A 220,575-nucleotide genomic window follows, 5' to 3' on the forward strand; every position below is an offset into this window, starting at 1 on the left:
CGGTGACGTTCAGCCGTGACGACGGGCGGGTGCAAAAGTACCGGATCGTCGGCGAGGACGAGGCGGATCCCAAGGCGGGGTCGATCTCCTATGTGGCGCCGGTGGCGCGCATCCTGATGGGCAAGGCGGTGGGCGACGTCGTCACTGTCGGCGACCAGGAGCTCGAGGTCGTGGCAATTTCCTGATCCCTGACGCGCCGGCGTGATGACGCCGGTTTGTAGCTATAATAGTCGTATCCGATTTAATAGTGCAATCTTGACATTCCATCGTTCGTTGGTATTTATGTCGCGTCCGATCTAATTTGGCGGTGCCGGACGATCGGAAACGCCTGTCGGAAGCAGGCGGCCAAGAGGTTTGCTCGGGTTCGTCGATACGGAGAATGGACATGCACAACACTGGTGACGCTGCGCCCGTTCGCGCCTATCGCGAGTTTTCCCGCGTGCTCGATCCCGATGTCTACGAGCCTCTGCCGGACGACTGGCTGATCGGCATCACCGACGTGGTGAATTCCACCGGCGCGATCCGGGCCGGGCGCTATGAGGACGTCAACTATGTCGGCGCCTCGGCGATTGCCGCCATCGGCAATGCGCGCGGCGATTTCGACTTTCCCTTCGTGTTTCGCGGCGATGGCGCAGCCTTTGCGCTGGCGCCGGGCGGGGAGGCCATGGCGCGTTCGGCGCTGCGGCAGCTCGCGGCTTTCGCAAGGGACCGGTTCGATCTCGATTTGCGCGTCGGCCTGCTGACGGTCCGGGATATCAGGGACCATGGCCAGGATGTGCGGATCGCCCGCTATGCCGCATCGGAGCATGCGACCTATGCGATGTTTGCCGGCGGTGGCCTCAAATGGGCGGAGCGGCAGTTGAAAGAGGGGCGCTACCTGCTGTCGCCGGAAAGCCACGGCACCGAGCCGGATCTGACCGGCCTTGCCTGCGAGTGGCGGCCGTTTCCAAGCCGGCAGGGGCAGATCCTGTCGCTGCTGGCCGAACCCGCCGCCGACGTGACGCCCGAGCGCTTTGCCGCCGTGGCGCGGGCGGTGATCGCTGTCTTCGATCAAGGGCCGCGGCAGTCGCATCCTCTGCCGGAGCAAATGGGTGTGCCGAAGGACGCGCGGGTGCGGGTTGCGCCCGAGCGCTGGGCGGGCGTGGCTGCCAGTTCCGATTTCCGCAAGTATGACGACGGCCTGCGCCTGACGGTGGATTGCACTGCGGAGCAGATCGACTGCATCGAGGCGATCCTTGTGGCCGCCAAGGCGCGCGGCGAGGTCATCTTCGGGCTGCATCGGCAGAGCCACGCGCTGATGACCTGCCTTGTGCCGTCGGCACGGCCGGATGCGCACTTGCATTTTCTCGACGGCATGGATGGCGGCTACGCCAAGGCGGCGGAAATGATGGCGCCGCGTGAACGCTTGAGCGCCTGATCGTGCCAAGCGGCAAGGGCGGCGGAGAACCGCCCTTAAGCGTGATGTTGGCCGCTCCAATCGCTGTGCCGGCCCTTCGCGAGCGATAGTCGCGGTGGCGGGCGTTTCAGCGGCTATTTCCTGGCTTACCAGCGTTCAGCAGGTTGTCGCGCAGTTTTGCCACCGACTGCTGCACCGTCGCAAAGTCGTCGCCGAGGCCGATCGCGTCGGTCAGCGCGGCACCCGGGTCGGCATCCACCACTGCCTGGCCGGCCGGCGTCAGCGTCAGCCGCACCTGGCGTTCGTCCGTGGGATCGCGGCGACGCTGAAGATAACCGTCAGCCTCGAGCTTCTTCAGGATCGGTGTCAGCGTGTTCGATTCCAGAAAGAGCTTTTCGCCAAGCGCGCTCACCGTCTGGTCGTCCTCCTCCGACAGAGCCACCAGGGTCACGTATTGGGTATAGGTCAGGCCGAGCTTGTCGAGCAGGGGCTTATAGGCACGGCCGAAGGCAAGATTTGCCGAGTAGATGGCAAAGCACAGGAAGTTCGAGAGCTTCTTGCCGCCCTTGGCCGATGCAGTGCCAGGGTCCTTGGCAGTCTTGGACGTGGACATGGGAATCTTTTTTCCTTTTCGTTGTCTGCACTTAATATAAATCGCATCCGATTAAATCGCAATGGTGTTGACGGTGTCTCACGCTTCATCTATAAACATCGCATCCGATTAAAGCGTATCCGATATAAAAATCAAACAGAGAGGAAATGACATGACCGAGAAGCTTCTTTTCACTGGCAAGACCCACAACACCAGCGGCCGCGACGGCGGCACCATCAGCCAAGACGGCACTTTGGAACTCAAGCTCACCCAGCCGCATCCGGCGGCGGAAAACCTGTTCGGCGCCGCCTGGTCGGCCTGTTACCTGGGGGCGATCGAGCTTGCAGCGCTGCAGCGCAAGGTGAAGCTTCCCGCAGGGCCGCAGGTCGATACCGAGATCGACCTCAACGTCAACGACGGCTCCTATTTCCTGCGTGCCCGTCTGAACGTTCGCCTGGACGGTCTCGACCGTGACGTGGCGCATGACATCATCCACGCTGCCCATGACATCTGCCCTTACTCCAAGGCAGTGCGCGGCAACATCGACGTCGAGACCAATCTCCTCTGATTTCGGCCTAAAAAAACTATTGATATCATCGGGATGTGCCGGAGCTGATCACCAGCCGCGGCGCATCCCGATTTCGTTTCGGCAGCGCGCTCCCCTCCACGAATGTCGCCCGGCGGCCGGGGCGTAGGGATTTCCCCGACGACACCTCACAAGAATGTAATTTGGCCGACCGTCCCCCTTGTTGGTATTTTCGCGCCTTCGCATGGACAGGGGACGGCTCCGGCCGATGGTGTCATGCCTTACAATCTCACCGTGAATGGAAAGAACTATGCCGTTGATGTGGACGGCGATATCCCGTTGCTCTGGGTCCTGCGCGACACGATAGGGCTCACCGGAACCAAATTCGGCTGCGGCATCGCCATGTGCGGCGCCTGCACGGTGCATATCGACGGGCAGGCGGCGCGCTCCTGTGTGATGCCGGTGTCCGAGGCGGCGGAGAAGCCGATCACCACGATCGAGGCGATCGGCGACACGCCCGAGGGCAAGAAGATACAGCAGGCCTGGCTCGACATCGACGTGGTGCAGTGCGGCTACTGTCAGTCCGGACAGATCATGTCTGCGACCGCGCTCATTGCCGCTAATCCGACGCCTGATGACAGCGACATCGATGCGGTCATGGCCGGAAACATCTGTCGATGCGGCACCTATCCGCGCATTCGTGCAGCCATCAAGCTTGCGGCGCGGGGGTGATGCCATGTCCATCTTCGACAGAACGAACCTTTCCTTATCGCGCCGCCAGCTTCTGATCGGCGCATCGCTGACCGGCGCGGGCCTTGTGATCGGCTTCAGGCCGCAGGCGGCAACAGCGGCAGGCGATCCCTTCGCGCCGAACGCCTTCATCCGCATTCCGCAGGAAGGCAAGATCACCTTCGTCATGCCCTCGGTAGAAATGGGGCAGGGCATCTATACGGCGGTCGCGATGATGCTCGCCGAAGAGCTAGAAGTCGGGCTCGACCAGGTGGTGCTGGAGCATGCGCCGGCCGATCCCAAGCAATATGCCAATCCGCTGTTGGGCGACCAGATCACCGGCGGCTCCTTTGCGATCCGCGGTGTCTACGAGCAGATGCGCAAGGCGGGTGCCACAGCGCGCATCATGCTGGTCAGTGCTGCGGCGCGCGACTGGGGCGTTTCGCCCGACGCCTGCAGGGCCGAGGCCGGAAATGTGGTCGAGACCGCCGGCAGCCGGCGCGCTGCCTATGGCAGCCTGATTGCGACTGCGGCCTCTGAGGTCGTGCCGCAGGAGGTGCCGCTGAAGCCGGCCTCCAGCTACCGGGTGATCGGCAAGCCGGTGCATCGGCTCGACAGCCCGGAGAAAGTCAACGGCACGGCGAAATTCGGTATCGACGCCCGTCCGGACGGCGTCTCCTATGCGGCGATCGCGATCTGTCCGCACTTCAACGGCAAGCTGCGCGCGGTCGACGAGGCCCCGGCCATGGCGGTCAAGGGCGTGAGCCAGGTGGTGCGCATCGAGGAGGCCGTCGCGGTTGTCGCCAACAATACCGGTGCTGCGCGAAAGGGGCTCGCGGCCCTTGCGATCGAATGGGATCCGGGGCCGAGCGCCTCGGTTTCGCAAGCCGAGCTCGAGCGCCTCATGGATGCGGCGATCGACGGCAAGGCCCTGCCGCATTTGCATGAAGGCGACGTCGCCAGGGCCGAGGCCGAGCATGGGCCGGTGCACGAATTCGTCTACCGCATGCCGATCCTGACCCATTCCGCCATGGAGCCGATGAATTGCACCGTGCATGTGCGCCCCGATGGCTGCGAAGTCTGGGTGGGAACGCAGATCATGAGCCGGGCACGGCAGGCGGCAGCCGACGTGACCGGCCTGCCGGTCGAAAAGGTGGTGGTGCACAACCACTTGCTCGGCGGCGGCTTTGGCCGCAGGCTCGATGTCGACGGCGTGATCCTGGCGACCAAGATCGCCAAGCAGGTGAAGGGCCCGGTGAAAGTGACCTGGAGCCGGGAGGAGGACATCCGCCACGACTGCTATCGCTACCTCAACTACAGCAAGGTGACGGCGACGCTCGGGGCCGACGGCATGCCGATTTCCTGGCGGCACCGGGTCATCGGCCCGTCGGTCATGGCGCGCTGGTTCCCGGGCTTCACCAAGGACGGCGTCGACCTCGACCAGATGGCGGGGGCCGAAACGCCCTATGCGATCGAACACAGGCAGACCGATTTTGCCCGCCAAGAGGCGCCGGATGGCATGCTCACCGGCAACTGGCGCGGCGTCGGCGCCACCCGCAACATTCCCCCGGTCGAATGCGGCATCGACGAACTGGCGGAACTCGCGGGCGTCGATCCGCTCGAATACCGGCGGCGGCTGCTGCAGCACAAGCCGCGGCTGCTCGGGGCGCTCGACCTTGCAGCCGAGAAGGCCGGCTGGTCGACCCCGCTTGCCAAGGGCCGGGGCCGAGGTATCGCGGTTGCCGAGGATTTCGGCAGCTTCGCGGCGATGGTCGCCGAAGTCAGCCTCGACGGGAGCGGCAGGTTCAAGACCGAGCGTATCGTTTGCGCGGTCGATTGCGGCCAGGTGATCAACCCGGACACGGTCGAAGCGCAGATCCAGAGCGGCGTCGTCTATGGCCTGAGCGCGGCACTCTACGGGCGCATCACCGTCGAAAACGGCGCGGTGGTCGAAGGTAATTTCGACGACGCGCCTGTGCTGCGCATCCACGAGACGCCGCCGATCGAGGTGCATATCGTGCCGAGCGCCGAGGCGCCCGGCGGCATCGGCGAGGTGGGTACGCCCGGCGTGGCGCCGGCGCTTCTGAACGCGATCTTCATGGCGACCGGCAAGCGGCTCAGAACCCTGCCGATCGACCAGGGCGACCTGAGGAGGGTGTGACCATGAACAGGCCAGCCCTTGCTCTCTCGCTTGCATCCGCGCTCGTGGCGGCAGGTTTCATTGCCGCTTTCGAGCCTGTCAGCGGTTTTGCCGAAACCGGCAGCGGCGGCGCCTTGAAAGGTGCGGCCGACTTTGCCGCGATCACCGATGCGCGTGAGCGCTCGAAGGCGATGTTTGCCGAGGCGAGCCGGGTGCTCACCCATCCGCGCTGCATCAACTGCCACCCGGCGACGCGCAGCCCGACGCAGGGCGAGGACATGCACCCGCATGTGCCACTGATGATCGCCGCCGACAGCTCGATGGGGCCGGCCGGCCTTGCCTGCAGCACCTGCCACGGTGCGGAGAACCGGGCGATCGTCGGCAGCCGGCTGAAGTCCATCCCCGGCAACGCCCATTGGCAGCTGGCGCCCGCAAGCATGGCCTGGCAGGGCCTCACCGTTCGCGAGATCTGCGAACAGGTGAAGGATACGGAGCGCAACGGCAACCGCTCCCATGCCGATCTCATCAAGCACATGGGTGAGGACCACCTGGTCGGCTGGGCCTGGCATCCGGGCGAGGGCCGCAGCGCGCCGCCCGGCTCGCAACCGGAGTTCGCCGCGCTGATCACCGCCTGGGTGGAGACCGGCGCGGAATGTCCGGACTGAGCGAGATGTGCGGACTGACTGCGGCACCGGTCCTCCTTGACAAGGCGGCCAGACTGTTCGACCTTCACCGCCATGACCTGCCGCCTCGCAAAACTGACGACTGTAAAAAAAGCCCCGCATCCGGGGCTGACGGTCGTTGCGCGCAGAGCATAGCAAGCACAAGGATCAGATCGACCCCGCCGGTTCGGACGGGGTTTTCGCTTGCGCTCTCCGTCTCCGGTTTTTCAAAGGAGATGGAATTTCATGGAAAGCACAGCTTCAACACGATCGCCGGGCCTTAGCGGTCTCTGGCTGCCGTTGATCACGCCCTTTCGAGATGGGGAGCTGGACGAGCGCTCGCTCCGCCGGCTGGTCGTCCACTATGCGGCCGAGCCGATCGATGGCTTCATTCTCGGCGCGACCACGGGCGAGGGCATGGCGCTCGACGAGGCGGAGTGCGAGCGGGTGGTTGCGATCACCAACGAGACCCTGGCTGCAGCGGGGCGGCGCATCCCCGTCTATTTCGGGCTTTCCGGTAGCGATACGCGGAAGTCGGTGAAGGCGCTGGAGCGGACGGCGGCCTGGGGCGTCGATGGCTACCTGATTGCCTGCCCCTATTACACCCGGCCGTCGCAGCGCGGTCTTTATGCGCATTTCTCGGCGCTTGCCGACGCCACGGAACGACCGATCCTGATCTACAACATTCCCTATCGGACGGGCGTCAACCTCGATAACGAGACGATGCTGCAACTTGCCGAGCGGAGAAACATCGTTGGCGTCAAGGATTGCTCGGCGGATGCGACGCAATCCTTCGATCTGCTGCGTCACAAGCCCAGCGATTTCGCCGTGCTGACCGGCGAGGACCCGCTGTTCTACACGGCGCTGACGCAAGGGGCCGAAGGCGGGATCACGGCGTCTGCCCATGCGCACACGGCAGCCTTTGCCGATATCCGCGACAGGCTCCTTGCCGGCGACCAGCCGGGCGCACTTTCCGCCTGGCAGCGCCTTGCCGACCTGCCGCGGCTGCTCTTTGCCGAGCCGAGCCCCGGGCCGATCAAGCATTGGCTGTGGCGCGCGGGGCTGATCGACAGTGCGGAGATGCGCCTGCCGATGGTGCCGGTCAGCGATGACCTGGCACTGAGGATCGAAAGGGCGATGGCGGCGCAGGAAGACCGGCGCTGAGCCTGCGGCGGTTTTCCAAAGTGGGGCGGTCGGTAAAGGGAAGATCGCCCTGCTTTGCGTCGCCGTTTGCATCGTATTTTAACAGTTACGTACTTTCGCGGAACGGCTTGTTTCGGCAGGATAGCGGTCCTCACGCGCGGTGTCCGACGGCCCTGTGCGGGCCGTGCTGCTGGGCATTGAAATGCCGCAGTTGAGGAAAAAAACAGAGAACCATTCTTGCGAGCGGTCCGTGCCCTGAACCGTCACGGGTGAGGGCGAAAGCCGGTTTCCCGGCGCGAGGACCAAGCCGGGCGAGATGGACGGTGTGCCAAAAACGGGGCGCCTGTGCGGGTGCCCGTCCCAAAGCTGATTGATCAGGACGCCTGGAGACGATGATGAAGACATCCGGCAGCAATCTTGAAATCACTCGACGCGACATGATGAAAGGCGGGATCGGCGCGGCCTCGCTTGCCGCGATCGGCGCCGGCGCGGCCGTTCCGGCGGCGCTGACGGCCGCCTCGGTCGTGACCTCGGCCACGCCCGCCGCGGCACAGCAGGCGCTCGGGCCGGGCGCGCCGACATTGCCGGTGACCGGCGTCGCCATGCATCCGGGCTATGCCCGCACCATCGGGCAGATGGCCTATATCTGGGGTTGGCCGATCGTCAACATGCTGAACCGCCGGGCGAAGATCACCCAGGCGCCCTATGCGGGCCTGCTCGGCGGGCTCTCGCCGGTGGCCCCGCGCGGGCAGGTGGGCATGCTGCACGACTATATCGAGCCGTCGGAAACCTTCGTCACATGCCCGAACCAGGACGTCGTCTACGGCCTCGGCTTCTTCGAGCTCGACGACGAGCCTGTCGTTGCGCAGGTGCCCGACTTCGGCGACCGCTTCTGGCTCTATTCGCTCTACGATGCCCGCACCGATCAGTTCGGCCAGCTCGGCAAGCCCTATGGCACGCGGCCCGGCTTCTATCTTCTTGTCGGCCCCGACTGGGACGGGCTGAAGCCCGCCGGCATCACCGACATCATCCGCTCCCCGACATCGCTTGCGAGCGCCATTCCCCGCATCTTCCAGACCGATGTGAGCGACGACAACCAGGCGATCCAGCCGCTGATCAACCAGGTGGTCTTCTATCCGCTGAAGGAATTCACCGGCGAAGCGAAAACCATCAATTGGGCGAAGCTGACCGACATTCCGGCACCGCCCCTGAATGGCGGCGCGACCGACGGCGAAACCAAATGGGTAACGCCGGAGACGTTCTTCGACCAGTTCGGCGACGCCATCGCTGCGGTCGATCCACTGCCGGGGGAGGAGGCGCTTTATGCGCAGTTCCGGCTGCTGCTCGATGCGGCCGAGCGCGATCCCGAGCTCAGGAGCATGCTCGTCGACACGGCGATCGAGACGGAGGAGAAGGTCATCCACCCCTTCTTGGAATGGCAGCGCAACGGGCTGCCCGCCGGCAACGGCTGGAACCGCTCGGTCAACAATGCGCAATGGGGGATCGACTACTTCAACCGGACCGGCACCGCCAAGTCGAACATGTTCAACAACCGGCCGAGCGAGACGCAGTATTTCTATACCGACTTCGACGGCGCCGGCGACCAGCTGACCGGCGTGAAGCTCTACGAAATCACCTTTGCGCCCGGCCAGGAGCCGCCGGTCCACGGCTTCTGGTCGCTGACCCTTTATGACGACAAGCACCTCTTCCACACCAACGACTTCAAGCGCTACTCGCTGGGCACCAAGAGCGACAAGCTCAAGCACAATGAGGACGGCTCGCTGACGCTCTATGTCAGCGCCGAGCGCCCCGGTGGGGAGAAGGACAGCAACTGGCTGCCGGCGCCGCACGGGATCTTCTCGCTCTATATTCGCGCCTATTGGGGCAAGGACGAGATCCTCGACGGCTCGTGGCAGCCGCCGAAGATCACGGTTGCGGCATGACCGCGGCCAAGGTGCCGGGATAAGCCGGCGTCGGTTTGCCCGGCGTGTTCAACGCCAGAAACGCTTGACGTCGATCACGTCGTCGAGCGCGGCCTGTGCGCGGTCGATGAGCTTGTCCTTGTTCGCCTCCACGACGAGCGTTCCGGCGTCCGAGTGATCCTCAAGACCGATTTCGCTCAGCACAAGCGGCGCCGAGACCAGATCGTTGAGCGTGCCGAGTTCATCCTGCAGCGCGGCCATTGCGGCCGTGAAGCGCTTGTGGCGCCTGGCGCCACGCTTGTCGTCGAACAGTGTCGCAAAGAATTCGGCGGCATAGCGCAGCTTCTTGGCGTCCTTGCGGGCCTCGTGCCGTTCCTCGTCGTTGACCTTGGCGAGCGCACGACCATGCTTCTTCAGCTTCCGGCGTTCGCGGTCGAGCACCGCCTCGGCGAAATCGGTCACCGGACGATCATGAAGTTCGGCGGGCGGTGACGAGAGATAGGCGCCACAATGCAGCCATTCGTGGAGGTCGAGCATCAGGGCGCGGCCGCGGCCGTCGTCGAGCGCTTCGAACAGTTCGCGATAGCGGGCGGCGCGGGCTGTCTTCAGCCGGTCGACGAGTTCCGGCCGGGATGCGCGCGCCAGGAGAACGTCGACGTCGCGGGCCTTGCCGAAGACGCCTGCCAGCCACTTCAGCTCGCCTTTCAGGCGCGTGCTTTCATCGTCCTGAAGCAGATCCCTGAAGAGCGAGAAGGCCGAACGCAGGCGCCGAAGGGCAACGCGGGCCTGGTGCAGCGCCTCCGGGTTTTGGCGCACCCGCAGCACGCCCTCGTTCAGGCGGTGGTGGCGAAGACAGGAAAGGGCGACCGTGCGAAAACTCTTTGCCACCCGCATCTCGCGGTCGAGTTCGACCGGCTCGGCCTTGAAGACCATCTGCTCGGCATCGATGAGACGGAAACCGCGCTCGGCCTTGGACATGACGCCGAAGCGGATGGGAACGATCGCCTCGATGCGGCGGGCAAGCGTGAAGAGCGCCTCGGGCGCGCCGTCCTTGAGCTCGAGCTCGATCTCACCGATCGTGGTCTGGCGGGTGCCCGCGGTGATCAGGCCGCGGTCGAGCACGACCTCGATGTCGGCGCCATCCTGCTTCACCTTCCAGGTGGTGCGTTCGACGTCGACGGCAAAATGCGCCTGCAGATCGCCCGGCTCAAGGTCGAACTGGGCGGCAAGCGGCGTGGTGTGGTTGGCCACCGGCTCGTCATCGTCCAGCGGCTGTTCCCATTCCGGCCGGGCAAAGACCGAGGCGCTCGCGCCCGTCGCCTTGATCGTCTGGGTGCGGACAGAACCGACGGTGCGGATGCGCAGCGTAAAACCCGACTGGAACAGGTCGCGGGCGCGCGTGTCGAAATAGACCGACCGTTGGCTTTCGACGCTTGCGGGCTCACCCAGAAGCCCGGATTCGGTAAAGCGATCGAGATCTTCAGGGAGAAGCTCGAGCTTGATTTCGATTTCCGTGTTCAACCCCATCCTCCAACAAGTGCGATAGACAACGCGATAATGCCATATGAGCACATTGGTTCGTGTTCTGAATGACATGAATCATATTTGCGCGGCGGTCCGACGCGGTAGGTCGCGCTCGGAGCGGGAGGCCCTGAGGTGTACGGGATTTCAATGGATTCCGGAGGGAAAACCGCTTCGCACTTTTCCTGGAATTGCTTTTTGTATTGCCGCAATTCCGGGCGGAAAACCGCTTCGCACTTTTCCTGGAATTGCTTTTTGTATTGCCGCAATTCCGAACGGAAAACCGTTTCACACTTTTCCTGGAATTGCTTAAGCTCCCCACATTTCATGCCACGGAATTGATAAATGTCGCTTCGCCTTGCCACCTTCAATATCGAAAACCTTTTGAGCCGCTTCGATTTTTCCGGATTTCGCAACCAGTTGAAGCAGGATCGGGTGCTGCGGCTCTTCGACGTAAAGACGGAAGCCGAGTATCAGCGGCTGGAGGAGGCGCGCACCATCGCGCATACCGACGATACGCGGCAGATGTCGGCGCTGGCGATCGCCGATTGCGATGCCGATATCCTCTGCCTGCAGGAAGCCGACAACATGGCCTCGCTGCAGGCCTTCGAGTACAACTACCTCTTTCGTATGGTCGGTAACGGCTACCGCCAGAAGTACCTGATCGAGGGCAATGATTCGCGCGGGATCGATGTGGCCGTGCTGATGCGCGAGGAAACGCGCGACGGCCAGCCGATCGAGTGCCTGGAGGTCAAAAGCCATGCGGGGCTGACCTATGAAGACCTCGACCTCTTCAACGACAAAATAGCGCTCACCAACCGGCCGGCCGACCGGATCTTCAAGCGCGACTGCCTGGAGCTCGATCTTCGCATCGGCGGGCGGCCGCTGACGCTTTATGTGGTGCATTTCAAATCGATGGGGCCGGCGCGCGAAGGGCTCGACGGCCGGCAGGCGACGATGCCGCTGCGCGTCGCCGAAGCCTCGGCCGTGCGCCACATTATCGAAAGCCGCTTTGGCCGCGGGCACACGGCCGACAAGATGTTTGCGATCTGCGGCGACATGAACGACTACCAGGAGAAGGTGAACATCCTCGGCGACCGGCGCACCGGCTACCAGTTCGTGCCGCATGAGGAGGAGACGAGTTCGCTCGACGTTTTCACCCATGACGGCTTTGCCGAAAACCCGATGCTGCGCCGGCCGGTGATGGACCGCTGGACGCTGTTCCACAGCCGCGGGCCGCAGGAGCGGCATCTCTGCCAGCTCGACTATATCTGGCTGTCGCCGGCGCTTGCCAAGCGCAATGCGCAGCAGGTGCCCGAGGTCATTCGCGGCGGCCAGCCGTTCCGCACGATCTTTCCGCCGGAGCTGGAGGTGGAGCGTTATCCGCGCACCGGCTGGGACCGGCCGAAGGCATCCGACCATTGCCCCGTGGCCATCACGCTGGATGTTTGAACATGAGCGCGCTTGAAAGCAACACGGCTGAGTGGCCAGCCGAAGGCGCCATCATCCCGATCGATGCGGTGGATGTCCGCGTTGCCGGCGCAGCCCATCCGTTTCACCTGGAGGAGGTGGAGCGCGCACAGGAAAACTGGCAACGGGAGATCGCCGCCAATCCGCATCTCTTCGATGGGCGCATGGTGCTGCTGAGGGCGCTTCGCATCGACGACGGCCGGTTGCGGGGCGAGGGGCATGTAGTGCCCTATTCGACCTTTCTCTGGTGGCGGAAGACGCGGGCGCAGAGTGCTTTCCATCTCTTCGCCATGCCGGCGATCCTTTCTTCCGACGGTGCGCTGATTCTGGTGCGCATGGGCGGGCACACGGCCAATCCGGGGCGGGTCTACAGCCCCTCCGGTTCGCTGGAGCCCGAGGATATCGTCGATGGCGGTTGCGACATCGACGGCAATATCCGCCGCGAGGCGATGGAAGAAACCGGTATCGACCTTTCGCTCGCGACCGTGGAGCCCGGTTATCACCTGCTGCATATGGGCCGCGCCGTGACGCTCATCCGCGTCTATCGCTATCCGGAGAAGGCGGCAGCTCTGGTTGCGCGCGTTGCCGCGCATATCGCCACCGATCCCGAACCGGAGATCGACGAAGCGATCGCGGTTTTTGGCCCGGACCCCGTGGCGCACAACTATCCGCCCTTCATCCCGCCGATCCTCGACTGGCTGTTCCAGCGTGAGAAGCCGCTCTGATTTTGAGTCAGCGGGGCGTCGTATCCTCTTGTATTCGCGTACTTTAGCGCGGGTTTCCTGATGGCTGCGCGACGGCGGATGGGCGCCGGCTGAGTCCGGGCAGACTTTTGGTCGCTCGGACGGCGAGGCAAGCCGCGGGAGTGGGAGCTAAAGAAAACGTGATCCGCGCCGAGCTGTGTACCGGTGCTTTTAAGCCTTGCCGCCCGCGTCCCGACGCTGCAAAGTTCGGGCATATTCGCAAGGGGACATGAATGGCGCTCAGCTACGCGATCTACGACGTCTTCACCGACAGGCAACTGGAAGGCAATCCGCTGGCCGTGGTCTTCGGTGCCGATTGGCTGGACGACGGGGCGATGCAGGCAATCGCGCAGGAATTCAACCTGTCGGAGACGGTGTTCATTCGCAGGCCCGGCGGTGCTGCGCATACGGCAAAGCTGCGGATCTTCACGCCCAGTCAGGAGCTGCCCTTTGCTGGCCATCCGACCGTCGGCGCGGCCGTGGCGATCGCCGAGGCGCAGCATGGCGCGATCGAAGAGGGCATCGACCTCGTCCAGGTGCTGGAGGAAAAGGTGGGGCCGGTGCGCTGTGCCGTGCGGCTCAAGGCCGGGCAGGCGAGCTTTGCCGAATTCGACCTGCCGCGCAAATCCGTCAGGCTCGACGCACGCTTCGACCGACAGGCGATCGCCGATGCGCTGAGCCTGAAGCTTTCGCAGATCGGCTTTGAGAATCACGTGCCCTCGTTCTGGAGCGCGGGCGCCCCCTTCGTCATGGTGCCGGTGCATGATGTTGCGGCCGCTTCGTCGATCGAGTTCGATTCGCTGCGCTGGGAGCAACTGACGCCGATGGCCGAGGGTCGGCTTGCCGCCGCTTACGTCTATTGTCGCGGCGGCGTGAACCACACGGCGCGCTTCCATGCCCGCAAGTTCGGGCCCGGTGCCGGCAACCTCGAGGATCCGGCGACCGGCTCGGCCGTCGCTGCCCTTTCCGGCGCAATCCATTACTTCGACCAGTTCGTCGACGGCCATCATCCGGTGCTCGTCGAGCAGGGCGTGGAAATGGGGCGGCCGTCCTTCATCCACCTGCATCTCGACATTGCGGGCGGCGAGATCAGCAATGCCCGTATCGGTGGCCATGCAGTGAAGATCGCAGCCGGCGAACTCTACGTCTGAGGCATAGATGTATGCTTTGGAAAATTCAGCTTAATCAGCGCTTTAAGAGAAGTTTTGGTGGGTGATCACGGGCTCGAACCGTGGACCCGCTGATTAAGAGTCAGCTGCTCTACCAACTGAGCTAATCACCCATCCATGGCGTCGCTTTAGCGCACGACCTCATCACACTCAAGAGGGTATTTGCATCTCGCGATGAGAAACTCACAGCCGTTTCCGCCGGAGCAGTCGGAAACGGCCGAAGTCTCGCCTTCGATCGATCCTGTCGTCAGCGCACGTCGATGAAGTTGCCCCTGAGGTCGAAGCGGCAATTGAAGAAGGTGGCGCCGCGGGAGCCATCGTAGTTGCCCTGCACCCAATAATAGCGGCCGCTTCGGAAGGCCATGTTGACGGTGATGCGATTGGGGCGCACGCCGAAAGCGGCGGAGGCTTCGCCCTGGCAGAAGCGCGGCATCATCCTTGCGTCGATACGATCCGGCTGTTGCGTGTCGTCATATTGCGGCGGTCGCTCCGGGCGTGGCCGTGTGTTGCCGCCGGCCGACGTGACGCGGCAGACGCCATTGCCGGCGCCCCGGCGGGTGTAGCTGATCGAGGGCGAACCATCGCGGTTGACGCTGATCGAGACCGTGGTTCGTCCCTGGCTCGCCTCGTAGTAGTCGTTGCTGAACCGCTTCAGGCGTGCCTCGCTGCCGTTGATGTAGACGGGACCGCCCCGATCGGCGTGGACCTCGATGCGGCCTGGGCAGGTGGCGTTGAAGAACGGCACGTCTGCCTTCGCCTCGGTGGCGATGCCGGCAAGGATACCGACGAGCATTCCTGTGGCGATCGTGCTGCGCATGGGGATAACCTCTCCAATCATCGCTCGTTTCGTGTGGCCCGCTTCGTTGCAGTATGCCGAGCATGTGGCTCGCGTCAAACGGGTCTTTCGTCGCGTTTCCCCTTTGGCCTGTACCTGCAGGGCGCGCGGATGTGGCCGTAACGCGCTTGGCAGAGGCAGAGCAAGTTCTCCACAGGGGGTGCGCTAGCCCCATGAAATTTTTCAAAAGATTTTCACAAAGGCGCTGGACAACCAAACCGAACGCCTTTATACGCCCCCTCACGACAGCAGCGGGACACACCGCAGCGGTCGCGGATGGGTGATTAGCTCAGTTGGTAGAGCAGCTGACTCTTAATCAGCGGGTCCACGGTTCGAGCCCGTGATCACCCACCAAAACTTCTCCTAAAGCGCTGATTAGATTAGAATTCATACACTGTTGACGATCTCGTATGCTCGGGCTCCCGGGCCAATGTCGCCGCGCGTTTTTCGTTCTTAAAACAAGCCGGTTCGATCTTGCGAGCCCAATGGAGGGCGCGCCCTGCTGGCCCGCGGGGCGGGCGGCGGATGGGATCGCGAGAACAGGACTACGCCAGCGTGATTGGTCTTTCGCTAAGCAAGCGACGATACTGCTGTTGCCGCGCTCAACGTCTCGCTCGACACGTGCGACGGCTGGGTCGCCGTCGCTGCCATGTCTTGCAAGACGCGTGAATCACTTGGCCGGAAAATAGCGCAGGGTTCCGGCGAGCCGGGGGCCGGTCGAGCCCTTGGTGTCCATCGGATGATTGATGCCGTCGTTGACCGGCAATTCTTCAAAATCAAAGGGGCTTACACCCTCCAGGCAGGCTGCGTTGACGCCATAGAAATCAGGGTTGGAGCGTGGCTTGTGAAAGGTGTAGATGCCGCATTTCGAGCAAAAGAAGTGCTCTGCTGCATGTGTGTTGAACTGATACCTGGTCAGGGCCTCGCCGCCCGAAAGCACGGTCACGCCGTCCTTGGCCGCCGAGACGGCAACCGCGCCCTTCAGCTGGCAGTAGGAGCAGGTGCAGCGGCGGGCCGTATGAAGACCATTCTTTAGCCGAACATTGAAGCGAACCGTCTTGCAGTGGCAGGCGCCGTTGAGGTCCTGAGCGTCGAAATTCATGGAAAACATCCGTCTGGTCTGAGCCGAATTGATGCCTGTTCCATACGGGCTGGATCAAGGCTCCTCAAGAGCGGGCCGCAAGGCAGCGTATCGGAGGCATATCGGTCGGCGCGACAACCTTGAGGCCACTTGTGCGGCCGGACCGCCAGCGCCGTCAGGCTTGCGTTGCCGCCATGCTTTCGAGGTCAGCAGGCCCAGTCAATCGACGGTGCAGTTGGGATAGCGTCCGTTGATGACGGTCACGCCCGAACCGGGGGCGGTCGCAAGGCTCTTGAAGCCCGCCGCAGCGACCCGGCTGGCCGCAGCATTGCTGGTCGGCGACACCAGGACCGTCTTTGCTATCGCCCAGTGACCGGCCGGATTGTTGTCGAACGTCGCCGTCCACGGAAACGCAAGCGGTTGGTCAGCATGCGCCGCATTGACCTGGATATCGGCGTCACCGATCTGCGCTGTCGCGCCGGGTGACGGGTTTACCACGGCACCAATATCAACTTTCACGATACATTGGGCCGACGGCATGGCCAGGCGCGCCGCATCGTCGCTGGCGAAGTGGAAAAACGTCAGCATCGGCGGCGAGCCGCTGACGCCGAAGTTCGCGGCGACCCAGGACACGGCGCCGGCCGGAAGGGTGGTCGTCATGCCGCGATAAAGCGCGTAGGCCTCTGCTGACGCCGGTGCCGCCGTTGCGGTTATGGCCGCTACTGTGAACGCAAGGAGCGTGCCGTTCCACTTTCCCGTCGACATTTCTGTTCCCCCGTTGCTTCGGTTCAATCGTCCCGACGGACATCTTTCGCATGCAACCAGGGATAGTCAAGGCGCCGTCAGGAATGGTTCCTTGGCCGGGTTGGTAAAGGCTGGGCTTGCGGGCATGGCGCGGCCGGGCGGGGGCTTTGTCATCCCGCAAGATCCACCTGTTGCCGTCATGCAACAGGTGCGTCTTCAATCCTGCTCCTGCAGATTGTCCTCTTGCCGGGGAAGTAAACTCGTGTAATTTTCGCCAAATCGGAACTCAAACTAGAGGAGGCATACGATGAAGATCAATTTTGTGCAGATGCTTGCCTCTGGTGGAGTGGCATGCTCGTCACGACGACCACGCCGCAATGCTATGGGTTACTTTGGCGCATAAGCGCCGCCCACGTTCCGCTTTTTCGTATTTTCCATTTTGACTTGATGTGACCGGCTCCCGGAACGTATTTCCGTGTCCGTGCGCATCTATAATCTAGAAGGCCCGACCGCTTTGCGCGGCGGGAAACAATCATGCGCGAATTGCACTTGAACGCCGCCGGCACCTTGCCGGCGATCATGGACGACTTGTTTCGAACGTTCGGCTTCCGCCGCACGGTCGGTGCTTTCCTCCGTGCCGTCTGGAGGCGTCAGCGAACGCTCAACCAGATCAGCCACCTCTCCGATCGCATGCTGCGCGACATCGGCGCGGAAGCGGAAGAAGGCATGAAGAAGCCGGAAATCGCCGACATCTCGCTCTGGCAGATGCCGGTCGGCTACCCGGTGATGATCAAACACAATTGAGGCCCGCTTCGGCGGGCCTCTTTTCCCGCAGCAACCGGTGGCCGATGAACGTTGGGTCCAAGGACAATCGGCTCACTGGGGGACTGGCGCGGCGAGCTTGGCCGCGCAGTCATGCTTGATCATTGCCGCAGCAAGGTTTTCCCGCCCCTTGCCGGTCGCCTTGGCCTTGGCCCCTGCCATGTCTCGGCACCACCCTGCATCGAGAACCTCTTCCGGAATGTGCGGGATGCAAGAGGAAAGAAGCAGCAGCGAACAGAGGAAGACGACGCGCATTCAGGGCTCCACGGGTGGTGCTGAATTCATAGCACCGGCAAGCCAGAAGGGAACAGGGTGGTGGGCTGGCCAACAGCTGGTGCCGGGGGCGGCCGGCCGCGCGGCAGCCTCTGACCAATCAGGCTTGGCGGGCTGGCTTCCTATGTTTCGGGAAGGGCAAATGACTTTCTGCGAGATCGGGCCGACGTGTGACCACGGCCCTCCGCCGGCCGCATGGGCGGGTTTTCCCTGATTATATCGACGAGCGTGCTTGCCCGCTTTGCTCAATTAGCTATGACGGTAACAACGTCGGGACATCCGGCATCTGAAACCGCGGGTGGAAGTGCAGCAGCGATGACGGGCACCACGAATATTATTGACGCGCGCGCGTGCAGCGACGAGGCGCTGCAGGCGATCGGCTCCGATGTGCTGATCGTCGGATCGGGGGCTGCGGCCTGCGCCATGGCGACGCGGCTTCTGGCGGCAGGGCTGAAGGTCACGTTGCTAGAAACCGGCGACAACCTCGTCAACTCCGACAGCTCGCCCTTCTTCGAGATCGCCAACCAGGAACCGTTCGGGCTTTCATTCCAGATCGGCGGGGCGACCAACCTCTGGTCCGGGCGCGTCGCGCCGCTTGAAGACGTCGACCTGACGTCGGGCAACGACTGGCCGCTGGAGCGGGCGGAACTCGACGGGTACTACCAGCAGGCGATCGAGCTCTTACAACTGAAGCCGATCGACGATATCGACCGGGTGCCTGCCTATGACGGCGGCGCGGCGCCTTGGCGGGAATTCGTCTCCGACCCGGCGGTCTCGGTCAAGCGGTTCCAGTGGAGCCGTCCGGCCTTCAACGGTCAGGATTATCTGAAGGCGCTTGCGGGCAAGAACCCTGATCTCACCATCGTCTATAATTGCCGCGTGCTGCAGGTGATCCCGACCGCCGCCGGCGATCGCGTCGGCGCGGTGCGGGCGGCGATCGGCGAGGGGCGAACCGTGGAGCTTTCCGCCCCGGAATTCGTGCTTTGCGCCGGCGGGCTTGAAAACCCGCGCATCATGCTGAACAGCCGCCAGGGCGGGTTTCTGGCAAACGACAATATCGGCCGCTTCTTTTCGACCCATCCCAAAGCGAATGTCGGGCGTATTCACCTGTTCAAGACGGTGAAGACGGCAGGGCCATTGTTCAGCGACCACAAGAGCGGTAGCAGTTCGCTGCGCTTCGGTGTCGGCGTGCGCAAGGGTCAGAAGCGAGACCAGCTGAACCATTATGTTCAGTTTTCGCCACGGTTTGAATCGATCGGGCTCAAGCTTCTCGAACATGCGCAGCACGTGGTGGCTGCCGGCGAGGGTGGCGATCGCCCGCAATCGACCTTGCGTCGTCGCCTGACCTCGGCGCTGGCGGTTGTCGGCCAGGTCGCCTTCAACGTCATCGGCAAGATGGGGTTGCTCGGGCCGGGCGGCTCGATCCTCGTCGTGCGCGGTTTCTTCGACCAGCATCCCAATGCCGAGCACAGGGTCGAACTGAGCGAGGCGCGAGATCCCCATGGCTTGCCGAAGGGCGTGGTACGCTGGTCGCTGACCGAAGAGGACCAGGCGTCGATCCGCGAATTTCTCGACGAGCTCTCGGGGCTGCTGTTGCGCCACAATATCGGTAAGCTGATCCCGACGCTGCCGCCGGTGGGCAAGCCCTGGGACATCACCGGCATTCATTCCCATTTCATGGGCACGACGCGCATGGGCCGCTCGGCCGACATGTCCGTCATCGATCGCGATGGCCGGGTGCACGGCGTCGACAACCTCTACGCGGCGGGCGCCTCGGTCTTCACCTCCTACGGCTACGCCAATCCAGTACTGACAGTCATGGCGCTTGCAATGCTTACCGCCGATAAGATATGCCAGCGCCACAAAACAAAGGCGGGTAATCCATGACGGAAATGACTTCCCCGGAACTCAGCGGCAAGGAACAGCGGGCGAAACGCACGCGCTGGCAAAAGCTCTCGCGAAAGAACTACTTCGGGGGAAAGCTTTCGACGAAGAACCTGGTGCGGCTATGCCAGGAAAATGCTTCGAACAAGCGCACGATCATCGTTCACACCGAAGACGTTGACTATACTGAGTTTTTCCCGAACTCGTTCCTCGTCTCGAAGTCCGATCGCAAGAAGGCCGATCTCGTCGTCGACACGCATTACCATCTCGATGCGATCGAGAGCGAAAGCTACGACATCGTGCTCTGTACCGGCCTGCTCGAGCATGTTCCCGATCCGCAGCGGCTGATCGACGACATGCGCCGGATCCTGAAGCCGAACGGCAAGCTGATCATCTCTGCCTCGGCGGTGTTCTCCTTCCACGAGGGGCCCGAGAACTATTTCCACTTCACGCCCTTCTCCTTCAAGATGCTGTTCAAGGACTGGAGCGAGATCGAAGACCTGCGCGGCTCGAGCATGCCGTTCGAGACGATCGGCATCCTGATGCAGCGCATTCTCCTGCAGTGCGACGTGTTTCCGCTGGCGCGCCCGTTCATCGAACTCATGGCGCGCTCGGCCCGGTTCTTCGACGTCTTCATTACCCAGCAGTACGATACGACGTGGAAATACACCGACGATCACAAGATCGATTCGATGATGCCTTCCAATATTCAAGCCGTGGTGAGGAAATAGCGCGGGCTTAGCTCGCGAACGGGGCGACATCCCGTCGCCACCTCGCTTTCGCAATCCGGATAAAGATCACCCACGGGCGGAGCCCGTGGGTGATTGCGTTTTCGGCGCCGGGCGCTATCGGGCGATTACGGGCTCGTCGCAGGCTGCGTCGTCGACGGCTGCGTGGTTGTTGCAGGCGGTGTCGCCGACTGGTCTGTCGTTGCGGGCTGCTGGGTCGTCGCTGGCTGCTCGGTGGTTGTTGCCGGCTGTGTCGTCGTCGTTGCCGGTGCTGTCTCGGTTGCCTGCTGGTTCGCCCCCGGTTTGAGGAACATCACCGCAAGTACAATGAGCACGACCACAACCACGATACCGATGATGGTGTTTCGATTCATCAAGGCTTCTCCTCAGGTTAAGTGCCTCGAAGCTGTAAATGGAGCGGTTGGTCGAATTATCAACAGGCCGATTCGCGGGTCGGTTGAAAAAGACATGCCGAGCGTGGCGCGGGGAGGCTGGGACCGCCCCGGTACATGCATCCGCAACTGGTGTATGAGGGGCGGCGAGGTGGTTTTACCCCAACGACAGCCGGCTCAATGAAACCGCAAGCGCGGGCCGACAATCTCGCTTTAACGGCCTTCGTCGGCCGCCTTCGGGACGGCGGTAATGAAGCCGAGCCGCAGCAATTGCTTCGATCCATCGAACTTCATCGAGGATTCGGAGAAAAGTTGCAGCGCGCCGGTGCTCGACAGCGCATCCGTCATCTTGGCGTAGGCCGCCGAGCCGTCGAAATATTGCCCATCGGCCACCGCGTCGTTGATGACCTTCTGGTAGTCGGCAAAGAACTTGAAGTGCAGCAACGTGCCGAGAATAGACGAGAAGTTGCGCTGGTAGGGGAGCGGCTGGTGGATGCTGGGGCCGAAGCGACAGTCCTCGTCCCAAAAGATCAGCGGATACTTGATCAGCTCGAGGTCCGATTCGAATTCGCGGTGGCGGGCACCGCCCTTGATGGTGATCGCCCGCTTGGTCGTCGTCAGGGTGTAGCCGCGGCTGTCGAAGTGATCGGCGACCTCCCAGGGGGCGCTGGTCTTCAACTGGTCGATGTCGGCGGCCCCGAGATCGACCGGGTACATGTCCAGCATCGGCGCCGGCAGGCGCGAGATCTTCAGGCTCTCGAGCGCGTGGATAACGGACCAGAGCGTGCGGTTTTCGCAATCGTCATAGATCAGAAACTCGTCGGAATCGACGTTCACATACCAGCGCTCGCCGCCATAAAGCGCAAAAAGCGATTCTCTCCAGGCGCGTCCGCGCCGGGCATCCTTGTAGCGGACCGAGGATGTCCACAGGTCGACATCCGGCTGACAGAGCAGGAATTCGCGTGTGCCGTCGCTGGAGGCGTCGTCGACACAGATGAAGCGGGTGATACCGAGCGACCGGTAATGGGCGAGAAAGCCCGGCATCAGCTTGGCATCGTTGCGGGTCAAAAAGATCAGCGGCAGGTCATCGGGATAGAGCGACGTCTGCCCCTGGGGGCTGACGCAGCGCAGATCGACCGCATGGTTCATCCTGCGCTCACGCCGCTCGACCTTGGTCGTCTCGTACCAGGTCGCGATGCGATCGAAGAAGGTTCGATCCGTGATCGACTCGGCATCGGAACGATTCTGGAAGGGATAAGCGATATCGGTCATGCTCATTCCGACATTTGTCATAAATAATATAATCCCGGACTAAATCAAAAGCACAGGCGTGGCAATCCATACGATCGCACGGATATGGGGATCGGGGAGGTGCCTTTCCACCGGCCCGCACACGTTGAGCGAGCCGTGGCGCCACAGTCTCTGCGGGTGCAAAAAGCCCTTCGCCGGCGACGCCCGACGGCATCGAGCCCGGGCCTGCGGATGGCGTTTCGTTGTTTTTCCTCGAAACTTTTCGCCCGCTGCCCTGTTTCTCCTTCATCCACGTTCGCGCTGAAGCGCCAGGAGTGGAGGAGGCAGACATGACAAACTTGATGAGCAAGCTATTGATGGCGGCCCTGGTGGCCGCGGGATCGGTCACCGCAATGCCGGCCGTTTCGCCGGCGCAATCGCTCGACCTCTATATCGGGCGCGACCGGGATTATTACGGCGACGACTTCCGCCGCGAGCGGCGCTATGACGACGAAGATTACGTTCGCCCACGCGGCTGCAGTTCCAGCCAGGCGTTGCGCCGGGCCTATCGCGCCGGGTTGCGTGATCCGGAAATTGCCGCGATGAGCCGCAACCGGATCGTCGTCGAAGGCGAAACCCGACGTGGCCAATATGCGCGGATGTATCTGGCCAACCGCAGCGGCTGTCCGCGGATCGGCTAACGGGTGGGCGGTCGCATCACGATCGCCTTCTTTCTCTCGTCTAGGCTGACGTCGGCAATCGCTCGGCGTCGGCGGCGCGGCAGGCTCGATGTTTTGCGGGTTTCCTTGCGGCCGGCCGCGGTGATAGACCACGCCGCATGACCGCATCTTCCGATTTCAGCGCCATCCCGCTTGCCGAGCGCGCCTGCGGCACCTGCACCCTCTGCTGTCGGCTGCCGGATATCGACGCGCTGGAGAAGCCGGCCAATGCCTGGTGTCGGCACTGCACGGGTACGGGGTGCCGGATCTACGAGGATCGGCCGCAGCTTTGCCGCGACTTTCTCTGTCTTTGGCGCACGGACGAGACGCTCGGCGAGGCGTGGGATCCGGCGCACGCGCATATGATGATCTATCGCCAGGGGCCGCAGGTGACGGTTCTCGTCGATCCGGATCATCCGGACGCCTGGAGGCGTACGCCCTATGCGGAGGTGCTGCAGGGCTGGGCGCGCGAGGGTGAGGGCGGGCAATATGTCATCGTCTTTGTCGGCGATGCGGTGTTCAAAGTGGAGTGAGGTGAGGGGCGAGTGAGCGGGAATAACGACCCAGCGGCCCCGCGAAAAGAAAGAGCCCCGCACGAGGGCGGGGCAAGCAGGCACCCAAAATGGCTCGGGGTGCGGGGAAGCGCAGTCCAGAAAGAACGTACTGCGCGGTACGGAAGCTAACGTGCATCCGGCGGCGCGGGAAAGGCCGGATTCAGCGATTCTGGTACGGTTGCCAAAATAAAGTGGCCCGGCCGGATGGCGGGGAGGCCGGCCCTGCGGTCGCTCTACCGTACGGTTTTCAAGGTCATCGATTGACTTTGTCGGTCAGCGCTTCATTTCCGATTGGAGGAAATGACGGAGACGATCATGTCAAAAGCAATGCTGACGCTCCTGTGCCTGGCGGTGCTTACGCTCTCGGCTTGCGCCAACACGGCGCGCGGCTTTCGGCAGGACGGTGTCGAAACCGGCCACGCGCTGGATGATGCGACCCACCGCGTGCTGAAATCGACGTCGAAGTGACGCGAGGCGAGGCGCCCCAGGCTGCGGCAGTTGGCCTACCTACCGCGATGGAGCGGTGCTGGCGCGCGTGGCCGCTTCGGCGTTGCTGAAGATCACCACGGCGAACAGCAGCACGCCAAGGAAGGCGACGATCGACGCGACGGCGACGATGGGCTCGATCTCCGGCCTGCCTGTCGTCATCAGGTAGAGCGATGGCACGAGCACCGCGACGCCTGACGTGTAGACGTAATACTGGACGAGGGCCAGACGCCGCTCGGCCTTGGCCGGGTTGAGCGCGTAATAGATGCCGAAGATCGCCATCGTCACCCAGCCGAGCAGGTTGGTATGGGCGTGGGCCGGTGTTGCCGCATGGTCCTGGCTGATCGCCATGTGCAGGCCCATGCAGAGGCCGATGATCAGGAAGATGATTGCGGTCTTGAAATAGAGTTGCGCAAGCCGTGGCATGGATTCTCCTCCGCGATGCCTTCTTTATTTATTAGCATGTTCGCAAATGAATGGAGATTGCCAATATTGGGCGCGTGAGGGCGTTCCGGCGGGCGGAGGTCACGTGGGCCGGGCGGTGGCTGCGGCGAGTGCGGCGCGCTTGCGCGTCGCCATGCCGTCAAAGGTGGCAAGCCCCTGGCGCTGCAGGTAGGCCGAAATCGCCGCCTCGATACCGCGATCGTTGCCGCCTTCGGTTTCCCAGAAGGCTTCGATGGCCGCAAAGAGGGCGGATCTGTCGAGCGTGACGGTCATCGCAGGCTGGTTCCGAACTGCTGGCGGTGGTTGAGGGTGCCGTGGGCGATTTGGTTGAACGGTGCGCGCCGCAAACCGAAATCGGCGCACCAGCGTTCCCAGGCCTGCGACGTTCGCACGAAGGCGGGCAGTCTGTGTTCCTGTTCGGGGCTCTGGTCGAAACCGTTCAGCCAGGCATCGGCGACGGTCTCGGTGACGTCTTCGCCATGAAGTGCGTCGAGATCGAAGCGGATCAGCCGCTCCACATGCTCGCCGTCATGCACATGGAGCCAATCGGCTGCCGTTTTGTAGGTGGTGCCCGTCGTGTCGGTCTCGTCGAAGAAGGTGCCGGCACCGAGCGTCATCATGGCGAGAATGATCTCTCGGCGCTGGAGAAAGGGTGCTGCGCTCATCGCCGTTGCGGCGCCCACGGAGATCGCATTCGACATCGTTCACCTCGTCTGTTCGAGGTGCACGCTGGAACACCCTTCGCGGGTTTCCTGTCGCCCCCTCCGGCTGTGTTTCTGTGCTGAATATAGGAAAAATCCTATCAGCAAGTCAATAGGGAAAACACTGCCGGCAGGAAGCGCCTCACGCAAGTTGTCGATGACGGGCCGTTTGTTCTTGTTTTGTTCATTGGATTGCGCCACTGTGGGGCCGCCATTCCAGGTGGCGGAAAAGGAGCATGGGATGATCACCTACTTCGTCGTTCAGAGCTTCACGCTGGGGAGCCGCGGCGCATTTCTCGCCGACGACCCGGTGCAGGCGACCGGGCCCGAGCATGCGCAACGGTTGGCCGAAAGGCTGTCGGCGACCAAGGTTGGGGTGATCGCCTTTAGCCGCTCGGGCGACCTGGCGACGGGGGAATTCGAAGAGGCCAAGGTGCTCTTTACGATCGGCGAACTGCCCACGGAGATTGCGGAGGCGATGGCTGCCTGAGGCTGAAGGGGGTGCGTCGAGGCGGGCGGGAGGCGTGGCTCCGGGTCAGGGGCGGCGTCCGGCTTGGTGGGCAGGAGGGCGGAGAGATGCCGCTTGCGCGCGATCGCGCGTCCTCCGCGCTGATGGATGACGATACCTGCCGGCTGGCCGCATTTGGCGCGAGCGACGCAAAGTCCCTCCCTTTCTTGGGTAGGGTCAGGCAGGGATGTTGAGGATTCGTCGCGGGAGCGAAGGGGATGGAGCCGGCTTGCGCAGCAACGCGGATTGACGCCTGCGCCCCGTCCGATGCCTTCTGTCAAAGCATGCGTCGGCGACGCGGGCCGGGCGCCGGATTATGCTTTCCGTCCGAGCGTCGCGTCTTTGCAAAGCGGCAGTGTGCTGCTTTAGTCCTTGTTTTTAAACCGGTATTTTCTTCGCATGCTTCCGGCTCGGCGCAGGGCTAGCGTGCGCTGTATTTGCCGACGACCCGGTGGCAGAAGGACCACTCGACCCGGCTCTCGGTGAATTCGAGGAACGGGTTGTATTGCCTCAGCGTCCATTCGCGGTCGTTGAACGAGACGAGGCGCTTGATGATCGCCTCGGCATCGTTGGCAGGCGGCACATGGTAGAGCACCACATCCTTGTCGCGGGCCGGCGGCAGGTGCGGGTGGACGAGCGCCATGTCGCCCGGTTCATAGGCCGGGATCATCGAGCTGCCGGTCAGGTAAATGCCATAGGCGCCCTTGACGCCCTCGAGCACGGACGGGCGCTTCACGTATTCGACCGCATCGAAGGTGACGATCACATGTCCGTCGCCGCCTTGCGCGGCCGCAAAGATCGGCAGGTCGCGATGGCCGACGAGCTGTTCGCCCGGCACGATCTGCGGCGCAAAGCCCGGCGCGCGCCTGGGCGCGGCCTCGCCGGCGGTCGCAGCGCCCTGGATCAGCTCGACGATCGCGCGGGCGTCGCGCTCGCGCAGTTCCCGCGGCGTCTCCCGCTCCACGAACTGCTGGATATAGGCATGGTTCTTCCCGATCGCGATCGACAGATCCTTGTAGGTCGTCTTCTTCGCGTCGACTGCTTCCCGGATGAGGTGGCGCAATTCGTCCATGGCACTGGCATCCCAGATTCCGTTTCTGTCGTCCAATAGGAATTTTCCTCTTGATGGCAATAAGAAATCCTACTATGAATAGGATGTCAACGGAAATGAGCAGCAGAAACCGCTGCAATATCCGTCATGGCGCCACCGGGGCCGGCGAACGGCATGGGGCGGATCCTCGATCCGCTTCCTGCCGATGCCGACCAGGGGCGCGTTCAGTATCGATCGCCGCACTCTGTGCGGTGGTCCAGGCGAGAGGTCGTCGTTTCCTCCCCGGCGACCTCTCGCTTTTCCAATCGATGCCGGCGCGCCGGCGCAGGGTTTGCCACGCGGGCCGATAATGGTCCGCGGTCGGCGACGTGCGCCCCGTCGGCATCCGGCACCCGGCGCGCGGATCGCGCGCCGGGTGCTCCAAGGTCGCGGGCTCCGGCCGTTGACGTGCCCCTCGTTGGGCGGCGGCGTCTCGGCACCGGGAGGTGCCGGGACTGAAAGACGACCGGTTGCTGCCTGACGGTGGGCAGCCGGGCGGGGACGGGAAGAACAATCGGAAGCGGGCGCGCGGCAGGCGCGACGAATGGCCGTGCCAATGGGTACGGCCAAATGGGGAAGGCATGGGAAACGGCATGGCTGACGATGACGTGAGAGGGAAGGCGCCGGGAGGGCGCGGGGTTTTGCCGATGCGCGGAACTCCGGCGCGGATGGCGAGCGCGGAGGCCGGTTCCAAGGCTGGCCTTCGGCGCCGTAGCGAGGTGTCGATCCCTGTTTCCGGTCAGACGCGGCGCCTTCATTCCTGCCCGCCGGCGAGGGGTTGAGCAAATGCGCATTACCGCAATCGTCGAAGCCCTGGTTCAATCGGGCGCGTCGCCCGAGATGATCCTTTCTGCCGTGCGCGCTGCCGAGGCGGGGCACGTCTCCGAGATCGAGCGTCGCCGGGCAGGTGACCGCGAAAGGCAGCAGCGTCGCCGGGCGCGCGTGACGTCACGCGACGTCACGGTGACGGCGAACGGTGCCCTCTCTGATAAAGAAAGCTCCCCCACACCCCCTAAAGAAACTAACTCTCCCGACCCGAATCCGGGTGGGGACGCCGACCGGCCGGTCGGGGCCGCAGCCGTTCCGGACGCGGCAGGCTCGCGGCGCAAGGGGAACGGCCGGGCGATGCGGCTGCCCGAAGATTTCGAGCCCGACTGGGGCTTTGCCGCCGGGCTCGGTTTCGGCCGGGCCGAGGCGGGCGTCGAGTTCGACAAGTTCCGCGACTACTGGCGCGCCAAGTCCGGACGCGATGCGACCAAGCTCGATTGGGCCGCCACCTGGCGAAACTGGATGCGCAACGCCGGCGGCCGCGGTTTGCGCGGCGGCGGGCAGACCCGTCGCGGCCATCACCCCCAGGCGCCGCCACAGGAAACCGTCTTTGCCCGCCATCAGCGGGAATGCAGGCAGACAATCGAAAACCAACTGAACGGAAACGAGACCAATGACCTATTCAGAAATGATGATTTCGCCGGCGGAGGCCCGGCTTTCGACCTTGGGCCGGGAGATTACCGCGCTCACTGAGCGGCTGGCTTGTGTCAGCGAGGCGGCGGTGCTGCGCAGCCTCGACGCGATGCAGACGGCCGGCATGACGATGCCCCCGACAATCGAACCGAGGAAGATCGTTGCGGTCTACCACTATGCGCTGTCCGGCGTGCCGGCCTCGGGGCTTTCGGCGGCGACGCAGAAGCTGATCCGCGGCGACTATGCCGCCAATCCGAACGTGCTTCTGGGCACCATCCCCAAGCCACCGGTGCTGGCGGCGCTCGCCAAGGCGGAGGCGCTGGGCCCCCGGGCGGATCTTGCCCGCAAACGCGAGATGGTTGCGGCGCTGACGCCACGCCCGGCAGGCGATCACCGATCGCCGGCAAGCCGAATCCGGGTGCGGGCGCTGGTCGAAGGCTTCCGCCAGGCGCATGCGGCAGCCAAGGCCGGGCGGGACGGCGTTTCCACCGACGGGCGGGCCCAAGGTGCGAACATACCGGCCGAAAGGGGCGCGGGTGATGGGCGTCCGGGTCACGCCGCCGCGCGCACCCCGGCCGCGGCAAACGCCTTTCGCGGCTTGGCCGCGGCAGGCGTCAAGCGCGCAAATCTCAATCCAGCCATTTCGAGGGAGGCTTTCCATGCGGTCTGAAGGCACTGAATTTACGACAGGACAGGTAGCCGAAGGGGTGGCGGACACGATGCCCTTCGGGGTGCACGACGCGGGGGGCGCAGCGGCAAAGCCGGCGACGCTCGACGATCTCGTCGGCATCGTCGCCGTTCAGGTGCGGGCGCAGGCGAACCGGATCCAGGAGTTGGAGCTGGCGCTTGCCGATGCCGAAGCGCGCATCCTCTCGCAGGCGCGGCTGATCTGCGGCGCGACGGGGGCGGCAAACAGCGACCTGTTCAACCGCCGGCCGGTGCGGGCGATTATCGAGGAGGTGCTTGTCGTCTATCCGGGGATCTCCTTCGAGGAGATCATCGGTGTCGGCCGCGAGCGGCGGCTGGTCGAGCCGCGGCACCGCTGCATGACCGCCGTTTACGATGAGCGGCCGGATCTTTCGCTGCCGGCGCTCGGGCGGATTTTTCGGCGCGACCACACCTCGGTGCTGCACGCCGTCAACAAGCGCGAACCCGGCAAGGAGCGGCGGCGTGGACGGGCGCAGCGGCCGAGCCATTTGCCCGCGAATGCCGGTGCCGACGGGATCGGCGCGCAGGCGCTTTGATTTCCAGACGAATTTCAATCCCGCCCGCAGTCGCAGACAGGTGCAGCGGGCGAGGGCACATGCAGATTGCAAAAGGAGAAGAGACGATGACATCCAAGGCAGAGCGCATTCGCATCAAGCGCGCCAGCCGGGCGGGCCGGCCGCGCAAGGCCAATGTGGCGCGCTATCCGGGTGGCCAGATCAAGCATGGCGAAAGCGAGCGCGAGGTCTGCTCCGTGGCGCTGGAGGCGCGCCGGCGCATGCATTTTTCCGGCAGGCGCGACGCCGATGTTGCCAGCCCCTTTGCCGGCTACACGCTTGGCCGCATGTTCCTCGAAGGCAAGCTGACGGCGCATGAGCGCGAGGCGGGCGACGAATACAGCCGTCAGATGGCGCGCTATTACAGCCTTACGGGCATTCCTTTCCCGAGCGTGCGGGCGCAGTCGCTGTTCGACGTGAAGGGCTTTGCCGGGGAGACCAGCGCCGAGCGCGCCCGCGGCGCACGCCAGGCGGCGAACCGGATGATGGAGCTCGAGGGCGTGCTGCTGAAGCTGAAAGACGGGCCCCAGGTAAAGACCACGGTCTTCAACGTCTGCATCATGGACTACGAGATGCTGCGCACCATGCCGGAACCCCAGCTCGCCTGGCTGAAGCGCGGGCTGACGGAGCTGCACTGGCAGCTGGGGCTCTCGCGGGAGAAGGAAGGGGCGTGAAAGGAAGCGGCACGAACCGGCCGCTGCCAGTGGCGCGGTTTCATGCACGGGGCGCGCCTAGCAGCGCGATCGCCGCGCGGCGGCGGGTTCGAATGCCTGTGCGTCGGAGCGGGCTGTGCACCGCGACGAGCGTCGCATGTTCGGGTGAGAACATGCGACGCTCGAGCCGGCCTGAGGGGCGGGCGGACAGCGACCGGAGCCGTGTGGATGGGGGCGGCGTCGGTCTCTCAGGCACGGTAACGTTTATCGCGAGAAGGCTCTTCCCTCCGGCGTGGCGGCCACCTCCGGTTCGTAGGAAAACATCATGTAGGTGACCGTGACCAGGATGACCGCCAGAAACAGGACGCTGGTGACAACAGTGCCAAGACCGAGGCCGCCATATTCGATCGGCTGCGCCAGCAGGTCGCCGACCGATGCGCCGGCAGGCCGGGTGAAGATGTAGGCGAGCCAGAAGGCGGCGACGGCATTGAGCTTGAAGGCATAGTAGCCGAAGGCGATGACGGCGATGACCGCGGCAAAGAGCAGGGCAGTGGTGAAATAGCCAAACTCGAAGCGCTCGGCGACGAGGTCGCCTGCCGCCGTTCCCAGCGCGAAGGTGAACAGGATCGCCAGCCAGTAGAAGGCTTCCCTCCGGGTCGTGTAGATCGAGTGGATCGACAGCGTTCGCTCGCTCGCATACCAGAGCGCGAACGTAGTCACGAGCGCCATGGTGAAGACGACGGTGGAGGTTTCGAGCGGTACGCCCAGATTGTCGGTGAGATTGTCGGTAATCAGCGTTCCGACGATGCTGATCAGCACCACTGCCAGCCAGTAGGCCCAGGGAACGTAGCGCTTCTGGGCGAATTGCAGACCGAGCGTCAGGACGAGGACTACGCTCATGATCAGCGACGTGGCCGTGAGCCCGAGGCCCAGATTGACCGCGAGATAGTCGGCCGCGGTTTCGCCCATGGTGACGGCCATGAGCTTGATCAGCCAGAAATCGGCCGTGACGCGGGGAACGCGGTTGATGTTGGACATGTCAAGGGACTGGGGACGCATGGCGATCGCTCCGGTTTCGCTTACTTGCCCATCGCGGTCATGGCCTGCTTGAAGAGCCCGTTGGCCCTATCGTCATCATCGGCATTGCAGCGATCGATGCCCTTGTTGATGAGCTCATCGACCTTGACGGCATCCGTGGCGCTGAGCGTCGCAGCCGATCGGGCGCTGCGGACATCTTTCAGCGTGTCTTCGCAGGGGACCTTGGCAAGGCTTGCCGAATGCATGGCGAGGACGAACAGGCTGGCGAGCGCGAAGCGGACGTAAGAGTTCATGGAAGGCTCCATCGGCTGTTGACGTTGCAGGGTGCGGCGCTGAAACTGGCTGCCGGATGTTGCCTCCGCTTTGCCGGAACCATACCAATTCGTAAGGTGACAATGGCGCGCATCTGTGCGCCGAATGGTTGGTGCCGAACCGTTGCCGCGGCAACCGCAACGGGATGGATCCGAGGCGATATGGCCTCGGCAAGCGCGTGGACATTCCGGGGCGATCTGATGCGAATCCTGCTGATCGAAGACGACCGAAAGACCGCCGAATTCGTGCAGCGCGGCATGGCGGAAGCGGGCCATGTCTGCGACCTTGTGGACGACGGCCGCGACGGGCTCTACCAGGCGACGCGCGAAACCTATGACGTGCTGGTAATCGACCGGATGCTGCCGGGGCTCGACGGCCTGTCGGTGGTAAAAGCGATCCGGGCCGCGCGGATCAAGGTGCCGGCCCTGTTTCTGACCTCGATCGGCGGCGTCGACGACCGCGTGGAGGGGCTCGAAGCCGGCGCCGACGACTATCTCGTCAAGCCCTTCGCCTTTTCCGAACTGATGGCGCGGGTCAACGCGCTGGCGCGCCGGCCGCAGATGTCGGAGCGGCCGACGATGCTGACGGTGGCCGATCTTGAAATGGATCTCGTGCGGCGTTCGGTGACGCGGGCGGGCGAGCGCATCGACCTGCAGCCAAGGGAATTCACCCTGCTGGAGGTGCTGATGCGCGGCGAGGGCCGGGTGCTGACCCGGACCATGCTTCTGGAAAAGGTCTGGGACTTTCATTTCGACCCGAAGACGAGTGTCGTCGAGACCCATGTCAGCCGCCTGCGCGCCAAGGTCGACAAACCCTTCGACGTGCCGCTGATCCATACCGTGCGCAATATCGGATACAGCCTGCATGCCGCGCGCTAGGCTGTGGCGCTCGACCCCGTTTCGCCTGGCGGTGACCTTCGGGCTCGTCTTCTTCCTCACCTTCGTTGCGGCCGGCTTCGTCACCTACCAGTTCATGCGGCGGGAACTGCAGCGCTCGCTCGACAGTTCGGTCGCGGACCTGCACGCGGTGATCGCATCCTCGGACGATCTGGAGGATCTGATCGCCATGGTCGATGCCTATTCGCGGGTGAACCGGGCGCGCGAATGGGTGTTTTGCGTCTTCGGCGCCGATGGCCGGCAGATTGCCGGCGACGTCTCGACGCCGCCCTTGCCAGACGGATTTTCGACCGTTGGATCCGTGGCGCTGGGCCTGCGTGACGGCGCCGACTATCGCGCGTTCTCGGGCGTGATCGGCGGCAACCGGCTGATCGTCGGGCGGAGCTATGCGGCGACGAAACGGCTCGAACATATCGCCTTTCTGAGTTTCGTCTGGGCCACACTTGTCGCCATGGCCGGCGCGATCATCGGCGGCGCGCTTCTGGCGCGAAAGGTGCAGCGCAGGCTGGACGGCATCGCCGGGGCGATGACCGCGGTTTCGCACGGCATGTTCGACGCGCGCGTGCCTTTGCGCGGCAATGGCGACGACATCGATGTCGTCTCCGGCCAGGTCAACGAGGCGCTCGACCGGCTGTCGGCACTGATGGAAACGATGCGGCAGGTGAGCTCCGACATCGCCCATGAACTGAAGACGCCGCTCAACCGTCTGAGGATGCAAGTCGAGGCGGCAATCAGCGGCGACGAGCGCGGCGAGAACGTGACGGAGGCGCTTTTCGACGCGCGCGCCGAGGCCGGCCAGATCAACGCCACTTTCGAAGCACTGCTCAGGATCTCGCAGATCGAGGCGGGTGCGCGCAGAACCCGTTTTCAAAGCATCGACCTGACCGACCTCGTGACCTCGGTTGGGGAAATCTATACGGGCGTTGCCGAGGATAGCGGCCACATTCTTTCCACCTCGATCGAGGCGGGGGCGCTGACGATCAGCGGCGACCGGGAACTGCTGACGCAGATGTTCGTCAACCTGGTCGAAAACGCCATAAGGCATTGCCCGCCCGGTGCTGCGATCTCGATCGCGCTGGCGCGGGAGGGTGACAGCGCGGTGGTGGCGGTGAACGACGACGGCCCGGGCATTCCCGCCGGCGAGCGCGAGAAGGTGTTCCGGCGGCTCTACCGGCTCGACAAGAGCCGGACGACGGACGGAAGCGGCCTTGGCCTCAGCCTCGTTCGCGCGATCGCCGATCTCCATGCGGGCGCCGTCAGCATCCGCGACAACCGGCCGGGGGTCTGCGCCGAGGTGATCCTGCCGCTGGAGCAGCCGGCGCTCAAAAGCAAGCACTGACAAAGCCGTTGGAGAGCCTCAACCGGCAGAGTGCCGGCGCATCATCCGTTCAGGCCGTGCGGTAAAGGGCGCAGCGCGCAATCGTTGCGGCCGGCCTATGGACCTTTGCCCTTCAGCGTCGCCAGAAGCTGCGGTGAGGGCTCAGCAGTTCGTCCTCGATTTCGGGGAAGGGACCAAAGACTTCGACCGGCTTCTGGCCGGAGGCAAGGACGGTGCGCGAGGACAGGTTCATGGTCGGGTTGTCGGGGTGGTCGCCGGTCTCTGCCAGCAGCTTTTCCTCCTCGAAGCCATAGACCAGGCGACCGATATTGGCCCAGTAGAGCGTGCCCGTGCACATGGCGCAGGGCTCGCCGGTCGAAACCAGCGTGCAGCTCCAGAGAAACTTCGCCGGATAGGCGGTTGCTGCGCGCCGGGCAAGTTCGGTCTCGGCGTGGCGCACGGTGTCGATATTGCCCTGGCGCATCAGGATGCGGTCGTCGGGGCCGACGAGCACCGCGCCGAAAGGGTGGTGGCCGTGAACCGCTGCCTCGCGCGCGACCTCGTCGGCGGCGCGAAGGTGGGCGAGCATCTGATCACGGGTCATGCTCTCACGGGTCAGGGTCTCGTGGGTCATGGTCGGGCTCCCGAAATGCCGTCGGCGACAGCGGTTGGAACTGGCTCCATTCGGGCGATCATAGCTTGAAAATTCGGGGATCGATATCGGGGCGGGCCGGGCAATCTCTGCAGACCGCGGCCTTGTCTTCTTTGACAAGACGCCGCGATGGGCAGGTTCAGAGGAGTCGTCGATTTCGTGAAGTTGGCTGACCGAAAGTGGCTGCCCTACGCCGGCGGTCGCGTCACCGTGCCCTGGTGGAACAGCATCTGCCATTTCGTTCCATCCCATTTCCAGGTCGAGCTTCGGAGCGCGTGCCGTTCCGATCCGTCGGCTTCGATGCGGTGCGTTCGATAGGTGAGCAGCACGGCATCGAGCGAAATGGCCGTCAGCCGGTAGTTGGCGGCGCGCAGTTCGCCGTCGTCCTCGTCGTCTTCGTGAAGCAGCAGGTCGATGATCTCGGCGCGATGGTAGACGGTGCCGGAAGCACCGAATTCAACGAAGCCTTCGGCAAGCAGCTCCTCGAGGGCTGTGCGCGAGCGGCGCACCTCGGTACGGTGGAGCGCCTCTTCGAGCGCGCGGATGTCGTCAAGCTGGGGCAAGGGGGGCGTCATCGCTTGGTTCCTGCTCTTCGCCGCCTATGGGCTTTCTTCCTGCGAGACCAATAGGGCCGCAAGGATGGATATTGCGCAAGGTCACTGGAAAGGGGCTTGCCCCTTATCCGGCTGCGGCGACCTTCTCCCCGTCAGGCGGAGAGAAGGGGAGGCCGTGCCCGCTCGTTCCCTGCAACGGATCCGCGCTTGCCTTACGACGCGCTTGCGACCTTCCGTTCGCGGCCGATGCGGGCGTCGAGCTCCTTCAGGCGGTGCTTGATGGCGGGGTCGCCGGGCAGCAGGGAAAGGGCGGTTTCGAGCATCGCGCGGGCTGAAAGAATATCGCCGTCGCCGATGTGGCGGTTGGCGCGGTGATAGAGGAAGTTGACGTGCTCCATCGGGGCGAAGCGGTCGCCGAAGCGGGCGTTGAGCGCGTCCGACCAGGCGGGATGCCGGGCCATGGCGGCGACGGCGATCTGGTAGGGGCGCATGGGCGCGTCGACGCGGGCGGTACGGGCAAGCGCCCGCAGGGCCGGATGATCCTCGGTGCGGCAGGCGGCAATCAGGGAAAGCGCGCGTTCGGTTCCGGTAAAGACACGGACGGTGCCGTGGCCGGTCATGTGCACCGGCACGAGACGGGTCTCGGGCTGCAGGAACGCGATGCGCTCGGCGTGGCGGCGGTCGATCGCGTGGAAGGGATCGTAGAAGATGTAGGCGCGGCCGGCGGCCTGGTCGGGCGAAATGCCCATGTTGCCGTGCAGTTCGGGCGAAAAATGCCTGACGAAGCGGTTGTCGTAGGGAACGGACTTCGGATCGATCGAGACCTGCGGGCAAAACGCGATGGCCGTGGTGGCATTGAAGCGTCGGCGATAGCGAAGGGCGGCATAACCGCCCTGCGAATGGCCGTAGAGAATACGTTCAGGTGCGGCCTTCAGGATGGGGGCTGCGGCCTCGACCGCCTTGATCACGCTTGCCGCCGGAAACCAGTTGGGCCGCCGGCTGATGAAGCCGAGCGCCGAGATGTCCGCCTTCTCGCAGAAGCGCTGGCCCCAGTAACGGCTGCCGTTTGCCTGGATCTCCATCTCGTTGAAGGTGACGAGCAGGTAGGGCGATCTGCCCGGGCGATGGATGACCTCAAGGTTTTCGTCCGAATAGATGAGCACGGCTTCTCCGGATTATTTCAATATTCGTATTAGTATATTCTCAGAATCGGAAGTTATATTGTTCCAATACCTCGGCGCCTTGATAGTAATTCGAGATCGCATCGGATTTCCAGCGGCAATGCGCGGTGACGCGCCTTAAACGGACGTCGCGGAGGCAGTGAATAGCTACAACTGATTAGTTGTGCTGCTCATCTTGTAATTGCATACAAGGGATCGCTCATATACTCTCCAGACGACCGGATCTGGCTGCAAATCTGGAGGGGCGTATGAAACCGGCCTGGTGCGTCTTGTTTATCCTTGCCGCGGCGATTGGCGATGCGACGCCCGGTATGGCGCAACAGCAATGTGCGCCGAACTATACGCGGGACGGCTTCTTCATCGAAGCATGCCGCGGCAACGTACACGACAATCACGGTCAGTCCGGATTTGTCTTTACGACGTCTTCCATCCGCAGAAACAATACCGCGGGCAACGTGGATGTATATGAAAGCTGCGTCAAGAATAGCTCGGGGCGTGCGCTGGCTCTGAGCTGGTATGCCGCCGGCATGGAAGACGTGATGATCCCGGACGGGTGCGCCTTCAGGAAACAGCGGCCTGCGAACTACCCCAAACCCGGCGCACAGAGGCCGGATTTCGTGAACACCTGCATTCGATACGGGAACAGGTGGCAGCACGAGGAAGACGCCAATTATCTGCCGACGCCGAAGCAGATGGCGGATGGCTTTCCCGACATCAGCTGCGCCGGCCAGGTCCGACAACAGGGCAACGGCAGCTCGCCCGAAAGCGGACCGGGCTATTCCGAATTCCTGCGGCGGGTAGGGGAATTCTTCTGGAGGAGCTTCACTGTTCTCGATGCGGATCCATCCGAGCAGTCGCAGAAGTTGGTCGCCTTCATCGTCGATACCCGCTTCGTGCTGGGGGCCGAGGCGAAGACCTACAACTACACCATCGATTTCCGTCTCGAGGAGCTGGATCCGGGCGCATTCGCGCTTGTCGCCCCCGGATTTGAACTGCACCCGCCATTCGTGCTTTCCATGCAGTTCGAACAGCAGGGCTGGAACACGGAACTGGCGCGTATCCGCCCGAACGAGCGCAAGTCCTTCGCGATGACGCTTCCCTACAATCCCGAGCTGGACCTTGGGGAGGATGCGGTAACGCTGCGGAGCCTGGGTGAGGATGGGACCAAGCGGGCGCTCTTCGTGCCCGTGCTGGAATAGGGGGAGAGGATGGCGGAGCGGCTGCACTTTCTGACAATTCTGCCGGGTCCGCTGGTTGTGTGGCTCTCGTCCAATACCGAAATTCTGAAGCCCCTGATGTTCGAGGGATGGCGCGACGACGCGATCGCGATGTCCTGCGCGATCGGCGCCGGGCTGGTGCTGATCTATTGCCTTTTCCTCGGCTCCCCGCCTGACAAAAGGAGATCCTGGGTCTCCGCCGCAATCCTCAGCGTGCTCTTTGTCTGCGCTCTCGTCGCGCTTTGCCGGACAAACACGCGGGTCGACGCGCAGGTCGGCGAGGACGCCATCCGCCTGTGGCGCGATACCTACCTCTATTGGGTCAGCATGGGCATGCTCTTGACATTCCAGCTGATGGTCGCGGCGATCCTGACGGCCCTGTTCGCCAAGAAAGCGGCGCCCTGAGGGGCGGCCGAGACGATTGGTTCCCGGGGTGGCGAAGCCGCCGCCTGGGCATGATCTCTGCTTCGTCAAAGGCCGCCCTGGTGAACGGTCGGCCCCGGGGCAACCGGACCCGCAACCTCAGACGCGATCGAGGAAAGCCAGCACCCTCTGCGTGAGCAGCGCCGTTGCCCCGGCATCATAGGAGGGCAGCGAGCTGTCGGCGAAATAGTGCTGGTCGCCGGGGTAAAGGAACAGTTCGGCATCGTCGGCCTTCTCGACGATCTCGCGGGCGGCGTCGATGTCGCCTTCGCCGACGAAGATCGGGTCGTTGTCCATGCCGTGGATTTGAACGGGTACGCCTTCCGGCCAGGGACCGAAGGACCACTGGCCGCTGATCGGGATGCAGGAGTAAAAGAGCAGGGCGCCGCCGGCGCCGGGGCGGGTCTGGGCGAGTTTCTGCGCCGGCAGGACGCCGAAGGAGAAGCCGGCATAGACGAGGCTTTCGGGGAGGGCATCGGCAAGGCGCACGCCGCGCTCGCGCATCTCGTCAAAGCCGACCGTCTCGATATGGGCAACTCCCTCCTCGATGCTCGCAAATGTGCGTCCCTCGAAGAGATCGGGCAGGTGGACGACATGGCCGGCCGCGCGCAGGCCGTCGGCAAAGGCGTGCATGCCGGGTGTCAGCCCCTGGGCGTGGTGGAATACGAGGACCTCGGCCATCGGCAGTTTCTCCTTCAAATCCGTGTTCGCGCATCACTTGTACTTCATCCGGATGAATTCAAGCGGCAAGGTTGCCGGAGAGGAAAATTTTCCTTCCGTAGCGATGGCGCGTGTCCCGACCTCTTCTTGCCATGTTCGCTCGCTTGGTTGCGCAGGATGCACCACGATTCTGGAGGGAAAAGGATCATGACAGGTAAGTTGCGCATTGCCGTGCTGTTCGGTGGCCGGTCGGCGGAGCATGAGGTTTCGCTGATGTCGGCGCGCAACGCGGTCGCGGCGCTCGATCGCACGCGCTACGAGATCGTGCCGATCGGGATCGCCAGGGACGGCCGCTGGATGCTGGTCGACCTCGAAGACGGGGAACTGCCGAAGGCGATCCCGGCATCGGGAACGCAGGTGGCGCTTATCCCGGGCGGGCGGGGGCGGGCGGTGACCATCGGTGCCGACGGCAGCCAAGGGCTGCTGCCGGCGATCGACCTGATCTTCCCGGTTCTGCATGGCCCCTTCGGCGAAGACGGGACCGTGCAGGGCTATGCGGAAACGGCCGATGTCGCCTATGTCGGCTGCGGCGTCGCGGCTTCGGCGGTCGCCATGGACAAGGCGCTCGCCAAGCGCCTGCTGGTGGCTGAAGGCATTGCCGTTGCGCGGGCGATCGGCCTGCATGCGGGTGACGCCTATTCGAGCGAGACCATCCTCGAAAGCCTGGGACTTCCGGTTTTCGTCAAGCCGGCACGGCAGGGATCTTCCGTCGGCGTCAGCCGCGTCGACAGCCTGTACGCGCTGCAGGCGGCGCTCGACGAGGCGTTCCGGCACGACGACAAGGTGCTGATCGAAGAGTTCGTCCAGGCCCGCGAGATCGAGTGCTCGGTGCTGGAGGATGCCGAAGGGCGGCTCACAGTGTCGCGGCCGGGGGAGATCATTCCGGCCGCCAGCCACGGCTTCTACAGCTACGACGCCAAATATGTCGATGCCGGCGGCGCTGTGGTCGAGGCGCCTGCCAAACTCTCCGACGACGTGATCGCCGAGGCCAAGGACATGGCGGCGCGGGCGTTCCGCGCGCTTGCCTGCGCCGGCATGGCGCGGGTGGACTTCTTCCTGCGCGCCGATGGCAGCCTCATGATCAATGAGATCAACACCATTCCCGGATTCACCAATATCAGCATGTACGCCAAGGCACTGGCCGCAGACGGCATCGCCTATGGCCAGGTGGTGGAGACGCTGATTGCCCATGCGCTGAAGCTGCGCGGCAAGGCGGATGCGCCGGCGTGAGCGGATGACAAGAGCGACCCCCAGGGGATGGCAGGTCTCCCTGGGGACAGCTTTTCAGCCCCGGATGGTGCGGCTGCGGCAATGTAGAAATACAACCTAGAAGTTGCGTCGCATATTAGGATTGTCGCATTCATTGTGGGTTCACGTCGCCGCGGCCAAAACTGGCACCTGTTACAAACGGACAGGTGATGAAATGAAGAAGATTGGCATCGTCGTGCTTGCGGCGATAACGGCTCTTTCGGGCATCACGCCGGCAAACGCCCTGCCGGCTGTTGCGATCGAGCGGGTGCAGAAGAGCGACGTCGAGCTGGTGCGCGACCGCGGCTGGCATGGCGACCGGGACTACCGGCGTTATCCGCGCGGCTGGCGCGACGACTATCGCCCGAGATACCGGCCCGGCTACCGGGAAGGCTGGCATGGCGGCGACCGCTATGGCTACTACCGGGGTTACCGCGGCTATCGCTCCGAACGTTACGGCTATCGCCGCCACAATGACGGCTGGTGGTATCCGCTTGCCGCCTTTGGCGCAGGGGTCGTGATCGGCGGCGCAATTGCCGCTCCGCCGGCGCGCCGCTACGAGACCGGCGTCAACCCGCGCCATGCCGACTGGTGCTATTCGCGCTATCGCTCCTACCGCGCCTGGGACAACTCGTTCCAGCCCTATGGCGGTCCGCGCCAGCAGTGCTACTCGCCCTACTTCTGAGGCGAGCGTGATTTAACGGAGGCCCGCCGGTTTCTGACCGGCGGGCCTCTTCTTGTTCTCAGGCGTTCAAATAGGCTGAGGGACGCGGCCCCCGCACGAGTTGGAATGCCGCCGCTATCGACTGCTGCGCGGCATCTCCTCGTCGAAGCGGGTTTTCTCGCGCCCCGGATCATCCTCAAGGATCTTCTCTTCGCGGTCGTCAGGCAGGGCATCGTCCGGATCGACATTGGCTTCGTCGCGGCTCCGAACGGGCGGCACGCGACCCTGGTCGGTTGGCGTCGGGTCGTCACCCGCGGGAATCTGGTCGACGGGGAGCGGCGGGATCTTGCCTATTGGCATGATCGTCGGTTCGACCGGTTGCGCGACGTCTTCCGATGTCTGCCTGAGATCACGCGTTTTGGGGGTCGCCTTGCTCATTTTCGCATCTCCTCGGTTGTTCCTGTCGAAGGAGTAAGGCGAGGAGACGGGAAAGGTTCCGGTGGGGCGGGCAACGAGCGAGCAAGGGGAGGAAGACAACCTCCATTGCACGGTCGAGCCGCGAAGGCGTTCGCCCACGTCTGGTTGCCGGGGAGAGAGTTCGGCCGCAGCATGAAGCGGTGACGCGGGCGACGAGACCGGCGATCAACAGGCGGGCGAGGGTTTTCAAGGAGGGACCTTGCAAGAACGCGCGGGCAATGCGCGTGAATGATTCTCGCAAGGATTGCAGAAGCGGCATCGCTGGCTCTGCGCAAGCGGGCGTCGAATAGCTAAGCGCGCAGGCGGTCGCTTCGGGGCGAAGTCGTCTTGTGGAAGCCTCGCGCCTTAAAACTTCAATCGCGCGTCGTCATGGTCGGGAGGGCGGTGCGCGTCCTTGCGACGAAAACCATAGGCGAGCGCGAGCCCCAGGATTGCGGAGCCGACGACGATGGCGGCGAGTGCGAAGAAATTCTCCATGGCATTTTCCTCCCAAGGGGAAGCTTAACACAGAATGCGCGCAAACAAATGGCGCGGCAGCGAGAATGCGCGTCATGGTTACTCAACGCATGTCGGCCCAACTTGTTCAATCCGATCGGCGCTGTTGCGCGGTGCGTTCGGCCGGGGCTTTGCACGGGAGCGACACTGCGCGGGCAAGCGACTTCGACCAAGGTCGAGCCGGGCCAGCTTTGCGTTTGTCGGGCATCAGCGCCTCAATAGCCGCCAGCACCGCCGCCGCCCTGGCTCATGCCCTGGGCGCCTTGCATGCCCTGGTAGCTGGGGCTCGGAGCAGGCGTGCTGGTGCGGCTCGCCTGGTCGGTGGTGCAGCCGGCAACCGCGAGAAGCGCCGCGCAGAGAGCGGCGATCAGGTATTGTCGTGACATGGGAACCTCCCGTGGTCGCGCGACCGGCATTCGCGCCGCCTCATCGAAACGGATCGGCATGCAGCCGCGAGGCCCGAGATCCTTTGGCGATGGACCGGCAGCGCAAGCGGCTTTGCATGGCGGTTGCGATTATATCACCAATCGAGCGCAAGCGCCTTAGGAAGGGGGCAGACGTTCTCGGGCAATTGAAAAAATCGAACAAAACGGAAACAAATTTTGGCAATGGGGCTTGCCAAGCGACCGGAAGCGGGCTAAGGATATTACAGGCTGGCCGTTTCGTCATTGAAGCGGCCTTTTTTATTCCGGCGAGTCGGGCGCGGTGTTGTGCCTGTGCGCGGATGCCGATCTTCAAAAATTCAAATCCGCGCCGGCTGCGACATGTGACCGTTGAGATGCGGCCGTGGCGGCGGCTACGGCGCCGGGACGCGTCGCAATTTCTAGGGTTCGCACTTAGGTTTTTCGTCTTTGGCGCCCGCATGCTGGTGTCGCAAAACCGCAGCGCAATTTTACGCGAAGAACCTTAGGCTTCCTGCTTGGCGATCTTGCCGGTGACGGCGGCGCCGGACTCATGTCGGGGGCGGGGCTGCCCGATGCTGCGCAGCCAGCGCGAGGCTTCCTTGGGATCGCGCTCGACGCCAAGGCCTCTCTGATAGATGGTCACGAGGCGGGCCTGGGCAGCCGGATGACCCTGGCGGGCGGCCTGGCGGTTCCAATGAAGCGAAGCGGCATAGTGTTCCGCGCCGCCATCATTGAAATAGATTTCGGCGAGTTTCGCCTGGGCGTCGACATTTCCTGACGTCGCCAGTTCAAGCAACCTGGGCGAGATATTCGTTGCGGACGGCCGCGGGGTGAAAATGGTCTTCAACTTGCTGAACGTGTTGCGGATCATCTGGCACCTGTTGCATTCATTGCATGGTTCCCGCGGCTGGACTGCTAGGCCGAACAATTACTCAAAATCTTGAACTAATTTGGCTTTTCCCTGGCCACTGCCCGTGAGGCAGGGGCGCTTGCGATGCATTGCGCCAGAAGCACCCGATGTGGAGCAACCCGGTGAGCGGTATTGATGACCGAATGCAACCTGAAGTCAAGGTTGCAAGCGTGACATCCGGCGTGACACACGCATTTTCCTGTGATCGGTTGTCACGCCTGCTGTGTGCGAGGCGGGGGCGCTACGATCGAAGTGCCGCCCGTCAATCCCGCTTCATCTGACGCTCGAACCGCTCTATGAGCGCCAGTTTTTGTTCGTCGCTCAACTTGTTCAGGACCGACCGGTAATAGGGATCGACGAGTTCCAATTGTTGCGGATCGCCTCGGGCATTGAGATAGGAGAGCGACGCCCAATAGGCCGCTTCCGACAGATCAGCCTTCACGACGGTACCGACTTCATAGGCTGCGGCGACCATCAATTGTGCGCCGCGGTGATTTTGACGGGCAGCACTATACCACCAGCGAAACGCTTTCTCGGGGTCGCGCTCCACGCCGAGCCCCTCGTGATAGATCGTTGCCAGCCGGCCCTGAGCGCCGATGTGTCCCGCCTGGGCCGCGAGCCCGTTCCATTGGAAACTGGCGGCATAATGTTCCTCGTGGTCGTCAAAGTAATGTTCGCCGAGCGCGGCCTGGGCATCGACATCACCCGCTTGGGCAAGCTCGAACAGCCGCGGCGACACGATGGTGTTACCCGCAGACATCGGCGTTCCCGACTTGGCCGCCGAGACCTTCGCAGATGTCGGCTCGCCGACTTTTGCCAGGGGCGGAGCCGACCTTTCGAACATGCCATGCAGTTTCGTCCACAAACGCCGGATCACCTGTGATCGTCTCCCAATACCGCTGCCGGAACGGTGGTCGATATTGATGGCAGAATGCAACTTTTGGTCAAGTGGCAGCCGATCCAACATGCGCAGGAGGAGCAGTCGCCTCGTGCGCTGGAGCAAATCCCATGACAGTGAAACCCGCCAAGGACCCGAAGACCGGGCGCTTTCTGCCGCGCTCCGAAGGCGGTGGGGCAGTTCCCCGGGCGCGCACGCGCAAGGCCGTGCGCACCAAGCTCGGCGAACTCTTTCTCGAGGACATGCTTTCGGCCTGGGAAGCCAGAGGAGCGGCGGCGATCCACGCGCTGATCGAGAAGAACCCGAATGATTTCCTGAAGACGATCGCGGCGCTGATGCCGAAGGACGTGACCATCAATGCCAACCAGATCGGCGAGATGACGGATGTCGGATGGTGTCACAGGGCAAACGATCGCGTTCGCGGCGCCTGTCGACGTCGGTGGCCTGTCGCTCACCGGCTATGTCCAGTTTGAGGCCGTCGGCATTGCTGTTCCGCACTTCACGTGGGGTTTTGAGGTCGAGCGGCGCGTATCTGACGTCGCCAAGGCGATCGAGGGAATGCTTCCCGGTGCCAGGTTCGTGGCAAAGGATGGCGGTGCGCTCGAGTTGAAGCTCGATGCCCAATCGGTTCCACAGGGCGACGCATCGGTCGCGCCGGAGGACAGTTACAGAAAAATCGTCGTTCGCCAGGCAAGCGATCCTTCACGATCCCTCGTCATGTGTGACGCGTCCAAGGATCGAATGGCGGAACTGACGACCGATGAGGAGACTGGCAGGAGGCGCCTCCCGGACGCTGAGGACCTGTTTCCGTCGGCGAGGCGGCCAGCCGTCAAGACCAACCATGTTCTTGACGCGTTCGTCGCCTGCAAGCCCTCTTTCTTCGAGGTGCTGAAGGCTGAAAGACGCATCTTCCCGCGGGTCCGTATCGAGCCTTGGGAGAGCCCGGACAACGCGCCTCACATTCCCGAAGCGGAGAAGACCTACAACGAAACCGTGACATTCGAACACCCGGTCGAGATTGGTGGCCTCCGCATCGTCCGGTTCTTTCAACGAAAGACGGTTCAGTCTGGTGAACCGACGCGCTTTGCCTGGGCCCTTCAGGTCGCTCAGACGCCCGATGGAGCCGCTCGTGCTATCGCGGCTCAGTACGGTGCGAGATTTACGTATTACTGGAGTTTGGTCGACAAGGATGTCGGTGCCACGCCGGTTTCGCAGCATCTGACGTTGCGTTCCTACTTCGATCCCGATGAGCAGGCGATGGTGACCTGCGCACCCGACGAAGCCGAGACGAAGGACTTTCGCCTGCCGGAAGCAGCCGAGACCTTCGGCTGGGCCCAACTTGGGCCACCACCGGTGGGCCGCGGCAACCGGCTGATCAATGCGCTGCTGCAATGCCGGGCAGATTTCTTCGAGGCGTTGGGCGAGGAAAGGAATGCCTTCGGCAAGGTGGCGTTCAAGCAGGCCGCCGGCCCATACCGCAAGGAGGGAGACGCAGCGCATGCGCCAATGCGTGTGGCGTTCGAAAAGCCGGTCAATGCCTCGGGCTTCACGCTGACGGGATACATTCAGCGGCGCGTGAATGTTGCAGGCGAGATGAAACTGAGATGGGGTTTTCAATCACCGGACGGCATGAGCAGGATCGAGCGGACCACCGAGAGACGCACAGGAAGCGTTCGTGTGTCCGGCAAGGGGTGGTTGTTCGACCTTCAGACCGACGAAACCGGCTACACACCGTCTCCGGATCTCGAGTTTGACGAGGGATTCTTGGGGTGCACGACGCCGCTCGCATCAGGCATGGAACTGCTGAAATCCGGCGACCTCTTTCTGAAATAAGACACGGGAAGGGTGCCGTAGAACTGCAATAGGCTCTTCGGCCAATGCCGTTGCACGTCTCGCGCGGGGCAGGCGGCGCCAATGGCGGCTACAACGCGACGACCGGGCTGACGGTGGCACTGAGCGACGGAACTTGAGCGCCCTTCACCAAGGCGATCCTCGACCAGGTGATGCAGACCGGTTACCAGAACGGCGCGAACCCGCCATCTCTCGGTTTCGCCCTACGTCAAATCGGTCTTCGTCACCTTCATGTCCGACGCCAATGTTGCACAGTGCTGCTACGCCGTCTCGCAGGGCGGCGAGCGCAACACGATCGTGGCGACTGCCGACTACTATGAGGGCCCGTTCGGCACTGTGATGATCCACCCGAACCGGGTGCAGGCGGGCAGTGCGAAACTCGCGCGCAACGCCTACTTCCTCGACACCGACATGCTGTCCTTCCTCTGGCTGCGTGGCATCCAGGAAGACAAGGCGGTGGCCAAGACCGGCGACGCCGGCAAGGGCGTGATCATCGGCGAGGGTACGCTGAAGGTTCACAACGAAAAGGGCCTCGGCGTTGCGGCCGATTTCTTCGGCTTGAGTGCGGCGAGCTGATTGTTCGCTGCGTGGGAGGTTGGCCTCACCACTCTCGCTTGCGGGAGATGGTGATGACCGCCGCAAGCAGATGACATTAGCGATATTTCACAGGTTGGAAGAAAGGAACGATGCATTGGATCACAGGAACGGCAACAAGAAAATCAAGCTTCACTTCGATGGCAAGCGGCTGAATACAGCGGGCGCAACGACATCGCCCATCTGTTTCCCCGGTTCGTCGGTCTTGCTGAATTGAAGCTCAACCGGATGCTGCGTGTCAGCGAGATGGAAGCGACGACAGCGTTCGCTGTCGTCGAGGGCGATGCGCCGCTGCCTGCGGACTATCTTGAAGCGCGGCAGGTTCTAACCGCAAGCGGCCGGCCGATCCGCGCCATGGCATTGCAGCAGCTTGCCGGGAACGGCTCTGCCGGCGCCGGCGCGCCGGTCGGTTATGCGGTTGTCGGCAATCGGATCAGAGCTTTTCCGCCCGGCAATTACGGCCTGACGATGACCCACTACGCCCGAATCCCGCCGCTTTCAGCCGCAAGCCCGACCAACTGGCTGCTTCAGAAGGCGCCGGATGTCTATCTCTATGGGCTCGTCGAGGAGATCGCCATCTGGGAACGTGACGCCGGCAAGGCCGGGGCCGCGCAGCAACTGAAGATGGCGGCGCTTGGTGGTCTCGGCGTTGCCGACGAACGCGCCCGCTGGGGCGATGCCCAAATGACCGTTGGAGGCATGACCCCATGACTTTGCTTTCCGCAATCAACGAGGTCTGCGACATCGTCGCGCTCGACCGTTTCGACAGCATTTACGGCTCGATCGATCCGAACGCACAGACCATGGTGGCGCTGGCACAGGAAAGCGGCGAGGAGATTTCCCGTCGCGGCGACTGGCGGCGCCTGTTGAAGCAGCAGGTGGCGATCATCTCGCCGATGACGTTGCCGGCGGACTACCAACGGCTGAGCAACTTCTCGAGCGGATCCGCAAGCTCGACCAGACCATCAAGCCTTTCCTCGCTTCTCAGGGAGCGGATGGAACTGGCGATGGAGATCGGGCGGCGGCAGAACACGAATAGACGCCTAAAGAAGGACGTCAAGAAGGTGGGCAAACTCGACGGGCACTCGCTCTACGAATACCGCTACAAGGACGAACCGGCGCGCGGCCCGAAGCACGTCGGCGTCATGGCGCAGGAAGTTGAAAAGACCCGACCGGATGTCGTCTCTCGCGGACCGGACGGCATGCGCCGCGTCGATTACGGCCGGTTGTTTTCTGCCGGGCGAAAGAAACGTTAGCGGCGGTCGACACGCCAATTTGTCCGGCCCCGACAGCCGAAGCCCCCGGCTGTCCAGCGCCCCTTCCAACCAAATATTGAGCGCTCAGCGGAACGCTTTCCTGGAGAGACCCCATGCCCAGAACTGGCGGCGTTTATTCGCCCCCCGCCGGCACCAAAGGCGTGCCGAATACAACTATCCAAAGCGTGCCCTACAACACGCTGATCGACGACCTGACGGCAGATGCCAACGCGCCGCGGCCGGTTACGGCCGGCGGCACCGGCGCGACCTCGGCTAGCGGCGCGCGCACCGCTCTCGGCGTGGAGATCGGCTCGAACGTGCAGGCCTACGACGCTGCGTTGCAGTCCATCGCAGGCCAAACAACCGTCGCGAACCAGATCCTCTACACGACGGCGACCGACGCCTATGCGACGACCGCGCTCACCCCGCTCGCGCGCGATCTTATTGGTGATGCCACCGCTGCCGCGATGAAAACGAGGCTTGGGCTCGCGGCCGTGGCTTCGTCCGGTTCGGCGGGCGACCTGACGACTGGCAAGCTCTCTGACGACCGGTTGCCGTCCACGATGACGGCAAAGACCATCACGGGGGCTTTGACGGCTCAAGGGTTTGTGACCACGGGGGCAAACCATGGGATTGAGTTGGGGCCGCCGAACACGGCGAACACCCCATTCATTGACTTCCATTCAGGCGGGAGTGGAGCCGACTACGATGCACGCATCATGGCCTCAGGCGGTAACGCCTCGCTCGGACAAGCAGGACTGACGTACATTGCGCATGGTGGACATTATTTCACTGGTGGCATCATCGGCGTCGGCGCGGCGTTTTCAAGTAACGTGTCGGCGGTCAATTTCGTTGCTTCCGGCGGTTCCGGCGGCGCAATGTACATTCTGTCCAACAGCGATAGAGTACTTGCATTCCAGTCGGCAGCGTCGGTAACTCGCGGCACGATCGTTTCGAGCCAAGCGAACGCAGCGATGCAGATCGGCGTGTGGAACACTTCCGGTGTGTTTCAGCAGTTAGCGAGCTGGCACGAAACTGGTCTTTATTCATGGTCTGGCCACATAGCTCGACTTGGAGGCAACGGACCATCCGGCGAAATCCAACTCCTCACCAACAACATAGGTCACAGCTATCGCATGATCGGGGTGAACGACGGCGGCTTATATATTCAACGGTCCAGCGATCGTTTCGTATCAAATGCACCGACGCTGCTTTCTTGGAGCGGGATGAATGAAGCGACGTTCCCGAGCAATGTATATGCCCCTCGGTTTATCGCAACCGCGAATGGCGACGGCCAAGCTATCAAGGTCGGCGATGATGTGTGGCTTGGTGACGTCAACCAAGCAGACACACTCTCCGTTCGCGGTCAGGCCAATTTGGCCAACGGTTGGATACAGTTCGGCTATGGTGGCAACAAGCTCGGCGTTAACGGCTCCGTCGGCGATCGTCTATATTGGGGCGGCAGCTTCTTTATTCAGTCGGACGGCAATATGTACATGCCGATGTGGGGGGACTACCTCGGCAACGTCGTGAACGGTAAGGCCGGCATCCACACCGGGGGCACCCGAGACGAACTGAATTTCCCGATCGGCCACACCATCCTGGTCGAAACCGGCAATGCGGACATCAAGGAGAGGAATTCCTCCCATGCGATTTATCTCAATTCCAGCTATGGCTACGGCTTTGGCGGGGGTGGGGCGCAGCTTGCTGGAACTTGGCGTGCTCGGGGCGGTTATGACTCGCCGGGGTCGGGTGCGTGGGCCTATTGCTTCGTGAGGACGGCATAATGACATCGATGTCTGTGAATATGGTTCATGCCGTTCGAGCGACGCAAGAATCCGACGTCTACAATATCTACTGCAACATTACGGATTATCTCGGCGCGTCCTATGACACCGACTACTGCAGTCGTCCTGATGACACCGTCGGCGTTAATCCCCTGATCCGCCAATGGCTGCGCGACAATCCCGGTTTCCAGATCGAGCCATACATCCCTCCCGATCCGCCCACGGAAGATGAATTGCGGCAGCGGATGCGCAGCCTAACCGCTCGCCAATTTCGCCTTGGCCTGGTGAATGCGGGCATCTCGCCATCGACCGTGACCGCAGCGATCGCGGGGATGCCTGCCGGTTCGGATCAGGACAAGGCGCAGATCGAGTGGGAATATGCGACGACGTTCAACCGGACGCATCCATTGATCGCCACCGTTGGTACGGCGCTTGGTCTTTCTGACGCGCAGATCGACGCCCTGTGGGTGGCTGCAGCCGCGCTTTAAGCGGAAAATTTCCAAAAGGTGAATGCATGAACAGAGCAGCGTTTCACGCAGCCCTGCGTGATCCCGCGCCGGGTGTTTTCAAGACCTATTCTTCAAAGCAGTTCGAAAGCGCGGAAGCGATCGTCCTGGAGGGGCGACGGCGCGCTGTGAGCCTTTGCCATCTGGCCGCAATTCTCGCGGAGGCCCATCACGAAACGGGCGGCGCAATGCGACCGGTCGAGGAGAACCTGAACTACTCGGCAAGGCGGCTTACTCAAGTGTGGCCGGCCCGGTTTCCGACGCTTGCAAGCGCCGAGCCCTATGCCGGCAATCCGCGCAAGCTTGCAAACCGGGTCTATGGTGGGAGGCTTGGCAACGTCGAAGACGATGACGGGTGGGTCTTTCGCGGGCGAGGGCTTGCGCAGATTACCGGTCGCGCGAATTACGGAAAGTTTGGCCTGGTTGAAACGCCGGATCGAGCCTGTGATCCGGCGACAGCCATTCGCATCCTCTTCGACGGCATGGAGCGCGGTCTCTTCACCGGCAAGCGGCTGACCGATTTCGACACGGACGATAGCCGGTCGGTGGCCGGGACCGGTTACCGTTATGCGGCCTCGCGCGCGATCATCAACGGCGACATCAGGCAGAACGGCCCGAAGATCGAGGCTTATGGCCGAGCGTTCGAGGCGGCGTTGCGTGCGGCCGGCTATGGGCGCGAGAGCGCTTCTTCCGATCCGGCCGTCGTTGTGGTCCTACGGCCCGGCGGGGTCGAAAAGACGCCCGGCGCGGAAGGCGTTAACGCGTCGCAAGGGGCCAAATCCAATCGCCTGCGCCGTCTCATCGAGGCGGCGGTCGCGTTTCTTGCGCGGTGCGCGAAATGAGTGCCGTCGTCATCCGTATCCTGTTGCGATATGGCGCGGGCCTGCTCGTCGCCAAAGGATTGTTGGCACCGGACGCAGGGCTGGTGCTCGCCGACGATCCGGACGTGCAGATGCTGATCGAGGTGGGTATCGGCCTTTGTGCGGGCCTCCTCTCCGAGTGCTGGTACGTGCTGGCGCGACGCCTTGGCTGGGCGAAGTGATGTTTGCCTGGCCAAAGCTCCTCCTCACTGGCCTCATCCTCGCAGGTCTCGTCTGGCTCATCCACGAGATCCGCGCGGACGGCGCCCGATCTTACGCCAATGCCATCGAAAGGCAGAACAATGACGCTCAGAGCCGCGCTCGCGAGAAGCGCCTTGATTACGATTCCTGCCTTGATGCTGGTGGGGTGTGGGACTTCGCGTCCGGCCAGTGTTCCAGGGCTGCGCGCCGTGGTCGGGACTGATCTTGTCGGCGCGCGCGGAGCGTCGCCGGCCGACCAGCGCCGGATCGACCGCACGGTCGTCGGCCTTTGTGCCGCGGATATCTGGACGGAGGCCGAATGCGCGAAGCACGGGGGCGACGATCATGTCGCAGGCTGAAATCGATATCGTCGTTCATCGCCAGTTGGGAGAACTGGTTGCCGGCATGCGCGGCCTGCAGGAATCCATTCATCGGATCGAGGATGGTGCCAGGCGGGCCGAGGACAAATCTTCTGCCAGTCAGGCCAGCGTTCACCGGCGCATGGATCAGCTTGCCGAGCGGGTCAACGAACTCGAAGCATCGGCCTCAGCTATCGGCGCCGAGATCTCGGACATGAAGCCCGTGACCGATGATGTCAGGCGGTGGAAGCTCATGGGCATCGGTGCTCTCGGGGTGACGGGCATTGCAGCGATGGCGCTCGGCGTGAGCTTTGCCGAAGCGATCCGGCGGGTCGTGTTCGTGATCGCCGGAAAAGCCTAGCGCTGAGGGCTGCTGGTCCCACCCCCTTTTTCAAAGTGCCGCGCACCCGAAAGGGTGCGCGGCACTTTTTGCGTTTGGTGCCCCAAAGAGGCTTGATGATGATCACACGGCCGGTATCGGGCTTGCCGGAGCGCCCAGGGCGCGTCCGCTCTCCGAAACCGAGAAGCGAAGGCGATACTCCTTCGGTGACAGGCCCAGGATCTTGCGGAAGATCTTGCGGTAGGCGTTGGTGTCGTCATAGCCGCTCTGCCAGGCAACCTGCTCGATCGAGAGATGTGAGCGCTCAAGGAGGTCGCGGGACTTGGCGATCCGCAGCCGCTGGCAATATTCGGTCGGGTTGAAGCCCGTGGCCTTCTGGAAGCGACGCAGGAAAGTGCGGTCGCCGAGCCCCGCGCGCTCGGCCATCATCTGCAGCGTCACGCCCTTGGTATTGGCGCCGTGCAGCCAGTGCTGGATCTTCAGAATGATCGTGTCACCGTGATCGAGCTTTGGCGCGAAGACGCTGTAGTAGCTCTGCTCGCGCGCGCCGGGGTCGATGATCATATAGCGTGCAGTCGCCAGCATGACGTCGGTTCCGAGGAACCGGTCGACGAGTTTCAGGCCGAGGTCGATCCAGGCCATCATGCCGCCGGCGGTGATGATGTCGCCCTCGTCGATCAGCAACCTGTCGGTGTCGACGCGGATATCGCTATAGCGGTTGGCGATCAGGTCCTGGTGCGACCAGTGGGTGGTGATGGTGCGGCCGGCGGCAAGCCCGGATTCCGCCAGCAGATAGGCGCCGCCGCAGACGGAGCAGATCGTCGTGCCGCGCTGATGCTGTTCCCGCACGAAGGCGGGCAGGGCGCCGATGCGCTCGCCGACCGGCAGATCGGAGAGCGTCGGCGGCAGGATCAGCGCCACAAGGCCTGATGAGGCCCCCTCGTGGGTGTCGCGCGATTTTGCCACCGAACCGTCTTCCTGAAGCTTCCAATGGCTGATGCGGATCTGCGGCGCGTCCCTACCGCTCTGTTCGACCGACTGCATGCTCGCCACCTGGAACATGTCGGTCAGCCCATGGATCGCCGACATCAGGGCGCGGGGATAGACGACGATGCCGATCTCCGCCGGCTCGCTTGTCGATCGTTTTGTCACTTCTGCCCCCATCGTTGTCAGCTTTGCCGGTCGAGAGGTTAGGCCCGCCGATTTATCAATTCAACCATCGCTTCCACCGAATGGAAGCAGGGCAACAGAGATCGAAGAGGTGAGGACAATGACACAGGCAAAGACAGTTTCCGCAAGCGTTTCCAACAGCATCTCCCGCCGCACGGTTCTCTCGGCCGCCCTTGGCGCTGCCGCCACGGCAGTCGCGGTCCATGCCATCAACACGCCGGCCAAGGCCGCATCCAACACCGCAGCAACCGCCGGCGCGTCCGGCACGAAGGGAGCAAACACCGTGGGCAGCCGCATCATCACCCGCGATGGCGTCGAGATCTATTACAAGGACTGGGGTCCGAAGGATGGACCGGTCGTCGTGCTCAGCCACGGTTGGCCGCTGTCGTCGGACAGCTGGGAAGCGCAGGCCTTCCACCTTGCGGCCAACGGCTTCCGCGTCGTCACCCATGACCGTCGCGGCCATGGCCGTTCGTCGCAGCCCTGGGACGGCAACGACATGGACCATTATGCCGACGACCTTGCCGATCTGATCAATGCGCTCGATCTGAAGGACATCTTCCTCGCCGGGTTTTCGACCGGCGGCGGTGAGATCAGCCGCTATATCGGCCGCCATGGCACCAGCCGGATCGCCAAGGCCGGTTTGATCTCGGCGGTGCCCCCGCTGATGGTCAAGATCGACAACAACCCCGGTGGCCTGCCGAAGGAAGTCTTCGACGGTTTGCAGGCGGCGAGCCTCAAGGATCGCTCGAAGCTCTACCGCGATATCGCGTCCGGTCCGTTCTTCGGCTTCAACCGGCCGGGTGCGATTGCCTCGCAAGGCATGATCGACAGTTTCTGGCTGCAGGGCATGATGGCCGGCCACAAGAACACCTACGACTCGATCGTCGCCTTCTCGCAGACCGACTTTACCGAGGACCTGAAGAAGTTCGATGTGCCGACCTTGATCATCCATGGCGACGACGACCAGATCGTGCCGATCGATGCGGCGGCGAGAGCCTCGAAGACGCTGGTGCCGCATGCGGAGCTCAAGGTCTATGCCGGCGCACCGCACGGCATCACCGATACCCACAAGGACCAGCTCAACGCCGACCTGCTCGCCTTCGCCAAGGCCTGATGGTTGTTCGCCGGTGCCGCCCGCAGGCGGCACCGGCGCCCTTTGTCGAACGCTCCAGCCAAGGATCAGAGCCATGACCTCTTCCCAAAATCCCACCGATGCTTCCGGCCCCGATCGTCGTGAATTTCTTGCAGGTTCCAGTGCGGTTGCCGCTGCCGCCCTTCTCCCAAAAGGTGCCTATGCCGCTGACATCAGACGTTTCCGGCATGGCGGCTTCGATATCTCGGTTGTCAGCGATGGTTTCATCATGCTGCCGGTCAGCATCGTTCTGCCGGATGCAACGGCGGAAGAGCGGCCGGAGATCATGCGCCGTCTTGGCGGCACGCCGGAACGCGCGCCGTTTCACACCAACATTCCGGTCATTCGCAGCGGCGACGATCTGATCGTGGTCGACGACGGCTCGGGCACTCGGTTTCAGGAAAGTGCCGGCAAGCTTCACGCCAACCTGCTCGCAGCCGGCATCGACCCGAGCGCTGTGACGAAGGTGGTGCTGACCCACGCCCATCCCGATCATGCGGGCGGTACCGTTGGCGCCGATGGCAAGCTCACCTTTCCGAATGCGCAGTATTTCGTTTCGGAGGGAGAATGGCAGTTCTGGACCGATCCCAACTTCGAAAAGGCGATGCCGCAGGTGCTCCATGGCTTTGCCAAGGGCGCGCAGCGCGATCTCTTCGCGGTCAAGGACCGGCTGACTCTGGTAAAGCCCGGCGACGAAATCGTCAGCGGCATGCAGGTGCTCGACACGCGGGGACACACGCCCGGCCATATCTCGCTTCAGCTTTCCGGCGGTGACGGCGCGGGACATGAGGGGCTGGTGATCACGGGCGATGCGGTCACCAGCAACATCGTCTTCTTCGAGCATCCCGATTGGCATTTCGGTTTCGACACGGATGCAGACATGGCCTTGAAAACCCGCAAGGCCCTGATCGACCGGGCGGCATCGGAGCGGCTGGCGCTGCTTGGCTATCACTGGGCCTATCCGGGTATCGGGCGGGCCGAGCGCAACGGGGCGGCCTATCGTTTCGTAGCGGCGCAATGATCGCTGGAGCCGGTCATCGCTGGGACAGCTGACGGGCACGCCTCCTGCGAGGCGCGCCCGCTTCTTTGCTTTCAGAGAGCCAGTTCGCTGTCCTTGATGTCGCTGATCGGCGAAAGGAAGGGCAGCTCGAGCGGGCGCAGATCGCTGCGTTTGGCGGCGAGCCGCGGCCAGTCGGGATTGACGAGCGCACCGCGGCCGAGCGCGATCATGTCGGCACCGGCTGCCATCACCTCCTCGGCGCGGGCGAGATCGTGCAGGCTGCCGTTGGCGATGAGGAAAAGGCGCGGCGCGTGGCGGTGCGCCAGCGCGACGAGCGAGGCGTCGCCACCCTCGAAGGCCGGCTGCCAGGCTTCGAACTCGGTCACGTGCACGAAGTCTGCCGGGCTTTCGGCGAGCGCCGCGAACACGCGGGCAGCACCTTGTTCGCGTTCTGCCCATTTGTGCCTGAAGTCGTTGACCTTACCCTGGGAGAGCCGCAGCCCCAGCGGCACGTCGGGGCCGATCGCAGCGCGCACCGCCTTCAGCACCTCGAGCGACAGGCCGAGACGCTGAACGATATCTCCGCCCCAGCGATCCGTCCGCCGGTTCGAAAAGTCCGTGAAGAACTGGTCGAGCAGGTAGCCGTTGGCGCCGTGGATCTCGATGCCGTCGAAACCGGCAACCTCTATCGCAAGGCGAGCGGCACTGGCGAAACCCTCGATCGCCTCGGCGATTTCGGCGTCGCTGATCTCGCGCGGCAGGGCATAGGGTCCGTCGCCGTGATAGCCGGTCATCTGGCTGCCCTGCGGGCGCACGGCGGAAGGGCCTACTGTCTCGGGCCGGTGCGGATTGCCCTGTGCCAGCGCGCCGCCGTGCATGAGTTGCGCGAAGATGCGCCCGCCTTCCGCATGGACCGCCTCGACGATGGGCCGCCAGGCGAGGGCCTGTTCCTGGTCGGTCAGGCCTGGCTGGTCCTTATAGGTCTGGGAATAGGCCTTGTCGGTGTAGATGCCCTCGGTCGTGATCAGGCTGAATCCGCCGCGGGCGAAGCGCTGGTAATAGCGCCGCATGCGTTCATTGGGCACGCCGGCCGGAGAGGCGCTGATGCGGGTCATCGGCGCGACCGAGAGGCGATTGACGAGGTCAAGCCCCTTGAGACGGGTGCCGGTAAAGGCGGGGGACGCGATGCCAAATGGTGCGTTCATGTCACTTGCCTCCATCGAGCGCGATCGCTTCGATCTCGATCAGCGCGTCCGGTGAATAGAGCGAGGAGACCTCGATGATGCTGTCGGCCGGATAGGGGGCTGAAAACCACTTGCGGCGCAGTTCGATGATTTTTCCGAAATTTTCCATGGAACGCAGGAAGATCGTGACCTTGACGATCTTGTCGAGCCCGGATCCCGCGGCCTTCAGCGCCCGGTCGAGGTTACGGAAGGCCTGTTCGGCCTGGCGGTCGAAATCGCCGACACCGACCAGATTGCCGTCGTCGCCGATTGCCGCCTGACCGGAGACGAAGACGAAGCCATTGGTCTTGATTGCCTGGGAAAGCAGGAAGGGTGCATAGGGATCCGGCTGGGTGACGACCTGTTCGAGAGACATGGGATGTCCTTTCATGCTTGAGATTTTCTCAGCTTGGCGCTGTTGCCTTGGCTGTTGATCCCAATATGCTAGGGCAAGCATCGGCTGACAAAGAGTGATTTCTCAGCCAATGGATGAGGTGAATTCATCTATGAGGATGGAATGAGGAAGTTGCCGCCGCTCGGTGCACTCAGGGTTTTTGAAGCGGCCGCGCGGCGGATGAGCTTCAAGCTGGCGGCCGAGGAACTGAACGTTTCTGCCACTGCCGTCAGCCACCAGATCCGACAGCTGGAGGAGATTCTGGAGGTCAAGCTCTTCGAGCGCGAAACACGGCAGGTGCATCTGACGGCCGCCGGCAAGGCGCTGTTTCCGGTGCTGCGCGATGGGCTCGACCGTTTCGAGCAGGCGATTGCCGATGTACGCCGCCAGCAGGCGGGCAAGGTGGCGCGCCTTACCTCCACCGTCGCCTTCGTTGCCAAGCGGCTGGCGCCGCTCGCCGGGTCGTTTCGTGAGGCCTATCCGGACTGGACCTTGCGGCTCGACGCCTCCAACAGGACGATCGACCTGGAGGCGGATGCGGACGCCGCGATCCGCTTCGGCGGCGGGCACTACCCGGGGCTCGTCACCGAGCCTTTGTTTGCCGATCGTTTTGCCCCGGTTTGCGCGCCGAGACTGGCGCCGGCAAGTGTGGCTGATCTCAAACGGGAAACGCTCATTCACTTCGACTGGGGCCCGTCACGCCGCAATGATCACCGCGCGCCCGTCTGGCGGCAATGGCTGGAGCGGGCGGGCGCGCTCGATGTCGATGCCAGCGCACAACTTTCCTTTACCGATGAGATCCACGCCGTCCAGGCGGCGGTTGCGGGGCAGGGCATCGCACTCCTGAGCCTGACGCTCGTGGCGGACGAACTCGCCTCGGGCATCCTCGTTCAGCCTTTCGACCTGACGCTGGAAAGCGACCGATACGACCTCGTCTACAGTCCGCGCATGGCGGACCGGCCTGCAACTCGCGTGCTTCGCGATTGGGTGCGCGCGCAGTTTAGCGGCGATGCCTGATCCGTGAGGTGATCTCGCTCAGTCGTCGAAGCCGAGGAAGTCCGGCGCCCAACGGCGGCTGGTGAGGCGCAACGAACGGTCGGGCTCGATGATGTACGTCTCGTAGACCTTGCGGCCGTAGGAATCGATGAACTGGTGCGGCACGATGCTGCCGACGGGCGCCTTCTTCAGCTTGGTGCGTGGCTGGCCGCCATAGGTGATGCTGCCGGGGATGGGCTGGAGGTTCGGCGAGTAGCCGTAGGTGAGGTTGGAGGGGCCGGTCGAGGCCGTGCAGCCGCTGAGAAGCAGCACGACGGAGAGGGCGGCAAAAGCGTGTTTCATGTCGGCGATCCTCACATGGCTGGGCCAGGCCTGCATGGCGCTGAGCGTCAGGCGGAAACGCCTTGGACGATCGTTGCCGGTGCGGTCCAGCACTCTCTTCTAAAGTGTAGCGCTTAAACGGAAATTTCCAAGTTCTGTCATGCGGATTCCCGCAAGCAGTGCTTGCAAATGTTCACGGCTTGTCCCAGTTGTGGAAAGCTTGGCCGCGACAGTTGCTGCCAGCTTGCGTGCAACCTAGCGTTCGGGAGCGTTCCGCGCGTTCTTGGGCGCGCCTTGGGGGTGAAATGGCAGCGTGGCATTATACGATCGGGTCGGAGCGACACGGGCCCGTGAGCGACAACAGACTGTTGGCGATGATCGCGCGAGACGAGCTTTCACCGGATGTGCTGGTCTGGCGGCAGGGGCAGGCGGAGTGGACTCCGGCCTGCGACACGGCCGACATCAAGGCGGCCGTCCGCCGCGCGATGCCGGGACCCGGCCCGGCCGCCGACGCGCCGCCGCCATTGCCCGAATATCCGCTTGCGCGGCCATGGCCCCGTTTTCTGGCGCGCATTTTCGACATGCTGGTGCTTTACATACCGGCTGCCTTGGTCGCAACTCTCGCGGCACTCGTGCTGCCGAAGGATATCGTTGATATCGAAATGTTCGCCGCGCCTGGCGCGCTCGATTTTCGGTCCAGCCTTTCGCTGTTGCTGCTGCTGCACCTGTTGATCTTCGCCATTCTGGCGCTGGTCATGGCCGCCTTCGGAACGTCGCTCGGCAAGCTGATCTTCGGCGTGCGCGTCGTGCCGTTGGTTGGTCAGAACCGGCTCGGCTTCCACCTCGAACGCGAATTTACCGTCTGGCTGCGCGGGCTTGCGCTTTCCATCATCCCGGCCTCGATCGTCACCGCGATCCTTCAGTACCGCCGGGTGGCCGAGGGCCAGCCCGCCGGCTATGACGAGCGCAAGGCACGGGTCGAGGGCAGTCCGATCTCCAGTGTGCGGCTTGCCGGCGGTATTGTCGCCATAGCGTTGGCGCCGGTCCTCCTGATCATGTTGCTTACGGTCGGTCTCAACCAGTTCCCTATGTCCAAGAAGGATTTGGAGGTCACGGCGTCGACCCGATGGGTGAACCCGGAAACGCTGGGTGAGGCGCGTTTCGATCGCCCCTTCAAGGCAGATACATTGAAAACGCCGACAAAGGTGAACACCTTTTTTGATGCGCAGGACTCTTCGGTCAGCATGTTCTTCGAATACGACGTCGATGTCGCAACAGGCATCGGCTCGGCGGAGTATGCCAAGCGCTGGGCCACGGACCTCAAGGATCTCTTCACCGTAGCGTCGCCGTGGCGGCCTCTGACGATCGACGGAAAGCGTGCCTATCGCGCAGCGGCCGCGCGGGTCGACAATGCTGCGGGGGATGCCGAGCTCACCTTCGTTTTGAGCGATGCAGGGGCCTGGCGGATTGTTGTTTACGCCGATGCTGCAAAGCTCGCCGATCTCGACATGGAACGAAACGTGACGGCGCTGTTTGAAACGATCGATTGAATGAGGCGCCTGCGCGAACTGACGTGCCGGTTCGCAGCGCATGAATCTATCCGCGCAACGTGCGTGAGGTTTGGGGGAAGAAATGACGCTCTGGCATTATGCTGTCGGCGGCGAGGTAAAGGGCCCGATTGACGAAACGGAGCTCCTTGCTCTGGTCAGGACGGGCGCTTTGGCGCATGACACGCTGGTCTGGCGATCGGGCAGGGGCGACTGGATGCGCATCGCCGATGCGCCCGAACTAATGGCGGAACTCGAACCGGAGCAGCCGGCGAGCGAGGAGGGTCACGAGACGTTGCCGCCGATCCCGAGCCTGCCGCTGGCGCGGCCCTGGGCGCGATTTTGGGCAACGTCGCTCGATCTTGGACTGCTGTTCTATGCGGCGAACCTCATGGTTACCTTTGCGGTTCTTCTTCTTCCCTGGCCGCTTCTGCAGTTCTACTATCAGGAGTGGCGCATCGCCATCCTTGTGGCAGCGGTATTCGCGAGCGCCACGATGGCTGTTCTGCTGCGCGCCGTCATCATGTCGCTGTTCGGCACGTCGCCCGGCAAGGCGCTTTTCGGCATTCGTGTTGTGCAGCTCAACGGGCAGTCCCGGGGGCTGTTCCATCTTAACCGCGAGCTGATGATGTGGCTGACGGGCCTGGCGCTGCATATCTTCCCGCTGGTTTTCGTCACGCTGATCCTGCAATACCGCCGTGTCGCGCACGGCCGGCCCGCTGGTCATGACCGGGGGCGGGCCCGGGTGGAGGGGCGCCGGATTTCGGGGACGCGCTTTGCCGTCGGTGTCGGGGTGGCGCTGCTTACTCCGGTCGCATTGGGCAAGGCCATGGACCCGGCGGCGACCTGGATGGTTGCCGCCCTGACCCCGCCGCCACCCATGCAGACCTTCGTCAATCCAGTGACCGGCAGGCAGGCGACGTTCGAGGCGGCCTGGGTCGTCGAGGATCTCTCGCGCGACAACATGTTCTTTATGATCGGTTCGGATCAGGCAGGCGGCGGCATCTATTTCGGGCACGAGCAGATCCCGGCAACAATCAACGAACGGCAATATGCCGAGAGGCTCGCCGAGCTGCAGGTGAAGGCGGGATTCGAGGCGAGTGCAGACTGGCAGCCGGTGATGATCAACGGCCAAATGGCGATACGCCTGGCGATGAAGTCGATCAAGGAACCGGACACCACCGCCGAGATAACCCTTGCGCTGCGCGGGCGAGACGCCTGGCGAATGCTTACCTTTCTGATGAAGGGCAAGCAGCGGGACGAGGCCATCGATACGCTGGAGACGGCCGTATTCGGGACCATCGAGTAGCGGGGCGGCCCAATAGCTGGGCGGCCACCTTGCCGCCGGGCGACGCCGCGCAATCGATGCGCTTCGCACTCATGCCCAGATTTGTCGCTGAGGTGAATTCCGATTTGCCGAAACATGGGTTACGTCTTGCGTGAACTTCTGCGCGGATCGCGCGTTTCGGCTTTTGTCAGCCGCACGTTCCGTCCCGCCCAGTCCCTTCGCTGAACCCGGATATTGCATGACCGCCGATCAGTCTCTCGCGTTTATCGTCATCGGCGCCATGATGGCCTTCTTCATCTGGGGGCGGTTTCGATACGACGTGATCGCCTGTTCGGCGCTGATGCTGGCGGTCGCCGTCGGTATCGTTCCCTACGATCATGCCTTCGATGGTTTCAGTGACGACATCGTCATCATCGTCGGCAGCGCCCTGATCGTCAGCGCCGGGGTGGCGCGCTCGGGCATCGTCGACGCCGCCATCCAGCGGTTCCTGCCGAACATCTCCTCGGTCCGCGCACAGCTCGCCCTGCTGGTCATCACGGTGACGGTGCTTTCCGCCTTCATCAAGAATATCGGGGCGCTGGCGATCATGCTGCCGGTCGCCTTCCAGTTTGCCCGGCGATCGAATGTTCAGCCTTCCGCCTTCCTGATGCCGATGGCCTTCGGCTCGCTGATCGGCGGGCTCATGACCCAGGTCGGCACGTCGCCGAATATCGTCGTCTCGCGCGTGCGCCAGGAGCTGACCGGCGAGAGCTTCACGATGTTCGATTTCACGCCCGTCGGCGCGACGCTGGCGCTGGTCGGCTGCATCTTTCTGCTGTTTGCCTACAAGCTGGTGCCGCAGCGCACCAGCCAGCAGATTTCCGTGCATTCGGCGATCGAGATCACCGATTACACCTCCGAGGCGGTGGTCGCCGCCGGTTCGCCGGCGATCGGCAAGGCACTCAGCAATCTGGTGAAACTCGGCGACGGCGGTGCCGTCGTCATCGCCATCTTTCGCCGCGGGCTGCACCTGGCGCCGCTGCCCGACGTGACGCTCGAGGCAGACGACATCCTGCTTTTCGAAGGCGGCCCGGGGGCGCTCGATCGTATCGTCTCGCAAGGCAAGCTGAAGATTGCCGGCGACCGCGCGCCGCATGGGCGGGAAAAGGCCGGTGACGAGATCGAGGCGATCGAAGCCGTGGTCGGCAGCGGTTCGCCGCTCGAAGGCATGTCGGCGCAGCGCCTGGCGCTGTTCAACACCCACAATATCAACCTGTTGGCCGTCAGCCGCCAGGGCGAGAGGCTGAAGCAGCGGCTCGGCAGCATTCGCTTAAGGGCCGGCGACATCATCGTGCTGCAGGGTGCACGGCGCGAGTTGACGCACTTCCTCCAGGACTTCGGTTGCCTGCCGCTGGCGCAGCGCGAGATCCTGCTCGGCACCACCCGCAAGGCGCCGCTTCCGCTTCTGGTTCTGGCGGCCGCCATGGGCTCGACGGCGGTCGGTCTCGTGCCGGTGCCGATCGCCTTCTTTGCGGCGGCTCTTGCCATGGTCGTCTTCCGCATCATCCCCTTGCGCGACTTCTATCGCTCGGTCGATGGGCCGATCCTGGTGATGCTGGCGGCGCTGATCCCGGTCAGCGATTCCTTGCGCACGACCGGGGGAACCGATGTCATCGCGCAGTGGCTCGGCACGGTTGCCGCCGGCTTGCCGCCGGCCGGCGCGCTGACGATCATCCTGCTCGCTGCCATGGGGGTGACGCCGTTCCTCAATAATGCCGCGACCGTGCTGGTCATGGCGCCGATCGCCGCCAGCTTTGCCGGTGCCCTCGGCTACAAGCCGGAAGCCTTCCTGATGGCGGTTGCCATCGGAGCGGGTTGCGATTTCCTCACCCCGATCGGGCACCAGTGCAACACGCTGGTCATGGGGCCGGGCGGATACAAGTTCAGCGACTATCCGCGCCTCGGCCTGCCGCTGTCGATCGTGATCGTCATCGTCAGCATCCCGGCGCTGATGCTGGTCTGGCCGCTGCGTTAGGTGTTTGGCAGCTGCGGACGCGTGCTCTCGCAGAAATAGCCGTTACCGTGTACAGGTAGACGCGCGGTAGTACCGCCGCAGGCTTGCCTATCCGTGAGGACCAAAGGGAGAAGACGGTATGAGCCCCAAGCCCACCGGCCACGTCAGTGGCAACGACCTGATCCTGACGCGCACGTTTCGTGCCCCCATCGACGACGTCTGGACGAGCGTGACAAGGTCCGAGAGCACCGCGCTGTGGTTCGGGCGCTGGGAAGGCGAAGCCGGTCCCGGCAAGACCGTGCGGCTGCAACTGCTCCATGAGAAAAGCCAGCCATGGACAGATGTCTTGATCGAGGAATGCGCCGCGCCGCACCGCCTGGTCGTGGTGATGAAGGATGACGCCGGCGATTGGCGCATTGCGTTGACATTCACGCAGAAGGGCGATGAGACCGAGTTGCAGCTGCTGCAGACGCTGAGCGACCCGAAGCTCGCTGGAGACGTCGGGCCGGGTTGGGAATACTACCTCGACATGCTGGTCGCGGCGCGCGCCGGCAAGTCCCTGCCGTCATTCTCGGACTATTATCCGTCGCAGAAGGCGCATTATCTGGAAGGCGTGTAGACCGAGCAGGCCGCCAGTTGGACGGTCGCGTTCCATACACCGTTGGTGGCGTTGCCAATGCGGGCCGCGCTGTTGTGCCGTAATGAGCGCGCGCGCCGCGACAGCAGCCGTTGTCCAGGGCGCTCGCTCACGATCGCAATTCGCTCCGAGCGGCACCGCCCCGAGCCTCCCCGATTACGCCAGCACGGTGACGAGCACCGCGCCCCAGAGTGCGAGGAGTACGTTGCCGATCGCGTAGCCGAGACCGTAGCCGAGGGTCGGGACCTTGCTTGCGGCCGCCTCCTGCACGGCGGCAAGCGCTGGGGCCGACGTGCCGGCACCACAGCAGGTGCCGGCGAGCACGCCTTCGTTCATGCGGAAGACCCAGCGGCCAAGCGCGAGTGCCGCGACATGCGAGATCGCGCAGATCAGGAAACTGGCGATGACCAGTGCCGGGCCGGACTGGACAAGGCCGGCAACGAAGCTCGGGCCGGCGGAGATGCCGACGCAGGCGATGAAGGCGCAGAGCCCGACGCTGTCGAAGAACCAGAGCGTTGCCTCCGGCACGAAGCCGAAGGTGCGCCGCACCGAGCGCAGCCAGCCGGCGCAAAGGCCGGCAATCAGCACGCCGACGGCGACGCCGAGGCCGATTTCAAGCGCGCCGAGCTTCAGGGCGGGGATGCCGATGAGGCCGCCGAGGAAGATGAAGACGCCGACGAAAACCATGTCGGTCGCCGTCGTCTCACGGTCGGCATAGCCCAGAAGCGTGGCCGCTTCCTCGACATGGCGCCTGGCGCCGGCAATCGACATCACATCGCCGCGGCGCACCGTCAGCCCAGGAAAGATCGGGATCGGCTGGCCGGCGCGCAGAATGCTGCGCAGGAACACCGAGCGCGATTCCGGCTGCTGCCGTAGCTGCCACAGGCGTTTTCCGGCGACATCCTTGTTGGTCACCACCACGTCCAGCACTTCGACGGGAATGTCGAGAAGGGTGCGGTCGTCTATTTCGGTGCCGATCCGGCTGGAATATTCGACCAGGAAGCCGCGAAGGCCGGCAACGGCGATGACGTCGCCAGCCTGCAGCCGCTCCTTGCGGGCAGGGGTGATGATCTCCTGGCCCCTTCGGATCTGTTCGATATAGGCCTTCTGGTTTTCAGGCACCCTGGCTTCCGCCTCTTCGACGGTGAGGCCCACGAGGTTGTCGCTGATCACGAAGGCGCGCGCCTCGATTTCGCGGCGGGCGCTGTCGCCACTGTTTTGCGGGGCGATGTTGAGCTCGGCCTCGAGCTCGGCGCAGGCGTCCTTCAGGCTGCGGCCGAACATCCGCGGCGCCAGCTGCGACTGGACGAGGATCGCGGTGACCACGCCGACGAGATAGGCGACGGCAAAGCCGGTCGCGACGGCCGATTCGAACTGGCTGGCAGCCTCCGGTGTCGGCGCGGTCTTGCGGAAGGTGTCGATCGCAACGCCGACGGTCGCCGATTCCGTCGCGCCGCCGGCAAGAACGCCGGCCGCCGTGCCGAGGTCGAATCCGAAGAGCATGGAAAGCACGATCGCCACGCCGAGGGCGACGACGCAGAGCGTTACGGTCACGGCGATCTGCGGCAGGGCATCGGCGTTGAGGCTCTGGAAGAATTGCGGACCGGTGCGGTAGCCGATGGCAAAGAGGAAGAGCAGGAAGAACGCCTGCTTCACGTCGTTGGAAAGCTCGGCGCCGGTCTGGCCGATCAGCACGCCGGCGAGCAGGCAGCCGGTGACCGCGCCGATCGTGACCCCGAAGACGGTGATCTTGCCGATCGCGTAGCCGATGCCGAGCGCCAGGAACAGGGCGAGTTCCGGATGCGCGCGCAGAATGCTGAACAGGTGATCGATCACGCGGCGTTTCCTCTCGGTGCCAAGCCGAAGAATGCCGCTTCAGCTGGATGATGCGCTGGTTGCTGAGCCGGCGGAAGACGGTCGCCAGCCGGAAATGCGGGGATGCTTGCAGGCCGAAGGAAACGCCGGCCGGGCGTTGGAAGGGCGACCGACTGTTTGCCGGCCGCCCTCGGTGGTCAGCTGATTTTCAGGCCTTTCGCCGCCTGGTAGGTCTGGACGTAGCCGCGCGCCACCGAGCGCACGGCGCGGCCGATCTGCGAATAGGCGTCGTCGTTGAGGTTGGCGAAGGAGACGCGCGCCGACCAGCTCGGCGCATCGAAGCCCGAACCGTTGAGCAGCACGATGCCGTGGTCCTCGGCAAGCCGGAAGGGGATGTCGAGCGGGTGGATGTTCTCCTTCACCCAGGCGACGACGTCCTCGCCGACATATTTTCGCAGCCAGAACTCGAAGTCGATGATGCCGTAATAGTGGTCGAAATAGATGCCGGGGTTGGACTCGACGCCCATGCCCTCGATCAGGTTCCAGAACCGCTTGGTGCAGATGGCCATGCAGGCCTTCTGGTAGACCTTGTCGACATCCATCAGTTCGACCAGGCTGAACAGCGACATCATCACCTGTTGCGGCAGCGACAGGCCGGCGGTGTGGTTCAGCGCCACGTCGCGGCTGTCGGCGACGATGCGGTCGATGAACTTCACCTCGCGCGGCTTCGGGGTCATCGCCTTGTAGCGCTTTTCCAAGAGCTTCTGGATCGGCTCGCCATGGGCCTTGATCTTCTCGTCGAAGATGTTGTCCTGCGCTACCGCGATGACGCCGAGACGCCAGCCGGTGCAGCCGAAATACTTCGAGTAGGAATAGACGCCGATGGTGTTGCGCGGCAGATGGCCGAGAATCGACTGGAAGCCCGGAACGAAGGTGCCGTAGACGTCGTCGGTGAGCACGATGAGGTCGGGGCGCTTCTTGTTGACGAGATCGACAAGGCGCTTGATCGAATCCGGATCCATTGCAACGGCCGATGGATTGCCGGGGTTGACGAGAAACAGCGCCTTCACCTTGGGGTTTTCGAGCGCCTTGATGTCTTCGTCGGTGAACTGGAAGCGATCCTCCTGCTCGGCGCTGACATTGATCGTCTTGAGGTCGTAGTCTTCCAGTTCCGGCATTTCGAGATAGGGCGTGAAGATCGGCGTGCCGAGTGCGATCGTGTCGCCGGCGTTAAGCAGGCGGGCGTTCTTCAGGGCCTTGAAGATGTAGCACATGGCGGCGGTGCCGCCTTCGACCGGGTAGAGGTCGAACTGCGCCTTCGGCCGGTGGCCGGCGCACATCGCCCACATCAGATATTCATGGGTGATGATCTCGTTGTGATGCAGCGCCCGGTCAGGAACCGGATAGTTGTCGCCGATGATCGAATCCGTCAGCTCGTGCACGAAGGCGTCCGCATCGAAGCGGAACGTGGTGATGGCATAGTTGACGGCGTCGGAGAGCGTCTTTGCCGGCGGCACGCCTTCATCCTCTTCGTCCCAGTCCGCCGTGTTTTGCAGCAGCTTCTTCGTCCACTTTTCAAACCGGGCATGGGCGCCGTCCTGCGGCGGCATGCCGGCCACACCGGCCTTCGGGTCGTAATAGGCGCGCTTGGCTTCCGTCAGCGCGAACTGGCCGAGCAGGAAGAAGGCTTCGCGGGCGCGCGTCGCCGTCCAGTTCGGGTTGCCGCGGCCGGCATTGAGGAAGGCCTTGGCGGATTTCTGCGAGCTCGTCTTGGCGAGCTTGATCAGCTCGTCCTTGATTTCGAACGGGCTCAGATCGGAGATACTGTCGTAGAAATTTCTGTCCAACATGATCCACACTCCCTGTGATCAATAAGCGAAGGTCTCGGTTTCTGAAGCCCGCCTCAGGCGAGCATGATGACGATGACGAGACCGAAGATGGTGAGTAGCGTGTTGCCGATGGCGTAGGGCATGCCGTAGCCGAGCGCCGGCACCTTGCTCTTGGCCGCCTCCTGGATCATGCCGAGCGCTGCCGTCGTCGTTCTGACGCCGGCGCAGGCGCCAAACAGGATCGCCGGATGGAACTTGAAGACGTAATGGCCGATAAGTACCGAGGCGATCATCGGGATCGAGGTTGCGACCACGCCCCAGATGAAGAGCGAAATGCCGACTTCCTGAAGCCCGGCGACGAACCCGGGCCCCGCGCCAATGCCGACCACGGCGATGAAGATGTTGAGGCCGAGCGTGTTCATCAGCCACAGCGCCGGTGAGGGGATGCGGCCGAAGGCGGGGTAGGTGGTGCGCAGCCAACCGAGCACGAGGCCGGCCAGAAGCGCGCCGCCGGAGGTCGAAAGCCCGATCGGGATGCCGCCGATGGTGATCGTGAGCGCACCGATCATCGCGCCGATGAAGAGGCCCCAGCCGAGGAAGGCGATATCGGTGGTCTCGACCGGCCGGTCGGCAAAGCCGAGCGCCTTGATCGCCGTTTCGACATGATGCTTGGCGCCGCCGATGGTGACGATGTCGCCGCGCTCGACGGTCGTGCCGGGCAGCACCGGGATCTCGACCAGCGAGCGGATGATCTTTCGGGCATAGACGCCGCGCGCCCAGTCCATGGTGCTGACCTCGGCCAGCGTCTTGCCGGCGAGCGCCTTGTTGGTCACGTAGACGTCGACCACCTCGGCTTCGGCGTTCAGCAGTTGCTTGTCCTCGACCTCCGTCAGCTTGGTGTCGAGGTTCTCGACGAGCAGGGCACGCCGGCCGGAGAAGGCGACGACGTCGCCCGGCTGCAGCACGGTGTTGCCGTCTGCTTCGATGATCTCGCTGCCGCGCCGGACCCGCTCGACATAGACGCGGATGCCGGGAAGCAGGTTCTTGACCGGCGTCCCGGTCAGGCCGCTTGCCGCATCGATCCGGTAGGCCCGAAGACCGAAGTCGTGGTAGGCGCTGGTGATGCCGGGTTCGCTGCTCGACGTGCCGCCGCCAAGCTTGGCCTCATATTCCTTGCAGGCGGCCGGCAGATCGATGCCGAGCAGCCTTGGCCCGAGTTGGGCGAGAATGATCGCCGAGCCGATCGTGCCCCAGATATAGGTCACCGCATAGGCGATCGGGATCTGGTCGGCAAAGGTCTTGGCCTGTTCCGGCGTCAGCCCGAGCGAATTGATCTGGTCGGTCGCAACGCCGATCGCAGCCGAGATCGTCTGCGAACCGGCATACATGCCGGCGCCATAGCCGAGCGGCAGCCCGGCAATCAGCGCGCAGAGATAGGGAACGATCAGGCAGAGCACCAGCACGGAGAGCGCAAAGGCGATCTGTTTCGGTCCGTCGGTGCTAAGCCCCCGCACGAATTGCGGTCCGACGCCGTAACCGACGGCGAAGAGGAAGATCAGGAACAGGGTGGATTTGAGGTCACCGGACACCTGGATGCCAAGCTGCCCGATGAGAACGCCGGCCAGAAGCGTGGCGGTGACATTGCCGAGGTTGAACCCCGCGACCTTGATCGGACCGATGAGGAAACCGATGCCAAGCGCGAGGAAGACGGCGACGGGTGGATAGGTCCGAAGCGTGTCGACGAAAAAATCGATGGGATTCACTGCTGCTATTCCCTTCAGAAAGTTGAGTTGCCATCACTTCATTTCGGGATCTGCGCGGCTAAGTTGAGCTTGTTTTCGGATCTTGTCGATGCCCAATCTTAATCCCGGCAATTGTTGCCTCGGTCGTCGAAATTCTCAACCGGCATAGGGTTACGTGAGCGTAACGTATGTTACATTTCAGCGGTTTTACTTGGGTGCGCGCTTGGCGGGCGCCACGATGCGTCCGCCGCATGCGATCGAAACACGGATGCGCGCGGCCGGGTCGCGCCGGCACTTCAACTCTGGTGTTGTAATTCGTAATGTTATCTCGCAACGTGAGGCATGAGGCGTTTTCTCTTGGCTATGCTTGAACATACGGCTGGAGGCGCAAGGAACGGTGGGCCTTACTGCTTGCGATAGGGGCGACAGAACTGCGAAGGGTCGAGATGAAAAGCGGCATCGTCTCCGCAAGGAGGCCGGTTCGTCAGGTGACGAGGAGGGGGAGCAATGATGGATGAGGTTATCCGTAGGCTGGGGGCGCTTGGCGTTCAGCTTCCAACGCCGCCGAAGCCGCTCGGCGCTTATCGCGCGGTGATCGAGGCGGGCGGGATTCTTCATGTCTCGATGCAGGGGCCGCTGCTCGACGGGCGCTTCGTGCATACGGGGCTGCTCGGGCGCGACGTGACGATCGACGAGGGGCGCAAGGCGGCCGAGTTGGCGGTGCTCAATGCGCTGGCGCAGATCCACGAACATCTCGGCCGTTTCGAGCGCATTCGCCAGATCGTCCGGTTGGAGGGGCATGTCGCCTGCACCGAGGATTTCCTCGACCACCCGAAGGTGCTCGACGGCGCCTCCGAGTTTCTGGCTGCCGCCTTTGGCGAAAGGGCCGGCCATATCCGCTCCGTCTGCGGCGTGCGCAACCTGCCGGGCAACGCCGCGGTGGCGGTGACGCTGACGGCCGAGCTCTTTCCGCCGGAGTTCTGAGGCGACACGGCTGCCTGTCGGTCGTGAGGCGGATTTTGGCTGTAGGGCGTCGGATCGTGTCCGACGCTCAATTTTCGGCTTGCGCGACGTAATGTTATTTAATAACAAACTGCGCATGACGATACGCCGCATGTTGATAGATCCTTCCCGCCTGTGCCGTGCGGTTGTCTCCCCCGCCGATTCATGCGAGGAAGGCGGTGATGGTGCTGCGTCCGCGACAATGCGGAGGCGGCTGAAAAGGGAACACGGAACGGACGACCCTGATGGGGCCGAGACCGTGGCTGCCCCCGCAACTGTGAGCGGAAAGCGCATTCACACCATGTCACTGGCGATCAGCCGGGAAGACGTGGATGCGCCACGACCCGCGAGCCAGGAGACCTGCCATCGAACCGATCAACCACAACGGACGGGGTGTTCCGATGGAAAAGAACTGGCTTTCGCACGACGGCTATCCGTCCTTCTGCCGTTTCGCCATCTCTTGCCGTCAGTCCGGCGGAGGGCAGGAATGGCTGAGCCGAATTTCCGACAGCACAAGATAACGGTCTGCACCGATTGCCGCTTCACCGGTGGCCCCTGCGCGCCCGGCGCCGAGCTGATCAAGCGGCTGAACGGCAGCATCGCTGCACTCGGCGCACCGCTCGATCGTGACTTCTCGATTGCCGGCACGGTGTGCATGGCGGCCTGCACGCGGCCCTGCACCATCGCCTTCCAGGCGACGGGAAAGGCAACCTATCTCTTCGGCGACGTCTCGCCGGACGAAGACATCGACGATCTCGTACGCTTTGCCACAACCTATGCCGAGCGTGGCGATGGCATGACGCGGGCGGCCGAGCGGCCACGCGGGTTGAAAGGCAAGACGCTTGCCCGCATCCCCGCAGCGATGCTCGTTTCCGAAGACCTCGGCGGGCACTTCCAATGACGGCGCAGGGAGGGATCAACCCATGAGCTGCACGGCAACGGGAGCGGCACTCAAGGTCGAGGGCCTTCACTGGGGGCCACGCGCGGGGCTGACGCTGGTCAAGGACATCGGCTTTTCGATCGCGGCGGGCAGCCGGCTTGCGATCCTCGGGCCGAACGGTGCCGGCAAGACCTCGCTTCTGCGCTGCCTCTACCGGGCGGTGCAGCCGAATGCCGGCCGTGTTTCGGTCGATGGCATCGATCTGTGGTCGATCTCGGCGCGCGAGGCGGCAAGGACGATCGCCGTCGTCCTGCAGGAAATGCCCGGCGACTTTCCCTTCAGCGTGCGCGACGTCGTGATGATGGGGCGCATTCCGCGGCGGGAAGGCTTGAGCGGCTGGAGCGATTTCGACCGCGATCGGGTGCAGCATGCACTCGCGCATCTCGATCTCGCGCATCTTGCCGGTCGCCAGTTCGCCACGCTTTCGGGCGGTGAGAAGCAGCGGGTGCTGATCGCCCGCGCGCTGGCGCAGGAGCCGCGCATCATCATTCTCGACGAGCCGACCAACCATCTCGACATCCGCCACCAGCTCGAAATCCTCGAGTTGCTGCAGACGCTGAAGCTGACGATCGTCTCAACGCTGCACGACATCAATCTCGCCGCCGAGTTTGCGACCGACGTCGCGATCCTGACCGCCGGGCGGCTGACGGCGTTCGGCACGCCCGAAGAGGTGCTCAGCCCCGGCGAACTTTCGGCCGCCTTCGGCGTCACTGCCACCGTTCACAATGCCGCCGCCGGCGGCGCCCGCTTTTCCTTTTCACTTCCTCGACAGGGATCTATTTCATGAAGATCAATATTGCCCCATTTTCCCTTCTTTTCGTGCTGGCCGCCGCAACCCCGGCGCTCGCCTATCCGGTCACGGTCAAGAGCTGCAACCGAGAGGTGACCTTCGACGCGGCGCCGAAACGCGCGATCGCCAACGACGTCAACTTGGTGGAGATGATGCTGGCGTTGCGGCTGCAGGACCGCATGGTCGGCTATACCGGCGTTTCCGGCTGGAAGACGCTGGACGAGAAGCTGCGCGAAGGCGTCAAGGAACTGCCGGAGCTTTCGGAGAAGTATCCGACCAAGGAAGTGCTGCTCAACGCCGACGCCGACTTCTTCTTTGCCGGCTGGAACTACGGCATGAAGGTCGGCGGCGAGGTCACGCCCGAAACCTTGGCGCCCTTCAAGATCGGCGTCTACGAGCTGACCGAATCCTGCATCCACGTGATGGCCAAGGCAAAGCCAACGATGGACGACATGTTCGTCGATCTTCTCAATCTCGGCCGCATTTTCGGCGTCGAGGATCGCGCCGAGACGCTGGTTGACGGCTACCGCCGCCAGCTTGCCGAGATCACCAAGGCGAACGCCGGCAAGGCAAAGCCGACACGGGTCTTCGTCTATGATTCGGGCGAGGAGAAGCCCTTCACGTCCGGCCGCTTCGGCATTCCGACGGCGATGATCGAGGCCGCCGGCGGCGCCAACATCATGGATGATGTCGACAAGAGCTGGGTGGAGATCTCCTGGGAGCCGGTGATCGAGCGCAATCCGGAAGTGGTCGTCATCGTCAACTACGGCGAGGTGAAGGCCGAGGACAAGATCGCCTTCATGAAGACCAATCCGGCATTCAAGAATGTCGATGCCGTCAGGAACGATCGCTTCGTCGTGCTCGACTATGTCGAGGCGACGCCGGGGCCGCGCAACATCGACGCCATCGCCCGTCTCGCCAAGACCTTTCACGGCGAAGGCCTGTAACCGATGCTGGCTGAGGATACGTCGGCTGACACCGTTGCGGTTTCGCGTGCCGCGTCTCAACGGGTGGCCCGCAGCGGTTTCGGCCTTGCCGCCGGCCTGCTGCTGCTTCTCCTGACGGTGACGGCCGCCGTATCGCTCGGCTCGGCGCAGATCCCGGTTGCGACCGTCTGGTCGATCATCGCCAGCAAGATCTCGCCCGGTAGCGTCGAGGTCTTCTGGTCGGCGGGCCGCGAGAGCATCGTCTGGGACGTGCGCCTGCCGCGGGTGATGCTGGCAGGCCTCGTCGGGGCTGGGCTGGGGCTGACGGGCGCCGTGCTGCAGGCGGTCACGCGCAATCCGCTCGCCGATCCGCATCTGCTCGGCGTTTCCTCCGGTGGCGCGCTCGGCGCGATCGTGGCGCTGCTGCACACCGGCATGATCCTCGGCCTTGCCACGGTGCCGCTCTTTGCCTTTGCCGGCGCGCTGCTCGCAACCGTGCTGGTCGCTTACGTCTCCCGCGTGCTCGGCAGCAGCGCCGACCGCCTGGTGCTGGCCGGCGTCGCGGTCGCCTTCGTCTTAACGTCCGTCGGCAACCTCATGATTTTCCTTGGGGATCCGAGGGCGACCCACACGGTCATCTTCTGGATGCTCGGCGGTCTTGGCCTGGCGCAATGGTCGCAGCTCGTCTATCCCGGCGGGGTGCTTTTCGTCTCGCTCGCCTGGCTGATGATCCGGGCGCGCGAGATCAATGCGCTCGCCATGGGCGACGAAACTGCGATGACGCTCGGCATTCCCGTGCGCCGCTTCCGGCTGACGCTGTTCGTCGTCACCGCACTTCTGACCGGGGTGATGGTCGCCTTTTCCGGCGCGATCGGTTTCGTCGGGCTGATGGTGCCGCATTTCGTGCGGCTCCTGGCCGGCAGCGACAACGTAAGGGTCATTCCGCTTTCGGCCTTCTTCGGGGCGCTGACGCTCATCCTTGCGGATCTGACGGCCCGCGTCATCATGGCGCCGGAGGACATGCCGATCGGCGTCGTCACCGGTCTCGTCGGCGGCATCGCCTTCATTGCCATCCTGAAGCGACGCGCGTAAGGCGGGTAGGAACAAGTTATGGACAAGGGCCGGTTCCGGCCTATGTGTTAGCGGGGGCCGGGCGATCGGCCATTGGGCCGCAAGAGGAGCATATGGCGAACGAAGCTGACATTTGCACGCCGCAGGACGTTCTCGACTTCTGGTTTGGCGAACTCACCTATGACGACTGGTTCGGGACGAGCCACGAACTCGACCAGGCCTGCATCCGCCGCTTCCAGGCGTCGCACCTGGCGCTGGCCCGGGGCGTCGACGAGATCTGGCGGGCGAGCCCGGAGAACCGGCTGGCGGCGATCGTGCTTTTGGACCAGATGCCGCGCAACATGTTTCGCGGCACGCCGCTCGCCTTTGCCACCGATTGCCTGGCGCTGCACGAGGCGAAGCTTGCCGTCGGCACCGGCGCTGACATGGCGATCAAGCCGGAATGGCGCGCCTTCGTCTATCTGCCCTTCGAGCACTCGGAAAACCTTACCGACCAGACCATGTCGGTGAAGCTCTTTACCGAACTCGGCGATGCCGATTATCTCGACTATGCCATCCGGCACCGCGAGGTGATCGAGCAGTTCGGCCGCTTCCCGCATCGCAATGCCTTTCTGGCGCGCGGCTCGACGGAGGCCGAACTTGCCTATCTGGCGCAGCCCGGCGCCGGCTTTTAACGGGAAAGCGGGCGCCGGCGACGATTTATCGCCGTTCTTTGCATCTTTCCGCCGTCTTTCGTATTCACATCGAAACGTGAAGACGGCCGGAGCGATTCCGGGCCACGGTCTCAATCTGCAAGGATCATGAAATTGCGTTCTGTCGGAAAACTGCCCGCCATTCTCGTCTGCCTGCTGGCGCTTGCCGTGGGCGGCCCGGTCATGGCCCAGAAGGCGGCGCAACCGGCACAGGCAACCGCACAGACAAACGCGCAAGGGGGCCAGAAATCGGCGCAGCCGGCGCAATCGCCGCAAACGTCTCAGACCGCCACCCAGCCCGCTGCCGGCAAGCCTGCGACCGAGGAGAACGGACAGCCCGCCGCAGCCGACACGACGTCCGATGCCACCACCACGCAGCCCGCTCAGAACGCTCCGGCTCCCGCGCAAGCGGCCCCTCAGGCCGAGGCGGCCGCGCCTGCCGAAAACCAGGCGGCGGAACAACTCGCGAAGGCCGGCGACGAGCTCAAGAAGCTGACGGACCAGGTCGCGAAGGCCAAGGACGACGACATCGTTCTTGCCGACCTCAAGGTTCAGGTCGACGCGCTCGCCAAGCAGATCATCGGCGTTTCGGTTTCGACCCGTCCGCGGCTCGACGAGATCAAGGCGCGGCTCACCGAACTCGGCGATCCGCCGGCCGAGGGGCAGCCGCCGGAAGCCGACATCGTGACCGCCGAACGCAAGCGGCTGATGGCCGAGCGCGGTGCGATCAACGCGCTGACCGGCGAGGCCGAAGGCCTGTCGGTGCAGGCGACGAAACTCTCCAACGCGATTACCGCGACGCGTCGGGCGCTGTTTTCCAACACGCTCCTGAAGAACACCGAAGTCTCGACGGGCATGTTCGACGACGCACTCGTGGCGACCGCGGATGAAACCCGGGTGCTGACCCGCAGCGTCGGAAGCTGGCTGAGCTTTGCCTGGAACTACAAGCGCGTGCCGCTGCTGACGGCGCTGTTCCTGTCGCTGCTGGCGGCGCTGGTATTCCTTTCCGGCAGCCGCAGACTCTTTCGCCCACTGATCGAGCACGACATCACGGATGAGGAGCCGAGTTACTTCCGGCGGCTCTCCGTCGCATTCTGGTCGACACTGATCCCGACCATCGCGTCCGCCGCCTTCGCGGTCTCGAGCTTCCTGTTCCTGCGCGGCTTCAACGTGCTGCGGTCCGACATCGCGCCGATCATTGCCATCACGCTCGGGGTCGCCGTCGTCGTCTTCTTCGTGACGAGGCTCGCTCAGGCCGTGTTGTCGCCGCGCGATTCGCGCTGGCGGCTCGTCCGGGTGTCCGATCGTGGCGCCCGGATGCTGATGATCGCGATCTTCGCCATGGCGCTGGTCAACGGCCTCGATTACCTCTTCGGCGGCGTCAGCGAGGCGCTCGGTTCGCCTGTCGTCCTGACCGTCGTCAAGAGTTACATTGCCTCCATCGTCATCGGCCTCATCATCATGGCTTCGGCCTGGATCAAGCCGACGCTCAGGAAGGATGAATCCTTCGATGCCCATGGTCGCGCCTGGCCGCGGGTGGTGTCCTTTGCGCTGCTTGCGACCGGCGCCTTGCTCATCATTGCCGCTGTGTCGGGCTATGTCGGTCTTGCCCGCTTCATCGCCACGCAGATCATCATTACGGGCGCGATCCTCGTCACGATGTATATCGGCATCCTCACCGGCCGGGCGGTTGCCAAGCAGGGCGCCTTTGCCGAGACCGCCGCCGGGCGTTATCTCGAGCGGCGCTATAATCTCGAACAGGTGGCGCTCGACCAGATCGGCCTTGCCGCGGGCCTCAGCATCTACGCGCTGGTCGTGATGTTCTTCATCCCGCTGATCCTCTTGCAGTGGGGCTTCCAGGTCGCCGACATCGAGTCCTGGGCCTACCGGATGGTGACCGAGATCAAGATCGGCTCGATCACGATTTCGCTGGTCGGCATCCTCGCCGGCATCCTGTTCTTTGCGCTCGGCTACGCCGTCACTCGTTTCGTGCAGCGCTGGATCGACGGCAACATCATGGCGCGCAGCCGGGTGGACGCCGGCGTGCGCAACTCGATCCGCACCGGCATCGGCTACACCGGCGTCGGGCTTGCGGGGCTGATCGGCCTGTCGGCGGCCGGCATCGACCTCTCCAACCTCGCGCTCGTCGCCGGTGCTCTCTCGCTCGGTGTCGGTTTCGGCCTGCAGAACATCGTCTCGAACTTCGTTTCGGGGCTCATCCTGCTTGTCGAGCGTCCGTTCAAGGTGGGGGACTGGATCGTCAGCGGCACGACGGAAGGCTTCGTCAAGCGCATCTCGGTGCGCGCGACCGAGATCGAGACCTTCCAGCACCAGTCGATCATGATGCCGAACTCGCTGCTTATCAACGCCTCAGTCGGCAACTGGACGCACCGCAACAAGCTCGGCCGCTCCGAAATCGCCATCACGGTGACCTATGCCAGCGAGCCGCGCCGGATCATGGAGCTGCTTTCCGAAATCGCGGCCGCCCATCCCATGGTCTTGAAGAACCCGTCGCCGAGCGTCGGCTTCACCGCCTTTGGCGATGACCGCATGACCTTCGAATTGCGCATCTACGTCGCCGACGTCCTCACCGGCGGCGGCGTGCGCAACGATCTGCGCGTCTCCATCTACGAGCGTTTCCGCGACGAGGGCATCGGTGCGCCGTTCCCGGTCAAGATCGAGGACGTGCCTGTCGAGGACCAGACCGGCATCGAAAGCCATCACCCGGAAGAGGTGGGCGAGCCGAAGGGCGCCACCTCCGCCGAGGCAAGGGCCGCGGCCAAGTCTGCCGCTTCGGACAAGAAGACCGCCGCTGCGGCGCCGCTCGACGAGGAGCGCGACGCGGAGGAAACGGGCAGTCGCCGGGTGGCCAGCCGCCGGACAAACCCAAACCGCTGATAAACGGACCGTTCAGCCACTATTCAGCCGGCCTGCCATAAAAAGCATGCAATTCTTCTGGTGACCGACTACGCTGGTCATCGGCTGAAGAGGTGGCCGGCGCAGCGTCGCGAACCGACGGGGCGGCCGGCTCGGCAAGAGGGCGGCGCGTCTGGCGTCGATGGGCGATGAAGAAATTTGTGATTGCTTTGCTTTCCGGTTTGCTGATGGCCGGCGCGCCGATGGCCGGTGCTGCCAGTGCCGCGACTGTCACGAACAAGGACAGCGAGACCGCCGTTCTGATCGTCGTCGAGGGCGAAAGCCGTGTGGAAGTGGCGATCGCATCCGGAGCGACTGAAATGATCTGCCCGAGCGGCTGTTTCGTCACCGCACCGAGCGGCGACCGCATCGGCCTGCAGGGCGACGAAAACGTCGAGATCGTCAACGGCAACGTCGTCGTCAAGTAACCTTCCATTCCGCTCAAGCGGTGCGACAGGCGCGCCGCTGACAGGCGGCTCCATCCTTCATTCGACATTTGCGCAGCGCCGTTGCTGACGGCGCCCGAAAGCCCTTGCGAGCGATCGCGGCTGCTCTTGCTAATCCCAAGGGATGGGCGAGGGCGGCGACCGCCTCACTCCTTCGGGCGGGCAAGGGCCCGTCAGAGCTGCCGGACACCCTCCTTGCATTGACAGGCCGCATTGCCGGTAGCACGCTTGGGCGTTGGGGCTGACGCGTGGTCGCGATCATCCGCGCATTGTCGGGGGGAGCCATGCCATTCCTTCGCATCGCCTTGTCCGTTCTGCTGGTGCTTTTCGCATCGGAGGCGCTGGCCGAAAAGCGCGTGGCGCTGGTCATCGGCAATTCCGCCTATCAGCATGTGGCCACCTTGCCCAATCCCGGCAACGACGCACACGACATGGCGGCAAAGCTCGAAGGTCTGGGCTTCGAGGTGGTGACCGGTGCGGATCTCGACCTTGCCGGGGTGCGTCGCGCGGTGCGCGACTTCGTCGGCCGGCTCGACGGCGCGGATCTCGCCTTGTTCTTCTATGCCGGCCACGGCCTGCAGGTGAACGGCGAAAACTACCTTGCCCCGGTCGATGCCACGCTTGCTTCCTCGGTCGATCTCGAATTCGAGGCGGTGCCGATGAACCTGATCCTGTCGGCGATGGAGCGCAGCACGCGGGTCAACATCATCCTGCTCGACGCCTGCCGCGACAATCCTCTGGCGGTCAATCTCGCCCGTTCGATGGGCACGCGTTCCGCCTCGGTCGGCCGTGGCCTTGCCAAGGTCGGCACCGGCATCGGCACGCTGATCGCCTTTTCCACGCAACCCGGCAATGTCGCCCTTGACGGATCGGGGCGGAACTCGCCCTTCACATCGGCGCTGCTGAAACATCTCGGCCAGCCGGGCCGCGACATCACCCGCGAGCTGATCGACGTGCGCCGCGACGTGCTGGCGGCAACCGGCGGCAAGCAGGTGCCCTGGGACAATTCCTCGCTGACCGGCGAGGTGGTGCTGAAGCCGGCAATCGGCGGCAAGCCGGCGCCGGCTGATGCGCCCGCGACAGGGCAGGCGGCCGAGCTTGCCTATTGGGAAACGATCAAGGATGCGACGGACCGCGACCTCTTCGACGCCTACCTGCAGCAATATCCCGGCGGTGCGTTCGCTTCGCTCGCCAGGGCGAAGATCAAGATCATCGAGCGGGCTTCAGCACCGTCATCCGAAGGCGTGCCCGACGGAGCGGGTGGCCAGGCCGTAGCGGCCATCGATCCGGCGCTGGCTGTGCCCAATGCCGATGACACGACATTGGCCCGTTCCGTACAGGTCGAGCTCAACCGGCTGGGCTGTCGCGCCGGCAGCGAAGACGGGGTCTGGGGCGAAGGTAGTCGCAAGGCGCTCGAAGCCTTCTCCAAGTTCGGCAAGGTCGACCTAGCGACGCTCGAACCCTCCAGCGATGTGCTCGATCGCCTGAAGTCGGAGAAGGCGCGGATCTGCCCGCTTGCCTGCGGCCGCAGCCAGGAGGCAAAAGACGGCCGCTGCGTCGCGATCCAGCGCGAGGCGAAGCTGCCGCAGCCGAGCGAGACGCAAGGGACCATCAAGACACCGCAGAAAAACACCGGCACCCGCGCGATCAGCCCGCCGGCCGAACTGCAGAAGAAGAGTTTTTCGAGTTGCCCCGAGAGCGCGAACGTTGCCTTCCGGCAGATGTTCTCCCGCGGCTCGGGCCGAGGCCGGACGACGATTTCCGCCACCCACTCCTGCGGCCGCGCCTATGCCTGCCACCGCACGGCCAGAGGACAGCCCTGGGATTGCGGCTGGCGGTGAGGGGGCAAGCGGGTGCAGCTGCAGCCGTCGCGGCTGAGGTCAGTTCCTGCGCCCGAAGTTCTTTCGTGATTTCGCCGCCATAGGATGTGGCTCGATCGGACCGCTATCCCGCTCGCGGCTCACATATACGAGATAAGCCGAAGCGGTGAGGAACATTGCAACGGGCAGCACCGGATAGAGGGTGATGGACTTGATGGGGATGAGGATCATTTGGACGATTGCTGCGAGACTCATTGATCCTAACAGCAGCATCGAAGCCAGACCGAGAAGATTGCACACTCCGACCACCATCAAGAAAACGAGCAGGGAGAACCACAGGCGATAAGCCCGGGCATGGCGCTCGTTGAGCAATCTGCGCCTTTCGCGCAGCAGTCCGAGGGTGATCAACGCGGCAATGGCGGCGATCAGCAGATAAGGGGCAAGGCCAATGCCAAGCATACGGCTCGCATAGAGCACGGCCGTATCGGCCATGGCTCCAAACGCACTGAAGGCGATGCCGACCGGAACATCCGAGAACGCAAGCAGAGCAACGTAGATACCGACAAATGGGGACATGCCGACCTGCTCGGCCCGCTCGCTGGCGATCATGGCGATGCAGCCGGCGAGGATCAGGTAGATGACCGGCAGTGCGTAGGCCGCAGCAAGAAACACGAAGATCGTTGTTTCCAGTGGGTCTGAGGTTTCCTGAAAGTGAGCGAACGCGCGAACTGCAAAGGGAAATACGAGCGTGACGCCAACGAGCGTGCCAATGCAGAGTATCGATTTTCTTGTGTAGCGCACGGTGTCGTTGGTATCGTTCACTCCGGCTCCTCTTCTATCGCAGAACGCCCGTATGTTTGTCGGTAGAACGTTAAAGTTTTTCTCACTCCGTGGTTGTGTTTCTCGCTTTGGCTGGACCACATTTCAGGGCTTGATTTCATCACGGCTTGCGCAAGGATCGCGGTCACTGCCGATTTCCGGCCAGGGAGGACACCCATGAAACTCCAGCTTATCCGCAACGCCACCCTCAAGCTCGACTATGGCGGCCATACCGTGCTCATCGATCCCTTTCTTGGGCCGAAGGACAGCCTGCCATCCTTTGCCGGGCGGGCGCCCAATCCACTGGTCGAGCTGCCGTTCGACACCGATACGATCCTTGCCGGCGTCGAGCTCGTCATCATCTCGCATCTGCACGAGGACCATTTCGACGACACTGCCAAGCATCGCTTGCCGAAGGGGCTGCCGATCTTCTGCCAGCCGGGTGACGAGGAGGCGATCCGCGGGGCCGGTTTTCGCGACGTCACGCCGCTTCTCGGCAAGGCGCAGTGGCAGGGCCTGAAGCTTACCCGGCGCGACGGCAGCCACGGGCTTGGTCCTGTCGTTCAGGACATGGGGCCGGTCATGGGTTTCAGCCTCGAGGCCAAGGGCGAGCCGACGGTCTACTGGGCCGGCGACACGGTGCTCTACCCGGCGATCGAAAAGACCATCCACGACACGAAGCCGGATGTGATCGTTACCCATTCCTGCGGCGCGCGCTGGGACGGCGCCCTGATCGTGATGGATGCGGCGCAGACGATCGCGGTCTGCGAGGCCTCCAAGAAGAGCATCGTGGTTGCGACCCACATGGAGGCGCTCGACCATGCGACGGTCAGCCGAGGCGACCTGCGCGCCGCCACCAGCGCCCACGGCATCGCCTTGACCAGGCTGCTCATTCCGGATGATGGCGACGTGCTGACGTTGATACCGCCTGTCGTCTAAGGGTCGGCAGGTCTCAGCAGGGCAAGCTCTCACGCCGCGGGGCGCGCGTTATTGCTCGGCGGTGGCTGTCATCCGCTCTCGCTTGCCACTGGCATCTGTGAATATTCTAGAATTCGCGCATATTAGGCTCAGCGAAATCCTCCGCCGCAGGAGCGGTCACCGTCGTGGATCGAAAGCTCGCAGCCATCCTTGCGGCCGATGTCGCCGGCTTCAGTCGCCTCGCAGCGCTCGACGAAGAGAACACGCTTCGCGCGCTCGATCGGTGCCGGGGGCGGATTGCCGAATTGGTGGGTGACCATGGCGGCCGCATCTTCGGCAGTGCCGGCGATGGTCTCGTCGCCGAGTTTCCAAGCCCGGTTCAGGCGGTCCGCTGCGCGGTGGAAATCCAGCGCGGTCTTCTCGATATGGAGGATATGCCCGCGGAACGCCGCCTGCAGTTTCGCATCGGCATCAATCTCGGCGACATCGTCGTGTCGGGAGACGATCTGCTCGGCGACGGGGTCAATATCGCCGCGCGCCTGCAGGAGATCGCCGCTCCGTCGGGCATCTGTATTTCCGGGGCGGTGCGCGAACATCTCGACGGCAAGGTGCCCTTCGCGCTGACCAGCCTTGGCGAGCGGAACTTGAAGAACATCCCCCGGCCCATTCTGGTTTTCCGGGTCGACTGGCAAGATGAGGTCGCTGTCGGGGGCGGCATCCTCGACGGGGTGCCGCCGGCCGGTCGCAGCAAGGACCAGCCGTCGCTTGTGGTCATGCCCTTCGACAATCTGAGCGGTCCAGGCGACGACTACTTCGTCGATGGTGTCGTGGAGGAAATCACTGCGGCGCTCTCGCGCGTCCGCGACTTCTTCGTCATCGCGCGCCAGTCCGCCTTCACCTATAAGGGGCGCTTCGTCGATGTGCGGGACGTCGGCAGCGAGCTCGGCGTCACCTATGTGGTCGAAGGCACCGTGCGCCGCGGCGGCGACCGGCTGCGCATTTCCGTGCAACTGGTCGACGCCGAGACGCGGACCCAATCCTGGTCGGATCGCTACGAGGGCGCCATCGAGGATATTTTCGAATTCCAGGATCGGATCGCTGCGCAGGTGGCTGGCGCCATCCACCCGGCCATCCGCGAGGCCGAGATCGAGCTTGCCAGGCGCAAGCCGCCGGCCAGCCTGCGCGCCTATGATTTCGTCATGCGCGCCTTTCCCAATCTCTGGGGGCGCCGCAAGGAGACCAACAACCAGGCGATCGAACTGCTTCGGCAAGCGATCTTGGTCGATCCCGGCTACGGCCGTGCCCATGCGCTTTTGGCCTGGTGCCATGCCTCGAGCGCTTCCTATCTGTGGACCGACCAGCCGGAGCGCGAACTGGACCTGGCACGGGCGGCGATCGAAGGCGCGGGCGCGATCAGCGACGATCCGACGGCTTTGACTGCGGCTGGTGCGACAATGAGCATCTGCGGCGATCAGGAGCGTGCCGCCACCTTTATCGAAAAGGCGCTGGCGCTTGATCCGAACAATGCCTGGGCATGGGCGCGCCTCGGCTGGCTCGCGCTTTTCACCGACGATCCCGCGCGTGCGACGGAGCGGTTCCGGCGTGGGATGACGCTGAGCCCGAGGGACCCGCTGGCATTCAACATGAAACTGGGGATGGCCTTTTCCATGGCGATGCAAGGGGCTCTCCCGCAAGCCATCGCGATAGCCCACGACGTCGTCAACACCTATCCCGATGTGACTTGGTCCTATCGCCATCTGGCGGCCTGGTCGGCGCTATCAGGGGACATGGAGACCGCCCGATGGGCGGCGCAGAAGCTGCTGGCAGCGGAGGCGGGGTTCACGATCGAGCGGTATCGGGCGCTGCCCTGGTTTCAGAGGATACCGCAGTGGCGGGATCGGATGGCCGAGGGGCTACGGCAAGCCGGAGTGCCCGAACGCTGACCGCCGCTTGCGGGGATATGCGAATTCCGGTGCCGGCAAGCTTCACGGGATCGAGAAGATGCTGATCTCGTTGGTGATGCCGCGCAGCGCGACATTGTGCGATTGCGGATTGAGGCCGCGATCGCTGAGCAGGCTTGAGGCGCGCGGATCGTCGAGCACCGAACCGGTCGCAAAGATTTCGCGCGAGCTGGCAAGGTGCTGGACCCGAGAGGCGATGTTGACCGTCTGGCCGAAATAGTCCTGCCGCTCATTGAGGCTGACGGCGATGCACGGTCCCTCATGGATGCCGATTTTCAAGAGCAGGTCTTCCGAGCCGCGGTCGTCGTTCAGCTTTCGCATGGCGTCGCGCATGCGCATGGCGGCGGCAACCGCCCGATCCGGCGTCGGGAAGGTGGCCATGACGGCGTCGCCGATCGTCTTGACGACTGCACCTGCTTCCGCCGCGACGATCTCGTTGACGACGCTGAAATGGGTCTTCACGAGATCGAAGGCGGCGAGGTCGCCGACCCGCTCGTAAAGCTCGGTCGAGCCGCGCAGGTCGGAGAACAGGAAAGTGAGGCTGGTGATCTTCAGCCGCTGGTCCACGTCGATCGTGTCGGTGCGGTAGATGTCGCGGAAGGTCTGGTTGGAGAGCAGCCGTTTGGCCGTCAGGAAAGGCCGGCGCCGGCCGAGAATGCCGTGCAGCGCGTCGTTGGCGATGCAAACCGAGGGCAGGGTGCGCACATCCGTGTGGTTTTCCACCTGGATACGCAGGGGACCGGGCTGCATGGTCAGCGCTTCGTCGTGGCGATGGCCGCGGTCGAAGACCAGCGACAGCGTGCGTCGCTCCTTGGTCGGCTCGCCCTTGACGTCGATGAACTGCGCGGCATGGGTCACCGGCTCGAAGATGATGATGAATTCCGGCGGCATCTGCAGCGAGATCACCGCCTTTTCGCCGGGCGGCAATTCCAGCGCCTCGATCATGAAGTCGTCGACCTGGGCCTCGTAGCCCTCCTCGGGCAGTTCAATGCCCGAGCCCCAGTAGATCTGCCGGAAATATTCGAGCGGCGGCAGTTCGTGCGGGCTGTGGGCCTCGATGTGGCGTATGCGCGGGTTCACGGTGAAGGTCACCTCCACCATCTCGTCCAGCGTCGGCTCATAGCCGGCAGCACAGAGCGAGCAGGTATAGGTGTCGCTCTGCACGGTCTTCAGCGACGTGTTGGCATCGAGCACGCCGCCGCAGCCGGGACAAAGCACATTCCAGGAAAGCTCGAAAAGGCCAAGGCGGGAGGCATGCAGGAAGGCAGCGATCGCCTTTTCCTCGTCGAGCCCGTGTTCGGCGGCAAAGGCGAGTGCGTTGATGCGGCCGAGCTTGCGGTCCGGCGCTTCCCGGACAAATCGCTCCAATACGCCGGCGATTTCAGGCTGCACGGTCTGGCGCAGCATATCGAACAGAGGCTGGGCTTCACTCATGGTAGTATCTTATACCGAAATTCCGGCGCGGGGGAGAGGTTTGTCGTGGCCGTCGCGCGCCGCAAATCGGCATGAATTGGTTTTTGTAACCGTTACGTACTTCCTTCAACGCGGCGACTGCGGTCAACTCGAAGGAGATCGTCCGCGGTGTGGGGCAAACGCAATGAGGTTGCCAATGAACACTTTTTGCAAATGCCTGCTGGCGAGCGCGGTTGCACTGTCGGTGCCGCTCTGCTCGGCTTCGCTGCCATCGGTGGCGCTGGCCCAGACCTCGGAAAAGGCCGTACCCGACGAAACGACGATCGAGGATGCCTACATCTATCTCCTTGGCCGGTTGCTGGTGATCCGTCAGGAACAGATGGATACCAAGGCAGAAGGTTTCGCCTGGAACTCCATCAAGTACAATCCCCTCGGATCGGCCGATTTCGTCAACCCGAACTTCGACGTCGCCTATCTTGAGGCCTGGTATACGACCGATGACGATGGCGGTGTGCTGCTCGAAGTGCCTGAAATCAAGGGGCGCTACTACACTGCCCAGATCCTCGACGAATGGGGCGAGGTCATCGTCAATATCAACGAACGAACCTTTCCATCGAAACCCTTCGGCAAGTTCGCGCTGGTGAAACCGGGTTCCGCCGTTGCTATCCCCGCCGATGCCGCCCGGATCGAGCTGCATTCGGCCAAGGCGAAGATGCTGGCCCGGGTCGAAATCAAGGGCGATCCGGAAGGAGCGCTGGCGCTGCAGAAAGAGTTCAAGGCGACGCCGCTCGGCGAGGTGACGCCCGCGCCAGCGCCAGCGATACCGAACTTCGACAACCAGAAGCTACTTGGTGCCGAAGCTTTCGGTAATGTGGACGCGATCCTTGGCAGCGCGCTCGACGTTTCGCCGATCGCCGCGCAAATGCAGCAGAAGGTTCGTTTCGTCGCGGCCTATGTCGCCAGCAATCCGCAAGCGCGTGCAGCCGTGGACAAGGTGCTTCGCGAAAAAATCGTGCCGGACTTCGTTCAGCACGGGATCGCCAGGACCGTCGAGGTCAAGAGTGGCTGGGGCGTCGGAACCCATATCGGCATCTACGGCTCGAACTTTCTCCAGCGAACCGTCACCAACTATGCCGGTATCTGGGGCAATTCCCCCGATGAGGTCGTCTACTTCTCGCTGGTGAGCGACGCGGCCGGTAAGCCGGTCAATGGATCCAACACCTACGTCATCCATTTCCCGGCCAACGACCTGCCGTCGGCTGTCGTCAACGCCTACTGGTCGGTGATCCTCGTCGGTGTGCCGGACTACCGAGTCGTGCCAAACGACCTCAAGCGGTACAATTTCAACAGCAATTCGAATCTGGCGAACGAAGCCGATGGTTCACTCAAGATCGCCATTGGTCCGAAGCCGGTCAAGGGCGTGCCGGAAGCAAACTGGCTGCCTTCGCCGGAGGGAAAGCCGTTCTCGCTGACATTCCGTGCTTACGTGCCGAAGGATGTCGTGAAGCAGGGGCGCTGGGTGCCGCCGGTGGTCGAGGAGGTGCGGTGAGGCTTTCGGCACAGGTCGGTGTCGAAGGAACCGAACACACGTGCCGCCGTTTTCGTGATGCGTCAAAGCAGATCAGGTGACCATCATGACCATTCTCTCGGGACAATGCCTTTGCGGACAGGTGCAGGTTTCGGTTCGCGGCGAGCCGCTGCGCGTCGGCATCTGTCACTGCATGGATTGCCGCAAGGAAAGCGGCTCGGCCTTCACCTTCTATGGCATCTGGCCGGCGGACCAGTTTGAATACACCGGCGAAATCTCGCAGTTCCAGGGGCGCTGCTTCTGTTCGCATTGCGGGTCGCGGGCGTTCTCGGCCGATGAACAGGAGGCGGAGGTTAAACTCGGGCTCCTGTCTCAAGCGCCCACGCCGTTGAAGCCGAGCTACGAGCTGTGGATCAAGCGCCGCGAGCCGTGGCTGAGACCGGTCGAGGGGGCCGAACAATTTGAGGAGGATCGCGTGCGTCGAGACGATGGCGATCCGGTCGGAACGCGCTTTTAGCGCGTGTGCCCTCCTCAATTCACCACTCTTAATTAAGCGTCGATTCAGAAATGGATTGTGCTTAAGATCAAGGCGTTACTGCGCGCTTGACATGTCCGGCCGAGGCATGGCCGGAAGGCGCGGGGCTCTTGGGGGAGTGAATGTCGGCACGGCCTTTCCTGAAAATCTCCGCGCCATTGAACGCGCTTGTCGCGGCGGTTGGGCTCGTCGCCGTTGCCGCGCTGACGGCGCGGGACCTCGATGCGACGGCGAAGCTGTCGCTGGAGTTCCTGCTGGCCGGTGTCTGGGCCATCTATGTCCTGCAACTGGTCGATACGGTCATCCGGCGTCGGGACGATCGCGGCCGCACGCCGGCACTTGTCATCGATCTTCTGGCCGTGGTGGTTCCTCTCGTCGGATTTCTGATCGCCGGCTCGCGTGACCAGAGCCTCTATTGTGGCATCTGGCTCTTGAAGCCTTTGCGTCACTTCACCTTCTTTCGCCTGCTCGGCCGGGTGGTGGCGCGCGCCGCGCCCAATCTCGTCGGCGTCACCTCGCTCTTCGGCATCGTGCTCTTCGGCGCATCGCTGGTCGCCTATCTGATCGAGCGCGACATCCAGCCGGACAAGTTCGGCAGCATTCCGCAGGCCATGTGGTGGGCGGTGGTGACGCTGTCGACCACCGGCTATGGCGACGAGATCCCGCAGACGCTCGCCGGCCGGGTGCTTGCGGGTCTGGTGATGATGAGCGGTATCGGCATCTTTGCGCTCTGGGCAGGCATTCTTGCCACCGGGTTTTTCGAAGAAGTGCGCCGCCAGGATTTCGTGCGCAACTGGCAACTGGTCGCGGCGGTGCCGCTGTTCGAAAAGCTCGGCTCGGCCGCCTTCGTCGAGATCGTCCGGGCATTGCGCTCCCGCGTGGTGCCGGCGGGTAGCATCATCTGCCGCAAGGGCGAGCCGGGCGACCAGATGTACTTCATCGTCGAGGGGCGTGTGACGATCGCAACGCCGTCGCCGACGCCGGTCGAGCTCGGCCCCGGCAGCTTCTTCGGCGAGATGGCGCTGATATCGGGCGAGCCGCGCTCGGCGACCGTGACCGCCGCCACCGAGGTTTCCTTGCTGTCGCTCTATTCGGAGGATTTCCAGATGCTGTCGAGCAGCAATCCGGAGATCGCCGAGGTCATCCGCCGGACCGCCGAGACGCGGCGTGGACGAACCCCGGAGGCATGAGGAATGCAGGCGTCCGGAGCCGTTGGCGTCTCAAGCCGGCACGCCCATCTCATTAATTCGCCGGCCGCCCATTAACACCGAAGAAAGCCTTTCTCCTCTAGCATAGAGCCTGCAAGTTACAGCGACTAGGCGGGCATGAAGAACGCGCGGAGCTGTAGGGGGACACTCTTTTACATAGGCGTTCAATGTCATTTTTTGGCGTTTCCGGGATGTATTATTCCGGCGAATCCCTTGCCGAGCACCGCATCGTGCTCGCCGAGGACTCCAACCTTTTTTCCTCGATGGTCTCGAAGCGGCTGAAAGAGCTGTTCGACATCGATGTCATCGTCTGCCGCGACTATGACGATCTGCAGTTCGCCGTTGAAAACGCGACATTCCCGGCTTCGCTCGCCATCTCCAACATCAACCTGCCGGGGGCGGAAAACGGCGAGGCGCTCAACTATCTGATCGACATGAGCGTGCCGACGGTCGTCTTTACCGGCTCGTTCCAGGAATCGACGCGCGAGAAGATTCTCGCCAAGGAGATCGTCGACTACGTCATCAAGGACAGCGTCTTTGCCGTCGACATGCTGGCGGAATCGGTCTGCCGGTTCCTCACCAACCACAAGCACCATGTGCTGATCGTCGACGACAGCCCGACGGCACGTGCGCTGCTGACGACGCAGCTCAAGCGCTACAACTTCCGCACCAGCTCGGCCGAAAACGGCGCGATGGCGCTGGAGCTTCTGAAGAACAATCCGGATATCGGCCTCGTCATCACCGACTACAACATGCCCGATATCGATGGCTTCGAGCTGACGCGGCGCATCCGCGGTTCCTACGGGCCGCACCAGCTGCGCATCATCGGCGTTTCGTCGTCGACCAACCGGCTTCTGTCGGCGCGGTTCCTCAAAGCCGGCGGCAACGACTTCGTCGTTCGCCCCTTCGTCAACGAGGAGTTCTACTGCCGCGTCAACCAGAACCTGGACACGTTGACGAAGATCCGCACACTCAGTGAAAAAGTTAGGGTTCCTGCTTAACCATCAAAACAAGAAGGGCGAAAACCCCTTAGAATTATTGGGCACGTGCATCAAAAATGCCGCGCACAGGTTGCCGTATTAACGAAATTGCAATCCGATCGGTCTTCAATCCGCCGCAGCAGGAGCGGGGAACCCGGTCACACGGATCACGCCGGCCGAAAGGCCAGGCGCGGCAAGTGGCCGGGTTGAAGATTTCGGGAGCCAGCGTCACCCCTTGAGGGAAGCACGCCTGCGGCTCGAGAGGGGTTGCAGGGACGTGAGATTGCGCCGCACGCCAGGCCGGGTGAATTCTGTGCAAAAGCACAGCGACAAGCGCATGCTGCTTGTCGAGGACTCCCGGATGTTCGCGACGGCGCTGAAGTACGGGCTCGAATCCGTCCACGGCATTCGCGTTATCCATTGCAGCTCGCTGGCGGCGCTGAGAGAAGCGCTGGAACTGGCGCCTGACAGTTTCTCTCTCGCCGTTCTCGATCTCAATCTTCCGGATGCGCCCAATTGCGAGGCGCTCGACTTCATCCTCGACAACCAGATTCCGGCCGTCGTCTTCACCGCGGCCTTCAACGACCATACGCGCGAGGAGATCCTCAGGCGCGGCGCGCTCGATTGCGTCATCAAGCACCAGCCGGAATCGATCAATCTTCTGATCGGCGCCGTCGACCGGGCGTTGACCAACGGCAAGACGACGGTGCTGCTTGCCGATTCCGATTGTGCCTCACGCAGCGAACTGGCCGGCATCTTGAGGCGGCAGCGGATTTCCGTCTGCGAGGTCGCGTCCGCCGCCGATGCGCTGCAGGTGCTCGATAGCGGCGAAGCGGTCGATCTCGTCGTCACCGACCTTGATCTCTCCGACATGTCCGGTGCGGCGCTACTTGCCGAGGTGGAGCGGCGGCGGGGTGATGGTGCGGTGCCGGTCATCGGCCTCTCCGACAGCGGCGACCGGCGCGCCGGCGCGCGCTTCCTGGAAGCAGGCGGTACGGATTTCATCCAGAAGCCCTTCCTCGAAGCGGAGTTCAACGGCCGCATTGCGCAGGCCGCCGGCGTGCAGAAGCGGCTGCAGACGCTGCAGCGGCAGGCGGCCAGCGACTATCTCACCGACCTCTACAATCGCCGCCACTTCTTCGTGGCTGGTCCGCGGGTGGTCGAGCAGTGCCTCAGGCGCGGCGAGCCGACGGCGATCGCCGTGCTCGACATCGATCATTTCAAACGCCTCAACGACACCTATGGCCACGAGATCGGCGACATCGTGCTGAAGCACGTGGCCAAGCGCCTGTCCGCGCTTGTCGGCGAGGATCATCTGCTTGCCCGCCTCGGCGGCGAGGAGTTCGGCATTCTCTTCAACGGCTGCGACGTGCGGCGCGCCTTCGCCTTTTGTGACGCGCTGAGGCTCGAACTCGCAAAATCCCGCATCGTCGCCGACGACGAGGAACTGACGATCACGGTCTCGATCGGCCTTGCCACCATCGAGAGCTCGGAAGCCTTCGAGAACTACCTGCACGCCGCAGACCAGTTTCTCTACATGGCCAAGCATGCCGGCCGGAACCGGGTGATTTCCGAGCTGGCCCTGCTCGACGCGCTGGCGTCGTAAACTACCGGGCAAGCCGGCGGGCCCACCTTCAGAAATAAAGATCCGCCACCTGTCGGCTTGGAACGAAGTCGATCGTCCTTCGGTTACCGCACATGATCAGGCGGCACGAGGAGGACCAAATCATGACCAATGTCGTTTCAAATCTCTGGTTTGCGAAAGAGGCGCGCCAGGCGGTCGACTTCTACATTTCGCTCGTTCCCAATTCGGCGATCATCCGCGTCACCACCTTGCCGGCGGAAAGCCCGAGCGGACCACCCGGCAGCGTGACGACCATCGAGTTCACGCTCGGCAATCAGGAATTCCTGGCGCTGGAAGCCGGGCCGCTCGATCCGTTCAACCATGCATTCTCGATCATGATCCAGTGCGACACCCAGGAGGAGATCGACCGGATCTGGAACGCGATCAGCGAAAACGGCGGGCAGATCGAACAATGCGGCTGGATCCGCGACCGCTGGGGGCTGTGCTGGCAGATCGTGCCACGGGTGCTCGGCGACATGGTCGCCCATTCCGACCGTGCGCGCGCCAAGCGCGTGACGGAAGCGATGCTCGGCATGATCAAGCTCGACATCGCCGAACTGGAGCGGGCGTTCCACGGCTAGGGTCACGCGCGTTTACGGGCAGGTCGTCACGCGGAGGCAGCGGAGAGCGAGGCGTCTCACGGATTTCAGACTGCAACTGCAAGGCGGCTTGCCCGCGCAATCATGAGGCGCTTTCTGCCGCGATGAAATCTAGACGTTTATTGACTGGCCTTCTATATGCAGGTCGGGGCCAACGAGCGCGGGGCGCGCTTGGATTCGGATAGGCCGGTAGGGAGGGGACGACGTGAATTCACAAACCTTTACGAGCGCCGATGGCCGCATCGGACGCCAGACCTGGTGGTTGGCGCAGATTGCCGTCTGGATTGCGACGGCAGCGGCGGTGTTTGCCGGCGGGGCGTTGTTGGCGCTTTCGGGCGTAGATAACTATGCGCCGGGCTTCAGCCTCATGCACTTGCTCGTTTTCGTCATCCTCATCGCAAACCTCTATTTCAGCTTCACCGTCAACACCAAGCGCTGGCACGACCATGGTCGTTCCGGGTGGTGGAACCTTGCGCTTTTCGTTCCGATCGTCGGGCCGCTGCTCGGCCTCGTGATGCTGGGTTTCCTTCCGGGCGAAGAGGACGCCAATCGCTTCGGCCCGCCGGCCACCGGCAATACCGGAGGAGCAGCTCAGGCCTTCGGTCGCGCCGGCCAGTGATGCGAGCACGGCGCAGGCGCCCCGGTTATTTCCGCCTCTGCGGATAGATCGTTTCGCCGCGTTTCAGCATCTCGACGAAGGTCTCGATCTTCTTCCGGCGGCCGGCCTCGGTCTTCATGTTGTGGGTGCGGAAGGCGAGCGCGAAGCGGTTCTGGGCGCTGAGTCTGGCGAGCATTTCTTTCGCCTCGGGCTCGGCGTCGATCGCCGCCTGCAGGTCGTCGGGTATCTGCAGGTCCTTGCCGCTCGCATAGGCGCGGTCCCAGCGGCCGTCGGCCTTGGCGGCATCCACCTGCTTCAGGCCGTGTTCGGTCATGCGGCCCTCGGCGATCAGGCGGGCGACGTTGTCGACGTTGATCTGGCTCCAGATGCTCTTCTTGCCGCGCGGCGTATAGCGCTGCAGAAAGCTCCGGTCGTCGAACCCCTTGCGGACGCCGTCGATCCAGCCCCAGCACAGCACCGCGTCGATCGCTTCCTTTGGCGTGATCGAGGCGAGGCCGGATGAGACCTTGTGGGTCTTGATCCACACTTCGGTCTCGCTCTGGTGGTGGGCGGCGAGCCACTCGTAGAAGCTCTGGAAATCCTTGAATTCGTGAACCTTGGCGGGATCGATCTCCACGGGGGCCATTGTTCGGTGTGCTCCTCGCTCTCCTGAAACGCCGACCATTCAATCCAAAACAACGGCGCGTGCAAGTGCCAGGACGGCACAAGCGGAGAGTGTCACCAACGAAAAAGGGCGGATCGCTCCGCCCTTTGAGTGTTCCTTCTATCGGCTGTTACCGCGCCATCTGCAGCGTCAGCTTGCGGTCGGCGCGCTCCTGCTGCGGCGACCGATTGTAGAGTTCGCGATAACACTTGGAGAAGTGCGAGGCGGAGACGAAGCCGCAGGCAACCGCCACCTCGACCACCGGCATCGACGACTGGATCAGCAGGTGCCGGGCCCGGTCGAGGCGGATCTCCAGGTAGTAGCGGGCAGGCGAGCGGCCCATTTCCTGGCGGAAGAGGCGTTCGATCTGGCGCCGCGAAAGGTCGGCGCCCTCGGCTATTTCCAGGAGCGACAGCGGCTCTGCGAGATTGGCCTCCATCAGTTCGATGATCGACAGCACCTTGGCGTTCTGTACGCCGAGGCGGGCGCGCAGCGGCAGGCGCTGGCGGTCATGCGGCCCGCGCACGCGGTCGGTCAGCGCCTGTTCGCAGACGCGGTTGACGAGGCTCTCGCCGAAATCCTGGTCGATCAGGTTCAGCATCATATCGAGCGAGGCGGTGCCGCCGGCGCAGGTGTAGATGTTGCTGTCGATCTCATAGAGATCGGCATAGACGTCGACCTGCGGGAAGCTCTCGGAAAAGCCCGGCAGGTTTTCCCAGTGGATGGCGCAGCGCTTGCCGGTCAGAAGGCCGGCGGAGGCCAGCACATGGGCGCCGGTACAGAGGCTGCCGACGGCCACGCCGCGGTTATAAACCTCGCGAAGCCAGGCATTGACCGACTTGTTGTTGAAGTCCTCGACATAGATGCCGGAACAGACCAGCACCATCGAGGGGCGGTTTTCGCCGCCGAGAAACTTGCGCTCGTCTGCAAGCGACGAATTGACCTCGAGCGCGATACCGCTCGACGACAGGACCTTTTCGCCGTCGGACGAAGCGAGGCGCCAGGAATAGGCCTCGTAGCCGAGCATGCGGTTGGCGATGCGGAGCGTTTCGATCGCCGCCGAAAAGGGCAGCATGGAAAAGTTCGGCACCAGGAAGAAGACGAGAGAACGCTTTTTGGTCAGTGGCTTGTTCATGAGGCTTCCCATGCTTGGCGATGCGGGTATATTCGTCGCTTGGAAGATACTCTTCGGCTTGTCTGTTTGCGACATTCGCATGGATAGCAGCGACCGCAAAGAGATTTCGCATTGCGACATCGCGCGGCAAAAGGCGGTTCGGCCAGGCTTTCAGGCTTTTGTAAGGAAAGCGACAGTTTTTACAGTGCCGTTGACGCTATCGGACAAGAACTGCCAGAGATACGCAACATCTGCAAAGCGCGCGCAATGGTTGTGTTTGCCGATTGCGACTCTTTTCGCGGATACTGCGGGTGTCGGTAAGAGACAAGTCGTACGGCGATGGCAGAAGATGGCGTGGAGCCGGCAGTGCCGCGATCGGCTGCAAGAAATCTCGGGAGCGGTCTTGCGGGCAGATCACGCCCTTGGGGAAGTGCATTTCTACACTACATGCAAGGTTGCGGGCACATCGGAGAGGGTAATTTTGCATGAGTGACGACAGGGCGATCGCCACCCGTCTACTGTCGCTGGCCCAGATTCTGTGGACGGTTTTGATCACTTTGGCGACGATCGCCCTCGGCGCCTATATCGGCTGGCAGGGACACGGCATCGTCGGGGCGCTGGCGCTCGGATTTTTGGGACTGGTCGCCGGTTGGTTCCTCAGTTCACCGACACTTCTTCTGCAACTGCTGCAACTGCTGCCTTAAGCGGTCGTCCTTGTGCGCGAAGGGCGGAGCCATCGCCCATAACGAAAAGGGCACCGCCATTCCGGCGATGCCCCCTCTAACCCGTGATGCTCAGAAAGAGAGCTCACATTACATTCATTGCTCGGTCTTATGCACCGCATCGTCCACCGACGGGAAGCCGATGTCCTTCAGCGTGTCATAGGACAGGTTTTCGAGAGCCCGTTCCTGGCGATGACGCTTCCACGCTGCCCAGGCACGAACCTGCAGATTGAAGAGACCCGGAAGGGACGAGTGGGAGGATGCCCGTTCCGAGGCCGATGAAAGATGAGTGTTGGACATTTCATGGCTCCTTCTGAGTGTCTCAGCAGGTCGCGACCATGATGATATGTATGGCCTAACCTGACTTATCATTCCAACGAATATGTTTGATGCCTTCCATCAAACATGGTGATTGATTAGCGGGTCCGCAAACATCACGTCGTCACGGACTCTCTGGGGCAGTTTGGCGAGTTCGCGCCGGGCTTCCACCCGATTCCGCGCGATCTGTTTTTCGCGTCGTTGCCGTGCAACACCGTCGAGGACGGCGATCATCTGGTTGAGGGCGTTGAGGACCATGTCGTTGCTCCTGCTATGCTCCTTTTTTACCACTGCCTGCGGCAGGCAGCTGTTACGGAGGGAACTCTTCGAAGCGGCGATAACAAGGGCTGCGGTGGACATGCGTTTCTCCTTCCTGCGTCGTCCTTGAGCTTGACTATCGGCCATCGCTGATGTTCAATCAAACGAAATGAAGTGAAGCTTTCTTTCAGTTTTTTTGAATGAGGTTGACGCCATGAACATGCTGATGCGCCATGCGCTTCCGCTTCTCGAAATGGACGTGCTGAAGACTTTCATCGCGATTGCCGAGACCGGCAACTTCACCACCGCCGCCGAAACCGTCTACCGCACGCCGTCGGCTGTCTCGATGCAGATCAAGAAACTCGAGGAAATGCTCGGCTGCACGCTGTTCCTGCGCGACGCGCGCTCGGTCACCTTGACGCCCAAGGGGGAGCTGTTGCTCGGCTTTGCCCGTCGGCTCCTCTCGCTTAACAACGAAACGGTGTCGCGCTTCCTGCTGCCGGACATGAACGGCGTCGTGCGCGTCGGCGCGCCCGAGGACGTGGGTGAGCGTATCCTGCCCGAGGTGCTGAAGCGTTTCGCCGAATCCTACCCGAACGTCACGGTCGACGTGTCGATCGGCATGAGCAACGCCATGCGCAAGAAGGTCGACGAGCACCGGCTCGACATCGCCATCTTCAACAGCCTGACGGAGGGTGTGCCGAGGAACGGTGAAATCCTGATGCAGGAGAAGCTGGTCTGGGCCGGCGCCAAGTGCGGCAGCGCGCACCTGAAGGATCCGCTGCCGGTGTCGATGTGGGAGGACGGCTGCGTCTGGCGTGCCGATGCGGTGGAAAAGCTGGCGCGTGCCGGCCGCAAGTTCCGCATCGCCTTCCTCAGCGCCTATACCACCGGGCAGCGCGCCGCCGTGCTTGCCGGTCTCGCGATCGCGCCGCTGCCGCGTTACCTCGTCCAGGGGGAAATGGTGCAGCTTGGCGAGCGCGACGGCCTGCCGGATCTCGGCCACTACAATATCGGCCTGCAGGTGATCTCGGATGCGCCGGCGCCGGTGCTGGCGGTTGCCGACCATGTGCGCGACGCCTTCGCCGATCTGCAGGTCCAGTAAAGGGAGGTATCGCGGTTGCGCGCTTCCCGGTCGCTGCCCGCCATCTTCCTGTCGTCCCGGTCACGTTCAGAGAGTGCCCGGGCATGAGCGAGCGGTCGCGCATTCTCGATCCGATCGATCGCCTGTCGGAGATCATCTTCGGGCTCCTGATGGCGCTGTCCTTCACGGGAACGATGAGTTCGGTTGCGGGCGGCGAGGGCGGGGTCAATGCCGTGCTTGTCGCCGCCCTCGGCTGCAACATCGCCTGGGGCATCGTCGATGGCGTCATGTATGTGCTGACGACGGTGGTGGAGCGGGTGCGACGGCGTGGTTTCCTCGATCGGCTCAGGCATGAGCGGATCGATCGCGCCCGCGAACTGTTTCTCGAAAGCCTGCCCGACGATGTGCGCCGCGTCTCTTCGCCCAAGGAAACGGAAGCGCTGCTTGTCCGGGTGAGGGCGCTTTCCCCTGATCCCAGGCACAGGGTCGTGACTGCGCGCGACCTGAAGGCGGCCGTCGCGATCTTTCTGCTCGTGGTCGCCTCGACGCTGCCTCCAAGCATTCCGTTCCTGCTGACGGACAATGTGGCGCTCGCCATGCGCGCCTCGAACGCCATCGCGCTCGCCATGCTCTTCGTCATCGGCGCGCGCCTTGGCCGTTACATGGGCCGCAGCCCCTGGCCGATGGCCTTCGCGATGGCGGCGATCGGCGCGGTGTTGGTGGCCGTGACGATCCTCTTTGGCGGGTAGTCAAGTCCAGCGCGCCGCCAAGGCTCAGGTCTTGATCGGCGCCTGGCGGATGTGGATCTCGATCAGCCGTTTCAGTTCGGGCAGGTCCCGGGCTTCCAGCGCATCGACCATCAAATGGTGCTCGCGGGCTGATTGCTCGATGCGGGCGCGGGTGCGCCATTGCGACACCGGGGCGGATACGGTGCGCTGGCGGATTTCGGCGACGACGTCGACGAGTTCGGAATTGCCGGCGAGCATGAGAAGCGCGCGATGGAAGGCGAGGTTGGCGTCGTAATGCTCCATGATGGAGCCGCGAAACGACATCTCGTCGAACTGCCGGGCGAGTTGCCGCAACTCGGCGATCGTGGCGGGCGTTGCATTGGCGACCATGCGGTCGGCGACCCCGGTTTCGAGAATCACGCGGATGTCGCTGATTTCCTGCGTGCGCTGGTCGTCGAGTTCGTAGACCTGGTAGCCGCGGTTGGGGTTGTGCTGCACCAGCCGGCGCTGCGACAGCCGGTCGAGCGCCCGCCGCACCTCCGGCCGCGTGCAGTCGTAGCGGCGCTCCAGGTCGATCTGCTTCAGCCAGGCGCCGGCCGGCAAGGTCCCGGTCAGAATGTCGTGCAGCAGGAGGTCGGTAACGTCCCTCTTGTCCTCGGGCTTTTCCTCGGGCGCCAGCATTTCCGTCAGATCGTCGCTCATTCCTGCCTTACACTCTCTTTTCCGCCTGTCGCCGGCTTCCGGCGCATGGTTCTGGTGCATGTCCCAGGCTGCCTGCTGCAGCGGAATTGGCTCCATTTTTGGAGAAACTATGATGCCGTTCCGAACAATTCAATGCGCGAGAGCGGCGTTCCGGGCCTGCCTCTCGCCGTTGTGCCCATTGCGCGAAATGTTTCAGGACCCTCTTGTGTATCCAAAAATGTTATCATAAATTGGCGCCAATTCTGGTTACTATTGTTGCGGAAGTCAAGAAACGATGAAAAATGCCTGTGACGTCTGGGACCTCCTCGAAGCCAAGCGCGACCGGTTCTTCGTGCTCAGCGACCGGGTCTGGGATACACCGGAGACCAATTACGAGGAGTTTTCCTCGTCGGCCGAACACGCCGCGTTGCTGGAGGCCGAAGGTTTCCGCGTGTCGCGCGGCATCGCCGGCATGCCGACGGCTGTCATGGGCGAGGCGGGCGAGGGTGGACCTGTTATCGCCATCCTCGGCGAGTTCGATGCGCTGCCGGGCCTCAGCCAGGTGGCCGGCGTTGCCGAGGAGCGGCCGCTGGTCGACGGCGGCAACGGTCATGGCTGCGGCCACAACCTGCTTGGCGCCGGCGCGATGATGGCGGCGACGGCCGTCAAGGATTATCTCGCTGCCAACGGCATCAAGGGGCGGGTGCGCTATTACGGCTGCCCGGCGGAAGAGGGCGGCTCATCCAAGGGCTTCATGGTGCGTGCCGGCGTGTTCGACGATGTCGATATCGCGATCTCCTGGCACCCGGCACCGTTTGCCGGCGTCAACAACCCGATCTCGCTGGCTTGCAACGAACTCGACTTCCGCTTCAGCGGCCGGGCGTCGCATGCATCGGCTGCCCCCCATCTCGGCCGCAGCGCGCTCGATGCACTCGAACTGATGAATGTCGGCGTCAACTATCTGCGCGAGCACATGCCCTCATCGGCGCGCATCCACTATGCGGTGACCGATACGGGCGGCAATGCGCCGAACGTGGTGCAGGCCCGCGCCAAGGCCCGCTATCTCGTGCGCGCCCGCAGCTTGCCGGAACTGCTCGATCTCGTCGAACGTGTCCGCAGCGTCGCCAAGGGTGCGGCGATGATGACCGGTACCACGGTCACCGACGAGATCGTCAGCGGCGACGCCAATCTCATCGGCAACACCCCGCTCGAAGCGCTGATGCACCGCCAGCTTGAGCATCTGGGACCGCCGCAGTTCGACGAGGACGATCGGCAGGCGGCGGCAAAGTTCCAGGGGACCTTCACCGGCGAGGATATCGCCTCCGCCTTCGAGCGTTTCGGGCTGAAGCTGCGCCGTGGCGTTGCCCTCTGCGATACGATCTTTCCGCCGGAAAACGGCGCCGGCACGCTCGTCGGTTCCACCGATGTCGGAACCGTCAGCTGGGTGGTGCCGACCGTGCAGATGCGCGGCGCGACCTATGCCATCGGTACGCCGGGCCATTCCTGGCAGCTGGTTGCGCAAGGCAAACTGCCGGCGGCGCACAAGGGCATGGAACACGCGGCCAAGGTGATGGCGAGCACCGCGGTCGAACTGATCCTCGATCCCACGCTGATTGCCGCCGCCAAGGCCGACCACGCGGCACGGCTGGAAGGCACGCCCTTCGTCAATCCCATTCCTGACGATGTGGACCCACCGATCCCCGGGGTGAGCCATGGTTAAGTCATCGATCGACAAGCGAAGGGAGGCGCTGCGATGACTGAGCCTGGTTTCCTTGACATCATCAGCGTCGGGCCGGACGGCTGGGGGCCGGCGCTTGCCGCCGGCGCCTGGATGACGATCCTGATCGCCGTCGCCGGCTTTGCGATCGGCGGCCTTATCGGCACCTTCGGCGCCTGGGCGAAGATCTCCGGCGGCCCGGTCGTTCGCGGCTGCGCCGAGGCCTACACGACCGTGCTTCGCGGCATTCCCGACCTCCTGGTCATCTATCTCTTCTATTTCGGCGGCAGCGCCGTGGTGACGGCGGTCGGCCAATTGTTCGGTGCGGAGGGCTTCGTCAGCTTTCCAGGCTTCCTCGCTGGCGCGCTTGCGGTCGGCATCACCTCAGGCGCCCAGCAGACCGAGGTCTATCGCGGCGCCTTCCGCGCCGTGCATCCGGGCGAGCTGGAGGCGGCAACCGCCTGCGGCATGGGCCGGCTCCTCAAGTTCTGCCGGATCACCGCGCCCCTGACGCTGCGTTATGCGCTGCCGGGCCTCGGCAACGTCTGGCAGGTGGTGTTGAAGGAATCCGCACTGGTCTCCGTTACCGGCGTCGTCGAACTCTTGCGCCAGGCGCAGATCGGGGCGGGATCGACCAGCCGGCCCTTCGACTTCTTCTTCATCGCAGCGATGATCTATCTCGCGATTTCCACCGTCTCGGGCCTCATCCTTCAGGTCACTGAGCGTCGGTTCTCGCGCGGCGTCAGGAGGGGCTGATGGATATCAAATTTGCCCTCGAAACCTTCTGGAGCTTGGCGGCAGCCCTGCCGCTGACGCTGGAGCTTGCTGCGACGTCGATCGCGCTCGGTTCGGTGCTTGCACTCGGGCTGGCGCTCGCGCGTCTGTCGGGCATCCTTGCGCTCGATCTCTTTTCCCGCACTTACGTGTTCCTCTTCCGCGGCACACCGCTGCTCGTGCAGATCTTCCTGATCTATTACGGCCTCAGCCAGTTTCCGGCGGTGCGTCACAGCATCTTCTGGCCGCTTCTGCGCGAGCCCTACTGGTGCGCCGTGCTGGCGCTGATGCTGAACACGGCCGCCTATGCCAGCGAAATCATCCGCGGCGGGCTGCTCTCGGTACCGCACGGACAGGTGGAGGCGGCAAGGGCCTGCGGCATGGGTCGCCTGATGATCTTCCGCCGCATCGTCATGCCGCAGGCGCTGCGCCAGGCGCTGCCCGGTTACGGCAACGAGATGATCTCCATGGTGAAGGCGACCTCGCTCGCCTCGATCATCACGCTGATGGAAATCACCGGCGTTGCCGCCAAGCTGATCTCGGAGAGCTACCGGGTGATCGAGGTCTTCGTCGTCGCCGGTCTCATCTATCTCGCCATCAACTTCGCGCTGACCCGGCTCGTTGCGTTGGCCGAACACCGGTTCAACCCGCAACTGCGCGCGCCGTTGCCGATCGTCGCCGAACTCAAGGGAGAAACCCATTGAACATGTCCGCCGCCGTTACCACGCCGGTCGCGATCCGCGTGCACGACCTTCACAAGAGTTTCGGCCCGGTCGAGGTGCTGAAGGGCGTGTCGCTCGACGCGCGCGAGGGTGAGGTGATCTCCATCCTCGGCTCCTCCGGCTCGGGCAAGTCGACGCTGCTTCGCTGCATCAACATGCTGGAGGTTCCGAATTCCGGCACGATCGAGGTGGCGGGCGAGGCGATCCGCCTGAAGACGTCGAGCGACGGGCGCAGCCGCCCGGCGGACCAGAGACAGGTGGACCGCATCCGCTCCGAACTCGGCATGGTGTTCCAGAGCTTCAATCTCTGGTCCCACAAGACCGTGCTCGAAAACGTCATCGAAGCGCCGGTGCATGTGCTGAAGCGCCCGCGGGCGGAAGCGATCGAGGAGGCCGAAGCCCTGCTTGCCAAGGTCGGCATCGCCGACAAGCGCAACCACTATCCCTCGCATCTCTCCGGCGGCCAGCAGCAGCGCGCCGCAATCGCCCGCGCGCTGGCCATGCGCCCGAAGGCGATGCTCTTCGACGAGCCGACCTCGGCGCTCGACCCGGAGCTCGTCGGCGAAGTGCTGCGCGTCATGCGCGGCTTGGCGGAGGAGGGGCGCACCATGCTGGTGGTCACCCACGAGATGGGCTTTGCCCGCGACGTCTCCAGCCGCGTCGTTTTCGTGCACAAGGGCACGATCGAGGAGGAGGGGCCGCCGCACGAGGTCTTCACCCATTCGAAGTCGGAGCGCTTCCGCCAGTTCATCAAGAGTTGAAGCCTGCCGTGATCGGCGGGCCGAAAAACAAAGCAACCAACATCCACAAAAGGGGAATGCTGCAATGAAAAAGACCACCGCAATCATGGCATCGGCGCTTGCCGTTGCCGCGGGGCTGATGTCCATGCCGGCGCAGGCCGAGGACAAGAAGTGGACGAAGGTGACCATCGCCACCGAAGGCGCCTTTCCGCCCTATAACCTGACCAAGGCGGACGGCACGCTCGACGGCTACGAGATCGAGCTCAGCAAGATCCTCTGCGACCACATGAAGGTCGAGTGCACCGTCATCGCGCAATCCTTCGATGGCATGATCCCGGCGCTCAACGCCGGCAAGTTCGACGCGATCATGGCCGGCATGTCGGCCACCGAGAAGCGCAAGGAAGTCATCGACTTCTCGATTTCCTATGGCAGCACCGGCCAGGCCTTCGCGACGCTGAAGGGTGGCGACCTCGAAACCCTGCCGATGAAGGGCGAGCTGTTCTCGCTCGCCTCCAACGAGGCCGGCGCGCGCAAGGCGGTCGACGAGCTGAAGCCGCTGATAGAAGGCAAGACCATTGGCGTCCAGACCGCCTCGATCGCGGCGCGCTTCATCGACGAATATCTGAAGGACGTCGTCGAGGTGCGCGAATACAAGACGACCGAGCAGCACGATCTCGATCTCGTCGCCGGCCGCGTCGATTTCGTCATGGCGTCCATGGGCTACCTGAAGACGACTGTCGAAAAGCCTGCCAACAGCGACATGGTCATCACCGGCCCCCGCTTCCAGGGCGGTTTCCTCGGCGCCGGCAGCTCCGTCGGCCTGCGCAAGTCCGACCCGGAACTGAAGGCGCTGTTCGACGATGCCATTGCCGCCGCCAAGGCCGATGGCACCATCAAGCGCCTGTCGGAGAAGTGGTTCGGATTTGACCTGACGCCGCAATAGGCCGGATCGGTTCGCCCCCTCAACCGAAGCGCCGCGTGTTCCGCTAACGCGTGGCGCTTTTTGTGTTTGGCGTGTCCGGTGCTCGTGTGCTTGCGAGGCGGTTTGGCCGGGCTGCTTTATTTATAGCAACGCGCAGCGCGTGCGGTCATCTTTCGGACACAATCGCTGCGTACAAGCCCATCTGTCGACGTTTGCTTATGAGCGCTGAATGTGTTCGCCGCTCGCAACTGTCGCGTCGCTTTAGACTTTTGACCACGGATGTACTGGCACTGGTGTAAGAGCGATGATGAGGAAGGTCGGTGCGGTTTCGCCCCGGCCTTTTTTATTGCCGGATGATCACTTCAGCGTTTTCGACGCCAGCACGAAGTCGACCAGGTCGCCGACCGTGATGAGCTTTTCGGCCGAGTCGTCGGTCAGGTAGATCTCGAACTCCTCCTCCACCAGCATCGCCAATTGAGACACTTCGAGCGAGTCGGCGCCCAGATCGTCTTCGATCTCGGCATCGTCGGTCACTTCGGACGCCTTGACGCCGAGCAGCTCGACGAGGATCGCCTTCACGCGTTCGGAAATATCGGATCGTGTGGGTGCCATGGATCTACTCCCTCCCATAAAGCATAACACAAAGGACGGTGAACGACCGTCTAGGCCTATCGGATCATTCGCCGATTTCGCCATGATCCAAATGGGTTAGGCCACTTCGGTCAGGGAGCTTGACCGGCCGTTATCGGTGCATGGCCCGGCATTTTGAAACGCATTTGCAATTACATTAGCGCTAATGTATTTCGATGGCATGAGCACCAGACACAAACCCGGGCTCGGCGAACTCCTGCGATATGTCGGCGAACTCGTCGACCAGGGAGCGGCCGAGCGATATGAAACCCTGAAGATCGATTACCGGCCGCGCTATACGCCTGTGTTGCGCGCGCTTGCCGCGGGCGCCGAGACTGTCACTGAGATCACCAGCAGCAGCAGTCTCACCCAGGGCGCGATCAGCCAGACTGTCAGCCTGATGCTGAAGGACGGGCTCCTTGCCCGGCACGGCCTCGACGATGGCAGGAAGACCGGCCTGCGGCTGACGGAGAAGGGAGCGGCGCTCCTGAAGCTTCTGGAGCCGCACTGGCAGACGACATTCCTGGCGATCCGGGGCCTCGAGGAGGAAATCGGTTATCCGGTCCTCGAGGTGCTGCAGGCGCTCGGGGCGGCGCTGGAGCGGGAAGGGTTCGCGAGCCGCCTGGAGGCAGCCTCGCACCGTCAGGAGAAGGAGGTTTCTGATGGTCGCTGAAGTCGGGACCAGAAACTGGTTCGATGCCGGAGGCAGCGCCTATGCCCTGTTCCGGCCGGAATATCCGGCGGGCTTGTCGACGTTCCTGGCGAGCACGGTGAAGGGGCAGGGCCGCGCGGTCGACGTCGGCTGCGGCAACGGCCAGCTCACTTGTCAGCTCGCCGACCATTTCACCACGGTCATCGGGATCGATTCAAGCGAGGACCAGATCGCGAATGCGACGCCGCATCGATACGTCGACTACATCTGCGCGCCCGCGGAACGCCTTCCCCTTGCCGATCGGAGCGTGCACCTCATTGCCGCAGCACAGGCTGCCCACTGGTTCGACCGGCCGGCCTTCTACAGGGAAGCGCGCCGGATCGCGGCGGAAGGAGCGGTGATCGCGCTCGTCAGCTACGGTGTGTTGCAATTGGAACCGGCCGAACTGCAGGCGCGGTTTGCAACCTTCTACACGGACGAGATCGGCCCCTACTGGCCGCCCGAGCGCAAGCTGGTCGATGGCGGCTATGCCGGCATCGAATTCCCGTTCGAAGAGCTGGCTTGCCCGGACATGAACATCGAGCGGGCCTGGGATTTCGGCGAATTCCTTGGCTATCTCTCGACCTGGTCGGCGGTTCGCCGCGTCAACGAGGCCGGGCGCGACGACATTCTCGACACCTTCGTTCGCGACCTCTCGGATATATGGGGCGATCCGACGAAGAGGCGCCCCGTGTCGTGGCCGATCAAGATGCGATTGGGGCGGATATGACTGAGCTCCACCAGCCTCCGGTGCTCACCACCGGTTTGCGGCGTGCCGAAACCCTGGTGGTGGCGCCGCTGCACACGGTTCCGGAAATCGATGACACATGGCCGGGATTCCGCGACATGCCGCCGGTGTTCGCAACGGCCATGATGATCGCCTTCATCGAGGAGACCTGTGTGCGGGCCTTGCGCCCCTATCTCGGCCCGCACCAGAGAACCGTCGGCACATCCGTCAATGTTTCGCACGTGGCAGCCACACCGGTCGGCATGGCAGTCACGGCCGAAATCGAGCTTGTCGAGATTTCAGGACGGGTGCTGTCGTTCAAGGCAACCTGCCGCGACGAGGCCGGCCCCATCGGCGAAGGCACCCACCAGCGCACGATCATCGACTATGGCCGGTTCATGGGGCGGCTGAAGGAAAAGTCTGCCTCGAGCGGGCGGTGAGGAAGGCGCTGCAACCGCAGCGCCAAGTCAAATCCAGCGGCAAAGCCGCTCCGGTCACCTTGCGACGATGGCCTACTTCGTCGGAGCAGGCGTCGGCCGCACCAGCGAAACGACGCGGGGCTTGGACGGCGCGTCCAGCCATTCGATCCACTTGTCGCGCTCCTCGGTCGTGTCGAAGAACCGCCAGAGCTTGTAGTCTTCTTCGGTGGTCTGCAGCATCTCGCCGATCGAGACGAGTTCCATCGGCAGTTCCACCTCGTTGCCGTCGTAGCGGATGAAGTAGATGCCTTCGGCAGCAAGCCGGATGATCTGGCCGGTGCCATAGGTGCCATCGGGATCGTCGACGGTGAAGTACATGCCGGTGAGAGTGTCGAGAATCTTGTCGTTCATAGGTTTTGGATGCCAGTTCAAGGAATAGGTTTCATCAGACCGTCGCCCGCCGCCGGAATTAAGGCAAGCTCAAATATCGAGTGTCCACGTCTGGTGAGGGCAGGGTGGCGCTAGGCCGGCCAATTGCATGCGATCCAGCCACTGCTTGTGAATTTTCTGATCGGCGATCAGGTATCCTTTGTCGCGACGTTCCGTCTACGCAACGCGCGTTCGCGTCCGATAAATTTTCTCCGTGTTCCATTAGTAACGTCTAAATTCTTCTTGCGGGTATATGTTGTAACTCATGAACAGACCAAATCTGTTCATCCGCTTTGTAGTGGCGGTAGAGGATAAGTAAAAAACGTTGCCAACACTATTTGCGATCTAGGGAGAAAAATCATGAACAAGATTATGGTCTCTATGGTAGCTGCGTGTTCTCTTCTTGGAAGCGAAGCTTCCGCTAACTGTTCACCAGGTTTTCTGGCTGACGTTCTGTGCCAAGCGGGCGTCATCAATCAGGACACTGCAAATGGCCTCGATCAGGTTCACCAGGGTCTTGGCAATCCATTGGACAATGCCGTTCCGAGCGTGCAGGGCGGCTTCGCGCAGCCGGCCGGCGGAGGGCAGTTTCAACCGGCGCCGATGAACAATCGCTTCCCCCAGTTGGCATGGGGCAACTATTGTGTGACGCCGTGGGGTGCGGTCTACGGTCCGCCAAACCCTATAGGCACACCGTGCACCGCCAATTTCAACGGTGTTCCGGTTCAGGGCCTGGTCGCCCGCTAACGCCAAAAGCGCGCAGCGCAGCCCCATGCAGCAACCTGCACGGGGCTGTTTCAGTTTAAGGGGGTGTGGATCGGGAACCTTTACTCGGTGCGTGTCCCGACCTCTCGAGCCTACTCCCGGCTTCTCCGCCGCCGCCTGCCACCGCCTTCGCCATCATCAGCGCTCACCTTGCGCTCCGGCAACGTCACCACCGTCGCGAGCTTGGGGAAGTTGTCGACCTTGTTGGGCATCGCCATGGCGTTGACGAAATGCTCTTGAAATTTTGATTCAAGCGCCGTCTCTATCTTCTCGATTTTGCTGACGGTTTGTTCGATTTCGCGGCGGTGGCCGCGGTTGAGCAGCGCCATCAGCGCGCCGGTGCCGGCGGCGTTGCCGACGGCTTTCACGTCGTCGAGGTCGCAGTCCGGGATGAGGCCCAGGACCATGGCGTATTTCGGGTCGATGAAGGAGCCGAAGGCGCCGGCGAAGCGGATGGTGTCGACATGGTCGACGCCCTGCTTTTCCATCAAGAGCTTGATGCCGGCATAGAGCGCTGCCTTGGCGAGCTGGATGGCGCGGATGTCGTTCTGCGTCACGGTGATGCGCGGCTCGCCGTCGTGCAGCAGGTAGGAGAAGGTCCGGCCGTTCGGGATGATGCGCGGGCTCTTTTCCGCCATCGCGCCATCGACCACGCCGTCCTGGGAGATGATGCCTGAGAGATACATCTCGGCGACGATCTCGATGATTGCCGAGCCGCAGATGCCGGTGACGCCGACCGAGGCTGCGGCTTCCGCGAAACCGTCCTCGTCCGACCACTTGTCGACGCCGATGACGCGGAAGCGCGGCTCCAGCGTGACGGGATCGATGCGCACGCGCTCGATCGCACCCGGCGCCGCGCGCTGGCCCGACGAGATTTCAGCACCCTCGAAGGCGGGGCCAGTCGGCGAGGAGGCGGCAACGACCCGGTCCTTGTTGCCAAGCACGATCTCGGCATTGGTGCCGACATCGACGAGCAGCATCATCTTGTCCTGGCGATAGGGACCTTCGGCGAGCGTCGCCCCCGCCGCATCTGCGCCGACATGGCCGGCGATGCAGGGCAGCATGTAGAGCCTGGCGCCGCGGTTGACGTCGATGTCGATCTCATGCGCCCAGTATTGCAGCGCGCCGGAGACGGCGAGCGCAAACGGCGCCTGGCCGAGCTCCGTCGGATCGATGCCGAGGAACAGGTGGTGCATGATCGGGTTGCCGACGAAGACCATGTCGAGGATGTCGTGGCGGTCGACTTCGCCTTCGGCGCAGACCTTGCCGATCAGCCCGTTGACCGCCTCGCGCACCGCCTTGGTCATGGCCTCGCGACCGTCCGGGTTCATCATCACGTAGGAGACGCGGCTCATCAGGTCTTCGCCGAAGCGGATCTGCGGGTTGGAGGCGCCGGACGAGCCGACGATGCGGCCCGAAAGCAGCGACACCAGATGCATGGCGATGGTCGTCGAGCCGATGTCGCAGGCAACGCCATAGGCCTCGTTCTTCAGGCCCGGCCAGAGGCCGACGATGAAGGGGCGTGATGAGTCCATGTCGCGGTGGATCGCGGCGGTAACGGCCCAGTTGCCCTTGCGCAGGATGTTCTGCACCTGCGGGATCAGGTGCGGCGCGATCAGGAGATCCTTCCAGCCCCAATCCTTCTCCAGCATCACCTTCAGGCGATCGAGATCGCCGAGCGGCTTGTGCATGTCGGGCTCGTCCACCTCGACATAGCAGAGCTGGACGGCGGCATTGCGCTCGATCACCCGGTCGGTCGCGGCCTTGCGCACGACCTGCGCGTTGATGACGGTGTCCTGCGGCACGTCGATGACGAGATCGCCGAGGATCTGGGCGGAACAGGAGAGGCGGCGGCGCTCTGGCAGGCCGCGGATCTTTTCGTAGCGTTCTTCCTTGGCGCCTTTTTCCGAAATGTGCTCCAGCGAGGAAACGATCTTGTGCTTGGCGAAATTGCCTTCCTGCACCTCGATCTGACAGCGCCCGCAGGTGGCGCGGCCGCCGCACACGCTCTCGACATAGACGCCGAGCTTGCGCGCCGCATCGAGAACCGGTGTACCCACCGGGAAGCGGCCGCGCTTGCCCGAGGGCATGAACAGCACCAGAGGTTCCTTTTGCGCGGCTTCGCTCATGTTGGTCTCGATCTCGGAAGTGCCTTCGATGCGCATGCTCTCAAGTCTTTCGTCAGGTCCGCTTCAACAGGTCAAGCGAAGCACGGGTAAACGGTTTCAGACTGCACCGGAACGGCGCCCGATAGTTGTCCAATCCCGACATGGAGCGATCTCAAAGCATCATTTCGGGAGGCTGTTGCGATGACGGGAAAATTGCTTACGGCTTCTTGCGCTGCAGACGCCGAGCGTTGCTGCGCACCCGCTTGCCATAGGGCCTCAGGGCCGCCGAAGCAATCGCCGTTCCATGGCCCGATGCCGTGGCGCCGGTCATCATCCGTATCGTGTTGTCGAAGGCGGCTTTCCAGAGCGCGACATTGACGGCAACGACGCTTTCGGCGGTCGCCGCGATCTTCTCGGAGATCATGCGCTGAAGCTCGGTCACATCCTGTGACTTGCCCGTCAGCGCCGCCATCTGCATTTCCTGCAGTCGGACGGCGATCACGAAGGGGGCTTCGAACCAGAGGCTGGCGGCATCGAGGCGAAGGCTGCGTGTCATGATGATCTCCACGTTTGCGTTGCCGGATGAACTCTCGAAATCTGTCGGTAGCGTTGCTGAAGGCTGGCTTATCAACGGCTAAAGGGAGAAGGACGGCAATGAGGCATGGCTGCCTTTCAACGTCGTTCTCCCTTCCTTGGTTCAGCTAGATGCTGAAAAAAGAACCTATTCGCTTGCGGCAGCGCCACCCGTGCGGGCCGCGCGGCCACCGCGACGACCGCCGCCGCTGGCGGCCGCCGGCGCGGCGGCAACCACATGGCCGCCCTCGGCCGGCTTGTGGTCGCGGTAGGTCTTGATCCAGTGGGTGCAGTTCGGGTCGGTGCCGTTCAAGACGTTCGCCGCACGCACGGCTTCCATCTCCTGCGGACGGCAGGGATTCATGATCGCCGACGTCATGCCGGCGCCGATGACCATCGGGATGAAGCCGGCATTGATGCCGTGGCGGTGCGGCAGGCCGAAGGAAATGTTGGAGAGGCCGCAGGTGGTGTTGACCTTCAGCTCTTCGCGCAGACGCCTGAGCAGCGCGAAGACCTGCTGGCCCGCAGTGCCCATGGCGCCGATCGGCATGACCAGCGGGTCGACGACGATGTCGTGCGGCTTGATGCCGAAGTCGGCGGCGCGCTCGACGATCTTCTTGGCAACGGCAAAGCGCACGTCCGGATCTTCGGAAATGCCGGTCTCGTCGTTGGAGATGGCAACGACCGGCACGTCGTATTTCTTGCAGAGCGGCAGGATCGCTTCGAGCTTCTCTTCCTCGCCGGTGACGGAGTTGACGAGCGGGCGGCCCTTGGCGACGCGCAGCGCCGCCTCGATCGCAGCGGTAACCGAGCTGTCGATCGACAGCGGCACGTCGACGAGGCCCTGGACGATTTCGAGCGTCTTGACGAGCAGCGGCGGCTCGGTCTCGTTCGGGTTGACGGCGGTGACCCCGGCATTGACGTCGAGCATCGTCGCGCCCGCCGCAACCTGCTCCAGCGCGTCCTTGATGACGGTGTCGAAGTTGCCCTCGATCATCTCGGCTGCGAGCTTCTTGCGGCCGGTCGGGTTGATGCGTTCGCCGATGACGCAGAAGGGCTGGTCAAAGCCGATGATGATCTCGCGGGTGGCGGAGGCGACGATTGTGCGGGTCATTAAGGGTCCTTTGTCCTGGCGGTGGGCTATGTAATCACGCCCTGGAGATCGATGATAGGCGTCGGAGACCGGCGCCGGTTTTGTCTGCTGTCTCTTCAGTGCGGATGGTGGGCTGCCGCCTCGGCCATCTGCTGCTGGTTTTCTTCCTTGCCTTCGCGGATCTGCTCCAGACGTTCGGCAACGAGCTGATCGGCCGGCAGCGTCTCGCGTTTCCAGGGCTGGCGGCCCTTCAGGACGCCCGATTCATGCACGATTTCTGCGACATATTCTTCCTGGCGGTAGGCCATCACGTGGATGCCGGAGACGCCTTCGATCTCCTTCACCTCGTTGATGATGTCGATGCAGAGCTGCTTGCCTTCCTTCTTCTGGTCCTGCGCGCCTTCGAGACGGGTAATCACGCTGTCGGGAATATGGATGCCCGGCACGTTGGAGCGGATCCAGCGGGCGGTCTTGGCCGACGCCATCGGCCCGACGCCGACGAGGATGTAGCATTTCTCGTGCAGGCCGAGATCGCGCACCTTCTTCATGTATTCGCGGAACATCGGCACGTCGAAGCAGTACTGGCTCTGCACGAACTGGGCCCCGGCCTCGATCTTCTTGGCGAGACGATAGGGGCGGAAATCATAAGGAGGCGCGAAGGGGTTGATGGCAGCGCCGAGAAAAACCTGCGGCGGGGTCGTCAGCTTGCGGCCCGAGAGGAACTTCGAGTTGTCGCGCATGATGCGCACGGTTTCGAGCAGCGACATGCAGTCGAGGTCGAACACCGGCTTGGCGCCCGGCTGGTCGCCGGCCTGCACGCCGTCGCCCGTCAGGCACATGATGTTCTGCACGCCCATGGCAGAGGCGCCGAGCACGTCGCCCTGGATGGCGATGCGGTTCTTGTCGCGGCAGGCGATCTGCATGATCGGCGCATAACCCATGCGCGTCAGCAGCGCGCAGATGCCGACCGAGGACATGTGGCAGTTCGCGCCTGACGCGTCGACCGCGTTGATGCCGTCGACCCAGCCGTCGAAGATCGCCGCGCGCTCGTAGACGTCCTGAGGATTGGCGCTGTCGGGCGGGTTGAGCTCGGCGGTGACGGCGAACTCGCCGCGGCGCAAGACCCGTTCAAGCCGGCCGCGGGAGGAGTGGCCAGGCAGCGGATCGAGCGGCGCGCCGGGATCGTGCGGGTTGTAGTCGGGGCTCATGCCTGGCCTTCCTTCGATGCCGCATCGCGGCGCGCTGCTGCTTCCGCGGTCACGCGCAGCCAGGACGAGGTCTCGCGCAGCGACTGGTTGACCGGCTTCTGCACGTTCATGATGGCGTTGCCCTTCTCCATGTTCTGCGAACCCTTCCAGGCCTGGACCCAGACGCAGGGCATGTCCGGCTCGACCTCGCAATTGCCGTTGGCGCGCACGCCGCCGCAGGGGCCGTTGCGCAGCTGCTTCGGACAGTTCATCGGGCAGGACATGCCCGTCGACGACAGCGCGCACTGGCCGCACATGCGACAGTCGAAGAGGAAGCCTTTGACGTGGCGCTCGACGAAGGTGACGGGACGCTCGACGCGGCCGTAGCCGATGGCGTTCCACAGCGGATGAAGCAGCAGGAACAGGTCGGCGAAGCGGTGGTAGAACCATTCGAGGAAGCGCGAGTTGCGGACCGCCCAGAGGCGCACTGTGTATTTGTGGCGCGAGCGGCGGCTCGGCGACACGCCCGACGGCGTAAACGCGCCGGTGGCGGCTTTTGCCGCAGGTGCGGCGTTGCCCTTCATGATCTTCGGTCCGCCCTCGGGTTTGGCGTCAGCCATTGTCGCGGCCTCCGGCCTTGACGAGCGCCACCAGACGTTCGCGGTCATAGGCGGCTTCGAGCTCGGCGGCGGCGCTATCGGCTTCCGTTTCCAGATCGTCGGAGACCGGTACCGGATCGGCCTTGCGCCATTCGGCGAGGTAGTCGTCGGTTTCGGCAGCACCGGTGCGCATGGCGCACATGTCGATCGCTTCGGTGAAGCGCAGCGACAGTTCACGCTTTGCCGTCGTGCGGCCCTTCTTGATGATGACCTGGGCCGGAATGTCGCGCCAGTAGACGATAATGCGATCTGCCATCGGGTGTTGTTCTCCTCCCCCTGCATGTTTGCTTTGATCGGTGCCGATCAAAGGCCGAAAACATGCAGCACTCCTAAGCGCTAAAGCGACCTTTGTGCGTCTCATCAGACGCGCGGCGCTGTAGTGCGACAATGCGCATGTCCCGGCGTCCGGGCTCATCTCGCCACGACGTCGGATATGTCCAAAAACGACGCTCGCGCAGATGCCATATCAGACGTCTTGGCGGTGATGCGCAAGTCGCAGTTGAGCCGCTTGTTGTGGGCAGGAGCCGCGGTCGTGGATTGCCCGCAGTATCAGGCTTTTAGGCTGCAGCCGGCTGATGCAAGCGAAGGGATTTCGCCTACCAGATCCGACGCGTCAGGCCGTTCCATACCCAGGTCCAGATCGGCGGGTGATACCATTGCCGTGACGGACCTGCGACATCGAGGGTCCGCAGATTTCGATCGAGCGCATTTGCGACCGCGGCAATCGCGATCTCCGTTGAGGCGGCCGTCTGCAGCAGCGGATAGGTGTGCATCGTATCGTCAGGGGCGGGCTTCTGGCGCGACTGGTAGAGCACGCCGCCGGTGTCGACGCCCGCATCGACCAGATGCACGGTCGCCCCGAAGTTTTCGAGGTCGTTGTTGACCCGCGCCCAGTAGCCGCCCATCAGGCCGCGATAGGCGGGATTGATGCCGGCGTGGAAATTGAGGACCGGGCAGGGCATCGCCGCCAGCGTCGCTGCTTTCAGCATGCGGCAGCTGATGAGAAAGACAACTTCGGGTTCGAGCGCGCGGATCTGCGTTATGGCGTCGGCGTCATTCACCGAGGTGACGGCCTTGATCGGGATTGAGGGGTCGGGTTTTCCCGAGACCTTGTAGGTCGCGAGGATCTCTTCGGCGCGTTTTCGGGTGAAACGCTTGCCGAATCGCGAGGCGATCATGGTCGCAAGCTGCCCCAGCGCCGTCACCCAGCCGAGTTTGCGGGCGCGGCGGCGCAAAAACAGGCCCTTCGATTCCGGTTGCTCCTCCACGACGGCCACCTCGGCAAAGCGGCTTGCGAGCGCGTTGATCATGATCCATGGATTCTCGCCGCCCGCCGTCACCACGACGACACGGCCCGGGCGCTTGCCTACGGCTTGGTTCTGGCTGGCGATTTCGGTCATGGCGGCCCCGCGGATGAACAGGGCCGAGTTATGAAGGCTTGCCCGTTACCGCCGGCTTAACTGGTTCCAGTACCATTCGGCGACACCGCCGCCGAGCACGACGAGCGCCACGGATTCGACCATCTTCACGTCATCCGAAAGGCTGCAGACCGCGCCGACGACCAGCGAGAGCAGCAGCCCGGCGGCGCAGCCGATGGCGTAGGGCAGGTAGTCTAGCAATTTCACTGGCGCCTCCCGTCCCAGACGCAGCTGTTGCGCACCGGGATGTAACGTAGGGTAGCGCAGATATGGGGATTAGGAAGGGCTTATTTTTCGTTGCAGGAGCGAGCGCTCACGTAAGCCGCTGCGCTTCGCTCAGCATCGGTGGACGAGGTTCGCCGGAGTACTTGCAAACAGGATTGCCCCTCACCCTAACCCTCTCCCCGCAGGCGGGGAGAGGGGACGTGCCCCGACCTTGTTTCGCCAAGCATACCGCAGCCGGGCCGGAAATGGTGGCGCTTATCGTTGGTGGCGTCGGTGCCGAGAATCTCCTTCGCCCCGCTCGCGGGGAGAAGGTGGCCGGCAGGCCGGATGAGGGGCATTTTTCAGGCGATTCGGATCGTCACGACGCCGCGGTGATCCGCCGGTGTATGGCCCCGAGACTTTCCCTGAACTTTTCGAAGGTGCCGTGCTCCGTCAATTCCCGCAGCACCTGTTCGTTGATACCGCCGCGGGTGGCGTAGTCCTCGGCCAGATGGGCGAAGCTTGCGTCCGGCGTCGTTGCCGGTGCTTGGCCGAGTGCGCCAAACAGGCTGGCCACATAGTCGCGGCCCTTCGCGTCGTCGACGCCGTTGTCCTTTAGCCAGCTATGGATCGTTTCCAGGTATTTGAAGTAGCTGGCATAGGTGGCGGTCGCCACACTCAGCGCATCGAACTCGCTTTCGCTTGCAACCTCGATTGCCGTGCCGAGCCGACCGAAGAAGGCTGCCATATCCGGATCCGGCGGGAAGATGATCGTCGGCCCCTGACGGATCGCGATCATCGGCATCGGCAAGGCTTTGGTCACCCGCTTTGCCGGGCCGACCATGGCGGCGATCTCGTCGCGGGAGAAGGTCGCGATCAGGCTTACGACGTGGTGATCCGGGCGGAAGCGCAGGGCGGGCAGGACATCACGGGCGATCTGCGGTCGGACGCCGAGCATCACCGTGTCGCATTGGTCGAGCACCGCCTGGTTGTCCGGGGCAACCCGCACATCGGCAAATCGGGCGGCAAGGCCGGAGGCGATCTCTTCGTTGCGGGGCGATAGCACGACCGAGGTGGTGTCGCCCTCAAGCGTCTTGAGGCCGGTGACGATCGCCGAGGAGAGGGCGCCGGTGCCGATGAAGCCGAGTTTCATGGGTAATCCTGTTGCCTGAAATTGCGTTGGTTCGACCAGTCTGTGCGTCTATTTCATATAGGCGCGCACCACGTCCACCAGTTCGGCTGCCGCTTCATCCCTGTCCTTCTGCGACAGGTCGGCTGCGGCCAGATGCATGTGGATATGATCTTCGACGACTTCCGCCATCAGCCCGTTGACCGCGCCGCGAATGCCGGCAATCACCTGCATGACCTCGGCGCAACCCTTCTCCTCTTCCAGCATCCGCTCGACCGCCTCCATCTGGCCGCGCAAGCGGCGGACCCGGTTGATGAGTTTCTGCTTCTCGCGGATCGTATGAGTCATCGGATACTCCGGTTTCGGGCGCTATGCGGCCCTTGGTTCCACCTCGACGGTCACATGCGACAAATCGTGGATGGCGGCAAGCTTCTCGCGATAATAGGACGGCGCCCGCGGATTGTCGGCGACGATCGAGACGATCGCGCCGTGGTGGCCGGGCCCGAGCTGCCAGATGTGCAGGTCGACGATTTCGGCATCTTCCCCGGCAACGATCTCGCCGATCTCCTCAGGCAGGTCTTCGCCTTCAGGAATGTAGTCGAGCAAGGTCGCGCCGGTGTCGCGGATGAGGCCGAAGGACCAGCGGGCAATGACGAGCGCGCCGACGATGCCCATGGCGGGATCGAGCCACAGCCAGCCGTAGATCGCGCCCAAAGCAAGAGCGACGATCGCAAGGACCGAGGTCAGCGCGTCGGCGAGAACGTGCAGATAGGCGGCGCGCAGGTTGCGATCCTGGCCGCCTTGATGCCCCTGGTGCCCATGATGATGCCCATGGTGATCGTGGTGGTGATGGCCGTGGTCGTCCTTCAGCAACCAGGCGCAGACGAGGTTGACGATGAGGCCGGCGACGGCAACGAGGATCGCCTCGCTGAAATCGATCGTGACCGGAGAACCGAGGCGGCGCAGGCTTTCCCAGCCGATCAGAAGCGCGATCAGCGCCAGCACGATAGCGCTGGAGAAGCCCGCGAGATCACCGAGCTTCCCGGTGCCGAAGGTGAAGCGGCGATTGTTCGCGTGCTTGCGCGCATAGAGATAGGCAAGCGCTGCGATCAGCATCGCCGCCGCATGGGTGGACATGTGCCAGCCGTCGGCAACCAGCGCCATCGAGCCGAAGACCTGTCCGGCCGCGATCTCGACCACCATCATCGTTGCGGTGACCGCGATGACGATCCAGGTCCGCCGCTCGTTCCGCTCATGATCGCCGCCGAGGAAGACATGATCATGGCTGGCCGCGAGCACGCGCGCGTCGTCATGCGAATGCCCGTGGTGTCCGTGGTGGTGATGATGGTCGCGGTCGTGATTGCCCATGTCGATGCCTCCAATATGATATAGGGGGGTACCCTATCTGGAGATCAACGTAAAGTCTCTGTTTCGGGTCTGCGATTTCAAATTGATGACGTCGCTAATTCAAGCTTTCAGAAGCGACGTCGTCAGATCGCCGTAACCGGTGAAGCGGTACTCGTATTCGAGGCCCAGTCGCTCGGCCGCCTTCTTGGCCTTCTCCTGCAAGCCTGCGTCTTCCAGCTGCGAGAGATAGACCAGCTTGCGGTAATGGCCGAAATACATGTCCCGGAGCTCCGGGTGCCGGTCGAGGCCAAGCGGTTCGATGACGAAGGCTTCGAACTGGCGGGCGAGGAAGTCGGTGAGGAAGAACGCGGTGATGTCGTCGTCCCAGCGGCGGGCGAAATCGTCGTTGCCGGCAAAGAAGGAATAACAGTGCGGGCCGGGGATACGCTCGACCTGTTCTTCCTCCAGCAGCCGGTCCAGCTGGCCACCGGTGCCGCAGTCGGCATAGGCGACGAAGATGCGCTCAAACCCTTGTGCCCGGGCCTTGGCGATAGCGTCGCGAATGCCAGGCGTGATCTTGCCGGGGGTGTTGTGCCAGATGGCGGGCAGACAGTTGAGGTCGATATGGGCGAGCCCGTTCGCCTCGCAGATCGCGAGGATTTCGCGGGCGATGGCGCCGCAACCGATCACGTGAACTTTTTTAGGTTGTGCACGTTCTATTGGCGGCGATATTTTTTCCATCTTGATTCCACTTGGCTCTCAACGGGAAGGAACCTGACCATGACAGTAAAGACCCTTGCGATCGTCGGCGCCGTCCTCGTCGCCCTCTCTACGCTCACTGCCTGCGGCAACACCATTCGCGGCATCGGGCAGGATACCGCAAACACGGTGAACGCGACACAGGCGGCCGGCAAGAAGGTCGCACACTCCGTCAATTAACGCTGCCTCGAAGAGCGCCGCTTCCCAGCGCTTGTCCGTTCCAGGTTTCGGTGAAACGGTGAGCGGATAGGGTGCATTGCGCCCGGGCAGCGGGCCTGCCGGACATTAAAAAGCCGGCCGCGGAGTCATCTCTGCGGCCGGCTTTGTCATTTCGGATCGTCCGAAGCTCAGCCGGCCAGGCGGTTGTGCTTGCGCTTCATGAAGTCCTTGGCGGTTTCGACGGCGATCGCCGCATCGCGGCAATAGGCGTCGGCGCCGACGGCCTTGCCGAATTCCTCGTTGAGCGGCGCGCCGCCGACGAGAACGACGTAATCGTCGCGCAGGCCCTTTTCCTTCAGCGTGTCGATGACGACCTTCATGTAGGGCATGGTGGTGGTCAGCAGCGCCGACATGCCGAGAATGTCCGGCTGCTCGCGCTCGATCGCTTCGAGATAGTTTTCGACCGGGTTGTTGATGCCGAGGTCGACGACGTCGAAGCCCGCACCTTCCATCATCATGCCGACGAGGTTCTTGCCGATGTCGTGAATGTCGCCCTTGACGGTGCCGATCACCATCTTGCCGAGCTTCGGCGCGCCGGTTTCGGCGAGAAGCGGCCGCAGGATCGTCATGCCGGCCTTCATGGCGTTGGCCGACAGCAGCACTTCCGGCACGAACAGGATGCCGTCACGGAAGTCGATGCCGACGATGCGCATGCCTTCGACCAGCGCCTGGGTCAGGACGTCGTAGGGCGTCCAGCCGCGCTTGAGCAGGATGTTGGTCCCGTCCTCGATTTCCTCCTTCAGGCCGTCATAGAGGTCGTCGTGCATCTGCTGCACGAGTTCTTCGTCGGAAAGGTCCTCGAGAATGATTTCATCGTCTGCCATATTGGGGTTCCTCGGTTCCTGGCACGGTCGCGCGAAATTTTCGGACGCGTCCATCAATCCATAGCGGTCGATGTCTAAAAATCTGTTTTCGAAAGCGACGTCGCATATGACAAAAAGCGACGGGAGGGCGGCTTCTTTTGCCGCCTGTATATTCTTAACAAAAACAATATATTCGCGCCACGCGGTTTTTGCGCCCGCTTGTCGCCGCTCGGCAGTGTTCGAGTTGCGCCACGCCTTGGCGCATTGAGACCCGCAAGGCCCCCGATGCTTGGTAGCATTAGGGCAAATTGATGCTTGAAGGCGCAAAAAGTGATGCGCGGGAGAGGAAAAGCGAATGAGCGACGTGACAGATCAGGGCGCGGTTGAAGGTGGCGGTCGCCGCGCACGCGGCGAGGGACGGGGAGCAGCGGCGCGGCGCGCATCGCGCACCGGCGGCGGCCCGGGGCCGTCTCTGCCCTATATCCAGCGCAAGATTCGCGAATACGAGGTGCTCGACGAGGAAGGCCTGCAGCTGATCGAGCGCAATGCCGACACGATCCTCGAGGAAATCGGCATCGAGTTCCGCGACGATGCCGAGGCGCTCGAACTCTGGAAGCAGGCCGGCGCCGACGTGCGCGGCCAGCGCGTGCATTTTCCGAAAGGTCTTTGCCGCGAACTCCTGAAGACCGCTCCATCCGAATTCACCTGGCATGCGCGCAACCCGGAACGCAGCGCCCAGGTCGGCGGCAAGGCGACGATCTTCGCGCCGGTCTACGGCCCGCCCTTCGTGCGTGACCTTGAAGGTGTGCGGCGCTATGCGACGATCGAGGATTTCCGCAATTTCGTGAAGCTCGCCTATATGGCGCCATCGATGCATTCGTCCGGCGGCACCGTCTGCGAGCCCGTGGACATTCCGGTGAACAAGCGTCACCTCGATATGGTCTACAGCCACATCAAATATTCCGACAAACCCTTCATGGGCTCGGTGACGGCGCCGGAACGCGCCGAAGACACGATCGCCATGGCGAAGATCGTCTTCGGCGACGACTTCGTCGAAAACAACTGCGTCACGCTCAACCTCGTCAACGCCAACTCGCCGATGGTCTTCGACGAGACCATGGTGGGCGCGCTCAAGGTCTATGCCCGCCACAACCAGGCCTGCGTGCTTTCGCCCTTCATCCTGTCGGGCGCCATGAGCCCGGTAACGGTCGCCGGCACCTTGACGCAGATCCTTGCCGAAGTTCTCGCTGGTGCCTCCTTCACCCAGCTCATCCGCAAGGGCGCGCCGGTTCTGTTCGGTACCTTTGCCGCCTCGATCTCGATGCAGTCGGGCGCGCCGACCTTCGGCACGCCGGAGCCGTCGCTGGTCTCCTATGGGGCGGCCCAGCTCGCCCGTCGCCTCAAGCTTCCCTTCCGTACCGGCGGTTCGCTCTGCGGCTCCAAGGTTCCGGACGCGCAGGCGGCGCACGAATCGGCCAACACGCTGAACATGACGCTGCTTGCCGGCACCAATTTCGTGCTGCATGCGGCAGGCTGGCTCGAAGGCGGTCTGATTTCCTCTTACGAGAAGTTCATGATCGACCAGGACCAGCTCGGCATGATGCAGAAGATGGCCGAAGGCGTGGACCTTTCGGAAAACGCCCAGGCGCTGGACGCGATCCGCGAAGTCGGCCCGGGCAGCCACTATCTCGGCTGCGCCCATACCCAGGCCAATTTCCAGACGGCCTTCTACCGTTCGCCACTCGCCGACAACAATTCCTTCGAGCAGTGGGAAGTGGAAGGCGAAAAGCGCATCGAGCAGCGCGCCAATGCGCTCTGCCGCAGCTGGCTGGAACATTACGAGGCGCCTTACCTCGATCCTGAGATCGACGAAAAGCTCAAGGCCTTCATCGAGAGCCGCAAGAACTCGATGCCCGACGCTTTCACCTGAAAGGGTCCCGAGCGAGCCAGGGAGCAAGGCGGCGCGGCGCAGGTGGCTGACATGATCCAGAAGGAGGTCTGGCGCCCGCATTATGAACATCAGGGGCCGAAACCGAAATGACGGCGCCTTCCGCAAATGCGGACAAGACACTCGAAACGATCCGTGCGGCGCTCGCGCCGCACGGTCTTTTTTTGCGCGGAACCGTGAACTTCGCCTCCGGTGAGGCTGCGCCGCTGCTTTCCGATGGCCGTCCGGCGGCAAGCGTGGTGCTGATCGGCAATATCGGCGGCTCGCTGTGGCAGCCCTTCAGTGCCTGGTGGGATGGTCTCTCCGATCGCGGCGGTGCCGATCCTCTGGACACGTGGTCGAAGGCGGTGATCCAGCCGATCGCTGCAGCCTGCGGTGCGACCGCCTATTTCCCGTCCGACCCGCCCTGGCAACCCTTCCAGCAATGGGCGATGCGGGCCGAGGGCCTGAAGCCGTCGCCATTGGGCATCCTCATCCATCCGCGCTTCGGGCTCTGGCACGGTTATCGCGCAGCGCTCGGCTTCGACATTCCGCTTGATTTCACGGGTGAGCGCGCGACGGAACACCCCTGCGACCGTTGCTCGACAAAGCCCTGCACTTCCGCCTGTCCGGCCGCAGCGCTCGCCGGCGAGCGCTTCGACGTCGCGCTCTGTCGCAGCCATCTGCGCACGGATGCGGGCAGGGCAGGTTGCCTCACAAGCGGCTGCATCTCCCGGGCGGTCTGTCCCGCCGGCAGCCAGTATCGCTACCCGCCTGAGCAGTTGCGCTTCCATATGTCTGCGCTTGAAGTGTGAGCGCCGGTCTCCACTCTGGCGCGCAAAGATGGTGCAAATCTCCAAAATGACTAAAATTGGAGGTGTCGTGGAAAGGTAATATTATCGAATTTATAACGATCTGGACGGCGTGGCGTTGGAGTCCATCGTATGAGAGGTAGCCCAGTCGTATCCGTGAGCAACTATCCTCCGCACCTGTCGCGCGAGGACGTGCAGGCGCAGATATCTCGGCTTGACAGTATTCACGCGGCCAACAGCCAGGTTCTGGAGGACGCTTTCAAGCGCCTGCTGGCGATCGGCGCCGGCCATGCGGCCGTCATCACCGCCTGTATCGCCGGCTTCGATGCACTGGTCGACCGCTCGGTTCTCGCCGGCGATCTTCTGCCCGATGCGATCGACATCCTGAGGAAATTTGCGCTTACCGTCAGCGCGCTCGGCCTGCTTCTCACCTTTCTCGCGATCGGCAACAATTACGGCGAGGTCCAGAAGGAAGCCAGGCGCCATGCGGTGAAGGTGGCAACGACGCTGCGCGAAAAGCGGCTGCTGCTTTCGCTGTCGCAGGACGTGCTCACCCGCGACGCCAAGTCATACCTGCTTGCGGGCGTCGGTGGCTTTTCCTGTCTTTGTGTGATCTTCGGGCTCGCGGCTGCCGCTGGCTGCTACGGGCTCGTAATTGCCATGGGGCTGCTTGCGGGCAGCTAGTGGCAGGTCTGACCTTAGCCAGCGATCCTCACCAAAACAGAGCTTGCGATCGCCTTTCAAGTCGCGTTTGACATTGCTTCAATGCAACCGAATAAGTGTAAGCGCGAGAGTATTTTTCTCGATCAGTTGTAATGGGTGCAATGCTCAAAACATTCTCGTTACAGGGTAGGCTTAATCGTCTTCGCTATTTGCTGTTCAACGTGGCAGTTGTTTCTATCGCTTCGGTCGCGGTATCCGCGCTCACTCGCCTGATGGCGCTGGTCGGAGATCGACAAGCGCTTTCAATCATTCATGGAATGGTCGCCCTAACCTATGTGTTGGCTATCATTGCCAGCCTGTGCTTGATGGTGAGGCGACTGCATGACTTCGATCAGAGCGGCTGGTGGACTCCTTCAGTCGTGGTGCTTCACTTGGTCTACGGCTATTACGAGGCCGATGACTCGCTGACCGGGACAATTCTCATGGGCACCTTGGTGCTGGCGGTCCATGTTGCAATCATCGTTACCCCTGGCTCGAAGAGCCCCAACAGGTTCGGCGAAGTGCCAGGCTCCGCTATAGCGCCCGTTTAGGTTATCCCGGCGGATAATGACCCTCGCGCGCAACCTCGGCGTTGCGGAGATCAAGCGGCCGCATTGCTACTTCCGACGATTTCCGCCGCGATCCTGTGATCTTGGACCCATTGGGGAGCCGCCAGGCGCGGTTGCCTGTGCACTTGGGGCAATTAAAGCCGTTTCTCCACCTCTTCCTCGCCAAACAATCGGCGCAGGCGTAGTCGTCGGCGAAGTCCGACGTGAACTTGTCCAGCGATGATGGCGGTCGTAATGCCTTGCTTCCGATCCTGCGCCAGAACCGCCGCAATCTCCGTCATGCTTGAGGCCTGATTCGATTGGACCTTTCGCCATGCCGCTTTTTCCAAAACCCTTTCTCGTCGGTGCCGTTCTGTCGGCCGGTCTTGCTGGGCCTGCGCTCGGCGCCTGCCGCGATGTCAGCCATCTTGGCCAGGACTATGTCGCCTGCAGCTTCGATCCCGCGACAACCGATATCCGCCTCTACAACAAGGACCAGGCCGGCGTGCCGTTCCGTTCCTTCCGGGCGCTGTCGCTCGAACTGCGCCATCGCGAAGAATATATGAGCTTCGCCATGAACGGCGGCATGTATCACGACGATCTGTCGCCGGTCGGCCTGCATATCGAGGAGGGGCGCGAGCAGGCGCCGCTGAACACCAACTCCGGCTGGGGCAATTTCCACCTGCTGCCGAACGGGGTGTTTTTTGTCGGTGACGGCAAGGCCGGGGTGATGGCGGCGGATGCCTATCGCGACGCCCAGCTTGCGCCACGGTTTGCCACACAGTCCGGGCCGATGCTGGTCATCGACGGGAAGCTCCATCCGCGCTTCCTGCCCGACAGCACCAGCTACAAGACCCGCAACGGCGTCGGCGTGACGGCTGAGGGCGAGGTGGTTTTCGTTGTCTCGAAGCGCCCGGTGCGCTTCCACGATTTCGCGACGCTGTTTCGCGATACGCTGGATTGCCCCAATGCACTCTTCCTCGACGGCACGATTTCGAGCGTCTATGCGCCTGATATCAACCGCCACGATCGGCTGTTTCCCATGGGCCCGATCATCGCCGTCGTCGGAAAATTTCCACGCTGACTTTCTTTGGGCGCGGGATGCGGGCGGAAAGCCGCACACTTTTCCTCCTCCCGCGAAAAAAAGTGTGCCGACCACCCAAGGAACGGGCAGCCTGCAACGTCTAAGGTTCAAATGAGGTGAGGGCGGGCACGGATTTGGACGCTGAACTCGTCGAAAAGGCGGTAGGGGGAGACCGGCAGGCTTTCGGCCAGCTGGTCGAGCGACACTATGATTTTGTCCATGCGGTCGCCTGGCGCTGGTCGGGCAACGTCTCTGACGCAGAGGACATCGCCCAGGATGTCTGCCTGCGGCTGGGTGCCGCCATTCGCGGCTTTCGCGGTACCAGCCGGTTTCGCACCTGGCTTTATACGCTGACGCTGAACGCCGCGCGCGACCATCGGCGGCGGCAGGTGCGCGATAACAGCCGCATGCAGGCCTATGCCAGCGAGCAGGCGACGGCAGCACGCCTTGAGGATCCCGACGAGGAACAGCGCGAGGCGCTCTGGACCGCGGTCCGGGAGCTGCCGGAGAAGCAGTGCGATGCGGTGCTGCTCGTTTATGCCGAAGGCTTGAGCCATGCGGCAGCGGCCGACGTGCTCGGCTGTTCGGAGGCAACGATTTCCTGGCATGTGCACGAGGCGCGCAAGCGCCTGAAGACATTGCTCGGCAAGGAGGCCGTGTGACCATGAGCGACGATTTCGAAAAGCTTGGCCGGATCAATCCGCCGAAGGCTTCGCCGGAAGCGCGCGCCCGTGCGCTTGCCTTGGCCATGCAGGCCTTCGACGAAGCCGAAGAAAATTCGAATGCCACCCAAGGATCGGTTCGGCCGGTTCGTCAAAGCTCCATCTTCAACCGGATATGGAGCCCTATCATGAACCGGAAACTGCTTGCAGGATCGGCGCTGGCAACCCTTCTCGTCGTGCCCGCCGCCGCCTTCCTGACGCTGGAACTGACACGCGACGGTGCGCCCTTCGGCGAACGCGCGCAGGAAATCGCGCTGAAGGACGAGGCGAAGAAGGAAACGGAGCGCCAGAAGCCGGAGCCGCAGATGGCGGCCAAGAAGGCGGCTGCCGAAGAACGTGCGCGCCAGCAGGAAGCGAAAACTGTGGAGGCGCCAGTGACCGTAGAGGCCGAGAGCGAGGCTGCGGCCCCTGCTGCGCAGGCCGATGCGATGGCCAACAGTGTTGCACGCGACAGCGTCGCTCCGCTCTCGGCCGTCGGCAGTGCGCAGCCGCAGATGACATACCTGCCAGCCCCCGTGGTTCAGGAGGAGCTGATCGCCGCCCCACCGGAAAACCGCGAGCGCTTCGGCAAGGCCGACGCCAATCCGGTGAAGAGCGTTGCGACCGATCCGGTCTCGACCTTCTCGGTCGACGTCGACACGGCATCCTATGCCTTTGTGCGCCGTTCGTTGATGGAAGGGCAGGTGCCTGAGCGTGATGCCGTGCGGGTCGAAGAGATGGTCAACTACTTCCCCTATGACTGGCCGCGGCCTGCGAGCGCTGCCGAGCCCTTCAAGGCGACGGTGACTTTGACGCCGACGCCCTGGAATGGTGGCACGCGGCTGATGCATGTGGCGATCAAGGGTTACGACGTCGTGCCGGCGGAAGCGCCGAAGGCGAACCTCGTCTTCCTGATCGACGTGTCCGGCTCGATGGACGAGCCGGACAAGCTGCCGCTCCTGAAAGGCGCATTCCGGCTGCTGGTCGAGAAACTGAAGCCCGAGGATACGGTCTCGATCGTCACTTACGCGGGCAACGCCGGGACGGTGCTTGAGCCGACGGCGGTCAAGGACAAGGCGAAGATCCTCGCTGCCATCGATACCTTGCAGCCGGGCGGCTCGACCGCCGGCGCGGAAGGCATCGACGCGGCCTACGGGCTTGCCGAGAAGGCCTTCGTCAAGGGCGGGGTCAACCGCATCATGCTGGCGACGGATGGTGACTTCAATGTCGGCCCGTCGAGCGACGAGGACCTGAAGCGGCTGATAGAGGAGAAGCGCAAGAGCGGCATCTTCCTTTCGGTGCTCGGCTTCGGCCGTGGCAACTACAACGACGCGCTGATGCAGACGATCGCCCAGAACGGCAACGGCACGGCCGCCTATATCGACACGCTGGCCGAGGCGCAGAAGACGCTGGTGGAGGAGGCGGGGTCTTCGCTCTTCCCGATCGCCAGGGACGTCAAGCTGCAGGTGGAGTTCAATCCAGCGGCGATCGCCGAATACCGGCTGATCGGCTACGAGACACGCGCCTTGAAGCGCGAGGACTTCAACAACGACAAGGTGGACGCCGGCGACATCGGTTCCGGTCACAGCGTGACGGCGATCTACGAGGTGACGCCGAAGGGCAGCCCGGCGGTGCTGAACGACGACTTGCGCTATGCGACGGCGGAAAAGCCGGCGGCTGAAGCGACAGGAAACAGCGGCGAGCTCGCCTTTCTGAAGATCCGCTACAAGAAGCCGGATGGTGATGCGAGCGAGCTGATCACCACGCCGGTGACCGAGACGAATGCGGTGCCGTCGCTTGCCGAGGCGTCCAATGATGTCCGCTTCTCGGTGGCCGTGGCCGCCTTCGGGCAGAAGCTTGCAGGGGTGACGGCGCTCGCTGACTATTCCTATGACTCAGTCATCGATCTCGCCGTAGCCGCCAAGGGCACCGATCCGTTCGGCTATCGCGGCGAATTCGTCAATCTGGTGCGGCTGGCCAAGGGGCTCAGCGGTTCCGGGAAATGAGCTGAGGAAGCCCCCGCGGCGAGGGCGTGCCCCTCATCCGCCTGCCGGCACCTTCTCCCCGTCATGACGGGGAGAAGGGACAAGCGGCGACCGTTTCGCCCACGTGAAGGCTCAGACTGCTCCTGACGTTGAGGTCTGTCCGTGGAGCGTGCGTCCAGCGGCTCTCTCCCCGCTTGCGGGGAGAGATGTCCGGCAGGACAGTGAGGGGCATGCCTCAGGCGCGAGCGTCGATCGCAGCGAAGATGAATTAACACCTGCGATCTGGCACCCAAGGGGCGCCCAGCGGCTCTCTCCCCGCTTGCGGGGAGAGATGTCCGGCAGGACAGTGAGGGGCACACTTCACGTGCGAGCGTCGATCCCCTGTCGTCTCACGCCTTCGGAAAGGCGCGATCCAGCCCACCGGCCTTCGACAGGCCCGCCTTGAACGCCTGGTAGGCTGCATGCTGGCTGGAGCGGCCGGCTTCCATCAGGCGCATCTGCAGCCGCGCCGGGGCATGGCTGCCGAGCCATTGGCCGAGCTTTTCGAGCTTCAGAGAATTGAGGAACTTCGCCTCCGAGGAAATGTCGAGGTGGCGGTAGAGCCCGTCCATCAGTCGCTCGTCCTGCTCGGGATTTTCCATCAGCAGGCGCAGGAAGGACTGCTCGGCTTCGCTGAAAGTCCCGAATTTTTCGGCGACGGTGTCCCGGTCGGGAAAGGAGGCTGGGCCGGCGTTCATGTCACTGTCTCCCGTCTGCGGCCGCGCGGTGCGTTCTGCGAGACGCAAAGGGGCGCTGTGGCACGTTGAGCTGCTGCACGATCTCGTCCTTTGGCGGCGGAAACAGGCAGCAGCGAATCTCTCTTCCATCGGGGATAGGCCAGCGGTCACGGGTGTGCAAGCGGTGGCGAATATGCAGGTATTGAACATATAGTCCAATATTGACAAATAATCCAAGTGTGGGCATATGCGGCCCATGACCATTGCACCCGCCTTCGCCTCCATCCTTGCCACGCACGCGCCGACCGCGGCTGCAATCAGCGCGCTTCTTTACCCGCATGGCGAAGTGGTGCTGCACGACCTGAAGACCGGTACGATCGCGGGGATCTGGAACGGCTTTTCCGGCCGGGCGGTCGGCGAGGATTCGCTGATCGAAGAGGAGTTCGCAGCCCTCGGCAGCACCGACGCGGTGCTCGGTCCCTATGAGAAGACCGGTGCGGATGGCCGGCGCTTCAAGTCGATCTCGGCCGTTTTGCGCAACGGCGCGGGAGAGGCGATCGGTCTGCTCTGCATCAATCTCGACATGTCGATGATCGATCAGGCGGTGAAGCTGCTTTCTGCTTTTGCCGGTGCCGAGCAGCCCAAGCCGCAGGCACTGTTTTCGCGCGACTGGCGCGAGGAGATCAACGCGACGCTGCATGGCTGGCTGAAGGAGCGGGGGCTGGCGCTTTCGGCGCTCAAGCGCGGCGATCGGGTGGCGCTGGTGGCAGCGCTCGACGAACGCGGGCTGTTCCAGACGCGCAACGCCGTCGATCACCTTGCGGGCCTCATCGGCGCCTCGCGCGCCTCGATCTACAATTATCTCGCTGCCGCCCGCGGCGAGGCGCCCTGATTGCTGCGCGCAATATTTCGGACGGAGACCGCTTCGCGGCTCTCCGGGCTTGCCTGACCCATAACCGTTCGCGTGCGTCTCAGCCGCGCGAGGAGGAACTATCGATGACGACCTTGCCCGATTTCCGGCTCGAAACCCATTTCTCCCGCTGGGAGTTCAGCGCCCGCCACCATATGACCGCGAGCGACAGCCAGACGACCAGCATGCGCGATCTTCTGGCGCTCGCCGACGATGACGACCGCGCCGCCTGGGACAACATCACGCTCGGCTATACCGAGACCTATGGCGCCCCGGCGCTGAGAGCAGCGATCGCTGCGACCTATGAAGGGCTGACGGCTGCCGATATCCTCTGCTTTGCCGGCGCGGAGGAGGGGCTTTATTGCGCCATGCTGGCGCTGCTCGGGGCTGACGACCATGCGATCGTGACGGTGCCGAACTACCAGTCGATGGAGACCCTGCCGGTGACGATCGCCGGCGCGGTCACTGGCGTGCCGCTTCGCCCGGAAAACAACTGGCGGCTCGATATTGCCGACGTGCGCGCCGCGCTGAAGCCAAACACGAAGCTGATCTGCGTCAACTTCCCCAACAACCCGACCGGCGCGATTGCCGACCAGGAGACCTTTGCGGCGCTCGCCCCGCTCTGCGCCGAGCGCGGCATCCATCTCTTCAGCGACGAGGTCTATCGCGGTCTGGAGCGCGACGCCTCGTTACGCCTGCCGCAGGCGGCGGAACTTTTCGAGCGTGGAATCTCGCTCAACGTCATGTCCAAGGCCTACGGGCTTCCGGGTCTCCGGATCGGCTGGATCGCCTGCCGCGATCATGCGCTTCTCGAGCGCATGGAGAAGATGAAGCACTACCTGTCGATCTGCAATTCGCGGCCGTCGGAAGTGCTGGCGACGATCGCACTCAAGGGGCGTGCCGTTATCCTTGATCGCAACCGGGCGCTGGTCGCCGCCAATCTCGAGAAGCTCGGTGCCTTCTTTGCCGAGTTCCCCGACCTCTATGAATGGCGTGCGCCGGACGGCGGCTGCGTCGGTTTTGCCCGGTATCTCGGCGCCGATGGCGTTGAGAGCCATTGCCGGGGGCTGGTGGAGGAGGCGGGCGTGCTGCTCTTGCCGTCGAGCCTCTTCGTCTCCGACCTGCTGCCGGTCGCGACCGATCGCTTCCGCGTCGGTTTCGGCCGCAAGGATATCGAGATCGGGCTCGAAGCCTGGCGCCGGCATATTCGCCGATAGCCCCAGTGTCGCCATCTTCGGCCTGCCTGTTACCGCAGGTCCCGCTCCGGGGTACATGCCCCGGCGTTTTAGAACGCACGCATGTGGATACGGACCGCGCGACAATGGTTCCATTGTCAAGATTGTGTTAACGAGCGGCCCCCGCCACCCGAGTGTTTCCTCTGCTGATGCGATACAGACCCGAAATCGATGGACTGCGCGCGCTTGCCGTCGTCCCGGTCCTGCTGTTCCATGCCGGTTTCGGCCTTGTCTCTGGCGGCTTTGCCGGCGTCGATGTCTTCTTCGTCATTAGCGGCTACCTCATCACCGCCATCATCCAGCGCGAAATCGGCGACGGAAACTTCAGCATCGCCCGTTTCTACGAGCGGCGTGCCCGCCGCCTGGCGCCGGCGCTGCTGCTGGTCTGCGCCGTCTCCGTCCCCTTCGCGCTGATGTGGATGCTGCCGGGAGAGCTCAACAGCTTCGGCAAGAGCCTCTACGCGGTGAACCTGTTCGCCTCGAACTTCTTCTTCTGGGACCAGACCGGCTATTTTGCGCCAAGCACCGCGCTGCTGCCGCTGCTGCACACCTGGTCGCTTGCGGTTGAGGAGCAGTTCTATCTGGTCTTCCCGCTGCTTCTCTTGCTCCTTCACCGCTACTCGCAGGCAACGCTGCTGAAGGTGGTTGCGGCGCTCGTGCTGCTGAGTTTTGCGGCAACGCAGATCTTTGCGAACCTGGACCCGGCCGCGAATTTCTACCTGCTGCCAAGCCGCTTCTGGGAACTTGGCGTCGGCGCGCTGCTTGCGCTCGTCGGCGTCGAAAAGCTCGATCTTTCGAAAGGCAGCCGTGAGCTTCTCTCAGGCCTCGGTCTGCTGGCGATCGTCGCGAGCTATGTCTTCGTGGTGGAATCGGCCTTCTATCCCGGCTGGACGACCGTGCCGGTGGTGCTGGGCACGGCGCTGGTTTTGGCCTTCGGCCGCAGCGATACCGTCGTTGGTCGGTTACTGTCGCTGAAGCCGCTGGTCGCAATCGGGCTCATCAGCTACAGCCTTTATCTCTGGCACCAGCCGGTCTTTGCCTTTGCGCGGCTGAGGGCGATCGAGGAAATCCCGGCTCAAGGTTACGCACTGCTGGTCGCGCTCTGCTTCGCGCTTGCCTATCTCAGCTGGCGTTTTGTCGAGCAGCCCTTCCGCAAGCCGGGCCGCTTCAGCCGCCGCGCGGTCTTCGGCGCGACATTTGCCGCCGGATCGGTCGCGATCGCCTTCGGCTTCACGCTCGACGGTTCCGACGGCCTCGCTGCCAGGAACCGCGCGCTTGCGCAACTCTCGGAGCCGAGCGTCGGCCTCGGCAAGAAATGCGACGCCGTCGCCGACTTGCGCTGCGCCTCAAGTCCAGAACCCGAGGTCGCCGTCTGGGGCGACTCTTTCGCTCGGCACCTTGTCGACGGCATCATCGCGTCGAAGCCGGACGTGCGGCTGGTGCAGCTTGCCAAGAACAATTGCGGGCCGTTTTTGAACCTGTCGCCGATCATGCCGCGGCTCGGTCGCGACTGGTCCGACGATTGCGCCCGCTACAACGAAGAGGTCCGCCGTTTTCTGCTCGCGAACCGGTCGATCCGCTACGTCGTGCTGTCCTCGCAGCTCAGCCAGTACCTGAAGGAAGACAAGGTGCTGGTCGACGGCCGCAACGAAGTGACGACCGAGACAAAGCTTCTCATCGACGGCCTGCGGGCAACGTTTGCCTGGCTGCGTTCGAACGGCTTCGATCCCGTCTTCGTCGCGCCGACGCCGCATGATGGCCGCGATACCGGGCTCTGCGTCGCAAGAGCCCGTCTGCTCGCCCTGTCGGACCAGCAATGCGAGCCGGCACTGAAGACCGTTCGCGAATATGACCGCGATGTCCTGAACGTGGTTGCGGATATCGCCGACGAGTATCCTGTCGTCAGCTTCATGGACTATCTCTGCGACGACGACAGCTGCAAGATCGAGGACAAGGGCGTCGCGCTCTTCGAGGATTTTGGGCACTTCTCCAAGGAAGGCTCCCGCCAGATGGGGCGCGCCTTCGATTTCTACCGCGCCTTCATCGAGGCGGCGAAAGGCAGGCCCGTGGCCGAGCGGGCAACGGACGCCAAAGCCTTCGACAACGCCGCCCTTTAGGGACAGCCGCCACATCGACGCGCAAACGAAAACGCCCCGGATCTCTCGATACCGGGGCGTTTGCTTGTTGGTCTGCCGTGCCTGGCTTGATCAGGCGCGGCGGCTGCGGCGCTCGCGGGCGGGTGCGGCCGCCGTTTCGTTGGCGGTCTTGTTGCGCAACGGTCCGATCTTTTCGATGATCAGTTCGAGCGTCGGGCGCTCGCGGCGCACATGCTCGTCGAGCGCGACACGCATGGCGGCGAGGTGGTCGCAGGTGGTGCCGCAGCAGCCGCCGATGATCTTGGCGCCGGCATCGGCCGCAAGCCGCACATATTCGGCCATCAGCGGCGGCGTGCCGGAATAGTGGATCTCGGAGCCGCGGAATTCCGGAATGCCGCAATTGCCCTTGACGATCACGGTCGCGCCGGGTGCGGCCTCGGTCATGTCGAGCAGCGAGGAAAGAATGTCGGAGGCACCGACGCCGCAATTGGCGCCGACGGCGACCGGGCCGTCACCGAAGTCGGTCGCAACGCCATGGATGTCCTTCGGATGCAGGCCCATCATCGTCTTGCCGGCGGTGTCGAACGAGCCGGTATAGACGTAGGGAAGGCCGACCTTGGCGGCAGCTTCGGCGGCAGCACGGATTTCGTCCGGCGAGGACATGGTCTCGATCCAGGCGACTTCGGCGCCGCCGGCCTTCAGGCCCTCGATCTGCTCGACAAAGGCTGAAACCGCATCGTCATAGGAAAGCGCGCCGAGCGGGATCAGCAACTCGCCGGTCGGGCCGACGGAGCCGGCGGTGATGACCTTGCGCGATGCCTTGTCGGCAACGGCACGGGCGATCTCGGCGGCGCGCTTGTTCAGCGCATGCACGCGGTCGTCGGCCTGGTGCAGTTTCAGGCGATGGCGGGTGCCGCCGAAGGTGTTGGTGAGGATAATGTCGGCGCCGGCATCGACAAAATCCTGGTGCAGCTTGGTGATGTTCTCCGGCTTCGTCTCGTTCCAGAGTTCCGGCGCTTCGCCGGCCTCGAGGCCCATGGCAAAGAGCGACGTGCCGGTGGCACCATCGGCGAGAAGCACGCCTTTTTCGGCAAGCAGAGCGGAAAGGGCATTGGATGCTGCGGTCATCGGTTTTTCCCGGGTAGATCACGACGATCCTGGGTCGGGCCGACCTAGGATCGTGAACGTGATCGGTTTTAACAAGTCCGAGCGGGTCGCGGGCGGAAAACCGCAAACACTTTTCCTCGACCCGCTCGGGAGAAGTTGCAGCAAGATATAAAGATATCTTTATGTCTTGGCAAGCGTTCAGCGATGGGAGGTTTCCGGTTCGGCGCGCATGCTCATGCGGCCGGCGAGCCCAAGGCCGAAGACGGCGAGCGCCGTCAGCAGCCACATCGGATCGGCGCGGTTCAAGAAGAAGCTTTCGAGCATGGCGTTGTAGGTCATGAAGATCACCACCATGACGCAGAAATCGGCAAAGATGCGGCCCTGCGGCCGGCGATAGGCCCGCGCATAGTCGAAGAGCGGTTTGATAAAGAGCAGCGCGGTCATGAGGATGCCGCCGGGCAGGCCGAACATCAGTACCGCATCGAGATAGCTGTTGTGGCCGGTAACGATGCCGCGCACGTCCCAGCTCGCCTCGAAATTCGCCTCCATGCCCATGATCACCGGCGAGAGCCAGAAGCTCGCATAGCCCTGGCCGAGCCAGGGGCGCTCGGCGATGCTGGCGCTCGCAAATTTCCAGATGTCGTCGCGACCGGTGAAGGTCGCATCGTCGAGCAGCAGCTTGGTGATTGAGAGCAGCGTGTCGGAATAGATGGTGCCGAGCGTCAGGCCGAAGACCAGCACCGACATGGCGAGGTGTGCGAGGATCATCAGCCCCGGGCTGCGCACCGCACGACCGGCAAGGACGAGGCCGATCGCGATCGGCAGGAAACCGATCGTCGTCTTCGACCCCGTGTGCAGCACGAAATTTGCGGCAAGCAGGGTGATCGCCCAGCCGCGAAGCGGCGCGCCGGCGCGCAGGCAGTAGATGCCGAACATGCAGAGGATGGAGAAGACCGGCGCCGAGACGTTCTTGTGCAGCAGGTGGCCGCGCCAGAAGCCGGCGTGCCAGGGCTCGTCGCCGAAGGCCGAATGGATGGCGCGGTCGGGCGCCACGAAGAGAGCGGCATAGTCGATCAGGATCAGAAGCAGGATCGCATTGGCGCCGGCATTGACGAAATCGCGCTCGCTCTTCGGCAGCACCAGCACGCCCGCCACCATGATCATGGCGACGAGGCTGAGCGTCAGGCCGCGGGCCGAAGCCGCCGGGTCGTAGGACTGCAGGCAGGAGAGGTAGGCGATGGTGAAGATCGCGATCCAGGCCGGAGAGACGAGGCGGGCGAGCACCCGCCGATCGACGGTGAGCAGCATGGCAAAGAGATAGACGGCGCCCAGCACCAGGTAACCGACCTGGTTGATGATGTTGCCTTCGTTCGCCGCGTTCGGATCCGTCGTCACCGTGCCCTGAAACGGGATCAGGGTGAAGACGATGAGGAACAGGCCAAGGCCCGAGAGCAGCGCGGCAAGGCCGTTGACGAGTTCCGCCAGCCCGGCATCGAACGCCTCCGGCACGCGCTGGCGCGCGGTGGAGGTATCTGCCGTGGCGGTGTTCGGGTGCATGGCGGCTTAAAACGAATGACTGGGACGCGGTTCGGCATCGGTGATCATGGCCCCGGGCCGTCCTGCCGTTCGGGCATGGCCGGCCGTGGGAGATCCGCACCTTGGCGCAATCAGGTTAAACCTCGGTGAAACGGCGGGCGGGCCGCTCGGCCCGGATAGGTCGTCGCGGCGTCGCTGGCCCTGTTATTTGCGCGCCGATTGCCGCAGGTGCTTGCCGCCCGGTCGCCGGGCCCTTAAAAGGCTAGGGTATATCGGCCGTGTGGAAAACGCGGCCTTGCCGTATTTCGCGGTCCGTCTTCCATAATTCGATCACGATTTTCGTCCCGAGGTCGTTCGATAGCGTCGAAACGAGAAAACACGATATGCAGTCCCTTATCCGTATGGTCGCGTCCGCCGCGGTCTCCGTGAGCCTGCTGCTTGGCAGCGCATCCTTTGCCGCCGCCGGGCAGGCCCATTTTGTCGTCAACGCCGACACCGGCTCGATCCTCGAGGCCGACAATGCCGACGAGCTGAACTTCCCGGCCTCGCTGACGAAGATGATGACGATCTATCTCGCGTTCGAAGCGCTGCGCAACGGCACCCTGCAATGGGACCAGAAGCTGACGGTTTCCGAGCGCGCAAACAGCCTGGAGCCGTTCAAGCTCGCTGTCGGCGCCGGACGCCAGATTACCGTGCGTGAAGCCGTCATGGGCATGGTCGTGCTTTCGGCCAACGATGCTGCCGTCGTCATCGGCGAGCAACTGGCCGGAACGGAAGCGGCCTTCGGCCAGATGATGACGAGCAAGGCCCGGACGCTCGGCATGACCAGCACGGTGTTCAAGAATGCCAACGGCCTTCCGGATCCGGCGCAGGTGACGACCGCGCGCGACATGGCAACGCTCGGCCTTGCGCTGATGCGCGACTTCCCGCAGGAATTCCAGCTCTTCTCCAACAAGACGATCGAGTTTCGCGGCATGAAGCTGCGCGGCCACAACGGCGTGATGAAGCGCTACGAGGGCGTTGACGGCATCAAGACCGGCTACACCGATGCTTCCGGCTACAATCTCGTAACCTCTGCCAAGCGCGGCGACACCCGCCTCGTCGCCGTCGTCATGGGCGGCAAGACGGCGCAGTCGCGCGACGACGACATGATCGCGCTGCTCGACAAGTTCCTGCCGCCGAAGGAAGACGCAAGCGCTGCCAGCATCGCCGAGCCCGCGGCCGCGGCGGCAGCGACGACCACGACGAACTGATCGCACGAACTGTCTTGTCAGGCGGCTAGGCTCTTTTCTCGAGGCGCCGTCGTCTGCCCGTTCCGCTCGGCGATGAGCGTGAAGGTTTGCCCCTCACCCTAACCCTCTCCCCGCAGCCCCTCACCCTAACCCTCTCCCCGCAGGCGGGGCGAGGGGACGAGCACTGTCGCGGGCCGCCAGAACCTGGCCTGGCGATTCACAAGATCTTGCTGGAGGGATTGCGGCCTCTCCGCAAATGCCTTCTCCCCGTCAAAACGGGGAGAAGGTGCCGGCAGGCGGATGAGGGGCAAGCGCCGGTCTCAGCTGAATTCGGCCAAGTCTCACGCCGCAGCGCGATCCTCGTGGCTGACCGGCGTCACCATCGCGGCGATGACCGTCGAAAGGTCGAGGGCGCCGATCGGGCGGCCGTTTTCATCGACCACATGGGCAACGCCAACGCGGGCGGCCGTCATGGTGCGGGCAGCCGATTCCAGCACCGTTCCGGTTACAAGCGGCACGCCTTCGGCATTGCCCGAGATCGGCCGCATGATGGTCTCGACATTGATCACCCGGCCGCGGTTCACTTCCTTGACGAAGGCGGTAATGTAGTCGTCGGCCGGCGACAGCACGATTTCCTGGCCAGTACCCTGCTGCACCACGCGGCCATCACGCAGGATCGCGATCTTGTCGCCGAGGCGCAGCGCCTCGTCGAGGTCGTGGGTGATGAAGACGACGGTCTTCTTCAGTTCCTTCTGCAGGTCGAGCAGCACCGTCTGCATGTCGACGCGGATCAGCGGATCGAGCGCCGAATAGGCTTCGTCCATCAACAGGATGTCGGCATCGTTGGTGAGTGCGCGGGCGAGACCAACGCGCTGCTGCATGCCGCCCGAAAGCTGGTTCGGATAATGGTTCTCGAAGCCCTTGAGACCGACGCGCTCGATCCAGCCGCGGGCACGCTTCTCGCTTTCCTTGCGATCCACACCCTGGATTTCGAGGCCGTAGACCGTGTTGTCGAGCACGGTGCGGTGTGGCAGCAGCGCAAATTTCTGGAACACCATCGCCGTCTTGTGGCGGCGGAATTCGCGCAGGTCGTTGTCGTTCATCTTGCAGACGTCGACGCCGTCATAGAGCACTTCGCCTGATGTCGGGTCGATCAGCCGGTTGATATGGCGGATCAGCGTCGACTTGCCGGAGCCCGAGAGACCCATGACCACCATGACGCTGCCGGCGGGCATGGAGATGTTGATGTCCTGCAGGCCGAGCACGTGGCCGTGCTGCTCGTTGAGCTCGGCCTTGCCCATGCCTTTCTTGACGGCATCGACGAAGTCGACGCCGCGGGGGCCGAAGATCTTGTAGAGGTTCTTCACCTCGATCGCGTGACTAGCCATGAATAACCTCCGAGTGCTTTTGCAGCCGCTTGCCGAAGGCCTGGCTGGTACGGTCGAAAATGATGGCGATACCGACAAGGGCAAAGCCGTTGAGGAAGCCGACGGTGAAGAACTGGTTGGCGATCGCCTGCAGCACGTTCTTGCCAAGGCCGCCAACGCCGATCATCGATGCGACGACGACCATCGCCAGCGACATCATGATCGTCTGGTTGATGCCGGCCATGATGGTCGGCAGCGCCAGCGGCATCTGCACGTTCTTCAGTTTCTGCCAGGTCGAGGAGCCAAAGGCGTCGGCCGCTTCCAGCACTTCCTTGTCGACGAGGCGGATGCCGAGATTGGTGAGCCGGATCATCGGCGGCACCGCATAGATGACGACGGCGATCAGGCCCGGCACCTTGCCGATGCCGAAGATCATGACGACCGGGATCAGGTAGACGAAGCTGGGCATCGTCTGCATGACATCGAGGATCGGATTGACGAAGGCCTGGACCCGGTCCGAGCGCGCCATCAGGATGCCGATCGGAATGCCGATGAGGATGGAGATCAGCGTGCAGACGGTGACCATGGCGAGCGTGACCATGGTGTCGTTCCAAAGCCCGACGAGGCCGATGGCGATCATCGACAGCGCCGTCCCGATGGTGACGTTGATGTTGCGGCTGCCGAAATAGACGATCGCGATCATCACGGCCAGGATCACGATCCAGGGCGAACCGACGAACAGGCTTTCGAGGTAGTTCAGGAACCATTGAAGCGGCTGGACCACCGTGTCGATGGCGTTGCCATAGGATCGCACGAAGCCCTTGAAGCTATCGTCGACAGCCTTGCGGGCGAGCCGGATCGTGCTCTCGTCAATGGCAGGGAACTTGCAAAGCAACGCTGGCAAGACACTGCAGATGGAGGCCATTTGTTTCCCCTTCTTGGCCGGAAGTTTTTTTAAAGCCGGCCGCGTCTCGTCATCGAACGGGTCGATGACGGCGCACACTTGGGTGACCTCTTTGGGTCCCGGCACTTAAACTGTGGCAGCGAAATGTGGCGTCCGCTTACCTGATAGCGACGCGAAGGCCCGTGGTTCGCCGCCTCTGGGACGATGAACGTTCAAACGAAACCCGCAAGGACGCCCCATCGTTCCCTGTCCCGGCATCAAAGCCGAAACGGGCAGGCGGCCGATTCGGCGGTCCGCCTGCCGTCACTTTCGATCAGAGCGCTGCCTTGACCTTTTCGGCCACTTCCGGGCTCACCCACTGGGTCCACATGTCAGGGAACTCGGCGAGGAAGTGCTTGGCGCCGTCCTCGTTGGTGCCCTGGTTCTGGTCCATCCAGGCAAGAACCTTGTTGACCGTGCCGTTGTCCCACTTGCGCGCCTTGACGTAATCCATGGCGACGCCGGCCTTTTCGGAGAAGGACTTGGTCACAACGGTGTAAACGTCGGAAACCGGGTAGGAATTGACCTTCGGGTTCGGGCAATCCGGCACGGCGGTGCAGGCGTCCCAATCGGCCTTGTCGTGATCGACGCCGAAGGAGAGGCGGGTCATTTCGTATTTGCCGAGGATGGCGGTCGGTGCCCAATAGTAGCCGAGCCAGCCGGTCTTCTTTTCGAACGCATTGGCGATCGAGCCGTCGAGGCCGGCGGCCGAGCCGGTGTCAACCAGCAGGAAGCCGTCCTTCTCGGCGTTCAGCGCGCGATAGAGATTGGCGGTCGAGACCTGGCAATTCCAGCCCGACGGGCAATTGTGAACGGCGGCCTTCGACGAGTCTTCGGGCGCCGGGAAGAGTTCCGGATGCTTCAGCGCGTCCTGCACCGTCTTGATATCCGGGTGCGCATCGGCGAGGAATTTGGGAATCCACCAGCCCTCGACGCCGCCTTCGCTGAGGATCTTGGCGGCTTCGATGAGGCGGCCTTCCTTGACCGCGGCGTCGAGCGGCGTGCGCACGGCGTTGACCCAGAGTTCGGGCGCCATGTCCGGCTGAGACTTCTCGTTCATCGAGGCAAAGGTCGGCATGGTATCGCCGGTGACCAGCGTCACCGTGCAGCCGTAGCCGTTTTCCAGGATGAACTTGTCCACCTGGGCGGCAACGCCGGCGGAAGCCCAGTTCATTTCGGCAATGCTGACTTCACCGCATTCCGCGGCCTGCGCGGAACCCGCCATGGCGTAAAGGCCAGCGGCGAGAATGGTGGAAGCGAGGAGTTTCTTCATGTTGCAAGACCTCCCAGTCTTATTTTGCAGCCAAGATCCAAACGGGAGTCCACGGCGGACGCGACACATCCTCCGTCACCCGAAACAACGATGCAGCCGGGGGTTCGGCATCAATCAAGCCAAGGTTCACCCTTGCTGCGGACGGTGCGGGAGTTCGTTTTCAGCCCTGGCCGCGGAACCCTGTCGCCAGCCAATCTCCTCTTATACCGCAAGCCAAGCCTAAGGTTTCTCGCTGAGAAATCAACCTCTTCAATCGGTTGACCGGGAGGCGCGGGGTCTCGCGCGTTCTGTCTGCGACATCGCGGGAGCGCGCATTTTGTAGGTGAGGGACCCCGAATTTAAGCAATAGCGACAATTCTTGCCGCAAAAAATGGCGCTGGGCGCCACCGACCTCAAAACCCTGTCGAGATCCTGACGTTTCCTGTCGTGATTGCGTCATGCCAAATGGCGCGCATGTCGCGAAAAATTTACAAAAAAGTCCGGAATTCATCTTTGGTTAAATCCTCAATAACCATCCGGTAACGATGTCCAGCTAATTGTTCTTCTCGCGGCGGGGGACTGCCGCCGGTCCGGATCAGGTTTGTGCGTCCCGGACTTTGAGCGAACCTTCGGTGTGTTTTTCCGAAGTGACCAGGCGTATTTTGGCGGCCGCATCCCTCTTGGCGAGGTTGATGCGGCCTTCGCATTTCAGGGCCAATGCTAGGCATAAAAAAACCGCCCCGGAGGGGGGCGGTGGAGGAGGCTCTGGGAGGAGAGCTCGAAGGGGCATTCGCCCCGATCGCTGGCCTTAGCCGACGTTCGACGTGCGGATGACGCCGAGCGGACCGAAGGGCGCGTCGACGACGAGGTTGCGCACGCGCGACTGGCTGGACGGAACCTTGGAGTTCCAGGCGATCTGAACGAAATTGGGCTTGCTGAAAATATACAGCATGGACGTGAACCTTGAGAGGCCGGAGGCCTATCCTCCGGGGCGTGTTGCTATGCCGTTGATATAGGTGTGCGCTGCAAAAAAATGAATGCCAAACTCGCCACGCCATGTCGCATTCTGGCTACCGGGCGCGACATTTTCGACAAGCCTTGCGAAAGCGCGAAACAATGCGTGAAAGGGCTTTGTCAATTGCGGCGAAATCGTGTCGAAACAGACCTTTGCCGCTCATCGTTTCAGTGTTACCGATGGCCGCATGACACGCAGGATCATGTTGCAGGGAACCGGCTCGGATGTCGGAAAATCGGTATTGGTGGCGGGGCTCTGCCGGCTTGCCGCCAACCAGGGCCTGAAGGTCCGTCCGTTCAAGCCGCAGAACATGTCGAACAACGCCGCCGTTTCCGACGACGGCGGCGAGATCGGCCGGGCGCAATGGCTGCAGGCGCTGGCGGCACGCGTGCCTTCGTCCGTGCACATGAACCCGGTTCTGTTGAAGCCGCAATCCGATGTCGGCAGCCAGATCGTCGTCCAGGGCAAGGTGGCCGGGCAGGCCCGGGGGCGGGAGTATCAGGCGCTGAAACCCAAGCTGCTCGGCGCCGTGATGGACAGTTTCGAACAAATAGCGGCCGGTGCCGATCTCGTGGTGGTCGAAGGCGCGGGCTCGCCGGCCGAAATCAACTTGCGTGCCGGCGACATCGCCAACATGGGCTTTGCCACGCGCGCCGACGTACCGGTCGTGCTTGTCGGCGACATCGACCGTGGCGGGGTGATCGCCTCGCTGGTCGGCACGCATGCGATCCTGCCGGAGGAAGACCGGCGCATGGTGACCGGCTATCTCATCAACAAGTTTCGCGGCGACGTCACGCTGTTCGACGACGGCATTGCCGCTGTCAACCGCTTCACCGGTTGGCCCTGCTTTGGCGTCGTGCCCTGGCTGAAGGCGGCGGCACGGCTGCCGGCGGAAGATTCCGTCGTGCTGGAGAAGCTGACGCGCGGCGAGGGGCGGGCCCTGAAGGTGGCAGTGCCTGTGCTGTCGCGCATCGCCAATTTCGACGATCTCGATCCGCTGGCGGCCGAGCCGGAAGTCGACCTCGTCTTCGTGCGGCCGGGCAGTCCCATTCCCTCGGATGCTGGTCTCGTCGTCATTCCCGGGTCGAAGTCCACCATCGGCGATCTCATCGATTTCCGCGCTCAAGGGTGGGACCGCGACCTTCAACGCCACGTGCGGCGCGGCGGCCGGGTCATCGGCATCTGCGGCGGCTACCAGATGCTCGGCCGGTGCGTCACCGATCCGCTCGGCATCGAAGGTGGCGAACGCGCAGTCGATGGCCTCGGGCTGCTCGACGTCGAAACCGAGATGGCGCCGGAAAAGACCGTGCGCAACAGCCGCGCGTGGTCGCTGGAGCATGATGTGGCGCTCGAGGGCTACGAAATCCACCTGGGGAAGACGCAAGGTCCCGACTGTGATCGGCCGTCCGTGCGCATCGACAACCGCGCCGATGGCGCGCTTTCGGCCGATGGCCGGGTGATGGGCACCTATCTGCACGGGCTCTTCACCAGCGACGCCTATCGCGGCGCGCTGCTGAAAAGTTTCGGCATCGAAGGCGGTGCCAACAACTACCGCCAGTCGGTCGATGCGGCGCTCGACGATGTCGCGAGCGAACTGGAGGCGGTACTTGACCGGCGCTGGCTGGACGGGCTGCTCGGTCGTTAGCCGAGAGAACGGTATCGATTGCGATCGACGGAGGCTTGCCGGTGTCAGCAAAGGCCCCGACGGAAACCGCCCAACGTCACCGGGCAATCCGCTGTAAAATGGATGGAGGAAGGTGGGAGCGCCCGTCACGGTCGTGCGTTTCCAGGCAGGCAACACGATGCAGGACGAAACCAGACGAGCCCATTGGGACAAGGCCTATCAGTCGAAAGGCGAGGCGGGCGTCAGCTGGTTTGAGGACACGCCTGCCGTCTCCCTCGATCTCATCCGCCGGCATGCGCCGATGGCTTCGACATCGCTGATCGATATCGGCGCCGGCGCTTCGCGGCTGGTCGATGCGCTCATCGCTGCGGGCATGAGCGATATCACTGTGCTCGATCTGTCGCCGGCCGCCCTGGATGCCGCCAGGGCAAGGCTCGGCATCCGCGCCGATGACGTGCACTGGATCGCGGCCGATGTCACCACGTGGAGGCCGGACCGCCGTTACGACCTCTGGCACGACCGCGCCGCCTTTCATTTTCTCACCGGTGCCAGCGACCGGGCTGCCTATATCGAGCGGCTGACCGGTGCCGTCGTGCCCGGCGGACATGCCATCATCGCCACCTTTGCCCCCGCTGGTCCCGAGCGTTGCAGCGGCCTGCCGGTGGTGCGCTACGACCCGGCAGCCCTTGCCGAAGTGGTCGGGCCGTCCTTCCGCCTGGTCGAGCATAACGAGCACCAGCACCGGACGCCGGGAAATACGATCCAGTCCTTCCAGTTCAGCGTGTTTGAGCGGGTATAGACCGCGTGGGTTGATCCCGCGCCTTTCAGCCTTTGCGCAAGCGTGCGCGATACTCGACCATCTTCATACGTGCCGTGCACGCGTCGGAGCAGTACAGCTTCGACCCATTTCGCGTCACGTCGATGTAGGCGCGGTCACATCCGTTCGCATGGCACCGTCCAAAGCGTCGGCTGCCGAACCTGTCCATGAGCAGCGCCAGGGAAACCACGAACTCGGCTGCCAGCGCCTCGATGATCGTTTCGCCATCTCCATGGAAATGCAGATGGTACGGTTGCTCGACATCGGCCACGAGATAGGGACGAGGGGCGTAGCGCTTCATCAGGTGGTTCAGCGTCGCCGCAGCGGTCTCGTCCGTGGCGGCCTCAAACACCGGGCCGAGGTCCGTTGCGACCGATCGCAATCGCGCGCCGCCATCGATGACGGGCAGAACGCGCTTGCTCATCGATGGGTTGAGCTGTTCGGCAAACGCCTGCTTCAGCGCGTCGGCTGTCAAGCCAGCATAGGCGCGGCCGCCCGATTGACCGTCCAGTGCGAGGTTCACCAAAGTCGCGGCCAAGGCGGCCTGGCGTTGTGAGTTACTTGTAAGCTGCATTTGACAGGTAACGGTCCGGTTGTGTACTCGTTACTAACTATTCGGATTACGAAGGTAACGCAAGAATGGTCGGTGAGAGCTATGCTGCAGTGCTGCGCGGGGATGGTGTCGTCCGTCTCGTGATCGCGACATCGATAAGTCGAATGACCACGTCGATGCTGAGCCTATCCCTTCTGATCGCGGTGTCGAAAAGCACGGGCTCAGTCGTGGATGCGGGCGCGGTCCTGTTCGCGCACGCCGTTGCCTTGGCTTTGGTCGCCCCCGCTGCCGGCCGCCTCGTCGATCGTTTCGGTTCGCGGCGAACTCTTTTTGTGTTCGTCGGGTTTCACACCCTTTCCTATGTGGCGGTGGTCTTCGCGCTCGTTCATGAGTTGCCGGCCGCCTATCTTCTCTTGGCTGCCGCGGCCCTGGGTGCCACGACGCCGCCATCGGGGTCCGTCGTCCGGGCCAGCTGGCCGCATCTCGTGCCCGAGAGCAATCTATCGAGTGCCTACGCGCTCGATACAGTCATCAACTCGAGCACCTTCATACTCGGGCCCATCCTGGTCGGTGCCTTGCTCTATGTGATGCCGCCAAACATGATCGTGGGGTCGTGCGCTGTCGCAAAGGTCATTGGCGACATGCTGATCGCCAACAGCCCCATGGCAAGGAAGGCCACGGAGCGTCGTCCGCGAAGGCTGTTTTCCGTCCTGGCGAACGCTCCGCTGGCGCTGCTTCTGGCGATCGTTGCCCTCGACACCTTTACGATTGGTGCCATGCAGATTGGCGCGGTGGAGAGCGTCACGGCCGCCCTGGCAGGCGTTCTTCTCGGTGGATTTGCTGCCGGCGAGGTTTTCGGCGGCATTTTCTATGGCGCGCTGCGCGCGCAACCTTCGGTGAAGCGCGGCATGATTGCCTTTCACCTGGTGACGGCCTGCTTTTTCATCTTGATGAGCATGACCTCGGACCATTGGCTTCTGTTGCTGCTCTATCTCGGTGCCGGGGTTTTCAGCGGAGCCCGGGATGCGCTCGGCCAGCTCGCTGTCGGGCTGAGTGCCCGACCGGAGGATCGAACCGAGGCGTTTGGCTGGCTTACCAGCTTTATGTGGGCCGGCTACGGGCTCGGCACGCTTCTGTCCGGGAGCCTCGGTGAAGGCTGGGGGGCGAGCGCCATTTATCTGGCCGCAGCCGCAGTCTCCACCACAGCGGTGATCGCGACGTGCTGGCTGAAGATCGTCAACCCTCAACCGAAAGCCTAGCGCTCCCGTGGGGTCGATTACCGCACGGTCCACAGGACCATGCGGTCGAACGCGCGACCGCCGAACCATTTGCGGATGTCGATCATCATCCCGGCGAATTTGCCTCGGAACAGAGGTGCGCCAGAGCTTGAGGGCGCATTGGCGCATTCTGATAGCGATTTGGCACAAAATGAGAGTGAGCCACGGGTGGAAGGCAGGCGGATGCATTGCCGTTCTTGGCGGGCCGCGGCCGTCCGTTCACGGCTCGACAAATCGTCGCGTGGCGCAACTCGGCCGGGGAGGCGTCGCATGCGTCGATTGACTTTGCGCGGTCCGGTTCCTAATCATCGGCTGTTGGATGGTTCCTCCTTGTCGTGGCGACACGGGGGAATAATTGGGAATGTGACGGATGGACCCAAATCGGGCATCCTTATCGCAGCCGACCCCGCGACTGTAGAACGGTCAGGGTTCGCCATCGGGTTTGGTGCCGGGCTGTCGGCCGGTTGCATGGGCAGCCGGGGCAGATCGGGGATCAAGCCGGAAAAGCCACTGGCGTGGCATCGTGATCAGCCGGGTTGGACGCCTCTTCTTCTACGAATCGTCCGCCTTTCACGATACTGGAAAACGCCGGGAAGGTGAGGCGGGCCGTTCGGGTCCTGACATCGCAACCTCGCCCCTTAAGGGCGAGGCGATGTTCGGCCCCGTGACGCCGTGAGCCAGGAGACCTGCCATCCGACATGGGCATTCCGCCCGAGGGGACGTTTGTCTCCAACGCCATCACGGAGGTTGTTTTGGCTCGCAGATGTTTTCAAGAACGCGCCCGCGGCGCGCCCGACGGCCGTTGCCGCCTGCCGCTGATCTCGGCGTGTTGAGGCGGCGACGATGAGCAGTCTCAGCGCCGGACCCGTGCTGGTTCTTGGCGGCGCCCGTTCCGGCAAATCGAGCTTCTCCGAGAGGCTCGCCGAAGCGTCCGGCCTCACCCGACATTATGTCGCCACGGGACGCGCCTGGGACGACGAAATGCGCGCGCGCATCGACCACCACCGGATAAGCCGTGGCGAAGGCTGGACGACGCATGAGGAGCCGGTCGATCTCGTCGGCGTGCTGAGAAGCATCGACGATCCTGCCAACGTGCTCCTGATCGACTGCCTGACGCTGTGGGTCACCAATCTCATGCTCGAAGAGCGTGACATGACGGCGGAGTTCGCCGCGCTTGCCGCGTATCTGCCTGAGGCGCAGGCGCGTCTCGTATTCGTTTCCAACGAGGTCGGCCTCGGCATCGTGCCCGAGAACCGCATGGCCCGCGAGTTTCGCGACCATGCCGGCCGGCTTCACCAGATCGTTGCGGAGAAATCCACTGAAGTTTACTTTGTCGCGGCCGGTTTGCCGCTGAAAATGAAGGGTTGAAAAATGACCACTGCGAGAGCCAACCAGGGCAAGATCCCGGCGACCGTCATCACCGGCTTCCTGGGTGCCGGCAAGACCACGATGATCCGCAATCTGCTGCAGAACGCCGACGGCAAGCGCATCGCGCTGATCATCAACGAGTTCGGCGATCTCGGCGTCGACGGCGATGTCTTGAAGGGCTGCGGTGCTGAGGCCTGCACCGAGGACGACATCATCGAGCTCACCAACGGCTGCATCTGCTGCACCGTGGCTGACGATTTCATCCCGACCATGACCAAGCTGCTCGAGCGTGAAAACCGTCCCGATCACATCATCATTGAAACCTCGGGTCTCGCCTTGCCGCAGCCGCTGATCGCCGCTTTCAACTGGCCGGATATCCGCAGCGAAGTGACCGTCGATGGCGTCGTCACCGTGGTCGATAGCGCCGCCGTTGCCGCTGGCCGCTTTGCCGACGATCACGACAAGGTCGATGCGCTGCGCGTCGAGGACGACAATCTCGATCACGAAAGCCCGATCGAGGAGCTGTTCGAGGACCAACTGACGGCCGCCGATCTCATCGTTCTCAACAAGACCGATCTGATCGATGCCTCCGGCCTCAAGGCCGTGCGCGACGAGGTGTCTTCGCGCACCAGCCGCAAGCCTGCGATGATCGAGGCGAAGAACGGCGAAGTTGCCGCTGCCATCCTGCTTGGCCTCGGTGTCGGCACGGAAAGCGATATCGCCAACCGCAAGTCGCACCACGAGATGGAACACGAGGCGGGCGAAGAGCACGACCACGACGAGTTCGACAGCTTCGTCGTCGAGCTTGGCGCGATCGCCGACCCGGCCGCCTTTATTGACCGCCTCAAGGGTGTGATTGCCGAGCATGACGTGCTGCGCCTCAAGGGTTTTGCTGATGTGCCCGGCAAGCCGATGCGCCTCCTGATCCAGGCCGTCGGCGCCCGCGTCGACCAGTATTACGACCGGGCCTGGGGCGCCGGCGAAAAGCGCGGTACGCGCCTTGTCGTCATCGGCCTGCACGACATGGACGAGGCGGCGGTGCGCGCTGCGATCACCGCGCTCGTCTAGATCGTTCCTTGAATGAAATGATCTAACGCATTGAAATGATGCAGTTCCGGATGGAAAACGCTCTTAGCGTTTTCGTTCGGAATTGCCCAAACGGACAAGACGAATGCATCTGCTTCTCGCCCAGAAAGGAACGATCGCCGACGGCAACGAAGCGATCGACCTTGGGCAAACGCCGGCCGATATCCTTTTCCTCTCGGCCGCCGACACCGAGCTCTCCTCGATCGCCGCAGCCCATGGTCGCCGCGACGGCGGCTTGAGCCTGCGCATTGCCAGCCTCATGAGCCTGATGCACCCGATGTCGGTCGACACCTATGTCGAGCGCACGGCGCGCCATGCGAAGCTGATCGTCGTCCGTCCACTCGGTGGCGCCAGCTACTTCCGCTATCTGCTCGAAGCCCTGCATGCGGCCGCCGTCACCCACCGGTTCCAGATCGCGGTGCTGCCGGGCGACGACAAGCCGGATCCGGGGCTTGAGCCTTTCTCCACCGTCGCAGCCGACGACCGCCAGCGCCTATGGGCCTATTTTACCGAAGGCGGCGCCGACAATGCCGGCCTCTTCCTCGACTATGCCGCGGCGCTGGTCACCGGTGCCGAGAAGCCGCAGCCAGCCAAGCCGCTGCTGAAGGCCGGAATCTGGTGGCCGGGTAAGGGCGTGATCGGGGTTTCGGAGTGGTTGGCGTACATTCAGCAAGGTTGCGGGCAAATGGTAGCGGGGGAGGGATTCGAACCCCCGACAGTCGCAATTTGCTTTTACCGCGCCCTCGTCCAGAGCGGCGAGACACGGCCGGTCGAGGCGCTGATCGACGCGTTAGCGAAACAAGGTGTCCGCGCGCTGCCGGTCTTCGTCTCCAGCCTCAAGGATGCGGTTTCCGTCGGCACGCTGCAAGCGATCTTTGCTGAAGCTGCACCCGACGTGGTGATGAACGCCACCGGTTTTGCCGTCTCGTCGCCAGGGGCCGATCGCCAGCCGACCGTGCTGGAATCGACCGGTGCGCCTGTCCTGCAGGTGATCTTCTCCGGCTCGTCGCGGGCGCAATGGGAGACGTCGCCGCAGGGGCTGATGGCGCGCGATCTGGCGATGAACGTCGCGCTGCCGGAAGTCGACGGCCGTATTCTTGCTCGCGCTGTCTCGTTCAAGGCGGCGTCGATCTACGACGCCAAGGTCGAGGCCAATATCGTCGGGCACGAGCCGCTCGAAGACCGGGTGCGCTTTGCCGCTGACCTTGCCGTCAACTGGGCGAAGCTGCGTCGGGCAGAGCCGCCTGAGCGCCGTATCGCCATCGTCATGGCCAACTATCCGAACCGCGACGGTCGCCTCGGCAATGGTGTCGGGCTCGACACGCCGGCCGGTACCGTCGAGGTGCTTGGCGCCATGGCGCGGGAAGGCTATGCGGTCGGCGAGGTTCCCGCCGACGGCGACGCGCTGATGCGTTACCTGATGGCCGGCCCGACCAATTCGGCAGGCCATGATCGCGAAATCCGCGAGTGCATTTCGCTGAACGATTACAAATCGTTCTTCGATTCGCTTCCGAAACAGATAAAGGATCAAGTCGCGGGGCGCTGGGGTGCGCCGGAGGCCGATCCCTTCTTCCTCGACGGCGCCTTCGCGCTGCCGCTCGCCCGCTTCGGCGAGGTGATCGTCGGCATCCAGCCGGCGCGCGGCTACAACATCGACCCGAAGGAAAGCTACCATTCGCCGGACCTCGTGCCCCCGCATGGCTATCTCGCCTTCTATGCTTACCTCCGCCAGCAGTTCGGCGCGCAGGCGATCGTCCACATGGGCAAACACGGCAATCTCGAATGGCTGCCGGGCAAGGCGCTGGCGCTGTCTGAGACCTGTTATCCCGAGGCAATCTTCGGGCCGCTGCCGCACATCTATCCCTTCATCGTCAACGATCCGGGCGAAGGCACGCAGGCCAAGCGCCGCACCAGCGCCGTCATCATCGATCACCTGACGCCGCCCTTGACGCGCGCCGAGTCCTACGGGCCGCTGAAGGACCTAGAAGCGCTGGTCGACGAGTACTACGATGCCGCCGGCGGCGACCCGCGGCGCCTGCGTCTGCTCAGCCGCCAGATCCTCGACCTCGTGCGCGACATCGGGCTCGACAGTGATGCCGGCATCGACAAGGGCGACAGCGACGACAAGGCGCTGGAGAAGCTCGACGCCTATCTCTGCGACCTCAAGGAAATGCAGATTCGCGACGGCCTGCACATCTTCGGCGTGGCGCCGGAAGGGCGTTTGCTGACGGATCTGACCGTGGCATTGGCGCGCGTACCGCGCGGTCTCGGCGAGGGCGGAGACCAGAGCCTGCAGCGGGCGATCGCAGCGGATGCGGGGCTCGCCTTCGACCCGCTCGATTGCGTCATGTCCGACAGTTGGGCAGCCCCGAAGCCACCAATCCTCGGCGACGTCTCCGACGCCCCCTGGCGCACCGCCGGCGATACGGTGGAGCGGATCGAGTTGCTGGCCGCATATCTCGTTGCCGGCGAACTGGCCTGCCCGGAAAACTGGACGAACACGCACGCTGTGCTCGGCGAAATCGAAACCCGCCTGAAACCGTCAATTTCCAATTCGGGTGCCGCCGAGATGACCGGCTTCCTCACCGGCCTCAGCGGCCGCTTCGTCGCCCCCGGTCCCTCAGGCGCGCCGACGCGCGGGCGGCCGGATGTGCTGCCGACGGGGCGCAATTTCTACTCCGTCGACAGCCGTGCGGTGCCGACGCCGGCGGCCTACGAGCTTGGCAAGAAATCCGCCGAACTGCTGATCCGCCGCTATCTGCAGGATCACGGCGAGTGGCCGTCCTCCTTCGGGCTGACGGCTTGGGGCACGGCGAACATGCGCACCGGCGGCGACGACATCGCCCAGGCGCTGGCGCTGATCGGCACGAAACCCACCTGGGACATGGTCTCGCGCAGGGTGATGGGCTACGAGATCGTGCCGCTTGCGGTGCTCGGCCGCCCGCGCGTCGACGTGACCTTGCGCATTTCCGGATTCTTCCGCGATGCCTTCCCGGATCAGATCGCGCTCTTCGACAAGGCGATCCGCGCCGTCGGCGCGCTGGAAGAGGACGATGCCGACAACATGATCGCGGCGCGCATGCGGGCGGAAAGCCGGCGGCTGGAGGCCGAAGGCGTCGAGGCGGCCGAGGCAGCACGTCGCGCCTCCTACCGCGTCTTCGGCGCCAAGCCCGGGGCCTATGGCGCCGGCCTGCAGGCGCTGATCGACGAGAAGGGCTGGGAAACCAAGGCCGATCTCGCCGAGGCCTATCTGACCTGGGGCGCCTATGCCTATGGCGCCGGCGAAGAAGGCAAGGCCGAGCGCGACCTCTTCGAAGAACGCCTGCGCACGATCGAGGCGGTGGTGCAGAACCAGGACAACCGCGAACACGATTTGCTCGACAGCGACGACTACTACCAGTTCGAAGGCGGCATGAGTGCTGCTGCCGAACAGCTCGGCGGACACCGCCCGGCGATCTACCACAACGACCATTCCCGGCCGGAAAAGCCGGTGATCCGCTCGCTCGAAGAAGAGATCGGCCGGGTGGTTAGGGCGCGTGTCGTCAATCCCAAGTGGATCGATGGCGTCATGCGCCATGGCTACAAGGGCGCCTTCGAGATCGCTGCCACGGTCGACTACATGTTCGCGTTTGCGGCGACCACGGGGGCCGTGCGCGACCATCATTTCGAGGCGGCCTATCAGGCATTCGTCGTCGACGAGCGCGTGGCGGATTTCCTGCGCGAGAAGAACCCGGCGGCCTTTGCCGAACTGGCCGAACGTTTCCTTGAGGCGATCGACCGCAATCTCTGGACCCCGCGCTCGAACTCGGCGCGATTTGAACTCGCCGGCATCGGCATGGCCGCAACGCGGCGTCGCGCCGGCAACGAATAGAGCGGTTCCGGGCTGGCGGTTTTCCGTCCGGAATTGCTTGGAAACAAAGACCTGGTTCCGTTTCGCTGTTCAGTGAAGGAGCCGAAGCGGGACGAGGGCAGCTGCCCATCCCGACTTGAGAACCGAGGGAGTGATCATGAGCGACGAGACGACAGTAGGCGGCGAAGCCCCGGCCGAGAAGGACGATGCCCGCCACGCCATGAAGATGGCGAAGAAGAAGGCGGCACGCGAAAAGATCATGGCGACCAAGACCGACGAAAAAGGTCTGATCATCGTCAACACCGGCAAGGGCAAGGGCAAGTCGACCGCCGGCTTCGGCATGATCTTCCGCCATATCGCCCATGGCATGCCCTGCGCCGTCGTGCAGTTCATCAAGGGCGCGATGGCAACCGGCGAACGCGAGCTGATCGAGAAGCACTTTGGCGATGTCTGCCAGTTCTATACGCTCGGCGAAGGTTTTACCTGGGAAACGCAGGACCGCGCCCGCGACGTGGCGATGGCGGAAAAGGCCTGGGAGAAGGCGAAGGAACTGATCCGCGACGAGCGCAACTCGATGGTGCTGCTCGACGAGATCAACATCGCGCTGCGCTACGACTATATCGACGTCGCCGAGGTCGTGCGTTTCCTGAAAGAGGAAAAGCCGCACATGACCCACGTGGTGCTCACCGGCCGCAACGCCAAGGAAGACCTGATCGAGATCGCCGACCTCGTCACCGAGATGGAACTGATCAAGCATCCGTTCCGCTCCGGCATCAAGGCGCAGCAGGGCGTGGAATTCTGATGAGCCAGAGCTGGCAGTTCTGGGCACTGCTTTCGGCGGCCTTTGCTGCGCTCACGGCCGTGTTTGCCAAGGTCGGGGTTGCGCAGATCAACTCCGACTTCGCAACGCTGATCCGCACCGTCGTCATCCTCGGCGTGATAGCCGCCATCGTGGCGGCGACCGGACAGTGGCAGAAGCCGTCGGAAATCCCCGGCCGCACCTGGCTGTTCCTGGCGCTGTCGGGCCTTGCGACCGGCGCCTCCTGGCTTGCCTATTTCCGCGCGCTGAAGCTCGGCGACGCCGCCCGTGTAGCGCCCATCGACAAGCTCTCGATCGTCATGGTCGCGATCTTCGGCGTGCTGTTCCTCGGCGAAAAGCTCAACCTGATGAACTGGCTTGGCGTTGCCTTCATTGCGACAGGGGCATTGTTGATCGCAGTTTTCTGAATTTCTGCGCGCCTGCCTCTTGTGATTTTGTTCCCTTAATGTTCGCCTCAATCAAGCCGCAATCCCGATACACGAAATGGTTGTGGGTGGTGGGAGAGCTGCATGTGGGATGGTGACGATAGGTGCAAGCGCCTTGAAAGGGACTATCTTTCCTTTGCCGTGTCAGCGACGGCAGCGCTGGCGGTCATCTGGGCTGCCGTCCACCTCGTCACATCGGCTTCGCTCTGCCCCTTTAAGCTTATTGTTCCCCTCCTCAGTATCTTTCCGGCAATGGTCGCGGCGCGGTTGACGGTCGCGTTCAGCCGACCGGTTCGCAATAGCTGGCAGTTGCTGGCGCTTTCCTGCATCTGTGGTTTCTGCACGGTTGCCGGCTTTGTCGGCGTCTACACTCTGACCACGTATTTTGCGAGTTGGGATCCCGGTGGATATGCGGTGCCTTATGCGGTGCTGGCGCGTTACGGACCGGCGTCCGATCTGCTGGTGTTCTCGGTCGCAGGTGCGCTCATGGCCGGGGCGACCTTGGGGCTGTGGCTGCTGCGAGACAGGCGGGTGCAACGCAATCGCGCTGATGGCGGACCGGGCGGGACGGCCGCTTCGATGCCTTCGGTGGTTGTCGCGCGCGAGCCGTACATTCGCAGCCGCCAATCGCGGGCAGACGAACGCTACTTCTGGCTATCGATTCTCATCGGCCCCTTGGTCGTTATCCTGCCGCTGATAATTCTGGAGATGATTTTCTGGCCGCAAAACGCGATCAGCGCAGACAAATTACCGTGGGCGGCGCTGAGATACTATTTCGGTGGCACTTACGCCGTCGCAATCAGCGCGGTGCTGGTTCTTGCGTTCGTATCCAATCGCTCACGCCGCTCGGCCTGGCTTGCGGCCCTGTTTATCGGCTTGCACGTCGGAGCGGTCTTCACGCTTCTGTTTGATTATGCAGACAATACCGCCAGCAATCAGGCGTTTCTGTTGCTTTTCGGCGGCCTTCTCGGTGCTCTTTCGGCTGCCATCTGCGCCGCGATGTGGTTTCCCGATCGGCGTGGCCTTGGTGCGCAGACTGCGGAACAGACCGCCTCAGCGCGGGGTTTGATGCGCGCGCTGGTGATCGCCGGCTTTGCGGCACCCACTGTGGCTGCGCTTGTTTGCTGCCTTTTGGCCGTCGCCGCGCAAATGTTTGGTATCGCGCCGCAGGACCTGTTCAACGGTGGCAGGCAGGTTGGCGCGGCGGAGACGTGGGTCTTGAACTATCGGGTCTGGGCGGTTGTGGCCTTGATGACGATGATGCTCGACCAGTTTCTCAAAGACAGGGCCGCCCGGCCGGGCGTCGCCATCGTCATCCTCTCGCTTGCAGCCTTTCTCGTCGGCGGCGCAATGGCACATAGCCTGAGCGAGGACATTCTTCGGAAGATCGTGCCGATATCGGCGGCCACCTTCCTCGGGCTTGGTCTTACCAGCGTCGTTGCCGGCCTTTCGGCTGTCGTTCTGATCCGCCGCGGTCCTTTGCGCCGGTCGCTCCAAGTTGAGAATGCCGTCGCCTGAGGGTGGAACAGTGGCCGGCGGAAGGGCTACAACTGTTAACTAGCGGGGAGAGTAGAGCGGACAGATATGGCGTGTATACAGGCGCAATGTTCTTGAAATGTTCGCCTCAGTCAAATAGCAATCGTGCTGCACGAAAAAGTTGTGTCTGGTGGGGGGTAGCAGCATGCAGATAACGAATGATTGGCGCGAACGTCTGGCACGGTCGTACCTTCCTTTCGCGACATGGATTACCGTGGCATTGGTGGCGATTGTTACTGGCGCCCTCTTCCCCCTGACCGGGCAGACTGGCGCATATATGGTCTTGATCGCGTTTCTGTGCGCCTCGCCAGCGATGATCAGCGCGCGGTTGACAATCGCGCTCAGTCGCTTTGTTCGCACGAGCTTGCAGCTTCTTGTCCTGTCGGCGGGGTGTGGTTTCGTAACCGTGATCGGTTTCGCAGCCGCCTATCTCCTGTGTATCGTTGTCGGGAGCTGGAACCCCGCCGAAACGGCTCCCACCGATGTTGCGCAGTCAGCCAAGGCGGGCATTGTTTCCAGAGTCTTCCAGGGATCTCTTTTCTTTCTTATCTCGGCTGCCGCCGGTGGACTGGCGTCCAGCACCAGTGCAGGCCTGTGGTTGTATCGGGAATGGCGCCTGCGCCAGGGCCGTGGCGCGGCCAAAGTGGCGACGGGCAACGCGTTGCCAGCCACCGACGCTGGAATTGGCGACGGCCGTATGCACCGTGGCAGGCGGGCCGCTTCAGACATGCGCTTCTTCTGGTGTACGACCGCCTGTGGCCCCATGATCGTTGCGCTGATGTTGGGGTTATTCCTCAACTCCCTTTCTGGTCCGTCGATGCCTGTCGCGCCTGAGCAAGTGCTGTGGCTCGCGCTTAACGTCTATTACGGCGGTTCGTTTGCGGCGGCCGTGGCTGCGGCATTGATGCTTACGCTCGTCTATGATCGCGGGCGCCGCTCTGCCTGGCTCGCAGCACTTTGTGTCGGCTTGCACGCCGGCGCCATGCTTCTGGTTCTGTTTGTTCCGGCGAGTACCGATGGCGAAGCCGGCGCCATTGTTTTTCCGATGCTTTTGGGTGGCCTCGTCGGCGCCTTGTCCGCTGCGATATGTACGGCATTCTGGTTTCCCGATCGCCGCGGACTGGTGCCTTCGGATGTCACAGCCGAGGCGGGAATGAACGGATGGGCGTTGGTGCGGCCATTGATCGTCGCCGGTTTCATTGCCCCGCTTGCCGCCGCGCTTGCCTATGGTCTCTTCGTCGGCCTCGTTCCGTCAGCGGGCACGTCGCCGGACAGCACGTTCATCGGTCGGTTGCGCAGCTTCGATCCGTGGACTTGGGCCATTGCCTACAGGGTCTGGGCCGTCGTGGCGCTGCAAGCGCTGGTGCTGCGCCATTTGTTGCCGATGGCGCATGTCCCAACGTCGCTCGCCATGGGGATCACGGTCGTCCTTGCTTTCCTGTTTTCCGGTGGCGTGGGCCACAGCCTCGACGACTACGTCATGTCGGGGTCTACAGTGGTCTCGTTCTCTTCCTTCCTGGAATTTGCGTTGCCCGGTCTCGTGGCTGCGCTTGCGGCCCTCTATTTTATCGACCTTGAGCGACCACGCCGCGCAGTCGAGGCGGGCAATGTTGCCGCCTGAGGCGGCGGCATTCCGAGGTCACACCCACCGGCGGACACGCCTGCAATAGGCATCGTAGGCGTCGCCGAAGGCGCGGGCGAGGTGGGTTTCCTCCATGCGGATCTGGTAGGAAATCGAGATCCAGGCCGAGAGCACCAGCGCCACCGAGACGACGTTAGGCACCGCCAACACAGTGCCGATGAGCGCGGTCACCATCCCGACATAGATCGGGTTGCGCGAGAAGGCATAGAGGCCGTTGGTCACAAGCGGCGTATCCTGCTTTTCAGGGATGCCGATCTTCCAGGAGTGGCGCATCGCCCATTGTGACAGCATCGTCAGCCCGCCGCCGAGCGTCATCAGCGCCAGCCCGGCGGCGTGAAGGAGGGGCGTGTCGAGCGCCGGAATCCGTCCGAGGGCGGCATCGACGGATGCCGGGAGCATGGCGACCGCCAAAAGGTGGATCACCAGCGCCGCGACGATCAGGCGGAAAAGCTTGCCCGCAAACCCCTCGGCATCGTCGTCATAGGTCAGCACGACCGGCGAGCGGCCGGATTGTACGCGGCGGAGGATCGCCAGCGCCAGCGTGGACAGTCCGACGACGAGCATCAGCATGGCGGGAAGGGTGGTGGACATGAAACCTCTGGAGCGAGCGGAGTGACAAGACAGGCGCGTTCGCCGGGTAGGCTCTCCCTGTGAGCGTCTGCCTGGCGAAGCATTCTGGATCATCTTGAAATCTCTAGTGACTAGAGGTGCAAGTGCCGGGCTTGTCCGACTTTCGTCATGGTTACCGGATCTTTTGCCGAGGTCTGGAGGCTGTCCTCGTCGTCCGCCGTGTCGGAAGGGTGGCAAAATACGAGCCTTGATGGCTGCTCCTTCCGCCGGGCGATTGTATAGGCAGGAGGCCGCACCCATGTTAGAGCGTCGACAGGCTAAATACGGGTGAACCTTGAAGAATACTCTCAAAGCTGCACTTGGTGTCGCATCGATCTTGCTGTTCTTGTCATCAGGCGTGGCGGGGCAGGCGCAAACCGTGAAGAGCGGTGCGTCACGGGCCCAGGAAACGTCGGCCAGCCAGAAGGCGAAACCGAAAACCAAAACGACGCGCAAGCAAAGGGCCGCGGATGAAGCCAAGGCTAAGGCGCTCGCCGAAGCACGTCGCCCACGGCTCTGCAAGACTCGGGACAACGAATGCGGCTATGGCGCAGGTCCGGTCGGAGAACAGTGCTCGTGCTGGTCGAAATCCGGTGCGCCCGATCTTGGCATAACGGTCAGACGTTGATCGCCCGCGACATTCGCGCGGGCCGGCAAGCGCGCCGATCGATGCAACCTGACGCGTTAGAACGCGCAGGTCGCCTGGTTCGTCTCTAAAGGCTTGGAATTGGGTTTGAGTGATGGAAGCCAGCGTTGAACGCAGAAAAATGACCGACCTCGAAAACAGTGCGCTTCAGTTCGCGACCCGAGCACATGGGGAGCAGAAGCGCAAATATGACGGTCGGCCCTATATCGTTCATCCGGTTGCTGTGGCGGAGATCGTTCGAAGCGTTCCCCATACGCCCGAAATGATCGCCGCAGCGCTGCTTCACGATACGGTCGAGGATACCGACGCGACCCTGTTGGAGATCAAGGAGGCGTTCGGCCCCAAGGTCGCAACGCTGGTTGCGTGGCTCACCGATATATCCACCCCGTTCCACGGCAACCGACAGGTGCGCAAGGAACTGGATCGCCAGCACCTTGCACTGGCGCCAGCGGCGGCGAAAACCATCAAGCTCGCCGACCTGATCGACAACGCGACGGCGATCAAAACCGGCGATCCGAATTTCTGGAAAGTGTTCGGCGCCGAGATGAAGCGCCTACTGGAAGTCTTGGGCGACGGCGACGAAACCCTTCTCGCAAAGGCCCGTGCCTTGGCGCCGGAATGAGAGTTCTGCCGTTTATCGGCAAGCCTCTCCGCGCCCTGTCGATCCGGCTCGCCGGTCATCGAGGATTGCAGAACCGACGTGCGCTTGCGGTCTCTGCCCGCCGGTGTGGCCCACGCGCCTCGTAGGCTCGACCCGCGCGCCCATTAGGACGGCGCAGAACTTGCCGACCGCGCCGGCGCCTCAAAGCCCCAGCCAGATCCTCAAGGGATGCATCGGATCGGCGAGCAGCCGGATCGCGAGTGCGATCGAAACGATGACGAGCAGCGGCTTGATGATCTTGGCGCCCTTGGCCATGGCATAGCGCGAGCCGACCTGGGCGCCGAGGAACTGGCCGAGCCCCATCAGCAGGCCGACCTTCCAGAGGACGGCGCCGAAGAAGAGGAAGACGCCGAAGGCGCCGACGTTGGAGCCGAAGTTGAGGAACTTCGTGTGCGCCGTCGCCTTCAACACGCCGAAGCCGGCAAGCGTGACGAAGCCGAGCATGAAGAAGGAGCCGGTGCCGGGGCCGAAGACGCCGTCGTAAAAGCCGATCAACGGCACCAGGGTCAGCGTGAAGACGAAGGGCGTGACGCGGCTGTGCTGGTCGACGTCGCCCATGTTCGGCTTCAGGCCGAAATAAAGCGCAATGGCGATCAACAGGAAGGGCAGGATCGCCTTCAGCACATCGCCGGGAACGATGGTCGCAAGCAGGGCGCCGAGCACGGCGCCGGCTGCCGACATCAGCGCCATCGGCAGTTGCACTTTCAGGTTCACATGGCCGCGCCGGGCATAGGACAGCGTGGCCGAGCCTGAGCCGAACAATCCCTGCAGCTTGTTGGTGCCGAGCGTCTGCAAGGGCGGGATGCCGGCAATCAACATGGCCGGAATGGTGATCATGCCGCCGCCGCCAGCGATCGAATCGATGAAGCCGGCAATGAAGGCGGCGACGAACAGGAAGGCGAGCAGGTGGAAGGCGAGATCTTGCACGGCGGGGACTCAAAGGGGGAGATGTCAGGCGGGATTTTCCGCCTTGTGTCAGAGCCCGGCGCGATTTGCAAAGCCTTCTGTTGCGGTGTCGCAGTTCAAGCAGGCTTCGGAACTGCGAAACCGGCAGAGATTCAAAGCCTTGTCCTGAGTCGCTGGCTTTCTGGATGGAGGCGCTCTTGCGCGCACCGCCGCCGAGATGGGCTGTCATTGCGATAGGGCGCGCGGATGACGATGTTCCTCAAACGCGACATGGCGATGGCGCAATCCGGTTTGACCGGCCTTTCGCGCTCCGGTAAAAATGAAGGATATGCGACGGCGTCCGCTTCGGCGGACTGAAAGAGCGTCCGGTGCGGCCGACCCAGCCAGGGGGCCATCAGCCGGTGCTGTCCAGATCGGCCGGGACCATTCGTCCCAGCCGGCGCTTCGTTAAGGAGAACCGACGAAGGGAGCCGGCCGCCGATGCCATCGGGCCAACATGCTGCACAGACGACAAGAGCAGGAGCCGGGCTGGTGCTCGGCCTCGGCTGCGAGCGTCGCACGCCGGCCGATGAGGTGATCGCCCTTGCCGAGCGCGCGCTTGCCGATGCCGGTGCTGTGGCCAGCGATCTGCGGCTGGTCGCCTCGCTCGATGCCCGCGCCGAGGAGCCGGCGATCCTGGCGGCGGCCGAACATTTCGCGGTTCCGGCCGCGTTCTACGATGCCGCCACGCTCGAAGCCGAAGCTTCGCGGCTCGCCAATCCCTCGGAGATCGTCTTTGCCTACACCGGCTGCCATGGTGTCGCCGAAGGGGCAGCGCTCGTCGGCGCCGGCAGCGAAGCCGTTCTGATCGTGCCGAAGACCGTCTCCGCCCATGCGACGGCGGCCCTCGCAGGGCCGGCGACCTTGCGCGCTGAAAAGCGCATTCCGGCGGCGGAGGCTGTCTGATGCGCGCCTATGTTGTTGAATTGAATCAATCTTTTGTCCGGGTTTGCTCAGGAATGGAATCCGGTTCTTTAGAGATCGCGTCAGGCGCGCCGTTGGGCGGCGCCGAAATACAGGTGGGACAGCACGCATGATCGACAACCTCTTTGCCGGATTGCCGGCGCTCGAAAAAGGTTCGGTCTGGCTGGTCGGCGCCGGCCCGGGCGATCCCGGCCTGTTGACGCTGCATGCGGCCAATGCGCTGCGCCAGGCGGATGTGATCGTGCACGATGCGCTGGTCAACGAGGATTGCCTCAAGCTCGCGCGGCCGGGTGCCGTGCTGGAGTTTGCGGGCAAGCGCGGCGGCAAGCCATCGCCGAAGCAGCGCGACATCTCGCTTCGCCTCGTCGAGCTCGCGCGCGCCGGCAACCGGGTGCTGCGCCTCAAAGGCGGCGATCCCTTCGTCTTCGGCCGTGGCGGCGAGGAGGCGCTGACGCTGGTCGAGCATCAGGTGCCGTTTCGCATCGTGCCCGGCATCACCGCCGGCATCGGTGGCCTTGCCTATGCCGGCATTCCGGTGACCCACCGCGAGGTGAACCACGCCGTCACGTTCCTGACTGGCCATGATTCCTCCGGCCTGGTGCCGGACCGCATCAACTGGCAGGGTATCGCCAGCGGATCGCCTGTCATCGTCATGTATATGGCGATGAAGCATATCGGCGCCATCACCGCCAACCTCATTGCCGGCGGTCGCTCGCCGGACGAGCCGGTCGCCTTCGTCTGCAACGCGGCAACGCCGGAGCAGGCGGTGCTGGAAACGACGCTGTCGCGCGCCGAGGCCGATGTCGCAGCGGCAGGCCTGGAGCCGCCGGCGATCGTAGTCGTCGGCGAGGTGGTGCGACTGCGCGCGGCACTCGACTGGATCGGCGCGCTCGACGGGCGCAAGCTCGCCGCCGACCCCTTCGCCAATCGCATTCTCAGGAACCCGGCATGAGCGGATTGCTGATTGCCGCCCCATCGTCCGGCTCCGGCAAGACGACGGTGACGCTCGGGCTGATGCGCGCGCTGAAGAAGCGCGGCGTGGCGATCGCGCCCGGCAAGGCGGGGCCGGACTATATCGATCCCGCCTTCCATGCGGCGGCGACCGGGGAGCCCTGCTTCAACTACGACCCCTGGGCCATGCGCCCGGAACTGCTGCTTGCGAATGCGTCGCATGCGGCTGCCGGCGGGCGCACCTTGATCGTCGAGGCGATGATGGGGCTGCACGACGGGGCTGCCGACGGTTCGGGAACGCCGGCTGATCTCGCCGCGACGCTGAACCTCGCTGTCATTCTGGTGGTCGATTGCGCCCGCATGTCCCAGTCGGTTGCCGCACTCGTCCGTGGCTACGCGGATCACCGCGACGATATCCGGGTGGTCGGCGTCATCCTCAACAAGGTCGGCAGCGACCGGCATGAAATGATGCTGCGCGATGCGCTCGCCAAGGTGCGCATGCCTGTGTTCGGCGTGCTCCGGCAGGACAGCGCGCTGCAACTGCCGGAGCGCCATCTGGGCCTGGTGCAGGCGGGCGAACATTCGGCGCTCGAAGGCTTCATCGAGGCGGCGGCCGCGCGCGTCGAGGCTGCCTGCGATCTCGACGCGATCCGCCTGATCGCGACGATTTTTCCGCAGGTGCCCGCAGCCGCCGATACCAGGCGGTTGCAGCCGTTCGGCCGGCGCATCGCGGTCGCGCGCGATATCGCCTTTGCCTTCTGTTACGAGCACCTGCTTTACGGCTGGCGGCAAGGCGGCGCGGAGATTTCCTTCTTCTCGCCGCTCGCCGACGAGGCGCCGGATGCAGAAGCCGATGCCGTCTATCTGCCCGGCGGCTATCCGGAGCTGCATGCGGGGCGCTTAAGCGCCGCCGTCCGCTTCCGCTCGGGCATGCATTCGGCGGCCGAACGCGACGCCCGGATTTTTGGCGAATGCGGCGGCTACATGGTGCTTGGCGAAGGGCTTGTCGCTGCCGATGGCGCACGCTACGACATGCTCGGCCTGCTGCCACTCGTCACCAGTTTTGCCGAGCGCAGGCGGCACCTCGGCTATCGCCGCGTCGTGCCTGTCGACAACGCCTTCTTCGATGGACCCATGACGGCGCACGAATTCCACTATGCGACCATCGTCGCCGAAGGGGCGGCCGATCGGCTGTTTGCGGTCAGCGACGCCGCCGGCGAGGATCTCGGCCAGGCAGGCCTCCGGCGTGGCCCTGTCGCCGGTTCCTTCATGCATCTGATCGATGTTGCAGGTGCTGCATGAGCGCACCGATCGTTCACGGCGGCGGCATCACCGAAGCCGCAGCGCGCTATGGCGGCCGGCTCGAAGACTGGCTGGATCTCTCGACCGGCATCAACCCATGCCCAGTCGCCTTGCCTGAAGTGCCCGAGCGCGCCTGGCACCGGCTGCCGGACCGGCAGACGGTGGATGACGCGCGGCGCGCGGCCGCCGACTACTACCGCACCAACGGCGTGCTCCCGTTGCCCGTGCCGGGCACGCAATCGGTGATCCAGTTGCTGCCGCGTCTTGCTCCGGCAGGCAGGCGCGTCGCGATCTTCGGGCCGACCTATGGCGAATATGCCCGCGTGCTGGAGGCGGCCGGCTTTGCCGTCGATCGCGTCGCGGATGCCGACGCGCTGACAGCCGAACATGGCCTTGTCATCGTCGTCAACCCCAACAACCCGACCGGCCGCGCCTTGACGCCGACGGAGCTTTTGGCGATCGCCGCAAGGCAAAAAGCGAGCGGCGGGCTGCTGCTCGTCGACGAAGCATTCGGCGATCTCGAGCCGGAGCTGAGCGTCGCCGGCCATGTGCCGGGGCAGGGCAATCTCATCGTCTTCCGCTCCTTCGGCAAGTTCTTCGGCCTTGCGGGCCTGCGCCTCGGTTTCGTCGTTGCGACCGAGCCGGTGCTTGCGTCCTTTGCCGACTGGCTCGGCCCCTGGGCCGTCTCCGGCCCGGCGCTGACCATCTCGAAAGCGCTGATGCAGGGCGATACGAAGGCGATCGCAGCCGGCATCCTCGAGCGCCGCGCCGGCCTCGACGCGGCACTCGATGGGGCAGGGCTCCCCCGCATCGGCGGCACGGGGCTTTTCGTATTGGTCGAGCATCCGCGGGCGGCTCTGCTGCAGGAGCGGCTCTGCAAGGCCCATATCCTCACGCGCAAGTTCGACTATGCGCCGACCTGGCTCAGGATCGGTCTTGCGCCTGACGCGGCGGGCGACCGGCGGCTTGCGGACGCGCTTGCCCGCATGGAGCTCTGAGTGTCGGAGACCATCCTTTTCATCCTCGCGCTGGCGCTGGTGATCGATCGCGTCGTCGGCGATCCGGACTGGCTCTGGGCGCGCGTGCCGCATCCGGTCGTGTTCTTCGGCAAGGCCATCGGCTTTTTCGACGCTCGGCTGAACCGCGAGGACCTGGAGGATGGCGCCCGCAGATTTCGGGGCGTCGTCGCGATCCTGCTGTTGCTTGGCCTCAGCGCCTGGTTCGGCCATCTGCTGCACCGCCTGTTCGCCGTCTTCGGGCCGCTCGGTTTCCTGCTGGAGGCGGTTCTGGTCGCGGTCTTCCTGGCGCAGAAGAGCCTTGCCGATCACGTGCGTCGCGTGGCCGAGGGCCTGCGACAGGGTGGGCTTGAAGGCGGACGTGCCGCCGTGTCGATGATCGTCGGCCGCGATCCAAAAACGCTCGACGAGCCGGCGGTCTGCCGCGCGGCGATCGAGAGCTTGGCCGAGAACTTTTCCGATGGCGTCGTGGCACCGGCCTTCTGGTATGCCGTTGCCGGCCTGCCGGGGCTTCTTGCCTACAAGATGCTGAACACGGCCGATTCGATGATCGGCCACAAGTCGCCGAAATATCTGCACTTCGGCTGGGCTTCGGCCCGGCTCGACGACGTCGCCAACCTGCCGGCTGCCAGGCTCTCGATCCTGTTGATCGCAGCCGGCGCGCTGATCCATCGTGGTGCCAGCGCTGCCAAGGATGCTCTGACCGTGAGCCTTCGCGACCACGGCCTGCACCGCTCGCCGAACTCCGGCTGGCCGGAAGCGGCCATGGCGGGTGCGCTTGACCTGCAGCTTGCGGGCCCGCGCATCTATGGCGGCGTCAAGGTCAGCGAGCCGATGATCAACGGTCCGGGCCGGGCGGTTGCGAAAAGCGAAGACATCGACGCCGGTATTGCTGTCTTTTACGGCGCCTGCACGGTCATGACCGGGCTTGTTCTTGCAATCGCAATGATTTGATCGCGGAAGTTGACCTTCGCATTAAGACTCTGCTTTCCATATGTATTAAGATCGTATCATATTCGATCAGTTATTCTCCTGGAACGTTTGGTTCCACCGGTACGTGTTCGTCTTCCCGGAGAGAGAAGCATGCGCAAAAGCCTTCTGACTGCGCTGATTGCCGCCCTGCTGCAGTTTACCGTTCAACCCGCGAACGCCGCCAATCTGATTGCCGATATCAGCCTGTCGTCGCAGACGATGACCGTCAGCCAGAACGGCATCGTGATGTATCGCTGGAAGGTCTCGACGGCGCGCAAGGGCTATGTGACGCCACGCGGCAGCTGGAGCGCGAAATGGCTCTCGCGCAACCACCGTTCGCGCAAGTACGACGATGCGCCGATGCCTTACGCCGTGTTCTTCAACGGCGGCTATGCCATCCACGCCACCTACGACATCAAGCGGCTCGGCCGCCCGGCCTCGCACGGATGCGTGCGATTGCATCCGAACAATGCGGCAGAGTTTTTCGCCCTCACGAAGGAGCACGGGCTGGCGAACACGCGGATCGTGATTACGCGGTGACGGCATAGGGCTGCCGGCTCTCGTCAAGACTTGCGCCCCTCATCCGCCTGCCGGCACCTTCTCCCCGTTTTCTACGGGGAGAAGGGATGTTGCAGCACCCGCTCGTTCTCCACAGGCCCGTTTGATTTTCAGCTACGGCGGCGCCGCGGAAGGCGGCGCTGCGGCCGTCCTCGTTCCCTCTCCCCGCTTGCGGGGAGAGGGTTAGGGTGAGGGGCAATCTTGTGCAGATGTTTTGTGCGACGTCGAGCCAGGGCGCCTGAGAGCCGCCGAGCGCCGCTCAGTCGATGCCCGCCACATGCATCAGCCGGTCGAGGCTCGGCACGGTGACGTGGCGGCTGTTTTCGATGCGGATGACGTTCTCCTTGCGGAGCTTGGTGATCTGGCGGCTGACGGTCTCGATGGTGAGGCCGAGATAGTCGGCGATGTCGGCGCGCGACAGCGGCAGGTCGAACTCGTTCGAGGTGCCGTTTTCCGGGTCGATATGGGTGGCGATGATGTAGAGGAAACTCGCGACCTTTTCCTGCGCGGTCTTGCGGCCGAGCGTCAGCATCCAGTCACGCGCCTCATCGAGCTCCTTCAGCGCCTGCTCGTGCAGCCGGTGCTCGAGGTTGGGCGCTTCGGAGACCAGGCGATCGATGACGGTGCGCGGGAAACAACAGATGTCGGTATCGACGGCTGCTTCCGCCGTCAGGGCGCTCTCGCGGGTAAAGGGCCGGCCCATGAAATCAGGGGCAAACTGCAGGCCGACGATCTGCTGCCGGCCGTCGGCCAGAACCTTGCTGAGCTTGACGACACCGTTGATGATGTTGGCATAGCTCTCGGTCGCTTCGCCTTGGCCGATGACCTCGCGGCCGGGCTCGATGCTGCGGCGAGTCGAATGGCGGCTGAGGTCGAGCAGCTGATCCGGGGTGAGCGTGCCGCAAACGCCGCCATGGCGCGCCTCGCAGGCGGCGCAGACGGCTGGAACCTCCGAATTATGGATATCCTTGCGACGATGTTCGTTCACGATCTGCAATTCTTTCTACCTGCATGCCGTTGGTCTCTGGATGACCAAAGAGGATGCGGGTCGTTAAATCAAGAGTTGACAGGTGCTAATTCCGAAAGCGCGAAACAATGTCTCATGCCAGCTTGAGCATTGTCAATTTTAACGTGTTAATTCGGCGACTTGATCAAAATCAAAGGCCTCTTTGCCGATCCGTCCTAAGCCGTCTTCATGACAGCGGAGAGACTTATGGACGACGCGCTCATCCTCAAGCATGCGAGCCCTGTGCCGCGCTACACCAGCTACCCGACCGCACCGCATTTTTCCGAGGCGGTGGGGCCGGTTGACTATCAAGGCTGGCTCGGTGCGATCCGTGCGGGCGAGGCGATCTCGCTCTATGCGCACGTGCCCTATTGCGACAGGCTCTGTTGGTTCTGTGCCTGCCATACGAAGCAGACGCTGCGCTATGATCCGGTGGCAACCTATCTAACCGGCCTGCATCGCGAGGTTGCAGAAATCGGCGGGCGCGTGAACCGCGAGGCCAGGGTGACGGCGCTGCATTTCGGCGGCGGCTCGCCGACGCTCGTCAGGCCCGACGACATGGTCGCGCTGAAGCGTGCTTTTGCCGAACACTTCGCCTTTGCGCCCGATTGCGAGATCAGCGTGGAGATGGACCCGAACGATCTCGATGAAGCGCGCCATGACGCGTTGGCCAAGATCGGCATGACGCGGGCGAGCTTCGGCATCCAGGATTTCGATCCGGTCGTGCAGAAGGCGATCAACCGCATCCAGACCTTCGAGCAGACGCGCGACGCGATCGAGGCGTCCCGGGCACGGGGCGTGCACTCGGTCAATTGCGACGTGCTCTATGGTTTGCCCTACCAAAGCCTTCAGTCGCTGGAGCGGACGATGGAGGCGGTGCTTTCGCTCGCGCCTGATCGCGTCGCACTCTTCGGCTACGCCCATGTGCCGTGGATGAAGACGCACCAGAAGATGATTCCGGACGAAAGCCTGCCCGACATCGTCGAGCGTTTCGCGCAGATGAGCCGCGCGGCCGAGATGCTGGTTGCTGCCGGCTACGAGGCAATCGGTATCGACCATTTTGCAAAGCCGGACGACAGCCTGGCGCGGGCCAATCGGGAAGGGCGTCTGCGCCGCAATTTCCAGGGCTATACCGACGACGCGGCCGAAACGCTCATTGGTCTCGGCGCCTCGGCGATCGGTCAGTTTCGTCAAGGTTATGTTCAGAACATGCCGGCCACCGGCGAATATCTGCGCCATGTGGAAAACACCGGGCTGGCAGCCGTGCGTGGTTACCGCTTCACACCGGACGACATCTTGAGAGCAAAAGTGATTGCCGACGTCATGTGCCGCTTTGCCTTCTCTTTCGACGAGATCGAGCGGGACTTCCCGGCGCTTGCCGGCGCGGTGATCGAGGAGGCGCGGCTCTTCCGGGCACGCGATGTGGACGGGCTGACGACGATCGAAAGCGGGATTTTCCGCCTGACCGAACGCGGCAGGCCCTTTGCCCGCTCGGTTGCGGCCACCTTCGACGCCTATCTCGGCAATGGCCGCGGCCGGCATTCGGTGGCGGTCTGAGCCATGCTCCGTCGCAACACCGTTTTCCAATTTGAAAGCCTTTGGCATCAAGGCCATTGGCTTTTGCGGCGCATTTACCTATAGGATCGCCGAGACTCGACTTTAAAATATTAGAGGTATGCGCGTGACAGCTACATTCGACAAGGTTGCCGACATCATCGCGGAAACGAGCGAGATCGATCGCGAGACGATCACGCCGGAAAGCCACACGATCGACGATCTCGGCATCGACAGCCTGGACTTCCTCGACATCGTGTTTGCGATCGACAAGGAATTCGGCATCAAGATTCCGCTCGAGCAGTGGACGCAGGAAGTCAACGAAGGCAAGGTTTCGACCGAAGAATACTTCGTTCTGAAGAACCTCTGCGCCAAGATCGACGAACTGCGGGCTGCCAAGGGCTGATCGGGCTTTCGCCCGAGCCTTGCCACTCGATTTCCAATGCCGCCCGTCGCGCCCCGCGCTTGACAGGCGGCATTGGCGTTTTTACTTGAGCCCGAAACCAACGGGGTGAGCCTCAATGCTCCTTGAATACTTCCAGATGATCGATCGTGTCGAAACGGTCGATCTTTCGGCTGGCCGGCTGACGGCGCGGTCCGTCGTGCCGGGGAAGAGCCCGGTATTCGAAGGCCATTTCCCGGGCTACCCGCTGGTGCCCGGCGTGCTTCTGATCGAGACCATGGCGCAGGCCTCCGGTTTCCTGGTGCTCGCCGCTACCAATTTTGCCGCCATGCCCTTCCTGATGTCGGTCGACGGCGCCAAGATGCGGACCTTCGTCGAGCCCTCGGCCGAACTCGAGATCGAAGCCTTCCTCGAGCACGAAGGTTCGGGCTTCGCCGTCACCAAGGCGAAGATCACCTCTGCCGGCAAGAAGGTCTGCGACGCCCAGCTGAAGCTGCGGACCATGCCGTTCGATCAGGTTCCGCTCGGCGATATCGTGCGCAAGCGGGCTGGAGAAGTGGGTCTGATGGCGGCGCTTTCAGCGGCAGCCGGTTCGGAGAAGTAAGATGAGCAAATCTGCAAACGACGTGGTCATTACCGGCATCGGTATCGTCACCAGCCAGGGCGTCGGCGTCGAGCCGCATCTGGCGATGCTTACCGCCGGCACGTCGCCGGCCGCGCGCGTCGAGACCGAGAAGTTCAGCCCCTATCCGGTGCATCCGCTGCCGGAAATCGACTGGTCGCAGCAGATCGCCAAGCGTGGCGACCAGCGCCAGATGGAAAACTGGCAGCGTCTCGGCGTCTTTTCCGCGGGCCTGGCGCTGGATGACGCCGGTCTCAAGGACAATCTCGAAGCCTGCGGCAGCATGGACATGATCGTCGCTGCCGGCGGCGGCGAGCGTGACATCAACGTCGATTCGCTGATCGTCGACGAGGCGCTGAAGCGCAACGACCGCGAACAGCTCCTCAACGAAAAGCTGACGACCGAACTGCGCCCGACGCTGTTTCTCGCCCAGCTTTCCAACCTGCTCGCCGGCAACATCTCGATCGTGCACAAGGTCACCGGTTCGTCGCGCACCTTCATGGGTGAGGAAGCGGCCGGTATCTCGGCAATCGAAACCGCCTTTGCCCGGATCAAGGCCGGCCAGTCGACGCATACGCTCGTCGGCGGCGCGTTTTCGGCCGAGCGCCTGGACATCATGCTGATGATCGAGGCGATCCAGGGCCAGGCAACCGGTGACTGGCACCCGATTTGGTCGCGCAGCCGTGACAACGGTGGCGGCATGATCCCCGGGTCGGTCGGCGCCTTCCTGGTGCTGGAATCACGCGAGTACGCCGAAGCCCGTGGCGCCCGCATCTATGCGACGATCGACGCGATCGGAAGCGACCGCGGCAGCCGCACGGACGGCAAGCTCGAAGCACGCCTTGCGGACCTTGCGAAACCGGCCGAGAAACTCGATCCGGCAGGCACGGTGGTCTTTTCCGGCACGTCCGGCTTTCATGACCTCGTCGCCAGCGAAAAGGCGTTCCTGCAGGCCAATCTGGCCGGCGCGCCGGTGCGTGCCTATGGCGGCATCGTCGGGCACAGCATCGAGGCGCAGTTTCCGGCGGGCCTAGCACTTGCAGCGCTTACGCTCGGCCACGGCGCCAAGGTGCCGGCCTTCGACGCCAGCTTCGAAAAGCCGATGGCGGCTGCTGCCCGGTCGGCGGTCGTGACCACCGTCGGTCATTCACGCGGCGAAGGCGTCGCGGTCCTTTCGGCCGAATAAGAGGAACGATTGATGAGCAACGCTTACAAGGATCACCTCGGCCGCCCGATCGTCGCCGTTACCGGCATGGGCGTCATTACCTCGCTCGGCCAGGGTCTGGAAGACAACTGGTCGGCGCTGACCGGCGGCGTCTCCGGCATCCGCAAGATCACCCGTTTCCCGACGGAAGGTCTCAACACCCGCATCTCCGGCATGGTCGATTTCATCGAGGTGCCGGCGGCCAACTCCGTCGAGCGCTCCTATGCCATGGCGCGCGAGACGACGCTGGAAGCGCTGGCGCAGGCCGGCCTTTCGGGCGATTTCAACGGTCCGCTGTTTCTCGCCGCACCGCCGATCGAGCCGGAATGGAGCGCGCGTTTCGAGCTTGCCGACCGTTCGCCGCCGTCCGAACAGCCGGGCGATGCCTATAACCGTTTCCTCGCTGCGATGCGCCAGAAGGCCGATCCGGCGTTCCATGAGGCCGTGCTCTTCGGCTCGATCTCCGAGCGCCTTGCCGATCGCTTCGGCACGCGCGGCCTGCCGGTGACGCTGTCGACAGCCTGTGCTTCGGGCGCAACGGCGATCCAGCTCGGCGTCGAGGCGATCCGCCAGGGCCGCACCGATCGCGCGCTGACGGTTGCGACCGATGGTTCGGTCAGCGCCGAAGCGCTGATCCGCTTTGCGCTGCTTTCCGCGCTCTCCACCCAGAACGACCCGCCGGAGAAGGCGTCCAAGCCCTTCACCAAGGACCGTGACGGCTTCGTCATCGCCGAAGGCGCTGCAACGCTGGTGCTGGAATCGCTGGAAGCGGCCGTTGCTCGCGGCGCCCGCGTCTACGGCATCCTCAAGGGTTGCGGCGAGAAAGCCGATCTCTTCCATCGCACGCGCTCCTCGCCGGACGGTGGCCCGGCCATCGCGACGATCCGCGCGGCGCTTGCCGACGCCGGCATCGATGAAACCGGCATCGGCTACATCAACGCGCACGGCACCTCGACGCCCGAGAACGACAAGATGGAATATCTGTCGATGTCGGCCGTCTTCGGCGATCGCCTGCCGTCGATCCCGGTCTCGTCCAACAAGTCGATGATCGGCCACACGCTGACGGCCGCCGGTGCGGTCGAGGCAGTGTTCTCGATCCAGACGATGCTGACCGGCACGCTGCCGCCGACGATCAACTACCAGAACCCCGATCCGGCGATCGTGCTCGACGTCGTGCCGAACGTGAAGCGCAGCCAGCAGGTTTCTGCGGTGCTGTCGAACTCCTTCGGCTTCGGCGGCCAGAACGCCAGCCTGGTGATGACGGCCGAGCCGGCCTGAGCCAACTCGAGGGCAATACGATTTGGCGCTGCCCCCTTGTGCCCTGCCGGGCATCTCCCGCACGAGGGGAGATCGGGTGTAGCGCTGTCCTGCTCATCAGGGGTGTCCCGACGCGGAGCCCTCCGTTGAAGCGATAAGCTTGCCGCGGGTCGATCTCCCCTTTTGGGGGAGGTGGCCGGCAGGCCAGAGAGGGGTGCTGCGCCACTCTCCCAAAGTGTATATATGCCAGTCAGCACGGCCCAGCCGCTCGACTATGTAAAGAGATCTAAAGGAAGAACCATGCGCGCCCTGCAACTGCTCGATGACCGCAAGCTCGAAATCACCGACATTCCGGAACCGGAAGCACCCGGCCCGGGCGAGGTGACGCTGCGCGTCAAGGCGGTTGCGCTCAACCACATCGACGTCTGGGGCTGGCGCGGCATGGCGTTCGCCAAGCGCAAGATGCCGCTCGTCATCGGTGCGGAAGCCTCCGGCGTCGTCGATCAGATCGGTCCTGGCGTTTCGAGCGTGCTTCCGGGCCAGCTCGTCTCGGTCTACGGTGCGCGCACCTGCGGCCTCTGCCGTCCGTGCAAGGAAGGCCGCGACAACCTCTGCGAACATGTGGGCGGCGTTCACGGCTTCCACCTCGACGGCTTTGCGCAGGAAAAGATCAACCTGCCGGCGCGCCTGCTGGTACCGGCCCCTCCGGGCGTCGATGCGGTTGCCGCCGCCCTTGCTCCGGTGACCTTCGGTACCGTCGAGCACATGCTGTTCGACAACGCCAAGCTCGAGCCCGGTGAAACCATCCTCGTGCACGCCGGCGGCTCCGGCATCGGCTCGGCGGCGATCCAGCTTGCCAAGAAGATCGGCTGCACCGTGATCACCACCGTCGGCTCGGACGACAAAATCGAGAAGGCCAAGGCGCTCGGCGCCGATCACGTCATCAACTACCGCACCGACCGCTTTGAGGGCGTCGTGCGCAAGCTCACCAAGAAGAAGGGCGTCGACGTCGTGTTCGAACACGTCGGCAAGGACACCTGGGCCGGCTCCATGCTCTGCATGAAGCGCGGCGGACGTCTCGTTACCTGCGGCTCCACCTCGGGCGTCTCCACCGACATGAACCTGATGATGCTCTTCCAGCAGCAGCTGAAGCTGCTCGGCTCGTTCGGCTGCCGCATGGAGAACATGGCGAACGCCATGCAGAAGATGGCGCGGGGTCTCGTGCATCCGGTCATCGACACTGAAATCACCCTCGACCAGATCGACCGGGCACTGGAGCGCATGGAGTCGCGCCAGATCTTCGGCAAGATCATCCTGAAGATGGATTGATCGACTGTGCGCATGGTGATCACACGGCTGGTGCTGGCTGCGGATCGTTTCCGCCAATGGCTGATTGCGCAGTTCGTGTTTCTGCTTCTGACGATCCTGAAGATGTTTCCCGCCGATGGCGCGATCAGCTTCATGGATCGCGCCCTGCGGTTCATCGGCCCGAAGACCAGCCGCCAGAAGCTGACGCTGACCAACCTGCGCAACGCGTTCCCGGAAAAGAGCGATGCGGAGATCAACGAGATCGCCCTCGAAAGCTGGGGCAACATGGGTCGCATGGCGGCCGAGTACGTGTTCCTCGACCGGCTCTTCGATTTCGATCCGGAGCGCACGACGCCGGGCCGGGTCGAGGTCTCGGGCATTCCTTTGTTCCTCGAGCTTCGCGACAATCCGCGCCCCTTCATCGTCTTTACCGCGCACAGCGGCAATTTCGAGATGCTGCCGGTCGCCGGATCCGCCTTCGGGCTCGACGTGACGGTGCTCTTCCGTCCGCCGAACAATCCTTACGTGGCTGAGAAGGTCTTCAACTTTCGCGCCGAACGCATGGGCAAGCTCGTGCCCTCGCACGCGGGCTCGTCCTTTGCGCTCGCCCGCCAGCTGGAGCGCGGCCAGGGCGTCGGCGTCCTCGTCGACCAGAAGTTCCGCAAGGGGCTGAAGACCAAGTTCTTCGGCCAGGACGTGCAGACCAACCCGCTGCTCGCCAAGCTCGTGCGCCAGTTTAACTGCGAGGTCTATCCGGCCCGCTGCATCCGCTTGCCGGGTGGCCGTTTCCGCCTGGAAATCGAACCGGCGATCGCCATTCCCCGCAAGGCCGACGGCAGCGTCGACGTCACTGCCACGGCGCAGGTGCTGAACGACAAGGTGGAGAGCTGGGTGCGGGAATATCCGGGCCAATGGCTCTGGTATCACGACCGCTGGCACATCAAGCGTTATCTGAAAGACTGATTCTCTTTCGCATCAGAACAGCGCCTGATTGCGCCTAGCGCAAGCAGGCTTGACGTTCCTGCAAGCCCGGCACCCCTGGTGTCGGGCTTTGCGTTTTGCCAGCTACGCGGGGACATCGGCGCCGAGTCTCCCTCGAAAACGTGCGTAAGCGTTAAGTTTTTCTTTCTGCTGTTGAACGCTATCGCAATGAGTGTAAACTTATGCCTGTCGCGTGAGAAAATGCCTGCAAGCGCTTTGGATGACCCGAGCGGTGCGGTTTTACGCGAAAGGGGTGGGGGAAACGTCAAGAACCAGATCAGTGTCCTGAGCATCTACGCCTGTTTTGTAAGTGCATCGAAGCGGCTTTGCCGTGGGGGAATTGGGGTTTCGAATTGAACGCACTGATTGAGCTGTTCTGGTTCAAGTATTCGCAGCTGCAGTATGCCGTACGTACGGCAGACGAGCATTTGATCGGGATTCTGGATCGCGAATTGGATCCGATCCTGAGGTCCGTCTACGACGAGAAGGCGGTGAGCGTCGAAGACGCCCGGCTTCAGTTCCAGTTCCTGATCGACATTCTGCGCGTCGAAGCCGACGACATTTCCTGCGTGCTGCGCCATTCGCAGTTGCTGCAATCGCTGATCAACCGCTACTTCGCAGCGACCGGCGCGGAGAACCTTGACGACCTGCAGCTGGAGCGCCTGCCGGCGCAACCGAACAAGGGCAGGGCGGACGAAGGGTTGCTCAACGAGGCGATCCTCGACAGCTTCCCGGACCGGTTGGCGGTGATCACGCCCGACTACCGCTATCTCTACACCAATCCGCGCAATGCCGAGCATCTGGAAAGCCGCCCGATGGACCTGATCGGCCGGCATATCGTCGAGTTCATCGGCATCCAGCGGTTCGAGCTCAGGGTGAAATCCTATCTCGACCGGTGTTTTTCCGGCGAGGTGGTGGACTACACCTTCGCCAAGACGGTCGATGCACGCACGGTCGTCGTGCGCTGCCGGCTGACGCCGTGCATGTCGAGCACAGGCAAGCTGATCGGCGCCATCCTGGTGATCCAGGAACATGCCGACCGCCGCCGCGCGATCGCGGCCTGAAGCGCCGGTTCCGGCGGCATCAATCGAAAATGCAGAAGGGGATGCGCGGCCGGGTAACGGCCGCGAGACGTGTCGGCATTGCGGCGCGCTGCGCGGACGGCCGGTCTATCCGACCGGCGCGGTAATGCTGCGCAGACATTCCTGCTCGAAGCCGACGTGCCGCCTGAGGCTCGTGAAGAAGCCGCGCAGCATGTAGCCGGCGGTCTCGGCATTGACCGTCTCGTCCGCGGCGCCGAGGCGCTCCAGCATTTCGGTCAGTTCCTCGGCGAAGCACTCGTCCTCGCAATGCTCGTATTTCAGCCGCTCCAGCGTCGCGCCGAGCGTCGGGTCCGAGCGGTAGGTGCGCTCGATCCAGGGGAAGACCAGGTTTTCTTCGCCCGAATGCATCTCGCGGATCAGCGGCTCCAGCACCTTGGCGGCATAGACGCATTTCTGCCGGTCGATGTCGGCCGGCAGGCTGTCGGCGATTTCCTCCAGGCAATTGCAGAGCGCCAGCTGCTCCTCGTGGGCGCGGGCAAGCCAGGCAAACGGCTCGGCCACGGGTTCCCGCCGGGGGGCTGGGTCCAGTCGGCTGCGGATTCGTCCGTCTTCAAAAGTCTTTTTCATCGGCTCCAGACGCCAACTCCCACGGCGCTCCCTATTGTTTGCCGAGGATGATCCAAACGAGGTGGCAAAGCCTTGATCTGAATCAAGGCCGGCTTGCCCCGATTCTGACACTTTCCGGCAAGCTGCGGTGACACCCCTCGTTTCGGGGTGTCGTTGCGTGCGTTCGGACCAAGTTGGGGACCCAACCATGAAATACACATTCGAGATGATCCTGCTCGGGGTCGGTGCATTCCTGGCGCTCGTCGGCGCCGGGCTTGCCCAGGACCGGCACTTCGAAGCCCATATGTGGGTGCTGTTCTTCACGCTTCTTGCCGGCACCATCCTTTTGATGCGCCGCATCGAGTTCAGCCCGGCTTCCGCGGGCAGGGCGTCACCGCCGCCACCCCAGTCGGAGTATTTTGACGAGGTGGTCAAATACGGCGTGATCGCCACCGTCTTTTGGGGCGTCGTCGGATTTCTCGTCGGGGTCGTGGTTGCGCTCCAGCTTGCCTTCCCGGACCTCAACATCGAGCCCTGGTTCAACTTCGGCCGCATGCGGCCGCTGCACACCTCGGCGGTCATCTTCGCCTTCGGCGGCAACGCGCTGATCGCAACGTCGTTCTACATCGTCCAGCGCACCAGTCGCGCGCGCCTCTTCGGCGGCAATCTCGGCTGGTTCGTGTTCTGGGGCTACCAGCTCTTCATCATCATGGCTGCCACCGGCTATCTGCTGGGGATCACCCAGTCGAAGGAATATGCGGAGCCGGAATGGTATGTGGACCTGTGGCTGACGATCGTCTGGGTCGCCTATCTCGCCGTCTTCCTCGGCACGCTTCTGACCCGCAAGGAGCCGCATATCTATGTGGCCAACTGGTTCTATCTCGCCTTCATCGTCACCATCGCGATGCTGCACATCGTCAATAACCTGGCGGTTCCGGTCTCCTTCCTCGGTTCCAAGAGCTACTCGGCCTTTGCCGGCGTGCAGGATGCGCTGACGCAATGGTGGTACGGGCATAACGCCGTGGGCTTCTTCCTGACGGCCGGCTTCCTCGGCATGATGTATTACTTCATCCCGAAGCAGGCGAACCGCCCCGTTTATTCCTACCGCCTGTCGATCATCCACTTCTGGTCGCTGATCTTCATGTACATCTGGGCAGGCCCGCACCACCTGCACTACACCGCGCTGCCCGACTGGGCGCAGACGCTCGGCATGGTGTTCTCGGTCATGCTCTGGATGCCCTCCTGGGGCGGCATGATCAACGGCCTGATGACGCTTTCGGGCGCCTGGGACAAGATCCGCACCGATCCGATCATCCGCATGATGGTCATGGCCGTTGCCTTCTACGGCATGGCGACCTTCGAAGGCCCGATGATGTCGATCAAGACGGTCAACTCGCTTAGCCACTATACCGACTGGACCATCGGCCACGTGCATTCGGGCGCGCTCGGCTGGAACGGCCTCATCACCTTCGGCGCGATCTACTACCTCGTTCCGAAGCTGTGGAACCGCGAGCGCCTCTACAGCGTGCGCATGGTCAACTGGCACTTCTGGCTCGCCACCCTCGGCATCGTCGTCTACGCGGCGGTCATGTGGGTCGCCGGCATCCAGCAGGGCCTGATGTGGCGCGAATACGACGACCAGGGCTTCCTCGTCTATTCCTTCGCGGAATCGGTCGCGGCCATGGTTCCCTACTACGTGCTGCGTGCCCTTGGCGGCGCACTCTTCCTCGCCGGAGCTCTGCTCATGGCCTTCAACGTAACCATGACCATCCTTGGCCGCGTGCGCGATGAAGCTCCGATCTTCGGTGCGACGCCCGCGCTCAAGGCTGCGGAATAGGAGGGCATAGAGAATGTCCATTCTCGACAAACACGCGACGCTCGAACGCAACGCGACCCTGCTGCTCGTCGGCTCTCTGCTCGTCGTCTCCGTCGGCGGCATCGTGGAAATCGCGCCGCTGTTCTATCTCGAAAACACCATCGAGAAGGTGGAGGGCATGCGTCCCTATTCGCCGCTGGAGCTTGCCGGCCGCGACATCTATGTGCGTGAAGGCTGCTATGTCTGTCACAGCCAGATGATCCGTCCGTTCCGCGACGAGGTGGAGCGCTACGGCCACTACTCGCTGGCGGCGGAATCCATGTACGACCATCCGTTCCAGTGGGGCTCCAAGCGCACAGGGCCGGATCTGGCGCGCGTCGGCGACCGCTACTCCAACGAGTGGCACGTGCAGCACATGATCGAGCCGCGCTCGGTGGTGCCGGAATCTGTCATGCCGAGCTACGCCTTCCTCAAGGCGACCCCGCTCGACGTGAACAATATCGCCGCCAACCTCAAGGCGAACAAGGCGGTCGGCGTTCCCTACACGGACGAGATGATCGACAACGCGCTTGCCGACATCAAGGCGCAGGCCGATCCGAACGCCGACACGTCAGGCGTCGAGGGGCGCTATCCGAAGGCCAAGCTCGGCGACTTCGACGGCGATCCGCAGAAGTTGACGGAGATGGACGCGCTCATCGCCTATCTGCAGATGCTCGGCACGCTGGTCGACTTCTCCACCTACGACGACACCACCGGTTATCGCTAAGGAGATCAGCACATGGAAACCTACACGGCCATGCGCCAGTTCGCCGATAGCTGGGCGCTCCTTGCGATGACGCTCTTCTTCCTCGGCGTCGTTGCCTTCATCTTCCGGCCCGGCGCCAAGAAGGCCGCCGATGATGCCGCAGCCATCCCCCTGAAGGAGGATTAATAGAATGGCGGACAAACACGTCGACGAAATCAGCGGCGTCGAAACCACCGGCCACGAATGGGACGGTATCCGCGAGCTCAACAACCCGATGCCGCGCTGGTGGGTCTATACCTTCTACGCGACCATCGTCTGGGCTGTCGGCTACATGATCGTCTATCCAGCCGTGCCGCTCCTGACCGACGCCACCAAGGGCGTGCTCGGCTATTCGAGCCGCGCCGAAGTGAGTGCGGAGCTTGCGAGCGCCAAGGCGGCGCAGGCCGGCAACCTCGAGAAGATCGCCTCGAGCTCGCTTGCCGACATCATGGCCGATCCGCAGCTGCAGCACTTTGCCGTGTCCGGCGGTGCCTCGGCCTTCAAGGTCAACTGTGCCCAGTGCCACGGCTCGGGTGCGGCCGGTTCTGCCGGTTTCCCGAACCTCAACGACGACGACTGGCTCTGGGGCGGCAAGCCCGAAGAGATCTACCAGACGATCGCCCACGGCATCCGCTACAACGGCGACGACGAGACCCGCGTCTCGGAGATGCCGTCCTTCGCGGAAATCCTCAAGCCCGAGGAGATCAAGCAGACGGCAGCCTATGTCGTCAGCCTCACCGGCACGCCGTCGGATGCATCCATGGTGGAGCCGGGCAAGGCGCTGTTCGAGACCAACTGCGCCTCCTGCCACGGTGCCGACGCCAAGGGCAACCGCGAGTTCGGCGCGCCCAACCTTGCCGACGCGCTGTGGCTGAACGGCTCGAGCGAGCAGGCGATCGTCGCCCAGATGAAGGCGCCCAAGCACGGCGTCATGCCCGCCTGGCTGCCACGCCTCGGCGACACCACGGTCAAGCAGCTCGCCATCTTCGTGCATTCGCTGGGTGGCGGCGAGTAGGCGTCAATTTCACGCCGGGCAAACTCGCTCGAAGGAAGGCCGTATCGGAAGATGCGGCCTTCCTTTTTTGTCTAAGCGAGTATCGACTGCAAACTCCTCTCGACTCCACCACTGATTGAATGCATCCTGCGAGGCGGAGACAGTTCTGCATGAGCTCAACTCGTTGGAAACCGACGAATGATTGAGCGGGGATCTTGTTTGGTTGGGGGACTAATTGACTGCTCCAGACTACGAGTTTGTAGCTTACATTGACGAGTCAGGAGATCCGGGGCTCAAGCGTGTACGTCCTATCGACGATAGGGGAAGCACTGAGTGGATGACCGTATCCGCAGTGGTCGTCAGCAGATCACGAGACTCTAGCATTAAAGGGTGGGTCGCTGACATCAACAAGTCCGTTGGTGAGAGCAACACCGAGATCATCCACTTCAAAGATCTGTCTGATGGGAACCGGCTTGTAGTTGCGAAAGAGTTGGCGAAACTACCTGTCCGGCTCTTCGTGGTAGCCTCGAATAAAAAGAATATGCGGCGGCATAGAAATGAGCGCGCCGAAAAAGTTCTATCAAAGCAATGGTTCTACAACTGGCTTGTTCGTATACTTATTGAACGAGTTACGCACTGGTGCTCGCGTCGGGCGGTGCGTCAATTTCTGCCACGTCGCCACGTGAAGTTTGTCTTTTCCCAGTCCGGCGGCCATTCCTATAGCCAAACAGCTGCCTACCATCAGCTTCTAATGAGGCAGGCCCGGGGCGGAAGACCGGTCTTGGACAAGTGGGTTCCAAGATGGGAGGTTATGAGCCCCCACCTCGTAGAAAATTACCCCCATTATCAGAGGGCGGGATTGCAATTAGCGGATGTGGTTGCGAGTGCATTTTATCAAGCGATAGACAATTTGGACACTGGCCCATGTGAGGGGAGCTACGCGCGTGCATTGGCCCCCAGGATGGCCTTCTCGGACGCCGGGGCGTATCACGACTACGGGGTTGTACTACAACCTACGCCTTGCTGGTCGGCAGACATAAGCTCGGATCAACAAGAGATCTTTGAGTTCTATGGATACGATTTCACTCGGCCATTATGGTGGTAGGCCCCGGCTCCTGTTTCGTTCGGCGTTGCTAGGCTGCTTCCTAGTGCAACCATACCCCGAATAAGACGCCCAGCGTCGGGAGTGATCGGCGGACCTACCGTGTAGAAGATAGGAATTTTATCCGATTCCGGCAACTGGGATCTTGTGAGTAGCCCAGGCTGCCGAGGAGTGACTCGCAAACTCAGCCCATCGCTAGCAAATGGATACTCATCAGGGTTTCAGTTCCTTGGCTGGACAAACATGCCTTAGAGTCACAGCCGCTAGGATGGCCATGATGGCGATGGCGAAGGCGCAAATGGTGGCGGCTGCGTTGAAACCGGTCATGAAGGCGGCCTGGGCTTGCTCCAGCATGCCCCCCGGTAGCTCGGTCGCGACGGATACGGCGCCGGCGAGGCTGTCCGACAGTCTGTGGCCGATATCGCCGGCAACCTCTGTCTGGCCGGACATTTCGGCGCGGTAGACCGCCGTCGTCAGGCTGCCGAGCGTGGCGATACCGACCGCAAGACCGAGTTCCTGCACCACTTCGGAGAGGGCCGAGGCCGAACCGGCCTTTTCGGCGGGCGCTGCGCTGACGACGAGATCGGTGCCAAGCGCGGCAATGGTGCCGAGGCCGAGATAGACGAGCGCGAATGCGGCCGTCACCAGCCCGACACCGCCTGGGGAGGAATCGAGTAGGGCGAGCAGGAGGTAGCCGACCACGGAGAGCGCCAGCGCCGTTGCGATCACGGGGCCGGGGCCGAAGCGCCGGGCGATGAGCGGTGCGGTGATGCCGGCCAAAAGCATGGCGAGCGCCGAGGGTCCCATTCTGAGGCCTGCCGACAGGGGAGAAAGCCCGACGACGAGCTGCAGATACTGGGTGACGAGCAGCATCGTGCCGCCGACGGCCGTCAGGCCGACCAGGAGGATCAACAGCGCTGTGCGGAAAGCGCGGTCGGAGAAGAGTTCGAGGTCGATCAGCGGGCTTCGCAACCGGCGTTGCCGCCGGATGAAGAGCAGTGTGGCGACGAGGCCGACGGTCAGACCGAGCACGGCAGCGAGTCCGAAGCCATCCTTGGCGATCTGCTTGATACCGTAGACGATGGGAAGCAGCCCCGCCAGCGACAGCGCCACGCTCGTCATGTCCAGCCGCTCCGATTGCGGGGCACGGTATTCCGGCAGCAGGAACGGCGCGACGATGAGCAGCAGCCCGACGATCGGCAGTGCGACGAGGAAGGCCGCACCCCACCAGTAGCGTTCGAGCAGGATGCCGCCGACGATCGGCCCCGCCGCCATGCCAAGCGCGAACATGGTTGCCCACACCCCGATCGCAAGCGCCCTCTGGTGCGGGTTTAAAAACATGTTGCTGATCAGCGCCAGCGTCGGCGGCATCAGCGTTGCGCCGGCAATGCCGAGGGCCGCGCGTGCGGCGATCAGCATGGTGGCGCTGATGGAATAGGCCGAAAGGATCGAGGCGACGCCGAAGGCGGCGGCACCGAGCATCAGCAGCTTGCGCCGACCGATGCGATCGCCGAGCGTTCCCATGGTGATCAGAAAGCCGGCGATCATGAAGCCGTAGGCATCGACGATCCAGAGCGCCTGCGTGCTTGTGGGCTTCAGGTCTGCCGCCAGCGCCGGCAAGGCCAGATGCAGCAGCGTCAGATCGAGCCCGAGCAGGATGGTGGGGAGTGCGAGCAGGGCAAGGCCGGCCCATTCCCGCAGGCCCGCGCGCGGTTCTGCGGGGGCCGCATGGACGGGGTGTCCCTCGGTGAGGTGGGGTGGTCGGTCGCTGAGCATTGTCAAAAGTGATCTCCGTCTTCGCTTGGGCTGGTTGCGGAAACCACATCTTCAAGGCACACTAGTCCTGTTACAATTTAAGTATTTATCCTATTACTAAGAGCAATAGCGTGAACGAACGAAGCCTTGAGCGAAGCAAGAACGAGCTGTCGGAGTTTCTGACGCGGCACCGGGCGAAGCTGACGCCGGCCGATGCTGGGCTCGCGTTCAACGGCCGGCGGCGCACCCCCGGCCTCAGGCGCGAGGAGGTGGCAGCGCTCGCCGGCGTCGGGCTCACCTGGTACACCTGGTTCGAGCAGGGGCGCGACATCAAGGTGTCGGAGGCGTTCCTGTTGAATGTGGCGCGGGCGCTGAAGCTCGATGACGCCGAATGCAGCCATCTGTTCCTGCTGGCCCACAAGCGGCCGCCGCCGCCGGAGGCGCATCATCGCGTCACCGTTTCGCCTTTGGTCCAGCAGTTGCTGGATGAGCTGACGGCGCGGCCGGCCTATGTGGTCAACCTGCGCTGGGATGTCGTTGCCTGGAATGCGGCGGCGGACGCGCTGTTCGGCTTCAGTGCCCGGCGGCCGGAGCTTGGCAATATTTTGCAGATGGTGTTTGCCGATCCCGAGATGCGGCGGCGTATGCCCGCCTGGCGCGAAGACGCGCCGAAGCTGCTCGCCCAGTTCCGATATGATTTCGCCGTGGCCCCGGATGATCCGTCGATGCTGGCCCTGGTCGAAAGCCTCAAGGACCTTTCGGCCGATTTCAGGCGCTGGTGGGCAGCCCCCGGCGGCGACGAGGCCCGGCGCGGGATCGGATCCCTGATCGATGCTGCAGCCGAGAGCCTGCGTTTCCGCCACGAGACGCTGGTGGTGGACGAACACCGGCATCTGCGCATGGTGGTCTATTTCGCCGAGCCGGCGCTCGCCCGGGAGCGATAACCGAAGCTGCCGGCGCTTTGGCGCGTCCTATTCGAGAGCTGCGGCGATGGTGGCGCCGACGACAACGCTCGACAGCGCCGTGCCGAGAAGCAGCGACGTGTTGACCGGCCGCTTCACGACCGTGCCGAAGTTGAAGAGGTTCATCGGCAGGAGGTGAAAACCGCCGCTTTCCGGCTTGCTTGACGGCGCTTCCATGAAACACTCGTCGTCGAACCAGACCCAATCGTCGCGCCAGGTCCAGCAGCCGTGCTGGCGATAGATGTTGGCCACCTGCTCGGCAAAACCCTTGTCAGCCGGCAGGCGGATGTAGTTTTGCGGCCGGCGGCTGAAATACTGCATGGCGAGCGGCATGGAGCGCTCGGTGCAATAGTTGGACATCCAGAGCTTGAAGCCGATCTCGTCGCGCAGGCGGTCGAGGACCCGGAAGACCTGCACGTGATCCTCGTGGCCATACTCGCCCCAGGGATTGTGGGTGAAGACGTTCATGTCGGGCTTCAGCAGCGGCAGCAGCGTGCGGTAGAGCGTCTCGTAATTGTCGCGGTAAGCCTGGGCGATCGGCCGGGTCGAGTGGCGGAAGCTGCCGGGCATGATCTGCGACAGCGACTTCTTGACGATGCGCTTGGCTTCGCGGCGCGTGCCTTCGGTGCCGAACTCCATGCCGAAGGGGCCGGGCTTCGGGTTCGTCCAGTCGGCGCAGTCAAACGAGCCGGTTTCCTCCATTTCGAGGAAGCGCACGTTGCCGCGCGGATAGGCCTTGATCGCAGCGGTGCGCGCGTCGCCCATCTGCGGCTCAGACCAGATGTCGCGATAAAGGATGATCACCTCATCGACCTTGTTGAGGATCGAGGTGAACCACAGCAACTCGTCATCGGGATGGGCGCCGATGATGACGGAGTTCTTCAGAAAATCATGCGTGTCGGCCATGCTCTTGCGCGCCCTCGTGTTCGTCGCGCGCAATTCTGACGTGTAGAGATTAAACCGGCGTAAAGCGGGAGGGCCTGTCCACAGGTTACGGGGGCGACACAGTCCCGGACGTATCGGTTGATTGCCGATTACGCAGCGAGGCACGCAGCGCGAATGGCACGCGCGCTGCCGTCTCTTCAACTTCCCTCATTTCTGTGCTTGTCACAGAAATCCAGCCGCGCCGCGTCGGCGGCGCGACAAAAGCGGCCGGCGTGTTTTGGCTCAGCGCCTCTTGCCGTGCGGACGAACGGCCGCTGGATCTCTGTGACAAGCACAGAGATGAGGGTGGAGAGGAGGCGGCCACTGCGCCCGTGAGGCGACGCTGCCGCCATCTTCCCCGCTCTACCTCCCTGAGTGTCTCAGCCTTACTGCGCCGACCAGACCGCCAGTTCGTAGCCATCCGGGTCGGCGAAATGGAAGCGTCTTCCGCCGGGGAAGGAAAAGATCGGCTTGACGATCCTGCCGCCGGCCTTTTCGACGCGGGCGAGCATGTCCTCCAGCGTGTCGGCATAGAGGATGATCAGCGGTCCGCCGCTGCCGACAGGGCCGGTGGTGGTGAAGCCGCCGGTCAGTCGGCCGTCCTGGAACTCGCAATATTCCGGACCGTAATCGGTGAAGGTCCAGCCGAAGGCGCTGCCGTAGAAGGCCTTGGTGGCGGCGATGTCGGAGACGTTGAACTCGACATAGTCGATGCGGCTGTCGTTGCCCTTGTTACCCATTTTATCTGTCTTCTCCGGATTCCATGATCGATTTCAAGGTGGCGAGGTCCTTCGCCACCCAGCCGGCGTCGCCGGCAAATTGTTCCGCGCTCATGCCCGGCTGGCGCAGCAGTGTGAACATCACCTCCGCGCCGTCGCCGTTCGGCACGACGCGCAACGCATTGTGGACCTCTGTGCCGTCTTCCAGCGTGACGAGATGATCGACGACGCCGAAGTCGTTGTCCGGCGCAAAGCGCACGCGGGCATTGCCGAGAGGGCCCGGCGCCAGCCAATGGTCGCCGTCGCGGATTAGGCCCGATGAGAGACCGGACGCCCAGCGCGGCATGTTTTCGGGCTTTGCCATGAAGGCATAGACCTCGCGCCAGTCGCGGCTGATGGTGGTGTGAACGATCCTTGCTTCCAGTGTTGCCATGCTTTGTTCTCCTGAGCGAAGCAGTAGCATGGGTGGTCTCACCGGTCTTGAACGAAACGGCCAGTCAGGCCGCTTGCCGGTCAGCTGCGAGCTGGCGGCGGATTTTGGCGGGCGAGAGCGAGGTGAGTTCCCGGGCCTCGCGCGACAGATGCGCCTGGTCGGCATAGCCGGCATCGAGCGCAAGCACGCCGAGCGTGGCGGAGGGTTCCCTTTGGCATGCGCCGAGGAAGCGCTGCAGGCGCAGGATGCGGTCGAGCGTCTTGGCGCCGTAGCCGAAATGCTCGTGGCAGCGGCGCCTCAGCGTCCTTTGGCTGGTGCCGGTGGCGGCCGCGAGGTCGCGGATGGGGTTGTCGGACGAGCCATGGCACTGCCGCAGTTGGGCAAGGGTGGCGGCGATATCGCCCGGTGGCGACGAGACGGCCGGCAGGCGTTCAAGCACCGCTTCCGCCAGCATCGCGGCGCGGCTGGCCGCATCGGGTGCATCCTCAATCCTGGTTTCGAGTTCGCGCGCGGCACGGCCCCAGAAGGCGTCGAGCGGGACGACCTCGCCGAGGATCTGCGAAAGCGATGTGCGCAGGAAGGAGGCTGCGATGCCCGGGCGGAAGCGCAGGCCGATGATATCGGTGCCGGGCGCAAAGACCGGGAAGGCGGCTACCCGGTCGGGCCCGGCAACCGCCAGGCCGTGCCGGGACCAGAGGATATCGACGCAGCCGTCGGGCACGACCGCGATGGGGGCGGCCGTCCCTTCCAGCAACTGGTGGCGCCAGAGGCATTCGACATGGCGGCCAAGTTCGCCGGGCGCGGCATGCTCTTGATAGATGCCGCGCCGCTTGGCCAGCGTCGGTTCTGGCGCAAGCAGCTTCGTCTGTGTCAGCGGCCCGAGGGCGCCGTCCATGCCTTTTCCTCCAAGCTTCGCCCGGTGCCGATCGCCTCTTCGCGCGACCAGATCTCGCCGTCGATCTGGCCCTGCAGTTCCGGATAGTCGGCTGCATGGAAGACCGGATCGAGACCCTGCCGGCGCTGGGCGAAATAGTCCTTCGTCAGTTTGGCAATGGTACCGGAGAGGAGCACGATGGCAATGAGGTTGATCGTCGCCATCAGGCCCATGGAGGCGTCTGCCGCGTCGAACACCGTTGTGATGCTTTCGGACGCGCCCCAGACGACCATGACGAGCACGGCGCAGCGCATGACGAGAACGCCGGCGCGATTGGCGCCGCCGAGATAGGTGAGCGCGTTCTCCGCATAGGAATAGTTGCCGATGATCGAGGTGAAGGCGAAGAAGAAGATCGCGACCGCGATGAAGTAGCTGCCGGCCCAGCCGATATGCACGTTCATCGCCGCCTGCGTCAGCTGCGTGCCGGTGACGCCGGAGCCCGGTTCCAAGGTGCCCGACAGCAGGATCATGACCGAGGTCGCGGTGCAGATCAGGATGGTATCGATGAAGACGCCGAGCGACTGCACGAAGCCTTGCGACGCCGGGTGATGCGGCACGGGCGTGGCAACGGCCGCGATGTTCGGGGCCGAGCCCATGCCGGCCTCGTTGGAGAAGAGGCCGCGCTTGACGCCGTTCATCATCGCCGCCGTGACCCCGCCGGCAACGCCGCCTGCCGCCTCCTGCAGGCCGAAGGCGCTGGAGATGATCGTCCACAGCACGCTCGGCACGATCGATGCGTTGACGACGAGCACGTAGATCGCGGTCAAGAGATAGGCGATCGCCATGAAGGGCACGACGATTTCGGCGACGCGGGCGATCTGGCGGATGCCGCCGAAGATGACGATTCCGGAGATGGTTGCAACCGCGACGCCGACGGCGATCTTCGGCACGCCAAAGGCGCCCTGGACGGCGTCGGCGATGGAATTGGCCTGAACGGCGTTGAAGACGAGGCCGAAGGAGAGAATCAGGCAGACGGAGAAGATCGTCGCCGCCCAGGGCGCGTTGAGGCCGCGGGCGATGTAGAAGGCAGGACCGCCGCGATACTGGCCGTTTTCGTTGCGCACCTTGTAGAGCTGCGCCAGCGCGCTCTCCGCATAGGCCGTTGCCATGCCGACGAGCGCCACCATCCACATCCAGAAGGTCGCACCCGGACCACCGAGATAAAGCGCCACGGCAACGCCGGCGAGGTTGCCGGTGCCGACGCGCGAGGCGAGGCTGACGGTCAGTGCCTGGAACGGGCTGATGCCGGCCGCATCCTTCGAGCCGCCGCTGCTCAAGACCCGGAACATCTCGCCGAAATGCACAATCTGCGGAAAGCCGAGGCGCAGCGTAAAATAGATGCCGACGGCGAGCAGGCCGTAGATCAGCACGTAGCCCCAAAAGATCGTGTTCAGAAAGCCGATGATCGCGTCCATGCGGTTCCTCTTTGGTATTGCAAGGTGTGGTGACGTGGCGAACCGCAATGCGGATCGGATGGGAAAGGCCGTTCACTTCGCTTGAGCCAGGCATCCTGCGAATGCCCGGACCTTTCGCCGCATGCTGGCGCTTTAGCCCGCAAACTTGACACAGATCAACGTTTTCGGCGGCCAAATCAGGCAAAACGTGGTGCAATACATGACATATCCGGGGATTTCCCACAAATGAGCCCACAATCCGCCGCAAATCCTGCCTCTGTCGAACGTCATGAGGCCGAACCGGTCAATGCGGCGCATGTGCGCAAGCCGCTCTACGAAAAGCGCAAAAAGATCTTCCCCAAGCGCGCCGAAGGCAGTTTCCGCCGCTTCAAGTGGCTGGTGATGCTGGTCACGCTCGGCATCTATTATCTGACGCCCTGGATCCGTTGGGATCGCGGTGAGCATGCACCGGATCAGGCGGTGCTCGTCGATATCGCCGCCCGGCGCTTCTACTTCTTCTTCATCGAGATCTGGCCGCAGGAGTTCTTCTTCGTCGCAGGCCTGCTCGTCATGGCCGGCTTCGGCCTGTTCCTGGTGACGTCTGCCGTCGGCCGCGCCTGGTGCGGCTATACCTGTCCGCAGACGGTCTGGGTCGATCTCTTCCTGGTGGTCGAACGCTACATCGAAGGCGACCGCAATGCCCGCATGAAGCTCGATGCCGGTCCCTGGACGTTCGACAAGGTCGTCAAGCGGGTGTCGAAGCACTCGATCTGGATCATGATCGGCATCGCCACGGGCGGCGCCTGGATCTTCTATTTCGCCGATGCGCCGACGCTTCTGAAAAGCTTCGTTTCGCTGGAAGCGCCCATGGTCGCCTACATGACCGTCGCTATCCTCACGGCGACGACCTATGTCTTCGGTGGGCTGATGCGCGAGCAGGTCTGCACCTATATGTGCCCGTGGCCGCGCATCCAGGCGGCGATGCTCGATGAAAACTCGCTGGTCGTGACCTATAACGACTGGCGCGGCGAACCGCGTTCGCGTCACCAGAAGAAGGCCGTTGCCGCCGGGGAGGCCGTCGGCGATTGCGTCGATTGCAACGCCTGCGTCGTCGTCTGTCCGATGGGCATCGACATTCGCGACGGCCAGCAACTCGAATGCATCACCTGCGCGCTCTGCATCGATGCCTGTGACGGCGTCATGGACAAGCTCGGCCGCGAACGCGGTCTGATCTCCTATGCGACGCTCAACGACTATGCCGCAAACATGGCGCTTGCCACCAATGGCGGCACGGCGGCGATCGATCCGGGCCGGGTGCGCAACGCAGACGGCGCATTTTCCGACAAGGTGCGCCACTTCAACTGGAAGATCGTCTTCCGCCCGCGCGTGCTCGTCTATCTCGGCGTCTGGACTCTGGTCGGTATCGGTCTGCTCTATGCGCTTCTGTCGCGCGACCGGCTGGAGCTCAACGTGCTGCACGACCGCAATCCGCAATTCGTCGTCGAATCCGACGGTTCGGTACGCAACGGCTACATGGTCAAGCTCTTGAACATGATCCCGGAACAACGCACGATTACGCTCGCCATCGACGGCATGCCCTCGGCGACCATGCGCATCGCCGGCCAAGCGCCGGGCGACGGACGCACCTTTGCCCTCGGTGTCGATCCGGACAAGGTGACGGCGGTCAAGGTGTTCGTGACACTGCCGAAGGACAAGTTGACCGAAGCGGCTGACGGTTTCAGCCTCATCGTCGAGGATCCGTCGAGCCACGAGCGCGACGTCTACAAGGCCAACTTCAACAGCCCGGGAGCCGCAAAATGACAACAAACCAGGCAGGGGCGAAGCCGGCAAAAGCACCGCGGCCTTTCACCGGCTGGCACATGCTCGGCGTCATGGTGCTGTTCTTCGGCACCATCATCACCGTCAACCTGATCATGGCCTGGAACGCCAGCAACAGCTGGAGCGGGCTCGTGGTGCAGAACACCTACGTTGCGAGCCAGCAGTTCAACGGCAAGGTGAAAGAGGCCAAGGCCTTTGTTGCCGACGGTCTCGATGGCAAGCTCAGCGTCGAAAACGAGGCGTTGCGCTACACGCTGACGCGCCGGGGCAATCCCGAGATGACCGCCGACAAGGTGGTCGCGGTGCTGAAGCGCCCGGTCGAGGAGCATGAGGATGTCACGGTCGAGATGGCGCATCAGGGCGAGGGCGTCTTCGTTGCCGCAACCGCGCTGAAGCGCGGCCAGTGGATCGCCGACATCACCGCGACATCGGGCGACACCGTCGTCTATCGCCAGGCGATCCGCTTCATGGTGCCGGGAGCCGCCCAATGAGCTGCTGCGCCCCCGGAACCGAAATGGCTCTGGAGATCGACAGGGCCGGGCAGGGACTGCCGACAACCGAAGAGCTCTGGCTGACAAGCCGTTCGCTCGGCGGCGGTCTGCGCCAGACGGATTTGAGCGTGCCCGGCGTGCATTGCGGCGCCTGCATCACCACGCTTGAAGGCGCCTTGAAGACGCGGCCGGAGGTCGACCGGGCGCGCGTGAACCTTTCGTCCCGGCGCGTGTCGATCGTCTGGAAGGAAGAGGTCAACGGCGCCCGTACCGATCCGCGGGAGCTGGCGCGGGCCATCCGTTCGCGCGGCTACGAAACCCATCTTTTCGCACCGGGCGAGGAAGACGGCGACCAGACGCTGAAAAAGCTGGTGCGCGCCGTTGCGGTCTCGGGCTTTGCCTCGGCCAACATCATGCTGCTTTCGGTCTCCGTCTGGTCGGGGGCGGAGGCGGCAACCCGCGATCTCTTTCATTGGATCTCGGCGCTGATTGCCGCGCCGACGCTGATCTATGCCGGACGCTTCTTCTACGCGTCCGCCTGGAACGCGTTGAAGCACGGCCGCACCAACATGGACGTGCCGATCGCGCTCGCGATCACGCTCTCCTATTCGATCTCTCTCTATGAGACGATCACCCACGGCACCCATGCCTGGTTCGACGGCACGGTGATGCTGCTCTTCTTCCTGCTGATCGGCCGCACGCTCGACCACATGATGCGCGGGCGCGCCCGCTCGGCCATCAGCGGCCTGGCGCGGCTCTCGCCGCGCGGCGCCATGGTGGTGGATGCTGAGGGCGGACGTGAGTATCGCCCCGTCGACGAGATCAAGCCCGGCGAAAAGCTGGCGATCGCTGCCGGCGAGCGCATCCCCGTGGACGGCCGCATTCTCCTCGGCGCCAGCGATCTCGATCGCTCGATCGTCAACGGCGAGAGCGCACCGGCGCCGGTCAAGGTTGGCGACACCGTCGAAGCGGGAACGCTGAACCTTACAGGACCGCTGACGATCGAGGCGACGGCGGCGGCACGCGACTCGCTGCTGGCCGAGATCATGGGGCTGATGGAAGCCGCCGAAGGGGGCAGGGCGCGCTATCGCCGCATCGCCGACCGCGCGGCGCAGTATTATTCGCCGGCGGTGCATCTGCTGGCGCTCTTGAGCTTCATCGGCTGGATGTTCGTCAATGGCGATTTCCACCATGCGATGCTGGTCGCGGTCGCGGTGCTCATCATCACCTGCCCCTGCGCACTTGGCCTTGCCGTACCTGTCGTGCAGGTGATTGCCGCCGGACGGCTCTTCCAGAACGGCGTCATGGTCAAGGACGGCTCGGCGATGGAACGGCTTGCCGAGATCGATACGGTGCTGCTCGACAAGACGGGCACGCTCACGGTTGGAGAGCCGCGCCTCGTCAACGGCCAGGACATTCAGCCTTCGATCCTCGCGACGGCGGCGGGGCTCGCCGTGCATTCGCGCCATCCGCTGGCGATGGCCATTCATGATGCGGCGGCGCTCGCGCCCGTCGTCAATGGCGACATCCGCGAAATCCCCGGTGCCGGCATCGAGGCGCAGACGGAGGCCGGCGTCTACCGGCTCGGCAGCCGCGCCTTTGCCTGTGGCGATGCCGGCGAGGCGACGGGGCAGTCGGAAGTGATCCTGTCGCTCGACGGCCGCGAACTCGCCTGCTTCCGCTTCGAGGATAGGCTGAGGCCCTTCGCCCGCGAAAGCATCGAGGAACTTGGACGCCTCGGCCTGTCGACCGGCATTCTCTCCGGCGACCGCGAGCCTGTCGTCGCGGCGCTCGCCCGTCGGATCGGCATCGAACGCTACAAGGCGGAACTGACGCCGCGCGGCAAGGTCGACGAATGTGCGGCGGCTGCCGAGGGCGGTCACCGGGTGCTGATGGTCGGCGACGGCATCAACGACGCGCCGGCACTCAGGGCGGCTCACGTCTCGATGGCGCCGGCAACGGCGGCCGATGTCGGCCGCCAGGCGGCAGACTTCGTCTTCCTGCACCAGGGGCTGAACGCCGTGCCGATGGCGATCGATACGTCGCGCCGGGCCGGGCGGCTGATCCGCCAGAACTTTGCGCTCGCGATCGGCTATAACGTCATCGCCGTGCCGATCGCGATCCTCGGCTATGCCACGCCGCTGATCGCGGCGGTTGCCATGTCGACCTCGTCGGTGATCGTCGTTGCCAATGCCTTGCGCCTGCGCGCGGCGACCGGCAATGTCGCGGAGGCAGCCGAACAGAAGGCAGCCGTCACGCTGCGGCCGGTCGGGAGCGCCTCATGAACACGCTGATCTATCTCATTCCCATCGCGCTGTTTCTCGGTGGGATCGGCCTCGTCGCCTTCCTCTGGGCGCTGAAGAGCGGCCAGTACGAAGACCTCGAAGGGGCCTCCTGGCGGGTGCTCGACGATGGCGACGGAAAGCCCGAAAAGAAGTGATTTCGTCAGTAATCACTTGTCCTTAATCGATTTGAATGCCAAAACAACCTCCGCCGTCGCTTCTCGCGCCCGGGCCTTCGACAGAGCCCCGCGCGACGGGGCGAAGTTCAATTCGAAGAGCCGGCTCTGACGCGCTTATCCCGATCGCGCCCGGCACTTCTGTCCAAGGAGACAATCACGTGTCACAGGCGGAAATCGGCCTAATCGGCCTCGGCGTCATGGGCTCGAACCTGGCGCTCAACATCGCTGAAAAAGGCAACAAGATCGCGGTGTTCAACCGCACCGTCGAGGCCACGCACAAATTCTACGCGGAAGCCGGCGAACTCCAGGGCCAGATCGTGCCCTGCGACACCATTGAAGAATTCGTCGCCGCCATCCGCCCGCCGCGGCCGATCATCATCATGATCAAGGCCGGTGAGCCGGTCGACCAGCAGATGGAAATCCTGAAGCCGTATCTGGCCAAGGGCGACATCATGATCGATGCCGGTAACGCCAACTTCCGCGACACGATGCGTCGCTTCGAGGCGCTGAAGGACTCGGGCCTGACCTTCATCGGCATGGGCGTTTCCGGCGGTGAAGAAGGTGCGCGCCACGGCCCGTCGATCATGGTCGGCGGCAAGGAAGAATCGTGGAAGCGCGTCGAGACCGTGCTGACCTCGATCGCCGCGAAGTACGAAAACGACCCGTGCGTCGCCTGGCTCGGCGAAAACGGCGCCGGCCACTTCGTCAAGACCATCCACAACGGCATCGAATATGCCGACATGCAGATGATCGCCGAAATCTACGGCATCCTGCGCGATGGCCTGAAGATGTCGGCGACCGAGATCGGCGAAGTCTTCGGCACCTGGAACAAGGGTCGCCTCAACTCCTACCTGATCGAGATCACCGAGAAGGTGCTGAAGGCCGCTGATCCGCTGACCGGTAAGCCGATCGTCGACCTGATCCTCGACAAGGCCGGCCAGAAGGGCACGGGCAAGTGGTCGGTGATCGAGGCGCAGAACATGGGCGTTCCGGCAACCGCGATCGAAGCGGCCGTTGCCGCGCGCAGCATTTCGTCTGCCAAGGAAGAGCGCGAAGCTGCCGAGAAGATCCTCGGCCTGCCTCCGGTCGGCGAATTCAAGGTGGCCGACAAGGCTGCCTTCATCAAGGATCTCGAAAGCGCGTTGCTTGCCGCCAAGATCGGCGCCTATGCGCAAGGCTTTGCCGTGATGTCGGCGGCGTCCAAGGAGTTCAACTGGAACCTGCCGATGCCAACGATTGCCAAGATCTGGCGCGCCGGCTGCATCATCCGTTCGCAGTTCCTGGATGAAATCACCACCGCCTTCACCAAGGCGCCTGATGCCGCCAACCTGATCGTCACGCCGGCCTTTGCCGCCATGGTCAAGGACACCGACGGGGCACTGCGCCGCGTCGTCTCGGCGGCCGTTCTCGGCGGCTTGCCTGTGCCGGCGCTTGCCTCGGCACTCGGCTATTTCGACAGCTACCGCCGCGGCCGCGGCACGGCCAACGTCATCCAGGCGCAGCGCGACTTCTTCGGCGCGCACGGCTTCGACCGCGTCGATGGCGCCGACAGCCACCACGGACCGTGGGGCAGCGGCCTCAACGCCTAAGTACCGGATATCGGTCATGCAGTGCGGGGCGGCCTTTCAGGTCGCCCCGTTTGCGTTTGGGCGATGCCTGGCTCGATCGGGTGTTAGACAGTCATCGAGACGGAGGCCGGTCCTTCGGCTGCTTCACCACCACCCGTCGCGCTGGGATTGGAGCAGGACTTGATCGGCAGGATGACGAACAGCGAGGCGATCATCAGCACAACGATGATCAACACCAGCCTGTCGGTGAAGGCGGCGCGAAAGATCTGAAAGACATAATGTTTCATCTTCATCGTGCCCACGCGCTTTCTTCGCCATCCATGCCGGATGACCTTCGTGCACCGTGGACGTCATGCGTCCGTTCCTGTGAGTATGCGTCAGGGGAACGGTCGAAGGTGCCGATTGTTCCTGCAGGGACGGTTTGCGACACGCCCATGGCTAACACATAAGCCAGTGCAGGCGGCTAGCGCCGCGAAGCGCGGCGGCGGTCTTGCGACCCGTTGTGCTTGCCCGAGCCCTGAGAGCCCCGCAGCGTTTCGCGCTCGTCGGTGCGCCGCACGAAGGGCGTGACCGTGTTTGGCCGCGGCGTGCGGCGGCGTCGGTCCCGCAGCTTGCCCAGCCGCTTCGGTGGGTCGACGAAGATCACCAGCAGAAAGCCGATGGCCATGAGCAGGTAGGCCGGAATATCGGTCGTCGCGCTGCCGACGAAAGCACAAAGCATGGCGAGCGCCAGATAGATGCCGGTGGTGAGGGGATTGGACAGGAAGTCCCACGCGCTATCGGTCAACCGGTCTTTCCATGCAATTTTCGATGTCATGCCGAACATCACCTATCTCAAGTGATTGGCAGCGTGTGCTTGCTGCGATGGTGCCCCAGCCGTCCCAATATGTGACCGGTGCATGGCGCGACAATGACACTCAGACCTTTGGCTGCGAGAGTCGGACCAAAGTCCCATCGATTTCGCGCGGCGATCCGTTAGGATCGGTGGGCTGCCACGGCAGCGCTTCACAAGAACCTAGTTTTTTCAGTTCCGATTTAGAGCGGGGTCGCGTTTTGCGTCTGGGCTCTGCTTGCAGGTCCTCGGTCCCCGCCGAGGAAGGCGGTGACTGCGAAATGCTGGGCGCCGGCGCGCGACGCCCAGCTCGCTTTAAATCTGTCAGCCCCGGAGACCCGGCGCTTCCTGGCCGGTGCGCTCGACATATTCCGTATAGCCGCCGCCATACTGATGGATGCCTTCGGGCGTCAGTTCCAGCACACGGTTGGAAAGGGCCGCGAGGAAGTGGCGGTCGTGCGAGACGAAGAGCATGGTGCCTTCGTAGTCCGCGAGCGCCTTGATCAGCATTTCCTTGGTGTCGAGGTCCAGGTGGTTGGTCGGCTCGTCGAGCACCAGGAGGTTCGGCGGGTCGAAGAGCATGATTGCCATGACGAGACGCGCCTTCTCACCACCGGAAAGCACCCGGCACTTCTTCTCGACATCGTCGCCGGAAAAGCCGAAGCAGCCGGCAAGCGCGCGCAGCGGCGCCTGGCCTGCCTGCGGGAAGGTATCTTCGAGCTGCTGCAGCACCGTGCGGTCGCCGTCGAGCACGTCCATCGCATGCTGGGCGAAGTAGCCCATCTTGACGCTGGCGCCGAGCGCAACGTTGCCTTCGTCCGGTTCGGTCGAGCCGGCGACGAGCTTCAAAAGCGTCGACTTGCCGGCGCCGTTGATGCCCATGATGCACCAGCGCTCGCGGCGGCGGACCATGAAGTCCAGCCCCTCATAGATGCTGCGGCTGCCGTATTTCTTGTGCACGCCCTTGATGTTGATGACGTCTTCGCCCGAGCGCGGCGCCGGGCGGAATTCGAAGTTGACCGTCTGGCGGCGCTTCGGCGGCTCGACCCGGTCGATCTTCTCGAGCTTCTTCACCCGGCTCTGCACCTGCGAGGCGTGCGAGGCGCGTGCCTTGAAGCGCTCGATGAACTTGATCTCCTTGGCAAGCATCGCCTGCTGGCGCTCGAACTGCGCCTGCTGCTGCTTTTCGTTCTGGGCGCGCTGCTGTTCGTAGAAACCATAGTCGCCCGAATAGGCATTGAGCTGGCCGGCGTCGATCTCGATGATCTTGGTGATGATGCGGTTCATGAACTCGCGGTCGTGCGAGGTCATCATCAGCGCGCCGTCGTAGTTCTTGAGGAAGTCTTCGAGCCAGATCAGGCTTTCGAGATCGAGATGGTTGCTCGGCTCGTCGAGCAGCATCACGTCCGGCCGCATCAGGAGAATGCGGGCAAGCGCCACGCGCATCTTCCAGCCGCCCGAGAGCTTGCCGACGTCACCGTCCATCATTTCCTGGGAAAAGCTCAGGCCCGCCAGCACTTCGCGGGCGCGGCCCTCGAGCGCGTAGCCGTCAAGCTCCTCGTAGCGCGCCTGCACCTCGCCATAGCGCTCGATGATCGCGTCCATCTCGTCGAGGCGATCCGGATCGACCATGGCGGCCTCGAGCTCGCGCAGCTCGGCGGCGACTTCGCTCACCGGTCCGGCGCCGTTCATCACTTCGGAAACAGCGCTGTTGCCGGACATCTCGCCGACGTCCTGGTTGAAGTAGCCGATGGTGACGCCCTTATCGACGGCGACCTGGCCTTCGTCCGGGATTTCCTCGCCGGTGATCATCCGGAAGAGCGACGACTTGCCGGCGCCGTTCGGGCCGACGAGGCCGACCTTTTCGCCACGGTTCAGCGCGGCGGAGGCTTCGATGAAAAGGATGCGGTGGCTGAGCTGCTTGCTGATGTTTTCGATGCGGATCATGTCTGCGGTAGCCTGAAGGGAGGAGCGGGGCGCGCTCGCGCCCAATTGTTGCCCCGGCCTGTCGCAGGTTTCTGCGTCACAAGCAAGACTTGAGGGCGTTTCCACGTCGTTTCGCGGGGCCGATGACGAGCTTTCGGATAGCCAAGGCAATGGGGGTAGGCCATCTACAAGGTCCTCATTCCTGTGCTTGTCACAGGAATCCAGCCAGCCCAAGTCCTTGGGCTGAAAAGACTCTTCCGCGCCGCGGACGCGGCGCTGCTGGATCCCTGTGACGGGGCACAGGGATGAGGGCGGAGAACTGTTCGCCGGCCCCTTACTCTCTTGTGTGTGCTCGATCGCCTCAGGCGCGCAAACCACGGGAGATCGGCGGCTGGAACTCCGGCTGGCTGAGGCTCTGCAGCGTTTCCGCCGGCTGGCCGTCGATGTGTCCGATGACGGCTTTTGCGAGTTCACGGCCGGCCACACGGATGTCCTCGTACATGGTCATCACTTCCGGGCGCAGCCAGCGCAGGAAGTCGCTCGGGGACTTCGAGACCATGTCGCAGTCTTCGACAAGCTTCTTCTTGGCCATCTCCAGGCCGGCGATCAGCGCGATGGCACCGGAACCGCTGCCCGAGACGATGCCGTCGGGTGCGTCTTCGGAGCGCATCAGCACCTCGAAGGCGTCGCGGATCTCGACCAGCGAATGGTCGATATTGGTCTGGTGGAAGCCGACCGCATCGGCCTGGAAGTCGCGCAAGCCCCGCTCGAAGCCGGCGCGCATGTGCGAATAGAAGGTGAGGTGCGGCGGCGGCTCCAGGAGCACCAGCTTCCGCCTTCCGCGCGCCACCAGCTTGCGCACGGCCTCATAGGCGAAGCGCTCGTTGTCGAAGTCGTGATAGGGATGCACGATGCCCATTTCGGTGCGACCGTGGGTGACGAAGGGTAGGCCGCGTTCGGTCAGCAACGCCACGCGCGGATCATGCGGCTCCGTTCGCGAGATGATCACGCCGTCGGCTGCACCCGTGTCGAGGATATAGCGGATCGGCGCCATCGCGTCCTTGACGGCGCTATAGGGTGTGACGACCAGGTGATAGGGCGTGCCGGCGAGGATCTCGGTGATGCCGACGACCATCGGGCTGGTGATGCCCATGATCTCTTCTTCGAGCGTCAGGACGAGGCTGATGACATTGGTCTTGCCGGTGCGCAAACGCACGCCGGCGCGGTTCGGCTGATAGCCGATCTGCTTGGCGACGAGGCGGACGCGCTCCTTGGTTTCGGCGCCGATATCGGGCGCGTCCTTCAATGCGCGCGAAACCGTGGTGATGCCGAGCCCGGTCATGAAGGCGATCGTCTTCAGCGTCGGCCGGGCCCCATCCGGCAGTGACTGCGGCCTGTTTTTCGTCTTGTTGTCCATTGCCGTCACCCGCCCACTCTCTCGTCCGCACGTCGCCGGTTTGCCCACCCGGCAGCGAAACGCGTCGGTTCAGTCCCGTCCGCCGCGCCGTCGCGCTGTCACTTCCTCGCCTTATATACGAAAAGTCATTGGCGGCTATGCTGCTTTGGACGGATCAAATTGCTTCAAATCTGTAACGATACAGTTGCGATGTCGAGCGTTTTCGTTGCTGCACTGCGAAAGATGGAGCGGGCAGGTTGAATCAGAGCCTTCGACGCGTGATTTTTGCACGTGCGAACTGGCGATCCCGGCGATGGAGTGCTTTTCTTGCCGAAAATACATGAATTTCAGCAGGATATAGGGATTTCCCGTTGGCCGGCAATGTGCTGGCAGGGGGTGCAAAGCGCTTTGGAATGCCTCCGCCATCTACACGCAATAGGTGTTTTTTAAGATTCTGTTTAAATCGATTGTGGTGGGTGTTGCGTCCTGTAATCGATTGCACTAAGTTTTTTACGGTAACGTTACAGTGAGGGAGGAGACTCATGAATTTACGTTCTTTCGCCGCGGTGCTTTCAGCCGCCGTGGCCCTGCCGCTCGGTGCGGCGAGTGCCGCCGATCTTGAGGTGACCCATTGGTGGACGTCCGGCGGTGAGGCGGCGGCAGTCGCCGAACTCGCCAAGGCCTTCGATGCGACGGGCAATCACTGGGTCGATGGCGCGATCGCCGGCTCCGGCGGCACCGCCCGCCCGATCATGATCAGCCGCATCACCGGTGGCGACCCGATGGGCGCCACGCAGTTCAACCACGGTCGCCAGGCCGAGGAACTGGTTCAGGCCGGATTGATGCGCGATCTCACCGATGTCGCAACCCGCGAGCACTGGAAGGACATCATCAAGCCGGCGAGCCTGCTCGATTCCTGCACGATCGACGGCAAGATCTATTGCGCCCCGGTCAACATCCACTCCTGGCAGTGGCTGTGGCTGTCGAATGCCGCCTTCAAGACGGCCGGCGTCGAGGTTCCGAAGAACTGGGATGAATTCGTTGCCGCCGCACCGGCGCTCGAAAAGGCGGGCATCGTGCCGCTCGCCGTCGGCGGTCAGCCGTGGCAGGCAGCCGGCGCCTTCGACGTCTTGATGGTGGCGATTGCCGGCAAGGATACCTTCCAGAAGGTCTTCGGCGACAAGGACGAGGAAGTGGCCGCGGGCCCCGAGATCGCCAAGGTCTTCAAGGCGGCGGACGACGCCCGCCGCATGTCGAAGGGCACCAATGTCCAGGACTGGAACCAGGCGACCAACATGGTGATCACCGGCAAGGCCGGCGGCCAGATCATGGGCGACTGGGCGCAAGGCGAATTCGCGCTTGCCGGCCAGAAGGCTGGAACCGACTACACCTGCTTGCCCGGTCTCGGCGTCAACGAGATCATCTCGACCGGTGGCGATGCCTTCTACTTCCCGCTCCTGAAGGACGAGGAAAAGTCTAAGGCGCAGGAAGCGCTCGCTTCGACGCTGCTCGATCCGAAGACGCAGGTGGCCTTCAACCTGAAGAAGGGCTCGCTGCCGGTGCGCGGCGACGTCGATCTGGCTGCTGCCAACGACTGCATGAAGAAGGGCCTTGATATCCTTGCCAAGGGCAACGTGATCCAGGGCACCGACCAGCTGCTTTCGGCCGACAGCCAGAAGCAGAAGGAGGACCTGTTCTCCGAATTTTTCGCCAACCCGTCGATCACGCCGGAAGACGCGCAGAAGCGCTTCGCCGACATCATCGCCGCGGCGGAGTAACCGCAACTGCCTTGGCCAGCCTTGCTTCGGTAAGGTTGGTCAGGCCTCCCATGCGGCACGGTGCGTCCGTGCCGGCAGTCGGCGCGTGACGTGCGCGCGGGCTGCCTGGGAGTGGTTGTCGCCCTGATGAGGCATGACGCCGGCGCCATTTTCGCGCAGCGCTGCCCATCGTCCGAAACCCAATGCAGTTCCGGAGGAACGAAACATGGCGGGTCACACACGGAGTTCGGGTCGGCCGAACCAGTGGCTGCGGAACCTGAACGCGAAGATTGCCTCCGTCCCGATGATCCTGACGGCCGTGGTGATCTTCCTCGGTGGCACGATCTGGACGGTCGTCTATTCCTTCACCAATTCCAAGCTCTTGCCGCGGCTGTCCTTCGTCGGCCTCGATCAATACGAACGGCTGTGGGCAGCGCCCCGCTGGCTCATCTCGGTGCAGAACCTTGCCATCTACGGCATCTTCTCGCTGATCTTCAGCCTGCTGATCGGCTTCGTGCTGGCGGCGCTGATGGACCAGAAGATCCGCTTCGAAAACACCTTCCGCACCATCATGCTCTATCCCTTCGCCCTGTCCTTCATCGTGACGGGCCTGGTCTGGCAGTGGCTGCTCAATCCGGAATTCGGCATCCAGTCGGTGGTGCGTTCGCTCGGCTGGGAAAGCTTCACCTTCGATCCGCTCTATAACGCCGACATCGTCATCTACGGCATCCTGATCGCAGCCCTATGGCAGGGCACCGGGCTCGTCATGTGCCTGATGCTGGCCGGCTTGCGCGGCATCGACGAGGACATCTGGAAGGCGGCGCGCGTCGACGGCATCCCGATGTGGAAGACCTACATCTTCGTCATCATCCCCATGATGCGCGGCGTCTTCATCACCACGCTGGTGATCATCGCGAGCGGCATCGTCAAGGTCTACGATCTGGTGGTGGCGCAGACGAGCGGCGGTCCCGGCATCGCGTCGGAAGTGCCGGCAAAATACGTCTACGACTACATGTTCCAGGCACAGAACCTCGGACAGGGCTTTGCCGCCTCGACCATGATGCTCATCACCGTCGCCATCATCATCGTGCCTTGGGCCTATCTGGAATTCGGGGGAGGGCGCAAGCGTGTCTGATATCGTTGCTTTCAATTCTGTGGCGGAAGAAGCCGCACCCAAGGCCCAGGCCGCGCGTGTCCTCGCCGGTCCCCGCGGCGCCAAGCCCCGCCGGGCGCTTTCGGGCCGCAACATCATGATCTACGGCACGTTGATCGTCGTCGCGCTCTACTACCTGCTGCCGCTCTATGTGATGGTCATGACCTCGCTCAAGGGCATGCCGGAAATCCGGCTCGGCAACATCTTCGCGCCGCCGGTCGAAATCACCTTCGAGCCCTGGGTCAAGGCCTGGGCGAGCGCCTGCACGGGGCTCAACTGCGACGGGCTTTCACGTGGCTTCTGGAACTCTGTGCGCATCACGGTTCCCTCGACGATCGTCTCGATCGCGATCGCGTCGGTCAACGGCTATGCGCTCGCCAACTGGCGCTTCAAGGGTGCGGAACTGTTCTTCACCATCCTGATCGTCGGCGCCTTCATTCCTTATCAGGTGATGATCTATCCGATCGTCATCGTGCTCAGGGAAATGGGCATTTACGGCACGCTCACGGGCCTCATCATCGTGCACACCATCTTCGGAATGCCGATCCTGACGCTGCTCTTCCGCAACTATTTCGCCGGTCTGCCGGAGGAACTGTTCAAGGCCGCGCGCGTCGATGGCGCCGGCTTCTGGACGATCTACTTCAAGATCATGCTGCCGATGTCGCTGCCGATCTTCGTCGTGGCGATGATCCTGCAGGTCACCGGCATCTGGAACGACTTCCTGTTCGGCGTCGTGTTCACCCGGCCGGAATATTACCCGATGACGGTTCAGCTCAACAACATCGTCAACTCGGTCCAGGGCGTGAAGGAATACAACGTCAACATGGCGGCGACGATCCTGACCGGGGCGGTTCCGCTCTTCGTCTACTTCGTCTCCGGACGGCTTTTTGTCCGCGGTATCGCCGCCGGCGCAGTGAAAGGGTAACAACATGCAAAACGTCAGCGTATCGGTCAAAGACCTGTCGTTGAGCTTCGGTGCCGTCACTGTGCTCGACACGCTCAACCTCGACATCAAGGACGGCGAGTTCCTGGTGCTGCTCGGCTCGTCCGGCTGCGGCAAGTCGACCCTGCTCAACTGCATCGCCGGCCTGCTCGACGTCAGCGACGGGCAGATCTTCATCAAGAACAAGAACGTCACCTGGGAAGAGCCGAAGGACCGCGGCATCGGCATGGTGTTCCAGTCCTATGCGCTCTATCCGCAGATGTCGGTGGAAAAGAACCTCTCTTTCGGCCTGCAGGTCGCGAAAGTGCCGAAGGAGGAGATCGACAAGCGTGTCGGTCGTGCCGCCGAGATCCTGCAGATCCAGCCGCTCCTGAAGCGCAAGCCGTCTGAACTGTCGGGCGGCCAGCGCCAGCGCGTGGCGATCGGGCGGGCGCTGGTGCGCGATGTCGACGTGTTCCTGTTCGACGAACCGCTCTCCAACCTCGACGCCAAGCTGCGCTCGGAACTGCGCGTCGAGATCAAGCGGCTGCACCAGTCGCTGAAGAACACGATGATCTACGTCACCCACGACCAGATCGAGGCGTTGACGCTTGCCGACCGGATCGCCGTCATGAAGAGCGGCGTGATCCAGCAGCTTGCCGATCCGATGACGATCTACAACGCCCCGGAAAACCTGTTCGTTGCCGGCTTCATCGGCTCGCCGTCGATGAACTTCTTCCGTGGCGAGCTGCAACTTCGCGACCAGCGCGCCTATGTCCACGCCAACGGCGTCGATTTCGACGTGTCGGCCTATCCGTCGCGCGCACCCTTCGTGCATGGGCAGAAAGTCGTTCTTGGCCTCAGGCCTGAACATGTGCGCGTCGACGAAGCGGCAAGCGGAGCAGCGGCGTCGCACCGGGCGGTAGTCGATATCGAGGAACCGATGGGCGCCGACAATCTGCTCTGGCTGAAGCTTGCGGGACAATCGATGTCGGTGCGCATCGCCGGCCAGCGGCGCTATGCCCCGGGCACGGCGGTCACGCTTTCCTTCGACATGGGCGTTGCCTCGATCTTCGATGCAACGAGCGAGAATCGCCTTTAAACAATGAGATGGCGCCGGGCGGAATGCTGCCCGGCCCATCCCGACAATGACTGTGCCGGCGCTGCCGGTCGACCCCATGGAATACGACAATGCTCTCTGAGGACTACACCCGCACAGCCATCCGCCTCGATCTCTCGGGGGATTGGCAGCTCTCCTCCGTCGACAACAGCCACACGCTGGCAATCGCGCTGCCGGGCGACGTGCACTCGGCATTGCAGAAGGCCGGCGTGATCGACGATCCCTATGTCGGCCGCAACGAGAACGACGTGCAGTGGGTAGCGCATAAGGACTGGGTGATCGAGCGCACGGTGTCGGTCGCGGCTGCGGACCTCGCTGGCCATTGGTATCTCGACCTCGAATGCCTCGACACGGTCGCGTCCGTCTTCGTCAACGACAAGCCGGTGCTCGAGGCTGAGAACTGCTTCCGCCGCTATCGACCTGATGTTTCGAAGGCGCTCGTCGCCGGTGAAAACCGCATTCGCATCGTGTTGCATTCCTCGATTGCTGAAGGCGCGCGGCGGCAGGCGGAGCAGCCCTTCTACGTGCCCTATCACCCTGGCAATTCACCGATCGCCAACGGCAATATGCTGCGCAAACCCCAGTGCCATTTCGGCTGGGACTGGAACCTCGCGATAGCGCCGCTCGGCGTCTACGGAGAGATCGCCCTTTGCCGGCTGGAGATCGCGCGCATCGAGCATGTGACGACGAAGCAGGTCTGGCTGGAGGATGGCAGCGTCGATCTGGTGGTGACGCTGACGCTCTTTGCCGATGGGCCGGGCATCGTGCCGGTGCATTTCTCCCTCGATGAGGACCGCGAACGGCTGGACTGCGCCGTCGGCAAGGGCGAGACACGCATCACCCATGTCTTCACTGTGAGCGAACCCAAACGCTGGTGGCCGGCCGGCAGTGGCGAGCAGCATCTGTCAAAGCTGACGGTCGAGGTGCCGCAAGAGCAGGTAACGCGCCAGATTGGTTTGCGCACCATCGAGCTTCTGACCGACAAGGACGAGGCGGGCAGCCGCTTTGCTTTCCGCGTCAACGGCCGGGAGATCTTCTGCAAGGGCGCCAACTGGATCCCGGCTGACGCGCTGGCGTCGCGGGTGACGCGCGAAGGCGTCGAGGATCTTCTGACCTCGGCGGTCGATGCCAACATGAACATGATCCGGGTGTGGGGCGGCGGATTCTACGAGCCGGACTGGTTCTACGATCTCTGCGACCGGCTCGGGCTCCTGGTCTGGCAGGACTTCATGTTCGCCTGCAATCTCTATCCCTCGACGCCGGATTTCCTCGAGAATGTCGCCGCCGAGGTGGACTATCAGGCCAAGCGCCTGTCGTCGCATCCGTCGATCGCGGTCTGGTGCGGAGACAACGAGCTCGTCGGCGCGCTGACCTGGTTCGACGAGCCGCGCAAGGATCGCGACCGCTATCTCGTCTCCTACGACCGCCTGAACCGCACCATCGAGGTTGCGCTGAAGGCGGCGCTGCCAGAGGCGATCTGGTGGCCGTCGAGCCCGGCGTCCGGCTATCTCGACTTCGGCGACGCCTGGCATGCCGATGGTTCCGGCGACATGCACTACTGGTCGGTCTGGCACGAGAACAAGTCGTTCGACAACTATCGGACCGTGCGGCCGCGCTTCTGCTCGGAATTCGGCTTCCAGTCCTATACCTCGATGCCGGTCATTCGGCAGTTCGCGGCCGAGAAGGATCTCAACATCGCGTCGCCCGTGATCGAGAGCCACCAGAAGAATGTCGGCGGCAATGAGCGCATCGCCGGCACGATGTTCCGCTACTTCCGCTTCCCTAAGGATTTTCCGAGCTTCGTTTATCTGAGCCAGGTGCAGCAGGGACTGGCGATCAAAACCGCCGTCGACTACTGGCGCTCGCTGAAGCCCCATTGCATGGGCACGCTCTACTGGCAGCTCAACGACACCTGGCCGGTCGCCTCCTGGTCGAGCCTCGACTATGGCGGCAGCTGGAAGGCGATGCATTACATGGTGCGGCGCTTCTTCCAGCCGGTGTCGGTCGCCGCCATTCCGTCTACCGACGGCAAGGAGATCGCCTTCTCGATGGTCAACGACATCGCCGAGCCGGTGACCGTCGAGCTACAGACCTTCCTCGTTTCGCTCGACGGACAGCGCACGCCGCTCGCGGCGGTCGCCGGTACCTGCAGCCCGGACCGGGCGGCAACGCTGGCGACGATCGCAGCTTTCGACATTCCGGAAGGCGACCTGTTGTTCTGGTCCTTCGAGGCGTCGAACGGCATGCGCGGCGAGGGGCACCATGTCAACGGCACCTACAAGGCGCTGGACCTCAAGCCCTCCGGCCTGACGCTCGACGTGGCGCCTGCGGGCGAGGGCGCTTTTGATGTCACAGTCAAGGCGAGCGGCCTGGCGCTGCATGTGATGATCGAGGCGGATGTCGCCGGGCGCTATTCCGACAATGCGTTCGACCTGCTCTCCGGCGAGACCAGGGTCATCCGCTTCACCCCGAAAGTGCCGCTTGGCGCGGGGGAACTGCCGCGCTTTGCCGCCTTCGATCTCGAATCCTGCCAGGGAAAGGGCTGACCGCCATGAAACGCAGCCACGTCAACGACATCATCGCCGAAAGCGATGCCTTCATGAAGAGCTTCGGCTTCACCCTGCCGCCCTTTGCCTACTGGTCGCCGGAGCAGCTGAAGGTGCGTGTCCGGTCCGACAGCCCGACGATCTTTGACGCCCGGCTCGGCTGGGACATCACCGACTATGGCAAGGGCCGCTTCGACCAGTTGGGCCTCGTGCTCTTCACCCTGCGCAACGGCAATGCCGCCAATCTGAAAACCGGCCACGGCATGGTCTATGCCGAAAAGCTGATGATCACCGCCAAGGATCAGGTCAATCCGTTGCACCGGCATGCGGTCAAGACCGAGGACATCATCAATCGCGGCGGCGGGTCGCTGGTGCTGCAGATGTATAACTCCAAGCCCGACGGCAGCGTTGACGAAGAGAGCGACGTGGTTGTCGCCACCGATGCGCGCCTGCGCACGTTCAAAGCCGGCGATCTCTTGAAGCTGAAGGCTGGCGAAAGCGTCACGCTGCTGCCTGGTAACTGGCACGCCTTCTGGGCGGAAGGCGCGGACGTGCTGATGGGCGAAGTCTCGACCGTCAACGACGATCTCACCGACAACTACTTCCGCGAGCCTGTTGGTCGCTTCTCGGCGATCGAAGAGGACGCAAGCCCCACCCATCTGCTGGTGTCGGACTACGACACCTGGCTCAAGTGATCCCAAGGCCCCGACAATCCCAAGCCGCCTTTAGCCCCCCAAGGACCCAAGACGAAATCGAGGAGGATTTCATGAAGGACGTCAGTTTCCAGCTCTATAGCGCCCGCAATTTCCCGCCTTTCGCCAATGTGCTGAAGGCGCTCGGCGATGCCGGCTACAGCCAGGTCGAAGGCTATGGCGCGCTCTATGCAGCACTCAGCGATGCCGAGATCGCGAGCTTCAAGGAAGGTCTCGACGAGAACGGCCTTGCCATGCCGACCGCCCATTTCGGTCTGGACATGCTCGAAAGCGATCCGGCCCGTGTGCTCGAAATCGCCAAGGCGCTCGGCATCAAGGCGATCTATTGCCCTTACCTGATGCCGGACCAGCGCCCGACCGATGCCGCCGGCTGGCGTGCCTTCGGCGAGCGGCTGCAAAAGGCCGGCAAGCCCTATCGCGACGCCGGGCTGATCTTCGGCTGGCACAACCACGACTTCGAATTCTTTGCCCTGCCTGATGGCAGCATCCCGCAGGATCTGATCTTTGCGGGCGGACCGGATCTCTCCTGGGAAGCCGACATCGCCTGGATCATCCGCGGCGGTGCCGACCCGATCGCCTGGATCAAGAAGTACGGCAACCGCATCACCGCCGTGCACGTGAAGGACATCGCGCCTTCGGGGGAGAAGAAGGACGAGGACGGCTGGGCCGATGTCGGTGAGGGCACCGTCGACTGGAAGGGGCTGTTCCAGGCACTTTCCGGCACCAAGGCCCGCTACTTCATCGCCGAGCACGACAACCCGAGCGATTTCCAGCGCTTCGCCAAGCGCTCGCTCGCCTCCATCCAATCCTATTGAGAAGCAGGTTCATCCATGACCAAGGAACTTGGCGTCGGCATCATCGGATGCGGCAACATCTCCACCACCTACTTCAAGCTTGCTCCGCTCTTCAAGGGCATCAAGGTCGTCGCCTGCGCCGACATCAATCCGGCCGCGGCCGAGGCGCGGGCGGCCGAATACGGCGTCGAGGCCCAGAGCATCGAGGCGCTGCTTGCCAATCCTGACGTCGACATCGTCGTCAACCTGACGATCCCGGATGCGCACTATCCGGTGTCGAAGGCGATCCTCGAAGCGGGCAAGCACGTCTATTCGGAAAAGCCGCTGGTGCTCTCGCTGGAGCAGGGCGAGGAACTGCGTTCGATCGCCAAGGCGAAGAGCCTTTCCGTGGGCTGCGCGCCCGATACCTTCCTCGGCGGGGCGCATCAGCTTGCGCGCAGCGCCGTCGATGCCGGCAAGATCGGCCGGGTGACCTCGGGCACCTGCCACGTCATGAGCCCGGGCATGGAGATGTGGCATCCGAACCCGGACTTCTTCTTCCTGCCCGGCGGCGGTCCGATCCTCGATCTCGGCCCCTATTACATCGCCAACCTGATCAACCTGATCGGACCGGTGAAGCGCGTGGCGGCTTTGACGACGATGGCCAATCCGACCCGCACCATCACCAGCGAGCCGCGCAAGGGCGAGGTGATCCCGGTCAAGACCCCCACCAACATCCACGCCTTGCTCGAGTTCGAGAACGGCGCGACGATCACGCTGTCGGCCAGCTGGGATGTCTGGTCGCATCGCCACGCCAATATGGAGCTCTACGGCACCGAAGGCTCGCTCTATGTGCCCGATCCGAACTTCTTCGGCGGCACGGTGGAAATCAGCGGACAGGACAAGAACGTCCAGCCGCTCGAGCCCTGGGACCATCCCTTCGGCATCGCCAACCAGGAGCACCCGCAGGGCCCGATGGCGAACTACCGCACCGCCGGCCTTGCCGACATGGCGCTCGCCATCCTTGAAGGTCGGGACGCCCGCTGCTCGCTCGACCGCGCGCTGCACGGCGTCGATGTCATGGTATCGATCCTGAAATCCGGCGAGGAAGGGCGGTTCATCGAGCTTTCCACCACCTGCACCCAGCCGGCAGCCCTCGGCATCGAGGAGGCGAGGGCGCTCTTGCGCGCCGTGGAAGAGGACGCATCGAGCGAAAGGCGTGCCGCCGCCTCGTAAGTCTACGACCTTGCACCGGGGCGTTTCCAAGAGTGGAGCGCCCCGGTGAGATGGACGGTGAGGACACATTTCCAACAGCGCTTAACACCTCGGCAATGCAGAGTGCGTATACACCCAAGATACAATCTGGGGGTGTTGGAATGCGTGTCGAGACACTGTTTTGGATCGCCGTTGTCGTCCTGAGTTGCCTGTTTCTTCTCTACCGGCATTTGGACCGGCGAAGGCTGAGCAGGGCACTCGGCAAATTGCCGGAAATCTACGGCGCGGCTCGTGCAAGCTTTCTGTCCGGTTCGCGCGCAGCGCCTTCCTCAAGTCAGCCGCGGCACGCCATGCTCGGTGCGCTGCAGGCGCTCTCCGAGACCAAGAACGGTGAGCCGCCGCCGGCATTTGCCGACCTCAGCAAGCGCGAGCGGCGTCTTTTCGAATTGTTGCACGCAACAACGTGCATGAACGATCGTGAATTCAAGCGGACGCTCGCCCGGCTTTCCAAGCAGGAGCAAAAGACGTTCCAACAATTGCGCGACATTTACGGTGGGCCGCCGCCACGCAGATCGTATGTTCGGCAGATGATCGATCACGTGGCCGTTTACAGGCGGGTTCGGCGCAAAGCCAAGCTCGACGCGGAGGCTAAACGGGCCTCGGATGCCCGTTGGGCGGCAGAATATTATTTCTGGGAGATTCCAGACATTTTGCAGTGGTTGAGGACTGAAGCGCCGCGAGATCCTGATCTGTGGCACCTGTTGCCTGGTCTCAATTGGGACTATCCGGAGCTCTACGACGTGCTGTTATGGGTTGTGACCCAGCCCGAATGCGATGCTGCAACGGCGATACTCATCCTTCATCTGATGGCGCCGGATGTCGCAATGGATAAAGCTTCGCGCGGTACCCGATGGCTCAAGCCTGGTGAAGTGGAGCCAGCGGAAATTACGGAGGTGAAGCTTCTCGCCATGATCAGCGTGCGATCGGAGGATTCCAGTTTCGCACGTCACGAACTGGCGCCGGATGGGCTTTGTACTACCGAGAGCAATGCCGGACTGCTTGACATGATGCTTTCAGAAAAAGAGCGCATCGAAGCGGCTGGTCGGAATGTGCCTTTCCCGTTGCCGGTGAAACTCCTGTCGACGCCAGTTCCTGTGACGGGGCGAATGCCAGCTACACCCTATGAAGCGCACGACGATCGCTTGCTCCTGGCGAAATCGAAAAATCTCCAGGCGGTTTAGGCAGCCTGAGCCGCAACGCGAAAGTGTGCAAATCACCTCGATATCGATTCCGGGTCTTCCGCATATGCGCTAGAGCTTTTCCTGTCGGGTATCCGCGAGCACTGCGGAGCCCCTTGAGTTCGCCGGATGGCTGTTCCCACGCCATCCGCACCCGATCGCGGAGGAATTGCGATGACCTGGCTACCGGCGGAAAACCGCTACGACACCATGAAGTATAACCGCGTCGGCCGTTCCGGCCTGAAGCTGCCGGCGATCTCGCTCGGGCTCTGGCACAATTTCGGTGGCGACACGCCGCATGACCGCAAGGTCGACATGTGCCGCACCGCGTTCGATCTCGGCATCACTCATTTCGACCTCGCCAACAACTACGGCCCGCCTCCGGGCTCGGCCGAAACCGCCTTCGGCGAGATCATGCGCACGGATTTCGCCCACCTGCGCGACGAGCTGATCATCTCGTCCAAGGCCGGCTACGACATGTGGGCCGGCCCTTACGGCGAATGGGGCAGCCGCAAATACATGATCGCGTCGTGCGACCAGAGCCTGAAGCGCATGGGCCTCGACTATGTCGATATCTTCTATTCGCACCGCTTCGATCCGGAGACGCCGCTCGAAGAGACCTGCGGCGCGCTCGACCATATCGTGCGCTCGGGCCGCGCGCTCTATGTCGGCATCTCCTCCTACAATTCGCAGCGCACTCGCGAAGCCGCCGCGATCCTGAAGGATCTTGGCACGCCGTGCCTTATCCACCAGCCGAGCTATTCCATGCTCAACCGCTGGATCGAGGATGACGGGCTGATCCACACGCTCGAAGACCTCGGCATCGGCTCGATCGTGTTTTCGCCGCTGGCTCAGGGCATGCTGACGACCAAGTATCTCGGCGGCATCCCGTCCGACAGCCGGGCTGCGCAGAACCACTTCCTCAAGAAGGATTTCATCCGCCCGGAAATCATCGACAACATCCGCAAGCTGAACGGCATTGCCGAAAAGCGCGGCCAGACGCTGGCGCAGATGGCGCTCGCCTGGGTGTTGCGGAACGGCCGCATCACCTCGGCGCTGATCGGCGCGAGCCGCTCGGAGCAGATCGTCGATTGCGTCAAGGCGCTCGAAAACGACACGTTCACGGCCGACGAACTGGCCGAGATCGATCTCTACGCGCGCGAGGCCGACATCAACCTCTGGGCCAAGTCGGCCGAGCTCTGATTTTGACCGAAAATATTGATTTGCCTGCATTTTGGGCAAATCTCATTGCTTTCCGGCGCATTAGACAAAAGTCGAATAGGTGCCGGAAAGCGGCTTCTGGACATGATCAGGTGTTTCTGTAAGGTGCGACAATGCCTGGCGGTTGCGATGCCTGTTTGCGTCGTCTTCGGCGGGTAACGAGGAGGAGAGCCACCCATCGTCCGGGAAGGGGCAGGGTGGATTGATGGGTGGAGGCGCGTCGTGCCCGCCCTTTTGGCGAGAACTAGGGGAGGAACCATGGATCGCCGTTCATTCATGAAAAACGCAAGCCTTGGCGGCTTGGCCGCAGCCGGTGCCGCAGCACTGGCGACGCCGGCGCTTGCGCAGGCAAACCCGAAGGTGAACTGGCGCCTGGCATCGTCGTTCCCGAAGTCGCTCGACACGATCTATGGCGGCGGCGAAGTGCTGTCGAAATACGTCTCCGAAGCGACCGACGGCGCGTTCCAGATCCAGGTCTTTGCCGCCGGCGAAATCGTGCCGGGCCTGCAGGCTGCTGACGCGGCTGCCGCCGGTACGGTCGAAGCCTGCCACACGGTCGCATACTATTACTGGGGCAAGGACCCGACCTGGGCGCTCGGTGCGGCCGTTCCTTTCGCGCTCAACGCGCGCGGCATGAACGCCTGGCACTACCATGGCGGCGGCATCGACCTCTTCAACGAATTCCTCGGCACGCAGGGTCTCGTCGGCTACCCCGGCGGCAACACCGGCGTGCAGATGGGCGGCTGGTTCCGCAAGGAAATCAAGACGGTCGCCGACATGCAGGGCCTGAAGATGCGCATCGGCGGTTTCGCCGGCAAGGTCGTCGAGAAGCTCGGCGTCGTGCCGCAGCAGATCGCCGGCGGCGACATCTATCCGGCGCTCGAAAAGGGCACCATCGACGCCGCCGAATGGGTCGGCCCCTATGACGACGAGAAGCTCGGCTTCTACAAGGTCGCGCCCTACTACTACTATCCCGGCTGGTGGGAAGGTGGCCCGACGGTCCACGCCATGTTCAACAAGGCGGCCTTCGAAGCGCTTCCGAAGAACTACCAGTCGCTGCTGCGGACCGCCTGCCAGGCGACCGATGCGAACATGCTGCAGAAGTACGACTACTTGAACCCGGCGGCGATCAAGCGGCTGGTTGCTTCCGGTGCCAAGCTCAGCCCGTTCAGCGCCGAAATCCTGTCGGCCTGCTTCGACAAGGCCAACGAAGTCTATGCGGAGATGGAAGCCTCGAACCCGACCTTCAAGAAGATCTGGGACTCGATCAAGGCTTTCCGCGGCGAGTACTACCTCAACGCTCAGATCGCCGAATACAACTATGACACCTTCATGATGATCCAGCAGCGCGGCGGCAAGCTCTAAGCTTTCTCCCTTGCTCACGGAAACGGGCCGCTCGCGATATCCTCGCGGGCGGCCTTTTCGTTGCGGATCGCACAGCGTGTCGCGCGCCGTCGCTTCCGCATTTCGTGATATGGTTGCTGCCTCAACAGGACGGAGGAAGAGCCATGCCAAGCGAAGGCCAATCCGTCGTGCTCGGTCCCGACGAGGGGCGGCGCTACGACATGGGCGCGATCCAGGCGGTGTTCAAAGCCGATGGCGCCGAGACCGCGGGGCGTTTCTCGATCTCGGAATGGTGGCTGGAGGCGCGGCATGAAGGGCCGGGCGCCCACAGCCATGACGACAATGACGAGATCTTCTATGTGATCGAAGGCACGGCGAGCGTGCTCGTCGGCGACACATGGCACCGCAAGCCGAAGGGTTCGCTGTTCGTCATCCCGCGCGGGACGATGCATGACTTCAAGAATGAGAGCCGGGCCCGCATGGGGCTGCTCAACGTCTATGTCGGCGGCCCTTTCGAGGAGGTGATGCCCATGATTGTCGACTGGTATCGGGACAATCCGGCCAAGCGGATCGAGTGAGGCGGGCGGGGTCGTTGGTCGGCTTGGTGACGACCGATTCTCCGGCGGTTAGGCCATTCCTGCCGAGTGCTATGAAGCCTCTGAGTGGCTTGTGACCTCGAGGTCGCCCCACTCTCCGTCATCCTCGCCCTTGTGGCGGGGATCCAGCGACCCGACGTCCGTCGGGTCAAAAGACCCTTTCAGCCCAACGACTTGGGCTGTCTGGATTCCTGTGACGAGCACTGGAATGAGGGAGATCTTGGCTTGTGCCCGTGTCTTTTCGGTGACGACGAGTTATGGTGTTCGACGGAAAAAGGGCGGCCGATGGGCCGCCCTTCATGTTTTCCGTCTGCCGACCGCCTTACTTGAACGACGGTGGCTGGCTGAGGTCGTTTGAAGGTGCTGTCTGCGGCTGGGCACCCGGGCTGCCAAACGACGGAGGCTGGCTGAGGTCGTTCGACGGAGCGGTCTGCGGCTGGGCGCCACCCTGGTCGGCCGGCTTCTGGTCGAGCGGGCTGCCACCTGGAAGCTGCAGGCCGCCGGGAAGGCCGAGGCCGCCGCCATTGTCCGGCAAGGTGAGGCCGCCGCCGGGGGCAAAGCCGGGCACCTCGATCTTGATCGTGTTCGGATCGACCGCGGTGCCCGTCCCCTTGTAGTGCATGACCATCTGCGGGAACATGATCGTCAGCGCCACCATCAGGATCTGGATCCCGACGAAGGGCACGGCACCCCAGTAGATCTGGCCGGTCGTGACCGGCTGGATGTTCTTGCCGGTGATCTTGTCGAGGTAGGGCACCTTGGCCGCGACCGAGCGCAGATAGAAGAGCGCGAAGCCGAAGGGCGGGTGCATGAAGCTCGTCTGCATGTTGATGCCGAGCAGCACGCCGAACCAGATGAGGTCGATGCCGAGCTTGTCGGCAGCCGGTGCGAGCAGCGGCACGATGATGAAGGCGAGCTCGAAGAAGTCGAGGAAGAACGCCAGGAAGAAGACGAGCAGGTTGACGGCGATCAGGAAGCCGGTTTCGCCGCCCGGCATCGCCGTCAGCAGGTGTTCGACCCAGATGTGGCCGTTCACGCCGTAGAAGGTGAGCGAGAAGACGCGCGCACCGATGAGGATGAACAGCACGAAGGCGGAGAGACGGGTGGTGGCCGTCAGTGCGCCGCGCACCACGTCCATGTTGAGCCGGCCCTTGGCCGCCGCCATGATCAGTGCGCCGACGGCACCCATGGCGCCGCCTTCGGTCGGCGTGGCGATGCCGAGGAAGATGGTGCCGAGCACGAGGAAGATCAGCGCCAGCGGCGGGATCAGCACGATGATGACCTGCTGGGCAAGGCGCGACATCGCATTGATCTTGAGACCACGATCCAGCAGGGCGACGACGTAGATGAAAGCGACGCCCACGGTTGCGCCGAGGATGTCGGCGTTCTCGCCGTGGGTCGGGTAGAGGTAGACGTGCGCCGCATAGGCAAAGGCGCCGGCGACGATGAGGGCGATGATCAGCGAGGTGACGCCCGAGCCGAGCGTGCGGGCTGCGAGCGGCAATGCCGGCATCGAGTCACGCCGGATGAAGGTCATGATCAGGATGTAGAGCATGTACAGCCCGGTCAGCACCAGGCCCGGGATCAGCGCGCCGGCATACATGTCGCCGACCGAACGGCCGAGCTGGTCGGCAAGAACGATGAGCACCAGCGACGGCGGGATGATCTGGGCGAGCGTGCCGGAGGCGGCAATCACGCCCGAGGCGACCTTCCGGTCATAGCCATAACGCAGCATGATCGGCAGCGAGATCAGGCCCATGGCGATGACCGAGGCGGCAACGACGCCTGTGGTCGCTGCAAGCAGCGCACCGACGAAGATGACCGCATAGGCAAGACCGCCGCGGATGGGACCGAAGAGCTGGCCGATCGTGTCGAGCAGGTCTTCGGCCATGCCCGATTTCTCGAGCACGATCCCCATGAAGGTAAAGAAGGGGATGGCAAGCAATGTGTCGTTCGACATCACCCCCCAGAACCGGTCGGGCAATGCATTGAGCAAGGGCCAGGAGAGGTTGATCGAGTCCGACAGGGGCGCGAGTTCGACGCCAATGATGAAGAACAGCAAGCCGTTGGCGGCGAGCGAGAAGGCGACCGGGTATCCCAAAAGCAGGAACACGATCAGCGACACGAACATGATCGGCGCCAGGTTTTCAGCAATGAATTCGATCATGGACGGGTCTCCGGAGACACGACATCGTCAAGCGGCGCATGGGTCGGCACATAGGGTGTCGGGTCGTCCATGTTTCCGGTCATGATCGCGATTTTCTTGATGATCTCCGACACGCCCTGGAAGGCGAGTAGCAGGAAGCCGAAGAGCAGGATGGCCTTGGCTGGCCAGATGATCAGGCCGCCGGCCGACGAGGAGACTTCGCCCGAGACATAGGACATCTTCACATACGGGAAGAGGTAGTAGAGCACGAGCAGCACGAAGGGCATCAGGAAGAGGAGGTGCCCAAGAAGGTCGATCCAGTGCTGAACGCGGCGCGAGAACTGGCCATAGACCACGTCGATGCGGATGTGCTCGTTCTGGCTCAGCGTATAGGCGGCCGCAAACATGAAGGCGGCGCCGAACAGATACCATTGCGCCTCGAGCCAGGCATTCGACGACATGTTGAAGATCTTGCGGATGATGGCATTGCCGGCGCTGACGAGAACAGCGGCCAGGATCAGCCATGAAACGCTCTTTCCGATAAATTCCGTGATCGTGTCTATCAATCGGCTAAAGCCGAGCAAAGCTCTCATCGATTTCCTCCCCGCGATGGCTCTTATGGTTCTTGTGCCAAGCACAGCAAGAGTGCCGATTTCAAGCGCGCGTTCAAGTCCGGGCCGCGATTTTCCCGTGTAGTTGGGCCGCTTCCGACTAAAGTAGAATAGGCCGTTTCGGCGCTCTGCTCATTGTTTGTGCAATCCAACCGGCCGGTGCCGGTACATGACGATCGTCAGCCATCTCTAGGGGCAGATCGCAGTCCGAATCGATGTGGATAGCTGGTCGCAAACAGCGGGGAGAGTGCTTTACTGTAACGTTGCAGGCTCGTATTTGTATGATTTTTGGGGTCGGATGGCGCCGCCAACGGAGGACGCCTAGACATGACCGCCATGATCCGAAACCCGATCCTTAAAGGGTTCAACCCGGACCCTTCGATTTGCCGCGTCGGCGACGATTACTACATCGCCACCTCCACATTCGAATGGTATCCGGGCGTGCAGATCCACCATTCGCGCGACCTCGTGAACTGGACGCTCGTCCGCCGGCCGCTGGAGCGGGCAAGCCAGCTCGACATGCGCGGCAATCCTGACAGCTGCGGGGTCTGGGCGCCGTGCCTTTCCTATAACGACGGCCTGTTCTGGCTGGTCTATACCGACGTCAAGCGCTTCGACGGCAACTTCAAGGACGCGCACAACTACATCGTCACGGCGGAGACGATCGAGGCGACCTGGTCGGATCCGGTCTATGTCAACTCCTCCGGCTTCGATCCGTCGTTGTTTCACGATGACGACGGCCGCAAGTGGTTCCTCAACATGCAGTGGAACCACCGCACCGAGAGCTTTGGCGGCTCGCCGAAACATCCGGCCTTCGACGGCATCCTGCTGCAGGAATGGGACGAGCGGACGAGGAAGCTCGTCGGCCCGGTCAAGAACATCTTTGCCGGCTCACCGCTCGGCCTCGTCGAGGGGCCGCATCTCTTCAAGAAGAACGGCTGGTACTATCTGACGACGGCCGAGGGTGGCACCGGCTACGACCATGCCGTCACCATGGCGCGCTCACGCACGATCGACGGTCCCTATGAAATGCATCCGGACATCTACCTGATCACGTCGAAGGACCACCCCGAAGCGCCATTGCAGCGCGCCGGCCACGGGCAATACATCGAGACGCCTGACGGGCAGGCCTATCACACCCATCTGACCGGCCGACCGCTGCCTCCCGGACGCCGTTGTACGCTTGGTCGCGAGACGGCGCTGCAGAAATGCGTCTGGCGCGAGGATGGCTGGCTCTATCTGGAGAATGGCGGGCCGGTGCCAGAGGTGCTCGTGCCGGCACCGGGACCGGTGGAGAAGGTGGTGGCTCCCATCGTCGTGGAGACGGAGTTCGACGACGGCGTGCTGCCGATCGACTTCCAGTGGCTGCGCACGCCGCAGCCGGAGCGCATCTTCTCGCTCGACCGGCGTCCGGGCCATCTGCGTCTCATCGGTCGCGAAAGCATCGGCAGCTGGTTCGAGCAGGCGCTCGTGGCGCGGCGGCAGGAACATCATTCCTTCCGCGCCGAAACGACAGTCGATTTCACGGCAGAAACCTATCAGCAGGTGGCAGGCCTGACGCATTACTACAACCGCCACAAGTTTCATGCGCTCGGCGTCACCTGGCACGAGACGCTGGGACGGACGCTGACGATCCTCTCGTGCCCCGGCGATTTTCCGCATGCGCGGCTGGAGTTTCCCGTCGGCGGTGGCATCGCCGTTCCCGATGGTCCGCTCGAGCTTGCGATGGAGGTCCGCGACAACGACCTGCAGTTCTTCTGGCGGGTGAGCGGCACAGCGGAATGGCAGCCGATCGGCCCGGTTCTCGACGCGGGCGTGGTCTCGGACGAGGGCGGCCGCGGCGAGCATGGATCCTTCACCGGGGCCTTCGCCGGCCTGTTCGCCTTCGACACGTCAGGCGCTGGCAAGGCTGCCGATTTCGACCGATTCCGTTACGTCAGTCTTGCGGCAGGTTGATCTTCAAACATTAGAAATGCGGAATAAGTGATGGATATCATTACGCATTTGTAATGTAGAGTTTCATATTCGGTTCAGGAAGCGGGGACTAATTTTCGGGTGCAGACAACGAAAGGACACCCGAATGAAACGTCTCCTGATCGCGCTCGTCGCCAGCTCCGTTCTGATTACGCCGGTCGCAGCCCTTGCCCAGCCGGCAGGATCCTTCGAGGTGGCGCAGAACTATGATCGTTCGCGTCGACCCGTCGATCGCGACTACGATCGTCACATGGACCGCCGCGTGGATCGTCACGTTGACAAGCACGTCACGATCGAAAAGCGGGTGATCGTCAAGAAGAAGGAGCGCTGGGCGCGCGGCCATCGCCTGTCGCCGGCCGAGCGTCGCCACATGGCGCAAGTGCGTGACTACCGTTACTACAAGCTTCGCCAGCCGCCGCGCGGCCAGCAGTGGGTGCGGTCCGGCGACGACTTCCTGTTGATCAGCCTGGCGACCGGCGTCATCGTCGGCCTGGCGGCAGCACGCTGATAACACCAACCGGGTTCAGCGAAGGGGCGGCGTTTTCACGCCGCCCCTTCGCCTTTTCGGTGACCGGTGCGTGGGTTTTGCCGGTCGCCAAACAGCAGCAGTTCGATGGCGCCTGCCGCTTCCGGCGCGTCCTCGTCCGCCGGCTCATCGCCCAGAAACGGATCGAACATCGGCACCGGCCGCCCGGCGGCGTTGAGCGCCATGCAGATGTAGCGCGGTCGGCGCGGTGCGCGTGCGGCATCGGCCATCAGGCGGCCCGTGGCGACCAGCTGGCGAAGGGGTCGGCAAGATCGCGCCAGCGTTCCGGACGAAAGCGCTCTTCGGCGATCAGGCAGGCATCGAGTTCGGCGCGAAGTTCCGCCTCGTCCATCGGGTCGGCGCCGATGAAGACGATCTCCTGGCGACGATCACCCCAGACTGGGTCCAGGTAGGGAGCGACCGCCTTCAGGAAGCTGGGTTCGCGCGGCCATTGCTCCTGCGGCACGGCCGACCACCAGAGCCCCATCTTGCCGGTGCGAACGAGCGGACCGGCCTGGCTGATCTCGCCGACATAATGCGGTCGGGTCGCCAGCCAGAAGAAGCCCTTGGCGCGAAGCACGCCCGGCCAGGAGCGGTTGAGAAAGGCCTGGAAGCGCATGGGATCGAGCGGACGGCGGGCGCGATAGACGAAGGAGCGGATGCCGTATTCCTCGGTCTCCGGGATATGATCCTTGAAACCGTGCAGTTCCTTGTACCAGAGCGGATGTTCTTCGGCCTTGGCGAGGTCGAAGCGACCGGTTCCAAGGACCTCGCGCAGGTTCACCTTGCCGAAATCGGTTTCGATCAGCTGCGCATCGGGGTTGAGCCCGACGATGATCTTGCGGGCGGCATCCACCTGCTCGGGCGTGGCAGTGCCGACCTTGTTCAAGACGACCACATCGGCGAACTCGATCTGCTCGACCAGGAGGTCGACGAGGGTGCGTGTATCGCCTTCGCCCGCCGTTTCGCCGCGATCGGCGAGGAAATCGAGCGAAGAATAGTCGGCGAGAAGATTTGCCGCGTCGACGACGGTCACCATCGTGTCGAGGCGGGCGACATCGGCCAGGCTTTCGCCGTCCTCGTCGCGAAAATCGAAGGTGGTGGCCACCGGCAGGGGCTCGGAAATGCCGCTCGATTCGATCAGCAGATAGTCGAAGCGGTTCTGTTCCGCGAGATTGCGGACCTCCTTCAGGAGATCGTCGCGCAGCGTGCAACAGATGCAGCCATTGGTCATTTCCACCAATTGCTCCTCCGTGCGCGACAGACCGGCGCCGCCGTCACGCACCAGAGCTGCGTCGATATTGACCTCGCTCATGTCGTTGACGATGACGGCGACGCGCAGGCCGTCGCGGTTGGAAAGCACGTGGTTGAGCAGCGTCGTCTTGCCGGCGCCAAGGAAGCCGGAGAGAACGGTGACGGGGAGCTTTTCCATCAAATGGTTCCTGCATGTTATATCGTTACGATTGCTATCGGTAAAAAAAGGCGAGCGATATCGCTCGCCAGATCCGACTGTGAAACTGGCTTCAAGCCGCGGCATGCCTCCGGTTGTTGCCTGGGCAGGTCTTCGCTTGACGTTTCTGTATTCCCGGTCGGCCGCGAGGCTCGTCATCCTCGGGTCGAGCGGCGGATGACGGATCAAGCCCGAAGGCAAGGAGAGGGTGGGCGCCCCCATAATCGAGCGACGCGAACGCCCACCGATACCGTCTTGGGAGGACGGGTCAGCTTGCCGAGGTGAGGCAGGTCTTCAGCGAAGTGCCGATCCCTTCCATCATCTGGAAATAGAGATCCGGGCCGGCCTCCAGCGTACCGGCTTCCGGGTCCAGCGTTCCGGATTTTGCCGGCGTTCCCTCGATCACCACATTGATCAGCTTCGGCTCGAACTGCGGCTCGGCGAAGACGCAGGTCGCGCCCAGTTCCTTGATCTTGGCGTGGATCTGGGACACCCGCTCCGCACCTGGCAGCACTTCGGGGCTAACGGTGATCGAGCCGGCGACGCGAACCTTGTAGCGGTGCTCGAAATACTGGTAGGCGTCGTGGAAGACGACGAAGGGCTTGTCCTTGATCGGCGCCACCGTCTCCGTAAGCTTGGCGTCGAGTGCGTCCAGGCGCTTGTTCAGCGCGTCCAGGTTGGCCTTGTAGGCGCCGGCATTGTCGGGATCGGCCTCGGTGAGCGTCTTTTCGATCGCGGCCGCCATCGCCTTGGCATTCATGGGATCGAGCCACATGTGCAGGTCGGTGTCGCCGTGGCCGTGATCATGGTCATGCCCGTGATCGTGCCCGGCTTCGCCCTCGGCATGCTTGTGGCCTTCCTCACCATGGCCTTCGTCGCCATGGTCATGCGCCTCGAACGCACCGCCTTCGCGGAACTTCAGTTTCTCGATACCGGGTGCTTCGCTGAGTTCCACCACCTTTGCGCCGCTTGTTAATGCGTCGAGTGGCTTGTCGAGGAAGGCCTCCAGGCCGGGACCGACCCAGAAGACCACCTTCGCCGCCTGCAAGGCCGACGCGTTCGAAGGCTTCATGTTGTAGGTGTGCGGGGAGGCCGCGCCCTCTACGATCAGCGATGGCTCGCCCACACCCTGCATGATCGAGGCGACAAGGGAGTGGATCGGCTTGATCGAAACCACCACATTGGGGCTGTCCGCTGCGGCGGGTGCCGCAAGAAGCATGGTGGAGGCAAAGAGCAGGGCGGATGTCGATTTCATCGGGTTCTCCGGGCTTGATTGACGCCCCTGTCCGCATCGGCCAGAGGTACTGCGGGCATGCAAAGCTCTCACGTCGACAGGCCGTTGATGGCCTTGAAGTCGTCATGTAATGTTATTACATCAATTGCGTTATGCTATAACGTGTGCGATAGCCAGTGGCAACCATGCAATCCGGAATTTTTTCATGTTGAATGTCCGCTCCCCAGAAACGCTGCCGCTGGTCAATCTCAGCAATGCCGGCGTGCGCCGCAACGGCCGCTGGCTGGTGCGCGGCGTCGAGTTCTCGATCAGCCCCGGTGAAATCGTCACGTTGATCGGGCCGAACGGTTCGGGCAAATCGACGACGGCGAAGACGGCGATCGGAGTGCTCAAGCCGGACGAGGGCTATGTCGAGCGCAAGCCGGGCCTCAAGGTCGGCTACGTGCCGCAGAAGCTCGCTGTCGACTGGACGCTGCCCCTGACGGTCGAGCGGCTGATGACGCTGACTGGTCCTTTGAAGGGGCGGGAGATCGAAGAGGCGTTGTCGGCGACCGGCGTGCTGCATCTGGCGAAAGCCGAGGTGCAGCATCTCTCCGGCGGCGAGTTCCAGCGCGCGCTGCTCGCCCGCGCCATTGCCCGCAAGCCCGACCTGCTGGTGCTCGACGAGCCGGTGCAGGGGGTCGATTTCAGCGGTGAGATCGCGCTCTACGAACTGATCAAGCAGATCCGTAACCGCACCGGCTGCGGCATTCTCCTGATCTCGCATGATCTGCACATCGTCATGGCCGAGACCGATACGGTCGTTTGTCTCAACGGCCATGTCTGCTGTCGCGGTACGCCGCAGGCGGTCAGCCAGAGCCCGGAATATCAGAAACTCTTCGGCAGGCGGGCGGCCAATACGCTTGCCGTCTACAGCCACAATCACGACCACACCCATCTGCCCGACGGCCGGGTGCTACATGCGGACGGTTCGATCACCGAACATTGCTATCCTGGCGACGGCCATCACCACGACGACGAGGAAAATGTGCACGACCACGGCGAGGATTGCGGCTGCGGCCACCATTCACGACTGCATGGCTATGACGTGAAGGAGAAGCGCGATGCTTGACGATTTCTTCGTGCGCGCGCTGATCGCCGGCGTCGGCATTGCCGTCATGGCCGGGCCGCTCGGCTGCTTCGTGATCTGGCGGCGCATGGCCTATTTCGGCGACACCATGGCCCATTCGGCGCTGCTGGGCGTGGCGCTGTCGCTGCTCTTGGAACTCAACCTGATGCTCAGCGTCTTCATCGTCGCGGCCGTCGTCTCGGTGCTGCTGCTCTTCCTGCAGCGGCGCGGGGCGCTGTCGACGGACGCGCTGCTCGGCATCCTCTCACACTCGGCACTGTCCTTCGGCCTCGTCATCGTCGCCTTCATGACCTGGGTGCGCATCGATCTCGTCGGCTTCCTCTTCGGCGATATTCTCGCGGTCTCCGAATCCGACATCGACATCATCTGGGGCGGCGGCATTCTGGTGATCTTTGCGATCGTCTATCTCTGGCGGCCGCTCCTGGCTTCGACCGTCAATCCGGAACTGGCGGAAGCCGAGGGGCTGAAGCCGGAGCGCACGCGGCTCTTTTTCATGCTGTTGATGGCGCTGGTGATTGCGATCGCCATGAAGATCGTCGGCATCCTGCTCATCACCTCGCTGCTGATCATCCCGGCAGCAACGGCACGGCGCTTCTCGACCTCGCCGGAAGTCATGGCGGTACTCGCCTCGGTCATCGGCGCGCTCGCCGTCACCGGCGGGCTTTTCGGCTCGCTGCACTGGGATACCCCGTCGGGACCGTCTATCGTCGTTGCCGCGGTTGGGCTTTTCGTTCTGAGTCTGCTACCGATCGGCCGCCGCCCGATCGAGGCGACGCATCATTCCACGCCTGGAGGGCACCACTAATGGCTACGCCGCAACTGACCAAGAACCAGACGCTGGTGATGGATGCGCTCAGCCATTCCGAAGGGCCGATGAGCGCCTACACCATCCTCGACAAGCTGCGCGATCATGGTTTTCGTGCGCCGCTGCAGGTTTATCGGGCGCTCGACAAGCTGCTTGAATACGGTCTCGTGCATCGCCTGGAGAGCATCAATGCCTTCGTTGCCTGCACCTGCCCGCACGATCACGAACACGACCATGGCGTCACGGCCTTCACCATCTGCGAAGGCTGTGGCCAGGTGACCGAATTTCATGACGAGGCAATCGAGCAGCGGCTTTCGACGCTGACGCGGGCGCAGAACTTCAAGACCGAAAAGACGACGATCGAGATTCGCGGCCACTGCCAGAGCTGCGCGTAAGGGCGGTTGCTTGAGGGCGGCCGGAAAGCGCTCCCTGAACTGTCCTACGATCAATCCAGCCGCGTGAGATCGGCGGCGTAGCGCCGCCAGTTCTTGACGTAATGCGCCGCCGAGCGCTTCAAGCCTTCCACCGCCGCCTCGTCCAGCGTGCGGATCGCCTTGGCCGGCGCGCCGACGATCAGCGAATTATCCGGGAACTCCTTGCCTTCGGTGACCAGCGCATTGGCGCCGACCAGGCAGTTGCGGCCGATCCTGGCGCCGTTGAGCACGGTTGCGCCCATGCCGATCAACGAATTCTCGCCGATGGTGCAGCCATGGATGATGGCGCCATGCCCGATGGTGCAGCCTTCGCCGATCGTCACCGGGAAACCGGGATCGACATGGATGACGACGTTTTCCTGGATGTTGGTGCGCGCGCCGAGCCGGATGGGTTCGTTGTCGCCGCGCAGAGTTACGCCGAACCAGATGCCGACCTCGTCGCCGATCTCGACCTGGCCGACGACATTGGCGTCCGGGGCCACCCAATAGCTACCCTTCGGCGGCGTCTGTGGGCGCAGTGATCCAAGGGCGTAGAGCGGCATCCATTCTGTCCTTTCGCTACATGGCCGATTGCGGCCGGGCGGCAGGCGGCGGACCGCCTGCCGGAAGTGAGTCGGTCAGACGACGCTGACGGCGAGTGCCGCAACGCCATCGACGCCGCAGGTGACCTCGTCGCCGCGCGCGACTGGGCCGACGCCAGAGGGCGTGCCGGTCATGATGACGTCGCCGGGAGCCAGTGTGAAGAGCTTGGAGAGTTCGGCGATGATCTCCGGCACTTTCCAGATCATCTGGTCGAGATCGCCCTGCTGGCGCAGTTCGCCGTTGACCTTCAGCCAGATATTGCCGTTGACCGGATGGCCGATCGTTTCGGCCGATGCGATCGCCGAGAGCGGGGCGGAATGCTCGAACGCCTTGGCGGCGGCCCAGGGCTTGCCGGCTTTCTTCGCCTCCGCCTGCAGGTCGCGGCGGGTGAAATCGATGCCGACGGCATAGCCGTAGACGCAATCGAGCGCGTCTTCGACGGCGATGTCGCTGCCGCCACGCTTCAGCACCACGACCAACTCGACCTCGTGATGAACGTCGGTGGTCAAGGGCGGGTAGGGGAAGGCGCTACCGGCGGCAAGCAGGTTGTCCGGGTTCTTCTGGAAGAAGAACGGCGGCTCGCGGTCCGGGTCGTGCCCCATCTCGATGGCATGGGCGGCATAGTTGCGGCCGACGCAATAGACCCGGCGGACCGGAAAGCCGACGAGGCTGCCGGAAATCGGCAGCAGCACGGGAAGCGGTGGTGGGATGATTGTTTCCATGATCGTCCGGTCTTGGGCGTCCGCCTAATCGCAAGCGACAGGAAGAGCACCGCGCGTGTGTTGTGCACTCGCTGTTGGCCGATTTCGGTTCCAGCGAGGCGGGAGAGAATCCGGACGTTACTGCATAAATCCGCGAATCGGAATCGATCTGCAGAAAAATTAGGAACAAGGATTGAGGAAGGAGATTTTGGTTGAAGCGCGCCCGGCCGGGCGCGCGCGATCACGGCATCCGCAAGGATGCCATCATCGGCAAAGTCAGGCGCACTGCGCGTAGGCCTGAAGCTGGTCGCGGGTCAGGAAACGACCGTCCGAACGCGAATTGAGCTCGGGATGGCTGTATTCGAGGCTGGGGACCTGGGGAAGCTCAAGGGCTTGGCGCACGGTCATGATGCCGAGATCACGACGGCCACCTTCACGCTTCACGGTGACTTCAACGATGCGATAGAGATTGCTCTCGCTCATATGTTCTCTCCCGTATATCGTTTTTCTTGTATTCCCTTGCGGGGACTAAGGCGCTCCGAAATGGGTTTTTGTGAGGCACCTCAGAATATAGTAGAAAGAAATGAATGCTTCACGACAGAAATCGGGCCATTTCTGGAAAAATCACCCGAGATTGGGCAGTAATGTGCTGAAATGATGCGTTTGTCGGGCGAATGCCCGGAGCTTGAACAATCGTAAGCGGCCATCAGAGGCCGTGGTTTTCAATCAAAAAATCATTGCGCCGCTTGCCCGATGACAAGCGCTCGCCACCTTGATGGCGACATCTTCCATTCTGCGCT

Annotated in this window: 226 protein-coding genes, 2 tRNA genes, 1 pseudogene and 2 riboswitches (1 of these 231 cut by a window edge); of the genes and pseudogenes, 145 read left to right on the top strand and 84 right to left on the bottom strand. The window is 63.3% G+C overall.

Features of this window, described 5'->3' with window-relative positions; translation table 11 throughout:
- Together greA and M2267_RS07660 are read left to right on the top strand one after the other, a co-directional pair.
- Window positions 1-185, top strand: the 3' end of a protein-coding gene (gene greA / locus M2267_RS07655) for a transcription elongation factor GreA (protein WP_429113709.1). Its footprint begins 298 nt before the window's first position; only the last 185 of its 483 coding nucleotides appear in the window; its start codon lies off the left edge, out of view; the stop codon is at window positions 183-185.
- A gap of 200 nt (window positions 186-385) precedes the next feature.
- Window positions 386-1,417, top strand: coding sequence for a DUF3095 family protein (locus tag M2267_RS07660; RefSeq protein ID WP_429113710.1), 1,032 nt, complete (start codon window positions 386-388; stop codon window positions 1,415-1,417).
- 106 nt (window positions 1,418-1,523) lie between these two features.
- Here M2267_RS07660 and M2267_RS07665 read toward each other — a convergent pair whose 3' ends face one another.
- Complete coding sequence (locus M2267_RS07665; protein ID WP_429113712.1) at window positions 1,524-2,009, bottom strand: MarR family winged helix-turn-helix transcriptional regulator; 486 nt, start codon at window positions 2,007-2,009, stop codon at window positions 1,524-1,526.
- A 151-nt stretch (window positions 2,010-2,160) separates the two neighbouring features.
- Here M2267_RS07665 and M2267_RS07670 point away from each other — a divergent pair, with 151 nt between their 5' ends.
- From M2267_RS07670 to M2267_RS07695, 6 genes are all read left to right on the top strand, one after another.
- Window positions 2,161-2,556: an Ohr family peroxiredoxin gene (locus tag M2267_RS07670; protein ID WP_034793353.1), complete on the top strand. Its 396-nt coding sequence runs from the start codon at window positions 2,161-2,163 to the stop codon at window positions 2,554-2,556.
- A gap of 234 nt (window positions 2,557-2,790) precedes the next feature.
- Window positions 2,791-3,246 carry a (2Fe-2S)-binding protein gene (locus M2267_RS07675; RefSeq protein WP_429113714.1) on the top strand — a complete coding sequence of 152 codons (456 nt, stop codon included), beginning with the start codon at window positions 2,791-2,793 and terminating at the stop codon, window positions 3,244-3,246.
- A 4-nt stretch (window positions 3,247-3,250) separates the two neighbouring features.
- Window positions 3,251-5,404 carry a molybdopterin cofactor-binding domain-containing protein gene (locus M2267_RS07680; RefSeq protein ID WP_429113716.1) on the top strand — a complete coding sequence of 718 codons (2,154 nt, stop codon included), beginning with the start codon at window positions 3,251-3,253 and terminating at the stop codon, window positions 5,402-5,404.
- Window positions 5,405-5,406: 2 nt separating this feature from the next.
- Entirely contained in the window at window positions 5,407-6,048 is a 642-nt protein-coding gene (locus M2267_RS07685) for an Isoquinoline 1-oxidoreductase subunit (protein ID WP_429113718.1), read from the top strand.
- 243 nt (window positions 6,049-6,291) lie between these two features.
- The gene (dapA, locus tag M2267_RS07690) at window positions 6,292-7,209 is read left to right on the top strand and encodes a 4-hydroxy-tetrahydrodipicolinate synthase (RefSeq protein ID WP_429113720.1); all 918 of its coding nucleotides are present in this window, start codon (window positions 6,292-6,294) and stop codon (window positions 7,207-7,209) included.
- 374 nt (window positions 7,210-7,583) lie between these two features.
- On the top strand, window positions 7,584-9,131 hold the full coding sequence (locus M2267_RS07695) for a DUF1254 domain-containing protein (RefSeq protein WP_429114512.1): 1,548 nt from the start codon (window positions 7,584-7,586) through the stop codon (window positions 9,129-9,131).
- Window positions 9,132-9,179: 48 nt separating this feature from the next.
- Here the strand turns inward: M2267_RS07695 and M2267_RS07700 are convergent, their stop codons facing one another.
- Window positions 9,180-10,637: a CHAD domain-containing protein gene (locus M2267_RS07700; protein ID WP_429113722.1), complete on the bottom strand. Its 1,458-nt coding sequence runs from the start codon at window positions 10,635-10,637 to the stop codon at window positions 9,180-9,182.
- A gap of 339 nt (window positions 10,638-10,976) precedes the next feature.
- On the opposite strand from M2267_RS07700, the gene M2267_RS07705 reads away from it, so the two are divergent.
- The 3 genes from M2267_RS07705 to M2267_RS07715 all read left to right on the top strand — a co-directional run bounded on the left by M2267_RS07705 (window position 10,977) and on the right by M2267_RS07715 (window position 13,995).
- Entirely contained in the window at window positions 10,977-12,083 is a 1,107-nt protein-coding gene (locus M2267_RS07705; protein ID WP_429113723.1) for an endonuclease/exonuclease/phosphatase family protein, read from the top strand.
- 2 nt (window positions 12,084-12,085) lie between these two features.
- On the top strand, window positions 12,086-12,826 hold the full coding sequence (locus M2267_RS07710; protein ID WP_429113724.1) for an NUDIX hydrolase: 741 nt from the start codon (window positions 12,086-12,088) through the stop codon (window positions 12,824-12,826).
- Between the two features lie 251 nt (window positions 12,827-13,077).
- Window positions 13,078-13,995: a PhzF family phenazine biosynthesis protein gene (locus tag M2267_RS07715; RefSeq protein ID WP_429113727.1), complete on the top strand. Its 918-nt coding sequence runs from the start codon at window positions 13,078-13,080 to the stop codon at window positions 13,993-13,995.
- Window positions 13,996-14,050: 55 nt separating this feature from the next.
- Here M2267_RS07715 and M2267_RS07720 read toward each other — a convergent pair.
- Window positions 14,051-14,126: transfer RNA gene (locus tag M2267_RS07720), tRNA-Lys, on the bottom strand.
- Between the two features lie 134 nt (window positions 14,127-14,260).
- On the bottom strand, window positions 14,261-14,830 hold the full coding sequence (locus M2267_RS07725; protein WP_429113729.1) for a hypothetical protein: 570 nt from the start codon (window positions 14,828-14,830) through the stop codon (window positions 14,261-14,263).
- Between the two features lie 296 nt (window positions 14,831-15,126).
- On the opposite strand from M2267_RS07725, the gene M2267_RS07730 reads away from it, so the two are divergent.
- Window positions 15,127-15,202: transfer RNA gene (locus M2267_RS07730), tRNA-Lys, on the top strand.
- A gap of 316 nt (window positions 15,203-15,518) precedes the next feature.
- Here M2267_RS07730 and M2267_RS07735 read toward each other — a convergent pair.
- Both M2267_RS07735 and M2267_RS07740 read right to left on the bottom strand, forming a co-directional pair.
- Window positions 15,519-15,950 (bottom strand): GFA family protein, encoded by a 432-nt coding sequence (locus M2267_RS07735; protein WP_043626258.1) that lies wholly within the window; start codon window positions 15,948-15,950, stop codon window positions 15,519-15,521.
- A 198-nt stretch (window positions 15,951-16,148) separates the two neighbouring features.
- Window positions 16,149-16,694 carry a hypothetical protein gene (locus M2267_RS07740; RefSeq protein ID WP_429113732.1) on the bottom strand — a complete coding sequence of 182 codons (546 nt, stop codon included), beginning with the start codon at window positions 16,692-16,694 and terminating at the stop codon, window positions 16,149-16,151.
- Between the two features lie 513 nt (window positions 16,695-17,207).
- On the opposite strand from M2267_RS07740, the gene M2267_RS07745 reads away from it, so the two are divergent.
- On the top strand, window positions 17,208-17,477 hold the full coding sequence (locus M2267_RS07745) for a DUF1127 domain-containing protein (RefSeq protein WP_043626245.1): 270 nt from the start codon (window positions 17,208-17,210) through the stop codon (window positions 17,475-17,477).
- Window positions 17,478-17,549: 72 nt separating this feature from the next.
- Here the strand turns inward: M2267_RS07745 and M2267_RS07750 are convergent, their stop codons facing one another.
- Window positions 17,550-17,750 carry a hypothetical protein gene (locus tag M2267_RS07750; RefSeq protein WP_043626246.1) on the bottom strand — a complete coding sequence of 67 codons (201 nt, stop codon included), beginning with the start codon at window positions 17,748-17,750 and terminating at the stop codon, window positions 17,550-17,552.
- 333 nt (window positions 17,751-18,083) lie between these two features.
- Here M2267_RS07750 and M2267_RS07755 point away from each other — a divergent pair, with 333 nt between their 5' ends.
- Window positions 18,084-19,655 carry a GMC oxidoreductase gene (locus tag M2267_RS07755; RefSeq protein WP_429113734.1) on the top strand — a complete coding sequence of 524 codons (1,572 nt, stop codon included), beginning with the start codon at window positions 18,084-18,086 and terminating at the stop codon, window positions 19,653-19,655.
- Window positions 19,652-20,383: a class I SAM-dependent methyltransferase gene (locus tag M2267_RS07760; RefSeq protein WP_051659275.1), complete on the top strand. Its 732-nt coding sequence runs from the start codon at window positions 19,652-19,654 to the stop codon at window positions 20,381-20,383. Before M2267_RS07755 ends, M2267_RS07760 begins: the two co-directional genes overlap by 4 nt.
- A gap of 125 nt (window positions 20,384-20,508) precedes the next feature.
- Here M2267_RS07760 and M2267_RS07765 read toward each other — a convergent pair whose 3' ends face one another.
- Both M2267_RS07765 and M2267_RS07770 read right to left on the bottom strand, forming a co-directional pair.
- Window positions 20,509-20,754: a dynamin gene (locus M2267_RS07765; protein WP_429113736.1), complete on the bottom strand. Its 246-nt coding sequence runs from the start codon at window positions 20,752-20,754 to the stop codon at window positions 20,509-20,511.
- Window positions 20,755-20,985: 231 nt separating this feature from the next.
- Window positions 20,986-21,969, bottom strand: a complete 984-nt coding sequence (locus M2267_RS07770) for a glycosyltransferase family 2 protein (protein ID WP_052202127.1) — start codon at window positions 21,967-21,969, stop codon at window positions 20,986-20,988.
- Between the two features lie 383 nt (window positions 21,970-22,352).
- On the opposite strand from M2267_RS07770, the gene M2267_RS07775 reads away from it, so the two are divergent.
- The 3 genes from M2267_RS07775 (at window position 22,353) to M2267_RS07785 (ending at window position 23,743) form a co-directional block, all read left to right on the top strand.
- Window positions 22,353-22,703, top strand: a complete 351-nt coding sequence (locus M2267_RS07775) for a hypothetical protein (protein ID WP_429113738.1) — start codon at window positions 22,353-22,355, stop codon at window positions 22,701-22,703.
- A 137-nt stretch (window positions 22,704-22,840) separates the two neighbouring features.
- On the top strand, window positions 22,841-23,254 hold the full coding sequence (locus tag M2267_RS07780; RefSeq protein WP_205238515.1) for a hypothetical protein: 414 nt from the start codon (window positions 22,841-22,843) through the stop codon (window positions 23,252-23,254).
- A 336-nt stretch (window positions 23,255-23,590) separates the two neighbouring features.
- The gene (locus M2267_RS07785) at window positions 23,591-23,743 is read left to right on the top strand and encodes a hypothetical protein (protein ID WP_043626273.1); all 153 of its coding nucleotides are present in this window, start codon (window positions 23,591-23,593) and stop codon (window positions 23,741-23,743) included.
- A 39-nt stretch (window positions 23,744-23,782) separates the two neighbouring features.
- Here M2267_RS07785 and M2267_RS07790 read toward each other — a convergent pair whose 3' ends face one another.
- The 3 genes from M2267_RS07790 to M2267_RS07800 form a co-directional block, all read right to left on the bottom strand.
- A complete protein-coding gene (locus tag M2267_RS07790) occupies window positions 23,783-24,187 on the bottom strand; it encodes a hypothetical protein (RefSeq protein ID WP_043626249.1) in 405 nt (134 codons plus the stop codon).
- Between the two features lie 99 nt (window positions 24,188-24,286).
- A complete protein-coding gene (locus M2267_RS07795; protein ID WP_429113742.1) occupies window positions 24,287-24,478 on the bottom strand; it encodes a hypothetical protein in 192 nt (63 codons plus the stop codon).
- A complete protein-coding gene (locus M2267_RS07800; protein ID WP_429113745.1) occupies window positions 24,475-24,906 on the bottom strand; it encodes a hypothetical protein in 432 nt (143 codons plus the stop codon). Before M2267_RS07800 ends, M2267_RS07795 begins: the two co-directional genes overlap by 4 nt.
- A 241-nt stretch (window positions 24,907-25,147) precedes the next feature.
- Between M2267_RS07800 and M2267_RS07805 the strand changes: the two genes are divergently transcribed.
- On the top strand, window positions 25,148-25,396 hold the full coding sequence (locus M2267_RS07805) for a hypothetical protein (protein ID WP_043626254.1): 249 nt from the start codon (window positions 25,148-25,150) through the stop codon (window positions 25,394-25,396).
- A gap of 439 nt (window positions 25,397-25,835) precedes the next feature.
- On the opposite strand, the gene M2267_RS07810 is transcribed toward M2267_RS07805, so the two are convergent.
- Window positions 25,836-26,486, bottom strand: a complete 651-nt coding sequence (locus tag M2267_RS07810; RefSeq protein WP_205238517.1) for a S24 family peptidase — start codon at window positions 26,484-26,486, stop codon at window positions 25,836-25,838.
- A gap of 804 nt (window positions 26,487-27,290) precedes the next feature.
- Between M2267_RS07810 and M2267_RS07815 the strand changes: the two genes are divergently transcribed.
- The 4 genes from M2267_RS07815 (at window position 27,291) to M2267_RS07830 (ending at window position 29,901) form a co-directional block, all read left to right on the top strand.
- Window positions 27,291-28,025 (top strand): hypothetical protein, encoded by a 735-nt coding sequence (locus tag M2267_RS07815; RefSeq protein WP_429113748.1) that lies wholly within the window; start codon window positions 27,291-27,293, stop codon window positions 28,023-28,025.
- On the top strand, window positions 27,946-28,635 hold the full coding sequence (locus M2267_RS07820) for a hypothetical protein (protein ID WP_429113749.1): 690 nt from the start codon (window positions 27,946-27,948) through the stop codon (window positions 28,633-28,635). The genes M2267_RS07815 and M2267_RS07820 overlap by 80 nt, the downstream gene beginning before the upstream one ends.
- Window positions 28,625-29,209, top strand: coding sequence for a helix-turn-helix domain-containing protein (locus tag M2267_RS07825; RefSeq protein ID WP_429113751.1), 585 nt, complete (start codon window positions 28,625-28,627; stop codon window positions 29,207-29,209). The genes M2267_RS07820 and M2267_RS07825 overlap by 11 nt, the downstream gene beginning before the upstream one ends.
- Before the next feature lie 86 nt (window positions 29,210-29,295).
- Complete coding sequence (locus tag M2267_RS07830) at window positions 29,296-29,901, top strand: hypothetical protein (RefSeq protein ID WP_429113753.1); 606 nt, start codon at window positions 29,296-29,298, stop codon at window positions 29,899-29,901.
- Window positions 29,902-30,144: 243 nt separating this feature from the next.
- Here the strand turns inward: M2267_RS07830 and M2267_RS07835 are convergent, their stop codons facing one another.
- Both M2267_RS07835 and M2267_RS07840 read right to left on the bottom strand, forming a co-directional pair.
- Window positions 30,145-30,939 carry a COG4705 family protein gene (locus M2267_RS07835; protein WP_429113755.1) on the bottom strand — a complete coding sequence of 265 codons (795 nt, stop codon included), beginning with the start codon at window positions 30,937-30,939 and terminating at the stop codon, window positions 30,145-30,147.
- A 20-nt stretch (window positions 30,940-30,959) separates the two neighbouring features.
- Window positions 30,960-31,211: a hypothetical protein gene (locus tag M2267_RS07840; protein WP_429113757.1), complete on the bottom strand. Its 252-nt coding sequence runs from the start codon at window positions 31,209-31,211 to the stop codon at window positions 30,960-30,962.
- 219 nt (window positions 31,212-31,430) lie between these two features.
- On the opposite strand from M2267_RS07840, the gene M2267_RS07845 reads away from it, so the two are divergent.
- Together M2267_RS07845 and M2267_RS07850 are read left to right on the top strand one after the other, a co-directional pair.
- On the top strand, window positions 31,431-32,108 hold the full coding sequence (locus tag M2267_RS07845) for a winged helix-turn-helix domain-containing protein (RefSeq protein ID WP_429113759.1): 678 nt from the start codon (window positions 31,431-31,433) through the stop codon (window positions 32,106-32,108).
- A complete protein-coding gene (locus tag M2267_RS07850; protein WP_429113761.1) occupies window positions 32,095-33,465 on the top strand; it encodes an ATP-binding protein in 1,371 nt (456 codons plus the stop codon). Before M2267_RS07845 ends, M2267_RS07850 begins: the two co-directional genes overlap by 14 nt.
- Before the next feature lie 112 nt (window positions 33,466-33,577).
- Here the strand turns inward: M2267_RS07850 and M2267_RS07855 are convergent, their stop codons facing one another.
- The 3 genes from M2267_RS07855 to M2267_RS07865 form a co-directional block, all read right to left on the bottom strand.
- A complete protein-coding gene (locus M2267_RS07855; protein ID WP_429114514.1) occupies window positions 33,578-34,048 on the bottom strand; it encodes a nucleoside deaminase in 471 nt (156 codons plus the stop codon).
- 236 nt (window positions 34,049-34,284) lie between these two features.
- Window positions 34,285-34,671, bottom strand: coding sequence for a DUF4440 domain-containing protein (locus M2267_RS07860; protein ID WP_429113763.1), 387 nt, complete (start codon window positions 34,669-34,671; stop codon window positions 34,285-34,287).
- Window positions 34,672-34,862: 191 nt separating this feature from the next.
- Window positions 34,863-35,813, bottom strand: coding sequence for a hypothetical protein (locus M2267_RS07865; protein WP_429113765.1), 951 nt, complete (start codon window positions 35,811-35,813; stop codon window positions 34,863-34,865).
- Window positions 35,814-36,079: 266 nt separating this feature from the next.
- Between M2267_RS07865 and M2267_RS07870 the strand changes: the two genes are divergently transcribed.
- Together M2267_RS07870 and M2267_RS07875 are read left to right on the top strand one after the other, a co-directional pair.
- Window positions 36,080-37,030 carry a hypothetical protein gene (locus M2267_RS07870; RefSeq protein WP_429113766.1) on the top strand — a complete coding sequence of 317 codons (951 nt, stop codon included), beginning with the start codon at window positions 36,080-36,082 and terminating at the stop codon, window positions 37,028-37,030.
- A gap of 9 nt (window positions 37,031-37,039) precedes the next feature.
- Window positions 37,040-37,453, top strand: a complete 414-nt coding sequence (locus M2267_RS07875; protein ID WP_429113769.1) for a hypothetical protein — start codon at window positions 37,040-37,042, stop codon at window positions 37,451-37,453.
- Between the two features lie 117 nt (window positions 37,454-37,570).
- Here M2267_RS07875 and M2267_RS07880 read toward each other — a convergent pair whose 3' ends face one another.
- A complete protein-coding gene (locus tag M2267_RS07880) occupies window positions 37,571-38,152 on the bottom strand; it encodes a dienelactone hydrolase family protein (RefSeq protein ID WP_429113772.1) in 582 nt (193 codons plus the stop codon).
- 186 nt (window positions 38,153-38,338) lie between these two features.
- Between M2267_RS07880 and M2267_RS07885 the strand changes: the two genes are divergently transcribed.
- Complete coding sequence (locus M2267_RS07885) at window positions 38,339-39,421, top strand: D-alanine--D-alanine ligase family protein (protein WP_429113774.1); 1,083 nt, start codon at window positions 38,339-38,341, stop codon at window positions 39,419-39,421.
- A 193-nt stretch (window positions 39,422-39,614) separates the two neighbouring features.
- A complete protein-coding gene (locus M2267_RS07890) occupies window positions 39,615-40,124 on the top strand; it encodes a BA14K family protein (RefSeq protein ID WP_043619224.1) in 510 nt (169 codons plus the stop codon).
- A gap of 114 nt (window positions 40,125-40,238) precedes the next feature.
- On the opposite strand, the gene M2267_RS07895 is transcribed toward M2267_RS07890, so the two are convergent.
- The 5 genes from M2267_RS07895 to M2267_RS07915 all read right to left on the bottom strand — a co-directional run bounded on the left by M2267_RS07895 (window position 40,239) and on the right by M2267_RS07915 (window position 43,326).
- The gene (locus M2267_RS07895; protein ID WP_429113777.1) at window positions 40,239-40,541 is read right to left on the bottom strand and encodes a hypothetical protein; all 303 of its coding nucleotides are present in this window, start codon (window positions 40,539-40,541) and stop codon (window positions 40,239-40,241) included.
- Between the two features lie 384 nt (window positions 40,542-40,925).
- Window positions 40,926-41,057 carry a hypothetical protein gene (locus M2267_RS07900; RefSeq protein ID WP_256364286.1) on the bottom strand — a complete coding sequence of 44 codons (132 nt, stop codon included), beginning with the start codon at window positions 41,055-41,057 and terminating at the stop codon, window positions 40,926-40,928.
- 233 nt (window positions 41,058-41,290) lie between these two features.
- Window positions 41,291-41,461, bottom strand: a complete 171-nt coding sequence (locus M2267_RS07905; protein ID WP_429113780.1) for a hypothetical protein — start codon at window positions 41,459-41,461, stop codon at window positions 41,291-41,293.
- A gap of 520 nt (window positions 41,462-41,981) precedes the next feature.
- Complete coding sequence (locus M2267_RS07910; RefSeq protein ID WP_429113782.1) at window positions 41,982-42,350, bottom strand: tetratricopeptide repeat protein; 369 nt, start codon at window positions 42,348-42,350, stop codon at window positions 41,982-41,984.
- 301 nt (window positions 42,351-42,651) lie between these two features.
- On the bottom strand, window positions 42,652-43,326 hold the full coding sequence (locus M2267_RS07915) for a tetratricopeptide repeat protein (protein WP_429113784.1): 675 nt from the start codon (window positions 43,324-43,326) through the stop codon (window positions 42,652-42,654).
- A 71-nt stretch (window positions 43,327-43,397) separates the two neighbouring features.
- On the opposite strand from M2267_RS07915, the gene M2267_RS07920 reads away from it, so the two are divergent.
- From M2267_RS07920 to M2267_RS07970, 11 genes and pseudogenes are all read left to right on the top strand, one after another.
- Complete coding sequence (locus tag M2267_RS07920; protein WP_429113787.1) at window positions 43,398-43,760, top strand: hypothetical protein; 363 nt, start codon at window positions 43,398-43,400, stop codon at window positions 43,758-43,760.
- Window positions 43,672-45,120 carry a hypothetical protein gene (locus M2267_RS07925; protein WP_429113790.1) on the top strand — a complete coding sequence of 483 codons (1,449 nt, stop codon included), beginning with the start codon at window positions 43,672-43,674 and terminating at the stop codon, window positions 45,118-45,120. The genes M2267_RS07920 and M2267_RS07925 overlap by 89 nt, the downstream gene beginning before the upstream one ends.
- 53 nt (window positions 45,121-45,173) lie before the next feature.
- Window positions 45,174-45,714: pseudogene (locus M2267_RS07930) on the top strand (SU10 major capsid protein); the annotation flags it as partial.
- 114 nt (window positions 45,715-45,828) lie between these two features.
- Window positions 45,829-46,443, top strand: a complete 615-nt coding sequence (locus tag M2267_RS07935; RefSeq protein ID WP_429114516.1) for a phage adaptor protein — start codon at window positions 45,829-45,831, stop codon at window positions 46,441-46,443.
- Window positions 46,440-46,988: a tail fiber domain-containing protein gene (locus M2267_RS07940; RefSeq protein ID WP_429113793.1), complete on the top strand. Its 549-nt coding sequence runs from the start codon at window positions 46,440-46,442 to the stop codon at window positions 46,986-46,988. Before M2267_RS07935 ends, M2267_RS07940 begins: the two co-directional genes overlap by 4 nt.
- A gap of 113 nt (window positions 46,989-47,101) precedes the next feature.
- Window positions 47,102-48,775, top strand: a complete 1,674-nt coding sequence (locus tag M2267_RS07945) for a hypothetical protein (protein ID WP_052201992.1) — start codon at window positions 47,102-47,104, stop codon at window positions 48,773-48,775.
- Window positions 48,775-49,263 carry a hypothetical protein gene (locus M2267_RS07950; protein WP_429113794.1) on the top strand — a complete coding sequence of 163 codons (489 nt, stop codon included), beginning with the start codon at window positions 48,775-48,777 and terminating at the stop codon, window positions 49,261-49,263. The genes M2267_RS07945 and M2267_RS07950 overlap by 1 nt, the downstream gene beginning before the upstream one ends.
- 26 nt (window positions 49,264-49,289) lie before the next feature.
- Window positions 49,290-50,123 (top strand): hypothetical protein, encoded by an 834-nt coding sequence (locus M2267_RS07955; RefSeq protein WP_429113795.1) that lies wholly within the window; start codon window positions 49,290-49,292, stop codon window positions 50,121-50,123.
- Window positions 50,120-50,323 carry a hypothetical protein gene (locus M2267_RS07960; RefSeq protein WP_192446458.1) on the top strand — a complete coding sequence of 68 codons (204 nt, stop codon included), beginning with the start codon at window positions 50,120-50,122 and terminating at the stop codon, window positions 50,321-50,323. The genes M2267_RS07955 and M2267_RS07960 overlap by 4 nt, the downstream gene beginning before the upstream one ends.
- Window positions 50,324-50,443: 120 nt before the next feature.
- Window positions 50,444-50,701, top strand: coding sequence for a hypothetical protein (locus tag M2267_RS07965; RefSeq protein ID WP_429113797.1), 258 nt, complete (start codon window positions 50,444-50,446; stop codon window positions 50,699-50,701).
- Window positions 50,688-51,062: a DUF1515 family protein gene (locus tag M2267_RS07970; protein ID WP_043621993.1), complete on the top strand. Its 375-nt coding sequence runs from the start codon at window positions 50,688-50,690 to the stop codon at window positions 51,060-51,062. Before M2267_RS07965 ends, M2267_RS07970 begins: the two co-directional genes overlap by 14 nt.
- Before the next feature lie 102 nt (window positions 51,063-51,164).
- On the opposite strand, the gene M2267_RS07975 is transcribed toward M2267_RS07970, so the two are convergent.
- Complete coding sequence (locus M2267_RS07975; protein ID WP_429113799.1) at window positions 51,165-52,193, bottom strand: GlxA family transcriptional regulator; 1,029 nt, start codon at window positions 52,191-52,193, stop codon at window positions 51,165-51,167.
- Between the two features lie 118 nt (window positions 52,194-52,311).
- On the opposite strand from M2267_RS07975, the gene M2267_RS07980 reads away from it, so the two are divergent.
- Window positions 52,312-53,328, top strand: coding sequence for an alpha/beta fold hydrolase (locus M2267_RS07980; RefSeq protein WP_429113801.1), 1,017 nt, complete (start codon window positions 52,312-52,314; stop codon window positions 53,326-53,328).
- 73 nt (window positions 53,329-53,401) lie between these two features.
- Entirely contained in the window at window positions 53,402-54,367 is a 966-nt protein-coding gene (locus M2267_RS07985) for an MBL fold metallo-hydrolase (protein WP_429113803.1), read from the top strand.
- Window positions 54,368-54,438: 71 nt separating this feature from the next.
- Here M2267_RS07985 and M2267_RS07990 read toward each other — a convergent pair whose 3' ends face one another.
- Complete coding sequence (locus M2267_RS07990; protein ID WP_429113806.1) at window positions 54,439-55,551, bottom strand: NADH:flavin oxidoreductase; 1,113 nt, start codon at window positions 55,549-55,551, stop codon at window positions 54,439-54,441.
- A gap of 1 nt (window position 55,552) precedes the next feature.
- On the bottom strand, window positions 55,553-55,945 hold the full coding sequence (locus tag M2267_RS07995) for a RidA family protein (protein ID WP_429113809.1): 393 nt from the start codon (window positions 55,943-55,945) through the stop codon (window positions 55,553-55,555).
- A gap of 141 nt (window positions 55,946-56,086) precedes the next feature.
- Between M2267_RS07995 and M2267_RS08000 the strand changes: the two genes are divergently transcribed.
- Window positions 56,087-56,980 (top strand): LysR substrate-binding domain-containing protein, encoded by an 894-nt coding sequence (locus tag M2267_RS08000; RefSeq protein ID WP_043626635.1) that lies wholly within the window; start codon window positions 56,087-56,089, stop codon window positions 56,978-56,980.
- 18 nt (window positions 56,981-56,998) lie between these two features.
- Here M2267_RS08000 and M2267_RS08005 read toward each other — a convergent pair whose 3' ends face one another.
- Window positions 56,999-57,301: a hypothetical protein gene (locus tag M2267_RS08005; RefSeq protein ID WP_043626645.1), complete on the bottom strand. Its 303-nt coding sequence runs from the start codon at window positions 57,299-57,301 to the stop codon at window positions 56,999-57,001.
- Between the two features lie 158 nt (window positions 57,302-57,459).
- On the opposite strand from M2267_RS08005, the gene M2267_RS08010 reads away from it, so the two are divergent.
- The 4 genes from M2267_RS08010 to M2267_RS08025 all read left to right on the top strand — a co-directional run bounded on the left by M2267_RS08010 (window position 57,460) and on the right by M2267_RS08025 (window position 62,727).
- Window positions 57,460-58,830, top strand: a complete 1,371-nt coding sequence (locus M2267_RS08010) for an RDD family protein (RefSeq protein WP_429113811.1) — start codon at window positions 57,460-57,462, stop codon at window positions 58,828-58,830.
- Between the two features lie 82 nt (window positions 58,831-58,912).
- A complete protein-coding gene (locus M2267_RS08015; RefSeq protein ID WP_429113814.1) occupies window positions 58,913-60,136 on the top strand; it encodes a GYF domain-containing protein in 1,224 nt (407 codons plus the stop codon).
- Between the two features lie 217 nt (window positions 60,137-60,353).
- A complete protein-coding gene (locus M2267_RS08020) occupies window positions 60,354-62,129 on the top strand; it encodes an SLC13 family permease (protein ID WP_043619720.1) in 1,776 nt (591 codons plus the stop codon).
- 118 nt (window positions 62,130-62,247) lie between these two features.
- Window positions 62,248-62,727, top strand: coding sequence for an SRPBCC family protein (locus M2267_RS08025; protein WP_429113818.1), 480 nt, complete (start codon window positions 62,248-62,250; stop codon window positions 62,725-62,727).
- Between the two features lie 174 nt (window positions 62,728-62,901).
- On the opposite strand, the gene M2267_RS08030 is transcribed toward M2267_RS08025, so the two are convergent.
- The 3 genes from M2267_RS08030 to aspT all read right to left on the bottom strand — a co-directional run bounded on the left by M2267_RS08030 (window position 62,902) and on the right by aspT (window position 68,152).
- Entirely contained in the window at window positions 62,902-64,581 is a 1,680-nt protein-coding gene (locus M2267_RS08030; RefSeq protein WP_429113820.1) for an aspartate:alanine exchanger family transporter, read from the bottom strand.
- 176 nt (window positions 64,582-64,757) lie between these two features.
- Window positions 64,758-66,410 carry a bifunctional aspartate transaminase/aspartate 4-decarboxylase gene (locus tag M2267_RS08035; RefSeq protein WP_429113822.1) on the bottom strand — a complete coding sequence of 551 codons (1,653 nt, stop codon included), beginning with the start codon at window positions 66,408-66,410 and terminating at the stop codon, window positions 64,758-64,760.
- A 53-nt stretch (window positions 66,411-66,463) separates the two neighbouring features.
- Window positions 66,464-68,152 (bottom strand): aspartate-alanine antiporter, encoded by a 1,689-nt coding sequence (gene aspT / locus M2267_RS08040; RefSeq protein ID WP_245281669.1) that lies wholly within the window; start codon window positions 68,150-68,152, stop codon window positions 66,464-66,466.
- Window positions 68,153-68,638: 486 nt separating this feature from the next.
- Here aspT and M2267_RS08045 point away from each other — a divergent pair, with 486 nt between their 5' ends.
- From M2267_RS08045 to M2267_RS08085, 9 genes are all read left to right on the top strand, one after another.
- Window positions 68,639-69,115 (top strand): RidA family protein, encoded by a 477-nt coding sequence (locus tag M2267_RS08045; protein ID WP_429113824.1) that lies wholly within the window; start codon window positions 68,639-68,641, stop codon window positions 69,113-69,115.
- A 184-nt stretch (window positions 69,116-69,299) separates the two neighbouring features.
- Window positions 69,300-69,515, top strand: a riboswitch (cobalamin riboswitch).
- A 105-nt stretch (window positions 69,516-69,620) separates the two neighbouring features.
- Window positions 69,621-70,034, top strand: coding sequence for a DUF1636 family protein (locus M2267_RS08050; protein WP_043619724.1), 414 nt, complete (start codon window positions 69,621-69,623; stop codon window positions 70,032-70,034).
- A gap of 22 nt (window positions 70,035-70,056) precedes the next feature.
- On the top strand, window positions 70,057-70,860 hold the full coding sequence (locus M2267_RS08055; RefSeq protein WP_043619727.1) for an ABC transporter ATP-binding protein: 804 nt from the start codon (window positions 70,057-70,059) through the stop codon (window positions 70,858-70,860).
- On the top strand, window positions 70,857-71,810 hold the full coding sequence (locus M2267_RS08060; protein WP_429113832.1) for an ABC transporter substrate-binding protein: 954 nt from the start codon (window positions 70,857-70,859) through the stop codon (window positions 71,808-71,810). Before M2267_RS08055 ends, M2267_RS08060 begins: the two co-directional genes overlap by 4 nt.
- Before the next feature lie 3 nt (window positions 71,811-71,813).
- Window positions 71,814-72,881, top strand: a complete 1,068-nt coding sequence (locus M2267_RS08065; RefSeq protein ID WP_429113835.1) for a FecCD family ABC transporter permease — start codon at window positions 71,814-71,816, stop codon at window positions 72,879-72,881.
- A gap of 92 nt (window positions 72,882-72,973) precedes the next feature.
- Window positions 72,974-73,534 (top strand): DUF924 family protein, encoded by a 561-nt coding sequence (locus M2267_RS08070; RefSeq protein WP_429113837.1) that lies wholly within the window; start codon window positions 72,974-72,976, stop codon window positions 73,532-73,534.
- A gap of 126 nt (window positions 73,535-73,660) precedes the next feature.
- A complete protein-coding gene (locus M2267_RS08075; RefSeq protein ID WP_429113840.1) occupies window positions 73,661-76,450 on the top strand; it encodes a mechanosensitive ion channel domain-containing protein in 2,790 nt (929 codons plus the stop codon).
- A 167-nt stretch (window positions 76,451-76,617) separates the two neighbouring features.
- Window positions 76,618-76,896 (top strand): hypothetical protein, encoded by a 279-nt coding sequence (locus tag M2267_RS08080; protein WP_034788099.1) that lies wholly within the window; start codon window positions 76,618-76,620, stop codon window positions 76,894-76,896.
- Window positions 76,897-77,198: 302 nt separating this feature from the next.
- Entirely contained in the window at window positions 77,199-78,755 is a 1,557-nt protein-coding gene (locus tag M2267_RS08085) for a caspase family protein (protein ID WP_429113843.1), read from the top strand.
- Window positions 78,756-78,794: 39 nt separating this feature from the next.
- Here the strand turns inward: M2267_RS08085 and M2267_RS08090 are convergent, their stop codons facing one another.
- Window positions 78,795-79,556, bottom strand: coding sequence for a hypothetical protein (locus M2267_RS08090; protein WP_043619733.1), 762 nt, complete (start codon window positions 79,554-79,556; stop codon window positions 78,795-78,797).
- 174 nt (window positions 79,557-79,730) lie between these two features.
- On the opposite strand from M2267_RS08090, the gene M2267_RS08095 reads away from it, so the two are divergent.
- Both M2267_RS08095 and M2267_RS08100 read left to right on the top strand, forming a co-directional pair.
- The gene (locus M2267_RS08095; protein ID WP_429113844.1) at window positions 79,731-80,492 is read left to right on the top strand and encodes an MBL fold metallo-hydrolase; all 762 of its coding nucleotides are present in this window, start codon (window positions 79,731-79,733) and stop codon (window positions 80,490-80,492) included.
- A 164-nt stretch (window positions 80,493-80,656) separates the two neighbouring features.
- Complete coding sequence (locus M2267_RS08100) at window positions 80,657-82,414, top strand: adenylate/guanylate cyclase domain-containing protein (RefSeq protein WP_429113846.1); 1,758 nt, start codon at window positions 80,657-80,659, stop codon at window positions 82,412-82,414.
- Window positions 82,415-82,456: 42 nt separating this feature from the next.
- On the opposite strand, the gene M2267_RS08105 is transcribed toward M2267_RS08100, so the two are convergent.
- The gene (locus M2267_RS08105; RefSeq protein WP_429113847.1) at window positions 82,457-83,866 is read right to left on the bottom strand and encodes an adenylate/guanylate cyclase domain-containing protein; all 1,410 of its coding nucleotides are present in this window, start codon (window positions 83,864-83,866) and stop codon (window positions 82,457-82,459) included.
- 175 nt (window positions 83,867-84,041) lie between these two features.
- On the opposite strand from M2267_RS08105, the gene M2267_RS08110 reads away from it, so the two are divergent.
- From M2267_RS08110 to M2267_RS08140, 7 genes are all read left to right on the top strand, one after another.
- Window positions 84,042-85,394 (top strand): DUF1214 domain-containing protein, encoded by a 1,353-nt coding sequence (locus tag M2267_RS08110; RefSeq protein ID WP_429113849.1) that lies wholly within the window; start codon window positions 84,042-84,044, stop codon window positions 85,392-85,394.
- An 85-nt stretch (window positions 85,395-85,479) separates the two neighbouring features.
- Complete coding sequence (locus M2267_RS08115) at window positions 85,480-85,890, top strand: GFA family protein (protein ID WP_429113851.1); 411 nt, start codon at window positions 85,480-85,482, stop codon at window positions 85,888-85,890.
- Between the two features lie 140 nt (window positions 85,891-86,030).
- The gene (locus M2267_RS08120) at window positions 86,031-87,098 is read left to right on the top strand and encodes a cyclic nucleotide-gated ion channel (protein ID WP_429113853.1); all 1,068 of its coding nucleotides are present in this window, start codon (window positions 86,031-86,033) and stop codon (window positions 87,096-87,098) included.
- Window positions 87,099-87,283: 185 nt separating this feature from the next.
- Window positions 87,284-88,117, top strand: a complete 834-nt coding sequence (locus tag M2267_RS08125) for a response regulator (protein ID WP_043619742.1) — start codon at window positions 87,284-87,286, stop codon at window positions 88,115-88,117.
- Between the two features lie 292 nt (window positions 88,118-88,409).
- Entirely contained in the window at window positions 88,410-89,702 is a 1,293-nt protein-coding gene (locus M2267_RS08130; protein ID WP_429113855.1) for a diguanylate cyclase, read from the top strand.
- Between the two features lie 122 nt (window positions 89,703-89,824).
- Entirely contained in the window at window positions 89,825-90,301 is a 477-nt protein-coding gene (locus tag M2267_RS08135) for a VOC family protein (RefSeq protein ID WP_043619793.1), read from the top strand.
- A 223-nt stretch (window positions 90,302-90,524) separates the two neighbouring features.
- Entirely contained in the window at window positions 90,525-90,938 is a 414-nt protein-coding gene (locus M2267_RS08140) for a DUF805 domain-containing protein (protein ID WP_429113857.1), read from the top strand.
- 25 nt (window positions 90,939-90,963) lie between these two features.
- Here the strand turns inward: M2267_RS08140 and M2267_RS08145 are convergent, their stop codons facing one another.
- Window positions 90,964-91,563, bottom strand: a complete 600-nt coding sequence (locus M2267_RS08145) for a YdeI/OmpD-associated family protein (protein ID WP_429113859.1) — start codon at window positions 91,561-91,563, stop codon at window positions 90,964-90,966.
- A 148-nt stretch (window positions 91,564-91,711) separates the two neighbouring features.
- Entirely contained in the window at window positions 91,712-92,716 is a 1,005-nt protein-coding gene (locus M2267_RS08150) for a GlxA family transcriptional regulator (protein ID WP_034788530.1), read from the bottom strand.
- 10 nt (window positions 92,717-92,726) lie between these two features.
- Between M2267_RS08150 and M2267_RS08155 the strand changes: the two genes are divergently transcribed.
- Window positions 92,727-93,188, top strand: coding sequence for a hypothetical protein (locus tag M2267_RS08155; protein WP_429113861.1), 462 nt, complete (start codon window positions 92,727-92,729; stop codon window positions 93,186-93,188).
- Window positions 93,181-93,399 carry a hypothetical protein gene (locus M2267_RS08160; RefSeq protein WP_429113863.1) on the top strand — a complete coding sequence of 73 codons (219 nt, stop codon included), beginning with the start codon at window positions 93,181-93,183 and terminating at the stop codon, window positions 93,397-93,399. The genes M2267_RS08155 and M2267_RS08160 overlap by 8 nt, the downstream gene beginning before the upstream one ends.
- A 114-nt stretch (window positions 93,400-93,513) precedes the next feature.
- Here M2267_RS08160 and M2267_RS08165 read toward each other — a convergent pair whose 3' ends face one another.
- Together M2267_RS08165 and M2267_RS08170 are read right to left on the bottom strand one after the other, a co-directional pair.
- Window positions 93,514-93,717, bottom strand: coding sequence for a hypothetical protein (locus M2267_RS08165; protein ID WP_043619754.1), 204 nt, complete (start codon window positions 93,715-93,717; stop codon window positions 93,514-93,516).
- Window positions 93,718-93,816: 99 nt separating this feature from the next.
- Window positions 93,817-94,095: a hypothetical protein gene (locus M2267_RS08170; protein WP_052201885.1), complete on the bottom strand. Its 279-nt coding sequence runs from the start codon at window positions 94,093-94,095 to the stop codon at window positions 93,817-93,819.
- Window positions 94,096-94,207: 112 nt separating this feature from the next.
- Here M2267_RS08170 and M2267_RS08175 point away from each other — a divergent pair, with 112 nt between their 5' ends.
- Window positions 94,208-95,098: a LysR substrate-binding domain-containing protein gene (locus M2267_RS08175; RefSeq protein ID WP_043619755.1), complete on the top strand. Its 891-nt coding sequence runs from the start codon at window positions 94,208-94,210 to the stop codon at window positions 95,096-95,098.
- 83 nt (window positions 95,099-95,181) lie between these two features.
- The gene (locus M2267_RS08180) at window positions 95,182-95,826 is read left to right on the top strand and encodes a VIT1/CCC1 transporter family protein (RefSeq protein ID WP_429113865.1); all 645 of its coding nucleotides are present in this window, start codon (window positions 95,182-95,184) and stop codon (window positions 95,824-95,826) included.
- Window positions 95,827-95,850: 24 nt separating this feature from the next.
- Here M2267_RS08180 and M2267_RS08185 read toward each other — a convergent pair whose 3' ends face one another.
- Window positions 95,851-96,507 carry a GntR family transcriptional regulator gene (locus tag M2267_RS08185; RefSeq protein WP_429113867.1) on the bottom strand — a complete coding sequence of 219 codons (657 nt, stop codon included), beginning with the start codon at window positions 96,505-96,507 and terminating at the stop codon, window positions 95,851-95,853.
- A 274-nt stretch (window positions 96,508-96,781) separates the two neighbouring features.
- Here M2267_RS08185 and M2267_RS08190 point away from each other — a divergent pair, with 274 nt between their 5' ends.
- The 5 genes from M2267_RS08190 (at window position 96,782) to M2267_RS08210 (ending at window position 101,382) form a co-directional block, all read left to right on the top strand.
- Window positions 96,782-98,206 (top strand): M20 family metallopeptidase, encoded by a 1,425-nt coding sequence (locus M2267_RS08190; protein ID WP_429113869.1) that lies wholly within the window; start codon window positions 96,782-96,784, stop codon window positions 98,204-98,206.
- 33 nt (window positions 98,207-98,239) lie between these two features.
- Complete coding sequence (locus M2267_RS08195) at window positions 98,240-98,959, top strand: ABC transporter permease (RefSeq protein ID WP_429113871.1); 720 nt, start codon at window positions 98,240-98,242, stop codon at window positions 98,957-98,959.
- Window positions 98,959-99,681, top strand: coding sequence for an ABC transporter permease (locus M2267_RS08200; protein ID WP_429113873.1), 723 nt, complete (start codon window positions 98,959-98,961; stop codon window positions 99,679-99,681). Before M2267_RS08195 ends, M2267_RS08200 begins: the two co-directional genes overlap by 1 nt.
- 2 nt (window positions 99,682-99,683) lie before the next feature.
- Window positions 99,684-100,460, top strand: coding sequence for an ABC transporter ATP-binding protein (locus M2267_RS08205; RefSeq protein ID WP_429114517.1), 777 nt, complete (start codon window positions 99,684-99,686; stop codon window positions 100,458-100,460).
- Window positions 100,461-100,524: 64 nt separating this feature from the next.
- Window positions 100,525-101,382 (top strand): transporter substrate-binding domain-containing protein, encoded by an 858-nt coding sequence (locus M2267_RS08210; RefSeq protein ID WP_429113876.1) that lies wholly within the window; start codon window positions 100,525-100,527, stop codon window positions 101,380-101,382.
- Window positions 101,383-101,718: 336 nt separating this feature from the next.
- On the opposite strand, the gene acpP is transcribed toward M2267_RS08210, so the two are convergent.
- A complete protein-coding gene (gene acpP / locus M2267_RS08215) occupies window positions 101,719-101,973 on the bottom strand; it encodes an acyl carrier protein (RefSeq protein WP_043619769.1) in 255 nt (84 codons plus the stop codon).
- A 199-nt stretch (window positions 101,974-102,172) separates the two neighbouring features.
- Between acpP and M2267_RS08220 the strand changes: the two genes are divergently transcribed.
- The 3 genes from M2267_RS08220 to M2267_RS08230 are packed head-to-tail and all read left to right on the top strand — an operon-like array spanning window position 102,173 to window position 103,849.
- Window positions 102,173-102,664, top strand: a complete 492-nt coding sequence (locus tag M2267_RS08220; RefSeq protein WP_429113877.1) for a MarR family transcriptional regulator — start codon at window positions 102,173-102,175, stop codon at window positions 102,662-102,664.
- Window positions 102,654-103,412 carry a class I SAM-dependent methyltransferase gene (locus M2267_RS08225; protein WP_429113878.1) on the top strand — a complete coding sequence of 253 codons (759 nt, stop codon included), beginning with the start codon at window positions 102,654-102,656 and terminating at the stop codon, window positions 103,410-103,412. Before M2267_RS08220 ends, M2267_RS08225 begins: the two co-directional genes overlap by 11 nt.
- Window positions 103,409-103,849: a thioesterase family protein gene (locus M2267_RS08230; protein WP_429113880.1), complete on the top strand. Its 441-nt coding sequence runs from the start codon at window positions 103,409-103,411 to the stop codon at window positions 103,847-103,849. The genes M2267_RS08225 and M2267_RS08230 overlap by 4 nt, the downstream gene beginning before the upstream one ends.
- A 72-nt stretch (window positions 103,850-103,921) precedes the next feature.
- On the opposite strand, the gene M2267_RS08235 is transcribed toward M2267_RS08230, so the two are convergent.
- Window positions 103,922-104,239 carry a hypothetical protein gene (locus tag M2267_RS08235; protein ID WP_034788160.1) on the bottom strand — a complete coding sequence of 106 codons (318 nt, stop codon included), beginning with the start codon at window positions 104,237-104,239 and terminating at the stop codon, window positions 103,922-103,924.
- A 378-nt stretch (window positions 104,240-104,617) separates the two neighbouring features.
- On the opposite strand from M2267_RS08235, the gene M2267_RS08240 reads away from it, so the two are divergent.
- Window positions 104,618-105,004, top strand: coding sequence for a hypothetical protein (locus M2267_RS08240; protein WP_156134156.1), 387 nt, complete (start codon window positions 104,618-104,620; stop codon window positions 105,002-105,004).
- A gap of 110 nt (window positions 105,005-105,114) precedes the next feature.
- Here M2267_RS08240 and M2267_RS08245 read toward each other — a convergent pair whose 3' ends face one another.
- From M2267_RS08245 to M2267_RS08300, 12 genes are all read right to left on the bottom strand, one after another.
- On the bottom strand, window positions 105,115-107,187 hold the full coding sequence (locus M2267_RS08245) for an ASKHA domain-containing protein (protein WP_429113881.1): 2,073 nt from the start codon (window positions 107,185-107,187) through the stop codon (window positions 105,115-105,117).
- A gap of 160 nt (window positions 107,188-107,347) precedes the next feature.
- Complete coding sequence (locus M2267_RS08250; protein ID WP_043619775.1) at window positions 107,348-107,686, bottom strand: hypothetical protein; 339 nt, start codon at window positions 107,684-107,686, stop codon at window positions 107,348-107,350.
- Between the two features lie 165 nt (window positions 107,687-107,851).
- Window positions 107,852-108,817, bottom strand: a complete 966-nt coding sequence (locus tag M2267_RS08255) for a methyltetrahydrofolate cobalamin methyltransferase (protein WP_192446417.1) — start codon at window positions 108,815-108,817, stop codon at window positions 107,852-107,854.
- Window positions 108,818-108,912: 95 nt separating this feature from the next.
- On the bottom strand, window positions 108,913-110,004 hold the full coding sequence (locus tag M2267_RS08260) for a methylenetetrahydrofolate reductase (RefSeq protein ID WP_043623773.1): 1,092 nt from the start codon (window positions 110,002-110,004) through the stop codon (window positions 108,913-108,915).
- Entirely contained in the window at window positions 110,001-110,603 is a 603-nt protein-coding gene (locus M2267_RS08265) for a methylenetetrahydrofolate reductase C-terminal domain-containing protein (RefSeq protein WP_043623771.1), read from the bottom strand. Before M2267_RS08265 ends, M2267_RS08260 begins: the two co-directional genes overlap by 4 nt.
- The gene (locus tag M2267_RS08270; protein ID WP_113539304.1) at window positions 110,596-110,898 is read right to left on the bottom strand and encodes a virulence factor; all 303 of its coding nucleotides are present in this window, start codon (window positions 110,896-110,898) and stop codon (window positions 110,596-110,598) included. Before M2267_RS08270 ends, M2267_RS08265 begins: the two co-directional genes overlap by 8 nt.
- 340 nt (window positions 110,899-111,238) lie before the next feature.
- Window positions 111,239-112,042, bottom strand: a complete 804-nt coding sequence (locus M2267_RS08275) for a formyl transferase (protein ID WP_429113884.1) — start codon at window positions 112,040-112,042, stop codon at window positions 111,239-111,241.
- A 45-nt stretch (window positions 112,043-112,087) separates the two neighbouring features.
- Complete coding sequence (locus M2267_RS08280; RefSeq protein ID WP_043623762.1) at window positions 112,088-112,267, bottom strand: hypothetical protein; 180 nt, start codon at window positions 112,265-112,267, stop codon at window positions 112,088-112,090.
- 376 nt (window positions 112,268-112,643) lie between these two features.
- The gene (locus tag M2267_RS08285) at window positions 112,644-113,417 is read right to left on the bottom strand and encodes a pyrroline-5-carboxylate reductase (protein ID WP_429113885.1); all 774 of its coding nucleotides are present in this window, start codon (window positions 113,415-113,417) and stop codon (window positions 112,644-112,646) included.
- A gap of 48 nt (window positions 113,418-113,465) precedes the next feature.
- Window positions 113,466-113,741 carry a metal/formaldehyde-sensitive transcriptional repressor gene (locus tag M2267_RS08290; protein WP_043619696.1) on the bottom strand — a complete coding sequence of 92 codons (276 nt, stop codon included), beginning with the start codon at window positions 113,739-113,741 and terminating at the stop codon, window positions 113,466-113,468.
- Between the two features lie 21 nt (window positions 113,742-113,762).
- Complete coding sequence (gene dmeF, locus M2267_RS08295) at window positions 113,763-114,761, bottom strand: CDF family Co(II)/Ni(II) efflux transporter DmeF (RefSeq protein WP_429113888.1); 999 nt, start codon at window positions 114,759-114,761, stop codon at window positions 113,763-113,765.
- Between the two features lie 99 nt (window positions 114,762-114,860).
- The gene (locus tag M2267_RS08300; RefSeq protein ID WP_429113889.1) at window positions 114,861-115,481 is read right to left on the bottom strand and encodes a DUF1638 domain-containing protein; all 621 of its coding nucleotides are present in this window, start codon (window positions 115,479-115,481) and stop codon (window positions 114,861-114,863) included.
- 39 nt (window positions 115,482-115,520) lie between these two features.
- Here M2267_RS08300 and M2267_RS08305 point away from each other — a divergent pair, with 39 nt between their 5' ends.
- Window positions 115,521-115,679, top strand: coding sequence for a hypothetical protein (locus tag M2267_RS08305; protein ID WP_043619700.1), 159 nt, complete (start codon window positions 115,521-115,523; stop codon window positions 115,677-115,679).
- Between the two features lie 167 nt (window positions 115,680-115,846).
- On the opposite strand, the gene M2267_RS08310 is transcribed toward M2267_RS08305, so the two are convergent.
- On the bottom strand, window positions 115,847-116,542 hold the full coding sequence (locus M2267_RS08310; RefSeq protein ID WP_034788208.1) for a corrinoid protein: 696 nt from the start codon (window positions 116,540-116,542) through the stop codon (window positions 115,847-115,849).
- Window positions 116,543-116,876: 334 nt separating this feature from the next.
- Between M2267_RS08310 and M2267_RS08315 the strand changes: the two genes are divergently transcribed.
- The 4 genes from M2267_RS08315 (at window position 116,877) to M2267_RS08330 (ending at window position 120,513) form a co-directional block, all read left to right on the top strand.
- A complete protein-coding gene (locus M2267_RS08315) occupies window positions 116,877-118,451 on the top strand; it encodes a trimethylamine methyltransferase family protein (protein WP_429113890.1) in 1,575 nt (524 codons plus the stop codon).
- Window positions 118,452-118,558: 107 nt separating this feature from the next.
- Window positions 118,559-119,263 (top strand): ferredoxin, encoded by a 705-nt coding sequence (locus M2267_RS08320; RefSeq protein WP_429113891.1) that lies wholly within the window; start codon window positions 118,559-118,561, stop codon window positions 119,261-119,263.
- A gap of 153 nt (window positions 119,264-119,416) precedes the next feature.
- Window positions 119,417-119,944, top strand: coding sequence for a hypothetical protein (locus M2267_RS08325; protein WP_429113892.1), 528 nt, complete (start codon window positions 119,417-119,419; stop codon window positions 119,942-119,944).
- A 131-nt stretch (window positions 119,945-120,075) separates the two neighbouring features.
- Window positions 120,076-120,513, top strand: coding sequence for a DUF805 domain-containing protein (locus tag M2267_RS08330; RefSeq protein WP_429113894.1), 438 nt, complete (start codon window positions 120,076-120,078; stop codon window positions 120,511-120,513).
- A gap of 1 nt (window position 120,514) precedes the next feature.
- On the opposite strand, the gene M2267_RS08335 is transcribed toward M2267_RS08330, so the two are convergent.
- Window positions 120,515-120,802, bottom strand: a complete 288-nt coding sequence (locus M2267_RS08335) for a transposase (protein WP_429113897.1) — start codon at window positions 120,800-120,802, stop codon at window positions 120,515-120,517.
- Window positions 120,803-120,844: 42 nt separating this feature from the next.
- Here M2267_RS08335 and M2267_RS08340 point away from each other — a divergent pair, with 42 nt between their 5' ends.
- From M2267_RS08340 to M2267_RS08350, 3 genes are all read left to right on the top strand, one after another.
- Complete coding sequence (locus tag M2267_RS08340; protein WP_429113900.1) at window positions 120,845-121,594, top strand: phosphodiester glycosidase family protein; 750 nt, start codon at window positions 120,845-120,847, stop codon at window positions 121,592-121,594.
- Window positions 121,595-121,728: 134 nt separating this feature from the next.
- A complete protein-coding gene (locus M2267_RS08345; protein WP_043619708.1) occupies window positions 121,729-122,256 on the top strand; it encodes an RNA polymerase sigma factor in 528 nt (175 codons plus the stop codon).
- A 2-nt stretch (window positions 122,257-122,258) separates the two neighbouring features.
- Window positions 122,259-124,301 carry a vWA domain-containing protein gene (locus tag M2267_RS08350; protein ID WP_429113903.1) on the top strand — a complete coding sequence of 681 codons (2,043 nt, stop codon included), beginning with the start codon at window positions 122,259-122,261 and terminating at the stop codon, window positions 124,299-124,301.
- Window positions 124,302-124,669: 368 nt separating this feature from the next.
- Here M2267_RS08350 and M2267_RS08355 read toward each other — a convergent pair whose 3' ends face one another.
- Window positions 124,670-125,017, bottom strand: coding sequence for a hypothetical protein (locus M2267_RS08355; RefSeq protein ID WP_429113905.1), 348 nt, complete (start codon window positions 125,015-125,017; stop codon window positions 124,670-124,672).
- Window positions 125,018-125,252: 235 nt separating this feature from the next.
- On the opposite strand from M2267_RS08355, the gene M2267_RS08360 reads away from it, so the two are divergent.
- The 3 genes from M2267_RS08360 (at window position 125,253) to M2267_RS08370 (ending at window position 129,258) form a co-directional block, all read left to right on the top strand.
- Window positions 125,253-125,888: a helix-turn-helix transcriptional regulator gene (locus tag M2267_RS08360; RefSeq protein ID WP_429113907.1), complete on the top strand. Its 636-nt coding sequence runs from the start codon at window positions 125,253-125,255 to the stop codon at window positions 125,886-125,888.
- A gap of 104 nt (window positions 125,889-125,992) precedes the next feature.
- A complete protein-coding gene (locus tag M2267_RS08365) occupies window positions 125,993-127,123 on the top strand; it encodes an aminotransferase class I/II-fold pyridoxal phosphate-dependent enzyme (protein WP_429113911.1) in 1,131 nt (376 codons plus the stop codon).
- 167 nt (window positions 127,124-127,290) lie between these two features.
- Window positions 127,291-129,258, top strand: a complete 1,968-nt coding sequence (locus tag M2267_RS08370) for an acyltransferase family protein (RefSeq protein WP_429113914.1) — start codon at window positions 127,291-127,293, stop codon at window positions 129,256-129,258.
- Window positions 129,259-129,348: 90 nt separating this feature from the next.
- Here M2267_RS08370 and bmt read toward each other — a convergent pair whose 3' ends face one another.
- Both bmt and M2267_RS08380 read right to left on the bottom strand, forming a co-directional pair.
- Entirely contained in the window at window positions 129,349-130,365 is a 1,017-nt protein-coding gene (bmt, locus tag M2267_RS08375; RefSeq protein WP_429113917.1) for a betaine--homocysteine S-methyltransferase, read from the bottom strand.
- Window positions 130,366-130,542: 177 nt separating this feature from the next.
- Window positions 130,543-131,901 (bottom strand): O-antigen ligase family protein, encoded by a 1,359-nt coding sequence (locus M2267_RS08380; RefSeq protein ID WP_429113920.1) that lies wholly within the window; start codon window positions 131,899-131,901, stop codon window positions 130,543-130,545.
- Window positions 131,902-132,263: 362 nt separating this feature from the next.
- Here M2267_RS08380 and M2267_RS08385 point away from each other — a divergent pair, with 362 nt between their 5' ends.
- Window positions 132,264-133,133, top strand: a complete 870-nt coding sequence (locus tag M2267_RS08385; RefSeq protein ID WP_043612798.1) for a D-alanyl-D-alanine carboxypeptidase family protein — start codon at window positions 132,264-132,266, stop codon at window positions 133,131-133,133.
- A gap of 320 nt (window positions 133,134-133,453) precedes the next feature.
- On the opposite strand, the gene M2267_RS08390 is transcribed toward M2267_RS08385, so the two are convergent.
- The 4 genes from M2267_RS08390 to M2267_RS08405 form a co-directional block, all read right to left on the bottom strand.
- Window positions 133,454-134,500 (bottom strand): quaternary amine ABC transporter ATP-binding protein, encoded by a 1,047-nt coding sequence (locus tag M2267_RS08390; protein WP_429113923.1) that lies wholly within the window; start codon window positions 134,498-134,500, stop codon window positions 133,454-133,456.
- On the bottom strand, window positions 134,493-135,404 hold the full coding sequence (locus M2267_RS08395) for an ABC transporter permease (RefSeq protein ID WP_043612801.1): 912 nt from the start codon (window positions 135,402-135,404) through the stop codon (window positions 134,493-134,495). The genes M2267_RS08390 and M2267_RS08395 overlap by 8 nt, the downstream gene beginning before the upstream one ends.
- Before the next feature lie 292 nt (window positions 135,405-135,696).
- A complete protein-coding gene (locus M2267_RS08400; RefSeq protein WP_043617415.1) occupies window positions 135,697-136,695 on the bottom strand; it encodes an ABC transporter substrate-binding protein in 999 nt (332 codons plus the stop codon).
- Between the two features lie 787 nt (window positions 136,696-137,482).
- Complete coding sequence (locus M2267_RS08405) at window positions 137,483-137,626, bottom strand: hypothetical protein (RefSeq protein WP_089044242.1); 144 nt, start codon at window positions 137,624-137,626, stop codon at window positions 137,483-137,485.
- 250 nt (window positions 137,627-137,876) lie between these two features.
- Between M2267_RS08405 and M2267_RS08410 the strand changes: the two genes are divergently transcribed.
- Window positions 137,877-139,334, top strand: coding sequence for a cobyric acid synthase (locus tag M2267_RS08410; RefSeq protein WP_429114519.1), 1,458 nt, complete (start codon window positions 137,877-137,879; stop codon window positions 139,332-139,334).
- A 112-nt stretch (window positions 139,335-139,446) separates the two neighbouring features.
- Window positions 139,447-140,112, top strand: coding sequence for a class I SAM-dependent methyltransferase (locus tag M2267_RS08415; protein ID WP_429113926.1), 666 nt, complete (start codon window positions 139,447-139,449; stop codon window positions 140,110-140,112).
- A gap of 25 nt (window positions 140,113-140,137) precedes the next feature.
- On the opposite strand, the gene M2267_RS08420 is transcribed toward M2267_RS08415, so the two are convergent.
- Window positions 140,138-140,653 carry a CGNR zinc finger domain-containing protein gene (locus M2267_RS08420; RefSeq protein WP_429113929.1) on the bottom strand — a complete coding sequence of 172 codons (516 nt, stop codon included), beginning with the start codon at window positions 140,651-140,653 and terminating at the stop codon, window positions 140,138-140,140.
- Window positions 140,654-140,769: 116 nt separating this feature from the next.
- On the opposite strand from M2267_RS08420, the gene M2267_RS08425 reads away from it, so the two are divergent.
- The 8 genes from M2267_RS08425 (at window position 140,770) to M2267_RS08460 (ending at window position 152,666) form a co-directional block, all read left to right on the top strand.
- Complete coding sequence (locus M2267_RS08425; protein WP_429113932.1) at window positions 140,770-141,942, top strand: MFS transporter; 1,173 nt, start codon at window positions 140,770-140,772, stop codon at window positions 141,940-141,942.
- A 321-nt stretch (window positions 141,943-142,263) separates the two neighbouring features.
- A riboswitch (cobalamin riboswitch) is annotated at window positions 142,264-142,486 on the top strand.
- 317 nt (window positions 142,487-142,803) lie between these two features.
- Window positions 142,804-143,328: a bifunctional adenosylcobinamide kinase/adenosylcobinamide-phosphate guanylyltransferase gene (cobU, locus tag M2267_RS08430; protein WP_429113934.1), complete on the top strand. Its 525-nt coding sequence runs from the start codon at window positions 142,804-142,806 to the stop codon at window positions 143,326-143,328.
- 3 nt (window positions 143,329-143,331) lie between these two features.
- Entirely contained in the window at window positions 143,332-144,396 is a 1,065-nt protein-coding gene (gene cobW, locus M2267_RS08435; RefSeq protein ID WP_429113936.1) for a cobalamin biosynthesis protein CobW, read from the top strand.
- A 103-nt stretch (window positions 144,397-144,499) separates the two neighbouring features.
- Entirely contained in the window at window positions 144,500-148,285 is a 3,786-nt protein-coding gene (gene cobN, locus M2267_RS08440) for a cobaltochelatase subunit CobN (RefSeq protein ID WP_429113937.1), read from the top strand.
- Between the two features lie 136 nt (window positions 148,286-148,421).
- Window positions 148,422-149,066 (top strand): cob(I)yrinic acid a,c-diamide adenosyltransferase, encoded by a 645-nt coding sequence (cobO, locus tag M2267_RS08445; RefSeq protein WP_043617391.1) that lies wholly within the window; start codon window positions 148,422-148,424, stop codon window positions 149,064-149,066.
- Entirely contained in the window at window positions 149,066-149,491 is a 426-nt protein-coding gene (locus M2267_RS08450; protein WP_043617388.1) for an EamA family transporter, read from the top strand. The genes cobO and M2267_RS08450 overlap by 1 nt, the downstream gene beginning before the upstream one ends.
- Window positions 149,492-149,593: 102 nt before the next feature.
- Window positions 149,594-151,027, top strand: coding sequence for a hypothetical protein (locus tag M2267_RS08455; RefSeq protein WP_429113939.1), 1,434 nt, complete (start codon window positions 149,594-149,596; stop codon window positions 151,025-151,027).
- A gap of 163 nt (window positions 151,028-151,190) precedes the next feature.
- Window positions 151,191-152,666: a hypothetical protein gene (locus M2267_RS08460; RefSeq protein WP_429113941.1), complete on the top strand. Its 1,476-nt coding sequence runs from the start codon at window positions 151,191-151,193 to the stop codon at window positions 152,664-152,666.
- A gap of 18 nt (window positions 152,667-152,684) precedes the next feature.
- Here M2267_RS08460 and M2267_RS08465 read toward each other — a convergent pair whose 3' ends face one another.
- Complete coding sequence (locus tag M2267_RS08465) at window positions 152,685-153,278, bottom strand: methyltransferase family protein (RefSeq protein ID WP_429113944.1); 594 nt, start codon at window positions 153,276-153,278, stop codon at window positions 152,685-152,687.
- A 313-nt stretch (window positions 153,279-153,591) separates the two neighbouring features.
- Between M2267_RS08465 and M2267_RS08470 the strand changes: the two genes are divergently transcribed.
- Complete coding sequence (locus M2267_RS08470) at window positions 153,592-153,924, top strand: hypothetical protein (protein ID WP_156134093.1); 333 nt, start codon at window positions 153,592-153,594, stop codon at window positions 153,922-153,924.
- Window positions 153,925-154,063: 139 nt separating this feature from the next.
- Window positions 154,064-154,564 (top strand): HD domain-containing protein, encoded by a 501-nt coding sequence (locus tag M2267_RS08475; RefSeq protein ID WP_429113947.1) that lies wholly within the window; start codon window positions 154,064-154,066, stop codon window positions 154,562-154,564.
- Between the two features lie 180 nt (window positions 154,565-154,744).
- Here the strand turns inward: M2267_RS08475 and M2267_RS08480 are convergent, their stop codons facing one another.
- Entirely contained in the window at window positions 154,745-155,530 is a 786-nt protein-coding gene (locus tag M2267_RS08480; RefSeq protein ID WP_429113950.1) for a TSUP family transporter, read from the bottom strand.
- A 459-nt stretch (window positions 155,531-155,989) separates the two neighbouring features.
- Here M2267_RS08480 and M2267_RS08485 point away from each other — a divergent pair, with 459 nt between their 5' ends.
- The 7 genes from M2267_RS08485 to M2267_RS08515 all read left to right on the top strand — a co-directional run bounded on the left by M2267_RS08485 (window position 155,990) and on the right by M2267_RS08515 (window position 161,253).
- On the top strand, window positions 155,990-156,454 hold the full coding sequence (locus M2267_RS08485) for a cobalamin biosynthesis protein (protein WP_429113953.1): 465 nt from the start codon (window positions 155,990-155,992) through the stop codon (window positions 156,452-156,454).
- A complete protein-coding gene (locus M2267_RS08490; protein WP_256364283.1) occupies window positions 156,454-156,585 on the top strand; it encodes a hypothetical protein in 132 nt (43 codons plus the stop codon). Before M2267_RS08485 ends, M2267_RS08490 begins: the two co-directional genes overlap by 1 nt.
- Window positions 156,585-157,424, top strand: a complete 840-nt coding sequence (gene cobA, locus M2267_RS08495) for a uroporphyrinogen-III C-methyltransferase (protein ID WP_371258872.1) — start codon at window positions 156,585-156,587, stop codon at window positions 157,422-157,424. Before M2267_RS08490 ends, cobA begins: the two co-directional genes overlap by 1 nt.
- Window positions 157,421-158,725, top strand: a complete 1,305-nt coding sequence (locus M2267_RS08500; RefSeq protein WP_429113955.1) for a cobyrinate a,c-diamide synthase — start codon at window positions 157,421-157,423, stop codon at window positions 158,723-158,725. The genes cobA and M2267_RS08500 overlap by 4 nt, the downstream gene beginning before the upstream one ends.
- Complete coding sequence (cobD, locus tag M2267_RS08505; protein WP_429113957.1) at window positions 158,722-159,723, top strand: threonine-phosphate decarboxylase CobD; 1,002 nt, start codon at window positions 158,722-158,724, stop codon at window positions 159,721-159,723. The genes M2267_RS08500 and cobD overlap by 4 nt, the downstream gene beginning before the upstream one ends.
- Complete coding sequence (gene cbiB, locus M2267_RS08510; protein WP_429113959.1) at window positions 159,724-160,695, top strand: adenosylcobinamide-phosphate synthase CbiB; 972 nt, start codon at window positions 159,724-159,726, stop codon at window positions 160,693-160,695. It begins immediately after the preceding gene.
- Window positions 160,696-160,824: 129 nt separating this feature from the next.
- The gene (locus tag M2267_RS08515) at window positions 160,825-161,253 is read left to right on the top strand and encodes a L,D-transpeptidase (RefSeq protein WP_043617351.1); all 429 of its coding nucleotides are present in this window, start codon (window positions 160,825-160,827) and stop codon (window positions 161,251-161,253) included.
- Window positions 161,254-161,530: 277 nt separating this feature from the next.
- Here the strand turns inward: M2267_RS08515 and M2267_RS08520 are convergent, their stop codons facing one another.
- A complete protein-coding gene (locus M2267_RS08520; protein WP_052201805.1) occupies window positions 161,531-162,268 on the bottom strand; it encodes a Crp/Fnr family transcriptional regulator in 738 nt (245 codons plus the stop codon).
- A gap of 216 nt (window positions 162,269-162,484) precedes the next feature.
- Between M2267_RS08520 and hemN the strand changes: the two genes are divergently transcribed.
- From hemN to M2267_RS08560, 8 genes are all read left to right on the top strand, one after another.
- Complete coding sequence (gene hemN, locus M2267_RS08525; RefSeq protein ID WP_429113963.1) at window positions 162,485-163,834, top strand: oxygen-independent coproporphyrinogen III oxidase; 1,350 nt, start codon at window positions 162,485-162,487, stop codon at window positions 163,832-163,834.
- A gap of 118 nt (window positions 163,835-163,952) precedes the next feature.
- Entirely contained in the window at window positions 163,953-164,237 is a 285-nt protein-coding gene (locus M2267_RS08530) for an acyl carrier protein (RefSeq protein ID WP_089044188.1), read from the top strand.
- A 115-nt stretch (window positions 164,238-164,352) separates the two neighbouring features.
- Window positions 164,353-164,838 carry a 3-hydroxyacyl-ACP dehydratase FabZ family protein gene (locus M2267_RS08535; RefSeq protein ID WP_429113966.1) on the top strand — a complete coding sequence of 162 codons (486 nt, stop codon included), beginning with the start codon at window positions 164,353-164,355 and terminating at the stop codon, window positions 164,836-164,838.
- Between the two features lies 1 nt (window position 164,839).
- Window positions 164,840-166,042, top strand: coding sequence for a beta-ketoacyl-ACP synthase (locus tag M2267_RS08540; RefSeq protein ID WP_429113969.1), 1,203 nt, complete (start codon window positions 164,840-164,842; stop codon window positions 166,040-166,042).
- A 12-nt stretch (window positions 166,043-166,054) separates the two neighbouring features.
- Complete coding sequence (locus tag M2267_RS08545) at window positions 166,055-167,338, top strand: beta-ketoacyl-ACP synthase (protein ID WP_402318000.1); 1,284 nt, start codon at window positions 166,055-166,057, stop codon at window positions 167,336-167,338.
- A gap of 279 nt (window positions 167,339-167,617) precedes the next feature.
- Window positions 167,618-168,646, top strand: a complete 1,029-nt coding sequence (locus tag M2267_RS08550; RefSeq protein WP_043617339.1) for a zinc-binding dehydrogenase — start codon at window positions 167,618-167,620, stop codon at window positions 168,644-168,646.
- A 12-nt stretch (window positions 168,647-168,658) separates the two neighbouring features.
- A complete protein-coding gene (locus tag M2267_RS08555) occupies window positions 168,659-169,588 on the top strand; it encodes a lipid A biosynthesis lauroyl acyltransferase (RefSeq protein WP_429113972.1) in 930 nt (309 codons plus the stop codon).
- A gap of 371 nt (window positions 169,589-169,959) precedes the next feature.
- A complete protein-coding gene (locus M2267_RS08560) occupies window positions 169,960-170,670 on the top strand; it encodes a PAS domain-containing protein (RefSeq protein WP_429113975.1) in 711 nt (236 codons plus the stop codon).
- A gap of 105 nt (window positions 170,671-170,775) precedes the next feature.
- Here M2267_RS08560 and M2267_RS08565 read toward each other — a convergent pair whose 3' ends face one another.
- Window positions 170,776-171,210 carry a hemerythrin domain-containing protein gene (locus M2267_RS08565; RefSeq protein ID WP_371258871.1) on the bottom strand — a complete coding sequence of 145 codons (435 nt, stop codon included), beginning with the start codon at window positions 171,208-171,210 and terminating at the stop codon, window positions 170,776-170,778.
- A gap of 253 nt (window positions 171,211-171,463) precedes the next feature.
- Here M2267_RS08565 and ccoN point away from each other — a divergent pair, with 253 nt between their 5' ends.
- The 5 genes from ccoN (at window position 171,464) to M2267_RS08590 (ending at window position 175,954) form a co-directional block, all read left to right on the top strand.
- Entirely contained in the window at window positions 171,464-173,092 is a 1,629-nt protein-coding gene (ccoN, locus tag M2267_RS08570; protein WP_043617330.1) for a cytochrome-c oxidase, cbb3-type subunit I, read from the top strand.
- 13 nt (window positions 173,093-173,105) lie between these two features.
- A complete protein-coding gene (gene ccoO, locus M2267_RS08575; protein ID WP_034788367.1) occupies window positions 173,106-173,837 on the top strand; it encodes a cytochrome-c oxidase, cbb3-type subunit II in 732 nt (243 codons plus the stop codon).
- Between the two features lie 12 nt (window positions 173,838-173,849).
- Complete coding sequence (locus M2267_RS08580; protein WP_034788377.1) at window positions 173,850-174,002, top strand: CcoQ/FixQ family Cbb3-type cytochrome c oxidase assembly chaperone; 153 nt, start codon at window positions 173,850-173,852, stop codon at window positions 174,000-174,002.
- 4 nt (window positions 174,003-174,006) lie between these two features.
- Window positions 174,007-174,870, top strand: a complete 864-nt coding sequence (ccoP, locus tag M2267_RS08585) for a cytochrome-c oxidase, cbb3-type subunit III (protein WP_043617325.1) — start codon at window positions 174,007-174,009, stop codon at window positions 174,868-174,870.
- 214 nt (window positions 174,871-175,084) lie between these two features.
- Window positions 175,085-175,954: a DUF3800 domain-containing protein gene (locus M2267_RS08590; RefSeq protein WP_429113979.1), complete on the top strand. Its 870-nt coding sequence runs from the start codon at window positions 175,085-175,087 to the stop codon at window positions 175,952-175,954.
- 210 nt (window positions 175,955-176,164) lie between these two features.
- Here the strand turns inward: M2267_RS08590 and M2267_RS08595 are convergent, their stop codons facing one another.
- Window positions 176,165-177,727: an MFS transporter gene (locus M2267_RS08595; protein WP_429114520.1), complete on the bottom strand. Its 1,563-nt coding sequence runs from the start codon at window positions 177,725-177,727 to the stop codon at window positions 176,165-176,167.
- A gap of 110 nt (window positions 177,728-177,837) precedes the next feature.
- Here M2267_RS08595 and M2267_RS08600 point away from each other — a divergent pair, with 110 nt between their 5' ends.
- A complete protein-coding gene (locus tag M2267_RS08600; protein WP_429113980.1) occupies window positions 177,838-178,650 on the top strand; it encodes a helix-turn-helix transcriptional regulator in 813 nt (270 codons plus the stop codon).
- A 27-nt stretch (window positions 178,651-178,677) separates the two neighbouring features.
- On the opposite strand, the gene M2267_RS08605 is transcribed toward M2267_RS08600, so the two are convergent.
- From M2267_RS08605 to M2267_RS08625, 5 genes are all read right to left on the bottom strand, one after another.
- Entirely contained in the window at window positions 178,678-179,574 is an 897-nt protein-coding gene (locus M2267_RS08605; RefSeq protein ID WP_043617320.1) for a hypothetical protein, read from the bottom strand.
- 404 nt (window positions 179,575-179,978) lie between these two features.
- Window positions 179,979-180,332, bottom strand: a complete 354-nt coding sequence (locus M2267_RS08610; RefSeq protein ID WP_429113982.1) for a VOC family protein — start codon at window positions 180,330-180,332, stop codon at window positions 179,979-179,981.
- A 1-nt stretch (window position 180,333) separates the two neighbouring features.
- Window positions 180,334-180,744, bottom strand: a complete 411-nt coding sequence (locus M2267_RS08615; protein WP_429113983.1) for an SRPBCC family protein — start codon at window positions 180,742-180,744, stop codon at window positions 180,334-180,336.
- A 64-nt stretch (window positions 180,745-180,808) separates the two neighbouring features.
- On the bottom strand, window positions 180,809-181,639 hold the full coding sequence (locus M2267_RS08620) for a helix-turn-helix domain-containing protein (protein WP_429113984.1): 831 nt from the start codon (window positions 181,637-181,639) through the stop codon (window positions 180,809-180,811).
- Entirely contained in the window at window positions 181,615-183,093 is a 1,479-nt protein-coding gene (locus M2267_RS08625; RefSeq protein ID WP_429113986.1) for an alanine/glycine:cation symporter family protein, read from the bottom strand. Before M2267_RS08625 ends, M2267_RS08620 begins: the two co-directional genes overlap by 25 nt.
- Window positions 183,094-183,318: 225 nt before the next feature.
- On the opposite strand from M2267_RS08625, the gene ccoG reads away from it, so the two are divergent.
- The 5 genes from ccoG to gndA all read left to right on the top strand — a co-directional run bounded on the left by ccoG (window position 183,319) and on the right by gndA (window position 189,452).
- Entirely contained in the window at window positions 183,319-184,893 is a 1,575-nt protein-coding gene (gene ccoG, locus M2267_RS08630) for a cytochrome c oxidase accessory protein CcoG (RefSeq protein WP_429113989.1), read from the top strand.
- The gene (locus M2267_RS08635; protein WP_429113991.1) at window positions 184,890-185,402 is read left to right on the top strand and encodes a FixH family protein; all 513 of its coding nucleotides are present in this window, start codon (window positions 184,890-184,892) and stop codon (window positions 185,400-185,402) included. Before ccoG ends, M2267_RS08635 begins: the two co-directional genes overlap by 4 nt.
- Entirely contained in the window at window positions 185,399-187,687 is a 2,289-nt protein-coding gene (locus M2267_RS08640) for a cation-translocating P-type ATPase (protein WP_429113993.1), read from the top strand. The genes M2267_RS08635 and M2267_RS08640 overlap by 4 nt, the downstream gene beginning before the upstream one ends.
- Entirely contained in the window at window positions 187,684-187,842 is a 159-nt protein-coding gene (ccoS, locus tag M2267_RS08645; RefSeq protein WP_043615060.1) for a cbb3-type cytochrome oxidase assembly protein CcoS, read from the top strand. The genes M2267_RS08640 and ccoS overlap by 4 nt, the downstream gene beginning before the upstream one ends.
- Window positions 187,843-188,021: 179 nt before the next feature.
- Window positions 188,022-189,452 (top strand): NADP-dependent phosphogluconate dehydrogenase, encoded by a 1,431-nt coding sequence (gene gndA / locus M2267_RS08650; protein ID WP_429113995.1) that lies wholly within the window; start codon window positions 188,022-188,024, stop codon window positions 189,450-189,452.
- Between the two features lie 83 nt (window positions 189,453-189,535).
- On the opposite strand, the gene M2267_RS08655 is transcribed toward gndA, so the two are convergent.
- The 4 genes from M2267_RS08655 to M2267_RS08670 all read right to left on the bottom strand — a co-directional run bounded on the left by M2267_RS08655 (window position 189,536) and on the right by M2267_RS08670 (window position 193,606).
- A complete protein-coding gene (locus M2267_RS08655) occupies window positions 189,536-189,724 on the bottom strand; it encodes a hypothetical protein (RefSeq protein WP_429113997.1) in 189 nt (62 codons plus the stop codon).
- Between the two features lie 170 nt (window positions 189,725-189,894).
- Window positions 189,895-190,257, bottom strand: a complete 363-nt coding sequence (locus M2267_RS08660) for a hypothetical protein (RefSeq protein WP_429113999.1) — start codon at window positions 190,255-190,257, stop codon at window positions 189,895-189,897.
- A 330-nt stretch (window positions 190,258-190,587) separates the two neighbouring features.
- Window positions 190,588-192,210, bottom strand: coding sequence for an ABC-F family ATP-binding cassette domain-containing protein (locus tag M2267_RS08665; protein ID WP_429114000.1), 1,623 nt, complete (start codon window positions 192,208-192,210; stop codon window positions 190,588-190,590).
- Between the two features lie 340 nt (window positions 192,211-192,550).
- Window positions 192,551-193,606, bottom strand: a complete 1,056-nt coding sequence (locus tag M2267_RS08670; protein WP_043625119.1) for a LacI family transcriptional regulator — start codon at window positions 193,604-193,606, stop codon at window positions 192,551-192,553.
- 521 nt (window positions 193,607-194,127) lie between these two features.
- On the opposite strand from M2267_RS08670, the gene M2267_RS08675 reads away from it, so the two are divergent.
- The 12 genes from M2267_RS08675 to M2267_RS08730 all read left to right on the top strand — a co-directional run bounded on the left by M2267_RS08675 (window position 194,128) and on the right by M2267_RS08730 (window position 208,165).
- Window positions 194,128-195,363 (top strand): ABC transporter substrate-binding protein, encoded by a 1,236-nt coding sequence (locus M2267_RS08675; protein WP_429114002.1) that lies wholly within the window; start codon window positions 194,128-194,130, stop codon window positions 195,361-195,363.
- 205 nt (window positions 195,364-195,568) lie between these two features.
- Entirely contained in the window at window positions 195,569-196,477 is a 909-nt protein-coding gene (locus M2267_RS08680) for a carbohydrate ABC transporter permease (RefSeq protein WP_429114003.1), read from the top strand.
- A complete protein-coding gene (locus tag M2267_RS08685; protein ID WP_427346739.1) occupies window positions 196,470-197,420 on the top strand; it encodes a carbohydrate ABC transporter permease in 951 nt (316 codons plus the stop codon). The genes M2267_RS08680 and M2267_RS08685 overlap by 8 nt, the downstream gene beginning before the upstream one ends.
- Before the next feature lie 4 nt (window positions 197,421-197,424).
- On the top strand, window positions 197,425-198,519 hold the full coding sequence (locus tag M2267_RS08690; RefSeq protein ID WP_429114005.1) for an ABC transporter ATP-binding protein: 1,095 nt from the start codon (window positions 197,425-197,427) through the stop codon (window positions 198,517-198,519).
- A gap of 89 nt (window positions 198,520-198,608) precedes the next feature.
- Window positions 198,609-201,083, top strand: coding sequence for a beta-mannosidase (locus tag M2267_RS08695; protein ID WP_429114008.1), 2,475 nt, complete (start codon window positions 198,609-198,611; stop codon window positions 201,081-201,083).
- 5 nt (window positions 201,084-201,088) lie between these two features.
- Window positions 201,089-201,778 carry a D-lyxose/D-mannose family sugar isomerase gene (locus M2267_RS08700; RefSeq protein ID WP_429114010.1) on the top strand — a complete coding sequence of 230 codons (690 nt, stop codon included), beginning with the start codon at window positions 201,089-201,091 and terminating at the stop codon, window positions 201,776-201,778.
- Window positions 201,779-201,849: 71 nt separating this feature from the next.
- Entirely contained in the window at window positions 201,850-202,611 is a 762-nt protein-coding gene (locus M2267_RS08705; RefSeq protein ID WP_429114013.1) for a sugar phosphate isomerase/epimerase family protein, read from the top strand.
- Between the two features lie 15 nt (window positions 202,612-202,626).
- Window positions 202,627-203,805, top strand: a complete 1,179-nt coding sequence (locus M2267_RS08710) for a Gfo/Idh/MocA family protein (RefSeq protein ID WP_429114014.1) — start codon at window positions 202,627-202,629, stop codon at window positions 203,803-203,805.
- 140 nt (window positions 203,806-203,945) lie between these two features.
- Window positions 203,946-205,025 carry a DUF4274 domain-containing protein gene (locus M2267_RS08715; RefSeq protein ID WP_197067210.1) on the top strand — a complete coding sequence of 360 codons (1,080 nt, stop codon included), beginning with the start codon at window positions 203,946-203,948 and terminating at the stop codon, window positions 205,023-205,025.
- A gap of 171 nt (window positions 205,026-205,196) precedes the next feature.
- Entirely contained in the window at window positions 205,197-206,225 is a 1,029-nt protein-coding gene (gene mgrA, locus M2267_RS08720; protein ID WP_043625145.1) for an L-glyceraldehyde 3-phosphate reductase, read from the top strand.
- Between the two features lie 276 nt (window positions 206,226-206,501).
- Window positions 206,502-207,608, top strand: coding sequence for a TRAP transporter substrate-binding protein (locus M2267_RS08725; RefSeq protein ID WP_192446345.1), 1,107 nt, complete (start codon window positions 206,502-206,504; stop codon window positions 207,606-207,608).
- 143 nt (window positions 207,609-207,751) lie between these two features.
- A complete protein-coding gene (locus M2267_RS08730; protein ID WP_429114018.1) occupies window positions 207,752-208,165 on the top strand; it encodes a cupin domain-containing protein in 414 nt (137 codons plus the stop codon).
- Window positions 208,166-208,505: 340 nt separating this feature from the next.
- Here the strand turns inward: M2267_RS08730 and M2267_RS08735 are convergent, their stop codons facing one another.
- Window positions 208,506-210,350, bottom strand: coding sequence for a TRAP transporter large permease (locus tag M2267_RS08735; RefSeq protein ID WP_429114021.1), 1,845 nt, complete (start codon window positions 210,348-210,350; stop codon window positions 208,506-208,508).
- Window positions 210,347-210,922, bottom strand: coding sequence for a TRAP transporter small permease subunit (locus M2267_RS08740; RefSeq protein WP_043625159.1), 576 nt, complete (start codon window positions 210,920-210,922; stop codon window positions 210,347-210,349). Before M2267_RS08740 ends, M2267_RS08735 begins: the two co-directional genes overlap by 4 nt.
- 345 nt (window positions 210,923-211,267) lie before the next feature.
- Between M2267_RS08740 and M2267_RS08745 the strand changes: the two genes are divergently transcribed.
- Complete coding sequence (locus M2267_RS08745; RefSeq protein WP_429114024.1) at window positions 211,268-212,896, top strand: glycoside hydrolase family 43 protein; 1,629 nt, start codon at window positions 211,268-211,270, stop codon at window positions 212,894-212,896.
- A 124-nt stretch (window positions 212,897-213,020) separates the two neighbouring features.
- Window positions 213,021-213,422 carry an RcnB family protein gene (locus M2267_RS08750; protein WP_043625162.1) on the top strand — a complete coding sequence of 134 codons (402 nt, stop codon included), beginning with the start codon at window positions 213,021-213,023 and terminating at the stop codon, window positions 213,420-213,422.
- 35 nt (window positions 213,423-213,457) lie between these two features.
- Here the strand turns inward: M2267_RS08750 and M2267_RS08755 are convergent, their stop codons facing one another.
- From M2267_RS08755 to znuA, 3 genes are all read right to left on the bottom strand, one after another.
- Window positions 213,458-213,670 (bottom strand): hypothetical protein, encoded by a 213-nt coding sequence (locus M2267_RS08755; RefSeq protein WP_043625165.1) that lies wholly within the window; start codon window positions 213,668-213,670, stop codon window positions 213,458-213,460.
- Window positions 213,670-214,875 (bottom strand): zinc metallochaperone GTPase ZigA, encoded by a 1,206-nt coding sequence (gene zigA / locus M2267_RS08760; protein ID WP_429114028.1) that lies wholly within the window; start codon window positions 214,873-214,875, stop codon window positions 213,670-213,672. Before zigA ends, M2267_RS08755 begins: the two co-directional genes overlap by 1 nt.
- 283 nt (window positions 214,876-215,158) lie before the next feature.
- On the bottom strand, window positions 215,159-216,145 hold the full coding sequence (znuA, locus tag M2267_RS08765) for a zinc ABC transporter substrate-binding protein ZnuA (RefSeq protein ID WP_429114030.1): 987 nt from the start codon (window positions 216,143-216,145) through the stop codon (window positions 215,159-215,161).
- A gap of 184 nt (window positions 216,146-216,329) precedes the next feature.
- Here znuA and M2267_RS08770 point away from each other — a divergent pair, with 184 nt between their 5' ends.
- Genes M2267_RS08770 through M2267_RS08780 form a run of 3 tightly spaced genes read left to right on the top strand, consistent with a single transcriptional unit; the run spans window position 216,330 to window position 218,453 of the window.
- A complete protein-coding gene (locus M2267_RS08770; RefSeq protein WP_429114032.1) occupies window positions 216,330-217,235 on the top strand; it encodes an ATP-binding cassette domain-containing protein in 906 nt (301 codons plus the stop codon).
- Entirely contained in the window at window positions 217,228-218,058 is an 831-nt protein-coding gene (gene znuB / locus M2267_RS08775; protein WP_429114035.1) for a zinc ABC transporter permease subunit ZnuB, read from the top strand. The genes M2267_RS08770 and znuB overlap by 8 nt, the downstream gene beginning before the upstream one ends.
- Complete coding sequence (locus M2267_RS08780) at window positions 218,058-218,453, top strand: Fur family transcriptional regulator (protein WP_192446335.1); 396 nt, start codon at window positions 218,058-218,060, stop codon at window positions 218,451-218,453. Before znuB ends, M2267_RS08780 begins: the two co-directional genes overlap by 1 nt.
- Before the next feature lie 50 nt (window positions 218,454-218,503).
- Here M2267_RS08780 and M2267_RS08785 read toward each other — a convergent pair whose 3' ends face one another.
- From M2267_RS08785 to M2267_RS08795, 3 genes are all read right to left on the bottom strand, one after another.
- Window positions 218,504-219,034, bottom strand: a complete 531-nt coding sequence (locus M2267_RS08785; protein ID WP_043625182.1) for a gamma carbonic anhydrase family protein — start codon at window positions 219,032-219,034, stop codon at window positions 218,504-218,506.
- A 75-nt stretch (window positions 219,035-219,109) separates the two neighbouring features.
- Entirely contained in the window at window positions 219,110-219,796 is a 687-nt protein-coding gene (locus M2267_RS08790; protein WP_429114037.1) for a fumarylacetoacetate hydrolase family protein, read from the bottom strand.
- Between the two features lie 255 nt (window positions 219,797-220,051).
- A complete protein-coding gene (locus M2267_RS08795) occupies window positions 220,052-220,258 on the bottom strand; it encodes a hypothetical protein (RefSeq protein WP_043625188.1) in 207 nt (68 codons plus the stop codon).
- Between the last annotated feature and the right edge of the window lie 317 nt (window positions 220,259-220,575).

Source organism: Ensifer sp. KUDG1, from assembly GCF_050434285.1.
Classification (GTDB): Bacteria; Pseudomonadota; Alphaproteobacteria; order Rhizobiales; family Rhizobiaceae; genus Ensifer.

Bases quoted from the DNA above. Each gene is read 5' to 3' on its own strand.
- M2267_RS08110 (WP_429113849.1), top strand. From the start codon at position 84,042: ATGAACACTTTTTGCAAATGCCTGCTGGCGAGCGCGGTTGCACTGTCG.
- M2267_RS07675 (WP_429113714.1), top strand. From the start codon at position 2,791: ATGCCTTACAATCTCACCGTGAATGGAAAGAACTATGCCGTTGATGTG.
- mgrA (WP_043625145.1), top strand. From the start codon at position 205,197: ATGACCTGGCTACCGGCGGAAAACCGCTACGACACCATGAAGTATAAC.
- M2267_RS08795 (WP_043625188.1), bottom strand. From the start codon at position 220,258: ATGAGCGAGAGCAATCTCTATCGCATCGTTGAAGTCACCGTGAAGCGT.
- M2267_RS07995 (WP_429113809.1), bottom strand. From the start codon at position 55,945: ATGTCTCTCGAACAGGTCGTCACCCAGCCGGATCCCTATGCACCCTTC.
- M2267_RS08210 (WP_429113876.1), top strand. From the start codon at position 100,525: ATGAAAAAGACCACCGCAATCATGGCATCGGCGCTTGCCGTTGCCGCG.
- M2267_RS08625 (WP_429113986.1), bottom strand. From the start codon at position 183,093: ATGGACGCGATCATCGGCTTTCTGAACACGATCTTTTGGGGCTACGTG.
- M2267_RS08555 (WP_429113972.1), top strand. From the start codon at position 168,659: ATGGTGATCACACGGCTGGTGCTGGCTGCGGATCGTTTCCGCCAATGG.
- M2267_RS08610 (WP_429113982.1), bottom strand. From the start codon at position 180,332: ATGGGTAACAAGGGCAACGACAGCCGCATCGACTATGTCGAGTTCAAC.
- M2267_RS08175 (WP_043619755.1), top strand. From the start codon at position 94,208: ATGAACATGCTGATGCGCCATGCGCTTCCGCTTCTCGAAATGGACGTG.
- M2267_RS07755 (WP_429113734.1), top strand. From the start codon at position 18,084: ATGACGGGCACCACGAATATTATTGACGCGCGCGCGTGCAGCGACGAG.
- M2267_RS08240 (WP_156134156.1), top strand. From the start codon at position 104,618: ATGAACAAGATTATGGTCTCTATGGTAGCTGCGTGTTCTCTTCTTGGA.
- M2267_RS08545 (WP_402318000.1), top strand. From the start codon at position 166,055: ATGAGCAACGCTTACAAGGATCACCTCGGCCGCCCGATCGTCGCCGTT.
- M2267_RS07745 (WP_043626245.1), top strand. From the start codon at position 17,208: ATGCGCGAATTGCACTTGAACGCCGCCGGCACCTTGCCGGCGATCATG.
- M2267_RS08350 (WP_429113903.1), top strand. From the start codon at position 122,259: ATGAGCGACGATTTCGAAAAGCTTGGCCGGATCAATCCGCCGAAGGCT.
- M2267_RS08285 (WP_429113885.1), bottom strand. From the start codon at position 113,417: ATGAAACTCGGCTTCATCGGCACCGGCGCCCTCTCCTCGGCGATCGTC.
- M2267_RS08200 (WP_429113873.1), top strand. From the start codon at position 98,959: ATGGATATCAAATTTGCCCTCGAAACCTTCTGGAGCTTGGCGGCAGCC.
- M2267_RS08195 (WP_429113871.1), top strand. From the start codon at position 98,240: ATGACTGAGCCTGGTTTCCTTGACATCATCAGCGTCGGGCCGGACGGC.
- M2267_RS08035 (WP_429113822.1), bottom strand. From the start codon at position 66,410: ATGTTGGACAGAAATTTCTACGACAGTATCTCCGATCTGAGCCCGTTC.
- M2267_RS07855 (WP_429114514.1), bottom strand. From the start codon at position 34,048: ATGACCCGTGATCAGATGCTCGCCCACCTTCGCGCCGCCGACGAGGTC.
- M2267_RS08695 (WP_429114008.1), top strand. From the start codon at position 198,609: ATGCTCTCTGAGGACTACACCCGCACAGCCATCCGCCTCGATCTCTCG.
- M2267_RS08705 (WP_429114013.1), top strand. From the start codon at position 201,850: ATGAAGGACGTCAGTTTCCAGCTCTATAGCGCCCGCAATTTCCCGCCT.
- M2267_RS07965 (WP_429113797.1), top strand. From the start codon at position 50,444: ATGACGCTCAGAGCCGCGCTCGCGAGAAGCGCCTTGATTACGATTCCT.
- M2267_RS08680 (WP_429114003.1), top strand. From the start codon at position 195,569: ATGGCGGGTCACACACGGAGTTCGGGTCGGCCGAACCAGTGGCTGCGG.
- M2267_RS08370 (WP_429113914.1), top strand. From the start codon at position 127,291: ATGCGATACAGACCCGAAATCGATGGACTGCGCGCGCTTGCCGTCGTC.
- M2267_RS08065 (WP_429113835.1), top strand. From the start codon at position 71,814: ATGCTGGCTGAGGATACGTCGGCTGACACCGTTGCGGTTTCGCGTGCC.
- M2267_RS08640 (WP_429113993.1), top strand. From the start codon at position 185,399: ATGAGCTGCTGCGCCCCCGGAACCGAAATGGCTCTGGAGATCGACAGG.
- M2267_RS07870 (WP_429113766.1), top strand. From the start codon at position 36,080: ATGAAACCGGCCTGGTGCGTCTTGTTTATCCTTGCCGCGGCGATTGGC.
- M2267_RS07890 (WP_043619224.1), top strand. From the start codon at position 39,615: ATGAAGAAGATTGGCATCGTCGTGCTTGCGGCGATAACGGCTCTTTCG.
- M2267_RS08620 (WP_429113984.1), bottom strand. From the start codon at position 181,639: ATGGACGGCGCCCTCGGGCCGCTGACACAGACGAAGCTGCTTGCGCCA.
- M2267_RS07670 (WP_034793353.1), top strand. From the start codon at position 2,161: ATGACCGAGAAGCTTCTTTTCACTGGCAAGACCCACAACACCAGCGGC.
- M2267_RS07705 (WP_429113723.1), top strand. From the start codon at position 10,977: ATGTCGCTTCGCCTTGCCACCTTCAATATCGAAAACCTTTTGAGCCGC.
- M2267_RS08340 (WP_429113900.1), top strand. From the start codon at position 120,845: ATGCCGCTTTTTCCAAAACCCTTTCTCGTCGGTGCCGTTCTGTCGGCC.
- M2267_RS07680 (WP_429113716.1), top strand. From the start codon at position 3,251: ATGTCCATCTTCGACAGAACGAACCTTTCCTTATCGCGCCGCCAGCTT.
- M2267_RS07775 (WP_429113738.1), top strand. From the start codon at position 22,353: ATGACAAACTTGATGAGCAAGCTATTGATGGCGGCCCTGGTGGCCGCG.
- M2267_RS08165 (WP_043619754.1), bottom strand. From the start codon at position 93,717: ATGTCCAACACTCATCTTTCATCGGCCTCGGAACGGGCATCCTCCCAC.
- M2267_RS07945 (WP_052201992.1), top strand. From the start codon at position 47,102: ATGCCCAGAACTGGCGGCGTTTATTCGCCCCCCGCCGGCACCAAAGGC.
- M2267_RS08410 (WP_429114519.1), top strand. From the start codon at position 137,877: ATGACACGCAGGATCATGTTGCAGGGAACCGGCTCGGATGTCGGAAAA.
- M2267_RS07660 (WP_429113710.1), top strand. From the start codon at position 386: ATGCACAACACTGGTGACGCTGCGCCCGTTCGCGCCTATCGCGAGTTT.
- M2267_RS08275 (WP_429113884.1), bottom strand. From the start codon at position 112,042: ATGACCGAAATCGCCAGCCAGAACCAAGCCGTAGGCAAGCGCCCGGGC.
- M2267_RS07880 (WP_429113772.1), bottom strand. From the start codon at position 38,152: ATGGCCGAGGTCCTCGTATTCCACCACGCCCAGGGGCTGACACCCGGC.
- M2267_RS07825 (WP_429113751.1), top strand. From the start codon at position 28,625: ATGCGGTCTGAAGGCACTGAATTTACGACAGGACAGGTAGCCGAAGGG.
- M2267_RS08080 (WP_034788099.1), top strand. From the start codon at position 76,618: ATGAAGAAATTTGTGATTGCTTTGCTTTCCGGTTTGCTGATGGCCGGC.
- acpP (WP_043619769.1), bottom strand. From the start codon at position 101,973: ATGGCACCCACACGATCCGATATTTCCGAACGCGTGAAGGCGATCCTC.
- M2267_RS07790 (WP_043626249.1), bottom strand. From the start codon at position 24,187: ATGCCACGGCTTGCGCAACTCTATTTCAAGACCGCAATCATCTTCCTG.
- bmt (WP_429113917.1), bottom strand. From the start codon at position 130,365: ATGACCGCAGCATCCAATGCCCTTTCCGCTCTGCTTGCCGAAAAAGGC.
- M2267_RS07895 (WP_429113777.1), bottom strand. From the start codon at position 40,541: ATGAGCAAGGCGACCCCCAAAACGCGTGATCTCAGGCAGACATCGGAA.
- M2267_RS08595 (WP_429114520.1), bottom strand. From the start codon at position 177,727: ATGCTCAGCGACCGACCACCCCACCTCACCGAGGGACACCCCGTCCAT.
- M2267_RS08500 (WP_429113955.1), top strand. From the start codon at position 157,421: ATGAGCGGATTGCTGATTGCCGCCCCATCGTCCGGCTCCGGCAAGACG.
- M2267_RS07780 (WP_205238515.1), top strand. From the start codon at position 22,841: ATGACCGCATCTTCCGATTTCAGCGCCATCCCGCTTGCCGAGCGCGCC.
- M2267_RS07760 (WP_051659275.1), top strand. From the start codon at position 19,652: ATGACGGAAATGACTTCCCCGGAACTCAGCGGCAAGGAACAGCGGGCG.
- M2267_RS08530 (WP_089044188.1), top strand. From the start codon at position 163,953: ATGCGCGTGACAGCTACATTCGACAAGGTTGCCGACATCATCGCGGAA.
- M2267_RS08490 (WP_256364283.1), top strand. From the start codon at position 156,454: ATGCGCGCCTATGTTGTTGAATTGAATCAATCTTTTGTCCGGGTTTGC.
- M2267_RS08365 (WP_429113911.1), top strand. From the start codon at position 125,993: ATGACGACCTTGCCCGATTTCCGGCTCGAAACCCATTTCTCCCGCTGG.
- M2267_RS08310 (WP_034788208.1), bottom strand. From the start codon at position 116,542: ATGGCAGACGATGAAATCATTCTCGAGGACCTTTCCGACGAAGAACTC.
- M2267_RS08070 (WP_429113837.1), top strand. From the start codon at position 72,974: ATGGCGAACGAAGCTGACATTTGCACGCCGCAGGACGTTCTCGACTTC.
- hemN (WP_429113963.1), top strand. From the start codon at position 162,485: ATGGACGACGCGCTCATCCTCAAGCATGCGAGCCCTGTGCCGCGCTAC.
- M2267_RS07860 (WP_429113763.1), bottom strand. From the start codon at position 34,671: ATGACGCCCCCCTTGCCCCAGCTTGACGACATCCGCGCGCTCGAAGAG.
- M2267_RS07810 (WP_205238517.1), bottom strand. From the start codon at position 26,486: ATGGACGAATTGCGCCACCTCATCCGGGAAGCAGTCGACGCGAAGAAG.
- M2267_RS08105 (WP_429113847.1), bottom strand. From the start codon at position 83,866: ATGAGTGAAGCCCAGCCTCTGTTCGATATGCTGCGCCAGACCGTGCAG.
- M2267_RS07725 (WP_429113729.1), bottom strand. From the start codon at position 14,830: ATGCGCAGCACGATCGCCACAGGAATGCTCGTCGGTATCCTTGCCGGC.
- M2267_RS07765 (WP_429113736.1), bottom strand. From the start codon at position 20,754: ATGAATCGAAACACCATCATCGGTATCGTGGTTGTGGTCGTGCTCATT.
- M2267_RS07985 (WP_429113803.1), top strand. From the start codon at position 53,402: ATGACCTCTTCCCAAAATCCCACCGATGCTTCCGGCCCCGATCGTCGT.
- M2267_RS08390 (WP_429113923.1), bottom strand. From the start codon at position 134,500: ATGGCTAGTCACGCGATCGAGGTGAAGAACCTCTACAAGATCTTCGGC.
- M2267_RS08690 (WP_429114005.1), top strand. From the start codon at position 197,425: ATGCAAAACGTCAGCGTATCGGTCAAAGACCTGTCGTTGAGCTTCGGT.
- M2267_RS08700 (WP_429114010.1), top strand. From the start codon at position 201,089: ATGAAACGCAGCCACGTCAACGACATCATCGCCGAAAGCGATGCCTTC.
- M2267_RS07815 (WP_429113748.1), top strand. From the start codon at position 27,291: ATGCGCATTACCGCAATCGTCGAAGCCCTGGTTCAATCGGGCGCGTCG.
- M2267_RS08400 (WP_043617415.1), bottom strand. From the start codon at position 136,695: ATGAAGAAACTCCTCGCTTCCACCATTCTCGCCGCTGGCCTTTACGCC.
- M2267_RS08615 (WP_429113983.1), bottom strand. From the start codon at position 180,744: ATGGCAACACTGGAAGCAAGGATCGTTCACACCACCATCAGCCGCGAC.
- M2267_RS08770 (WP_429114032.1), top strand. From the start codon at position 216,330: ATGTTGAATGTCCGCTCCCCAGAAACGCTGCCGCTGGTCAATCTCAGC.
- M2267_RS08740 (WP_043625159.1), bottom strand. From the start codon at position 210,922: ATGAGAGCTTTGCTCGGCTTTAGCCGATTGATAGACACGATCACGGAA.
- M2267_RS07980 (WP_429113801.1), top strand. From the start codon at position 52,312: ATGACACAGGCAAAGACAGTTTCCGCAAGCGTTTCCAACAGCATCTCC.
- M2267_RS08085 (WP_429113843.1), top strand. From the start codon at position 77,199: ATGCCATTCCTTCGCATCGCCTTGTCCGTTCTGCTGGTGCTTTTCGCA.
- M2267_RS08170 (WP_052201885.1), bottom strand. From the start codon at position 94,095: ATGTCCACCGCAGCCCTTGTTATCGCCGCTTCGAAGAGTTCCCTCCGT.
- M2267_RS08675 (WP_429114002.1), top strand. From the start codon at position 194,128: ATGAATTTACGTTCTTTCGCCGCGGTGCTTTCAGCCGCCGTGGCCCTG.
- M2267_RS08145 (WP_429113859.1), bottom strand. From the start codon at position 91,563: ATGGCCCCCGTGGAGATCGATCCCGCCAAGGTTCACGAATTCAAGGAT.
- M2267_RS08190 (WP_429113869.1), top strand. From the start codon at position 96,782: ATGAAAAATGCCTGTGACGTCTGGGACCTCCTCGAAGCCAAGCGCGAC.
- dmeF (WP_429113888.1), bottom strand. From the start codon at position 114,761: ATGGGCAATCACGACCGCGACCATCATCACCACCACGGACACCACGGG.
- M2267_RS08750 (WP_043625162.1), top strand. From the start codon at position 213,021: ATGAAACGTCTCCTGATCGCGCTCGTCGCCAGCTCCGTTCTGATTACG.
- M2267_RS07695 (WP_429114512.1), top strand. From the start codon at position 7,584: ATGAAGACATCCGGCAGCAATCTTGAAATCACTCGACGCGACATGATG.
- M2267_RS08735 (WP_429114021.1), bottom strand. From the start codon at position 210,350: ATGATCGAATTCATTGCTGAAAACCTGGCGCCGATCATGTTCGTGTCG.
- M2267_RS08315 (WP_429113890.1), top strand. From the start codon at position 116,877: ATGAGCGACGTGACAGATCAGGGCGCGGTTGAAGGTGGCGGTCGCCGC.
- M2267_RS07850 (WP_429113761.1), top strand. From the start codon at position 32,095: ATGCCGCGCGCTAGGCTGTGGCGCTCGACCCCGTTTCGCCTGGCGGTG.
- M2267_RS07990 (WP_429113806.1), bottom strand. From the start codon at position 55,551: ATGAACGCACCATTTGGCATCGCGTCCCCCGCCTTTACCGGCACCCGT.
- M2267_RS07955 (WP_429113795.1), top strand. From the start codon at position 49,290: ATGAACAGAGCAGCGTTTCACGCAGCCCTGCGTGATCCCGCGCCGGGT.
- ccoN (WP_043617330.1), top strand. From the start codon at position 171,464: ATGAAATACACATTCGAGATGATCCTGCTCGGGGTCGGTGCATTCCTG.
- M2267_RS07835 (WP_429113755.1), bottom strand. From the start codon at position 30,939: ATGCGTCCCCAGTCCCTTGACATGTCCAACATCAACCGCGTTCCCCGC.
- M2267_RS08425 (WP_429113932.1), top strand. From the start codon at position 140,770: ATGGTCGGTGAGAGCTATGCTGCAGTGCTGCGCGGGGATGGTGTCGTC.
- dapA (WP_429113720.1), top strand. From the start codon at position 6,292: ATGGAAAGCACAGCTTCAACACGATCGCCGGGCCTTAGCGGTCTCTGG.
- M2267_RS08135 (WP_043619793.1), top strand. From the start codon at position 89,825: ATGACCAATGTCGTTTCAAATCTCTGGTTTGCGAAAGAGGCGCGCCAG.
- M2267_RS08025 (WP_429113818.1), top strand. From the start codon at position 62,248: ATGAGCCCCAAGCCCACCGGCCACGTCAGTGGCAACGACCTGATCCTG.
- M2267_RS08785 (WP_043625182.1), bottom strand. From the start codon at position 219,034: ATGCCGCTCTACGCCCTTGGATCACTGCGCCCACAGACGCCGCCGAAG.
- M2267_RS08005 (WP_043626645.1), bottom strand. From the start codon at position 57,301: ATGAAACACGCTTTTGCCGCCCTCTCCGTCGTGCTGCTTCTCAGCGGC.
- M2267_RS07685 (WP_429113718.1), top strand. From the start codon at position 5,407: ATGAACAGGCCAGCCCTTGCTCTCTCGCTTGCATCCGCGCTCGTGGCG.
- M2267_RS07750 (WP_043626246.1), bottom strand. From the start codon at position 17,750: ATGCGCGTCGTCTTCCTCTGTTCGCTGCTGCTTCTTTCCTCTTGCATC.
- M2267_RS08755 (WP_043625165.1), bottom strand. From the start codon at position 213,670: ATGGCCGATGCCGCACGCGCACCGCGCCGACCGCGCTACATCTGCATG.
- M2267_RS08300 (WP_429113889.1), bottom strand. From the start codon at position 115,481: ATGGAAAAAATATCGCCGCCAATAGAACGTGCACAACCTAAAAAAGTT.
- M2267_RS08540 (WP_429113969.1), top strand. From the start codon at position 164,840: ATGAGCAAATCTGCAAACGACGTGGTCATTACCGGCATCGGTATCGTC.
- M2267_RS08405 (WP_089044242.1), bottom strand. From the start codon at position 137,626: ATGCTGTATATTTTCAGCAAGCCCAATTTCGTTCAGATCGCCTGGAAC.
- M2267_RS08230 (WP_429113880.1), top strand. From the start codon at position 103,409: ATGACTGAGCTCCACCAGCCTCCGGTGCTCACCACCGGTTTGCGGCGT.
- M2267_RS08580 (WP_034788377.1), top strand. From the start codon at position 173,850: ATGGAAACCTACACGGCCATGCGCCAGTTCGCCGATAGCTGGGCGCTC.
- ccoP (WP_043617325.1), top strand. From the start codon at position 174,007: ATGGCGGACAAACACGTCGACGAAATCAGCGGCGTCGAAACCACCGGC.
- M2267_RS07820 (WP_429113749.1), top strand. From the start codon at position 27,946: ATGACCTATTCAGAAATGATGATTTCGCCGGCGGAGGCCCGGCTTTCG.
- M2267_RS08455 (WP_429113939.1), top strand. From the start codon at position 149,594: ATGTGGGATGGTGACGATAGGTGCAAGCGCCTTGAAAGGGACTATCTT.
- M2267_RS08150 (WP_034788530.1), bottom strand. From the start codon at position 92,716: ATGAACAAGCCACTGACCAAAAAGCGTTCTCTCGTCTTCTTCCTGGTG.
- M2267_RS08220 (WP_429113877.1), top strand. From the start codon at position 102,173: ATGAGCACCAGACACAAACCCGGGCTCGGCGAACTCCTGCGATATGTC.
- M2267_RS08260 (WP_043623773.1), bottom strand. From the start codon at position 110,004: ATGAGCCCCGACTACAACCCGCACGATCCCGGCGCGCCGCTCGATCCG.
- M2267_RS08330 (WP_429113894.1), top strand. From the start codon at position 120,076: ATGGGTGCAATGCTCAAAACATTCTCGTTACAGGGTAGGCTTAATCGT.
- M2267_RS08095 (WP_429113844.1), top strand. From the start codon at position 79,731: ATGAAACTCCAGCTTATCCGCAACGCCACCCTCAAGCTCGACTATGGC.
- M2267_RS08250 (WP_043619775.1), bottom strand. From the start codon at position 107,686: ATGACACGCAGCCTTCGCCTCGATGCCGCCAGCCTCTGGTTCGAAGCC.
- M2267_RS07800 (WP_429113745.1), bottom strand. From the start codon at position 24,906: ATGTCGAATGCGATCTCCGTGGGCGCCGCAACGGCGATGAGCGCAGCA.
- M2267_RS08320 (WP_429113891.1), top strand. From the start codon at position 118,559: ATGACGGCGCCTTCCGCAAATGCGGACAAGACACTCGAAACGATCCGT.
- M2267_RS08270 (WP_113539304.1), bottom strand. From the start codon at position 110,898: ATGGCAGATCGCATTATCGTCTACTGGCGCGACATTCCGGCCCAGGTC.
- M2267_RS08060 (WP_429113832.1), top strand. From the start codon at position 70,857: ATGAAGATCAATATTGCCCCATTTTCCCTTCTTTTCGTGCTGGCCGCC.
- M2267_RS07840 (WP_429113757.1), bottom strand. From the start codon at position 31,211: ATGAACTCTTACGTCCGCTTCGCGCTCGCCAGCCTGTTCGTCCTCGCC.
- M2267_RS08115 (WP_429113851.1), top strand. From the start codon at position 85,480: ATGACCATTCTCTCGGGACAATGCCTTTGCGGACAGGTGCAGGTTTCG.
- M2267_RS08225 (WP_429113878.1), top strand. From the start codon at position 102,654: ATGGTCGCTGAAGTCGGGACCAGAAACTGGTTCGATGCCGGAGGCAGC.
- M2267_RS07710 (WP_429113724.1), top strand. From the start codon at position 12,086: ATGAGCGCGCTTGAAAGCAACACGGCTGAGTGGCCAGCCGAAGGCGCC.
- M2267_RS08655 (WP_429113997.1), bottom strand. From the start codon at position 189,724: ATGAAGATGAAACATTATGTCTTTCAGATCTTTCGCGCCGCCTTCACC.
- M2267_RS08155 (WP_429113861.1), top strand. From the start codon at position 92,727: ATGCTTGGCGATGCGGGTATATTCGTCGCTTGGAAGATACTCTTCGGC.
- M2267_RS07900 (WP_256364286.1), bottom strand. From the start codon at position 41,057: ATGGAGAATTTCTTCGCACTCGCCGCCATCGTCGTCGGCTCCGCAATC.
- M2267_RS08160 (WP_429113863.1), top strand. From the start codon at position 93,181: ATGAGTGACGACAGGGCGATCGCCACCCGTCTACTGTCGCTGGCCCAG.
- M2267_RS08715 (WP_197067210.1), top strand. From the start codon at position 203,946: ATGCGTGTCGAGACACTGTTTTGGATCGCCGTTGTCGTCCTGAGTTGC.
- znuB (WP_429114035.1), top strand. From the start codon at position 217,228: ATGCTTGACGATTTCTTCGTGCGCGCGCTGATCGCCGGCGTCGGCATT.
- M2267_RS07785 (WP_043626273.1), top strand. From the start codon at position 23,591: ATGTCAAAAGCAATGCTGACGCTCCTGTGCCTGGCGGTGCTTACGCTC.
- M2267_RS07830 (WP_429113753.1), top strand. From the start codon at position 29,296: ATGACATCCAAGGCAGAGCGCATTCGCATCAAGCGCGCCAGCCGGGCG.
- M2267_RS07700 (WP_429113722.1), bottom strand. From the start codon at position 10,637: ATGGGGTTGAACACGGAAATCGAAATCAAGCTCGAGCTTCTCCCTGAA.
- ccoG (WP_429113989.1), top strand. From the start codon at position 183,319: ATGAGCCCACAATCCGCCGCAAATCCTGCCTCTGTCGAACGTCATGAG.
- M2267_RS07735 (WP_043626258.1), bottom strand. From the start codon at position 15,950: ATGAATTTCGACGCTCAGGACCTCAACGGCGCCTGCCACTGCAAGACG.
- M2267_RS08015 (WP_429113814.1), top strand. From the start codon at position 58,913: ATGACGCTCTGGCATTATGCTGTCGGCGGCGAGGTAAAGGGCCCGATT.
- M2267_RS08245 (WP_429113881.1), bottom strand. From the start codon at position 107,187: ATGCGCATCGAAGGCACTTCCGAGATCGAGACCAACATGAGCGAAGCC.
- cobN (WP_429113937.1), top strand. From the start codon at position 144,500: ATGCATCTGCTTCTCGCCCAGAAAGGAACGATCGCCGACGGCAACGAA.
- M2267_RS08535 (WP_429113966.1), top strand. From the start codon at position 164,353: ATGCTCCTTGAATACTTCCAGATGATCGATCGTGTCGAAACGGTCGAT.
- M2267_RS08045 (WP_429113824.1), top strand. From the start codon at position 68,639: ATGATGGATGAGGTTATCCGTAGGCTGGGGGCGCTTGGCGTTCAGCTT.
- M2267_RS08790 (WP_429114037.1), bottom strand. From the start codon at position 219,796: ATGGAAACAATCATCCCACCACCGCTTCCCGTGCTGCTGCCGATTTCC.
- M2267_RS07925 (WP_429113790.1), top strand. From the start codon at position 43,672: ATGTCGGATGGTGTCACAGGGCAAACGATCGCGTTCGCGGCGCCTGTC.
- M2267_RS08660 (WP_429113999.1), bottom strand. From the start codon at position 190,257: ATGTTCGGCATGACATCGAAAATTGCATGGAAAGACCGGTTGACCGAT.
- M2267_RS08465 (WP_429113944.1), bottom strand. From the start codon at position 153,278: ATGTCCACCACCCTTCCCGCCATGCTGATGCTCGTCGTCGGACTGTCC.
- M2267_RS07885 (WP_429113774.1), top strand. From the start codon at position 38,339: ATGACAGGTAAGTTGCGCATTGCCGTGCTGTTCGGTGGCCGGTCGGCG.
- ccoS (WP_043615060.1), top strand. From the start codon at position 187,684: ATGAACACGCTGATCTATCTCATTCCCATCGCGCTGTTTCTCGGTGGG.
- M2267_RS08355 (WP_429113905.1), bottom strand. From the start codon at position 125,017: ATGAACGCCGGCCCAGCCTCCTTTCCCGACCGGGACACCGTCGCCGAA.
- M2267_RS08635 (WP_429113991.1), top strand. From the start codon at position 184,890: ATGACAACAAACCAGGCAGGGGCGAAGCCGGCAAAAGCACCGCGGCCT.
- M2267_RS08475 (WP_429113947.1), top strand. From the start codon at position 154,064: ATGACCGACCTCGAAAACAGTGCGCTTCAGTTCGCGACCCGAGCACAT.
- M2267_RS08730 (WP_429114018.1), top strand. From the start codon at position 207,752: ATGCCAAGCGAAGGCCAATCCGTCGTGCTCGGTCCCGACGAGGGGCGG.
- M2267_RS07715 (WP_429113727.1), top strand. From the start codon at position 13,078: ATGGCGCTCAGCTACGCGATCTACGACGTCTTCACCGACAGGCAACTG.
- cobO (WP_043617391.1), top strand. From the start codon at position 148,422: ATGAGCGACGAGACGACAGTAGGCGGCGAAGCCCCGGCCGAGAAGGAC.
- M2267_RS08605 (WP_043617320.1), bottom strand. From the start codon at position 179,574: ATGGCCGACACGCATGATTTTCTGAAGAACTCCGTCATCATCGGCGCC.
- M2267_RS07910 (WP_429113782.1), bottom strand. From the start codon at position 42,350: ATGATCCGCAACACGTTCAGCAAGTTGAAGACCATTTTCACCCCGCGG.
- M2267_RS08725 (WP_192446345.1), top strand. From the start codon at position 206,502: ATGGATCGCCGTTCATTCATGAAAAACGCAAGCCTTGGCGGCTTGGCC.
- M2267_RS07920 (WP_429113787.1), top strand. From the start codon at position 43,398: ATGACAGTGAAACCCGCCAAGGACCCGAAGACCGGGCGCTTTCTGCCG.
- M2267_RS08485 (WP_429113953.1), top strand. From the start codon at position 155,990: ATGCCATCGGGCCAACATGCTGCACAGACGACAAGAGCAGGAGCCGGG.
- znuA (WP_429114030.1), bottom strand. From the start codon at position 216,145: ATGAAATCGACATCCGCCCTGCTCTTTGCCTCCACCATGCTTCTTGCG.
- M2267_RS08075 (WP_429113840.1), top strand. From the start codon at position 73,661: ATGAAATTGCGTTCTGTCGGAAAACTGCCCGCCATTCTCGTCTGCCTG.
- M2267_RS07805 (WP_043626254.1), top strand. From the start codon at position 25,148: ATGATCACCTACTTCGTCGTTCAGAGCTTCACGCTGGGGAGCCGCGGC.
- M2267_RS07970 (WP_043621993.1), top strand. From the start codon at position 50,688: ATGTCGCAGGCTGAAATCGATATCGTCGTTCATCGCCAGTTGGGAGAA.
- M2267_RS08255 (WP_192446417.1), bottom strand. From the start codon at position 108,817: ATGACCCGCACAATCGTCGCCTCCGCCACCCGCGAGATCATCATCGGC.
- M2267_RS08055 (WP_043619727.1), top strand. From the start codon at position 70,057: ATGAGCTGCACGGCAACGGGAGCGGCACTCAAGGTCGAGGGCCTTCAC.
- cobW (WP_429113936.1), top strand. From the start codon at position 143,332: ATGACCACTGCGAGAGCCAACCAGGGCAAGATCCCGGCGACCGTCATC.
- M2267_RS08205 (WP_429114517.1), top strand. From the start codon at position 99,684: ATGTCCGCCGCCGTTACCACGCCGGTCGCGATCCGCGTGCACGACCTT.
- M2267_RS08670 (WP_043625119.1), bottom strand. From the start codon at position 193,606: ATGGACAACAAGACGAAAAACAGGCCGCAGTCACTGCCGGATGGGGCC.
- M2267_RS08380 (WP_429113920.1), bottom strand. From the start codon at position 131,901: ATGCACCCGAACACCGCCACGGCAGATACCTCCACCGCGCGCCAGCGC.
- M2267_RS08185 (WP_429113867.1), bottom strand. From the start codon at position 96,507: ATGAGCGACGATCTGACGGAAATGCTGGCGCCCGAGGAAAAGCCCGAG.
- ccoO (WP_034788367.1), top strand. From the start codon at position 173,106: ATGTCCATTCTCGACAAACACGCGACGCTCGAACGCAACGCGACCCTG.
- M2267_RS08305 (WP_043619700.1), top strand. From the start codon at position 115,521: ATGACAGTAAAGACCCTTGCGATCGTCGGCGCCGTCCTCGTCGCCCTC.
- M2267_RS07740 (WP_429113732.1), bottom strand. From the start codon at position 16,694: ATGTCGACGGGAAAGTGGAACGGCACGCTCCTTGCGTTCACAGTAGCG.
- M2267_RS08000 (WP_043626635.1), top strand. From the start codon at position 56,087: ATGAGGAAGTTGCCGCCGCTCGGTGCACTCAGGGTTTTTGAAGCGGCC.
- M2267_RS08665 (WP_429114000.1), bottom strand. From the start codon at position 192,210: ATGATCCGCATCGAAAACATCAGCAAGCAGCTCAGCCACCGCATCCTT.
- M2267_RS08395 (WP_043612801.1), bottom strand. From the start codon at position 135,404: ATGGCCTCCATCTGCAGTGTCTTGCCAGCGTTGCTTTGCAAGTTCCCT.
- M2267_RS08290 (WP_043619696.1), bottom strand. From the start codon at position 113,741: ATGACTCATACGATCCGCGAGAAGCAGAAACTCATCAACCGGGTCCGC.
- M2267_RS08550 (WP_043617339.1), top strand. From the start codon at position 167,618: ATGCGCGCCCTGCAACTGCTCGATGACCGCAAGCTCGAAATCACCGAC.
- cobU (WP_429113934.1), top strand. From the start codon at position 142,804: ATGAGCAGTCTCAGCGCCGGACCCGTGCTGGTTCTTGGCGGCGCCCGT.
- M2267_RS07940 (WP_429113793.1), top strand. From the start codon at position 46,440: ATGACTTTGCTTTCCGCAATCAACGAGGTCTGCGACATCGTCGCGCTC.
- M2267_RS08020 (WP_043619720.1), top strand. From the start codon at position 60,354: ATGACCGCCGATCAGTCTCTCGCGTTTATCGTCATCGGCGCCATGATG.
- M2267_RS07950 (WP_429113794.1), top strand. From the start codon at position 48,775: ATGACATCGATGTCTGTGAATATGGTTCATGCCGTTCGAGCGACGCAA.
- M2267_RS08360 (WP_429113907.1), top strand. From the start codon at position 125,253: ATGACCATTGCACCCGCCTTCGCCTCCATCCTTGCCACGCACGCGCCG.
- M2267_RS07905 (WP_429113780.1), bottom strand. From the start codon at position 41,461: ATGTCACGACAATACCTGATCGCCGCTCTCTGCGCGGCGCTTCTCGCG.
- M2267_RS08515 (WP_043617351.1), top strand. From the start codon at position 160,825: ATGCGCAAAAGCCTTCTGACTGCGCTGATTGCCGCCCTGCTGCAGTTT.
- M2267_RS07845 (WP_429113759.1), top strand. From the start codon at position 31,431: ATGCGAATCCTGCTGATCGAAGACGACCGAAAGACCGCCGAATTCGTG.
- M2267_RS08710 (WP_429114014.1), top strand. From the start codon at position 202,627: ATGACCAAGGAACTTGGCGTCGGCATCATCGGATGCGGCAACATCTCC.
- M2267_RS08125 (WP_043619742.1), top strand. From the start codon at position 87,284: ATGTCATTTTTTGGCGTTTCCGGGATGTATTATTCCGGCGAATCCCTT.
- M2267_RS08235 (WP_034788160.1), bottom strand. From the start codon at position 104,239: ATGAACGACAAGATTCTCGACACTCTCACCGGCATGTACTTCACCGTC.
- M2267_RS07795 (WP_429113742.1), bottom strand. From the start codon at position 24,478: ATGACCGTCACGCTCGACAGATCCGCCCTCTTTGCGGCCATCGAAGCC.
- M2267_RS08460 (WP_429113941.1), top strand. From the start codon at position 151,191: ATGCAGATAACGAATGATTGGCGCGAACGTCTGGCACGGTCGTACCTT.
- M2267_RS08180 (WP_429113865.1), top strand. From the start codon at position 95,182: ATGAGCGAGCGGTCGCGCATTCTCGATCCGATCGATCGCCTGTCGGAG.
- M2267_RS08050 (WP_043619724.1), top strand. From the start codon at position 69,621: ATGGCTGAGCCGAATTTCCGACAGCACAAGATAACGGTCTGCACCGAT.
- M2267_RS07960 (WP_192446458.1), top strand. From the start codon at position 50,120: ATGAGTGCCGTCGTCATCCGTATCCTGTTGCGATATGGCGCGGGCCTG.
- cobD (WP_429113957.1), top strand. From the start codon at position 158,722: ATGAGCGCACCGATCGTTCACGGCGGCGGCATCACCGAAGCCGCAGCG.
- M2267_RS08120 (WP_429113853.1), top strand. From the start codon at position 86,031: ATGTCGGCACGGCCTTTCCTGAAAATCTCCGCGCCATTGAACGCGCTT.
- M2267_RS07875 (WP_429113769.1), top strand. From the start codon at position 37,040: ATGGCGGAGCGGCTGCACTTTCTGACAATTCTGCCGGGTCCGCTGGTT.
- M2267_RS07665 (WP_429113712.1), bottom strand. From the start codon at position 2,009: ATGTCCACGTCCAAGACTGCCAAGGACCCTGGCACTGCATCGGCCAAG.
- M2267_RS08265 (WP_043623771.1), bottom strand. From the start codon at position 110,603: ATGGCTGACGCCAAACCCGAGGGCGGACCGAAGATCATGAAGGGCAAC.
- M2267_RS08450 (WP_043617388.1), top strand. From the start codon at position 149,066: ATGAGCCAGAGCTGGCAGTTCTGGGCACTGCTTTCGGCGGCCTTTGCT.
- M2267_RS08780 (WP_192446335.1), top strand. From the start codon at position 218,058: ATGGCTACGCCGCAACTGACCAAGAACCAGACGCTGGTGATGGATGCG.
- M2267_RS08385 (WP_043612798.1), top strand. From the start codon at position 132,264: ATGCAGTCCCTTATCCGTATGGTCGCGTCCGCCGCGGTCTCCGTGAGC.
- M2267_RS08745 (WP_429114024.1), top strand. From the start codon at position 211,268: ATGACCGCCATGATCCGAAACCCGATCCTTAAAGGGTTCAACCCGGAC.